Origin of the sequence: Bacillus sp. FSL W7-1085, from assembly GCF_038595035.1 — a bacterium.
Lineage (GTDB): Bacteria > Bacillota > Bacilli > Bacillales > Bacillaceae > Bacillus > Bacillus altitudinis.
Genome location: NZ_CP152000.1, coordinates 519,043 through 749,728, shown reverse-complemented (window position 1 = coordinate 749,728; position 230,686 = coordinate 519,043). Strand labels below are relative to the sequence as shown.

At 41.6% G+C, this 230,686-nt stretch carries 228 protein-coding genes, 11 tRNA genes, 3 rRNA genes, 5 pseudogenes and 3 riboswitches (2 of these 250 running past the window's edge); of the genes and pseudogenes, 71 read left to right on the top strand and 176 right to left on the bottom strand.

The features are described 5' to 3' along the window. The 6 genes from ribD to MKY11_RS03670 all read right to left on the bottom strand — a co-directional run. Positions 1-695 carry the 5' portion of a bifunctional diaminohydroxyphosphoribosylaminopyrimidine deaminase/5-amino-6-(5-phosphoribosylamino)uracil reductase RibD gene (ribD, locus tag MKY11_RS03695; RefSeq protein WP_342501864.1) on the bottom strand. The gene continues 388 nt to the left of window position 1, outside the view, so the window shows 695 of its 1,083 coding nt (coding positions 1-695); it begins with the start codon at positions 693-695; its stop codon lies off the left edge, out of view. A gap of 281 nt (positions 696-976) precedes the next feature. Continuing rightward, on the bottom strand, positions 977-2,734 hold the full coding sequence (locus MKY11_RS03690) for a WD40 repeat domain-containing protein (protein WP_342501863.1): 1,758 nt from the start codon (positions 2,732-2,734) through the stop codon (positions 977-979). A 4-nt stretch (positions 2,735-2,738) separates the two neighbouring features. Next, positions 2,739-3,542, bottom strand: a complete 804-nt coding sequence (locus tag MKY11_RS03685) for an SUMF1/EgtB/PvdO family nonheme iron enzyme (protein ID WP_342501862.1) — start codon at positions 3,540-3,542, stop codon at positions 2,739-2,741. A gap of 32 nt (positions 3,543-3,574) precedes the next feature. Then, entirely contained in the window at positions 3,575-4,300 is a 726-nt protein-coding gene (locus tag MKY11_RS03680; RefSeq protein WP_017360404.1) for a GTP cyclohydrolase II, read from the bottom strand. A gap of 517 nt (positions 4,301-4,817) precedes the next feature. Beyond that, positions 4,818-5,474, bottom strand: a complete 657-nt coding sequence (locus tag MKY11_RS03675) for a methyltransferase domain-containing protein (RefSeq protein ID WP_047946775.1) — start codon at positions 5,472-5,474, stop codon at positions 4,818-4,820. Positions 5,475-6,408: 934 nt separating this feature from the next. Further along, positions 6,409-6,756, bottom strand: coding sequence for a general stress protein (locus MKY11_RS03670; protein WP_017360406.1), 348 nt, complete (start codon positions 6,754-6,756; stop codon positions 6,409-6,411). Between the two features lie 222 nt (positions 6,757-6,978). On the opposite strand from MKY11_RS03670, the gene MKY11_RS03665 reads away from it, so the two are divergent. After that, positions 6,979-7,356: a YfmB family protein gene (locus MKY11_RS03665; RefSeq protein ID WP_017366799.1), complete on the top strand. Its 378-nt coding sequence runs from the start codon at positions 6,979-6,981 to the stop codon at positions 7,354-7,356. A 121-nt stretch (positions 7,357-7,477) separates the two neighbouring features. Further along, on the top strand, positions 7,478-8,482 hold the full coding sequence (locus tag MKY11_RS03660; protein WP_096881116.1) for an NADP-dependent oxidoreductase: 1,005 nt from the start codon (positions 7,478-7,480) through the stop codon (positions 8,480-8,482). A 35-nt stretch (positions 8,483-8,517) separates the two neighbouring features. Here the strand turns inward: MKY11_RS03660 and MKY11_RS03655 are convergent, their stop codons facing one another. After that, a complete protein-coding gene (locus tag MKY11_RS03655) occupies positions 8,518-9,660 on the bottom strand; it encodes a DEAD/DEAH box helicase (RefSeq protein ID WP_259254871.1) in 1,143 nt (380 codons plus the stop codon). A gap of 152 nt (positions 9,661-9,812) precedes the next feature. On the opposite strand from MKY11_RS03655, the gene MKY11_RS03650 reads away from it, so the two are divergent. Next, on the top strand, positions 9,813-11,366 hold the full coding sequence (locus tag MKY11_RS03650; RefSeq protein WP_039170361.1) for an ABC-F family ATP-binding cassette domain-containing protein: 1,554 nt from the start codon (positions 9,813-9,815) through the stop codon (positions 11,364-11,366). Between the two features lie 48 nt (positions 11,367-11,414). On the opposite strand, the gene MKY11_RS03645 is transcribed toward MKY11_RS03650, so the two are convergent. Continuing rightward, a complete protein-coding gene (locus tag MKY11_RS03645) occupies positions 11,415-12,605 on the bottom strand; it encodes an MFS transporter (protein WP_047946778.1) in 1,191 nt (396 codons plus the stop codon). Between the two features lie 57 nt (positions 12,606-12,662). Beyond that, positions 12,663-13,088, bottom strand: coding sequence for a MerR family transcriptional regulator (locus MKY11_RS03640; RefSeq protein ID WP_017366797.1), 426 nt, complete (start codon positions 13,086-13,088; stop codon positions 12,663-12,665). 143 nt (positions 13,089-13,231) lie between these two features. On the opposite strand from MKY11_RS03640, the gene folE2 reads away from it, so the two are divergent. Further along, positions 13,232-14,128 carry a GTP cyclohydrolase FolE2 gene (gene folE2 / locus MKY11_RS03635; RefSeq protein ID WP_342501861.1) on the top strand — a complete coding sequence of 299 codons (897 nt, stop codon included), beginning with the start codon at positions 13,232-13,234 and terminating at the stop codon, positions 14,126-14,128. A 28-nt stretch (positions 14,129-14,156) separates the two neighbouring features. Here the strand turns inward: folE2 and MKY11_RS03630 are convergent, their stop codons facing one another. Beyond that, entirely contained in the window at positions 14,157-16,043 is a 1,887-nt protein-coding gene (locus MKY11_RS03630) for an ABC-F family ATP-binding cassette domain-containing protein (RefSeq protein WP_342501860.1), read from the bottom strand. A gap of 132 nt (positions 16,044-16,175) precedes the next feature. Here MKY11_RS03630 and MKY11_RS03625 point away from each other — a divergent pair, with 132 nt between their 5' ends. Both MKY11_RS03625 and MKY11_RS03620 read left to right on the top strand, forming a co-directional pair. Then, positions 16,176-17,249 carry a glycosyltransferase family 2 protein gene (locus MKY11_RS03625; protein ID WP_041090656.1) on the top strand — a complete coding sequence of 358 codons (1,074 nt, stop codon included), beginning with the start codon at positions 16,176-16,178 and terminating at the stop codon, positions 17,247-17,249. 179 nt (positions 17,250-17,428) lie between these two features. Beyond that, positions 17,429-18,820, top strand: a complete 1,392-nt coding sequence (locus MKY11_RS03620) for an amino acid permease (protein WP_008344176.1) — start codon at positions 17,429-17,431, stop codon at positions 18,818-18,820. A 35-nt stretch (positions 18,821-18,855) separates the two neighbouring features. Here MKY11_RS03620 and MKY11_RS03615 read toward each other — a convergent pair whose 3' ends face one another. Together MKY11_RS03615 and MKY11_RS03610 are read right to left on the bottom strand one after the other, a co-directional pair. Continuing rightward, the gene (locus MKY11_RS03615; protein WP_008344178.1) at positions 18,856-19,089 is read right to left on the bottom strand and encodes a hypothetical protein; all 234 of its coding nucleotides are present in this window, start codon (positions 19,087-19,089) and stop codon (positions 18,856-18,858) included. A gap of 6 nt (positions 19,090-19,095) precedes the next feature. Beyond that, on the bottom strand, positions 19,096-19,353 hold the full coding sequence (locus MKY11_RS03610) for a hypothetical protein (RefSeq protein WP_008344180.1): 258 nt from the start codon (positions 19,351-19,353) through the stop codon (positions 19,096-19,098). 65 nt (positions 19,354-19,418) lie between these two features. On the opposite strand from MKY11_RS03610, the gene MKY11_RS03605 reads away from it, so the two are divergent. After that, a complete protein-coding gene (locus tag MKY11_RS03605) occupies positions 19,419-19,898 on the top strand; it encodes an Hsp20/alpha crystallin family protein (RefSeq protein WP_008344182.1) in 480 nt (159 codons plus the stop codon). Here MKY11_RS03605 and MKY11_RS03600 read toward each other — a convergent pair. Continuing rightward, a complete protein-coding gene (locus tag MKY11_RS03600) occupies positions 19,879-20,106 on the bottom strand; it encodes a hypothetical protein (RefSeq protein WP_017360415.1) in 228 nt (75 codons plus the stop codon). The two genes, MKY11_RS03605 and MKY11_RS03600, sit on opposite strands and share 20 nt — an antisense overlap. 91 nt (positions 20,107-20,197) lie before the next feature. On the opposite strand from MKY11_RS03600, the gene MKY11_RS03595 reads away from it, so the two are divergent. After that, entirely contained in the window at positions 20,198-20,602 is a 405-nt protein-coding gene (locus MKY11_RS03595) for a hypothetical protein (RefSeq protein WP_056705609.1), read from the top strand. On the opposite strand, the gene MKY11_RS03590 is transcribed toward MKY11_RS03595, so the two are convergent. After that, entirely contained in the window at positions 20,534-21,964 is a 1,431-nt protein-coding gene (locus tag MKY11_RS03590) for a DASS family sodium-coupled anion symporter (protein ID WP_284724963.1), read from the bottom strand. The two genes, MKY11_RS03595 and MKY11_RS03590, sit on opposite strands and share 69 nt — an antisense overlap. Before the next feature lie 231 nt (positions 21,965-22,195). On the opposite strand from MKY11_RS03590, the gene MKY11_RS03585 reads away from it, so the two are divergent. Further along, the gene (locus MKY11_RS03585) at positions 22,196-24,235 is read left to right on the top strand and encodes a penicillin-binding transpeptidase domain-containing protein (protein WP_342501859.1); all 2,040 of its coding nucleotides are present in this window, start codon (positions 22,196-22,198) and stop codon (positions 24,233-24,235) included. A gap of 146 nt (positions 24,236-24,381) precedes the next feature. Next, complete coding sequence (locus MKY11_RS03580; RefSeq protein WP_342501858.1) at positions 24,382-25,620, top strand: MFS transporter; 1,239 nt, start codon at positions 24,382-24,384, stop codon at positions 25,618-25,620. A 34-nt stretch (positions 25,621-25,654) separates the two neighbouring features. Here the strand turns inward: MKY11_RS03580 and MKY11_RS03575 are convergent, their stop codons facing one another. Genes MKY11_RS03575 through rfbF form a run of 5 tightly spaced genes read right to left on the bottom strand, consistent with a single transcriptional unit; the run spans position 25,655 to position 30,436 of the window. Further along, positions 25,655-26,584 carry a putative nucleotide-diphospho-sugar transferase gene (locus MKY11_RS03575; protein ID WP_024718603.1) on the bottom strand — a complete coding sequence of 310 codons (930 nt, stop codon included), beginning with the start codon at positions 26,582-26,584 and terminating at the stop codon, positions 25,655-25,657. Then, entirely contained in the window at positions 26,585-27,775 is a 1,191-nt protein-coding gene (locus tag MKY11_RS03570) for a glycosyltransferase family 2 protein (protein ID WP_342501857.1), read from the bottom strand. Further along, positions 27,772-28,683 (bottom strand): putative nucleotide-diphospho-sugar transferase, encoded by a 912-nt coding sequence (locus MKY11_RS03565; RefSeq protein WP_045034449.1) that lies wholly within the window; start codon positions 28,681-28,683, stop codon positions 27,772-27,774. Before MKY11_RS03565 ends, MKY11_RS03570 begins: the two co-directional genes overlap by 4 nt. Positions 28,684-28,695: 12 nt before the next feature. Continuing rightward, entirely contained in the window at positions 28,696-29,667 is a 972-nt protein-coding gene (locus tag MKY11_RS03560; RefSeq protein ID WP_025092661.1) for a GDP-mannose 4,6-dehydratase, read from the bottom strand. Positions 29,668-29,671: 4 nt separating this feature from the next. Beyond that, entirely contained in the window at positions 29,672-30,436 is a 765-nt protein-coding gene (rfbF, locus tag MKY11_RS03555; RefSeq protein ID WP_019743935.1) for a glucose-1-phosphate cytidylyltransferase, read from the bottom strand. 354 nt (positions 30,437-30,790) lie between these two features. Here rfbF and MKY11_RS03550 point away from each other — a divergent pair, with 354 nt between their 5' ends. Together MKY11_RS03550 and MKY11_RS03545 are read left to right on the top strand one after the other, a co-directional pair. Beyond that, positions 30,791-30,940 carry a DUF1540 domain-containing protein gene (locus tag MKY11_RS03550; protein WP_008344201.1) on the top strand — a complete coding sequence of 50 codons (150 nt, stop codon included), beginning with the start codon at positions 30,791-30,793 and terminating at the stop codon, positions 30,938-30,940. 200 nt (positions 30,941-31,140) lie between these two features. Beyond that, a complete protein-coding gene (locus tag MKY11_RS03545) occupies positions 31,141-32,220 on the top strand; it encodes a DUF3900 domain-containing protein (RefSeq protein WP_039168562.1) in 1,080 nt (359 codons plus the stop codon). A gap of 63 nt (positions 32,221-32,283) precedes the next feature. On the opposite strand, the gene MKY11_RS03540 is transcribed toward MKY11_RS03545, so the two are convergent. Next, positions 32,284-33,483 carry an MFS transporter gene (locus MKY11_RS03540; RefSeq protein WP_342501856.1) on the bottom strand — a complete coding sequence of 400 codons (1,200 nt, stop codon included), beginning with the start codon at positions 33,481-33,483 and terminating at the stop codon, positions 32,284-32,286. Positions 33,484-33,586: 103 nt separating this feature from the next. On the opposite strand from MKY11_RS03540, the gene MKY11_RS03535 reads away from it, so the two are divergent. Beyond that, complete coding sequence (locus tag MKY11_RS03535) at positions 33,587-34,495, top strand: LysR family transcriptional regulator (protein WP_159159442.1); 909 nt, start codon at positions 33,587-33,589, stop codon at positions 34,493-34,495. A 32-nt stretch (positions 34,496-34,527) separates the two neighbouring features. Here the strand turns inward: MKY11_RS03535 and MKY11_RS03530 are convergent, their stop codons facing one another. Further along, complete coding sequence (locus tag MKY11_RS03530) at positions 34,528-35,007, bottom strand: YbaK/EbsC family protein (RefSeq protein WP_024718610.1); 480 nt, start codon at positions 35,005-35,007, stop codon at positions 34,528-34,530. A gap of 146 nt (positions 35,008-35,153) precedes the next feature. Between MKY11_RS03530 and MKY11_RS03525 the strand changes: the two genes are divergently transcribed. Next, positions 35,154-36,356, top strand: coding sequence for an MFS transporter (locus MKY11_RS03525; protein WP_342501855.1), 1,203 nt, complete (start codon positions 35,154-35,156; stop codon positions 36,354-36,356). A 13-nt stretch (positions 36,357-36,369) separates the two neighbouring features. Here the strand turns inward: MKY11_RS03525 and MKY11_RS03520 are convergent, their stop codons facing one another. Next, positions 36,370-37,101, bottom strand: coding sequence for a MurR/RpiR family transcriptional regulator (locus MKY11_RS03520; RefSeq protein ID WP_045034443.1), 732 nt, complete (start codon positions 37,099-37,101; stop codon positions 36,370-36,372). Positions 37,102-37,305: 204 nt separating this feature from the next. On the opposite strand from MKY11_RS03520, the gene MKY11_RS03515 reads away from it, so the two are divergent. Beyond that, the gene (locus MKY11_RS03515; protein ID WP_039168556.1) at positions 37,306-38,634 is read left to right on the top strand and encodes a 6-phospho-beta-glucosidase; all 1,329 of its coding nucleotides are present in this window, start codon (positions 37,306-37,308) and stop codon (positions 38,632-38,634) included. 33 nt (positions 38,635-38,667) lie between these two features. Here MKY11_RS03515 and MKY11_RS03510 read toward each other — a convergent pair whose 3' ends face one another. Beyond that, positions 38,668-39,315 (bottom strand): DUF3885 domain-containing protein, encoded by a 648-nt coding sequence (locus MKY11_RS03510; RefSeq protein ID WP_342501854.1) that lies wholly within the window; start codon positions 39,313-39,315, stop codon positions 38,668-38,670. Between the two features lie 113 nt (positions 39,316-39,428). Between MKY11_RS03510 and MKY11_RS03505 the strand changes: the two genes are divergently transcribed. Continuing rightward, positions 39,429-39,629 carry a hypothetical protein gene (locus tag MKY11_RS03505; RefSeq protein WP_024718613.1) on the top strand — a complete coding sequence of 67 codons (201 nt, stop codon included), beginning with the start codon at positions 39,429-39,431 and terminating at the stop codon, positions 39,627-39,629. Positions 39,630-39,639: 10 nt separating this feature from the next. On the opposite strand, the gene MKY11_RS03500 is transcribed toward MKY11_RS03505, so the two are convergent. Further along, complete coding sequence (locus tag MKY11_RS03500) at positions 39,640-40,554, bottom strand: NAD(P)/FAD-dependent oxidoreductase (RefSeq protein ID WP_342501853.1); 915 nt, start codon at positions 40,552-40,554, stop codon at positions 39,640-39,642. Positions 40,555-40,618: 64 nt separating this feature from the next. Next, positions 40,619-41,056: an Rrf2 family transcriptional regulator gene (locus MKY11_RS03495; RefSeq protein ID WP_135009847.1), complete on the bottom strand. Its 438-nt coding sequence runs from the start codon at positions 41,054-41,056 to the stop codon at positions 40,619-40,621. A gap of 181 nt (positions 41,057-41,237) precedes the next feature. On the opposite strand from MKY11_RS03495, the gene MKY11_RS03490 reads away from it, so the two are divergent. Next, entirely contained in the window at positions 41,238-41,609 is a 372-nt protein-coding gene (locus MKY11_RS03490; RefSeq protein ID WP_007496834.1) for a hypothetical protein, read from the top strand. Between the two features lie 82 nt (positions 41,610-41,691). On the opposite strand, the gene MKY11_RS03485 is transcribed toward MKY11_RS03490, so the two are convergent. The 4 genes from MKY11_RS03485 to MKY11_RS03470 all read right to left on the bottom strand — a co-directional run bounded on the left by MKY11_RS03485 (position 41,692) and on the right by MKY11_RS03470 (position 46,260). After that, positions 41,692-42,420, bottom strand: a complete 729-nt coding sequence (locus MKY11_RS03485; protein ID WP_024718617.1) for a hypothetical protein — start codon at positions 42,418-42,420, stop codon at positions 41,692-41,694. 256 nt (positions 42,421-42,676) lie between these two features. Then, positions 42,677-43,654 carry a tRNA-dihydrouridine synthase gene (locus tag MKY11_RS03480; protein WP_144680092.1) on the bottom strand — a complete coding sequence of 326 codons (978 nt, stop codon included), beginning with the start codon at positions 43,652-43,654 and terminating at the stop codon, positions 42,677-42,679. A 253-nt stretch (positions 43,655-43,907) separates the two neighbouring features. Then, a complete protein-coding gene (gene rlmD, locus MKY11_RS03475) occupies positions 43,908-45,290 on the bottom strand; it encodes a 23S rRNA (uracil(1939)-C(5))-methyltransferase RlmD (protein ID WP_342501852.1) in 1,383 nt (460 codons plus the stop codon). A 61-nt stretch (positions 45,291-45,351) separates the two neighbouring features. After that, positions 45,352-46,260, bottom strand: coding sequence for a diacylglycerol kinase (locus tag MKY11_RS03470; protein WP_007496845.1), 909 nt, complete (start codon positions 46,258-46,260; stop codon positions 45,352-45,354). Positions 46,261-46,441: 181 nt separating this feature from the next. Between MKY11_RS03470 and MKY11_RS03465 the strand changes: the two genes are divergently transcribed. Continuing rightward, positions 46,442-47,395 (top strand): nucleoside hydrolase, encoded by a 954-nt coding sequence (locus MKY11_RS03465; protein ID WP_342501851.1) that lies wholly within the window; start codon positions 46,442-46,444, stop codon positions 47,393-47,395. A 30-nt stretch (positions 47,396-47,425) separates the two neighbouring features. On the opposite strand, the gene MKY11_RS03460 is transcribed toward MKY11_RS03465, so the two are convergent. Further along, the gene (locus tag MKY11_RS03460) at positions 47,426-50,653 is read right to left on the bottom strand and encodes an efflux RND transporter permease subunit (RefSeq protein ID WP_335352125.1); all 3,228 of its coding nucleotides are present in this window, start codon (positions 50,651-50,653) and stop codon (positions 47,426-47,428) included. Between the two features lie 131 nt (positions 50,654-50,784). Here MKY11_RS03460 and MKY11_RS03455 point away from each other — a divergent pair, with 131 nt between their 5' ends. Further along, positions 50,785-51,630: a TetR/AcrR family transcriptional regulator gene (locus tag MKY11_RS03455; protein WP_039168537.1), complete on the top strand. Its 846-nt coding sequence runs from the start codon at positions 50,785-50,787 to the stop codon at positions 51,628-51,630. A 182-nt stretch (positions 51,631-51,812) separates the two neighbouring features. Here MKY11_RS03455 and gatB read toward each other — a convergent pair whose 3' ends face one another. Genes gatB through gatC form a run of 3 tightly spaced genes read right to left on the bottom strand, consistent with a single transcriptional unit; the run spans position 51,813 to position 55,019 of the window. Next, the gene (gatB, locus tag MKY11_RS03450) at positions 51,813-53,243 is read right to left on the bottom strand and encodes an Asp-tRNA(Asn)/Glu-tRNA(Gln) amidotransferase subunit GatB (protein WP_007496855.1); all 1,431 of its coding nucleotides are present in this window, start codon (positions 53,241-53,243) and stop codon (positions 51,813-51,815) included. Between the two features lie 13 nt (positions 53,244-53,256). After that, positions 53,257-54,714: an Asp-tRNA(Asn)/Glu-tRNA(Gln) amidotransferase subunit GatA gene (gatA, locus tag MKY11_RS03445; protein ID WP_007496857.1), complete on the bottom strand. Its 1,458-nt coding sequence runs from the start codon at positions 54,712-54,714 to the stop codon at positions 53,257-53,259. Positions 54,715-54,728: 14 nt separating this feature from the next. Further along, a complete protein-coding gene (gene gatC / locus MKY11_RS03440; RefSeq protein WP_003213898.1) occupies positions 54,729-55,019 on the bottom strand; it encodes an Asp-tRNA(Asn)/Glu-tRNA(Gln) amidotransferase subunit GatC in 291 nt (96 codons plus the stop codon). A gap of 411 nt (positions 55,020-55,430) precedes the next feature. Between gatC and putP the strand changes: the two genes are divergently transcribed. Continuing rightward, positions 55,431-56,912 carry a sodium/proline symporter PutP gene (gene putP / locus MKY11_RS03435; RefSeq protein WP_061418249.1) on the top strand — a complete coding sequence of 494 codons (1,482 nt, stop codon included), beginning with the start codon at positions 55,431-55,433 and terminating at the stop codon, positions 56,910-56,912. 162 nt (positions 56,913-57,074) lie between these two features. Further along, positions 57,075-57,773, top strand: coding sequence for an MgtC/SapB family protein (locus MKY11_RS03430; RefSeq protein ID WP_169476135.1), 699 nt, complete (start codon positions 57,075-57,077; stop codon positions 57,771-57,773). 44 nt (positions 57,774-57,817) lie between these two features. Here the strand turns inward: MKY11_RS03430 and MKY11_RS03425 are convergent, their stop codons facing one another. From MKY11_RS03425 to MKY11_RS03405, 5 genes are all read right to left on the bottom strand, one after another. Then, a complete protein-coding gene (locus tag MKY11_RS03425; protein WP_342501850.1) occupies positions 57,818-58,825 on the bottom strand; it encodes a phosphotransferase in 1,008 nt (335 codons plus the stop codon). A 360-nt stretch (positions 58,826-59,185) separates the two neighbouring features. Continuing rightward, a complete protein-coding gene (locus tag MKY11_RS03420) occupies positions 59,186-60,346 on the bottom strand; it encodes a CamS family sex pheromone protein (protein ID WP_231493313.1) in 1,161 nt (386 codons plus the stop codon). 42 nt (positions 60,347-60,388) lie between these two features. Continuing rightward, a complete protein-coding gene (ligA, locus tag MKY11_RS03415; protein WP_274660854.1) occupies positions 60,389-62,395 on the bottom strand; it encodes an NAD-dependent DNA ligase LigA in 2,007 nt (668 codons plus the stop codon). Between the two features lie 44 nt (positions 62,396-62,439). Further along, on the bottom strand, positions 62,440-64,662 hold the full coding sequence (gene pcrA / locus MKY11_RS03410) for a DNA helicase PcrA (RefSeq protein WP_274660855.1): 2,223 nt from the start codon (positions 64,660-64,662) through the stop codon (positions 62,440-62,442). A 57-nt stretch (positions 64,663-64,719) separates the two neighbouring features. Next, on the bottom strand, positions 64,720-65,412 hold the full coding sequence (locus tag MKY11_RS03405; protein ID WP_008344257.1) for a heptaprenylglyceryl phosphate synthase: 693 nt from the start codon (positions 65,410-65,412) through the stop codon (positions 64,720-64,722). 278 nt (positions 65,413-65,690) lie between these two features. Here MKY11_RS03405 and MKY11_RS03400 point away from each other — a divergent pair, with 278 nt between their 5' ends. After that, entirely contained in the window at positions 65,691-66,065 is a 375-nt protein-coding gene (locus MKY11_RS03400; protein WP_342501849.1) for a DUF2283 domain-containing protein, read from the top strand. Positions 66,066-66,085: 20 nt separating this feature from the next. Here MKY11_RS03400 and MKY11_RS03395 read toward each other — a convergent pair whose 3' ends face one another. Continuing rightward, a complete protein-coding gene (locus MKY11_RS03395; protein ID WP_017366762.1) occupies positions 66,086-66,316 on the bottom strand; it encodes a hypothetical protein in 231 nt (76 codons plus the stop codon). Between the two features lie 139 nt (positions 66,317-66,455). Here MKY11_RS03395 and MKY11_RS03390 point away from each other — a divergent pair, with 139 nt between their 5' ends. Together MKY11_RS03390 and MKY11_RS03385 are read left to right on the top strand one after the other, a co-directional pair. After that, entirely contained in the window at positions 66,456-68,036 is a 1,581-nt protein-coding gene (locus tag MKY11_RS03390) for an FMN-binding glutamate synthase family protein (RefSeq protein WP_342501848.1), read from the top strand. A gap of 93 nt (positions 68,037-68,129) precedes the next feature. Further along, positions 68,130-68,645: a DUF3916 domain-containing protein gene (locus MKY11_RS03385; protein ID WP_045034428.1), complete on the top strand. Its 516-nt coding sequence runs from the start codon at positions 68,130-68,132 to the stop codon at positions 68,643-68,645. Positions 68,646-68,724: 79 nt separating this feature from the next. Here the strand turns inward: MKY11_RS03385 and MKY11_RS03380 are convergent, their stop codons facing one another. Beyond that, positions 68,725-69,039, bottom strand: a complete 315-nt coding sequence (locus tag MKY11_RS03380) for a YerC/YecD family TrpR-related protein (protein ID WP_007496879.1) — start codon at positions 69,037-69,039, stop codon at positions 68,725-68,727. A 531-nt stretch (positions 69,040-69,570) separates the two neighbouring features. Then, positions 69,571-71,313 (bottom strand): adenine deaminase C-terminal domain-containing protein, encoded by a 1,743-nt coding sequence (locus MKY11_RS03375; protein ID WP_342501847.1) that lies wholly within the window; start codon positions 71,311-71,313, stop codon positions 69,571-69,573. 125 nt (positions 71,314-71,438) lie between these two features. Here MKY11_RS03375 and MKY11_RS03370 point away from each other — a divergent pair, with 125 nt between their 5' ends. Further along, on the top strand, positions 71,439-71,660 hold the full coding sequence (locus MKY11_RS03370; RefSeq protein ID WP_008344274.1) for a DUF2892 domain-containing protein: 222 nt from the start codon (positions 71,439-71,441) through the stop codon (positions 71,658-71,660). Positions 71,661-71,887: 227 nt separating this feature from the next. Here MKY11_RS03370 and MKY11_RS03365 read toward each other — a convergent pair whose 3' ends face one another. From MKY11_RS03365 to MKY11_RS03350, 4 genes are read right to left on the bottom strand one after another with little or no spacing between them, the layout of a single operon-like run. After that, complete coding sequence (locus MKY11_RS03365) at positions 71,888-73,153, bottom strand: peptidase (RefSeq protein WP_342501846.1); 1,266 nt, start codon at positions 73,151-73,153, stop codon at positions 71,888-71,890. Positions 73,154-73,167: 14 nt separating this feature from the next. After that, positions 73,168-73,833: a 3-oxoacid CoA-transferase subunit B gene (locus tag MKY11_RS03360; RefSeq protein WP_268363602.1), complete on the bottom strand. Its 666-nt coding sequence runs from the start codon at positions 73,831-73,833 to the stop codon at positions 73,168-73,170. Continuing rightward, positions 73,809-74,495 carry a CoA transferase subunit A gene (locus tag MKY11_RS03355; RefSeq protein ID WP_342501845.1) on the bottom strand — a complete coding sequence of 229 codons (687 nt, stop codon included), beginning with the start codon at positions 74,493-74,495 and terminating at the stop codon, positions 73,809-73,811. The genes MKY11_RS03360 and MKY11_RS03355 overlap by 25 nt, the downstream gene beginning before the upstream one ends. 12 nt (positions 74,496-74,507) lie before the next feature. Continuing rightward, a complete protein-coding gene (locus MKY11_RS03350) occupies positions 74,508-75,872 on the bottom strand; it encodes an aspartate aminotransferase family protein (protein ID WP_342501844.1) in 1,365 nt (454 codons plus the stop codon). 191 nt (positions 75,873-76,063) lie between these two features. Between MKY11_RS03350 and MKY11_RS03345 the strand changes: the two genes are divergently transcribed. Further along, entirely contained in the window at positions 76,064-77,722 is a 1,659-nt protein-coding gene (locus MKY11_RS03345; protein WP_327862170.1) for a PucR family transcriptional regulator ligand-binding domain-containing protein, read from the top strand. On the opposite strand, the gene ablB is transcribed toward MKY11_RS03345, so the two are convergent. The 21 genes from ablB to MKY11_RS03240 all read right to left on the bottom strand — a co-directional run bounded on the left by ablB (position 77,717) and on the right by MKY11_RS03240 (position 97,327). Beyond that, positions 77,717-78,562, bottom strand: coding sequence for a putative beta-lysine N-acetyltransferase (gene ablB, locus MKY11_RS03340; protein ID WP_326377303.1), 846 nt, complete (start codon positions 78,560-78,562; stop codon positions 77,717-77,719). The genes MKY11_RS03345 and ablB overlap by 6 nt on opposite strands. Positions 78,563-78,577: 15 nt before the next feature. After that, a complete protein-coding gene (locus MKY11_RS03335; RefSeq protein ID WP_135009881.1) occupies positions 78,578-78,772 on the bottom strand; it encodes a hypothetical protein in 195 nt (64 codons plus the stop codon). Between the two features lie 120 nt (positions 78,773-78,892). After that, on the bottom strand, positions 78,893-80,167 hold the full coding sequence (gene purD, locus MKY11_RS03330; protein ID WP_024719399.1) for a phosphoribosylamine--glycine ligase: 1,275 nt from the start codon (positions 80,165-80,167) through the stop codon (positions 78,893-78,895). Between the two features lie 12 nt (positions 80,168-80,179). Then, on the bottom strand, positions 80,180-81,718 hold the full coding sequence (purH, locus tag MKY11_RS03325; RefSeq protein WP_008344287.1) for a bifunctional phosphoribosylaminoimidazolecarboxamide formyltransferase/IMP cyclohydrolase: 1,539 nt from the start codon (positions 81,716-81,718) through the stop codon (positions 80,180-80,182). A gap of 15 nt (positions 81,719-81,733) precedes the next feature. Continuing rightward, positions 81,734-82,303: a phosphoribosylglycinamide formyltransferase gene (gene purN, locus MKY11_RS03320; RefSeq protein WP_008344288.1), complete on the bottom strand. Its 570-nt coding sequence runs from the start codon at positions 82,301-82,303 to the stop codon at positions 81,734-81,736. After that, the gene (purM, locus tag MKY11_RS03315) at positions 82,300-83,340 is read right to left on the bottom strand and encodes a phosphoribosylformylglycinamidine cyclo-ligase (RefSeq protein ID WP_017366751.1); all 1,041 of its coding nucleotides are present in this window, start codon (positions 83,338-83,340) and stop codon (positions 82,300-82,302) included. The genes purN and purM overlap by 4 nt, the downstream gene beginning before the upstream one ends. A 96-nt stretch (positions 83,341-83,436) precedes the next feature. Continuing rightward, positions 83,437-84,867, bottom strand: coding sequence for an amidophosphoribosyltransferase (purF, locus tag MKY11_RS03310; RefSeq protein ID WP_342501843.1), 1,431 nt, complete (start codon positions 84,865-84,867; stop codon positions 83,437-83,439). Further along, the gene (gene purL / locus MKY11_RS03305; RefSeq protein WP_024719398.1) at positions 84,843-87,074 is read right to left on the bottom strand and encodes a phosphoribosylformylglycinamidine synthase subunit PurL; all 2,232 of its coding nucleotides are present in this window, start codon (positions 87,072-87,074) and stop codon (positions 84,843-84,845) included. The genes purF and purL overlap by 25 nt, the downstream gene beginning before the upstream one ends. After that, positions 87,058-87,741: a phosphoribosylformylglycinamidine synthase subunit PurQ gene (purQ, locus tag MKY11_RS03300; RefSeq protein ID WP_008344292.1), complete on the bottom strand. Its 684-nt coding sequence runs from the start codon at positions 87,739-87,741 to the stop codon at positions 87,058-87,060. Before purQ ends, purL begins: the two co-directional genes overlap by 17 nt. Beyond that, positions 87,738-87,992 carry a phosphoribosylformylglycinamidine synthase subunit PurS gene (purS, locus tag MKY11_RS03295; protein WP_008344293.1) on the bottom strand — a complete coding sequence of 85 codons (255 nt, stop codon included), beginning with the start codon at positions 87,990-87,992 and terminating at the stop codon, positions 87,738-87,740. The genes purQ and purS overlap by 4 nt, the downstream gene beginning before the upstream one ends. Then, entirely contained in the window at positions 87,985-88,707 is a 723-nt protein-coding gene (gene purC / locus MKY11_RS03290) for a phosphoribosylaminoimidazolesuccinocarboxamide synthase (RefSeq protein WP_342501842.1), read from the bottom strand. Before purC ends, purS begins: the two co-directional genes overlap by 8 nt. A 72-nt stretch (positions 88,708-88,779) precedes the next feature. Beyond that, positions 88,780-90,075, bottom strand: a complete 1,296-nt coding sequence (gene purB, locus MKY11_RS03285; protein ID WP_008344295.1) for an adenylosuccinate lyase — start codon at positions 90,073-90,075, stop codon at positions 88,780-88,782. Then, positions 90,072-91,214 carry a 5-(carboxyamino)imidazole ribonucleotide synthase gene (gene purK, locus MKY11_RS03280; protein ID WP_025206860.1) on the bottom strand — a complete coding sequence of 381 codons (1,143 nt, stop codon included), beginning with the start codon at positions 91,212-91,214 and terminating at the stop codon, positions 90,072-90,074. The genes purB and purK overlap by 4 nt, the downstream gene beginning before the upstream one ends. Further along, positions 91,207-91,695 (bottom strand): 5-(carboxyamino)imidazole ribonucleotide mutase, encoded by a 489-nt coding sequence (gene purE / locus MKY11_RS03275; RefSeq protein WP_096881088.1) that lies wholly within the window; start codon positions 91,693-91,695, stop codon positions 91,207-91,209. The genes purK and purE overlap by 8 nt, the downstream gene beginning before the upstream one ends. 169 nt (positions 91,696-91,864) lie before the next feature. Further along, positions 91,865-91,966, bottom strand: a riboswitch (purine riboswitch). Positions 91,967-92,045: 79 nt separating this feature from the next. Continuing rightward, the gene (locus MKY11_RS03270; RefSeq protein WP_017359825.1) at positions 92,046-92,246 is read right to left on the bottom strand and encodes an NETI motif-containing protein; all 201 of its coding nucleotides are present in this window, start codon (positions 92,244-92,246) and stop codon (positions 92,046-92,048) included. Next, positions 92,243-92,797, bottom strand: coding sequence for a DUF5698 domain-containing protein (locus MKY11_RS03265; RefSeq protein WP_008344300.1), 555 nt, complete (start codon positions 92,795-92,797; stop codon positions 92,243-92,245). Before MKY11_RS03265 ends, MKY11_RS03270 begins: the two co-directional genes overlap by 4 nt. 367 nt (positions 92,798-93,164) lie before the next feature. Further along, entirely contained in the window at positions 93,165-93,962 is a 798-nt protein-coding gene (locus MKY11_RS03260; protein ID WP_113747736.1) for a hypothetical protein, read from the bottom strand. A 217-nt stretch (positions 93,963-94,179) separates the two neighbouring features. Beyond that, entirely contained in the window at positions 94,180-94,362 is a 183-nt protein-coding gene (locus MKY11_RS03255) for a YezD family protein (protein WP_008344304.1), read from the bottom strand. 18 nt (positions 94,363-94,380) lie between these two features. Then, complete coding sequence (locus tag MKY11_RS03250; protein ID WP_008344307.1) at positions 94,381-94,542, bottom strand: hypothetical protein; 162 nt, start codon at positions 94,540-94,542, stop codon at positions 94,381-94,383. Positions 94,543-94,749: 207 nt separating this feature from the next. Next, the gene (locus tag MKY11_RS03245) at positions 94,750-96,075 is read right to left on the bottom strand and encodes an NCS2 family permease (protein WP_024719393.1); all 1,326 of its coding nucleotides are present in this window, start codon (positions 96,073-96,075) and stop codon (positions 94,750-94,752) included. A gap of 145 nt (positions 96,076-96,220) precedes the next feature. Next, positions 96,221-96,322, bottom strand: a riboswitch (purine riboswitch). Between the two features lie 126 nt (positions 96,323-96,448). Next, positions 96,449-97,327, bottom strand: a complete 879-nt coding sequence (locus MKY11_RS03240; RefSeq protein ID WP_060832127.1) for a LysR family transcriptional regulator — start codon at positions 97,325-97,327, stop codon at positions 96,449-96,451. Positions 97,328-97,427: 100 nt separating this feature from the next. Here MKY11_RS03240 and MKY11_RS03235 point away from each other — a divergent pair, with 100 nt between their 5' ends. Continuing rightward, positions 97,428-98,615: an MFS transporter gene (locus MKY11_RS03235; protein ID WP_342501841.1), complete on the top strand. Its 1,188-nt coding sequence runs from the start codon at positions 97,428-97,430 to the stop codon at positions 98,613-98,615. 18 nt (positions 98,616-98,633) lie between these two features. Here the strand turns inward: MKY11_RS03235 and MKY11_RS03230 are convergent, their stop codons facing one another. Together MKY11_RS03230 and MKY11_RS03225 are read right to left on the bottom strand one after the other, a co-directional pair. Continuing rightward, positions 98,634-100,079 (bottom strand): DUF4179 domain-containing protein, encoded by a 1,446-nt coding sequence (locus tag MKY11_RS03230; protein WP_342501840.1) that lies wholly within the window; start codon positions 100,077-100,079, stop codon positions 98,634-98,636. Next, positions 100,048-100,593, bottom strand: a complete 546-nt coding sequence (locus tag MKY11_RS03225) for a sigma-70 family RNA polymerase sigma factor (protein ID WP_025206853.1) — start codon at positions 100,591-100,593, stop codon at positions 100,048-100,050. Before MKY11_RS03225 ends, MKY11_RS03230 begins: the two co-directional genes overlap by 32 nt. Positions 100,594-100,772: 179 nt before the next feature. On the opposite strand from MKY11_RS03225, the gene MKY11_RS03220 reads away from it, so the two are divergent. The 7 genes and pseudogenes from MKY11_RS03220 to MKY11_RS03190 all read left to right on the top strand — a co-directional run. Next, on the top strand, positions 100,773-100,958 hold the full coding sequence (locus MKY11_RS03220) for a Fe3+ hydroxamate ABC transporter substrate-binding protein (protein WP_342501839.1): 186 nt from the start codon (positions 100,773-100,775) through the stop codon (positions 100,956-100,958). Between the two features lie 4 nt (positions 100,959-100,962). Continuing rightward, a complete protein-coding gene (locus tag MKY11_RS03215; RefSeq protein WP_342501838.1) occupies positions 100,963-101,532 on the top strand; it encodes a GNAT family protein in 570 nt (189 codons plus the stop codon). A 15-nt stretch (positions 101,533-101,547) separates the two neighbouring features. Continuing rightward, entirely contained in the window at positions 101,548-102,000 is a 453-nt protein-coding gene (locus MKY11_RS03210) for a LytTR family DNA-binding domain-containing protein (RefSeq protein ID WP_019743765.1), read from the top strand. Positions 102,001-102,005: 5 nt separating this feature from the next. After that, positions 102,006-102,416 carry a hypothetical protein gene (locus MKY11_RS03205; RefSeq protein ID WP_342501837.1) on the top strand — a complete coding sequence of 137 codons (411 nt, stop codon included), beginning with the start codon at positions 102,006-102,008 and terminating at the stop codon, positions 102,414-102,416. Between the two features lie 95 nt (positions 102,417-102,511). Beyond that, entirely contained in the window at positions 102,512-103,240 is a 729-nt protein-coding gene (locus tag MKY11_RS03200) for a CPBP family intramembrane glutamic endopeptidase (protein ID WP_342501836.1), read from the top strand. 19 nt (positions 103,241-103,259) lie between these two features. Beyond that, positions 103,260-104,198 (top strand): hypothetical protein, encoded by a 939-nt coding sequence (locus MKY11_RS03195; RefSeq protein WP_342501835.1) that lies wholly within the window; start codon positions 103,260-103,262, stop codon positions 104,196-104,198. Between the two features lie 129 nt (positions 104,199-104,327). Further along, a pseudogene (locus MKY11_RS03190) lies at positions 104,328-104,840 on the top strand (transposase); the annotation flags it as partial. 232 nt (positions 104,841-105,072) lie between these two features. On the opposite strand, the gene MKY11_RS03185 reads toward MKY11_RS03190, so the two are convergent. From MKY11_RS03185 to MKY11_RS03155, 7 genes are all read right to left on the bottom strand, one after another. Beyond that, entirely contained in the window at positions 105,073-107,211 is a 2,139-nt protein-coding gene (locus tag MKY11_RS03185) for a DEAD/DEAH box helicase (RefSeq protein WP_259254934.1), read from the bottom strand. Then, positions 107,208-108,137, bottom strand: a complete 930-nt coding sequence (locus MKY11_RS03180; RefSeq protein WP_259254935.1) for a DUF1837 domain-containing protein — start codon at positions 108,135-108,137, stop codon at positions 107,208-107,210. Before MKY11_RS03180 ends, MKY11_RS03185 begins: the two co-directional genes overlap by 4 nt. A gap of 551 nt (positions 108,138-108,688) precedes the next feature. Then, positions 108,689-110,230 (bottom strand): glutamine-hydrolyzing GMP synthase, encoded by a 1,542-nt coding sequence (gene guaA, locus MKY11_RS03175; protein ID WP_017366723.1) that lies wholly within the window; start codon positions 110,228-110,230, stop codon positions 108,689-108,691. A gap of 185 nt (positions 110,231-110,415) precedes the next feature. Further along, positions 110,416-112,623 carry a transglutaminaseTgpA domain-containing protein gene (locus MKY11_RS03170; protein ID WP_342501834.1) on the bottom strand — a complete coding sequence of 736 codons (2,208 nt, stop codon included), beginning with the start codon at positions 112,621-112,623 and terminating at the stop codon, positions 110,416-110,418. A 9-nt stretch (positions 112,624-112,632) separates the two neighbouring features. Then, positions 112,633-113,823, bottom strand: a complete 1,191-nt coding sequence (locus tag MKY11_RS03165) for a DUF58 domain-containing protein (protein WP_342501833.1) — start codon at positions 113,821-113,823, stop codon at positions 112,633-112,635. Next, positions 113,820-114,782, bottom strand: a complete 963-nt coding sequence (locus MKY11_RS03160; RefSeq protein ID WP_017366721.1) for a MoxR family ATPase — start codon at positions 114,780-114,782, stop codon at positions 113,820-113,822. The genes MKY11_RS03165 and MKY11_RS03160 overlap by 4 nt, the downstream gene beginning before the upstream one ends. 102 nt (positions 114,783-114,884) lie before the next feature. Then, a complete protein-coding gene (locus tag MKY11_RS03155; RefSeq protein ID WP_008344349.1) occupies positions 114,885-115,784 on the bottom strand; it encodes a cation diffusion facilitator family transporter in 900 nt (299 codons plus the stop codon). Between the two features lie 482 nt (positions 115,785-116,266). Here MKY11_RS03155 and gabP point away from each other — a divergent pair, with 482 nt between their 5' ends. The 3 genes from gabP to MKY11_RS03140 all read left to right on the top strand — a co-directional run bounded on the left by gabP (position 116,267) and on the right by MKY11_RS03140 (position 119,925). Beyond that, a complete protein-coding gene (gene gabP / locus MKY11_RS03150) occupies positions 116,267-117,655 on the top strand; it encodes a GABA permease (protein ID WP_173407809.1) in 1,389 nt (462 codons plus the stop codon). A 97-nt stretch (positions 117,656-117,752) separates the two neighbouring features. Next, positions 117,753-119,282, top strand: a complete 1,530-nt coding sequence (locus MKY11_RS03145; protein ID WP_072367833.1) for a multicopper oxidase domain-containing protein — start codon at positions 117,753-117,755, stop codon at positions 119,280-119,282. Between the two features lie 268 nt (positions 119,283-119,550). Beyond that, positions 119,551-119,925, top strand: a complete 375-nt coding sequence (locus MKY11_RS03140; protein ID WP_024719378.1) for a carboxymuconolactone decarboxylase family protein — start codon at positions 119,551-119,553, stop codon at positions 119,923-119,925. A 218-nt stretch (positions 119,926-120,143) separates the two neighbouring features. On the opposite strand, the gene MKY11_RS03135 is transcribed toward MKY11_RS03140, so the two are convergent. Both MKY11_RS03135 and MKY11_RS03130 read right to left on the bottom strand, forming a co-directional pair. Next, positions 120,144-121,193 (bottom strand): hypothetical protein, encoded by a 1,050-nt coding sequence (locus MKY11_RS03135; protein WP_274660875.1) that lies wholly within the window; start codon positions 121,191-121,193, stop codon positions 120,144-120,146. Between the two features lie 73 nt (positions 121,194-121,266). After that, the gene (locus tag MKY11_RS03130) at positions 121,267-121,635 is read right to left on the bottom strand and encodes an RlpA-like double-psi beta-barrel domain-containing protein (protein WP_003213878.1); all 369 of its coding nucleotides are present in this window, start codon (positions 121,633-121,635) and stop codon (positions 121,267-121,269) included. A 210-nt stretch (positions 121,636-121,845) separates the two neighbouring features. On the opposite strand from MKY11_RS03130, the gene MKY11_RS03125 reads away from it, so the two are divergent. The 3 genes from MKY11_RS03125 (at position 121,846) to MKY11_RS03115 (ending at position 123,797) form a co-directional block, all read left to right on the top strand. Beyond that, entirely contained in the window at positions 121,846-122,520 is a 675-nt protein-coding gene (locus MKY11_RS03125) for a hypothetical protein (protein WP_268372850.1), read from the top strand. 320 nt (positions 122,521-122,840) lie between these two features. Further along, positions 122,841-123,308 carry a hypothetical protein gene (locus MKY11_RS03120; protein ID WP_017366718.1) on the top strand — a complete coding sequence of 156 codons (468 nt, stop codon included), beginning with the start codon at positions 122,841-122,843 and terminating at the stop codon, positions 123,306-123,308. A 138-nt stretch (positions 123,309-123,446) separates the two neighbouring features. Beyond that, positions 123,447-123,797, top strand: coding sequence for a DUF4064 domain-containing protein (locus tag MKY11_RS03115; protein ID WP_008344359.1), 351 nt, complete (start codon positions 123,447-123,449; stop codon positions 123,795-123,797). A gap of 45 nt (positions 123,798-123,842) precedes the next feature. On the opposite strand, the gene MKY11_RS03110 is transcribed toward MKY11_RS03115, so the two are convergent. The 4 genes from MKY11_RS03110 to groES all read right to left on the bottom strand — a co-directional run bounded on the left by MKY11_RS03110 (position 123,843) and on the right by groES (position 128,606). Further along, complete coding sequence (locus tag MKY11_RS03110) at positions 123,843-124,268, bottom strand: hypothetical protein (protein WP_039170032.1); 426 nt, start codon at positions 124,266-124,268, stop codon at positions 123,843-123,845. Between the two features lie 1,551 nt (positions 124,269-125,819). Further along, on the bottom strand, positions 125,820-126,419 hold the full coding sequence (locus tag MKY11_RS03105) for a hypothetical protein (RefSeq protein WP_203144149.1): 600 nt from the start codon (positions 126,417-126,419) through the stop codon (positions 125,820-125,822). 211 nt (positions 126,420-126,630) lie between these two features. Then, entirely contained in the window at positions 126,631-128,265 is a 1,635-nt protein-coding gene (gene groL, locus MKY11_RS03100) for a chaperonin GroEL (protein ID WP_007496015.1), read from the bottom strand. Between the two features lie 56 nt (positions 128,266-128,321). Then, positions 128,322-128,606 (bottom strand): co-chaperone GroES, encoded by a 285-nt coding sequence (gene groES / locus MKY11_RS03095; RefSeq protein ID WP_003214120.1) that lies wholly within the window; start codon positions 128,604-128,606, stop codon positions 128,322-128,324. Between the two features lie 229 nt (positions 128,607-128,835). Here groES and MKY11_RS03090 point away from each other — a divergent pair, with 229 nt between their 5' ends. Genes MKY11_RS03090 through MKY11_RS03080 form a run of 3 tightly spaced genes read left to right on the top strand, consistent with a single transcriptional unit; the run spans position 128,836 to position 130,445 of the window. Then, a complete protein-coding gene (locus MKY11_RS03090; protein WP_024719333.1) occupies positions 128,836-129,570 on the top strand; it encodes a CPBP family intramembrane glutamic endopeptidase in 735 nt (244 codons plus the stop codon). Beyond that, positions 129,567-129,761: a YdiK family protein gene (locus MKY11_RS03085; RefSeq protein WP_017366710.1), complete on the top strand. Its 195-nt coding sequence runs from the start codon at positions 129,567-129,569 to the stop codon at positions 129,759-129,761. Before MKY11_RS03090 ends, MKY11_RS03085 begins: the two co-directional genes overlap by 4 nt. Positions 129,762-129,818: 57 nt before the next feature. Next, positions 129,819-130,445 (top strand): NUDIX domain-containing protein, encoded by a 627-nt coding sequence (locus MKY11_RS03080; RefSeq protein ID WP_098680498.1) that lies wholly within the window; start codon positions 129,819-129,821, stop codon positions 130,443-130,445. Between the two features lie 39 nt (positions 130,446-130,484). Here the strand turns inward: MKY11_RS03080 and tatC are convergent, their stop codons facing one another. The 4 genes from tatC to moaC are packed head-to-tail and all read right to left on the bottom strand — an operon-like array spanning position 130,485 to position 132,623. Further along, entirely contained in the window at positions 130,485-131,249 is a 765-nt protein-coding gene (tatC, locus tag MKY11_RS03075; protein ID WP_096881072.1) for a twin-arginine translocase subunit TatC, read from the bottom strand. A 6-nt stretch (positions 131,250-131,255) separates the two neighbouring features. Beyond that, on the bottom strand, positions 131,256-131,435 hold the full coding sequence (locus tag MKY11_RS03070) for a twin-arginine translocase TatA/TatE family subunit (RefSeq protein ID WP_008344374.1): 180 nt from the start codon (positions 131,433-131,435) through the stop codon (positions 131,256-131,258). A gap of 27 nt (positions 131,436-131,462) precedes the next feature. Then, on the bottom strand, positions 131,463-132,116 hold the full coding sequence (locus MKY11_RS03065; RefSeq protein WP_008355687.1) for a redox-sensing transcriptional repressor Rex: 654 nt from the start codon (positions 132,114-132,116) through the stop codon (positions 131,463-131,465). A 15-nt stretch (positions 132,117-132,131) separates the two neighbouring features. Further along, positions 132,132-132,623, bottom strand: a complete 492-nt coding sequence (gene moaC, locus MKY11_RS03060) for a cyclic pyranopterin monophosphate synthase MoaC (RefSeq protein ID WP_026050052.1) — start codon at positions 132,621-132,623, stop codon at positions 132,132-132,134. A 138-nt stretch (positions 132,624-132,761) separates the two neighbouring features. Here moaC and MKY11_RS03055 point away from each other — a divergent pair, with 138 nt between their 5' ends. Next, positions 132,762-134,684 carry an ABC-F family ATP-binding cassette domain-containing protein gene (locus tag MKY11_RS03055; RefSeq protein ID WP_135010004.1) on the top strand — a complete coding sequence of 641 codons (1,923 nt, stop codon included), beginning with the start codon at positions 132,762-132,764 and terminating at the stop codon, positions 134,682-134,684. A 430-nt stretch (positions 134,685-135,114) separates the two neighbouring features. On the opposite strand, the gene tsaD is transcribed toward MKY11_RS03055, so the two are convergent. The 12 genes from tsaD to MKY11_RS02995 all read right to left on the bottom strand — a co-directional run bounded on the left by tsaD (position 135,115) and on the right by MKY11_RS02995 (position 144,362). Continuing rightward, the gene (gene tsaD / locus MKY11_RS03050; protein WP_342501832.1) at positions 135,115-136,143 is read right to left on the bottom strand and encodes a tRNA (adenosine(37)-N6)-threonylcarbamoyltransferase complex transferase subunit TsaD; all 1,029 of its coding nucleotides are present in this window, start codon (positions 136,141-136,143) and stop codon (positions 135,115-135,117) included. Further along, complete coding sequence (gene rimI, locus MKY11_RS03045; protein ID WP_008344382.1) at positions 136,136-136,564, bottom strand: ribosomal protein S18-alanine N-acetyltransferase; 429 nt, start codon at positions 136,562-136,564, stop codon at positions 136,136-136,138. Before rimI ends, tsaD begins: the two co-directional genes overlap by 8 nt. Positions 136,565-136,589: 25 nt before the next feature. Then, positions 136,590-137,279: a tRNA (adenosine(37)-N6)-threonylcarbamoyltransferase complex dimerization subunit type 1 TsaB gene (tsaB, locus tag MKY11_RS03040; protein ID WP_251211077.1), complete on the bottom strand. Its 690-nt coding sequence runs from the start codon at positions 137,277-137,279 to the stop codon at positions 136,590-136,592. Next, positions 137,260-137,736, bottom strand: coding sequence for a tRNA (adenosine(37)-N6)-threonylcarbamoyltransferase complex ATPase subunit type 1 TsaE (tsaE, locus tag MKY11_RS03035; RefSeq protein ID WP_251211076.1), 477 nt, complete (start codon positions 137,734-137,736; stop codon positions 137,260-137,262). The genes tsaB and tsaE overlap by 20 nt, the downstream gene beginning before the upstream one ends. A gap of 12 nt (positions 137,737-137,748) precedes the next feature. Further along, entirely contained in the window at positions 137,749-138,726 is a 978-nt protein-coding gene (gene thiL, locus MKY11_RS03030) for a thiamine-phosphate kinase (RefSeq protein WP_342501831.1), read from the bottom strand. A 278-nt stretch (positions 138,727-139,004) separates the two neighbouring features. Next, a tRNA-Asp gene (locus tag MKY11_RS03025) sits at positions 139,005-139,081 on the bottom strand. A 49-nt stretch (positions 139,082-139,130) separates the two neighbouring features. After that, positions 139,131-139,207: transfer RNA gene (locus MKY11_RS03020), tRNA-Met, on the bottom strand. 17 nt (positions 139,208-139,224) lie between these two features. Beyond that, positions 139,225-139,340 (bottom strand): 5S ribosomal RNA (rrf, locus tag MKY11_RS03015). Between the two features lie 61 nt (positions 139,341-139,401). Continuing rightward, positions 139,402-142,332, bottom strand: a 23S ribosomal RNA gene (locus tag MKY11_RS03010). Between the two features lie 183 nt (positions 142,333-142,515). Continuing rightward, positions 142,516-144,064, bottom strand: a 16S ribosomal RNA gene (locus MKY11_RS03005). The 16S, 23S and 5S rRNA genes sit together here with 4 tRNA genes alongside, the layout of an rRNA operon. 132 nt (positions 144,065-144,196) lie before the next feature. Continuing rightward, positions 144,197-144,270: transfer RNA gene (locus MKY11_RS03000), tRNA-Gly, on the bottom strand. Between the two features lie 15 nt (positions 144,271-144,285). Next, a tRNA-Arg gene (locus tag MKY11_RS02995) sits at positions 144,286-144,362 on the bottom strand. Between the two features lie 369 nt (positions 144,363-144,731). Here MKY11_RS02995 and gltP point away from each other — a divergent pair. Continuing rightward, positions 144,732-145,982, top strand: a complete 1,251-nt coding sequence (gene gltP / locus MKY11_RS02990; protein WP_024719154.1) for a glutamate-aspartate/proton symporter GltP — start codon at positions 144,732-144,734, stop codon at positions 145,980-145,982. Positions 145,983-146,020: 38 nt separating this feature from the next. Here gltP and MKY11_RS02985 read toward each other — a convergent pair whose 3' ends face one another. Next, entirely contained in the window at positions 146,021-147,040 is a 1,020-nt protein-coding gene (locus MKY11_RS02985; protein ID WP_342501830.1) for a S66 peptidase family protein, read from the bottom strand. A 79-nt stretch (positions 147,041-147,119) separates the two neighbouring features. Beyond that, the gene (locus tag MKY11_RS02980; protein ID WP_058336355.1) at positions 147,120-147,995 is read right to left on the bottom strand and encodes a DMT family transporter; all 876 of its coding nucleotides are present in this window, start codon (positions 147,993-147,995) and stop codon (positions 147,120-147,122) included. A gap of 297 nt (positions 147,996-148,292) precedes the next feature. Between MKY11_RS02980 and MKY11_RS02975 the strand changes: the two genes are divergently transcribed. Then, positions 148,293-149,018, top strand: coding sequence for an AzlC family ABC transporter permease (locus MKY11_RS02975; RefSeq protein ID WP_007496390.1), 726 nt, complete (start codon positions 148,293-148,295; stop codon positions 149,016-149,018). After that, entirely contained in the window at positions 149,015-149,335 is a 321-nt protein-coding gene (locus MKY11_RS02970) for an AzlD domain-containing protein (RefSeq protein WP_041092890.1), read from the top strand. The genes MKY11_RS02975 and MKY11_RS02970 overlap by 4 nt, the downstream gene beginning before the upstream one ends. 36 nt (positions 149,336-149,371) lie before the next feature. On the opposite strand, the gene MKY11_RS02965 is transcribed toward MKY11_RS02970, so the two are convergent. Beyond that, positions 149,372-150,034: an O-methyltransferase gene (locus tag MKY11_RS02965; protein ID WP_058336357.1), complete on the bottom strand. Its 663-nt coding sequence runs from the start codon at positions 150,032-150,034 to the stop codon at positions 149,372-149,374. Positions 150,035-150,187: 153 nt separating this feature from the next. Continuing rightward, complete coding sequence (locus MKY11_RS02960; RefSeq protein WP_024719159.1) at positions 150,188-150,373, bottom strand: CsbD family protein; 186 nt, start codon at positions 150,371-150,373, stop codon at positions 150,188-150,190. 126 nt (positions 150,374-150,499) lie between these two features. Between MKY11_RS02960 and MKY11_RS02955 the strand changes: the two genes are divergently transcribed. Next, positions 150,500-151,051 (top strand): GNAT family N-acetyltransferase, encoded by a 552-nt coding sequence (locus MKY11_RS02955; RefSeq protein ID WP_024719160.1) that lies wholly within the window; start codon positions 150,500-150,502, stop codon positions 151,049-151,051. A gap of 4 nt (positions 151,052-151,055) precedes the next feature. Here the strand turns inward: MKY11_RS02955 and MKY11_RS02950 are convergent, their stop codons facing one another. Continuing rightward, positions 151,056-151,643 (bottom strand): LysE family transporter, encoded by a 588-nt coding sequence (locus MKY11_RS02950; protein WP_024719161.1) that lies wholly within the window; start codon positions 151,641-151,643, stop codon positions 151,056-151,058. 112 nt (positions 151,644-151,755) lie between these two features. On the opposite strand from MKY11_RS02950, the gene MKY11_RS02945 reads away from it, so the two are divergent. After that, on the top strand, positions 151,756-152,310 hold the full coding sequence (locus MKY11_RS02945) for an XRE family transcriptional regulator (protein WP_058336358.1): 555 nt from the start codon (positions 151,756-151,758) through the stop codon (positions 152,308-152,310). Positions 152,311-152,352: 42 nt separating this feature from the next. On the opposite strand, the gene MKY11_RS02940 is transcribed toward MKY11_RS02945, so the two are convergent. From MKY11_RS02940 to MKY11_RS02915, 6 genes are all read right to left on the bottom strand, one after another. After that, positions 152,353-152,646: a hypothetical protein gene (locus tag MKY11_RS02940; protein WP_024719163.1), complete on the bottom strand. Its 294-nt coding sequence runs from the start codon at positions 152,644-152,646 to the stop codon at positions 152,353-152,355. Between the two features lie 350 nt (positions 152,647-152,996). Continuing rightward, a complete protein-coding gene (locus MKY11_RS02935; protein WP_024719164.1) occupies positions 152,997-154,049 on the bottom strand; it encodes an LLM class flavin-dependent oxidoreductase in 1,053 nt (350 codons plus the stop codon). A 17-nt stretch (positions 154,050-154,066) separates the two neighbouring features. Next, on the bottom strand, positions 154,067-154,690 hold the full coding sequence (locus MKY11_RS02930) for a nitroreductase family protein (protein ID WP_342501829.1): 624 nt from the start codon (positions 154,688-154,690) through the stop codon (positions 154,067-154,069). Continuing rightward, positions 154,674-155,147 (bottom strand): MarR family transcriptional regulator, encoded by a 474-nt coding sequence (locus MKY11_RS02925; protein ID WP_342501828.1) that lies wholly within the window; start codon positions 155,145-155,147, stop codon positions 154,674-154,676. Before MKY11_RS02925 ends, MKY11_RS02930 begins: the two co-directional genes overlap by 17 nt. Before the next feature lie 109 nt (positions 155,148-155,256). Next, positions 155,257-155,796: a dihydrofolate reductase family protein gene (locus MKY11_RS02920; RefSeq protein ID WP_096881063.1), complete on the bottom strand. Its 540-nt coding sequence runs from the start codon at positions 155,794-155,796 to the stop codon at positions 155,257-155,259. A gap of 79 nt (positions 155,797-155,875) precedes the next feature. Continuing rightward, positions 155,876-156,427 carry a TetR/AcrR family transcriptional regulator gene (locus tag MKY11_RS02915; protein ID WP_024719167.1) on the bottom strand — a complete coding sequence of 184 codons (552 nt, stop codon included), beginning with the start codon at positions 156,425-156,427 and terminating at the stop codon, positions 155,876-155,878. 150 nt (positions 156,428-156,577) lie between these two features. On the opposite strand from MKY11_RS02915, the gene MKY11_RS02910 reads away from it, so the two are divergent. The 3 genes from MKY11_RS02910 to MKY11_RS02900 all read left to right on the top strand — a co-directional run bounded on the left by MKY11_RS02910 (position 156,578) and on the right by MKY11_RS02900 (position 158,186). Then, positions 156,578-157,201, top strand: a complete 624-nt coding sequence (locus MKY11_RS02910; protein WP_058336360.1) for a GNAT family N-acetyltransferase — start codon at positions 156,578-156,580, stop codon at positions 157,199-157,201. A 68-nt stretch (positions 157,202-157,269) separates the two neighbouring features. Beyond that, complete coding sequence (locus tag MKY11_RS02905) at positions 157,270-157,665, top strand: VOC family protein (protein ID WP_342501827.1); 396 nt, start codon at positions 157,270-157,272, stop codon at positions 157,663-157,665. Further along, positions 157,662-158,186, top strand: a complete 525-nt coding sequence (locus MKY11_RS02900) for a GNAT family protein (RefSeq protein ID WP_024719169.1) — start codon at positions 157,662-157,664, stop codon at positions 158,184-158,186. The genes MKY11_RS02905 and MKY11_RS02900 overlap by 4 nt, the downstream gene beginning before the upstream one ends. A 12-nt stretch (positions 158,187-158,198) precedes the next feature. Here MKY11_RS02900 and MKY11_RS02895 read toward each other — a convergent pair whose 3' ends face one another. Further along, complete coding sequence (locus tag MKY11_RS02895; RefSeq protein WP_024719170.1) at positions 158,199-158,468, bottom strand: YesK-like family protein; 270 nt, start codon at positions 158,466-158,468, stop codon at positions 158,199-158,201. A 51-nt stretch (positions 158,469-158,519) separates the two neighbouring features. On the opposite strand from MKY11_RS02895, the gene MKY11_RS02890 reads away from it, so the two are divergent. Beyond that, complete coding sequence (locus MKY11_RS02890; RefSeq protein WP_178929509.1) at positions 158,520-158,993, top strand: GNAT family N-acetyltransferase; 474 nt, start codon at positions 158,520-158,522, stop codon at positions 158,991-158,993. Here the strand turns inward: MKY11_RS02890 and MKY11_RS02885 are convergent. Further along, positions 158,985-159,775, bottom strand: a pseudogene (locus MKY11_RS02885) (GNAT family N-acetyltransferase). The gene MKY11_RS02890 and the pseudogene MKY11_RS02885 sit on opposite strands and share 9 nt — an antisense overlap. 158 nt (positions 159,776-159,933) lie before the next feature. Here MKY11_RS02885 and MKY11_RS02880 point away from each other — a divergent pair. Both MKY11_RS02880 and MKY11_RS02875 read left to right on the top strand, forming a co-directional pair. Further along, positions 159,934-160,374 (top strand): LytTR family DNA-binding domain-containing protein, encoded by a 441-nt coding sequence (locus MKY11_RS02880; RefSeq protein ID WP_342501826.1) that lies wholly within the window; start codon positions 159,934-159,936, stop codon positions 160,372-160,374. Further along, a complete protein-coding gene (locus tag MKY11_RS02875) occupies positions 160,371-160,787 on the top strand; it encodes a hypothetical protein (protein ID WP_045035195.1) in 417 nt (138 codons plus the stop codon). Before MKY11_RS02880 ends, MKY11_RS02875 begins: the two co-directional genes overlap by 4 nt. Positions 160,788-160,847: 60 nt before the next feature. Here MKY11_RS02875 and MKY11_RS02870 read toward each other — a convergent pair whose 3' ends face one another. The 6 genes from MKY11_RS02870 to MKY11_RS02845 all read right to left on the bottom strand — a co-directional run bounded on the left by MKY11_RS02870 (position 160,848) and on the right by MKY11_RS02845 (position 168,124). Beyond that, positions 160,848-161,498, bottom strand: coding sequence for a response regulator transcription factor (locus tag MKY11_RS02870; RefSeq protein ID WP_342501825.1), 651 nt, complete (start codon positions 161,496-161,498; stop codon positions 160,848-160,850). Positions 161,499-161,504: 6 nt separating this feature from the next. Beyond that, entirely contained in the window at positions 161,505-162,689 is a 1,185-nt protein-coding gene (locus MKY11_RS02865) for a sensor histidine kinase (protein ID WP_072368474.1), read from the bottom strand. A 102-nt stretch (positions 162,690-162,791) separates the two neighbouring features. After that, a complete protein-coding gene (locus MKY11_RS02860) occupies positions 162,792-164,969 on the bottom strand; it encodes an MMPL family transporter (protein WP_342501824.1) in 2,178 nt (725 codons plus the stop codon). 149 nt (positions 164,970-165,118) lie between these two features. Next, positions 165,119-166,150 (bottom strand): acyltransferase family protein, encoded by a 1,032-nt coding sequence (locus tag MKY11_RS02855; RefSeq protein ID WP_113767298.1) that lies wholly within the window; start codon positions 166,148-166,150, stop codon positions 165,119-165,121. Positions 166,151-166,290: 140 nt separating this feature from the next. Continuing rightward, the gene (locus tag MKY11_RS02850) at positions 166,291-167,487 is read right to left on the bottom strand and encodes an MFS transporter (RefSeq protein ID WP_073415861.1); all 1,197 of its coding nucleotides are present in this window, start codon (positions 167,485-167,487) and stop codon (positions 166,291-166,293) included. Between the two features lie 31 nt (positions 167,488-167,518). After that, positions 167,519-168,124, bottom strand: a complete 606-nt coding sequence (locus tag MKY11_RS02845) for a TetR/AcrR family transcriptional regulator (RefSeq protein WP_342501823.1) — start codon at positions 168,122-168,124, stop codon at positions 167,519-167,521. A 424-nt stretch (positions 168,125-168,548) separates the two neighbouring features. Here MKY11_RS02845 and MKY11_RS02840 point away from each other — a divergent pair, with 424 nt between their 5' ends. Next, entirely contained in the window at positions 168,549-169,001 is a 453-nt protein-coding gene (locus tag MKY11_RS02840) for a MarR family transcriptional regulator (RefSeq protein ID WP_217967508.1), read from the top strand. A gap of 56 nt (positions 169,002-169,057) precedes the next feature. Further along, a complete protein-coding gene (locus tag MKY11_RS02835) occupies positions 169,058-169,951 on the top strand; it encodes an alpha/beta hydrolase (protein WP_342501822.1) in 894 nt (297 codons plus the stop codon). Positions 169,952-169,986: 35 nt separating this feature from the next. On the opposite strand, the gene MKY11_RS02830 is transcribed toward MKY11_RS02835, so the two are convergent. After that, positions 169,987-171,135: a type II asparaginase gene (locus MKY11_RS02830; RefSeq protein ID WP_024719179.1), complete on the bottom strand. Its 1,149-nt coding sequence runs from the start codon at positions 171,133-171,135 to the stop codon at positions 169,987-169,989. A gap of 25 nt (positions 171,136-171,160) precedes the next feature. Here MKY11_RS02830 and MKY11_RS02825 point away from each other — a divergent pair, with 25 nt between their 5' ends. After that, entirely contained in the window at positions 171,161-171,739 is a 579-nt protein-coding gene (locus tag MKY11_RS02825; protein ID WP_342501821.1) for a UPF0715 family protein, read from the top strand. Positions 171,740-171,884: 145 nt separating this feature from the next. Here the strand turns inward: MKY11_RS02825 and MKY11_RS02820 are convergent, their stop codons facing one another. From MKY11_RS02820 to MKY11_RS02800, 5 genes are all read right to left on the bottom strand, one after another. After that, complete coding sequence (locus tag MKY11_RS02820; RefSeq protein WP_041507603.1) at positions 171,885-172,646, bottom strand: SDR family NAD(P)-dependent oxidoreductase; 762 nt, start codon at positions 172,644-172,646, stop codon at positions 171,885-171,887. Between the two features lie 111 nt (positions 172,647-172,757). Further along, the gene (locus MKY11_RS02815) at positions 172,758-173,135 is read right to left on the bottom strand and encodes an MmcQ/YjbR family DNA-binding protein (protein ID WP_019743360.1); all 378 of its coding nucleotides are present in this window, start codon (positions 173,133-173,135) and stop codon (positions 172,758-172,760) included. Between the two features lie 149 nt (positions 173,136-173,284). Further along, entirely contained in the window at positions 173,285-174,178 is an 894-nt protein-coding gene (locus MKY11_RS02810) for an alpha/beta hydrolase (protein WP_019743361.1), read from the bottom strand. 190 nt (positions 174,179-174,368) lie between these two features. After that, a complete protein-coding gene (locus MKY11_RS02805; RefSeq protein WP_342501820.1) occupies positions 174,369-175,808 on the bottom strand; it encodes a DHA2 family efflux MFS transporter permease subunit in 1,440 nt (479 codons plus the stop codon). Between the two features lie 72 nt (positions 175,809-175,880). Further along, complete coding sequence (locus tag MKY11_RS02800; RefSeq protein ID WP_342501819.1) at positions 175,881-176,459, bottom strand: TetR/AcrR family transcriptional regulator; 579 nt, start codon at positions 176,457-176,459, stop codon at positions 175,881-175,883. A gap of 267 nt (positions 176,460-176,726) precedes the next feature. On the opposite strand from MKY11_RS02800, the gene MKY11_RS02795 reads away from it, so the two are divergent. Further along, entirely contained in the window at positions 176,727-177,458 is a 732-nt protein-coding gene (locus tag MKY11_RS02795; protein ID WP_024719190.1) for a glycoside hydrolase family 16 protein, read from the top strand. A 42-nt stretch (positions 177,459-177,500) separates the two neighbouring features. On the opposite strand, the gene MKY11_RS02790 is transcribed toward MKY11_RS02795, so the two are convergent. Next, positions 177,501-177,902: a MerR family transcriptional regulator gene (locus tag MKY11_RS02790; protein WP_039169850.1), complete on the bottom strand. Its 402-nt coding sequence runs from the start codon at positions 177,900-177,902 to the stop codon at positions 177,501-177,503. 223 nt (positions 177,903-178,125) lie between these two features. Between MKY11_RS02790 and MKY11_RS02785 the strand changes: the two genes are divergently transcribed. Next, on the top strand, positions 178,126-179,175 hold the full coding sequence (locus tag MKY11_RS02785) for an NAD(P)-dependent alcohol dehydrogenase (protein WP_342501818.1): 1,050 nt from the start codon (positions 178,126-178,128) through the stop codon (positions 179,173-179,175). A gap of 247 nt (positions 179,176-179,422) precedes the next feature. Further along, the gene (locus tag MKY11_RS02780; protein WP_047947007.1) at positions 179,423-179,884 is read left to right on the top strand and encodes a CarD family transcriptional regulator; all 462 of its coding nucleotides are present in this window, start codon (positions 179,423-179,425) and stop codon (positions 179,882-179,884) included. A 277-nt stretch (positions 179,885-180,161) separates the two neighbouring features. Here the strand turns inward: MKY11_RS02780 and MKY11_RS02775 are convergent, their stop codons facing one another. Both MKY11_RS02775 and MKY11_RS02770 read right to left on the bottom strand, forming a co-directional pair. Next, a complete protein-coding gene (locus tag MKY11_RS02775) occupies positions 180,162-180,365 on the bottom strand; it encodes a cold-shock protein (RefSeq protein WP_003214229.1) in 204 nt (67 codons plus the stop codon). A 360-nt stretch (positions 180,366-180,725) separates the two neighbouring features. Beyond that, positions 180,726-181,072, bottom strand: a pseudogene (locus tag MKY11_RS02770) (hypothetical protein). A 313-nt stretch (positions 181,073-181,385) separates the two neighbouring features. On the opposite strand from MKY11_RS02770, the gene MKY11_RS02765 reads away from it, so the two are divergent. Next, entirely contained in the window at positions 181,386-181,949 is a 564-nt protein-coding gene (locus MKY11_RS02765) for a GNAT family protein (RefSeq protein WP_342501817.1), read from the top strand. A 193-nt stretch (positions 181,950-182,142) separates the two neighbouring features. Here MKY11_RS02765 and MKY11_RS02760 read toward each other — a convergent pair. The 15 genes and pseudogenes from MKY11_RS02760 to MKY11_RS02690 all read right to left on the bottom strand — a co-directional run. Then, positions 182,143-182,220 (bottom strand): annotated as a pseudogene (locus MKY11_RS02760) (hypothetical protein); the annotation flags it as partial. A 268-nt stretch (positions 182,221-182,488) separates the two neighbouring features. Beyond that, positions 182,489-183,034, bottom strand: coding sequence for an HAD-IIIA family hydrolase (locus MKY11_RS02755; protein ID WP_342501816.1), 546 nt, complete (start codon positions 183,032-183,034; stop codon positions 182,489-182,491). Between the two features lie 478 nt (positions 183,035-183,512). Continuing rightward, positions 183,513-183,596, bottom strand: a tRNA-Leu gene (locus MKY11_RS02750). 48 nt (positions 183,597-183,644) lie between these two features. Then, positions 183,645-183,727 (bottom strand) — tRNA-Leu (locus MKY11_RS02745). Positions 183,728-183,734: 7 nt separating this feature from the next. Next, positions 183,735-183,810, bottom strand: a tRNA-Lys gene (locus MKY11_RS02740). Positions 183,811-183,841: 31 nt separating this feature from the next. After that, positions 183,842-183,916: transfer RNA gene (locus MKY11_RS02735), tRNA-Gln, on the bottom strand. 24 nt (positions 183,917-183,940) lie between these two features. Beyond that, positions 183,941-184,012 (bottom strand) — tRNA-Glu (locus MKY11_RS02730). Between the two features lie 9 nt (positions 184,013-184,021). After that, positions 184,022-184,112, bottom strand: a tRNA-Ser gene (locus tag MKY11_RS02725). A gap of 4 nt (positions 184,113-184,116) precedes the next feature. Continuing rightward, a tRNA-Asn gene (locus MKY11_RS02720) sits at positions 184,117-184,191 on the bottom strand. 209 nt (positions 184,192-184,400) lie between these two features. After that, positions 184,401-186,248 (bottom strand): sigma-54-dependent Fis family transcriptional regulator, encoded by a 1,848-nt coding sequence (locus MKY11_RS02715; RefSeq protein WP_144680384.1) that lies wholly within the window; start codon positions 186,246-186,248, stop codon positions 184,401-184,403. A 108-nt stretch (positions 186,249-186,356) separates the two neighbouring features. Then, positions 186,357-187,736 carry a dihydrolipoyl dehydrogenase gene (gene lpdA / locus MKY11_RS02710; RefSeq protein ID WP_342495249.1) on the bottom strand — a complete coding sequence of 460 codons (1,380 nt, stop codon included), beginning with the start codon at positions 187,734-187,736 and terminating at the stop codon, positions 186,357-186,359. Positions 187,737-187,754: 18 nt separating this feature from the next. After that, positions 187,755-188,885, bottom strand: coding sequence for a dihydrolipoamide acetyltransferase family protein (locus MKY11_RS02705; RefSeq protein ID WP_326112501.1), 1,131 nt, complete (start codon positions 188,883-188,885; stop codon positions 187,755-187,757). A 17-nt stretch (positions 188,886-188,902) separates the two neighbouring features. Then, complete coding sequence (locus MKY11_RS02700) at positions 188,903-189,940, bottom strand: alpha-ketoacid dehydrogenase subunit beta (protein WP_326112503.1); 1,038 nt, start codon at positions 189,938-189,940, stop codon at positions 188,903-188,905. 20 nt (positions 189,941-189,960) lie between these two features. Next, a complete protein-coding gene (locus tag MKY11_RS02695) occupies positions 189,961-190,938 on the bottom strand; it encodes a thiamine pyrophosphate-dependent dehydrogenase E1 component subunit alpha (protein ID WP_160758184.1) in 978 nt (325 codons plus the stop codon). A gap of 192 nt (positions 190,939-191,130) precedes the next feature. Continuing rightward, positions 191,131-191,604, bottom strand: a complete 474-nt coding sequence (locus tag MKY11_RS02690; protein WP_342501815.1) for a SprT family protein — start codon at positions 191,602-191,604, stop codon at positions 191,131-191,133. A 99-nt stretch (positions 191,605-191,703) separates the two neighbouring features. Here MKY11_RS02690 and cmpA point away from each other — a divergent pair, with 99 nt between their 5' ends. Next, complete coding sequence (cmpA, locus tag MKY11_RS02685) at positions 191,704-191,838, top strand: cortex morphogenetic protein CmpA (RefSeq protein ID WP_008346893.1); 135 nt, start codon at positions 191,704-191,706, stop codon at positions 191,836-191,838. A 19-nt stretch (positions 191,839-191,857) separates the two neighbouring features. On the opposite strand, the gene MKY11_RS02680 is transcribed toward cmpA, so the two are convergent. The 14 genes from MKY11_RS02680 to acpS all read right to left on the bottom strand — a co-directional run bounded on the left by MKY11_RS02680 (position 191,858) and on the right by acpS (position 202,843). Further along, a complete protein-coding gene (locus tag MKY11_RS02680) occupies positions 191,858-194,017 on the bottom strand; it encodes a Tex family protein (protein ID WP_342501814.1) in 2,160 nt (719 codons plus the stop codon). Between the two features lie 76 nt (positions 194,018-194,093). Further along, positions 194,094-194,693 (bottom strand): PP2C family serine/threonine-protein phosphatase, encoded by a 600-nt coding sequence (locus MKY11_RS02675; protein ID WP_024719202.1) that lies wholly within the window; start codon positions 194,691-194,693, stop codon positions 194,094-194,096. Then, a complete protein-coding gene (gene sigB, locus MKY11_RS02670; RefSeq protein WP_012009000.1) occupies positions 194,693-195,481 on the bottom strand; it encodes an RNA polymerase sigma factor SigB in 789 nt (262 codons plus the stop codon). Before sigB ends, MKY11_RS02675 begins: the two co-directional genes overlap by 1 nt. Beyond that, complete coding sequence (rsbW, locus tag MKY11_RS02665) at positions 195,447-195,935, bottom strand: anti-sigma B factor RsbW (protein ID WP_007496471.1); 489 nt, start codon at positions 195,933-195,935, stop codon at positions 195,447-195,449. The genes sigB and rsbW overlap by 35 nt, the downstream gene beginning before the upstream one ends. Then, complete coding sequence (locus tag MKY11_RS02660; protein WP_017358393.1) at positions 195,932-196,261, bottom strand: anti-sigma factor antagonist; 330 nt, start codon at positions 196,259-196,261, stop codon at positions 195,932-195,934. Before MKY11_RS02660 ends, rsbW begins: the two co-directional genes overlap by 4 nt. A 59-nt stretch (positions 196,262-196,320) precedes the next feature. Next, a complete protein-coding gene (locus MKY11_RS02655; RefSeq protein WP_342501812.1) occupies positions 196,321-197,328 on the bottom strand; it encodes a PP2C family protein-serine/threonine phosphatase in 1,008 nt (335 codons plus the stop codon). Between the two features lie 10 nt (positions 197,329-197,338). Next, positions 197,339-197,740, bottom strand: coding sequence for an anti-sigma regulatory factor (locus tag MKY11_RS02650; RefSeq protein WP_003214085.1), 402 nt, complete (start codon positions 197,738-197,740; stop codon positions 197,339-197,341). Positions 197,741-197,742: 2 nt separating this feature from the next. Continuing rightward, positions 197,743-198,111 carry an RsbT antagonist protein RsbS gene (rsbS, locus tag MKY11_RS02645; protein ID WP_003214235.1) on the bottom strand — a complete coding sequence of 123 codons (369 nt, stop codon included), beginning with the start codon at positions 198,109-198,111 and terminating at the stop codon, positions 197,743-197,745. A 4-nt stretch (positions 198,112-198,115) separates the two neighbouring features. Then, complete coding sequence (locus MKY11_RS02640; RefSeq protein WP_342501811.1) at positions 198,116-198,946, bottom strand: RsbT co-antagonist protein RsbRA; 831 nt, start codon at positions 198,944-198,946, stop codon at positions 198,116-198,118. A gap of 114 nt (positions 198,947-199,060) precedes the next feature. Then, positions 199,061-199,411 (bottom strand): type II toxin-antitoxin system endoribonuclease NdoA, encoded by a 351-nt coding sequence (gene ndoA / locus MKY11_RS02635; RefSeq protein WP_003214169.1) that lies wholly within the window; start codon positions 199,409-199,411, stop codon positions 199,061-199,063. Positions 199,412-199,415: 4 nt separating this feature from the next. Beyond that, entirely contained in the window at positions 199,416-199,697 is a 282-nt protein-coding gene (locus MKY11_RS02630; protein WP_003214273.1) for a hypothetical protein, read from the bottom strand. Between the two features lie 293 nt (positions 199,698-199,990). Further along, positions 199,991-201,172, bottom strand: coding sequence for an alanine racemase (alr, locus tag MKY11_RS02625; protein WP_274661040.1), 1,182 nt, complete (start codon positions 201,170-201,172; stop codon positions 199,991-199,993). Positions 201,173-201,300: 128 nt separating this feature from the next. Continuing rightward, entirely contained in the window at positions 201,301-202,317 is a 1,017-nt protein-coding gene (locus MKY11_RS02620) for an outer membrane lipoprotein-sorting protein (RefSeq protein WP_007496489.1), read from the bottom strand. A 160-nt stretch (positions 202,318-202,477) separates the two neighbouring features. Beyond that, on the bottom strand, positions 202,478-202,843 hold the full coding sequence (acpS, locus tag MKY11_RS02615) for a holo-ACP synthase (RefSeq protein ID WP_017366663.1): 366 nt from the start codon (positions 202,841-202,843) through the stop codon (positions 202,478-202,480). A gap of 94 nt (positions 202,844-202,937) precedes the next feature. Between acpS and MKY11_RS02610 the strand changes: the two genes are divergently transcribed. Next, positions 202,938-203,543, top strand: coding sequence for a rhomboid family intramembrane serine protease (locus MKY11_RS02610; RefSeq protein WP_007496491.1), 606 nt, complete (start codon positions 202,938-202,940; stop codon positions 203,541-203,543). Between the two features lie 56 nt (positions 203,544-203,599). Here the strand turns inward: MKY11_RS02610 and MKY11_RS02605 are convergent, their stop codons facing one another. The 7 genes from MKY11_RS02605 to MKY11_RS02575 form a co-directional block, all read right to left on the bottom strand. Beyond that, the gene (locus tag MKY11_RS02605) at positions 203,600-205,096 is read right to left on the bottom strand and encodes a PH domain-containing protein (protein ID WP_342501810.1); all 1,497 of its coding nucleotides are present in this window, start codon (positions 205,094-205,096) and stop codon (positions 203,600-203,602) included. Continuing rightward, positions 205,086-205,565, bottom strand: coding sequence for a PH domain-containing protein (locus MKY11_RS02600; RefSeq protein ID WP_008346922.1), 480 nt, complete (start codon positions 205,563-205,565; stop codon positions 205,086-205,088). The genes MKY11_RS02605 and MKY11_RS02600 overlap by 11 nt, the downstream gene beginning before the upstream one ends. Before the next feature lie 110 nt (positions 205,566-205,675). Continuing rightward, complete coding sequence (locus MKY11_RS02595; protein WP_041507152.1) at positions 205,676-207,166, bottom strand: DEAD/DEAH box helicase; 1,491 nt, start codon at positions 207,164-207,166, stop codon at positions 205,676-205,678. A gap of 165 nt (positions 207,167-207,331) precedes the next feature. Next, a complete protein-coding gene (locus tag MKY11_RS02590; RefSeq protein ID WP_061418038.1) occupies positions 207,332-207,670 on the bottom strand; it encodes a hypothetical protein in 339 nt (112 codons plus the stop codon). Positions 207,671-207,797: 127 nt separating this feature from the next. Then, positions 207,798-208,490: an alpha/beta fold hydrolase gene (locus tag MKY11_RS02585; protein WP_144680395.1), complete on the bottom strand. Its 693-nt coding sequence runs from the start codon at positions 208,488-208,490 to the stop codon at positions 207,798-207,800. A gap of 26 nt (positions 208,491-208,516) precedes the next feature. Further along, entirely contained in the window at positions 208,517-209,881 is a 1,365-nt protein-coding gene (murF, locus tag MKY11_RS02580) for a UDP-N-acetylmuramoyl-tripeptide--D-alanyl-D-alanine ligase (RefSeq protein ID WP_024720484.1), read from the bottom strand. 81 nt (positions 209,882-209,962) lie between these two features. After that, positions 209,963-211,045, bottom strand: a complete 1,083-nt coding sequence (locus tag MKY11_RS02575) for a D-alanine--D-alanine ligase (protein WP_342501809.1) — start codon at positions 211,043-211,045, stop codon at positions 209,963-209,965. Positions 211,046-211,229: 184 nt separating this feature from the next. Here MKY11_RS02575 and MKY11_RS02570 point away from each other — a divergent pair, with 184 nt between their 5' ends. Together MKY11_RS02570 and fbpB are read left to right on the top strand one after the other, a co-directional pair. After that, on the top strand, positions 211,230-211,550 hold the full coding sequence (locus MKY11_RS02570) for a thioredoxin family protein (RefSeq protein ID WP_008346934.1): 321 nt from the start codon (positions 211,230-211,232) through the stop codon (positions 211,548-211,550). 339 nt (positions 211,551-211,889) lie between these two features. Then, entirely contained in the window at positions 211,890-212,039 is a 150-nt protein-coding gene (fbpB, locus tag MKY11_RS02565; protein WP_017366658.1) for a Fur-regulated basic protein FbpB, read from the top strand. Positions 212,040-212,137: 98 nt separating this feature from the next. On the opposite strand, the gene MKY11_RS02560 is transcribed toward fbpB, so the two are convergent. From MKY11_RS02560 to MKY11_RS02525, 8 genes are all read right to left on the bottom strand, one after another. Continuing rightward, positions 212,138-212,473, bottom strand: coding sequence for a hypothetical protein (locus MKY11_RS02560; RefSeq protein WP_017366657.1), 336 nt, complete (start codon positions 212,471-212,473; stop codon positions 212,138-212,140). 117 nt (positions 212,474-212,590) lie between these two features. Continuing rightward, complete coding sequence (locus MKY11_RS02555; protein ID WP_019744206.1) at positions 212,591-213,358, bottom strand: ABC transporter permease; 768 nt, start codon at positions 213,356-213,358, stop codon at positions 212,591-212,593. Further along, positions 213,336-214,262 (bottom strand): ABC transporter ATP-binding protein, encoded by a 927-nt coding sequence (locus MKY11_RS02550; protein ID WP_041092990.1) that lies wholly within the window; start codon positions 214,260-214,262, stop codon positions 213,336-213,338. The genes MKY11_RS02555 and MKY11_RS02550 overlap by 23 nt, the downstream gene beginning before the upstream one ends. 126 nt (positions 214,263-214,388) lie before the next feature. Continuing rightward, the gene (locus tag MKY11_RS02545) at positions 214,389-215,630 is read right to left on the bottom strand and encodes a dicarboxylate/amino acid:cation symporter (RefSeq protein WP_026050049.1); all 1,242 of its coding nucleotides are present in this window, start codon (positions 215,628-215,630) and stop codon (positions 214,389-214,391) included. Positions 215,631-215,707: 77 nt separating this feature from the next. Next, positions 215,708-215,841, bottom strand: a riboswitch (cyclic di-AMP (ydaO/yuaA leader). Between the two features lie 63 nt (positions 215,842-215,904). Then, a complete protein-coding gene (locus MKY11_RS02540) occupies positions 215,905-216,927 on the bottom strand; it encodes an AI-2E family transporter (protein ID WP_007496515.1) in 1,023 nt (340 codons plus the stop codon). Between the two features lie 210 nt (positions 216,928-217,137). After that, a complete protein-coding gene (gene dctP / locus MKY11_RS02535) occupies positions 217,138-218,406 on the bottom strand; it encodes a C4-dicarboxylate transporter DctP (protein WP_007496516.1) in 1,269 nt (422 codons plus the stop codon). A gap of 124 nt (positions 218,407-218,530) precedes the next feature. Next, positions 218,531-219,214: a response regulator gene (locus tag MKY11_RS02530; protein WP_039166112.1), complete on the bottom strand. Its 684-nt coding sequence runs from the start codon at positions 219,212-219,214 to the stop codon at positions 218,531-218,533. Further along, positions 219,211-220,830, bottom strand: a complete 1,620-nt coding sequence (locus tag MKY11_RS02525) for a sensor histidine kinase (RefSeq protein WP_192895851.1) — start codon at positions 220,828-220,830, stop codon at positions 219,211-219,213. The genes MKY11_RS02530 and MKY11_RS02525 overlap by 4 nt, the downstream gene beginning before the upstream one ends. Before the next feature lie 67 nt (positions 220,831-220,897). Between MKY11_RS02525 and MKY11_RS02520 the strand changes: the two genes are divergently transcribed. Then, on the top strand, positions 220,898-221,995 hold the full coding sequence (locus MKY11_RS02520) for a DctP family TRAP transporter solute-binding subunit (RefSeq protein WP_041507156.1): 1,098 nt from the start codon (positions 220,898-220,900) through the stop codon (positions 221,993-221,995). A gap of 26 nt (positions 221,996-222,021) precedes the next feature. Here MKY11_RS02520 and MKY11_RS02515 read toward each other — a convergent pair whose 3' ends face one another. Beyond that, complete coding sequence (locus tag MKY11_RS02515; protein ID WP_024720476.1) at positions 222,022-222,852, bottom strand: EcsC family protein; 831 nt, start codon at positions 222,850-222,852, stop codon at positions 222,022-222,024. Between the two features lie 156 nt (positions 222,853-223,008). Here MKY11_RS02515 and MKY11_RS02510 point away from each other — a divergent pair, with 156 nt between their 5' ends. From MKY11_RS02510 to MKY11_RS02495, 4 genes are all read left to right on the top strand, one after another. Beyond that, on the top strand, positions 223,009-223,269 hold the full coding sequence (locus tag MKY11_RS02510; protein ID WP_003214275.1) for a GlsB/YeaQ/YmgE family stress response membrane protein: 261 nt from the start codon (positions 223,009-223,011) through the stop codon (positions 223,267-223,269). 229 nt (positions 223,270-223,498) lie between these two features. Next, positions 223,499-224,776 (top strand): Nramp family divalent metal transporter, encoded by a 1,278-nt coding sequence (locus MKY11_RS02505; RefSeq protein ID WP_008346963.1) that lies wholly within the window; start codon positions 223,499-223,501, stop codon positions 224,774-224,776. A 67-nt stretch (positions 224,777-224,843) separates the two neighbouring features. Next, positions 224,844-225,413 (top strand): GNAT family protein, encoded by a 570-nt coding sequence (locus MKY11_RS02500; protein WP_008346964.1) that lies wholly within the window; start codon positions 224,844-224,846, stop codon positions 225,411-225,413. Positions 225,414-225,511: 98 nt separating this feature from the next. Next, positions 225,512-225,775: a hypothetical protein gene (locus MKY11_RS02495; protein ID WP_008346966.1), complete on the top strand. Its 264-nt coding sequence runs from the start codon at positions 225,512-225,514 to the stop codon at positions 225,773-225,775. 39 nt (positions 225,776-225,814) lie between these two features. Here the strand turns inward: MKY11_RS02495 and MKY11_RS02490 are convergent, their stop codons facing one another. The 6 genes and pseudogenes from MKY11_RS02490 to MKY11_RS02465 form a co-directional block, all read right to left on the bottom strand. Then, positions 225,815-226,039, bottom strand: a complete 225-nt coding sequence (locus MKY11_RS02490) for a hypothetical protein (RefSeq protein WP_047946989.1) — start codon at positions 226,037-226,039, stop codon at positions 225,815-225,817. 416 nt (positions 226,040-226,455) lie between these two features. Beyond that, positions 226,456-226,938, bottom strand: coding sequence for a DUF2247 family protein (locus tag MKY11_RS02485; protein WP_024720474.1), 483 nt, complete (start codon positions 226,936-226,938; stop codon positions 226,456-226,458). Positions 226,939-226,942: 4 nt separating this feature from the next. Beyond that, a pseudogene (locus MKY11_RS02480) lies at positions 226,943-227,872 on the bottom strand (pre-toxin TG domain-containing protein); the annotation flags it as partial. 245 nt (positions 227,873-228,117) lie between these two features. Further along, a complete protein-coding gene (locus tag MKY11_RS02475; protein ID WP_045035323.1) occupies positions 228,118-228,435 on the bottom strand; it encodes a hypothetical protein in 318 nt (105 codons plus the stop codon). Positions 228,436-229,186: 751 nt separating this feature from the next. Then, on the bottom strand, positions 229,187-229,486 hold the full coding sequence (locus tag MKY11_RS02470) for a contact-dependent growth inhibition system immunity protein (protein ID WP_056703922.1): 300 nt from the start codon (positions 229,484-229,486) through the stop codon (positions 229,187-229,189). Positions 229,487-229,502: 16 nt separating this feature from the next. Then, on the bottom strand, positions 229,503-230,686 hold the 3' portion of the coding sequence (locus MKY11_RS02465) for a T7SS effector LXG polymorphic toxin (protein WP_342502103.1). 457 nt of this gene lie beyond the right edge of the window; 1,184 of the gene's 1,641 nt are visible here — the last part of the coding sequence; the start codon falls outside the window, past its right edge; the stop codon is at positions 229,503-229,505.

Here is a 230,686-nt window from a genome sequence, read left to right as displayed (position 1 = left end):
CATTTGGCATGAAGCGGTATCCTTAATGTTGAATCTAAAATGACACGAATGGGCTGATGGTTGAATGAATCCTTTACAATTAAGCCGGCATCATCTTGAATAATCGTTTCCACTCCTGTCAGCACCGCATCTACTTCTTGACGTAAGCGCTGCACTTCTGTTCTCGCTTCTATTCCAGTGATCCATTTGCTTTCTTGATCAGCCGTGGCAATTTTCCCATCTATCGAAATAGCTGATTTTAAAATGACATAAGGAAGGTTTGTTTGCATCAAATGAAAAAAAGGCGCATTTAAACGATCTGCTTCCTGTTTACATATACCTTGCTCCACTTCAATTCCAGCCTTTTTCAAAAAGGCAATTCCTTTACCTGCAACAACCGGATTCGTATCTTGGGTGGCAATCAACACTTTCTTCACACCACTTTTAATGATCGCTTCGGTGCAAGGGCCTGTTTTTCCGTGATGTGTACAAGGTTCGAGTGTCACATACATGTCAGCTCCCTTCGCCTTTTCTCCTGCCATTTGCAGCGCATGAATTTCAGCATGAGGCTCGCCCGCCTTCATGTGCGCACCAATCCCAACGATTTCACCGCTCTGAACAATCACTGCACCAACAAGCGGATTGGGTGAGGTTTGTCCTTTCATCGCCTTCGCGTTGGCAATCGCCAGCTTCATATAAAAAACATCGTCTTTCATCTCGGGCTCCTTTCTTCTCTCAAGGGAAAGAACTCCTTCAGAAAATGAAGGAGTTCTATTCTCATGTGCTATACTTTCTCAAGCCGTTTCTTTTCAGATCGATCATAGTAAGGCAAGGAATAAAACAGTTTATATGATGCTCGTTGTTTACAAAAACAGCATTTGCGACATTCATATTTATTAATGAGGAGCACATGCGGACAATTGAGTACAGTCAGACCTTTTTTCATATGTTCCTTGCAAACACTTATCATGAGAATCCCCCGCTTACATTCTTTTTCTTAATGAGAGATTACTTCTTTCGGAAATTGTTCAAATAAGCGCAGTACTTCCGTATGTGTGCCATCTTCTCGAATATGATAAATACCACCGTCATATGAGCTTGCATACACATCATTTCCTAGTTGTCTAATGGCACTAATACCATTCTTAGCAATTCGAATCGGACCTGTATTGACATCTAGCTCTGGATTCCATACCACAATATATCCCCAATAGTCTCCGCTCACAATATAGCCAGAGTCTGTCACAGTGATGGATTTAATGGAATATTGATGCTCGTTGTGCTGATTTAAAATTCTGCCTGTATGCAAATCAAACAATCGGACGTTTTTATCACGGCTGACAATGGCAATACGATCTCTTTTGCTATCAATAAATACATCATTTAACAGCTCTGTCGCCCCGATATATTCTGCTGTTAAGGACAAACTCTTTTTATCGAGAAGACAGATGGTTCCTTCAACTGCCGCTGTGATGATATGATCTCCTTCTACCTTTAATGCTTTGACCGCGCAATCATGTGCTTTAGAACGGCCGATTTCCTTTAAGTGTTCAGTCGAAATGACATGCACATAACCGCCATAAGTGCCAATATAAAATTGACGATCCTCCTCATGGAAATACACACTATTGACAGGACCTGTGTTGAGATCAAAAGAGACCATTTGCTGCAATGACTCGTGTACAATATGCACCTGACTCGCATGATCGCCCCATGCATAATAGCTTCCATCCCGTGCAACAGCCACTCCATTTGTGAGAACACCTGTTGATTTTGCGATTTCGATTCCATTCTTTCTGAATTTTCCGTCATCTGATGCAGTGATAATATCACCCGCTTCAGTCAACGCAATATCATTAATAGAAGGTGTCGCCAATTCCTGCTCATCAGAGATCACTTTTCCTTCTTGAATTGACCATTCACAATACGTTTTCCCAAAGCTGGCTCCTAAAATGGCTTGCTCGTCTTCTGTCCAAACAAGCGAGCGCTCCCATTGATATTTATGAGGCAGCAGCGTATCAATTAAATCACCGGTTTCATAATTCCACAGCTTAATTAAATGGTCATAACCCGCTGTAAGCAAGTAGTTACCGCTCGGAGAAAAATTCACACGTTTCACACCTTGTAAATGAGCTTTAATGATTTTTTTCTCCTGTAATGTAGCGGCATCATAAATGATGACCGTGCCATCGTCTCTACCAAGGGCGAATACTTCTTTTTGATTGCTGCCGCTGATGGTATCCAGCTCATAATCAAACGGGCCAATTTCACCTACAATTTCTCCTGTTTCATAGAGCCATACAAGGACATAGCCATCGTCACCAGTTGTATAAGCTTTATCCTCATGAATCCATACAGCTAATACATCCTTGCTATGTCCATGAAATTCTCTTAAAATCGCTCCCGTTTCAATATCCCAAACTAAGCATCTTCTGTCTCTGGACACCGATACAAGAAGCGTATCCTGCTTTGCAAATGCGACAGCTTCCACGTCATCCGCATGACCATATAGCGTACGAATTCTTGTATGTGTGCTAGTATCATATAATTGAATGGTATAGTCTGACGATGCACTCGCTAAATACGTTCCATTTTCCGAAAGGGATAAAGAGTTGATGATATGCTCGTGACTGCCAAGGAATGTTCCTTCTCCCGTGGCACGGTCCCATTTATAAATACAGCGGTCATAGCCACCTGTGTAGACAATTTGGTCATGCTGAGTTGATAAAACGGATGTAATCGGTCCTCTATGCATGGTTTTACACTCCCACCTTTATATGTTGTTTTTGACGAGTAACTACACGAAAACCAGTAAATCGAAAAACAGGGTCTGGGTGTTTCCCGTGTCTTCTTGCGACTCTGCATAAATCTCCGCCTCTTGCGAAGGAGCCACCTTTTAAAATGTAGTAATCACTGCCGAGTGTCTCGGTTAAATCATCTACAACCTCAATTCCGCCTTCATATATGTGATACTTGGTGTTGACCCATTCTTCGACATTGCCACCCATATCATATAGTCCAAATAGAGATCTTCCTTTTTCGTAATGACGGACAGGTGTCGTTTTTTCAATATTTGATTCGTGCGTATTACAGTAAGAGGGATCAAACTCATCTCCCCAAGGATATTGATGTCTCGTATTGCCCCTGGCAGCATATTCCCATTCTTCCTCGGTAGGGATCGATACCTCATATCCAAGCTTCCCGCTCAGCCACTGACAAAATGAGAAAGCTTCCTCGATGTCCATGCCCCAAGCAGGATGGTCTTTTCCCCCGCCAAGTTCTAGGTTCGTCAAGCTCTCTGAATAAGGCTTTCCTGTCTCGTCGCAATAGCTTTGATACCATTCATTGGTGACGACCGTATCTGAAATGAAAAATTCGCTCATATACGGCTGATAAGATGGAAATTCTTTGTACAGCCATTTTTGAAATTTTTTCTCACGGCCATAGGCTGGATTCAGAAGTTTGTCCTTCCAAAATTCTGATGCCTTTTTCATATCTTCTTCATTACTTCCAATCGTCGCATAGCCGCTTGGGATTTGAATCCAATTGATATCAGGTTTCACGCTTTTCTCCCGCCTTCTTTAAATAAACTCATCTACTGATTAATTAATTTCTTCTCATCGACCATATGCCCTGATGCTGCTTTTGCCTTTAAATACGCCTCATTATAGAGAGAGGCTTCTACCGTATGATCAAACCGTAAAACCGGAAGACCGTAAGCAGCAATGGAATCGACTTTATCTGGATTATTGGTTAAGAGATGCAATGGTTTCCCTTTGTTTAAATAGTGCAAGACAGCCGCTGCTTCCTCGTAATGCCGATCATCATCTCCGCATCCGATCAACCTGTTCGCCTCAAATGTATCCAGTTTCATTTCCTGTAATTTATACGTGAAGGCTTTGGCCATTAACCCAATAGAGCGCCCTTCTTGATTGGCCATATACACAAGCATGCCTTTTCCGTAATCGGTGATTTTTTTTAGCGATGATGCAAGCTGTGGACCGCAATCACATTTCAGTGACCCAAACACATCCCCTGTTTGGCAGACACTATGAATTCGCACAAGCGGTGGCACTTCATTTTCAAAGTCGCCAAAAAGGAGACAAGAGGAAAATGTTTGCTGCTCGGTACTCATTTGTACAATAGACTCAACCGTTGGCGTTGTATCAGCTTCTACAGACGCAAAGGCATACCATGTAAACTGCACTTCTTCATGTTCAATAGAGATCGGCAGGTTCACTGGCCCCACGAGCAAATAGTGTTTTTCTTGAAATGTAAAATGATGAATCATTGATTGTAGTTCAGCTACAAACTTGTTCATTTGTCTCCCCCTATTCATCACTGCACCCCATTGAACTCTCTCAGCGCAGTGATGGCGTGATGAATATGTGTATGCACTCCCTTTGCATCCTGAGCACCGGTTCCAGCTAGAATCATGGCTCAGGAGAAATTTCCTGTCATACTGGCTGAATAGATGTGCGATGCCAATCATCCATCAGTACCTTTCATAAAGACTCTTTTTAGACTGTCACTTGTCCAGTACAAAGGAGCAGAAATCGAGCTTCATACGCTGTATTCTCTGTAAGAGAGCAACACCATTGGATGATTCTTGAATGGAAACTGACATGCTCTTTCTCTAAAAGAATATCTCTGCTAGCTTCGAGCTGCTTTCTCCTTTACTAGAAGCTCTGGTTCTCCAAATGCACGTCATCCGGTTGTACCCTTTGATTGGATGAATAGTCCGTACTTCAATTCAGCTACATTGATTGAAGCATGACACCCGCCTAGGTATGCACCAAGAACCATCACATCAAACATCGCGTTTATCCTCCTTTGCACTAGATTTTGACAGCAATGACATGATGCTGGCTGATCCCAGCCTTCGCTTGTAATGGTGTAATCGAAACGAGCTCAAGTCCTGATGTACAAATCTTTTCTCCAAGCTGAGTATCTGAGAATGAAAAATGGAAGCGTCCATCTTCTCCGATTAAGCCTGTTTTCCACTCTTCTCCCCATACAACAAGGGAAAACACACCACCTTCATGAAGCAGCGAGGAAATCTGCTTTAAGTATCGTTCGTGGTCATCAGGGTGCTGATGGTGAAAGCAGCCATGATCTAAAATCAGATCAAACGTCAGCTCGCGCCCTTGATCAATTGACCAGGACATAAAATCTTGATGATAAAAATGGACAGGAACCTCTTTTCTCTTCTTTAATCCTTCCCATTCCTCATGCTCATAAAGATCAATGCCGGTATATGCCGACAGTCCTTGTAAATGTTCAAGAGCCCGGCCGTTCCCGCAGCCGATATCCAGCACCGAAGCAAGTGCATCCTTTTCCCTGGAACGCCATGCCTTCAGAGACATCACAGCAGCGTCTGTTAATGATGGATCAGTGGACCACATATCTGTTCTTTGCTCATAGTGTTCTTGAAAAGCCATGCGCATTTTCTCTAAATACAACCCGCTGTCTTCATGATACAAAGCCTTTTTCATCACGTGACCTCCTTCAATTCACAATCACCTTTCCTAACAAAGGTGGTTTTCAAGCAAAAAGCCTTATGATAAAATGAAAGATGGATTTTTTAGGAAATCTGTTTTCTGAAAAAGGAGAGAAGCATCCCACATGTCACTCTTCTTTTTCAGCACTCATCTTCACATACAACCACAGCCATTCAACTGTTACAGCGCCTCAGTTTGTTATACATTTTCTTCATATGAATTCACCTCCTTAACAGCGCTAAGAAAGCGCTTTCTTTATGATGATCCTCTGAATACCTTGAACAATATCATTGAGAAATAGGCATAGTAGAAAGACGAATCTACCATTCTAAGCTATCTTTCATCTATTCTTTTTTGTCTAATAGATATTTCTTCCGTATCGCTCTGCCTCAGAAGCGCTCTCCCTTAGGTCTTAATGCATCATCATTTACCGAATTGATCCTGAAATCCACCCATCAAAAATTTAACAACTAATTCCATAATAACTTGATTAAGCCAAATATATTGTTTTTAGATTATTTTGTCAACAAATTATTTCCTAAACATTAGAATGATTTTCTAATTGAAAATACAGGTATATTTCGTGGTTTTTTGACCTTAAAACACTTATTTCTACACAAAAATACAACTTAAACCAATAGAACTAAGAAATTTATCTACTAAATTACACAAGATTTTTATTTCATTTTGAAATAAAAATAAAGATATCATAATTATTTCCCGAATGGTTTTTTGTGATATTTTCACTACTATTTTCATTTTTTTGATGGTATCCTTTGATATTTCTATATTTTCAATTAGACATTTTACTGTTTATCCCAATTTTTCAACCTTTCTTATTATAGTGAAAAAGACAGATGGTAGATTTTAATTATCGCAGCATGAAAAAAAGCCCCTTACAAAAGTAAGAGGCTTTTTACGATGGCGTTTATGCCCAATTTTTCACTTTTTCATGGTCAGTCACAAAGAGAAGAACTTTTCCTTCATCTAAATGTTCTTCAAATGTCTCAGCTTCTTCTTTTGAGAAACCAATTTCGTGAATCTTATTGCGGAGTTCATCTCCCTTTTTGCTAAAGATGTTTCCAACCGCATGCTTGAGTCCAACTTCTTTTGGACCTATCGTATTGGCATCTGTGTTGCTTGCAATACGCTCAGTTCGATCATCGTCATGGGACAGAACATAAATGTCCTCTCTTGCAACACCGAGTTGTTTTAATTGCTCCACATCTCTTTGAAGTGTTTCATCATTTGAATACTCTCTTACAACAGGTTTCATTTATTATTCCTCCTTTAACGTCTTACGAATCTTTTACCCGTCACTTTTGTCATTAAACCTTCCTCCAGCACATCCATTTTTACTCTGTGAACTTAATGCGTCTATGGACTTATTTTTGACAAAAAGACTGTGAATGTGACTAAATTTTCTGAAAAATTGTATTCATTCCTTGTCATTTGTTGTACAATTCTTATACTGGAGGCTAGAAATGGGGTGGAGCTGATGTATTATTTTTCAGCTGAGCAGCAGTTTAATGCATGGGTTGTCAGTGATTTGGTGAAACAGCTTTTTCAAAAATGGAATCCTGAAGAATCAAAAGCAAAGCCGCTTACTTTGTTTGCTGAACAGCACTTTCACATCTGCATCGATTATCTCTTTTCTATTATTATTAACATTGGAGATATCGAGTCAATCGAACAAGATCCACAAGACCTGTTGTCCTCATATTTAAATATCCTTTTTCCTTTTGTGACGCACGATATGATGAAAGCCTCCATGCAAAATGCAAATGAATATTTATTAAAAGAACGTGATGCGGATGAGTATCAACTGTTTGGTTGTCTCCCGCCGCTCCTTTCTGTCTCTCTTCAAAAAAAGTAGTCCCCTTCTTTTAGATGGTGGCTGCTTTTTTGTATGTGCTTGGAAAAGACCGTATGTTTTGAACGAAAAGAAGCATCATGTTAATGTAAATCTAGGTTGCAAGTGAAAGGGAGGATTTGACATGAGTCAACAAAAACAAATTCAATTAGCAAAACGTCCAAAAGGGTTACCTACTAAAGATGTTTTTCATTTTGAAACAGTTGATATACCAACGCCGCAAGATGGCGAAGTCTTGATTCAAACGAAATATGTGTCTGTAGATCCTTACATGAGAGGACGAATGCAAGATACAAAATCCTATACACCTCCGTTCAAGCTGAATGAAGTCATTCAAGGTGGAGTGGTCGGAGAAGTCGTCGAGTCCAAATCTCCTCAATTTGAGAAAGGTGATTTTGTACTTGGATTCCTTGGCTGGCAGGAATATTCTACTGCCAAAGCAGAGTCTCTGACAAAAATTGATCCATCCATTGCGCCGCTCTCTTATTACTTAGGGATTTTGGGCATGCCAGGACAAACCGCCTATTTTGGACTTCTTGCGATTGGTCAGCCAAAAGAAGGAGAAACTGTTGTCATTTCTGGAGCCGCAGGTGCCGTTGGTTCTGTTGTCGGACAGATTGCTAAAATCAAAGGTGCCCACGTCGTAGGAATTGCCGGATCTGATGATAAGCTGGCTTATTTAAAAGAACTGGGCTTTGATGAAACCATTAATTATAAAACAACAAATGATTTAGATGACGCCATTGCAAAAGCCTGTCCAAACGGTGTCGATGTGTATTTTGACAATGTGGGCGGCGAAATCTCTGATGCTGTGATGAATCATTTGAACCGTTTTGCACGTATTCCAGTCTGCGGCGCCATTTCTTCTTATAACATTAGTGCAAGCGAAGACATTGGGCCTCGTGTGCAAACAAAACTCATTAAAACAAGTGCATTGATGCAGGGCTTCATTGTTGCCAACTACTCTGATCGTTTTGAAGAAGCGGCAAAAGATCTCGCACAATGGGTAAAAGAAGACAAACTGACTTACAAAGAAACCATTATCGAAGGTTTTGACCATATTCCAGATGCATTCCTCGGACTATTCAAAGGGGAAAATGTCGGAAAACAGCTTGTCAAAGTTTCATAAAAAGAAAGGACCCTCCATGTGGGAGGGTCCTTTTTTTATGCTTGCTTGGGCGCAAGGTGCAGCTGACCTTGCTTATAAACAATTTCCTGAAGCGAAAGATTTAGCTTTTTCGCCATTTTTTTAAGCATTGAATGCTCTTGAGATGTGACTAGGCTGATAACCGCCCCTTCTTTTCCTGCGCGGCCGGTTCTGCCTGAACGGTGGATATAGCCTTCTTCGTTTGGCAGGTCGGCATGGATCACGTAAGGCAGATCGTCAATATCGATCCCTCTTGCTGCGATATCTGTTGCAAGAAGAAGCGGGAATTCACGCTGTTCAAAAGCCTTTAAGATGACTGCACGCTCTGCTTTTTTCGCTTCACTGTGAAGCACACCAAGGTCGACATGGTGATACGCTAATTTTTCTGCATAAATGCTCAAATTCGTAATATCTCGCACAAAGACAAGTGCCTGCATGTCCTCAAGCCGTGATAGCTTTTGTAGTAATTTCACCTTGTCACGCTGATCACATAACAGGTAATAATGCCCTACCTTCTGCGCTTCTTCTTGGCTTCTGCTAATTTTCAATACTTCTGGTTCAGATGCAATGTCTTTAATCTGTTGAACGGTTTCCTCTTTCAACGTCGCAGAAAAACAAAGGATTTGTCTTTCTTTTAATGTGGATTTAATGATCGCTTGGATCGTTTTCATATGCTCTGGGACAAGAAGCTGGTCTGCCTCGTCTAACACGATCGTTTTCACTTCATGCATTTTCAGTTTCTTGATTTTGATTAACTCTTGTACGCGACCCGGTGTCGCCACCACGATATTCGGGTGTTTTTTTAGCTTTTCCTGCTGCTTCTTGATGTTTGCCCCGCCTATTAAGGAAATAGCTTTGATGTCTGAACCTTGTTTGAACTCTTGCACGACATCAAAAATTTGCATCACAAGCTCTCTTGAAGGTGCCAAGATTAAGACTTGCGGGTGTTTGATACTCACATCAATTTTATTTAAAAGCGGCAGAACATACGCAAGTGTCTTCCCTGTTCCAGTCGGTGATTCTGCGATCACATCGCGTTTTTCCGTAATCCACTCTGCTGTTTGTTCTTGTATCGCTGTTGGCTTCTCAAAGCCAGCCGCTTCAAAGTTCTTTTGAATAAATGGCTTTGCTTCTTTCAAAAATGCCCAATTTTCCGTCATGTTGATCTCCTTTATCCTCATTCAATCTATCCTTAAGTATCTCAAAATCAGCTTTGAAACGCAATTTTTCTTTTGGTGCTTTTATCGAGCCGGACAGTTCGATATAATCATGAGAGGCACTAGCCGTTTTGAATCTATTTGAGGTGTAAAAAATGATATTATCTGTTAAAGATTTAAGTCATGGCTTTGGCGACAGAGCCATTTTCCACGAAGTCTCCTTCCGTTTATTAAAAGGCGAGCATGTCGGCTTGATCGGCGCCAACGGTGAAGGAAAGTCAACGTTTATGAATATTATTACTGGCAAGCTTGAGCCAGATGCAGGAAAGGTCGAATGGGCAAAAAATGTCCGTGTCGGCTACCTCGATCAGCATACCGTGCTTGAAAAAGGAAGAACCATTCGTGAAGTCCTTCAAGATGCATTCCATTATTTATTCTCAATGGAAGCCGCAATGAATGACATTTACGAAAAAATGGGTGAAGCAGATCCTGATGAGCTAGAAAAGCTTTTAGAAGAAGTAGGCGTCATTCAGGATGCCCTGACGAACAATGATTTTTATATCATTGATTCCAAGGTAGAGGAAATTGCAAGAGGTCTTGGGTTATCAGATCTCGGGCTCGATCGTGATGTGACAGAGCTGAGCGGCGGACAGCGGACAAAAGTACTGCTTGCGAAATTGCTGTTAGAGAAGCCTGAAATTCTTCTTCTTGACGAGCCGACCAACTATTTAGATGAACAGCATATTGAGTGGCTGAAGCGCTATTTGCAGGAATATGAAAATGCATTTATCCTCATTTCACATGATATCCCGTTCCTAAACAGTGTCATTAACTTGATTTATCATGTCGAAAATCAAGAACTCACGCGATACGTTGGTGATTATGACCAATTTAAACAAGTATACGAAGTGAAAAAGCAGCAGCTAGAAGCAGCGTATAAAAGGCAGCAACAAGAAGTGGCTGAATTAAAGGATTTTGTCGCGAGAAACAAAGCACGTGTCAGCACTCGAAATATGGCGATGTCTCGTCAAAAGAAACTCGATAAAATGGACATGATTGAATTAGCAGCGGAAAAACCAAAACCAGAATTCCACTTTAAACCTGCACGCACATCAGGGAAATTGATTTTTGAAACGAAGGATTTAGTCATTGGGTATGAGGAACCGCTCTCTCGTCCATTGAATTTAAAAATGGAACGCGGGCAGAAAATTGCGTTATACGGTGCCAACGGTATCGGAAAAACGACACTGCTCCGAAGTCTTCTTGGAGAAATCTCCCCCATTTCTGGTGAGGTGGAACGCGGAGAATTCCTGCATATAGGCTACTTTGAACAAGAAGTAAAAGAGCAAAACAGCAACACTTGTATCGAAGAGGTGTGGAGCACCTTCCCATCGTACACACAATATGAAGTCAGAGCCGCCCTTGCCAAATGCGGTTTAACGACAAAACATATTGAAAGCCGTGTGTCTGTTTTAAGTGGTGGTGAAAAAGCGAAGGTCCGCCTTTGTAAGCTGATCAATGAAGAAACCAACCTACTTGTTCTCGATGAGCCGACAAACCACTTGGATGTCGATGCCAAAGAAGAATTAAAGCGCGCGTTAAAAGAATATAAAGGCAGCGTCCTATTGATTTCCCACGAACCTGAATTTTATCAAGATGTGGCCACTGAAACTTGGAATTGTGAATCCTGGACAACCAAAGTATTATAACGACAAAAAAGCCTCATATCTTTTCAACAGATATGAGGCTTTTTTCTATTAATGACCTGCCTGGATATTCACCAAATGCTTACGGCCAAGAAGCAGGATGACCATTCCTAAGAGAACAACAGCCGCCCCTACATAATAAGGGGTGCTTGCTGTGTAAGTTTCAGCGAGAACTCCCGCAATCCAAGGCGCAATCGCACCACCAATAAATCGTACAGCACTGTATGAAGATGAGGCAATTGAACGCTCAACAGGAGCTGATCCCATCACAGCCGTCGTAAGCACCGTATTGATCATGCCGAGGATTCCCCCAGCAATGACAATACCGCAAATGACCACGACCACATGTGATGTCCATATTCCAATGCCGAATAAAATCACAGCAAACGAAGCAAAGAGAACCACAAGAGCTGTTAATGTACCCAATTTGCGATGAATGACCGGCGCTGAGAAGACAGATGTCACAGCCAAAAATAATCCCCATCCAAAAAAGACATAGCCAAGACCATGCTCATCAAGATGAAGCACAAATGGCGAATAAGCTAGAAGAACAAAGAATCCAAAGTTATATAAGAAAGCAGCAGATGCCATCGTTAAAAGCCCCTTATATTTCAAGGCTCCAACAGCTTCAAATAATTTCACCTTTTTCTGCGGCTTTTGCATAGGTGGAAGCATAAAGGTAATGGCTAAAAGAGCAACGAGCATTAACACTGCCACACCAAAGAATGGCCCGCGCCAAGAGATCGTTCCAAGCTCACCGCCAAGGAGCGGCCCAACAGAAATCCCAAGACCTAGTGCCGCCTCATATAAAATGATGGCTTTCGCACTTCCGCCAACAGACACACCGACAATCACTGATAATGCCGTTGAAATAAATAAGGCATTCCCAATGCCCCATCCGCCTCTAAAACCAATTAATTCATTAATGGTTGAAGAAGTACCGCCTAAAGCAGAAAAGACAATAATAAAGATGAGTCCTAATAATAACGTCCATTTGGCACCAATACGACTAGAAATAAAACCGGTAAAAAACATCACAAAGCCGGTGACAAGCAAATAGCTCGTAAACAAAAGAGAGACCTGACTTGGAGATGCATCTAATTGTGATGCAATGGCAGGCAAAATCGGGTCTACAAGCCCTATGCCCATAAATGAAATCACACAAGCAAAGGCCACCGCCCAGACGGCCTTTGGCTGTCTAAGCAGACTCGTACGCTGTTTCAACACTTCTTCTTCCTTCATTCCATCAGAACCTTTCCTACAGTTGTTTAACAAAATAAAATAAACACGCTGAGGTGTTTATTTTTGTAATTGCTCAATCGCATGAGCCGCTCTTTCTTTCATCATTTCAAGATCCTTTTTAAAGGATTGAATCGTTTCTAGCTTTTTTGTAATCAATTGATGCTGCACAGTCAGCTGCGCATCAATATCTAACAGTTTCTCTAATCGTTCCTTCGGGTCAAGTGACAGCAAGTAGCCTTCTTTATTCAGCTCAAGCTGTTTTCCAATTTCCATAAACGATTGAAGCTCTTGTAAAGAAAAGCCAAGTACTTCTTTGGCCTGCATCACTTTCTCCAGTTCTTCCATGTCATCCTCTGAGTAAAGTCTGACACCGCCCTCTGTCCGCTTTGGTGCTGATAATAAACCAATCTCTTCATAGAAACGAATGGTCCGTTTCGTCAGACCGCTTCTTTTCGCCACTTGATCAATTTTCATCCATTCCATCACCAGTGCCTCCTGCTCATCAATTCATGTTTTATTATACACCTTTATGACCTTAACGTAAACGTTAATGTTTGATCACTTGATTTCTATTGTGGTTTGATGCAGAATAAATAGGAATTATTACGTTTTAAAGGAGGTACCCTATGCGTTCATTTCCATCCAAAAAAGAACGACACGCACAATTCGGTTCTGTCCCGCCAAGCGCTAGAACAAAACCTTGTCAAAAAGAGGACATGATAGACATCCAACAAACCGAACAGGACTTTTATTTTGATCTGGAACAGGTCGGAATTTGCCGTGTGTCGTACCCTGTACATATTTTGTCTAAAACGGCTCCACAGCACCAAACCTCTTCCGCTGATTTTACGCTGAGTACATATTTGCCAGCTCATCAAAAAGGCATTCATATGAGCCGTCTCACCGAGCAGCTTCACTCATTTTATGAGAGCGGAAAGCCGGTTGATGTGGATTCCTTAAAAGAATTGACAGCACAGCTTGCCAAGCATATGAATCAGCCATCTGCCTCGATTCAAGTTTCCTTTCCGTGGTACATGGAAAAAAAGAGTCCCATCAGCGGAAAGTCCGGTTTGATGCATGCAGACGTGCAATATGACATCCACTTTCATGAAGAAAACGGATGGATTTGTCATATTGGCTGCACTGCTCAAGTGACAACGTTATGTCCTTGTTCAAAAGAAATCAGTGAATACGGCGCACATAATCAGCGCGGTACTGTATCTATTCAGGTAGAGCTGTTTGAACAAGGTCAACTCCCTGATGACATGAAAGCAGATCTACTGCAGATCATCGAGTCTAATGCGAGTGCGCCTCTTTACCCTGTACTCAAAAGACCAGATGAAAAACACGTGACAGAAGAGGCCTATGAAAATCCACGTTTTGTAGAGGATGTTGCGAGGTTAATTGCGGTAGAGCTGTATGAGCAACACTGGATCAAAGGGTTTCAAATCGAGTGCCGCAATGAAGAATCCATTCATCAGCACGATGCTTATGCGAAATGTTCTTATCAAAAAAAACTGTAGAATATCTCTACAGTTTTTTTGCCAAACTTTAATTACTTTCTAATTCCTCAATCATCATAGACAGTTCTGTCCAGCGATCCATCGCTTGTTCTAATTCTTCAGCGACGGCTTTTTGCTTGTCCATCAGCTCTTGAATTTTCCCGAAATCACTGCCAGCCTCAGCAATGCTGGCTTCGAGCTGCTGGTGTTTGTCCTCTAATGCTTGTATCCGATCTTCAATCCCATCCCATTCAAGCTGGTCCTTATAGGATAGTTTTTTCCTCTTTTTCGGTGCAGCTTCTACTTGTTTTTCAGCAGGTTTTGTCTCTGTTCGCTTCTGTTCTTTTTCTTGCGCCATGTAATCGCTGTAAGCACCTTGGAAGTGTGAAATACGTCCATTTCCTTCAAACACAAGCAGACGATGGACGACTCGGTCTAAGAAATAACGATCATGCGACACGGTGATGACTACGCCTGGGAACTGCTCCAAATAATCCTCTAAAATGCTGAGCGTCTCTGTATCAAGATCATTCGTCGGCTCATCTAAAAAGAGAACATTCGGCTCTTCCATCAATACCTTCAATAAATACAATCTGCGGCGCTCTCCCCCTGACAGCTTGCGGATAAACGTGCGCTGCATGGATCTAGGGAATAAAAATCTCTCCAACATCTGCTCTGCTGTCACAATGACGCCATCTGCCGTTTTGACAATTTCAGCTGTTTCTTTGATGTAATCAATGATATTCAGCTCTTCATTCATTTCGTTATGGTCCTGCGTGTAATAGCCAATGCGGACTGTTTGTCCAATGGTCAATTGTCCATTCGTCGGTTCGATTTTACCCGCCAGGCAATTGAGTAAAGTCGTTTTGCCCACTCCATTCGGTCCGATAAATCCGATACGATCACCTGGCACGACTAAATCGCTGAACTGGTCCACAAGGGTTTGACCAGCAAATGTGATGCTGATCTCTTCTGCCTCAATCACTTGTTTTCCAAGCCGGTGAGAACCGATCGCAAAATCAAGCTCTCCCTTTGCATCAGGTCCCTTTTGATCCTTCAGCTCTTCCACTCTGCCGATACGTGCTTTTTGCTTTGTCGTTCGAGCCTTTGCCCCTCTTCTGAGCCATGCAAGCTCACGTCTAAGCAGGTTTTGACGTTTCGTTTCTTTTACTTGAGCTTCTGCTTCTCGTTCCGCTCTTTTTTCTAAAAAGACTTCATAATTTCCTTTATATGTGTAAAGCTGCCCCTGATTTAATTCATAAATCCGATTGGCGACGCGGTTTAAGAAATAACGATCATGGGTGACAAGAATGACAGCCCCGCTGTATTGACTCAAATATCCTTCAAGCCATTCAATGGTTGCGTTGTCTAGATGGTTTGTCGGCTCATCTAAAATCAGCAAACCCGCAGGCTGGATTAAATTTTTGGCGATCGCCACACGCTTTTTCTGTCCGCCTGATAACGCATGAACAGATCGGCTCACATCTTTAACGCCAAGCTTTGTCAAAATCGTTTTCGCCGAAAGGTTCGCATCCCATGCGTCGTCCTGATCCATTTTATTTTGCATACGCATAAGCGCTTCTTGTTTTGCCTCGTTTTGTGGATCATGCTCTAAATCAGCCAGCGCCTTTTCATAGGCTTTCATCGTTTGAATCATCGGTGCTGTTCCTGAAAAAATATAGTCGAGAATCGTTTCATCCCCGCTCATTTCAGGATCTTGCTCGAGAAATTCGATATCAAGTGTCCCTGCCTTTGTGATGTCGCCTTCCTCAAATGATTCAAGTCCTGCAATGACTTTTAAAAGCGTTGACTTCCCTGTTCCATTCGGTCCAATTAACCCGATGCGTTCCTTTGGTTCTATATGAAAAGAGATATGGTCAAACAGCGTTTTTTCGCCATAGGTTTTATATAATCCTTCTACATTCAATAAACTCATTTTATCAGCCCTTACATAGATTCTTCCTTTATTTTAAATCAGCCAGTAGCAGAAAACTAGTTTTAAAAAACCCGCTTCTGAAAAGAATGTTTCCTTTTGATGCTCGATACACTATGAAGAGGTGATCTAAAGATGATAACCATTAGTTTATGTATGATTGTGAAAAATGAAGAGGAGGTTTTGGCTGACTGCCTGTCTTCTGTTCAAGACATTGTAGATGAGATGATCATTGTTGATACAGGATCAACAGATCAAACAAAGGACATTGCTCACTCCTTTTCAGCAAAGGTACTCGACTTTGAATGGGTCCAGCATTTTGCAAAAGCACGCAATTTCGCTTTTTCCCATGCGACAAAAGAGTATATCTTATGGCTGGATGCCGACGATGTCCTACTTGAAGAGGACCAGCAAAAACTGCTTCAGCTCAAACAGACGCTTGATCCCGCAGTAGATGCCGTCTCGATGTTTTACCACGTTGGATTTAGTGAGGACGGTCAGGTGAATTTTAAATATAGAAGAAACCGGCTCGTCAAGCGTGCCTTGAACTTTCAGTGGTACGGGGCCGTTCATGAGTTTCTTCAGGTGTATGGCAACATCTTACCGGCTGATATCGCCGTCACCCATCAAAAGCGTAAGAAAACAACCGCTGGAGAGCCTGGACGCAATCTGCGCATTTATGAAAACATGCTTGCAAAAGGCGAAGAGATGACGCCTCGCGATCTCTTTTACTTCGCCAATGAATTACGAGATAACAAGCAGCATGTGAAGGCGATTCGCTTTTATCACAAATTTTTAGCCACAAAACAATGCTGGATTGAGGATGAAATTCGCACATGCCAAAATTTAGCTGACTGCTACTATGCAGTCGGTTTTGAGGAAGCCGCCTTATCCTCCTTATTGCGATCCTTCTTATATGATCAGCCCCGTCCAGAATTTTGCTGCCGGATTGGGGATCATTTCAAAGCACAAAATAAATACAAAGCGGCCATCTATTGGTATGAGCAGGCACTGAAAGCGCCTGAAATTGAAACAGCCTTTACACTGACACAATATAAAACATGGTATCCTCACCTTCAGCTTTGCTATTGTTATTATCAGCTCGGTGATTTGGCTCAAGCCAAAACCCATCATCTTGCATCTTCAGCCCATTACCCCACACATCCGAGTGTGCTGTACAATGAAAAAATATTTGCTGAACAAACGTAAATCTCCTGTTATCACATCCGCCTGTCACATGACGGCGGATGTCTTTTGATACACATTAGCCTTTTGTGACATTTAACGCTTTAGTGATTTAAAGCGTTTTTCAACCAATTGACTAAATTGTCATTTACGCATATACTAACATTCGTCTTACGAAAAGATTTATCCATTAGGAGGTCAACATGAGTTCTTTATTTAGAAAAAAGTCTCTCGACCAGCTCATGCTTGAAAGTCAAACGAAGCGGCTGAGCCGTTCTTTGAATACATTTGATTTAATCTTGCTTGGCATTGGCTGTGTGGTCGGGACTGGAATTTTTGTGATAACGGGGGTTGCGGCTGCGAAAGATGCGGGACCTGCGATTATTATATCTTTTATTTTGGCTGCGATCGCATGCGCCCTTGCTGCTTTTTGCTACGCTGAATTTTCCTCGTCCATTCCAGTGTCAGGAAGTGTCTATACGTATTCTTACGCAACACTTGGAGAATTCCTCGCCTTTTTAATGGGCTGGGATTTAATGCTTGAATATGTTGTTGCGCTCTCTGCTGTGGCAAGCGGATGGTCATCCTATTTTCAATCACTGCTCAGTGGATTTGGTCTGCACATACCGAAGGCTTTATCGGCTGCACCCGGAGCCGCTGATGGGGCCATCTTTAACCTGCCAGGCGCACTCATTATTTTACTCATTACCTTTATTGTCTCAAGAGGCGTAAAAGAGAGCACGAAGCTGAATAACATCATTGTGCTCATCAAAATTGCCATTGTCCTCCTCTTTATCATTTCAGGCTTTGCTTACGTTAAACCTGAAAATTGGACACCTTTTATGCCAATGGGCTTCCATGGCGTGATTGCTGGAGCGGCCACTGTCTTTTTTGCTTACCTTGGATTTGATGCAATCGCTAATGCATCTGAAGAAGTCAAAAACCCACAAAAAGCGATGCCGATCGGAATCATCGGTGCGCTCGGTGTTTGTACCATTTTATACATCGGGGTTTCATTTGTCTTAACAGGCATGGTTCACTACACGAAGCTGAATGTCAGTGACCCTGTCGCTTTCGCTTTACAAGTGGTTGGCCTGAATAGTGTCGCTGGTATTATATCGGCAGGTGCTATTATCGGGATTACGACAGTGTTAATTGCACTTGTCTACGCTCAGGTTCGTTTAACCTTTGCTATGAGCCGAGATGGACTCATGCCGAAAATCTTTTCAAACGTTCATCCAAAATCGAAGACACCGGTTGCCAACACTTGGCTGACAGGCGCTGTTGCGGCATGTATCGTTGGTTTCGTCAACTTATCAACACTTGCTAATTTAGTCAGCATCGGTACACTTGCGGCCTTTACGGTGATCTCGATCGCTGTGATCATACTCCGGAAAAAACATCCGAATATGAAAACAGCGTTTAAAGTACCCTTTGTTCCTGTCCTTCCCATCATTAGTGCGGTCATTTGTATGATCTTGGCTGCCACACTGAAATGGGAGACATGGCGAGCCTTCCTCATCTGGGTAGCCATTGGTGTCGTTGTGTACTTCACCTATGCAAGACGCAAAAGCCATCTGAATCAAACACAATAGAAAAGAGACACGGGGTATCCCGGTCTCTTTTTTGTTTAAATCACACTGTTTTTCACTGAATTCGAATCCACCATATCTGGATCGAGTACGCTTGAAATCGGAATGACAAGCGGTGAACAATCTCCATTGTCCTCACCAAAACCCTGGTTCAATTTCATCGAGAGAAAATAATCGATCTGCTGATAAGGTCCTAGCGTCAGTGATGCCCCCCGATCCATTGCATTGATTTTAAAAGCACCGACATTGACGACTGAGGGTGAGAATAACATCACACATCACTTCCTTGGAATAGGTTTAGCTGCTGGCGAAAAAGAGGCAGGTGAGTCCACTTGATCTCGATCATCTACATGGCTCTTTGTTCCGACAAAACCGCTGGCATCTCCAAAATTCTGTCCGTACCCCTGATTTTTTTTATCTGAGTTTTGCCACTCTGCTAACAAATTTTGTCCGACATTCACCGCCGACGCATTTTCAAAGGAATTAATTTTTAACATGAAAATATTAATATTGATATACGGAGTTGGTTGAACCACAGATAAACCTCCTTTTTATAGGTATATGCGAGCACCCATCAAGTATGTTAACAGGAGGTCTTCACATGGACTTCGAAAAAATGAAGCAGTGGATGGACATTGCCCAGCAAATGCATGGAGATGATTTTTGGAAAATGATATTCGATGATGAGCAAAGATCTCCCTTTATGGCAAATGGTCCGTCTCCCTTTACATTCTCGCAGCAAGATCAGCGAGGAACAGATGCATCGTTTCCACCAGTCGACATTGTGGAAACCCCTACTGAATTTCAGTACTTAATTTATCTGCCTGGCTACCGGAAGGAAGATGTTCAGGTGCTGTCATATGGTGAATATTTAGTTGTAAAAGGACAGCGTTTTTCCTTTTTTAACGAACAAGATTTTCGCCAAAAACAAGGAAAGTATGGTCCGTTTGAAAGAAAAATTCGGCTCCCAGATATGATTCTTGGTCAAATGAATGCGGCCTTTAAAGACGGCGTGCTATACATTCGCCTGCAAAAGGATGAAGGAAAAGCAACTGCGATAATCATAGATGACGAATATTGATACTGACTGCGTCTATTAGATCACGATCATCAATCGTTTCAATCGGCAAGATCGTGATCACGCCATCGGCATTTTGTTCACCAAAACCATTGTTTCTTTTGATCGTCGAGCAGTGATTTCGTACGATCGTCGAACCGAATGTCATCGAGGACCCTGTACCAATCGTATTCGTCTTCATATGGGTAATCTGAATGCGTGTAGGCAGCATGCACTTCTCCCCTTTCATGTATCTCTATAAGTATATACCGGGCAGCTTTTCCATAGACTAGAGCAAGGCGAAAGAAAAGGTTGTGGTCCACTTGAAACATTTCATTCAATCACTCTTTAAAAAAACCGAAGCCAGTCCATCCCCATCTGTCGTCGAGCTAGAAAAAAGACTCACCGCTCTTGAGCAGAAAATGTCTGCACCTGCTCCGCCTGTCTCGGAGGATACGCACATTCACATTGAATCACTGCATGTGGACAAAATTGACTACCATTTAGAGTTTGGTGAGCTTTCCATTGATCAGCTTAAAGGCAGACTCAACATTGGAGCTACCTATTACACGCCAAAGGACCCGCACCTCAAAAAGGCAGCTTCAGTACCGAAGCCAAAAGAAACAAAAACACCAAAAGTCTCCATTCGATCAAAGTCTTCATCTCAGCACGACCGGAAGCCAGAAATAAACCGCAAGCACAATCGCTACAATACTGATCACATTTAGCCAAAAGCCAGCCTTGACCATATCAGATATTTTCAGCACGTCCGCACTAAAGACAGCCGCATTTGGTGGTGTGGAGATTGGCAACATAAACGCACATGAAGATGCTAACGCAGCCGCAGCCATTAAGCCGTACGGCTCCATGCCAATTGCAAGTCCAAGCCCGACTGTAATCGGAATGATCATGTTCGCAACTGCTGTATTAGACATAATTTCGGTCATAAATAAAATAGAAGCCGTTAAAATAATTAGCAGCATGAGGTACGACAGCCCATTTAAATGCTGTAAATTTTCCCCGATCCATCCTGTTAGATTCGTTTCCGCAAATCCTGTAGCAAGCGAAAGCCCGCCTCCAAATAAAAGCAATAGCCCCCATGGCAACTGCTTCATATCCTGCCATTCTAGTATTCTCTCTCCATTTGTCGCTGGAATGAGAAATAACAGCATCGCCCCAAAAATTGCGATCGACGTATCCGAGACAGGAAGCCCGCCAAACAAAAAGATTTTAAAAATCCATAAAAAAGCCGTCATAAGAAAAATAGCAAAAACCCATTTTTCTTCTTGTTTCATTTTGCCTAAATCCTCTAAACCCTTCTGTATAAACGCCGCTCCCATTTCACCTGTGTGCTCTACCTTGAACTGTATCTTGGTCAAATACAGAAATAAGAGAATGAGCAGAACAGCCGCCACCGGAAAACCAAACAAAAACCATTCAAAAAACATAATTTCTCGATCTAATAGCTTTTTTGACATCGCTGCAAAAACAGCATTTGGCACAGACCCAACGAGTGTTGCCAGCCCGCCAATAGAGGCTGAATAAGCGACCGATAATAGGATGCTTTTACTGAATCGGTCAAGAGATGCACCAGACAAAATATCGTTCGCCTTCACCTCTTTAATCACAGCCAGTGCCACAGGCAGCATCATCAGTGCTGTGGCTGCATTTGAAATCCACATAGATAAAAAGGCCGTTGCCATCATAACCCCTAATACAATGCGGTCACTTCTTGTGCCAATGATGTTTAAAATATGTAAGGCCATTCTTCTATGTAAATTCCATTTTTCAATAGCAATGGCAATCATAAATCCGCCCATGTACATAAAAACAATCGGGTCTCCATAAGCTCTTGATGTTTGCTCCATCGATAGCCCGCCAAGTGTTGGCAAAAGGATGATGGGCAATAAAGAGGTAGCCGGTATAGGCAAAGCTTCTGTGACCCACCATGTCGCAGTCCAAGCCGTAACGCCCAGTACCACTCTTGGTGCATAGGTCAATTCACTTTCTGGAATGAGCAAAAAAATAAGCAAAAAGAAGATCGGTCCAAGAACAAGTCCAGTCAGATTCACTTTTTTATAAACGATCACAATTCCTCCTTCATGAAAACGCTTTTAATTTTTTCTAATTTTTCACATTCGATGATCACATAAAAAATCCTTTAAATCATAAGAAAAAATGAAGATATCCTTAAGCAGCAACTGTGTCTTGCTTCATATTTCCACTTCATGACTTGGTCTATTTTCATAGGAGAAACTATACAAATCCTACACAGTAACTGTAAACTATAGAGGATCTAATCAAAAATTGAGGTGTTTTCATTGTATACAGATCAACGAAAATCATTTTGGAAACAGAAAAAAGTCATCATTCCCCTTCTTAGCATCATCGCGATTGCTGCTGCTCTCTTTTTCTTAAAAGATACGCTTTTCTCAAAAGAAAAAGAGGCGCTGAAAGCCGCTGAATCCTTTACGAAACATCTGGAGAAAAAAGAATTCACAAAATTGGCAGATGAGGTCACAAGCGGCTCTCTGAAAGCCAATGACTTTTCTAAAAAACAACTTGCCGAAAAATACGATCATATCTTTAGCGGCATCGGTGCGAATGAACTAAACGTCTCAAACGTCAACGTAGAAAAACAGGATAAAGGAAATGGGTATCAATTCACCTATGAAGTCACGATGAAAACGTCACTTGGAAAACTGAACAAACTCTCTTACAAGGGCGTTCTCTCCGAAGAGGATAACGAGTGGAAAGTAGACTGGAAACCAAATCTCATCTTCCCGCAAATGGAAAAGGGTGACACCATCAAAGTGACAACGGATCCTGCGGTACGCGGAAATATTGTAGATCGAAAAGGGCGCACGTTAGCAGAAACAACTGGTGGACACGCACTTGGCATCATCCCTGGAAAGCTCGGGACAGGCACGGAAAAAGAAAGCAACATCAAAAAAATCAGCAGCGCTTTTGATATAGATGAAGAGCTGATTCAAAATCAGCTGAAACAAGCATGGGTCACAGATGACACATTTGTCCCGCTAAAGTCTATGTTAGAGCAAAAGCCGATTCCAAAAGACATAAATGGCGTCACCTATCAAACGAAGGAAATGCGCTACTATCCATATAACGAAGCCGCTGCTCATCTGACAGGCTATGTGGGAAAAGCAAATGCGGATGATATCAAAAGAAATCCAGCTTTAAAGGCGGATCAAATCATCGGCAAAACCGGCCTTGAATTCACATTTGACAAGAACTTAAGAGGACAAGATGGCGGAAGCATCCTCATTATCCATGATGAAACAGGTATTGAAGAAACATTACAAAAAACAGACCGAAAAGACGGAAAAACAGTCAAACTGACCATTGATGCATCTTTACAGAAAAAAGCCTATCAACAGCTGAAAGGTGAAAAAGGGGCTGTCACCATTATGAATCCATCATCAGGTGATTTATTAGCGCTTGTCAGCACCCCTTCTTACGATGTCAATTTAATGACCAACGGGATCACGCCTAAACAATACCAAGCATACAGTGAAAATCCTGATCTCCCATTCCAAGCTCGATATGCGAGCAGATATGCACCAGGATCTACTTTCAAAACCATTACAGCAGCGATTGGACTGGAAACAGGTGTCACAAAACCTAATAAAGTGCGCACCATTCATGGACTGAAATGGCAAAAGGATCAATCATGGGGAAATTATCGCATTACACGGGTTCATGACAAAGAACAAGTCAATATGGTCGATGCCCTCGTGTACTCAGATAATATTTATTTTGGACAGGAAGCCCTTGAAATCGGCAAAGATACTTACGAGAAAAAAGTGAAAACATTTGGGTTTGGTGATGATTTAAACATGCCGTTTACAATGAAACCAGCACAAGTGTCTAACGACGGGATTCAATCAGACATCTTACTTGCCGACTCAGCATATGGCCAAGGAGAATTACTCATGTCTCCAATTGAACAAGTACATGCCTATTCTCCATTTGCAACAGGAGGAAAGCTTGTGTACCCTCGAGTCATTCAGAATGAAAAAACAGCATCACCAAAACAGATCATCAAAGAAGATACAGCAAATACGGTGAAGGATGCACTAACTCAAGTCGTCACCAATTCAAACGGAACTGCTCACTCGTTGCAAATAAAAGGGGCTGATATAGCCGCTAAAACGGGAACAGCGGAACTAAAGAGCAAACAAGGTGCGACAGACGGTACTGAAAATGGATTTTTACTTGCGTTTAATCCTAAAAAAGAAGATTACGTCCTCGTCGGCATGATTGAAGGTGTGAAAAACCGTGGAGGCAGTGGACTTGTCATTCAAAAAATGAAGCCTGTCATCGCTTCTTTCTATAAATAACCCTTAAGAGACACACGCTCCATCAAGCGCATGTGTCTCTTTTTTTCTAAATCATGACAATTTGCTATTGTTTTATAGTTCACCTTATGAATAAAATGAGGAGAATGAAAAAAAGAAAACAAGTTGAATGAAAGGAGGAAGTCTCATTGGCTATTGCTGCTCAAACAAAGAATAAACCTCAAAAAGCGGTCACCGGTTCAACGGTTTATCCTATTTTATTGATTATTGGTATTTGCCATATGCTCAACGACACATTGCAAGCCGTGATTCCTGCCATGTTCCCTATTTTAGAACGCTCAATGGGGCTGACCTTTACTCAATTAGGGCTAATCGCCTTTACATTAAATATGGTCTCCTCTGTCATGCAGCCTGCGATCGGGTGGTACACAGATACACGGCCGATGCCCTATGCGCTGCCTATCGCATTATTTTCAAGTGCTGTCGGCATTCTCGGCCTTGCGTTTGCGCCATCATTTGCGACCATCCTACTGTGCGTCGTCTTTATTGGACTCGGCTCTGCGATTTTCCATCCAGAGGGCTCACGGGTTGCCAACATGGCAGCTGGTCCTAGACGGGGTCTTGCTCAATCCATCTATCAAGTCGGTGGAAATACAGGCCAAGCCTTTGCTCCGCTAATCGCTGCATTAATGCTCGTCCCTCTCGGTCAGCCAGGTGTGGCTTGGTTTACGATTGTTGGAATGATTGCTGTCGGTTTCCTTCTTTATATTTCAAGATGGTACGCAGGAAGACTTCAAACCATTCGAGCACAAGCGAAAAAAGCGCCTGCAAAAGCAGCAAGATCTGAACTTCATCGCAAGTCAGCGCTCACAGCACTTGGCATTATCGTCTTTCTTATTTTCGCACGTTCTTGGTATGGAAATGCGATCTCGAATTTCTATGCGTTTTATGCGATTGAACAATATGGTTTGACGATTAAAGAATCACAAACTTATATTTTCTTATTTCTTATATTGGGTGCGATTGGGACATTTTTAGGCGGGCCGCTTGCAGACCGCTTCGGCAAGAAAAACGTCATTTTAATTTCTTTATTAGCATCCTTTCCGCTTGCCCTGCTTCTCCCATTTGCCGGACCAGTTTTTGCTTATGTTTTACTTGGACTCATTGGGATCATTCTGACCTCAAGCTTCTCTGTCACCGTGGTCTATGCCCAAGAACTATTTCCCGGGAAAATTGGCACAATGTCTGGTTTAACTGTTGGGCTTGCGTTTGGTATGGGAGCGATTGGATCCGTTGCCCTCGGCTCATTAATTGATGCAGTCGGTTTAACGCCTACCATGATCGGTGTCGCCTTTTTACCGATATTAGGCATCCTAGCCTTCTTACTGCCAAGCGATCAGACCATAGCGAAATGGAATGAATCATAAAAGGTAAAAACCGCTCAATAAATGAGCGGTTTTTTCATATCTCATAAAAATGCGTATCAGGAACATGCTTCTTTGCAATAAACCCCTGCTGAAAGTCTGGAAAGACCTTTTGCACCTGTTTAATTTTCAGATGAATCAAATCCGCATACGGAATATACAAATGATCCACAAGAGTGTGTTCTGTCATATAGTAATACCAATTCAGATTAAAGGTATTTTCATCAATGATCGTAAAGGCAGAGAAATGATAGAACAGCAGTGGACATTCGTCGAGATACATATCTCCTTTCACAACGGAGAGCTTATAGTTTTCAATATTCCAAATCGCTGCATTGGCACCTTTAGATGCCACCACATGGACACCCTCAAAATCATCGACCCATCTTTCAACATACCGCTGATCACCATATGTCTTTTTTTCCGTATCCATTTCTACTGTACAGTGCGCAATGCAGTTCTCTTTCCACTGCGTCACAGCCCGTTTGGCCACATCTGTGTTTCGACAGCCTACAAACCCAGTATTAAAACGGCCGGATAATTCATAAAAGTGATAGAATCGCTTGGAATTCATATGATCTGTCAAAAATACATGAGCGAGTGGATTTTCTGCAAATATCGCCTCTGGATCATGATAAAAATACAAATCCGTATCCAAATGAGCGAGATAATCTGCATCAGAGGACTCAAGAATTTTGAGTAGAAACGCAGGCTTAAGCGTCCAGCAATACTCGTGGAACGTACGATCCGCCTTTGCTTTTCGCAGCGAATCATCTTCCACATCTTCAAGCTGTTCATATTGGACATGTGGATGAGGAAACTGACTTAACACCTTGTAAGCCAAAGGATCAGCACATAAGACAGAAAGTTTGTATGATTGAGCCGTCTGCTCAAGTGAATGAATCAGTGCCAGCAGCTTAAACACATGGGTATTCGACACAATGGTTGTGAAATGATAGGATGCCATCTACAACACATCCACTTGGAACAAGTCAACATGCAGCAGCTCTTTTGTGAGCCCTTGAATGGCCTCGGCCAGCACCGTGCATCCATGTTCCTGCTTGGCAAGCTGAGCCGCCTCTGACAGCTTTTTCAAAGGGAAATGCTTTGCCGTCAGCACGTCCTTTTGATCACGTTTAATGCCCACATTCCGCTCTGTGATCATATGAAGCAGCTCCAAAAAATAAGCGAGCAGATCATCATATGCTTCATTCTTACGCAGCTGGCGAATGTCTTTCACGATATCATTTGTCACGGTATGAGAAAATGGTCCAGAGAAAGCCAGATGAACATCAATCGAATCAATATTGTTGTACTTCTCGCACATATACAAAATGTTATATTTGATGTCATCGAATGACGTTAAATTACTTGGATGTTCCTGATGCACACTCAAAATATCCTCACGCAGTTCAAATGAGAGGCCAAGCTGATGCAGACGAATGCCTAAATCATAATCCTCAAACCCGTATCGAACGATTTTTTCATCAAACATCCCTAGTTCCATGACATGCTTTCGCTTGACGGAAGAGTTATTTGTGATAAAAAATCGCCACGGCAATTGATAAGAACTTAAATCATAGTCGTACGTGCTTAAAATGTCTTTCAGGATATCAATAAATTCGGACTGCAAGTCGAAGCTTCTCTCTAGAAATGCGCCGCTTTTCACTTCCTCCATCGACACAAGAGACGTTTTGTCTTTCATTTTCCGCTGATACAGCCCTTGTTTTTTTAATCGATTCACATGATCTTGATCAAAACCGGTGTAAAAATAACGGTAGATTCGCTTCCAGCATACACCGCAAATGACACGGTCCTCATGATCAGCATGTGCCTCTGCGTGCTTTTGAATAAATTGGGGCTCTGCCAACATATCGCTGTCATGGAATATTAAAAGGTCTCCCTCTGCCTCACGAATGGCATGATTGCGCCCCTTGGCAATTCCTTGATTGACAGGAATACGCACCTTTTTGAATGGAAAGTTCACCTCAATGTGTTCGAGCATTTCCATCGTGCCGTCCGTTGACCCATTATCAGCGACAATGACCTCAAATGGAATATCGGTTTCCTGAAGCGTTAAGGAAAAGAGGCTCCCTTCTAAACGCTCTTTCGCATTATAACTCGGAATAATGACGCTGACCTTCGGCTTTTCATTCATGCGCCATCCTCCTCCAGTTTGGCATAGCCGTTAAACATCGGATTGACTTGTTCTACCGATTCAATCACATGACGCAGCACTTCCCGATAGGCTTCTTGGAAAAATGGCAAGTCATCTCTTCCTTTTTCATGGATTTGCTGCATATCATCTTTGCTTAAGATCCGAAAACCACTGAAATGATAGCAAATGAGTGGGCTTCCATCCTCAAGCAAAATACGTCCATTCTCTTCCTGATAAGAATGCTGGCCATAATTCCAGTGACCAATATTCACACCCTTTGTTTGAATATCTTCTACTTTTTCAAACAGCACCGGCATATGATCCAAATACCCTTGATCGCCAAATTTCCCCTCTCCAGGCGCATTTTTGCATTCTTTTAGACATTCTTCTTTCCACCAGCTCAGGCACTTTCGGCCGGCTTCATCTCCTTTAAAATGCAGGAACCCTGAATTATAGCGCCCTAAAAGTTTCTGAAGCATCTTCACTTCCTCTGGATCAAAGCTTGGAATGACAATATCCCCTCTTGATAGAAGCACAGAGGCATCAGGCTGGTTTTGAAAAATCACTTGTGGACTCTCATAAAAGAACAAATCCGCATCAAGATACGTCACTTCCTCCGCCTGGTCCTGCTTAAATAGCCACTCAATCCAAATCGGTTTTAATGTCCAGCAATATTCCGAATCATTTCGTTCCTTTTTGATCTCTAGAAGCTCCGGCGTTTCAAGCTCACGCACATGAACAAGATCGACATGCGGGAAATTCATTTGATGAAGCAAATCAAATGCAGCATCATCCATACATAACGTTTTGATGACAGCATCATCTTCTACTTGCTTCAACGATAAGAAAAACGCAATGGCTTGATAAAGTCTTCCACTTGATAGAACCGTACAATATATGCTGTTCATCTGTATACACCTCTATTTTTGAAAGAATTCGCGATACCATTCAATTGTCTTTTCTAACCCTTCATCAATGGAGTAATCAGGCTTCCAATCAAGCAGCTTTCTCGCCTTTTCTGCTGATAAATATTGATGCTTAATCTCATGCGTTCCTTGATTCAAAATACGAGGTTTTAGTTCACTGCCCATCGCCTTTAAGATTTTATCAACGAGCTCAAGCACAGTCAGCTGAATTTCATTACTAAAGTTAAATGCTTCTCCTGCAAGCCCTTTTTCCTCCATTTTTTCAGCTAGCAGTAAATAAGCCTTGACCGCATCTTCAATATAGAAATAATCACGGATAAAGGTTCCGTCACTTCTAATTTCTGGCGCCTTTCCCTCTAACACAAGCTGGATGGTTTGCGGAATGATTCGGTTAAAATTCAAATCCCCGCCTCCATATAAATTACCGCAGCGCGTAATACAAACCGGAAGACCATATGTGTTGTAGTACGTGTGAGAAATTAAATCTGCACAGCTTTTTGACACATCATATGGGTGCTTGCCGTTAAGCGGCATGTCTTCATCATAAGGAAGCTGTTCTTGATCCCCGTATGCTTTATCACTCGATGCCACAATCACTCGTTTGATAAGCGGCTGCCTTCTGCATGCCTCCAGCACATTCCATGTTCCTAAAATATTGGCTTCAAATGTAGAAACTGGGTGACGATTTGCGACCCCAACAATCGCTTGGGCGGCCAAATGAAAGACTGTATCAATCTCATATTCTCCTAACGCACGTTCTATCGTTTGCATGTCCTCCAGTGCGCCTTGGACGACATTCATCTTTTCAAATTGACTGCCTTGATATAAGTTCGATCTTGGCACCTGATCACGTACAAGCCCTGTTACGTTTGCTCCTTGATCTATCAATTCCTTGACGAGGTAACTCCCTAACAATCCCGTACACCCGGTCACAAATACGTTTTTCCCATTCCAAAATCCGCTCATGCTGTCACCAAACCTTCCATGGTTGTTTTCCTTCAGTCCACATGCCGTTGATTTCTTTCAAGTTTTTATACGTATCAATTGCTGTCCAAAATCCGTGGTGCTCATAGACTGCAAGCTCTCCATCATTCGCCAGATTTTGAAGAGGCTCTGCTTCGAACACACATTGATCATCATCTGTTAAATAATCAAAAACCTTTGGAGACAACACAAAAAATCCTCCATTGATCATCCCGATACTGTCTGTCTTCTCAGAGAAGGATTGTGCCATCCCGTTATACACCTTCAGCGTGCCGTACTGTGATTTCTTTTCAATTCCTGTGACAGTGGCAGCTGCTCCAAGCTCTTGATGGCGCTTGAGTAAATGAAACATATTGATATTGGCAAGTCCGTCCCCGTACGTCATCATAAATGTCTCATCACCAATATAATCCTGTACCTGCTTTAGCCGCCCGCCTGTCATCGTATTCTCACCCGTATCTAAAAAGGTGATTTTCCAGTTCTCCGAATTACCTAAAAGCTTCATTTCCCCTGTCGACATATCCAGCTGCATGCTGTGATGCCGCCAGTCGTAGTTGAGAAAATACTCTTTGATTTTCTCTCCTTTATATCCAAGCAATAAGATAAACTCGTCTACACCGTAATACTGATAGATTTTCATAATATGCCATAGAATAGGCCGATCTCCGATCATAGCAAGTGGTTTAGGAAGCGCTTGTGTGACCTCACTCATTCTCGTTCCCTTTCCTCCGCAGAGAATGACTGCTTTCATCTTCTCCCCTCATCTCTCTATGAAAATTTTTGATTGAAAACCCTATCTTCATGCGGAAAATCAGTACATGTACCCTTATACTTTGTCCGACATCAGGTTTTGAATCTACTCTATTCATATGTCGGAATAAGAGAGGGTGCCACCTAGCATTTAACTATTTTTACAAACAAAAAAGAGCGAGATTTGCATTCTCGCTCTTTCAAAGTTTAAATTGTATATTTTCAGGGTAGATGGTATGATAAACATGTGCATATACAGCACAAACAGCCTCTTTCGATAAAGAGACTACTAGATTGAATGAACTCAAGTGGCAGCTTGCTTCATTCTTAATATGAATCACGGAGGTGAATTCCCATGGCACAAAATGTACTTTGTGAAGTGAACTCTTGCCGTTTTTGGGCTGACAACAGCTGTACAGCTTCTACCATTAAAATTGGTAAAAGCACAATGACTGACGTGACTCGCAATGCTGAAACGGATTGCGAAACATTTGAAACAAAATAATACATGATTTTCTGAGATGAAGGAACTGGCAGGTTCCTTCTTTTCTTTTATCATTCTATCAAGAATGATAATTATTATCAAGCGTTTTTCACGAAACATTTCTCGGGAAATAATGACACGATATTTCTCCATTCGTTGACGATTTTCACTCCTTTTTCTATACTCAACATATCCAAAGAAGAAAAAGTGGTGACCAATCAGTGGATTTTACGATACGATTTCTATCATTCTATGTGGTTGAAATAGAAGGTAAAGAGGAACAAGCAAATAAACGGTTTAAACATTACCAAACATTAAACCAAGAAGAATTTGAACAAAGTGAGCTGAAAGACTTTCTAGACGGTGAGCTAAAAAAAATCGTCAAACGAAAAGTGGACAGACACCCTAAGTCTGAGCAAGTACCGACTAAAATTGGCCGATTTATTGTCGAACCCGGGCATGAACTCGATTCAAATCCAAACTACAATTTATTTCATCAGACGAGATTTGCAGATACAAAAGAAGTATTTAACGAATGCAGTGAACAATTTGTTCGCACCTATTTAGATACAAGTGCTGTCAGAGGCGGCGTGTTTTTGGTTGCATCTGCGGTTCCTAAAAAATATTTCGATGACTCTTTTGTCTTTATCATGAAATGCGATTTTGAACAGAAAGTCGCTTCTATTGCTGATACATCTACCTTGATCAAAAAAGTAGAAATGGCGATTACAACAAAAAACATGAAATCGATTCAATACCCGTTTATGCCAGAAGAGGGCATGACAGAGGAAGCCGAAGTGAAAATTCACCAATCCTCACACGCTCGTTATTTTGAAGACTTTCTAAAATTCGTCGAATACGGGGAATCGATGCCTGAAATCATGAAATCACAGGTCATGAATATGGTGCAGGAACATGTATTTGAAACATTTCAGGATGAAAGTGAAGAATTAAAACAATTTGAAGAGGACCTTGAAATATGGGAAGCAAGTGAAAAACGGGAGATTCGGGAAACACTCGATACAGAACAGGTCACGCTAGCCGCTTCACACATTGTTGAACAAACCCCTGATATCACGATGAAGATGCGTCTAGGCGAAACAGAAATTAAAGGACTTTTAGCCGACTTCGGCCACTCGATTCATATCGCAAAGGTCAACAATCGATATGTCGTGCTCGTTGAAGCAGATCAAATTGTATTTGAAAAAGGAAGCACACCTGTTGAATTCCATAAACCCAATGGCTTGAAAGAGGTCGTCAGCCAACTCACGCAAAAAGCCTATGATTCAGACTTAGAATAAGAGAATATGACTGCCTCCTGCGATTAGCTGCATGAGGCAGTTTTTTATATAACGCTTTATTTCTTACACTGCACTAGAAGAAACATGCTGCCCGCTTCTTATCCACATGCTGACGAGCATTAAACTTATGATAAGCATCAGCCAAAAGACGCTGTTTGTTCCGAAAAACTCGATCAACGTATACCCACACAAAGGTCCTAAAGCAGCCCCCATATCTTGAACAAAAGAATAGCTGGCGAGAAAGCGGTTCTTATCTGTTTGAGCAGAAGCTTTTTGAAAGGCAAGTGTATCGGTGAACGTTGTGACAATTGTTGCCATCAGTTGCATCAAAAGCAGCATCAATAGGAACCAGCCGCTTACCTTCAGCATGATCACAAGAAAACTGAGACCTCCAAATGAAAGAAACATCCAGCATAACATTCGTTCCTTCATCACAAGACGATCAAACCATTTGCCCGTTCTCGGTGCGAGAAATGGTTCCCATCCCCACCTGAGTGCTTGAATAACACCGCTTAAAGCCGAAGCTCCGATGACAAAGCCAAACAGAGTCAATTCATCTTGGTCAATCTTTGCTTCAATGACATGACTCAGCGTGGATGCGAATAAACCTTGGATGATCAGTGCGATCAGCATGCCTGTTATCAGTACTTTTACCACATCTCGTGTAAACCACTTCTGTTTGATGCCATGATACACCTGCGTGCCTTCTCTCTTTTCAATTTCATCCAACGATACATAAAAAATGCAGCCCATTAATGTGAGTAAGCCAAAGACAAGCGTCATGGACTGAAAACCGATCAAGCTGGCAAGGATTCCACCAAATAACATGCCAAATAAACTGCCAAGCCGGTAAAGCCCATTATAAAGACCCGTCAAATGTCCTTGTGAGCCTTCGTCCATTTCAGCCAAGACCCTCATCCCACTCATACGGAGTAACGTCCAAGCGAGACCCCATGCACAGCGGCAAATCAATAGCAGCCAAAATCCACTCATACCATATAATATCGTGGTCACTGACGCGATCAAAATTGCGATCAGTACACCGGTCTTCATTGGGATATATCGATAAAGCCACCATACGACAGGTGCTAGCGGGATACGAATGAATCGGTTGATAGACAGCAGTAACCCCACCTCCCAAATGGATGATAAACCAATCTCTTTCCAATAGACCGGGAGAACAATATAGAGCATTGAATCCCCAATAAGGGCAAATGCTGTGATGAGCGCAATTGACACCACTTGCTTTTGACGACGATCCATTTTTTCTTCCCCCTTCGCTACCTTTACGATAAGGGATACCTTATAATAAATCTAATGAATGTTTTTGATTGAATCATCAAAATAATTGATAGGCGGTGCAATGATGAATTTACATGCCCTCCGTATTTTTGCAAAGGTAGCCGAAACAAAAAGTGTCACACAAACGGCAGACGTGCTGTCTTTGACACAGCCGGCTGTGACAGCACAATTACGAAGCATTGAACGAGAGATCGGCTTTCGTCTTTTCAAACGAAACGGCCGGGGGATTACACTGACAGAGATGGGGAAGATCCTGTATCCATATGCCCGGCAAGTATTCGAGGCGGAAAAAGAAGTAGAATATCAGATTACTCTTCTGCAAAACGGAAAAAAAGGAAGACTCAGAATTGCTTCTACCTACGTACCACTTAACTTTTTACTGCCTGATTGGCTTGCCTCTTTTAAAACATCATCGCCACAGACAGATATTGAATTAAAAAGCGGAAACTCCGCTCAAGTGATCGAAAGCCTGCTTCAATATCAATCAGATGTGGCGATCGCCGTAATAGAGGATCTGCACCACGAAGATCTTCACACCTCTCACTTAACTGATTTAAGTTATGACTTTATCGTGCCTGTGGATCATCCGTTAAATGGACAAACCGTCCCCCTAGAACGCCTAAGCCATGAACCTTTTTTAATGCGAGAAGAAGGCAGTTCAACGAGAGACAAGCTTTTTTCCCTTTTTACCGCTAAAGGAATTAAAAAACCGACCGTTGATTTACAATTCAGTGGTGTCCACGAAGCCATTCAAATGATCAAAGCTGGCTATGGCATTACCCTTGTTCCTCGTGACGCTGTTCAGCGAAGCTTAGAACGTGAAGAGATTGGGCGCGTGTATATCGAAGGAATTGACATTATCAGACCTGTAGTGGTCTGCAAACGGGCGAATGACCTTGAGGAAAATAGGACGGTGAATGCTTTTCTGCAAATGAAAGACATCGGACCCTTTATAGCACCTGACTCCAATTAAAAAAGTGCCTGCTTCAGCAACAGGCACTTTTTCTATTCGGATGGTTGAACTAGATCAAATGGGACCGCCTTTGAGGCTTTCACTAATTGTTCTGGTGTGATGAGTATTTCATTTCCCCATTCTCCTGCTCCAACGCCTAATATCTTTTCTTCTAATAGCGATGCTTCGATAATCGTGCGGAACCCTTCAGGCTGCCAACAAAATGGCGGGATGGAGCCAATGCGATAGCCTGTCACTTCAAGCACCGTGTCTGGTGAAGCCATTTTGATATTGCGAGAGCCTGCGGCTTTCTTTAGTTTCCCTGATTTGATGTGCTGGTCAGCACCAACCATCACAAGCAGCTGCTCCCCTTCCCCTGTTTCAAAGATCAATGTTTTGATCATTTGTCTTTCTCTAAAACCAAGAGCAGCCGCTACATTCGCTGCGCCCTTCTCTGTGTCGGCAGAAAATGTTTTGATGTCATACGGGATGCCATGCTTGTCCAAAAAGTCATGTGCTGGTAATTTTTTCAATGGATTGAACCCCTTTCCTTACAATGTCCTTTCATTTAGCTTATCACAATCCTCTCATCCTTAAGATGTATTTTTCAATGGAAAACCTCTGCACACTTCGCCAACATGCTATACTGAACTTGTTTTTGAAAAGGAGTCGGTTGGATATGGGAAATAAGTTTTGGTGTTATACAGGCAGTAAAAGCCTTCTCATGCTAAGTGATATTCTATTTTTGATGACAGTCACATTGGTTATTTATCAAGATACACAATCTGTCGCCTATGCGGCTGTATTTCCGCTCATAAGAACACTATGTCAGCTATTGGCTGGGCTCCTCTCTCCTGTTTTGACAGAACTCTTTCAAGCCAAGCGTCTATTGAAATGGGTCCCTCTTTTACGTATTGGAATGCTCATCGTATTCACGACCCAATTTGATTTCTTTCAGCAGCACCTGATCTGGCTGTTTAGTGCGTTCGTTTTGATTTCCATCACAGGCGGGTTCATCAGCCCTTTATTACAGGCCATCATGCCGATGCTTGTATCAGCAAATCAGCTTGTGAAAGCGAACAGTACAGCCTCCGTTTTTTATCAATCTGTTCAAATCGCCGGCTATTCGTTTACTGGAATGCTCGTCCTGTTGATTGGTCCATTTTATTTAATGTGGGCCTCTTGTTTCATGATTGTGTTGTCCTATCTATTGATCATCCCTGTTTTTTCTCTACTCAAGCAAGAAGACACGGTTCAAAAAGAAAATAAGATGAACGGTTTCAAGGATGGCTGGAAGATCATTTGGACAAACAAAACGGTTCGCATCCTGACTTTCATGGATGTTAGTGAAAATATTGCAGGTGCTTTGTGGGTCGGACCGGTTACGCTTGCCTTTGTCACACTTGTTTTAAATGAAGGTGCGGAATGGTGGGGATATATCAATGCCGCATATTATATAGGTGCCATTATAGGCGGACTCATGGCTGCATGGCTAAGTCAGTTTATTCAAAAACAACTTCTCCTCTTTATGGCAGCGGGCTCTTTTATTTATGCAGTGCTGACGATCCTATTTTCACTAAACAGCCTGCCATGGCTTGCATTGCTGCTTTGTATTTTAATGGGGCCTGCCTATCAAATTCGGGATGTTTCGCAGCAAACCATTCTCCAAACGGAAACGCCAGTCCATGAGTTATCAAAGGTGTATTCGGCTCAATACGTTCTCTCTTCTATGTCTGTCAGTTTATCTATTTTCTTTGTTGGATTAATTGCGGATACATTCGGAGCGAGATTTGTTTATTTGTTAGGCGGACTGTTTGTACTCATCTGTTCCGGGATTGCCATCACCACTTTCATGATGCAGAAAAAAAGAGCGGCTGTTTAAGGCAGCGACTCTTTTACTTTTCTTTTAACATCGCAAACATGTCACGCGCCATTGCTTCTAGGATATAGACAACGGGTGTCTGTGTAGTGATGTTGGCTCTATGGACTCGTTCGTCTGTGACGTAATAAGCAATATTCAAGTCAGAAATACGAGAAATTGTACAGTGCTGATTGTTTGTAATACTAATGATCGTGCTGCCTTCTCTTTTAAGTTTCGAAATATGATCAATCGTAATACTGTTCTCTCCTGATACCGACAGCACAATGGTGACACTATTGTCTAAATACTGCATATTCATCGGGAAAAACGGATCGTTGATGTAGAATGAAAATTTCTCAAGACTCGAAAAGTACCTTGCCCCATACTGCGCCAAAATACCAGAACTGCCCGTCCCAATAAACAGCACATTCTTTGCACCCGCAATGAGCTTCGCTGCCTCTTTAATCTTCTCCTCAAAATCTCCTTTAAGTGTCCGTTCGATAAATTCATACAAGAAATGCTGCGTGCTTTTCAAAGAAGGTGTTTGTTCTGCTTCTAAATACATTTTGAGCTTCACCTTAAATTCGGAAAAGCCTTCACAATTCACTTTTCGACAAAAGCGAAGGACAGATGAGGTCGATATATGTGCGGCATCTGCCAAATCACGAATTCTCATATAGACGACTTTTTCACTGTTTTCCATAATGTATCGGTATAAAGCGCTTTCTAGTTCATTAAAGCTGGAAATGACCTCACTTGAAAACATCTGACTTCCCCTTTCTCCAACAACATGACACAACACGTTTCTTTTATGTAACAAATCTCTAAATAGGGCACCCTTGCCTAAAGACGCTGAAACCGTTTACGCACAAGGTACTCTCACGATAAGCTATAGATGTACAAACAAATGATAAAAGATTGATTCACTCTATTATAACATTGTGCGTTACATTATTCGGAGGTGCAGAACATGGCAAAAGGATTAAAGGTTGTCACAATCGGCGGAGGATCAAGCTATACACCAGAACTTGTCGAAGGATTCATTAAACGGTACGAGGAATTTCCAATAAGCGAACTTTGGCTCGTCGATATCGAAGCAGGTAAAGAAAAGCTTGAGATCGTCGGAAATCTTGCAAAACGCATGGTGAAAAAAGCAGGGCTTCCAATCGAGGTTCATTTAACTTTAGATCGCCGGAAAGCACTGGTAGACGCTGATTTCGTCACAACACAATTCCGCGTCGGATTACTGGAAGCACGTATGAAGGATGAACGAATTCCTTTAAAATATGATGTCATTGGTCAAGAAACAAACGGTCCAGGCGGTCTATTCAAGGGTCTGCGCACCATCCCTGTCATTCTTGAGATTGTGAAAGATATTGAAGAATTATGCCCGGATGCTTGGCTTGTGAATTTCACCAACCCAGCTGGTATGGTCACAGAAGCCGTACTTCGCTATTCAAACCACCGCAAAGTCGTTGGCTTATGTAACGTACCAATCGGCATTCGCATGGGCATCGCCAAAGGACTTGATGTTGACGCAAGCAGAGTCGAAGTCAGCTTTGCTGGATTAAACCATATGGTCTTTGGACTGAACGTGTTCTTAGACGGCAAAAGCATCATGGATCAAGTGATCGAAGACATGGCAGATCCAAACTCCACCATGTCCATGAACAACATTCACGCCATTCCGTGGGATGCAGATTTCTTAAAAGGGCTTGGCGTGATCCCTTGTCCGTACCACCGCTACTATTACAAAACAAGTGATATGCTGGCTGAAGAAAAGAAAGCAGCAGAGAATGAAGGAACTCGTGCAGAAGTCGTCCGTGCACTAGAAAATGACCTGTTCGAGCTTTACAAAGATCCTGATCTTGATATTAAGCCGCCACAGCTTGAAAAACGAGGCGGTGCTTACTACAGTGATGCAGCATGTAACTTGATCGCATCCATTTATAACGACAAGCATGACATTCAGCCTGTAAACACAATCAACAATGGCGCCATCAGTGACATTCCAAATGATTCTGCCGTTGAACTGAACTGTGTCATCACAAAAGACGGCCCAAAACCAATCGCTGTTGGTGAAATGCCGGTTGCTGTCAAAGGACTTATTTCTCAAATTAAATCCTTTGAACGTGTAGCCGCTGAAGCAGCCGTGACAGGCGACTACAACACAGCACTTGTCGCCATGACCATCAATCCGCTCGTCCCATCAGATGCCATTGCAAAAAGCATCCTAGATGAAATGCTAGAAGCACACAAAGACTACTTACCACAGTTTTTCAATAAAGTAGAAGCATAAAAAGAAGCCGCACTTGTCAAAGTGCGGTTTTTCTTATTTCTCGGCAAACAACTGATCCATCTGAGCACGGTCATAGTCTAAGAGCCAGTGCTGTAAACCTTCATAAACTGGACGCAGATGTTCTGGATCTGTCGCAATAAGATCACAGCCTCGATCATCATATAAGTGGAAAATCATCTGTTTTGAGAGATTGATGAGATAAATGTCATAACCAAGCTTTCCTTTCAAGATTTGATTCGGTTTGTAGAAATCCTCTTGGCATATGGCTTGTAATAGCGGGCGCAATCGAATATCTTGTAGCTGACACTTGAGTGTAAATCTCTCTATTTTCATTGTTTCTTCTTGTTTTGGTTGTATATAGGTCAAACGCTCGTGACGCAATCGGTGACGCACTTGTCGGTCGGCATATTTTTGATAAACAAGGAGCTTTTGCCTCGTTAGTTCATGTTCATGCTGCGTGTAAACATCCGTGACAAGTAGAATATCGTCTTCTGGATCAAAAGCATATCTGACAATTTTTAAAGCCCGATCGCCTGCTTTTTCTAATACAACCGATTCTTCTCCTAATGACCAATCTGCCACTTCAAAGCGAAGACCAAAAGGCCACTTATAAAAAAGAGGCGGTGTGAGGACAAGATCAGGAAAATGACTTTTTAAAAAACGATTGGTTTGATCGCTCATCTCATGTCCTTCCATTGGTTTTATATCTTATTTTACCGTTGAAACTGATGGAAATTCAATTGGAAATAAACTGTCATTTCTTATATGATAGAAAGAGATGGAGGTGTGACCAATTGAAAAAATGGTTTTTACAGGTGTTCCTCACCGCATTGATCACGATGTGGATACAGGCTGGACTTGATCAGGCGAACATCATTCATATCAACAATGTATGGGTCGATGTCAGTAGCTGGATCCTAATCTTCTTTGTCATCTACGCACTTTTTGAATGGACTGCTCACGTCTTAGTAAAACGGAAAATCGCTCATCGCTGAACATCTCTTTTTACAGAGATGTTTTTTGTTGAAACTCTTCCTGCACAAGTTCATGAATGACGCCCATTCCTGCCTGACTTCCAGCTGCTGCTGCAAGAACAAGCTGAGCAGGTCCGCCTAAATTATCACCACATGCAAAAATACCGCTGACGGTTGTACGCCCTAGAATATCTGTTTCAATGCCCCCATTTTTCGTCATTTGACAGCCTAGTTTTTCAGCAAAAGGGGTTGACTGCTTGAAATCACTTGCGACAAATCCGCCTTCTCTTATCACTATCTCGCCATTTGCAAGCTGAAGAGAGCGTAGCTGACCATTGTCATGATGGATCGCTACAATTGGCACATCAATAACTTGAATAGAATGTGCTGATAACAGTGCTTTCTCCTCTTCAGCTAACACTTGCTGTCCATTTGTAAACACAATCAAATCCTTTGTCCAATTGGAAAGAAGTTTCGCCATATGCAAAGCGCGCTGGTTCTCTGCAATCAGGGCAAGTGGCTTGTCCTTCAGCTCCCAACCATCGCAGAAAGGACAGCTAAACAACGTCTTTCCATACACTTCATGAATCCCCTTCATTTCTGGCAGTATATCCTGAAGTCCTGTTGCCAATATGATTTTCTTCGCTTCGAATCTTTCTCCTTCTTGTGTCAGTAATGCGAAGTTGTCCTCATGATTTTGTATCTCCACAATTCTGCTTCGTTTGATTTGGATATTGGGGTAGTTTTGAAGATCCGCTTCTCCCGCTTGTCTGATCTCAAACGGTGTCATTCCATCGTTTGTAATAAATCCATGTGATTCCTGAGTCACCCGATTTCTTGGCATCTCATCATCGAATACCATGACCTGTTTTCTGCCCCGCCCTACAACAAGTGCTGCATTTAATCCGGCTGGTCCGCCTCCGATAATGGCACAATCTAATAACATGTCAATCTCTCCTTTTTATTCAAGATTTTAAAGACTCTTAATATCTATAATTGGTTCAAAAAAATCACATGTTGAAAAATGGATTTTTTTCTGTCTGCTCTATTTGACTTGCAATATCAACTAACCGCTTTTGACTTAACGTCTCCTGCATTTTTGTTTCAACATCCTGCATGACTTGTTCAATCAAACAGTCATCATGAGGCATGAAAGAATCATGTGCTAAGGAACAACGAAATAAATGGGTTTGTCCTTCTACCGCCTGAATGACGTCTAGAAACGAAATGTCCTCTTTCTTTTTCAGAATGGTGTAACCACCTTTTGCGCCAGATGTTGATTCAATCAATCCTGCCTTCACAAGCTTTGTTAAAATTTTAGATAAATAGGTAGGTGAAAGATCTTGCATTTTGGCGAGAGGCTCAACGCCTATTGCTTTCCCCTTTGGTGCAAGGGTTAAAAAGACCATCGTATGAAGCGCATAGTTGGTCGCTTTAGAATATTTCATAGAAACATTCCTTTCTATCTATTGTAGACCTTTTATATCTGTAATTGATCATAGAGGATTCAAGAAGAAAAAGCAAGTATTGTGGATCTGCTTCTTTTTTCATTCCACATTTCGCATTTCCTTCCGATAATAGAAGTAAGCACGAATAAAAGCTTGATGAAGACTAGAAGGAGTGAAAAAAATGTCAGATCAACAGCACAATGCAGCACACGAAGAAGAAGAGGAATTTAACGTATACGACATGCTTCCACCCGCAGGAACAATCATTGGCGAAGCAACAGAAGAAGAAATGGAAGCTGCGGCAGCATTAGAAGTGAGACATTACGCCTTTATGCGTCTGCAAGACTCGTACATTCAATTTGATGGATCTTCTTATAAAGAATTGCTTAAAGACTTTCAAGAACTAGAATTTGATTCTGCAAAATTTTGGAGAGCCATCGCCCGACGCCTGCAAGTCCCATACGAATGGCCCATCCGAATCGACCATGCAAACGGCCCTATTTATATTGGTGAAACAGAAGATAGCCGTGATGTTGAGGAGAGTGCAGAGTAAAGGAATTGGTGACCCCCTTTTGGTGAGGGGGTCTTTTAACTCACTTATCATTTAAACGTTATAGATGAGGTCTAAAAGAGTTTCAGTCACTTTCTTTGTGCTCAAGTTTGCTAATAACTCTATCTAATATACTTTCATAAAGTTCAGTTTTTCTATTCATTAAATGCTTTTCTTTCAAAAAGTATAATGATACGATTACCCCACAAAAAAATATTGTCACACCATTCATATAGTAAATTACATACTCGTTGACTAAGGGGAAACGCTCACTTATATATGTTTTATAAGTATTCATTATGTCAGGATTAAATATTACTGTCGTTATTACCCCGAAAATAACTGCTATAAGTGAGTTATATAAAAAATCTAAATCCTTTCTTCCTGAACTAACTCTGTGATATAGATTTAATGATTTTAGTTTTTCTAAAGCATTCTGATTATAATTCTCTTTAGCCCATTTCATAACAGAGACTTCAATTTCATCGATATTTTCCACTGCCTTACTAATTTCAGAATATTGGTGAGGGTAGTCCTTTTGTTTAGCTACTTTAAAATACAAAGGATCTTTTCTAAATTTTAGAAAGCTGAAATAAGAGAACAGCCAATATATAAAAGCTATATCAATTATGCTACTTAGAAAAAAACCACTGTATTCAATTATCCATGTCTGGTTAATTAAAACGCCTACCAGTGCTATTAAAAACAAATACATACACAGTTGAGCAAAGAATACAGATAATTTTTTTGAGGGAACGAAAATTTTTTTTAAGATTCTATATATAACTTCAACACTTTTTTTGAACACTAACACACTAATACCTCCCATTAATTATATCGACAGTAATTTTTTATACATAAGTATAATTTTAATTTCATATCACTTTAAGTTAAATAACATGATGTTTATTACTAGAATATTAATGAATTTAATTAATACTGTTTTAAGACATTAAGATAAACAAGTTACAAAATAGAAATACCAAGAAGTTTAGTATAATCACGAATATGTAGTGCAAAAGAAGTAGTCCTGATTCAAGAAAAAAGAGAAGGGCCCTCCCTCCTCTTTTTCATAATGATTGCTCCTTATTTCTCGCTTCAAATTCATCCAGCATTGCACGCACTTCATCTGTTGATGATGTGTTCATTAATTGATTTCTTAAGAAACTCGCTCCTCTGAATCCTTTTACATAAATCTTAAAGAAACGGTGCAATGCCTTGAATGGACGCAAACCTAGTGATGAGTATTGATCATGAAGATCAAGATGCAACCTTAAAAGACCTAGCAGCTCATCACTCGTATGCTCTTTCGGCTCTTTTTCAAAAGCAAATGGGTTATGGAAAATCCCACGCCCAATCATCACTCCGTCTATTCCATATTGCTCAGCGAGCTTTAAGCCCGTTTGACGATCAGGAATATCACCATTGATCGTCAAAAGCGTATCAGGTGCTACTTCATCACGCAGTTTTTTAATCTCAGGAATAAGCTCCCAGTGCGCATCCACCTGGCTCATTTCCTTTCTTGTACGAAGGTGAATTGATAAATTCACAATATCTTGCTCCAATATGTGTCTGAGCCAACCACGCCATTCATCGACCTCTGTAAACCCTAGTCTTGTTTTCACACTAACAGGTAATCCCCCTGCTTTTGCCGCTTGAATCAGCTCTGCCGCAACATCTGGACGAAGAATCAATCCACTGCCCTTTCCGTTTTGCGTAACATTAGGGACAGGACAACCCATATTAATATCAAGCCCCTGAAATCCTAACTCCGCCATTCCAATACTCATTTGTCTAAAGTTCTCAGGCTTATCTCCCCAAATATGAGCAACAATCGGCTGCTCATCCTCGGTGAACGTTAAGCGGCCTTTCACACTTTGAATGCCATCAGGGTGGCAGTAGCTCTCACTGTTTGTAAACTCTGTAAAAAACACATCCGGTCTCGCCGCCTCACTCACAACATGACGAAACACAACATCTGTCACTTCTTCCATTGGTGCTAATATAAAAAATGGCCGCGGTAAATCACGCCAGAAATTTTTACTCATCTTTCATCCAATTCCTCTCATGACATAGCGCCTTATGGGGCATGTCCTTCTGTAAATTCTTTCAGCAATTTTTATCATTATATACTTTAATATGAACTAGGCAAAATTGCAAAAAAGGACATTTCAAAACCAAATAAGGGGTGAAAATTAATTTTCGACCTATAATTACCGTTTTGTATTCAAGTGAAGGGCAGCCAAAATAAAAATATCCCGATATCGGTGTTATATCACGAAATCGGGATGCTTCAATACGTTATGACTGTTGAATCACAAGACTAGCAACGCACTCCACATGACTCGTATGCGGAAACATATCCACAGGCTGCACTTCCTCCGTCACATACCCACCATCTTCAAGAATACGCAAATCACGAGCTAGCGTCCCAGGATTACAGGACACATACACAACACGGTTTGGTTTCATCTTTAAAATCGTATCAAGCAGTGCTTCATCACAGCCTTTTCTTGGTGGATCGACCACTAGCGTATCTGCTTTGATACCTTCTTTGTACCAGTTTGGGATAACAGTTTCTGCTTCACCGACTGCGAATTCAACGTTGTTAATCCCGTTTAAGGCAGCGTTGCGTTTTGCATCTTCAATTGCTTCTGGGACAATTTCAACCCCATATACTCTGCCTGCTTTTTGTGCGAGAAATAAGGAAATTGTACCGATTCCGCAATACGCATCGATCACGGTTTCTTCTCCTTGCAGCTCGGCATATTCAAGCGCTTTGTCGTAAAGCACCTTTGTTTGGGCTGGGTTCACTTGATAAAATGAGCGGGCTGAAATGGCAAATTTGATGTCGCCAATCGTGTCATAAATGTATTCTTCTCCCCATAAAACGGTCGTTTCGTCTCCGAAAATGACATTTGTCTTCTTTGAATTCACGTTTTGTACAATTGACCGAACGTGTGGGAAGCGTGCTATAATCTGTTCAATCACCTGCTGCTTTTGCGGAAAATCAGCCGTTCTTGTGACAAACACAACCATCATTTCACCTGTTGCAATACCGTAACGAACCATGACATGGCGAAGCCAGCCTTTATGACGTTCTTCGTTATATGCTTTGATGCCAAACGCATTGCAGATGTCTTTTACTGCCTGTACCACTTCGTCATTTTCTGATTGCTGGATCAAGCATTTTTCCATATCAATGATTTCATGGGTACGCTGCTGATAAAATCCAGCAACAAGTCCGCCTTCCCGTTCGCCAACTGGTACTTGTGCTTTGTTTCGGTAGTTCCAAGGGTCTTCCATGCCGAGTACAGGATGAACTTTTACACGGCTCATATCAAGCTTGCCGATCCGCTCCAATACGTCCTTTACTTGTTTCTGTTTAAATTGCAGCTGACCTTCATAGCTCATGTGCTGGATTTGACAGCCGCCGCACTGCTTGTAAATGGGACATGGCGCATCTTGCCTGTGCTGACTTTCCTTTGTCAGCTCCATGAGTCGTCCAAAAGCAAATCCTTTTTTGACACGTGTGACTTTGATTTTCCCTTGTTCGTCAGGAAGGGCATTCGGTACAAACACAGGGAAACCCTCAATTTTCGCTACTCCTGCACCTTCGTGCGTTAAATCTTCGAAGGTTACATTGTAGTATTCATTCTTTTCAACAGGCGGTTTCATTTTCACCAATTTTATCACCTCATTTGCAAAGAAAAACTTGGTCGCCATAAGGAACCAAGTTTAGTCTTCACCCTATTTTTTCAGCTGTTGCTTTTGGCACAATAAATTCAATATGGCGATACAGATTTTCAAATTCACCTGGCAGCATGCCGCCGTATTCACCATCTAAATTCAATTGCATTTTATCTTTTACATCTACCTTCACGCGATTCGCTTTTGCGTAGATGACATTGTTATCATGAATATGCTCGCCTCGAAGTGCAAGACTGACCACTCGAATGGCTTCTGCTAGATTGACCTTCTTTAGAATGATCAGGTCAAACATCCCGTCATCTAGAATGGAATCTGGTGCCAGCTTTTCAAAGCCGCCTACTGAGTTTGTTAGTGAAACAAGAAACAGCATGATTTCTCCATGAAACAATTTGCCGTCATATTCAATTTCGACTTCTGTCGGGCGAATGGATGGTAGCATCTCCATGCCTTTCAAATAATACGCAAGTTGTCCTAGCATGGTTTTCAGCTTACTAGGCACTTCATAGGTCAGCTCTGTTAATCGGCCGCCTCCCGCAATATTAATGAAATACTGTCCATTCACTTTACCAATATCAAGCGGCTTTGCTACACCATCAATGATGGCATCTGTCGCTTTTAAAATATCTTCTCTTGGAATGCCAAGTGCTCTAGCGAAGTCATTGGTCGTTCCAACTGGAATGATTCCTAATTTTGGTCTTTTTTCAAGCGGTGCTAATCCATTGACGACTTCATTAATCGTGCCGTCTCCACCAGCTGCTACAATTAAATCAAAATCTCTCTGTGCGGCTTTTTCGGCTGCTTGTGTTGCATCTCCTGCACATGTCGTCGCATGACAAGATGTTTCATAGCCAGCCTGTTCAAATTTTTGCAAAACCTGCGGTAAATTCTTCTTAAAGAGTTCACGTCCAGATGTCGGATTGTATATAATTCGAGCACGTTTCATTCATCATCATCCTATTATCATTATGCAATCTATTTTCACCACTAACAACCTTTAATTATACTATGAGATTTGAAAATGGCAACAGAACAACCCCCTAATATTTGAAATCTCACGGTACGTTTCCCTCAGCAGATCAGCATTCTGATAAGATAAAAGAAAACGATGAAAAGGATGGTATGCCATGAAAAAGCCTGTCTATTTCAACCATGACGGCGGTGTTGATGATCTCGTGTCCTTATTTCTACTTCTTCAAATGGAACACCTGAAAGTGATCGGGATGTCTGTGATTCCTGCTGATTGTTATTTAGAGCCTGCGCTGAGCGCCTCTCAGAAAATTATTGATCGTTTTAGCCCATATGAGATTGAAGTAGCCGCTTCCAATTCTAGAGGTGTGAATCCATTTCCAAAGGAATGGCGTATGCATGCTTTTTATGTAGATGCCCTGCCGATTTTAAATGAAAAAGGCGCTATTGATACAAAAGTATCTAAGCTTCCTGCACATCTTCACCTGATTGAAACGGTGAAAAAGTCAACCGAACCTGTTACGCTGCTCTTTACAGGACCGCTCACAGACCTTGCACGCGCCTTAGAAGAAGATCCTTCCATCTCAAATAAAATTGAGAAACTGGTGTGGATGGGCGGCACATTCCTTGAAAAAGGCAATGTCGAAGAACCCGAGCATGATGGAACAGCAGAATGGAATGCTTTTTGGGACCCTTATGCTGTGAGCACCGTATTTCAAGAGCGTTTTCCAATTGAAATGGTCGCACTTGAAAGTACAAATCAGGTTCCGCTCACACTCGATGTCCGTCAACGATGGGCTTCCCTTCGCTCTCACATCGGGATTGACTTTATTGGACAATGTTATGCCTTTTGTCCGCCTCTCATTCATCACGAAACGAACTCGACTTACTACTTATGGGATGTGCTGACAACGATCACTCTTGCATCCACCTCATTTACCCGTTCAAAAGAAATGAATGCAACTGTTTATACCGAATCGCCAAGACAAGGACGTACCGAAGAACATCCAGATGGAAAATCGATTCAAGTCATTGACCACGTTGATCGAGATGCCTTTTTCGAGGCCTTTGAAGAGCTTATGAGAAAAGCGGTTTGTCAGATTTCATCATAAAAAAGCCCCGCTTATTAGCGGGGCTTCCTCTTACTCTTCTTCAGCGTACTTTTTCTTACGTCTAAACTTGCTTAAGATTTCATACACGATTGGCACGATGACCAATGTGAGAAGTGTAGAACTTGTTAAACCGCCAATAACGGTGACGCCAAGCCCTTTTGATACGATCTGACTTCCGCCTTCAAAACCTAATGCGAGTGGCAGCAATGCACCAATTGTCGCAAGTGCCGTCATTAAAATTGGGCGTAATCTTGTTGTACCTGCTTCAAGTAAGGCTTCTCTTGTTGAAAGTCCTTCTTTTTCTTTATGAATCACTCGGTCAATCAAGACAATGGCATTTGTTACAACGATTCCGATCAGCATCAGCAATCCAATCATGGCATTTAAACTGATGGTTTCTTTCGCTACAAACAATCCAACGAGTGCCCCAATAATCGTAAATGGAAGTGAGAACAGAATCGCAAATGGTGCAAGACCTCCGCCAAATGTAATGACGAGAACGAGGTATACAATAGCAATCGCTGCAAGCATTGCGAGTCCTAGCTGTGTAAAGGATTCCTCAATATCCGCACTTACACCGCCTGTATCAATCGTAACGCCAGATTTTAAATCAAGCTTGTCAACTTTCTTCTGGACATCTTGTGTCACACTTGATACGTCGTCTGTTGTCATGTCACCAGATACTTCAGCGTAAATCTTCCCATCACGCTTTGTCACAGTGTTTGCTGTTGTGCCATCTTTCACTTTCACCACATCGCCAATTCGGACTTGTTGTCCTGTTGGTGTTGTGATCTTTTTATTCTCTAGATCTTTTTTACTCTTGTATTCATCTTTTTCCGTTTGAAGCTTCACATCTAGTTCTTTGCCGTCCTCTGTTACTTTCGTCAACGTTGTTTCATTACTTTGAGGAGCGATCGCCTGTGCGATTTGTGAAGCGGTCAAGCCTAGTTTCGCCAGTTTTTCTTGATCTGCATTAAACGTATATTCGTCATATTTCTCAGATAAGCTTGTGCTGACGTTTTTCAAGTTCTTCTCATCTTTTAAAATGTTCTCGACATCTTTGACTGTGCCTTCAATATCACTTGCTTTGTCACCGTACACATAGTACGTCACTGTATTGCTTGCGCCAGCAGATGAGAAGTCTTGTGATTTCCATTCCCCTTTAGACGTTTTGTCTTGAAGGGCTTTAACCACACGATCTTTTTCTTTATCAAAGTTCGGTGTGTCCTCGTCGTATTGTACGAAGAATAATGCACCGTTAGAGTTTCCACCAACACTTGCTGTCAGCGCATTTGAAGAGCCTAATGAATATTGAACCGTATTGACATGATCACGTTTCATTAAGTAATCTTCTGCCTTTTTCGTTTCAGCAATGGCTTGTTCTCTTGTTTGTCCAGGCTCTGGCGTGTATGTCACCATTGCCGTTTTTTCTGCTTCCTGTGGTAAGAAGCTGACACCGACAAGTGGTGCGAGAAATAAGCTTCCGATCAGCATCAGAATCGCAATTCCTGACGTGATCCATTTATGGTTCAATGTCCAATTGAGTACACGTCTATAACCACCAGCAAGTTTGCTTGGTTTGTGTTCTTTTACCTTTTTCGCTTTGCCGTACAGGTTCTTTTTAAATAGGCTGTGAGCCATCATTGGAACGATTGTAATGGCGACAAGTAGTGAAGCCATTAGAGCAAACACAATGGTTAATGCAAATGGGATGAATAGTTCACCAATCATTCCACCCACTAGCGCTAATGGCAAGAATACCGCAATTGTGACAATCGTCGAAGACATAATCGGAATAAACATTTCTTTTGTTGCTTCTCTAACGAGTGCTTTGCCTTTTAACGGTTCATCTTTTAACGCCATTCGTCGATAGATGTTTTCTATGACGACAATCGAGTCATCGACAACACGTCCAATGGCGACTGTCATGGCACCAAGTGTCATGATATTTAATGTGATATCTAGCTGATTTAATAATAAAACAGCAATCAACAGGGATAACGGAATAGAGATGACCGAAATTAATGTTGATTTGATATCTCGAAGGAACAACATGATGATAATGATCGCAAAGATTGCTCCGATGATCGCCTTGTTCAGCATTGTGCTGACAGATTCTTTAATCGGCTCTGCTTGATCATATGTCGTGCTGACTTTGATTCCTTTATTGTCTTTTTTGAATGTTTCAAGTTCTTTTGTGACTGCTTCTGCTACACTCACTGTGTTGGCATCAGAGCCTTTGACAATTTGCAGACCGATACTGTCTTTTCCGTTCGTTCTAGAAATCGATTCTGCATCTTTCACGACTTTAATATCTGCAATCTCAGAAAGTTTGATCGTCGGCAGCTCTACCGATTGACCGCTTGCTGCACCTGCACCAGTTTGCTGCTGAGCTGCTGCTGCCTGCTGCTGACTTGCACTTCCAGCCTGTTGATCAGCACCTTGAGCTCCTGCATTTCCTGAGCCGCTAGAAGACGCCCCAGCTCCTGCGCTTCCCGCACCGCCGCTTGCACTTGGTGTAACAGGAATTCGCATGTTTTTCAAATCTTTAACACTTAAAATATTGCCATCCACTACGACTGATTTTTGCTTGTTGCCAAATGTGTATAACCCTAAAGGTACATTGACATCAGAGCCTTTAATCATGTTTTGGACAGTTTCTTCATCTAAACCATATTCCTTTAATTTCTTTTGTTTAAAAGAAAATTCTACTTCTTTGATTTGTTGTCCAGAAGCTTCGACAGAAGAGACACCATCTAAGCCTTGAAGAGAAGGAATAAGGTCATTTTCCACTTTTTGTGTCAGGTCTTGTAATGATTCTTTATCACCAGAGACACTAAGAGCTAAGATTGGAATCGCATTGATGCTAAAACGTGCGATTTTTGGTTTTTCTGCATTTTCTGGGAAATTGATATTGCTAATGGCATCTTCAATTTCCTTCTTTGCTTCATCCATATCTTTATTGTAATCGTACTCGATTTGAATCGATGAGGCATTTTCAAAAGAATTAGAAGTGACCACATTCACCCCATTGAGATTTTGTATCGACTTCTCAATTGGATCTGTCACCTTATCTGATACTTCGTCCGGCGTTGCGCCAGGATACGTTGTAGAAACCGTAATGACTGGAGTGTTGATATTTGGGATTGATTCTTGTTTCATATTCAATCCGGCATATAGACCAGCAACTGTTACGATAATCGTCATGAGCCATACAGCGAACTTGTTCTTTAATACAAAATTGATGATCGAATTCATTATGTCCTCCATTTTCCTTTATGTATTGACTGACTGGTCATTCTATATCATAATAAACGGTGATATACAATGCCGTCAACCATTTCACTTGCGTTTGACGTAACATTCTAAAGCTGAAGGGGCCTTATTTCATGAACGAAAAAAAAGAAAAGATCATTAAAGCAAGCATTCAGTTGTTTGCGAAAAAAGGTTTTTCTTCTACGACCATTCAGGAAATTGCAGATGAATGCGGAATTTCTAAAGGTGCATTTTATTTGCATTTCAAATCAAAAGAACAGCTTTTCAACAGAGCGTTTGAATATTATATCGACACGTCTATGCAAAGTATTGAAAAGATCCGAAAAGAAAATCAACATCTTGCGCCTAGAGATATCTTTCAGAAACAAATCGCTGAACAGTTCCAGCACTTTGCTGAGAACAAGGATTTTATCATTTTGATCCTCAGCGAGAACATTATTCCGGAAAACCAGCAAATTAAAAAGTATTCCAAAACGGTTAAAAAACAGATGAATGATGAAATCCAAATTTCTATTTTGACCACGTATGGACAGGAGATCGAACCATATATAACTGACCTGTCAGTCATGATTCAAGGAATTATCCAATCTTATGTGCAGGTACTGCTTTTGCAAGATCAGATGCAATTATCATGTGATGAGCTCTCATCCTTTATTCTCGACCGATTTGATGATTTGGTGCATGGGCTTCTCCGTTCTCATGCGAAGCCGATTCTGAAGCAAAACATTTGGGATGATGAAGCGCCAAATGCCGCTACTCTTCAAGAAGAGCTTCGATTGTTAAAATCTGAGCATCTGCTTTCGGATGATACCCTTGTATCCATTGAAGTTATTGAAGAAGAATTGGCCAAAGCTGAGCCTCGCAAGCCGGTCATTCAAGGGATGCTGACAAATTTAGAAACGTGTGAGGACTCCGCTGTCCAAAGAGCTGTGGAACAATTGAAGCTATTCCTCCAATGACAATACGTGGCGATGTTCACTTTAGTTCACCTTTATCCCCTTCGAATATGTGCTAAAGCTTATGCTTCATTATAAAAAAAGAACCAATGAATTGATATACGGCGGTGGTCTGAATCTGTGATAAGACCCTGTCATATCCATCAACAAAAAAACCGCCTCTTCCATGAGGCGGTTTTTGCGATTTATCGTTTTTTGATTTCTTCAAGAAGAATCTTGTTGACCATCGGCGGGTTTGCTTGGCCCTTCGATGCTTTCATGATTTGTCCGACTAAGAAACCAATTGCGCGGTCTTTTCCATTTTTGAAGTCTTCAATGGATTGCGGGTTGTTATCAAGTGCTTCTGTGACAAGTTTGAGCAGGGCACCTTCGTCAGAAATTTGGACAAGTCCTTTTTCTTTGACGATTGTTTCTGCGTCGCCCCCATTTTCGATAAGTTCTTTGAATACCTTTTTGGCAATCTTAGAAGAAATCGTTCCTTTTTCGATAAGCTTGATCATACCAGCCAGTCCTTGCGGCGTTAGCTTCGTATCTTCCAGCTCTTTTTGAGCCGAGTTCAAGTAGGCAGATACTTCACCCATGAGCCAGTTTGATGCTTGCTTCGCTTCAGCACCTTCTGAAATGGTCGCTTCAAAGAAATCAGACATTTCTTTTGTCAGCGTCAGTACCATTGCGTCATATGCAGGAAGTCCAAGTTCATCAATGTAGCGTTTGCGGCGCTCGTCTGGAAGCTCTGGAATGGATGCTCTTACGCGTTCTTTCCACTCGTCATCAATATACAGCTCCACTAAATCTGGTTCTGGGAAGTAGCGGTAATCATCAGAACCTTCTTTGACACGCATGAGGATCGTCTTTTTAGACGCTTCGTCATAGCGGCGAGTTTCTTGTTCGATCAAGCCGCCAGAAAGCAATACTTGCTCTTGGCGTTTTTCTTCGAACTCAAGACCTTTTTGGACGAAAGCAAATGAGTTTAAGTTCTTCAGCTCTGTTTTCGTTCCAAACTCTTCACGGCCGATCGGACGAAGAGAAATGTTGGCATCACAACGAAGTGAGCCTTCTTCCATCTTACAGTCAGAGACGCCTGTATATTGAATAATGGATTTTAATTTTTCTAAGTAAGCATACGCTTCTTCTGGCGTACGAATGTCTGGCTCAGATACGATTTCAACAAGCGGTGTGCCTTGACGGTTGAAATCGACGAGTGAATAACCGTCGCCTGTGTGCGTCAGTTTTCCTGCATCCTCTTCCAAATGAAGACGTGTAATACCAATTCGTTTTGTTTTGCCGTCTACTTCAATTTCAATCCAGCCGTTTTCACCGATCGGTTTATCAAATTGAGAAATTTGATACGCCTTTGGGTTATCAGGATAGAAATAGTTTTTACGGTCAAATTTTGTATCAGTTGCAATCTCACAGTTCAGTGCCATTGCTGCTTTCATCGCAAAGTTCACCGCTTCTTTGTTCAGCACAGGCAGTACGCCAGGATAACCAAGATCGATGACACTTGTTTGCGTATTGGCAGCCGCACCAAAAGGCGTCGGTGAGCTTGAGAAAATTTTTGATTGTGTTTTGAGCTCTACGTGGACTTCAAGTCCAATTACCGTTTCAAAGTTCATTCTGATTCACCCCTTACAGTTCAGGTTTTGCTTTATGATGATCTGTTGCTTGTTCGAAAGCGTGAGCCACGCGGTAAACCGTTCCTTCATCAAAGTGTTTACCGATGATTTGCAGTCCTAACGGAAGACCATTTGCAAATCCACAAGGCACACTGATTCCTGGAACGCCTGCAAGGTTAACAGGGATCGTTAAAATATCGTTTGCATACATTGTGAGTGGATCGCTTGTCTTTTCACCAATGTTAAATGCCGGAGTTGGTGTTGTTGGTCCTACAATGACATCATACTTTTCGAAAACATCTTCAAAGTCTTTTTTGATCAGCGTACGGACTTTTTGTGCCTTTTTATAGTATGCATCGTAATATCCTGAGCTTAGAGCGAATGTGCCAAGCATGATGCGGCGTTTGACTTCGTCTCCAAAGCCTTCAGAACGGGTATTTTTATATAAATCAATCAGGTTGTCTGCATTGTCTGTACGGTAGCCATAGCGAATACCGTCAAAACGCGCAAGGTTTGCAGATGCTTCTGAAGATGAAAGCAAGTAGTAAGTCGCAAGCGCATATTTAGAATGCGGAAGAGACACTTCTTCCCATGTTGCACCAAGCCCTTCTAATACTTTCAACGCTTGAAGAACAGACTCTTTTGCTTCTTCGCCAACACCTTCGCCAAGATATTCTTTTGGTACAGCGATTTTCAAGCCTTTGATGTCGCCAGTTAATGAAGAAAGAAAATCTGGGACATCGACATTTGCACTCGTTGCGTCCATTTGATCAACACCAGAAATCGCTTGAAGAACATATGCGTTGTCCTCAACATTACGCGTAATCGGCCCAATTTGATCTAATGATGAAGCAAATGCGATTAAACCGTATCTAGATACACGGCCATACGTTGGTTTAAGACCCACAACACCACAGAATGATGCCGGCTGGCGAATGGAGCCGCCTGTATCTGATCCAAGAGAGAATGGTACTTCTCCAGCTGCAACAGATGCTGCTGAGCCACCACTTGACCCACCTGGAACTGTATTTAAATTCCACGGGTTTTTCGTTGCTTTGAAGCCTGAGTTCTCCGTAGAAGATCCCATCGCAAATTCGTCCATGTTTAATTTACCGATTGTGACAGCTTCCGCTTCTCTTAAGCGGTTCACAACGGTTGCATCGTAAATAGGATCGAAGTTTTGCAAGATTTTACTTGATGCCGTTGTCCGTAAATCTTTCGTCACGATGTTATCTTTGACACCGATCGGCATACCGAACAATAGACCAAGCTCGTCCTTTTCACCAACGGCCTCGTCCAATTCCTTTGCGTACGCACGTGCTTTCTCTTCGTCCAGCGCTAGGAATGCTTGTACTTTCCCGTCTACTTCATGGATTCGTTTATAAGACTCGTCCACTAAATCCGAAACAGACAGTTCCTTTTTATGTAAAAGCTCTTTTAATTCAGAAATTTTGTGGTCAAACAGTGACATGCCTCAGGCCTCCTTTAGTCCAAAATTGATGGCACACGAATATAGCCGTCTTTATGATCAGGCGCGTTTTTGATGACTGCCTCAATGGAAAGACCTTTATTCGGAACATCTTCTCTCATGACGTTTTTCATTTTTAATACGTGTGTTGTTGGTTCAACGTTTTCCGTATCTACCTCGTTTAACTGCTCTGCAAATGAAATGATGCTATCAAGCTGTTCTGTAAACATCTCAGCTTCTTCTTCTGTAATTGCAAGCCGTGCCAAATGCGCAACATGCTTTACTTCTTCTATTGAAATTCTTGACATGCAGGTTCACCTCCAAAAATGATACGTGTTCGTGGTCATGATCATAAGTCATATACACTTTATCATATCAAATTTTACTGTTCTAAAGCAACTTTACGAGGTCGCCCAGAAAGGCTTTGTCCACTAATATGCCATTGTGGTGCAGTCATTGTCTAAAATATTCATCAAGGTGACTTTTTATTTTTCAGAAAATTTTTTCTTTTATTTAATTGAGTAAACGCTTACATATAGACGCTTATCACGCATACACGTATTTTTTTGTCTGATGAGGATGTTTAAGAAGGTTGATCACTTGGGAATACTCTGATAGGTTAAGTAACCATAGCAGTGAGCAGACAGTTCAATAGGCTGTTCTTTGTATATTTTGATTGAGGTGATGTCAAATTAATACGAAAAAGGTGATATGGAAACATGAGTATTGAGATTGTAATTTCTCTATCTATTTATTTTATTGGAATGCTTGCCATTGGCTGGTATGCATTCAGAAAAACAAATGACTTGAATGATTATATGTTAGGCGGACGCGGGTTAGGTCCTTATGTAACGGCTCTATCTGCTGGTGCAGCTGATATGAGTGGGTGGATGCTGATGGGGCTTCCAGGCGCTATGTATACAACCGGTCTTTCATCTGGATGGCTTGCTGTTGGTTTAATTAGTGGGGCTTACTTAAACTATCTATTCCTAGCACCACGATTGAGATCGTATACAGAAGTTGCTGATGATGCGATTACCATTCCAGACTTTTTTGACAAACGGTTTAAAGACTCATCTACTTTATTGAAAGCTGTCTCAGCTGTCATCATTATGATTTTCTTTACGCTTTACACCTCATCAGGTATGGTATCAGGCGGACGCTTATTTGAATCAGCGTTTGGTGCTCATTATATGTTTGGCTTAATCTTAACTTCTAGTATTGTCATTTTGTACACACTATTCGGCGGCTTTTTGGCAGTTAGTTTAACTGATTTTGTTCAAGGAGCTATTATGTTTTTAGCATTAGTGCTCGTGCCGATCGTTGCCTTTACTCAATTAGGTGGACCTGTTGCCACATTCAATGATATTCAACAGATTGACCCTAAATTGCTTGATATTTTTAGAGGAACGAGCGTCATTGGCATTATTTCCTTCCTCGCTTGGGGACTCGGTTACTTTGGACAGCCGCACATTATTGTTCGCTTTATGGCGATTACGACTGTAAAAGATTTAAAGCCAGCACGTCGTATCGGTATGAGCTGGATGATTGTGTCTGTCATTGGTTCACTATCTGTCGGTTTAGTCGGCGTGGCGTATGTTCATGAAACAAGCACCACTTTGGCAGACCCAGAAACCATCTTTATTGTGTTTTCTAAAGTGTTATTCCATCCATATATTACTGGATTTTTACTTTCTGCCATTTTAGCTGCAATTATGAGTTCAATTTCTTCTCAGCTGCTTGTCACTGCAAGTGCGATGACAGAGGATTTATACCGTACATTCTTTAGAAGAAAAGCCTCTGACAAAGAACTTGTGATGATTGGACGTATCTCTGTACTAGTCGTAGCGATTGTTGCCATTTGTCTCTCTCTAAACCCAAGTGATACTATTCTTGACCTTGTCGGTTATGCTTGGGCTGGATTTGGATCTTCATTCGGTCCAGTCATCTTGTTATGTCTATACTGGAAACGAATGAATCATCATGGCGCTTTAGCCGGAATGATTGTTGGGGCTGTTGTCGTTCTCGTTTGGATTTCAACAGGCTTAAACAACACGACTGGATTGTACGAAATGGTTCCTGGATTTATTTTAAGTGGTTTGACTGCTATTATTGTCAGCCTCTTAACAAATAAACCGTCTAAAGCTTCTAAAAAGCTATTTAGCAAAATGGAAGACCATCTCGAAGAAGAAACAAAATAACTAGACATGAGGAGTCATCTGCATTATGCGGATGACTCTCTTTATTTTTAAATAAAATGCTTTTCTTTCTCCCGTTTCTGAATAAAATAGAAGTTGTGCAGCCATATGGGCTGTGAGAAGATCATATACATGATGTGAAACGTACATGAAGTGAAAGGAGCGATACGCATGTTTTGGACAATTGAATGGGATACGGTCTTAAAATTAGCCGTTGCCACCTTAATCGGTTTGATCATCGGTCTTGAACGCGAACTTAAGAAAAAGCCGCTTGGGCTGAAAACGTGTATTGTCATTGCTGTCAGCTCCTGCGTATTAACCATCATCAGCATTGATGCAGCCTACAATTTCCCTCGAGTCTCTAAGCTTCAAATGGACCCACTCAGGTTACCGGCGCAAATTATATCTGGTGTTGGTTTTATTGGAGCAGGTGTGATTCTTCGCAAAAGCAATGACGTCATCTCAGGTCTTACGACATCTGCGATGATTTGGGGAGCAGCAGGACTTGGGGTTGCAACAGGTGCAGGTTTTTATAAAGAAGCCTTCCTCAGTCTTTTCTTTATTCTCGTCAGTGTGGAATTTTTACCTTGGCTCTTCCAGCGAATTGGACCCATTCGCTTACAGGAAAAAGAAATCCGCATCAGAATGTCACTTTCTGATCGAAACCGCATGACAGAGATTTTAAAAGAAATGAAAGCACTCAATATTCGCATTCATTCTGTACGTATTGATGATTTAAAGGAAAAAGACTATCCGATCATGGAAGTACGTGTTCGCGTACATAAAGACCGCTATACAACCGATGTGTACTTTGATATTAAAGATTTAGAAGGCGTTGTTGGTGTGAAGTGTGATACGGTTTAGGATAAAAAGCCCCTTGCTATGTGAAACAGCAAGGGGCTTTCTATTTATGTTGTTAGCTGATGAAAGTCAAAAGGCGTAATTGGGGTTTTGTCCTCAATCTCCTTTCGAAAACGCGCCAGCATGGCACTTTCTTCAGCGCTTAGTGTTCGGAGATCAAATGCTTGATGTAAAAGCCCATAAATAAGCATATGACGCAGCATAAGGAAATCTGGTATTGTCGCCAGCCATGCGTCATCAAGCTCATTCTCCTGTCGATAGCCTTTGAGAAAATGGCTCATAAATTCACCCGTAAATTCAGCTTTATCCTCATACGGAATCACCGGATACCAAAGAACGTTGTATAGCAAAATGCTCATATCGTTGATAAACCAGTGATACCCACAATCATCAAAATCAAATGCAATGATTTCTCCCTGATGATAATGGAAGTTCCCGTGATGTAAATCCGCATGCACCAGTCCATAGACATCCTTGGATATTCGGAGCTGGTGAAGCTTTTGCATCAGTTCATCTTTTCTCTGCAACACAACCGTTTGATCAGAAGGAATATACGTTTCAAGCTTTAATTGCTCCTCCTCATACCACTCTTGACGCTTATAGCGAGGATCTTTCACTTGATATTGCTTAGTCGTTTGATGCATACGCCCAGTATAGGCTCCTAACGCTTGAAACAACAGTCCATTCCAATCTGCTTCGGTCACTTTTCTGCCGGGCGCCTTTTCGTACACTCTCAGCAAAAAAGCGCCTCCTGCTTGATCGGGAATCGCTTCAACATCTTTTCCTCTTGCGGATAAAACCGGTTTAGCTACTGAGATTCCATGTTGAGATAAATACCGAATCCAGTCCATTTCTCCTAGAATATATGTGCTTGAGCGGCGAATGGTATGGGTAATTTTCAATATATAACTTGACCCTTTTTCATCCGTATATTCATACACATAATTTTCTGCATCGGCTAGAAATGTGACCTGTTCTGGCTGAAAATGATAGAGTAGAGCCGCTTTCTTTAAGACCATTTGTTCATCGTATCGTGCTTTTACTTCTTTATGCATGCTGATTCTCCTTTTATCGTCTTTTTACTTATACATGACGGTAATCAGCATTTATACGAGCATCAACATACCTGCCTTTCCTTTTGGTTTCTTCACATACTTTGACAAAAGTTGAAAAATTCCTCTAATTAGAAATAAAAAACCGCCAAAAGGCGGTTTTCAGATGGTTGACAAAGGGCGAAATTGAACTTGATTTTAGCCCTTTGTCTTCTTTTCAGCGTGATAGAAAACCTTTGAAGTCTAGGAAGGACGAGTACTGGCGCGGAGCGAATTTCACATTCGTGAGCACCAGCACGCAGGACTGACAAAGAATGCGAGGGTTTGTCTACACGCTAAAAACCGCCAAAAGGCGGTTTTTATTTAGTCATATATATGAACCGTTGGTTCTTTGTCTTCAGCATTTTTTGTGATGAGGGCTTCTTGCTGATCAGAAGAGGTGATGTTGATTTCTATATTGGTGCTCTTATAGTAATCCATGACTTCACCTGTTAAGTATTGCGTAAATGCCACGACTTCTGTTTTTCCGTAGAATTGCATTGGAATTTCCACTTTCATTTTTTGCAAGTTCCCGTTTTTATAGAAACCTTTGCCTACCACACCTGTGTAATTCGGGAAGTAGTCTTCTACCTTTGTCTTGAAGCGGTCAAATCGCTCTGAATCATCTTTGTAGCTGCTCTTGGCATTATCAGAAGGAAAGAAGACATTCTCTTCTTTAATCGTATCCCAACTGCCAATATCAGCTGATCCTGCTTTTACATCGGTTTTAGCGATGAAGTTTCCTGGAACAATAGATGATTTTGGTGCTTGTTTATAAAGAGCAATCATGACTGGGACTTTTTGCAGTCCGTCCATTTGACGAATTCGTTTAATGACTTGTTCCGCAATTTTTTCGCCCTCTGCTAAAAGTTTCTTTGAATTCTTCGATGAATCGATGGTCACCTCTTGCTGAGGATCCCCGATATTTTCGCGATAATAATAGACAGAGTTAAGCGCAAGACCGATGACAACCCCGCCAAGCTGTAAGCTATTTTTATCTTTTCTGATTAAGTAATTATGTTCTAGCATGGAAGCTAAGTAGATTGGACTATTTTCATTTTTTGACTTTGTTGAACCTGAGTTTGGAAGAGCAGGGTTTAAACCTAAGTTCTTAAAGTCTTTGTCTTCTTTTTCAGCTTTTTTCAGATCACTGCCTGTTTTTTTACGGGCAAGCCAGCTGAGAACAGTATCTTCATCTAAATGCTGTCCTTCTTGGAACAGATAGTCGTTTGTATTGAATGATTCTGTTGCCAGGCGCATGAGTCCTGTTTCAAATTCATCAATGTCTAAGCGTGTATTGAGACGCTCTGCTGTTAGTCCTCTTGCCGCTCCTTGTTTAAACGGCAGCACCATTTTGTAATAGGAATCAGAGATGTTGTACATTGGGATGATCGCTGTTTCTTTCGTTTCATCCGTTTTTTGTGTGACCTCTTCCTCATCCTTTCCCCCAAAAGGTGCACACGCTGACAATACCAGTGTGAGCATTGTCAGCAGCAATAGCAACTTTTTCAATAGAAAACACTCCTCTTATTTCTTTAGCTCCTCGAGCATTTTGGCTTCGTCCCAAATTTCAATATTGAGTTCTTCTGCCTTTGTCAGCTTACTTCCAGCTGCTTCGCCGGCAATGACTAAGTCTGTTTTTTTACTTACACTACCTGCTAACTTGCCGCCTAATGCTTCGATCGCTGCCTTTGCATCATTACGAGACATTTCTTCTAATTTCCCCGTCAGCACAATCGTTTTTCCTGCAAAGTAGGAATCACTTTCTTCTACTTTCACCGGTTTTGGCCCTGTGTAGGTCATATTGACCCCAAGTTCTTTTAGTTCATTTAGCAGATCTAGTATTTCTTCTTTCTCAAAGTACGTGACAACTGCATCGGCCATTTTTTCACCAATTTCATCTACTTCAAGTAATTGTTCTTTCGTTGCTTGTTTTAACTGATCGATATCCTCAAAGTGCATGGCCAACGTCTTCGCTGCTTTAGAACCAATAAATCGAATACCAAGTCCAAATAATAAACGTTCAAGAGAGTTTTCTTTCGATTGCTCGATCGAACGCAGTAAATTATCGACTGATTTTTCGCCCATTCGTTCTAGCTGAATCAACTCTTCTTTTGTTAAACGGTAAAGGTCTGATACACGAGAGACAAGCTGTTCTTTGAAAAGTTGTGTAATAACTCGCTCGCCTAGCCCATCAATATTCATCGCATTACGAGACACAAAGTGAATGAGTCCTTCACGTATTTGAGCGGGGCATTGTGGATTGATGCACCGAAGCGCCACTTCTCCTTCAATTCTGACCAGCTCACTTTGACACTCTGGACATTCAGTCGGCATGTGAAACGGCTTTTCTTCTCCTGTTCGCTGATCAACAAGGACCCCTGCAACCTCTGGGATAATATCGCCCGCTTTTTTGACAATCACTTGATCAAAAAGGCGGATATCCTTCTCTTTGATTAAATCTTCATTATGAAGAGATGCACGTTGCACTGTCGTCCCTGCCACTTTTACAGGCTCAAGAATCGCTGTTGGGGTGATGACGCCAGTACGCCCCACACTTAGTTCAATATCAATCAGCTTCGTCACGACTTCTTCGGCCGGAAATTTGTACGCAACAGCCCAGCGTGGACTTTTTGCTGTGAAGCCTAGTTCTTCTTGCTGAGCCAATGAATTGACTTTAATAACAATGCCATCGATTTCGTATGAGAAATCAGCACGCTTTGTTTTCAGTGTTTCAATGAGGTCGATCACTTCTTCAATGGTTTGGCACAGCCGTCTTTCTTTGTTCGTTTTAAAGCCAAGCTCATCGAGAAGATCAAGTCCTGCGCTTTGCGTATTAACACCAATTTCATCAAGCTCCGCTATACTGTAGACGAAGATATCAAGGTTTCGTTTCGCTGCAATTTTCGTATCGAGCTGACGAAGTGAGCCAGCAGCCGCATTACGCGGGTTCGCAAACGGCTCTTCTTCGTTTTGTAATCTTTTTTCGTTAAGGGCTTCAAAAGAAGGTTTTGGCATAAATGCCTCGCCTCTCACTTCAATCGACAGAGGCCGATTGATTTTGAGCGGGATGGAACGAATGGTTTTGAGGTTCTCGGTAATATCCTCACCTGTTGTCCCATCACCCCGTGTGGCCCCCCGGACAAACACGCCATTTTCATAACGGAGAGAAACAGCGAGTCCGTCAATTTTCAGCTCGACATTGTAAGCGACGTCGTCACCGACTGCCTGACGAACCCGGCGGTCAAAATCAAGAAGGTCCTGTTCATGAAACGCATTGCCGAGACTGAGCATCGGTGTACCGTGACGTACTTTTTGGAAGGCGTCTAAAACAGCACCTCCTACTCTTTGCGAGGGTGAATCCGCTGCTTTTAAATCAGGGTATTCTTCCTCCAGAGAGATCAGCTCACGCATCCGCGCATCATATTCAGCGTCAGGAACACTTGGACGATCCAGTGTGTGATATTCGTAGTTGTATTGATTCAAAATCTGGTGTAGTTCCTCAATCCGGCGTTTCGCTGCTTCTTTATCCATCTGCTTCTTCCTTTCACTTCATCCGTTTTGTCAGTCCTATCAGTTTATTGCTTTTCGATTGGCGCAAATGCGGCAAGGAGACGCTTAATGCCTGTAGGGCTTGGGAAGGCAATATCAAGCTCTGTACTATCCCCACTACCTTTTACACTCACAACCGTGCCAACGCCCCATTTTTTATGAGCGGCTTTATCACCGACAGCCCAGCCAATGCTGCCGCCGCCTGTGTTTTGAATGGTTTGCGTTTGGGGACGTGAGACAGGCCCTCGTCTTTGCGGTCTTTCTCTCGTTTGGCCAAATGGTGTTTTCGTTTCTTTTTTCTCATTTAGGTTGTCCAATAAATCAGCTGGTATTTCTCTGATAAATCGTGATTCCAGATTCATGTTCGTCCGGCCGAATAACGTTCTCATCTTCGCACTTGATAAATAAAGCTCTTCTTCGGCCCGTGTGATCCCCACGTAAGCGAGACGGCGCTCTTCTTCCATCTCGGCATCTTCCATTAATGAACGGCTGTGCGGGAAGACGCCTTCTTCCATTCCCATTAAGAACACAACAGGGAATTCAAGTCCTTTTGCTGCGTGAAGCGTCATTAAAATGACCGCATCCTGATTTTCTTCCTCATTTTCATCCAGCTTATCGATATCTGCGACAAGGGCGAGGTCTGTCAGGAAGGTCACAAGGGACTTGTCTTCATTTTGTTCTTCAAAGTTCTTAGTCACAGAGAGAAACTCGTCAATATTTTCTAGACGGCTTTGTGCTTCAATTGTTTTTTCTACCTTCAGTGCTTCACGATAGCCTGTTTTCTCTAGGATTTCTTCTGTTAATTCTGTAACAGATAAATAATCCTGCATATTTGTCATTTGATCAATGAGCTGTTTGAATTCATCAAGCGCATTGGCTGCCCTTGCACTGAGTCCAATGAAATCTACCTGAGCAAGTGCTTCAAACATAGACAGGTCATTCATCTCCGCATATGCCGCAATCTTATCAACAGAAGTTGCACCGATTCCGCGCTTTGGTACGTTCACAATTCGTGCAAAGCTAATGTCATCATCTGGGTTAGCTACTAGGCGTAAGTACGCCAAAATGTCCTTGATCTCTTTTCTATCATAGAACTTCGTGCCGCCGACAATGTTGTATTGAATGTTTGACTTCAATAATGTTTCCTCTATGACACGAGACTGCGCATTGGTCCGATAAAGAATCGCAAAATCGGATAATTTACGCTTGCCGCTCTGATGCAGCTGATGAATCTTTCCAGCAACAAATTGTCCTTCACCGAATTCATTATCTGCACGGTAATAGGCAATCTTCGCTCCTTCGTCATTTTCTGTCCAAAGGTTTTTTGGCTTACGGTTTGAATTGTTTTGAATGACCGTGTTTGCGGCATTCAGAATACGTTTAGTCGATCTGTAATTTTGCTCAAGCAAAATTACTTCACTGGACGGATAATCTTTTTCAAAGGAAAGAATGTTTGTAATATCCGCTCCACGCCAGCGATAGATAGACTGATCCGAGTCACCGACCACACATATATTTTGAAAACGCTGAGCTAGCAATTTCACAAGCATGTACTGCGCTCTGTTTGTATCCTGATACTCATCGACATGAATGTATTGAAATTTTCGCTGATAGTGTTCTAATACTTCAGGAATCCGCTCAAACAGACGAATCGTCATCATAATAAGATCATCAAAATCGAGTGATTGGTTTTTGAGTAATCGTTTTTGATAATCTGTGTAGACGTCGCTGACCACTTGATCATAGAAATCACCAGCAGTTTTAGCGTATTCCTCTGCGTCAATGAGTTCGTTTTTTGCACTACTGATTGAACCTAAAATGCTACGTGGATCAAACTTTTTAGGATCGATATTTCGTTCTTTTAAAATGTTTTTAATGACTGAAAGCTGATCAGATGTGTCTAATATAGAAAAGTTGCGATTCACACCAATACGGTCAATATCGCGTCGTAAAATGCGCACACACATGCTGTGGAACGTAGAGATCCAAATGTCATCCGCACCAGGCCCTAAAATCGCTTGTACACGCTCACGCATTTCTCTTGCTGCTTTATTTGTAAAGGTAATCGCTAAAATATTCCACGGTGCCACATGCTTTTCTGCCATTAAATACGCAATTCGATGCGTGAGCACTCGTGTTTTTCCACTACCTGCTCCTGCCATCAGTAGCAGCGGCCCATCTGTTGCTTTGACCGCTTCTTTCTGTGCGTCATTCAGCCCTTCTAATAGATGATTCGATATTTCATTCATTTCATTCACCGCCAATTCGAACTTATGTTCTATTTTAACCCGTTTCGTCTTGTTTGACTATGATGACTTTTTCACTGCGTCGACTGTCTTTAACGCTTCTTTAAAATTGTCATAAATGACGTTTCCCACTACGACAACGTCTGCATGCTGTGCAAAGTCTTTCGCCTGCTCTTCGCTTTCAATACCGCCGCCATAAAATAGAACCGTTTCATGTAGCACTGCTTTGGTTTCTTTCACAAGCTCTATGTCTCCAAGCGTCCCGCTGTATTCTAAGTAAAAGATGGGCAGTTTCATCAAGTGCTCTGCCACTCTCGCATATGCCCTTACGTCATCTATATCCAGCGCCGTATTTGCCTCTGTCAGCTTAGCCGCTTTACACTCTTCGTTTAAGATGACATATCCTTCCGGCACAATCTCTTCCATTGACATCAAATCACCGTATTCCTTCATCGCATCCTTATGCAGACCAACAATCCAATCAGGATGAGCGCTGTTTAACACAGTGGGGATAAAATACAGGTCAAAGCCAGGCACAATCATCTCATGTGTCGAGATTTCAAGAACACATGGCACAAGAAAGCGGCGCACCTTTGACATCAGTTGCAGCACGTTGTCTTCTGTCACGTTGTCACTGCCGCCAATCAAAATGGCATCCGTACCGGATTCACAAATCGCTTCAAGTTGTTCATCGGAAATCTCTTTATTTGGATCGAGTTTAAAGACATGCTTCCACTCGGTAACATCATACATGAAAAACGTTCCTCCATTCGTTTCATTCCATTTAAATATTATAACAAAATCAGACACCGCAAAAAATGGGTAACCTCCTTCAGCTAAAAGTTTCATTCTTTTGAAAATAGTCGATTTTCACTTTAGGCGAGGTGAATGGAGACTATATGAAAAGCTCCACTTCAAGAGGAGCTGAGGGAGATCAATAGATGGATGCTGAACTGAAATGAGGCTTCATCTCATCACATGATATTATACATGAAAGGAACATTTGACTATCGACCAAGCAGGTGAATGATTTGAAAAGAACCATCACATATGATCAAACGATCGACATCGGATACATCTATCTCATCCCGCCTCGAATCGGGACAATCAAAGAAACCATTGAATTAGACGTGAATGAATGTGTGAACGTAGACATCGACAAAGAGGGCCGAGTGGCTGGGCTGGAGTTATTTGCAGAAGAAGCCAATGTGTTGAAGCACACACCCGTTTATGAGGACGAGCTTTCGTTACGTTTTACGGATCAGGAAGTTCTCTCAACCTATCATTTATCGGGCATTGAATTTCAATTCTCAACGCCTGATCACAATGGACTGATTGGTTTTACCATTGTCGATCCTCTTAGATATCATGTCAAAAGAAAGACAAGAAAAAACCGTTTTGATTGATTCAAAACGGTTTTTTAAAGCTATTGTCTCACTTCATTAAAATAATGGACGGATGTCATGGCCCCTTCATCGACCATCTTGTTGTCTTGAATATCTAACGGATCAGGGTGACCAGCTTTTTCAGGAACCTTTTCATCTGATCGGAACATGCTTGCCCATTTTTTGAGATGCTGTTTATTTTTCACTGCTAATAACACTGCACCACCAACCCCTAATCCTGCAAGTACATACGCATTCGGACGCTTATTCATGTATGTTCCCTCCCCTTATGATCTTATTTGTAAGTTACCCCGCCTTTTCATTTCTAAACGTCACAATCTGTTGAAGTGGTTTCTCTTTCAATGAAAAGTGGAATAACAACAGTAATGATAGAGAAAAGAGGGGATTTTCGTGACAACAACTTTCATTGTCATTGGCGCATTATTAGTGATTTTTTTCATCATACCAATCATTTTATTCATCTGGATTTGGATGCGAGATGAAAAACAGGAAGAGCATTCTGTCCTACGAAATTATCCGGTCATTGGAAAGCTACGGTTTATTTTTGAAAAAATAGGACCTGAGCTTCGTCAATATCTGTTTCTAAATGATCGAGAGGAGCTTCCTTTCTCAAGAAGAGAATACGAGCAAGCTGTCATGTCTGGGAAGTACAAAAGCCGGACAATGGGCTTTGGATCAAAACGTGATTTTGACAAGCCTGGTTACTATATTCGCAACGTCCTATTTCCAAAGCAGCGAGATGAGTTACGCATCGATCAATCTGAAAAAATCCAAACAAAAGTGTATCAGATCGATCAAGACAATTTACTGAGAAGAAGTGAACATACCAAAGAGGTCGAAGCAAAACCTTACTACCTCCATCAAGACGATGTACAAGTGATAGGCGAGCACACATGTCAAAAGCCTTTCCATGTAAAAGGTCTGATTGGTCAGTCAGCCATGAGCTACGGATCTTTAGGCGACAGGGCCATTACAGCATTATCCTCAGGATTAAAGATGGCTGGCGGTACGTGGATGAACACAGGTGAAGGCGGGCTTTCTCCCTATCACCTCAAAGGCGGAGCTGATATTATATGCCAGATTGGGCCTGGTCTATTTGGCGTGAGAACAGAGGATGGCGCTTTTTCCTTTGAAGAGTTTAAGAAAAAAAGCGAGCACGAGGAAGTCAAAGCCTTTGAACTCAAGCTAGCACAAGGAGCAAAAACACGCGGGGGACACATTGACGGTGAAAAAGTCACAGAAGAAATTGCCCAAATCCGTAAATTGCCGCCCCACCAATCCATTGACAGTCCGAACCGGTTCGAGATGTTTCACTCCATTCCTGACATGCTTGATTTTATTGAACAACTGCGAAACATCGGCGGAAAACCAGTTGGAATCAAGCTAGTTGTTGGACATAAAGAAGATATCGAGGAGCTTGCTCTCTATATGAAAAAAAGCGGAAAACATCCTGATTTCATTACAGTGGATGGCGGAGAAGGTGGCACAGGTGCTTCCTTTCATGAACTGGCTGATTCCGCAGGCCTACCCATTTTCACCGCACTGCCGATGGTCCATCAAATTTTGAAGAAATATGGGGTTCGAGATCAACTTAAGCTGTTTGCGTCTGGTAAACTTCTCTCTCCTGATAAAATTGCAATTGCCCTTTCCATGGGAGCAGATTTTGTGAATATCGCACGGGGCTTGATGTTCTCGGTTGGCTGTATTCGCGCGCAAGTATGCCACACGAATAAATGCCCTGTTGGGGTTGCCACCACAGATCCAAAGCTGCAAAAAGGTTTATCCATTGAAGAAAAGAAATACCGCGTCTGCAATTATATCCTGTCCCTTAGAGAAGGTTTGTTTAATTTATGCGCAGCAGCTGGAATTGAATCACCTATTCATTTTAACGAAAAACATATTATTTTTAGACAAGAAAACGGCCAGACAAGTGAAGTCCCTATGTTCTCAGGCACAGAGCAGTCTGTCTAGCTTAAAAAGGTGCGTTTCCGCACCTTTTTTCGTTGACATTCTTGCTCAATCACGTATAAAGAACTTAATAGATCTTTGATAAGGAGAAAGAGTATGCGTGAAAAAAAGGTCCGCGGTATGAAACGAAAGACTCAACAGATCATAAAAGAAATGAACGCAAATACGCAGTCGTTTCCGGAGAATGTTTCTGACTACTGGCACCTGCCTCTACCAGCGGCTTATGATTTTATGACTTCCAACAGAACACCGAAAAAGATCAAACGTCTATGCATTCAAACTCTATTGAATAGAGCTGAGCATCTCATTGATTTGAAACCAAACGACGGGGACATATATCGTGTCGTGGTCGCAGTCGATCTGCCTGGATTATGGCATTCACAAATCATTGTGTTTAAAGGGGATTCTTATGTGAAAGATTTCTTCAACAGACAAGATGAGTATCAGACATGGCTTCCCCTTTCTGATCAGAGAAATATTCAAAAAGAATGGGATTTATCTGTTGCGCAAAATATGCGAACCATCGGTTTTAAGGAAGTGATCACTGATGACGATGAAGTGTCCTATGAAGGTGAACGATGGTTTATGGGAGAACTTGATGATATCAAATAGAGCCATTTCAACTGAAATGGCTCTATTTGTTCAACTTCAAAACGACAAATCATAAAGAATGTCTGCAGTGAAAGCTGCTTTATTTTGTTTCGTCCGTTGCTTGTTGCTCTGCTACACGGTCAAGTGCCATCGTATAGGCATCATTTCCGTAGTTCAAGCAGCGTTTGACTCGTGAGATGGTTGCAGTGCTTGCACCTGTCTCCGTCTCAATTTTATGATACGTATTTCCCTCGCGAAGCATACGCGCTACTTCAAGACGCTGTGATAAAGATTGGATTTCATTGATGGTGCACAAATCATCAAAAAATCGATAACATTCTTCCAGGTCTTTAAGGGATAAGATGGAGTTGAATAGCTGATCTAAGCTTTTGCCCCTTAATTTATCAATTTGCATCTTTATACATCTTCTCCTTTACTATTGGCACACCGCTCCGCACTGACTTTTCCGAGAAAGCGGTATCTTTCCTGACTCATTTTTTTCAACCTCAGCAATGAGCTTTGAACGAATCATGACAGGTTTGGTTCTACGCTGAAAATGCCATCAGGTTCTTTCGTAAGCCGAAGCTTCTTTATCGTAAACAAATTCGACAAGTTTTGTCATATTCCTTGTGCGACAATCTGACAAACTTGTTTGCCTCCGATATCTAGAACACTTCTGCTCTGTTAAGTCTTTCCCTAAAAAACAGTATGTGTAGAAAGCTTGGCGAGACGACAAACCTGCGCCCCGCCTTGCTTAATTATTCAAAATATGTTGGTCGGCCAGCGTAACCGACAGATTCATTTTACAATTGGGCACTTCATTCGTCATGTCAAAGCCCTATGCTTTGTCACCATATCTAGCAGTGAAGAGATCTCTTGCTCACTCCTGCCCTATAACAGCGGTCAGAAATCTAGCAAATATGATACAGCTCCACTCTGTTATATTTTAACGCATTATAGACGGAAAGAGTACAGTTTTTTTCATGACATCAAATATTCCTCTTGGTGTCACTCGAATATACGGCAAGTGTGTGCTTTGGAAAAAGACAAGTGTATCAATCGGGCAGTCAAATGGATACCCTCGCTCAATGAGTAGCTCGCGTAACGTTTGCTCCTGCTGTAGAACCGTTTCAAACGGTTCAGCTGATGCACAGCCTGATAATTGCAGCGGGATTTCATGCAAAATCTTTCCGTTTTCTGTGAGCACGATTCCTCCGCCAATTTCTTTCATTCGCTTATGAGCAAGCATCATATCATCTTTATTTTTCCCAATCACTAAAATGTCACCAGTGGTTGAAAATGAGCTGACAAATCCTTGCACCTTGTTTGCAAATCCTTTTAACATTGTGTTCACGCGCCACTCGCCTTTTCGATCAATCAAACTGAAGAAGCTTTGATCATGGTCACAGGACAGCTGGTTGACAGAGTTATCAATCTCCACTGTATAAGGCTCCATGATGACAGCATTGCGCATTTTGACACCAAGCGGCATTGAGAATTGCAAGTCACTCATCGTCAGGTCATAGCTTAAATCTAATGGTTCAAGCCCGCCATTTTCCCATTTTGTCTCTTGGAATTGATGCTGGTTCTCCCCCTCTAATTTCAGGATTACCCCTTTAGAAATCACCGTTTCTGGATTTGGATTCATCGGATCATCTAAAATATTCACAGAAGCCAATCGGCCAGGACCGACCACCCCTAATAAGTCATCAATTTGATAGTATTTCGCAATGTTAAAAGTCGCCATATTGTACGCATCAATAGTAGGCACGCCTTCTTCAAGGGCAATGGAAATGAGACGATTGATCATGCCTTCTTCATAAAAGTGAGGCGCTGATCCATCTGTTGTATAGAAAAAGTGATCGTAGTGCCTAAAGTCACGCTCATGCAATTCCCTTAAAATGTTCACTAAATCTGGGCGGATGGAAGAATGACGTAAGGACACATGATAACCTAGAGACAAGCGTTTGAGCACATCGTCTGCATTCATTGCTTCATGATCACTGTCCGCTCCAAACAGCTTCATTTTTGTTAGCGTTTTCTCAGAAGCCCCAGGGAAATGCCCTTCAATTCGTTTTCTCTGCTTCTTCGTTTCTTGCATGCAATATAAAATGAGATCATCACCGTCCATTAATCTTGGCCAGCTCGTTAATTCGCCGCCTTGAAGGACGTCGGGATGATCAATCCATTCTTTCCGATAGTTAATAGGAAGCATCTCATCTTCATACCTGACCTCGGTTTGAAGATCGTATCTGGACCACCAGAAGTACTGAAATGGCTGCTTTTTTAATTCACACAGAGTGGAAAGCGCTTTCTTTTCGTTGCTTTGCAAAAGAAGAAATAAGTTATCGCTGACCATCGTTGTTGTGCCAAATTGAGACACATATTCTGCAAGTGATTGGGGATTATAAATATGGAACGGATGCGCGTGAGGTTCAATATACCCCGGCACAATGTATTTACCTTCACAATCAATCACACGTTTAGCTGATTTATTTTGAGGAAGCTCTGCTCCGACATAAACAATTCGATCATCATGTATCCAAATATTTGCCTTCACCCATTGCTTCAAAAACGGGTTTAGCACGAGTCCATTCGTTAAAAGGAGTGTTGGAACTATTTTTGAGTCGACTACATCGATTTGTGTGCGGATGTCATTGTTTCTCCAATTAAAAGTACGTTCGGACATTCACATACTCTCCTTCATTTGTATTAGCCCTATCGTAACATAACGAACCACGTTACGCATTAATGAAACGTTACAATTTCTTGAAATCACACTTAAAATAATTTAAAAAAGGAGAATCACTTGCAATGAAACCTAATCTTGGTTTAATGGAAGCGCTCATGAGAATTGCCTGCGGAATGACGATATGTACTGTAGCTGGATCCTTATATGCTCGAAAACCATGGAGTAAAATGCTGCTTTTTGGCATCATGCTCGGCGGATTAAAATTGGGTTCTGGTATTCTTCGTTTTTGTCCAGTGACCTATATGTGTGAACAGCAGAATACACATAAAGAGAAGGCTGAGTAGACAGCCTTCGTCAGATTGTTGACAAAGGGCTAAAATGATTTTTATTTTAGCCCTTTGTCTTCCTTTCAGCGTGACATGAAAACCTTTGAAGTCTAGGAAGGGCGAGCACCGGAGCGGAGCGAATGTTACATTCGTGAGCACCGGCGCACAGACCTGACAACGAATGCGAGGGTTTATCTGCACGCTGGAGAAGGCTGAGTAGACAGCCTTCTTTTTTTGTGTGTGAATCATTCCGCTGCTTCGCACCATTTGACCAACGTACCAGCAATGATTTCTGCTGCTTCAATCACATGTTTGATCTCAATGGATTCATTCGGGAAATGGGCAAGCACTGTCGTTCCAGGTCCAAACACAATGATTGGGATATCCGCTGCTTGTGACAGTAATCCGCCGTCTGTCCCCCAAGGGGCGGCTTCCACCTTTGGCGGGTGCTGCATGACCTCTTCATATTGTTCCTTCAATAGACCTAAAAGCGGGTGATCAGAGTCGATTGACCCTGGAAGCCATCTAGCACCAAACCACTCCACCTCCACAGGATGTTCTTGAAACCAAGCATCCTTTTCAGCGAGTCCAGTCATCCAATTTTCTAATTCCTTCTCTGCCTGCTCAACTGTCTCACCTGGCATCACACCAAGCCTGCCTTCCATTGTGACAAGATCTGCGACAGAGGACGGCCAATCACCGCCTTGAATTTTCCCAATGTTGATTGGAATTGGAATCGGGATATGCTGAAACAGAGGCTCCGTCACTCGCTGATTTCTTTCTTTTTCTAGTGCCGCTATATGAGAAAGGACCACCGTGCTCTTTTCAATAGCAGAAACACCGTGATACCTTGTTCCGCCATGAGCTGCCCTTCCTTTAATATGCAGCCTGAACCACTTTGATCCTTGCTGAAGCGGAAAAATGTTCATATGACTTGGCTCTGGAATGATGGCAGCATCCGCTGTGTACCCTTTCAATATTGCTGCAAGTGTGCCTGCTCCGCCGCTTTCCTCTTCGACGACACTATGAAACACCACATCTCCTTTCAGGGGAATCTGAAGCGCATGCAGTGCCTCAAGCGCAAAGAGTAAAGAAACGTTTCCACCTTTCATATCTGTTGCCCCGCGTCCATAAAGTCTCCCGTTTATGATATGCCCGCTGTAAGGCGGATATGTCCATTGATTCTTATCTCCTGCCGGAACCACATCTACGTGCCCGTTTAATAAAATCGATTTGCCACCACCTTTCCCTTTCAATCGTCCAGCAACGTTGGGACTCCCTTGAAAAGATCGGCGTGGGGAATAAAAATAAGGATGCTCTAGTAATTCATCGCCGCCAATTTCCCAAACGTCTACATCAAAGCCAATGGCGGACAGTTTATTGGCCACGATCTGCTGAACCTCTTCTTCATTTCCTTGGGTGCTGTCACATTGCACCATTTGCTGAAGAAGCGTAATGGCTTCATCCTGATGCTCTTTCATCCAGTTTCTGATACGTGTCATTGGCTGCAAGTCGTTCATCCTTTCTACACAACAGATTTGACATCAGGCGCTAAAATTAACGGCGCTTCAGTCGCCCTTATGACATCTTCCGGCTGAAATGGTGGCATGACTTCACGTAAAATCAGCAGCTGAGACTTGACCTCAATGACCGCCATATCCGTAATAATCAAATCGACACACGCTTTAGCGGTTAATGGCAATGTACAAGCCGTTTTCACTTTAGATCGACCGTGTTTATCCAGATGGCTCATCACCACTACCACTTTTTTCGCTTTTTGCGCCAGCTCAATCGCTCCGCCCATACCCGGTACTCTTTTCCCCGGTACAATCCAATTGGCAAGATCCCCTTGGCTGCTTACTTCAAGTGCACCCAAAATCGTCATATCCAGCATGCCTTTTCGGATGATGCCAAAAGCAGTCGTACTGTCCATGTACGAGCCGCCCTTTGTCAACGTAATGGGAAAACCACCGGCATTGCACAAATTCGGATCTTCTTCCCCTTGCAGAGGCGAGGCTCCTGCCCCCATAATGCCGTTTTCTGCATGCAGCCACACCTCATAATGTGCTGGAATGTAATCTGCTGCTAGGGTCGGAATGCCGATCCCAAGATTCACAATCATGCCGTCTTCAATTTCTTGTGCTGCTCTTTTAGCAATGCGGTGTCTTAAATCGATGTCTCCCATGCCCATGTCCAGTTCACTCCTTTTGATTGCACGATTTGATTCACAAATACGCCTGGCGTCACGATTTCTTCTGGATCGAGCTGCCCCGCTGCCACAATTTCTTCTGCCTCCGCAATGGTCCAGTCTCCTGCCATCGCCACAATCGGGTTTGTATTCCGTGCGCTTTTATCAAAAATCAGGTTTCCCACTTCATCTGCTTTGTAGGCATTGACGATGGCAATATCCGCTGTGAGCGCAGGCTCTAACATATAATTCTTCCCATTCAGTTGAACCAATTGTTTCTCATCGAGATTCAGGCTATCCATCCCAACATCTGTCACAATGCCCGCCAGCCCCATTCCGCCTGCTCTGATTTTTTCTGCAAGAATGCCCTGCGGATAAAAATGAACGTCTAATGTACCAGCTTGCATTTTCTGTCCGGCAATGGGATTTGAGCCGATATGAGAGGCGATGATTTTTTTCACTCTTCCTTCTGTGATGAGCCGGCCCACACCAATTTGCGGGAAACCTGCATCATTTCCGATCAATGTCAGATCTTGAATATTTGCTTGCAAAATGGCATCAATCAACGATGGTGGTGAACCCACGCCGCCAAATCCGCCAAACATGATGGTCATGCCATCTTTTAATCGCGTCATCACTTCATCCAAATCCACAGTTTTGTTCATGTTCATTCCTCCTTACATAGCAGATGGGAAAAACCCTCGATTGATTACTTCTTGTTCGACTTGTGTGATGGTCTGGCCGAATTTATCAATCAGTTCATCCATCTCCTGCTGTGTGATGGAAAGCGGCGGTGCGATCATAACCGCTGCGCCTCCGACTCCATCCTCTCCAGCGCTTGCTGGATACACAAGCAGTCCATTTTGTTTTGCCGTTTCAACGACGAGATTGGTTATCTGAGCATGTGCAGGAAATGGCGTTTTGGATAAACGATCTGCGACAAACTCAATGCCAATAAGCAATCCCTTCCCTCTCACATCTCCTATGATGGAATGATTTACTTGCAGATCTTTTAAAGCATTCATCAGATATCGCCCAGAAAGGTCAGCCCGGTCGGGAAGCTGATGTTTTTTCATATATCGAATGACCGCTAATGAAACAGCTGCTGAAAGCGGATTGGCACTATATGTGTGCCCTGCCATGACAGAGCCGGAGCCGCTGATAATCGGTGCCATCACACGATCCGTTGAGACAACTGCTGCGATTGGAGAATAACCTGCGCTCATGCCCTTTCCGAGAACCATGATATCTGGTACCGTGCCCCAGTGTTCCATCGCAAACATTTTTCCAGTTCGTCCAAAGCCCGTCATGACTTCATCTGCGATCAATAAAATGTCGTTTTCTTCACAGACTCGCTTCATTGCTTCGAAATAACCGTCTGGCGGCAGGAGCGCCGCTCCCGCTGCGCCAACAATCGGTTCAGCAATCAATGCGGCGATCCTCTCTTTTCCTATACGCTGGATGACGGTCTTAAATTCCTGGACATACCACTCGACCTGCTTGCTGTCTTCCTTTGGCAGCCATGACCTGTAACTATAGGGCGGAGACAGCACTGGATGCTTTTCAAGCAGTGGTTCAAAGCGCTCTCTCCTTGCAATATGACCTGACATCGACAGCGCCCCTAATGTAATGCCGTGGTAACTCATCCATCTTGAGATGATATGATTTTTTTCCGTCTTCCCCTGCTCCTGCCAATGCTGAATCGCCATTTTCATAGCAGTCTCCGTTGCCTCTGAACCGCTCCCTACAAAAAAAGACCAGTTCAGATCACCTGGGCAAAGTGTACTCAATTCATACGCTAGTTCTTCCGCTGGTTCATTCGTAAATTGTGACCTGTACGTAAAGCTCACCTTTTTCGCTTGCTCCGTCATCGCATCAATAATCTCTTGTATGCCATGTCCAATACTTGCCGTGACTGCCCCTGATGAGCCATCTATATATTTTTTTCCGTCCCGATCATATAAATAAATCCCCTCTCCTCTCACAGCCACAGGATATTGCTGATTTAACATCGGTTTGATTAAGTAATCCCGGGTCTCCACTTTGTCATTCCTCCCTCTCTTGTCAGCAGCTGCACTTTTCTTTTTACATGAATCGCAAGAAAATTTTGTATACTTGGTATAAGATTAGCTTAATCAAGAGGGCAGTCATCCTCCATTCGCCATATGCCCGAATTTCACATGTGTTTTTTATACATGGTGTATAAGAGTGTTCAAAAGGAGGTCATGAGTCTATGGCGATTCTCGTCAAAGATGCACTCTCGCTCGATATGATGAAAGAAACCAAACTGCTTGCTGGAGAAAATGGACTGGATCGTCTTATCCAGTGGGTGACCATTGTGGAAATTATTGAGGACACGTCTAGACTTTCCGAAGGAGAATTACTTGTTACAACTGGGTTTGGACTGACAGAAAATAAAGAAAGACGCATACGGCTTGAACAATTGATTCAATCTCATCGTCTTTCAGCCATTGCCATTTATAAAGGCGTGTACTTAACGGAAATTCCCGCATCACTCATTGAAGCCGCCGAAAATAGCGGTATTCCGCTCATCGAGATTCCGCCTCATGTCAATTTTTCAGACATCACAAAAGCCGTTCTAGAACAAATCGTCAGCAGTCAGCTCCATCAGCTCAAATATTCTTCCGCGATTCATCAAAGACTGACCCATTTAAATGTGAGCAATAAAAATGTCACGCAAATTACAGATGAACTGGCACATCTCACAGCGGCAAATATCGTCGTACTGGATGTGTTTTTGCACCAAACAGCAGCTCATCTCGAAACAGACGAAGTGACCTATTCTCCTGCTTTTGGCTTTCTAACAGATGACGAACCGATTGAAACCTCTTCTCTGCTCAAGCAGGCAGAGGAAAAAGGCCGGCTCGTCTATGACACATATGGTGCGTTTGTTCTAGCGGCATGCCCTGTGATTGCAATGGGGGATATTTTCGGGTTCATTGTGGCGTTAAAGAAAAAAGAGACGTGGCACCATCTCGATGCCATCGCCATTGAGCATGCCGGTGCGGTGTATGCGATTGAATGGTTAAAACAAAAAGCTATTCAAGATACAGAAAACCAAATGCAGGGGCATTTATTGGATGATATGCTGCAACAGCAATACACAGAAGAAAGTTATGTCATCGAACAAGCAAGAAAGCTGCAATATGATATGAGCGAAGAACAAGTCGTCATCTACTTTCAATTTCAGCATCAGCACACACAGCTCGATCATCAAATGGTGCAGCGCCTATCCCAATTGCTCACATCCATTTTTGAACGCAGACAAATTCCTTTTTTATTAAAGGCAAGGCTTGATTCCATTTTCGTCTTGACGCCTGCAGGGAAAAGCACGTATCAAGAAACAAATTGGTATCGCGCATCAGAAGAATGCCGCAGTACTTGGTCTTATTTTTTCCCCGTCCATCCCATTGTGATTGGCATTGGAAGAGCCTACGACCAGATCAGTCTCTTTGCTAAAAGTGCAAAAGAAGCCCAATATGCAGCAAGGCTTCTTCCTCTTTTGAAAACAGATGACAGCATCATTCATTATCAGAAGCTCGGTCTATATGGGATGCTGCTTGAAATGAACGAAGCCGGAATGAATTTGCATGACTTTTATGTGGAGCTGTTAAGCCCGCTGCTTTATACAAAAAAACAAGGAGCTGACCTCATTCATACACTCGAAGTGTATTTGGCACACAATGAAAATATTCAAAAGTCAGCGGGGGAATTGTTTATTCACCGGCATACGTTAAGCTACCGGTTGAAACAAATTGAAACGAGAACAGGCTGCAGCCTCAAATCCACTGATGATCGGATGAAGCTGCAGCTGAGTATCATGGCGTACCGCCTATCTGGTCTGCTTGATCAGATGAGAACCATTTCATGATTCATTTGGCGTTTTGACCCATAGATTCATATCTTCAATTTTGTCAAAAATATAGCAGTTGTTTTGAAAGCGTCCGGTGTATGTATACCCGAGCTGATAAAATACTTGATTCATTCCATAGGACAGTGCACGGGCAAGAGAATAAAAGACATAAATGTGCATGGATTGAAGCTCTTGTTCGAGGGCTAGAATCAAATGATGCATGAATCCTAGTTTTCTGTATGTGGGAAGGGTTGCACAATCTGTTAATTCTGCATGACCATACGGCACATTGATTTCAGCGGATGCGGCACTTACAAGTTGACCGTCATGTTCAACGGCATAAAAAACCGTCCCTTCCTCCATTACCTTTCGGATGTAATCTGGCTCGTTCATTGGCGTGGGGTACGTTTCAAAGACCGTATCATAGAGCGCTGCCAGCTTGTGCACATCCTCTGGACCGGCTTTCCTCATCACATACTCATCTTGCCACACGCCTTGGTCTGTTTTAATCGGCTTTTCTTGAATAGACGCAACGATTTCATCTTCCTTCAGCCAAAATGGGCTGTTCATTCGATCTTCGGTCAGAAAGAGCGACATGCCGTACGCATCACTTCCGAGGAAATAATGAGAAAACACGCCTTCAAGCCGAAAGCCTTTTGCTAAAAAAAGCGGCATATGCTCACGCCTTACTTTTACAATAACCTTAGACGCCTTGCAGTCCGCCGCTTCCTGAAGCACGGACTGAATCACATCCTGCACCCTGCCGCTATAGTCATCCAAACGAATTCGCTCATTAAATGAATCCATACAGATCAAAGCAGAAAAACGCTCGTTTGCAAGTTTCTTCAATTGCACCATACACTCATTCCCCTCTTAGCTAATGAAAAACTTCCAAATTAAAAATGAAGAAATAGCAATGCCAGAAAAAATGGATAGGATCATATAACTAATGGCAAAGCTTTTTTTCAATTTATTCTGCTTAATGGCAGTCACCATGATGTTATTTATAGTTATGAGATATAAAACAAGCATGACATTTGCAAAGATGATAAATGCTTTGATTTCCATGTTGCCTCCCTAAATCTATTCGTGATCCCATACTACTTCTTCATCATCTGCCCGCATCCCTCCTATGAACAGAAGAAGAAAAAACACCTTTCCATCTCGTCAGATAGAAAGGTGTTTTGATTAAACGTTTTTCCCCGCAGCCTTCAGCGCACGGGCGCCAATGTCACGGCGATAAAATAAACCTGGCTGAATGATTTCTTCAACCGCTTCATACACTCTTGATCTTGCTGCTTCAAATGTGTCGTCAAATGCGGTCACATTTGCTACACGGCCGCCATTTGTGACGAATTGATCGTTTTCCTTTTTTGTTCCTGCGTGGAAGGTGACGACATCAGAGACCGTTGTTTGCAAAGCACCGATTGGCGTGCCTTTTGCGTAGTCTTCTGGGTATCCTTCTGATGCAAGAACGACACTGACAGCGGCTGTGTCTTTCCACTGCAAGTCCACATCTTTTCCATCTAGAATGTCTAGGAAGACTTGAACTAGATCTGATTCAAGACGAGGAAGCACTACTTGCGTTTCAGGGTCGCCAAAGCGTGCATTGAACTCAATGACCTTAGAGCCTTCTGGTGTCAGCATTAAGCCTGCATATAAAATGCCTGTAAACGAACGCTCTTCCTGCACCATCGCGCGAGCTGCTGGTTTGACGACGTCTTCCACCGCTTTTTGTACCACTTCATCAGAAATTTGTGGAACCGGTGAATAAGCGCCCATCCCGCCGGTGTTTGGTCCTTTGTCATCTTCAAATGCCCGTTTATGATCCTGTGCGATCACCATCGGATACACCTTTTCTCCATTGACAAAGGCCATCAGAGAAAACTCTTCACCCGTTAAAAATTCTTCAATGACAACCGATGCACTCGCATCGCCAAACTTTTCATCCTCTAAAAAGTCATGCAGGCAGTTAATTGCCTCTTCAAGCGTCATTGCCACTGTCACGCCTTTTCCTGCGGCAAGCCCATCTGCTTTAATGACAATTGGGGCACCCTTTTCTTCCACATATGCCTTCGCTTCTTCAAACGATGTAAAAGTGGCGTAAGCGGCTGTCGGGATCTCATAATTTTTCATTAAGTCTTTTGCAAATTCTTTTGAGCCTTCAATGACTGCGGCTTTTGCATTCGGTCCAAATACCTTGAGTCCTGCTTCTTCAAATGCATCGACGACACCTGCAATTAATGGAACCTCTGGACCGACAATTGTTAAACCGATGTTATTGTCTTTTGCAAAACGAATTAACGCCTCATGATCTCCCTCGTCGATCGGTACAAGCTTCGCAGCGTCTGTCATTCCATCATTGCCGGGTGCGACAAATACTTGGCTGACAAGTTCGCTTTGATTCACTTTCCATGCGATGGTATGCTCTCTTCCGCCTCTGCCGATAATTAATACGTTCACACTGTCATCCCCTTAATGTTTGAAATGTCTAACGCCAGTGAAGACCATGGCGATGCCGTATTCATCTGCTTTTTGGATTGATTCTTCATCACGAATGGAACCACCTGGCTGGATGATCGCTGTGACGCCTGCCTTTGCAGCAGCTTCCACTGTATCGCCCATTGGGAAAAATGCATCAGAACCTAGTGCACTGCCTTTTGCCTTTTCACCTGCTTGCTCAATTGCAATGTTAGCCGAGCCAACACGGTTCATTTGACCAGCACCAATACCTGCTGTCATTTGATCCTTCGCTAGAACGATGGCATTTGATTTCACATGCTTGACGACTTTCCAAGCGAGCTTTAAGTCTTTCCATTCGTCTTCAGTCGGTTCTCTTTTCGTTGGAATAGAGATCGTTGCTTCCTCTAAGCCGTATGTGTCGATATCCTGAACGAGCAATCCACCATGAACACTTGTGAGCTGCTTTTCTTTTTTCCCAAGATCTGCTTCTACATCTAATGTTAGTAGACGAAGGTTCTTTTTCGCTGTTAACACGTCAAGTGCTTCTTGGCTGAACGATGGTGCGATGACGATTTCTAAGAAAATCGTATGGAGCACCTCAGCCGTTTGTTTGTCTACTTCACGATTAAGCGCCACAATGCCGCCGAAAATAGATGTTTCATCTGCTTTAAATGCACGATCAAATGCTTCTGCAATCGTTTCCCCTGTCCCAACACCACATGGGTTCATATGCTTTACAGCCACAGCCGCTGGCTCCGTAAATTCACGTACAATTTGAAGAGCTGCATCTGCATCTTTGATGTTGTTGTAGGAAAGTTCTTTTCCATGTAATTGCGTTGCAGTAGCTAAAGAGCCTTTGCTTGGAAGCGCATTTTCATAGAACGTCGCCGCTTGGTGCGGGTTTTCTCCATAACGAAGAGATTGCTTTTTCTCAAATGTGACTGTGAACTGTTCTGGCTCTGTTTCGCCAACAAAGTTCGTTAAGTAATCCGCAATCAGGGCATCGTAAGCAGCTGTATGACGGAATACTTTTGCTGCAAGCTCACGTTTTTTCTCTAGTGATACGCCGCCTTCTTTGATTTGTTGAACGACAGAATCATAATCACGCGGGTCTACAATCACCGTGACGTCCTGATGGTTTTTAGAAGCAGCACGAAGCATACCCGGTCCGCCAATATCAATGTTTTCAATCGCTTCTTCATACGTGACATCGTCTTTGGAAATGGTCTCTTTGAATGGATATAGATTCACAACGACAAGATCAATCGGCTGAATGCCGTGCTTTTCGATCTGTGCCATATGCTCATCGTTTTCTCTCACTGCTAACAGTCCACCGTGAATGTTCGGATGAAGCGTTTTGAGACGTCCGTCCATGATTTCTGGGAAGCCAGTCACTTCAGAAATACCAATGACATCAATGCCGTTCTCTTGAAGAAGTTTGTGTGTACCACCAGTTGAAATCACTTCAACTCCAAGTTCTGTTAGTTCTTTCACAAAAGGTACAAGATTTGTTTTATCGGAAACACTGATTAATGCGCGTTTGATCGTCATGCCTTTGTCACCTCATTAAGATAATTCTAAAAGTGATTTGATCACTTTTGGATATAGTGTATGTTCTAATTCATGCATTCTTTTTTCAATGGATTCAAGGTCTTCCCCTTGTTCAATATGAATGGCTGCTTGATCAATAATCGGGCCGGTATCCATGCCTTCGTCGACATAATGAACCGTGATGCCAGCCACTTTGACTCCTGCTTGATAGGCTTGTCCAATCGCATCGAGTCCAGGAAATGCTGGCAGTAAAGAAGGGTGGATATTCACGATTTTCCCTCTAAATGCATCAAGCAATGTCGGACCGATCAGTCGCATATACCCAGCGAGGAAAATCCATTCCACTTCATGCAGTTTCAACTGTTCAATAATGGTTTGCTCAAAAGCTGCTTTACTCGGGAAAGCCTTCGGCGTAAAAGAAAAGGACGGAATGCCCTCTTTCTCTGCCCGCTCCAGCACCTTCGCACCCGGTTTATCACAGATCACAATGGCGGCTTTTGCCGGCCACTGTTCTTCTTTTAACGTATCAATAATGGCTTGAAAATTTGTCCCGCTTCCAGAGGCGAAGATCGCAAACTTTTTCATGAGAGGCTTCCACCACCGAAAGTGACGCCTTCTCCTTTTTGAACTCGTCCGATAAGAAAGGCTTTCTCTCCGTCTTGTTCAAGTCCGCTGATCACATCGACGAGATCATCCTCTTTGACGGCTAGGACAAAGCCGATGCCCATATTAAATACATTGAACATCTCTTCTGCTTTCAATTGCCCTTTTTCTTGAATAAAGGAGAAAATAGGCGGGACCGGCCATGAGCCGTTATCAATCTCAACACCAAGCCCTTCAGGCAGCATACGTGGTAAGTTCTCAATAAAGCCACCGCCTGTCACATGTGCCATACCGTCAACCTTGCCAGCTTTCACTTGTTTAAGAACAGGCTTGACATAAATCTTCGTCGGTTCCAGCAGCTCTTCTCCAAGCGGTCTTGTAAAAGGTTCATACGTTTGGTGAAGGTCTAGACCTGCGTCTTCCAGCAATACTTTTCGTACAAGAGAATAGCCATTGCTATGAATTCCGCTAGAGCTGAGTCCAATCAGCAAATGCCCTTCCTTGATGTTCTCACCTGTGACGATTTCATCCTTTTCAACGACACCTACAGAAAATCCAGCAATATCATATTCTTCTTCTGTGTAAAGACCCGGCATTTCTGCAGTCTCTCCGCCGACAAGCGCTGAACCAGACTGCTCGCATCCGTCAGCTACACCTTTGACGATGGATTCAATTTTCAAAGGATCTGCTTTTCCAACTGCTAAGTAATCTAAGAAAAAGAGCGGCTCTGCCCCTTGTGCAAGCACATCGTTCACACACATAGCAACAGCATCTACACCGATCGTATCGTGTTGATCCATTAAAAATGCTAGCTTTAATTTCGTACCAACACCGTCTGTTCCTGAGACAAGAACGGGCTTTTTGTATGGCAGTTCAGATAAATCAAACATACCGCCAAATCCGCCTAGAGCCCCCATGACACCTGCTCTTTTTGTACGTTCTACGTGTGTTTTCATTCGTTTAACGGCTTCGTATCCTGCTTCGATGTCGACACCGGCGTTTTTATATGCTTCTGACATCCCATTCACTCCTTTTATCTGCTTGTCTTTCATGTATTTTCGGCAGAATGAAAGAGCAGCATATCAAATCACGTTGACTGCTGCTCCATTATTCGATTATTTCGTCAGGACTGTTTCCTTCACATGAGGAAGGACAGTATCTTCATAAATTTCGGTCGGGTATTTTCCAGTAAAGCATGCTAAACACTGACCACGCTGCGGATCATCATACTTTCTGCCAATCCCGTCCATTAAACCGTCTACAGATAAAAATGCAATGGTGTCTGCACCGATTTCCTGTCTAATTTCTTCCACTGAATGAGATGATGCAATCAGCTCTTCGTGTGTAGACGTATCAATTCCATAAAAACACGGATGAGCGATTGGCGGTGAACTAATGCGTACATGCACTTCCGTCGCTCCCGCTTCTCTTAGCATCGTCACAATTCGGCGGCTTGTGGTTCCGCGTACGATGGAATCATCCACCATGACGACACGTTTGCCTTCGACCACCCCGCGCACAGCAGACAGCTTCATGCGCACGCCCTGCTCACGCAATGCTTGAGACGGCTGAATAAATGTCCGGCCAACATAACGGTTTTTAATTAAACCTAGCTCATATGGAATACCTGTTGCTTCGGCATAGCCAATCGCTGCAGAAATACTGGAGTCTGGCACACCTGTCACGACATCTGCTTCGACATGTGCTTCTTCTGCAAGCTTCTTGCCAAGATTCTTTCTCGCACTATGCACGTTGATGCCATTGATATTGCTGTCCGGTCTTGAGAAATAAATGTATTCCATGCTGCACATGCTGCGGTTAATGTTCATCGAGAAGCGCTCAGATTTTAAGCCTTCATCATTAATGATCAGCATTTCGCCAGGCTCTACATCTCGTAAATAGGTAGCACCAACGACATCAAAGGCACATGTTTCAGAAGCGACAACATAAGCATCCCCAAGCATACCAAGTGAAAGTGGGCGTAATCCGTTCGGATCAAGCGCTACGATCATTTCTGTTTCTGTCATGATTAGGAAAGCATAAGCTCCTTTTAACATAGACAGAGCATTTTTGATTTGATCCTTCAAATCCATATATCCACTGCGCTTAATTAAGTGAGCGAGCACTTCGGTATCAGAAGACGTTTGAAAAATACTTCCTTGGTTCTCTAGCTGCTGTTTTAATTGCGTTGCATTGACCAAGTTTCCATTATGAGCAAGGGCAAGACTGCCATTGTTTTGCGAGCGGAAGAAGAGGGGCTGCACATTCTCAAAGCCGCCTCCGCCTGCTGTCGCATACCGAACGTGTCCGATCGCACCTTTTCCCTTTAAATCCTTAAGCTCACCATTTTGGAACACTTCCGTAATCAGTCCAAGGCCTTTGTGTGACGTCAGGTTTTCACCGTCTGTTGCAATAATTCCCGCACCTTCTTGTCCTCGGTGCTGAAGGCTATGCAATCCGTAATATGTGATTTGCGAGGCTTCTTCGTGTCCCCAAACCCCAAAGACGCCACATTCTTCGTTTAAGCCTCTGATTTCAGCAAGCATGGGATCGCTCCTTTCCATGCGCGTTCAAGCTCGTTGACTGCCGCATGAATCCATTGTTGTCCTTCTTGATTTTTGACAGTGAATACACCATCATTTGTGACCGTTCCGACTTCTTTTGCATCTTGCACAGCCGCAGCAAATGCTTCGCGGTTTTCTGGTTTCACTGTGACAACAAAACGCGACTGTGATTCACTGAATAGTGATGCTGCGCTGTTTAGATCGAGCTGGATATCAGCGCCAAGACCATCTGTTCCAAATGTACTTTCAGCTAGTGCTACACCAAGACCGCCTTCAGACACATCATGTGCTGACTGAACAAGTCCGTTTTGAATCGCTGCTAAAAGGGCTTCTTGACGCGCCAGTTCTACATCCAAATCAATTTCTGGTGCTTTTCCGTAGATACGGCCTTCAGTCATTTTTTGAAGCTCACTGCCTGCGAATTCTTCCTTCGTTTCACCAATGACGAAAATCACATCGCCTGCCTGTTGGAACGATTGAGTCGTAATATGAGCTGTATCTTCAATCAAACCAACCATGCCAATGACTGGCGTTGGATAAATGGCCGTTCCATTTGACTCGTTATATAAAGAGACGTTACCGCCGATGACCGGTGTGCTTAATGTACGGCAAGCTTCGCTAATGCCGTCAGCAGACTTTTCAATCTGCCAGAAGATTTCTGGTTTCTCCGGGTTACCGAAGTTCAAGTTATCTGTTACTGCAAGCGGACGAGCGCCTGAGCAGACAATGTTACGTGCTGCTTCTGCAACGGCGATTTTCCCGCCGACTTCTGGATCAAGGTAGAGATAGCGCGCGTTACAATCTGTAGTCATCGCAAGAGCTTTTTTCGTCCCACGGATTCTAAGCACGCCCGCATCAGAGCCAGGTGCAACGACAGTGTTTGTACGAACCATATAGTCGTATTGATCGTAAACCCATTCTTTACTCGCAATCGTTGGCTGTTTTAACAGCTGTTTCAACGTATCTGCTGCATCTGTGATCGCTGGAGCTTCGACTTTTGTTTCTAAAAACTCGCGATAGTATGCAGGCTCACTTGACGGCTTGTGATAAACCGGTGCTTCTTCTGCAAGTGCATCAACTGGAAGCTCACACACTACTTCTCCTTGATGGAGTAAACGAAGCATTTTATCGTCTGTCACATGACCGACTGAGACTGCTTCAAGATCGTATTTTTCAAAAATATCAATGATTTCTTGCTCACGGCCTTTTTCAATGACCAACAGCATTCTCTCTTGGGATTCAGACAGCATCATTTCATACGCTGACATGCCTGTTTCACGCTGAGGGATCAGGTCTAGGTTCATTTCGATACCTGAACCGGCTTTACTTGCCATTTCTGCACTTGAGCTAGTTAAGCCAGCCGCTCCCATATCTTGAATGCCCACAAGCGCATCATTTTTGATGACTTCAAGGCATGCTTCAAGCAAAAGCTTTTCCATGAACGGATCGCCGACTTGAACCGCTGAACGTTTTTCTTCTGATTCATCAGAAAATTCTTCAGACGCAAATGTTGCACCGTGAATCCCGTCACGTCCCGTTTTAGCACCAACGTACATGACCGTATTGCCAACACCTTTTGCCTGCCCTTTCTTGATGTCTTCATGGTTGATTAACCCTACACACATCGCGTTAACGAGCGGGTTGCCTTCATAGCTTTGATCAAAATGAACTTCTCCGCCGACTGTTGGAATACCGATACAGTTTCCATAGCCTGCAATCCCTGCCACTACTTCTTCAAACAAGTACTTCACGCGCGGTGAAGTCAGTTCACCAAAACGAAGAGAGTTTAATACCGCAATTGGACGAGCACCCATGGAGAATACATCACGGATGATTCCGCCGACACCTGTTGCCGCTCCTTGATACGGTTCAATTGCAGATGGATGGTTATGTGATTCGATTTTAAATACAACCGCTTGGTTGTCTCCAATATCAACGATTCCAGCGCCTTCCCCAGGACCTTGAAGAACATGCTCTCCTTTTGTCGGGAATTTGCTTAAAACAGGCTTTGAGTTTTTATAACTGCAATGCTCTGACCACATGACAGAAAAGATACCCGTTTCTGTGTAGTTTGGCAGCCTGCCAATAATGGATTCGATTAAAGCGAATTCTTCATCACTCAATCCCATTTGCTGATACAATTTCTCTTCTTTAATTTGCTTGTGACTTGGTTCAAGCAGTAGTGACATGAGTGTCCCTCCAATTTTTCACGATAGATTGAAACAATTTAAGTCCGTCTGCGCTGCCTAGTAATGAGTCAACCGCGCGCTCAGGGTGCGGCATCATGCCGAGTACATTGCCCTGTTCATTCGTTACACCTGCAATTCGATTGACACTGCCGTTAATATCGTCACCGTAAGTGAAAGCGATTTGGCCTCGTTCAATCAGCTTCGCTAACGTGTCTTCGTCACAGTAGAAGTTACCTTCACCGTGTGCTACAGGAATCGTAATCGATTCACCTTTTTGATAGCCGCTTGTAAATTGCGTTTCGTTGTTCTCTACAATGAGTTCAACTGGACGACAGATAAATTTTAGATCTTTATTCCGTCTCATTGCGCCTGGCAGAATGCCAAGCTCTTGAAGAATTTGGAACCCGTTACAAACACCAAGAACAGGTTTTCCTTCCGCAGCTGCTTTTTTCACAGCCGGCATGATGTTAGAAAAACGAGCAATCGCACCGCATCTTAAGTAATCCCCATAAGAGAAACCGCCTGGTACGAGTACACCGTCAAAACCATCAAGACTCGTTTCGTCGTGCCATACATATTCAACTTGTTCACCTAACTCATCTTGAATCGCATGGTACATATCGATATCACAGTTAGAGCCAGGCAAGACGATCACTGCAAACTTCACTGTGCGACAACCTCCTCCACCTCATAGCGGTAATCTTCAATCACCGTATTGGCAAGCAATTTTTCACACATTTCTTTGACCACTGTATCTAAGTCACGTTCTGATTTCTCAATGACTAGCTCCATATATTTCCCGATACGGACATCCTTTACTTCCTGATAAGACATGCTGTGCAAAGCGTGCTGCACGGCACTTCCTTGTGGATCAAGAACGCTCTCTTTTAAGCTGACAAAAATTTTCACTTTATACATGTTTATGGCCTCCAAGTCTTTTGAAAATTTCTTCGTATGCATTTGTTAAGCCGCCCAGGTTTCGTCTGAACACGTCTTTATCAAGCTTTTCGTTTGTGTCTTTGTCCCAAAGCCTGCACGTATCAGGTGAAATCTCATCAGCTAGCAAAATACGATTCTCGTGATCTATTCCGAATTCAAGCTTGAAATCAATTAAATTCACATGGCAATCTGAGAAGATTTGCTTCAATTCTTCATTCACTTGTCTTGTGATTTGTTTCATTTCCTCGACCTGCTCAGGTGTCGCTGCATGTAAAATGCGAATATGATCTTCTGTAATGAGTGGATCGCCGAGTGCATCATCTTTGTAGTAAAACTCGATCAAAGGTGTGTCCAGTTTCGTTCCCTCTGGAATCCCAAGACGCTTTGACATACTGCCTGCCACCACGTTTCGCACAACGACTTCAAGCGGTACGATGTCTACCCTTTGAATGAGCTGTTCTGTTTCAGATAGGCGTTTCACAAAGTGATTGTTGATCCCTTTCTCATGTAGCATTTGAAAAATCAAGCTAGAAATTTCGTTATTCAGTCTGCCTTTGCCTTCAATTTCCGCTTTCTTTTCACCGTTAAATGCTGTAGCTGAATCTTTATATTCGACATATAAAATATGCTCGTCATCGGTCTGATAGATTCTTTTCGCTTTGCCTTCGTAGAGAAGTTCTTGTTTCACAGTCATTCAGATTGGCCTCCTAATTTGAATGTTGGCAATTTTCAGGATTAGGCGCCTGACTAGCAGGCGGCCCATTTCTTACGCAAGACCTAGACGTTCGAAAATCATATCGACATTTTTCAAGTGATAGTTGTAATCGAAGCAGTCAGCGATTTGTTCAGGTGTTAAGCGTGAAGTGATTTTCTCTTCTGCTTCTACTAATGAACGGAATGGTACTTGTTTCTCCCAAGCTTCCATCGCCTTTGGCTGAACCGTGTCATATGCTTCTTCACGTGCCATGCCTGTATCAATGAGTGCAAGAAGAACACGCTGAGAGTAGATCAAGCCAAGTGTGCGGTCCATGTTGCGTTTCATGTTTTCAGGGAAAACCGTTAAGTTTTTCACAATGTTAGAGAAACGGTTCAGCATATAGTTCAGTGCAATCGTTGCATCTGGTAAAATGATGCGTTCAGCAGATGAATGAGAAATATCACGCTCATGCCAAAGCGGTACATTTTCATAAGCAGTCAGCATATAACCACGGATGACACGGGCAATCCCCGTCATATTTTCAGAACCGATCGGGTTTCGTTTATGAGGCATCGCTGATGATCCTTTTTGTCCTTTTGCAAAGAACTCTTCTACTTCACGTGTTTCACTCTTTTGAAGACCACGAATTTCAACAGCAAATTTCTCAATACTTGTTGCCACTAAAGCAAGGGTTGCCATGTAATCTGCATGACGGTCACGCTGCAAGGTTTGGGTTGAAATTGGTGCAGCTTTGATGCCAAGTTTCTCACATACATATTGCTCAACAAACGGGTCGATGTTCGCATATGTGCCAACAGCACCAGAGATTTTGCCGTATTCGATGCCGGCTTTTGCTTGTTTAAAACGTTCTAAGTTACGCTTCATTTCCTCGTACCAAAGAGCAAGCTTCAAGCCAAATGTTGTCGGTTCAGCGTGTACACCGTGCGTACGGCCCATCATGACGGTATATTTGTGCTCTTTTGCTTTTTCTTTTAGTATGTCAACAAATCTCTCAATGTCCTTGAGCAAAATATCGTTCGCCTGTTTTAATAGATATGAAAGCGCCGTATCCACTACGTCTGTAGATGTTAACCCGTAATGAACCCACTTTCTTTCTTCTCCTAGAGATTCAGATACAGCACGCGTAAAGGCAACCACGTCGTGGCGCGTGTCTTGTTCAATCTCCAAAATACGTCCAATATCAAAGCTTGCATTCTTGCGCATTGTCACAACGTCTTCTTTCGGAATGATGCCAAGTTCTGCCCAAGCTTCACAAGCGAGAATTTCTACTTCAAGCCATGCATTAAATTTGTTTTCCTCTGTCCAGATTGCTGACATTTCTGGTCGTGCGTAACGTTCGATCATTTCCCGTTTCCTCCATCTCTTTCAGTCCATATCTTTGTGATGTTTGCCATCCATTCATCATCAAGCTGTTTCATAAATGTCATATGCCCCATTTTGCGGCCGGCTTTTACTTCATGTTTGCCATATAGATAAAGCTTCGCTTCCTTTAAAAGCTCAGGATGTTCTTTTGGGATGTCCACTTCATCGCCCAGCAAGTTCACCATCATACCCTCTGATAAAAGAGCTGTTCCGCCAAGCGGCAAACCGCATATGGCGCGAATGTGCTGTTCAAACTGACTCGTCTCACATAAATCCAATGTGTAATGTCCAGAGTTATGCGGACGCGGTGCCAGTTCATTGACAAGCAGCTTCCCTTCATTTGTCAGGAACAGTTCAACAGCAAGCGTACCGACCAGCCCTAGCTTTTCAGCAAGCGTTGTTGCCAGCTCTTTTGCTTTCTCCTGAATGCTGCCATCTACCCGTGCAGGCACGATGCTTTGGAATAAAATATTGTGCTTATGAATGTTCTCAGCGACTGGGAATGTCGCAATTTCCCCATGAACAGACCGCGTCACAATCACGGACAGTTCCATTTGGAAAGGAACCCAGCTTTCTAAAATGCACGTTCCATGCGTGAGAAGTGCAGCCGCTTCATGAAGCTGATCCTTCTCTTTGATGACATACTGTCCTTTACCGTCGTAACCGCCTCTGCATGTTTTCAGCACAGCTGGCAAACCAAGCGCATTTACTGCATCTTTCAGCTCCTTCTCATCATGAACGATGCGATAAGGGGCGACTTCACAGCCTGCATCTACAATCCCTTTTTTCTCCGTTTCACGGTTTTGGGTTAAAAGAAGGAGTTCGCTTCCTTGCGGTAAATACGCCTCTTCCTTCAGCTGATTGAGTGCATCATAATCAATATTTTCAAATTCATATGTGACCACATCGCTGATGTCCGCCAGCTGCCTGATCGCTTCAAGGTCACTGTATGCGGCTGTAATTTCTGTATCAGCAACCTGTCCACAAGGAGAAAGTGTGACAGGGTCAAGGACTGCTGCCCGGTAGCCCATTTGCTTTGCACTGACGGCCATGTATCTGCCAAGCTGTCCGCCGCCGATGATACCAATGGTTGCGTTTGGAAAAATGGTCTGCTTAGCCAAGCTGATCACTGCTTTCTAATACAGTTTGTTTTGTTTGCTCTCTTCTTTCTTCAAGGCGTGCTGCAACGGCTTCATCGAATGCTGAAATCATTTGTGCAGCTAAAAGGCCTGCATTTGTTGCACCGGCTTTGCCGATTGCCACTGTGGCAACAGGTACACCGCCTGGCATTTGAACGATGGATAATAAGGAATCCAGTCCGTTTAATGCTTTTGATTGTACGGGCACACCAATGACCGGCAGTGTCGTTTTTGCTGCGACCATCCCCGGTAAATGTGCTGCGCCTCCAGCACCGGCAATGATGACTTTTAGTCCCTTACCTCTTGCTTCTGCCGCATATTCAAACATCAAGTCAGGTGTCCGATGTGCGGATACAACCTGTTTTTCATACGGAATGTTTAATTCCTCTAAGATATCGCACGCATGTTTCATTGTTTCCCAATCAGATGTACTTCCCATGATGACACCTACAAGCGGCTTCATTTTGTCCCCACCTTTAAGCTATTATTCGATTTTGTATCGTTTGACACGCTTCCCAAACCTAAGCAGCTTGTCAAACGCCGAACAAAAAAGCCCGGTTTGTATTGCATTGTTAGGAAGCAACACAAACCGGGCCATGGTAAGCGCTGTTCGCTTTTAAAACGCCATGTCAGTTTTGTTCACTATCCTGCATAGTCCAGTCATTTACGGTAACTGGGTAGAAACTTATGGGCCATATTCCCAAGATTATATGAGGCTCGTGTTTTGATTTCATGTTTATCTTAACAACGGATGTTCATGATGTCAACGGATTTATCGAACAATCTATGAAGTCGTCGTTTTAATGTTCGGATTTAGAGTATTTTTCCCTCAAATACGATTTTTTTCCCAATCGGAATGATCTGAATCGACCCATTTTCCTTCTTTTCCTGAAAGATGGGCTCCTCCATTCGTCGGACAGGTGAGTAGCCTTCCTCTGCCATCTGGGACAACACTTGTTCAATCGTCATGTTGTCTTCCACGTAGAATTTCTTTTTCTTTGGTTTTGCGGTCATTCTTTAATTCTCCTTTTCTTCACAGCCTTCACCCAGAAGCCGCCATGAATCGTTTTGGGCTCATACGAAATGATAAACGCCTTTGAATCAAGCGTTTTAATCGTTTCATATAATTGCAGTTCATATTTTCTCGGTGTTAAAATTTGCATCGCTGACCGGTCTCCTTCAAGACCTCCTACTACCCAGTTGGTGACGCCATATCCTTTTTCTCTCAATTGTTTTGGGAGATCTAGATCGATTTCTTTTGTAATCACGTTCACAGTAATGTAGCCAAGTGCCAGCTTCTCTTCAATTTTCATCCCGACAATGATTCCAATTCCATAACCTAGCGCATACGCAATGACATTTTGTACTTGATCTAAGTTATCTAATACGATACTCAAACCAATGACATAAATCAGCATCTCGACAGTACCAGCAAAAGCGGCTGCATACCTTCTGCCTTTCATTGTTAAAATTAAACGCATAGTGGAAAAAGAGACATAAACAATGTTAATCACTAAAATAATCAAAACCATGGTGAACGCATTGGATAAAAGTTGTTGAAGCACGATTCGAACCCCCTGCACTAAAAATCAAATAAAGCACCCCATATTCTACTAGAGAACAAACCTTGATACAATCAAATTTGCGCGAGAAAAACACATATATCTTTCGACAACAAGGGGTGGTCTTTGTTACCAAGAGTTTACCCGTTTTTTCCTCTTCTCAACATGAAAAACCTCCTTTTTCAAAAGGAGGCTTTAGATGGTTGATAAAGGGCTAAAATATACTTTATTTTAACCCTTTGTCTTCTTTTCAGCGTGATAGAAACTTTTGAATTCTAAGATCGGTGCGAAGCGAATTTCACATTCGTGAGCACCGTCACGCAGGATTACAGTCGATTCCAAAGATTTGTCTACACGCTGAAACGTGTTTTTATCCAAACCGAACTGGAACAAGTGATGGGATCAAATACTCTCCGACAATGCCCCATAAAAGGGCAATGATAACGAGCTCAATCAACAAAAAGACCCAGCCGGCATACATCAAGTCTCCCCGTACAGCATCTTGCTCTGATTGAATGGAGCGGAAGAGCACAATGGCAATCAGCTGAAGACCAAAAAACATCATGACGGATAAAATCACCGTTACATATGGAATATTCAGCATGGCAAATACAAGCCAAAGGATAGATAAAACCAAAACCGGCACAAGCACGGCACCGAACTTCATGATCACTTCTTTCAGCGATATGTTCCCTTTCAGCATGTACTTACCGAGCACCCAAACCGTCAGCATCATCAGTGTTAACAAAATGAGTGTAAAGACCGCTACCTTCAAAAAGGCGTCACCAAAAGAATAATGAATACCAAAACCTAATAAACGGGTCTTTGACGCCTTTAATTGAACGTAGTTGCCTAAAGCAAAAAACACACTGAATAACACAATTGAAATCCAGGCGTACTTCATGCGTAAAGTGTCCGCTTGATGGATCGCACGGCTCGGTGATTTTAACATTGCGAGCCCATATGAGCCATAGCGCTTAAACGCACCTCCTACACTTCTTGCAATGCGCTGAATGGCTGAACGCTCTTCATCAGCTGGCTTAGCCGTTCTTCCTCGTTTTGCAGCACTGCGGCTGAGGCGGGACTGCCTTGTTTCTTGATCTATTGATGGCTCTTCGTTTTCGTTTTTCGTTTCAGATGTGACCTGCTCTTGATCTTTCTCTAACATCCCATATCAACTCCTATCTCAGACAATCCGCACAGGCTCAGGTGACCTGTCCGGATGACTCCTATTAAAGTAGCGGAGTCTCTCTATTCAGTCAAGATTCCTTGACGTTCATACGAATAGACGGATAAAAGAATGAAGAGGTTTTAAATGGAGAGAAATTAAGCCAAAACAAAAAAGCTGATGAGTGGATCAGCTTTTCATCATCTTTCATTACTTTTCATGAACGATAGCGCCCCTGCTTTGCTTTCTGAATCCGAAGATTCTCTTGGTGTGCGGGGAAACGAGTCTTTTCTGTCGTATCGACTTGTGTAATTTGTCCATTATGAATGGTGATCACCACCGACCCGTATTCAATCCCTTTTAAGGCAGATAAAATAAAATTCAGCTTTTGTTCATCCATCGCTCATCCCCCATCCCACTAATTTTGCTTTCGCTCTTTTAAATAGAGAACCTCATTTTCCAGCTCATGAATCGTATAATGCATGAGCGCTTCATGTTTTTCTTCATGCCCCCATAAAAGGAGCTGCTCAATCAATACCTGCTTTTTCCGCTCAATCACCTGCCTAAGCCAACGTGACAAGTCATCCCCTCCCGTTATGATGAATGCAAGAAAAAAAGGCACTCTGAACCCTTCTATAGAAAAAAGGAAATCAAAGCGCCTTTGGTGATCCAATCAGCGAATTATGTCTTTTTATCATAAACACATAATTCCTATAAGTCAACTATGTTTTTAAAATTTCCCTACAAAAAACAGCAGCCTCCATGAGCTGCTGTTTCAGACAAACCATTAATGATTTAAGAAAGCAAAATATAGAATAAAGATGACAAACAGGCCGTACATAATTGGATGCACTTCTTTTGCTTTTCCTTTAAAGATCATGGTGATCGGGTAGAAAATGAAACCAATCGCAATCCCTGTTGCAATACTATATGTGAGTGGCATCATAATCATGGTTAAGAAGGCCGGTACCGCAATTTCAAAACGATCCCATGCGATCTTTGCAAGAGGTGCTACCATCAGTGCACCGACAATGATTAAAGCAGGTGCCGTTACATTCGATGTCACGACAGATAATAGTGGCGAGAAGAACATCGCAAGTAAGAAGAAAATACCTGTCACGACGGCTGCAAAACCAGAGCGGGCACCCGCAGCAACACCTGAACTAGATTCAACATAAGACGTCGTCGTTGATGTACCAAGAACAGAACCGACGACGATAGAAGAAGAATCCGCCAGAAGCGCTCTTCCTGCACGAGGCAGCTCATTATTTTTCATTAAACCAGCTTGTGTCGCCACAGCCACAAGTGTACCAGCTGTATCAAAGAACCCAACGAATAGGAACGTTAAAATGACCACAAGCATTTGAATGGAGAAAATATCTGGCAAGTGAATCAAAGCTTGACCAAAGGTTGGAGACAAACTTGGAATACTTCCGATAATTTGAGATGGAACTGGCACAAGACCAAAGATCATTCCAGCAATGGCTGTCACAAGCATCCCAATGAAGACACCTGCATTCACTCGAAGAACCATTAAAATGACAGTCACAACGATTCCAAATACCGTCAACAATACCGGACCACTATGAATATTTCCAATCGAAACGAGCGTATTATCGTTATTGGCAATAATACCGGAGCCTTGAAGACCTACAAATGTAATGAACAAACCAATCCCTGCACCAACAGCCAGCTTCAGCTCACTCGGAATGGCATTGATGATTTTTTCACGAAAACCTGTTAAAGAAAGAGCAACGAAAATCAATCCTGAAACAAACACACCGGAAAGTGCTGCCTGCCATGAGATCCCCATACCAAGAACCACTGAGAAAGCGAAGAACGCATTCAGTCCCATACCTGGTGCAATCGCAATCGGGTACCTGGCGATCAATCCCATCAGGAAACAACCTGCCGCAGAAGCTAACGCTGTAGCTGTAAAGACAGCCCCCTGATCAATTCGTAATTTATCTGGAAAATCCGGTACTGCTACTAAAGCAAGTGTGATCGGATTGACAAACAAGATGTAAGCCATCGACAAAAATGTCGTTAAACCGCCGATGATCTCTCTGCGATAATTCGTACCTAACTCATCAAACTGAAAAAACTGTTTCAAAGCCAACTGACTCCCTTCATGTCCTTTTGCTTTAGTCTGCCCCATTCACAAGTCAAATAAAAAACGCCCCAACAGTTTTTGGGACGCTTGACTACAATGTGAATTCAGACCGTGACATCAAACAAGAACAATGCATGATTTATATCAAACGAGTGTGAATTGACGTAGTCAAGCCATTTACGGTAGCTTGGTAGAAACTTGCGGGCCATATCCCCGCCATTATACGACTTCTATCTATTTGATTTCTGTGTCTATTGTACCAACTTCATTTTTAAAACACAATACGAAAAGCGAACATTTTTCAAAGAAATGTCCGCTTCATTCGTCTTATTACACGAATTTGGAAAATCACATCTAGTTCTTTATACACCCATCACTGAATTCTGGCAAAAACCGTTTCTGCTACATCGAAAAATGCCTTCACAGCAGGAGAAGCTTGCGTGAGCGATGGACAGGCAAGCGCCACCTCACGATGATGCGATACATTCAGATGACTGATCTGCACAAGTTGCTGCGTTTTTAGGAATAACTCAGGACCTATCGTCACACCAAGTCCTTCCCCAACCATGCGGGCAATGGTCGTACAATCATGCACTTCAAATAAAATAGACGGCTTGATTTGCGCCTCTGAAAAAATATCCTCTACATGGGATTGATACATGCCAGTTGGCATAATAAATGGTTCATCTGCTAATTCTTCCATGTCTACAATTGGCTGCTGCTTAAAACGATGATTTTCGTGATAGGCGACCACCATTTTATCTTTCATAAGTGGCAATAGATGAAACGCTTCATCCGCTTTACCTTTTACAACAAACCCAACATCAATAATGCCAGAATCGAGCCACTCCAATATTTCTTCATATGTCCCCTCATAGAATTTAAATTCAATCTTTGGATGCTTTTTCTGATAGCTCACAAGCAGTTTTGGCAATAAACAAGCGGATGCACTGGCAAATGTTCCAATCCGAATCAAGCCAGATTCAATATTTTTGGTGAGCGCAATTTCCTGCTGAATTTTCTCTACTCGATTTAGCACTTCTCTTATATGCGGAAGAAGGGTTTCACCGATGTCTGTCAGCGTAATGCCCTTTTTTCGGTCACGCACGAATAAAGACACGCCCCACTCCGTCTCTAAACTTGCCACCGCATGACTCACGGCAGACTGTGTCATATTTAACGCTTCAGCTGCAGCAGTAAAACTGCCTAGCTCGACCACCTTAGCCATCGTCTCGAATCGAACAAAGCTCATGAGTATTCACTCATCCCTTTCATGAAAAACATCAATTTTACTTATGTTAGCACGGAATTTAAAATGAATACAACGTTTCAACATAAAGGAAGGGTTCAAAATGAAAAGTACATCTTATCCATTGCTCATATTTCTTTTAGCCGTCGGTTCTTTCGTCACAGGCACTTCAGAATTCGTCGTATCAGGCATACTGGACATCATTTCTGACGATCTGCGCATCTCCATCCCGGTTGCGGGACAGCTCATCACCATCTATTCTCTTTTTTATGCCGTGGGTGCCCTCTTTTTAGTCATGGCCACATCGAAATTGAATCGAAAAAGGGTTCTTTTATCGGCGATTTCAATGTTTATAGCAGGGAATGTGCTCGCCTTTTTTAGCCATCACTTTATGCTGCTCATGCTCTCACGGGTCATCATGGCCATGAGTGGCGGCTTATATATTGTACTCGCAACAAATTATGCAGCGCAGCTCGCCCCGCCAGAAAAAAAGGGAAGTGCGATGGCAACGGTGATCACTGGATTTACTGTTTCACTAGTACTCGGTGTACCGATTGGAACATTTTTAGCAGGATATGTAGATTGGCATGCCATTTTTCTCATCATTGCAATAGGAACCGCTTGTCTCTTGTTTCTTCTGTATCGATTATTACCGCCTATGGAGGGACATTCCCATGTGCCATTCAAACAGCAAATGCAAATTCTTCAAGACCGTAGGGTGTTAAGCGGCTTAGCCACGACAGCCTTTTGGATTTTAGGTTACACAATGGTATTTGCCTACATTTCGCCATTATTGCGACAGACATCCGGATTTACGCTCGAAATGACAAGCATTGCCTTGCTCGTCTTAGGGATTTCTGCTTTTATCGGATCACGCTTTGGCGGATACGCTGTCGATCAATGGGGACCAAACCGAACCATTTCAATCAGCATCACGGTTCAGATGCTCATGCTCTTTGCATTATCTTTTACACAATTTTCTGTAGTTGGCGTCTTCATCACGCTCGCCATTTGGGGCACCGCCACATGGACAACAACACCAGCGAAGCAATTTTATCTCATCTCCCTAAAACCCGAAACATCGGAAACCGTGCTGAGCTTTAATACAGCGATTATGAATATCGGCATGATGCTTGGATCGTCAATGGGTGGTCTGATTATTCAATATACAAATGTAACGAATTTAAGTTGGATCGGCGGGCTAGCCAGTTTTGTTGCATTGATGTTGATTCGGTACTCGTTCAATCGTCATCGACTGGCGAATCAACAGATAAAAAGCGAACATGTGTAATTATGTTCGCTTTCTGATTTATCGATTAGCTTTTGATGTTTCTTTTTTGACTGGAATGGTTACCGTTATATCTTTTTGTGGTGCCAACAGATTCAGATTTGACAGATCAAGATACAGCCCATAATCCTTAAATGAAAAATGGTTTAATGATAATTTGTCTAACTCCTTCACATCAAAATCAAAGGTGGATTGCATAGAAGCTGTCTTTAAATTGGTCACCTTTGCATTGTTCCCTTTCAAATAATATCCGTTCTCATAATCTGCTTCAGGGTCTGACCATGATTTCATTTTTTTAACATCGCCTAATCCTATCCATTCCCCTGCATTCTTCATCACATCTTCATCTAATTCTTTCTGGCCTACTCCAGTAAATTGATAATCTACTATCACAGAACGGCCTTTTTGCTCAATTTTATTAATTTTAATCCCAATCCCATAATGCTTTGTCTTGAACTGAATAGGCAGCTTCGTCTGGAGGGGAATGATTTTACTTTCTTCATGTTCTACCCATAAAGTAGTAAAAAATGTTAGTTCTGTTGCCTTTGGATCGATTGGCTGATTTAAGATTGTCATATGATTTATCCTAGTTTTTTTGTTTGAAAGTTGTTTTTCCTCAAATCTTGTCCCAGTCTCAAGTCTGTACTTATTTCCTAAATTATCTCTCATTCTATCTATTAAAACTTCATCGTCTTTTGCGATACCATTGTAATCAATCGCATATTGAATCACAGAGGAATTCACTCCATTTTCCACCTTGATATCTTTCAATTGATAACGTCCATTTAAAATAGATACTTCTTTTTGTCCTGCTAATAAGATGGTTTTTTGCTTAACCACAGGCAACTCAAATCGCCAATTCCCTACAATATCTCCAATTTTCGAAATCACGAGTTGTGCTTTTTGACCTTGCTTAATCATTTGTCCATTTGTAAAGAATTCTATTCGTCCAGCATATCGACCATCTTTTAGTTTTTTCAACTCTGGACCCCTTGTATCTGGTTGGAAATTTTCATTGATCTGATCTGAATCAATGTTGATCGGTATAAAATCTTCATTTGTATGGAAATTCTCCACAGTAAACGTATAAACAAGCCGCCCTGCATCATAATACACACTGTTCACTTTCACAGTAACCCCTCTTGATTCAGCCCCCTCATTGACATGCTTCACCAACTCACTCTGAAAAAGAGACATTCCTACTTTATCGTGAAACATCATATATAACTGTCCAACAAACGGCACTCGAGCCATCGCTGTATTAAGAGAAGGAAAAAGGAAGCCGGATGAAAAATAAAGAACGATTAGTACGATGGCAGAATATATTGGCGTTCTCCAATTCCATGTGAACCAACGTCTTTTCTTTTCCGCTTTCACATCTCCCATTGCTTGGCGAACCGCAGAGGTCAATTCAACCTTTGGTACATCAATCTCATCATAAAGCTTTTTCATTTCTTTTCGTTCCATCGACACTCTCCTCCTTCTCCAATGTTTGCTTTAATAACTTTCTTGCTCGATACAAATGAGTTTTGACCGTTCCTTCGGGCACACCCATCTGTTCAGAAATCATTGAAATCGAATAATCTTGAAAATAAAATAGCTGAATCACGAGCTGATATTGCTCATCTAATACATCTAGTGCATTTTTTAAATCGAGCTTGTCTTCCAAAAAATCATGCCGCTCAACGCTCTCATGATGCTGTTCAAACGGAACAACATCTTGCTGTTTTTTCTTCATCGCAAAAATTGTATGAATCAAAATTCTCGTCAGCCAGCTAGAAAAATAAGCCGGTTCTTTTAATCCAGATAGATGCTTAAACGCTTTAATGACCGTCTCTTGAACAGCATCTAACGAATCCTCTTTATTTCTTGTGTAGAGAAAAGCCGTTTTATATAAACGCTCTTGATACATCAGCATTAATGTCTCAAATGCCGGGACATTCCCTTTTTGTGCTTTTTTAATTAGACGCACTTGCTTCATCTCATCCACACCTCCTACACCTGTTAGAGCAAGGTTTCTCTCAAACGGTTTCAACAAACAAAAATTTCTTTTACTCAACATATGTCGGACAAAAATAGAGAAAGTGAAGAATAGGCCGCAAAGATCGTATTGAACTTTTGATATAATGGAAGAAATATCTACAAAAAGGAGGATATTGATTGTTTCTATTTGAAGAACCTGCTTGTGCTAGCTGCCAAAAGAAAATAGAAGGTAACGAAGAAGTGTACGTTAAGCTGGTCTATCCAAAGAGACGAGGAATGACAGAAGTAAAGGCTTGGCTAAGAAATGAAAGGGTTTTTTATTGTAAGGCATGTACAGAACAAAAGACATCACATGGGGGATAAATGCATGAACAAAATTACTTTTCCACAATCATTTCCAACGATACAGACCGAAAGACTGATCTTAAAACAAGCAACGATCACAGATGCTGAGGATATGCACATCTATTTATCCAATGAAACTGTCTGCCGCTACATGGGCATTGATGCACATGAAACCATCGAAGACACAAAAGGAGAAATCAAGTGGTATGACAATATCTTCAAAGAACAAACAGGCATCCGCTGGGGCATTTCTCTAAAAGAAAATCCAGCCATCATCGGCAGCTGCGGCTTTCTCAATCTAGAAAAACAGCACCGCCGTACGGAAATTGGCTATGAATTACACCATGATCATTGGAGAAAAGGCATCATGAAGGAAGCGATTACTGCGGTGTTGCGGTATGGATTTCAGGAGATGAACTTGAATCGGATTGAAGCGATCATTGATCCAGCAAATACGTCTTCTGTTCAATTATTGGAGAAGATACATTTTGTACAAGAGGGTTTATTAAGAGAGTATGAATTGGGTCAGAATGAATTCGATGATGTGTATATGTATTCGATTTTGAAGAGAGATTACGAAAAATCCTATTAAACAGAGGAGAAACAAATGAAAACGGATATTCATTTCATCCAAAAGCCGCAATCAGAATATGTTTCTTTTCACATTTATGAGCTGAATCCGGCGATTGAAAAACTTGTCCAGCAAGTGGAGCAGTCAGCCCCCTATTTCTTAGCACAAGAACCAACGAAAGAAAGAGTGAAAAAGGTCTATTATCACGACATTTTATATATAGAAAGCGTTGATAAAAGATCGTTCTTGTATACGTCAGATGGAGTGTTTCTCTTAAAGGAAAAGTTATTTGAACTTGAAAAACAGCTTGAAGCGCACGATTATGTCAGGATTTCAAAATCGATGATTCTGAATATAGATTCTATTGCCGCTATTTCTCCTAAAACGAGTGGCCGTTTTGAAGCAAGCCTTACAAATAAAGAAAAAGTAATGATTTCACGTTTTTATATCCAAGCATTAAAAGAGAAGCTTGGATTACGGAGGAAGTGAACAGGATGAAACGTTATATCACAAATCTTTTGATCACATTTTGTATGATCTTTACTGCACTTGTATTGATTTACTGTTTCACGTTTGGAACGATGCCCATCTATATTTTACAAGCCATCATGTTCAGTTCCTTTTTTTCAAGCGCCCTGACCTTCTTGCTATACCCAAAACAAACGTACAGCCATAAACGGATTCTTTTTCAACAAATTCTATATATCGTCCTTGTGATGTGTATGATTATGACCACCATCATCATCGTCAGCGGTGAAATCAGCCCCCTTTCGTTTATCGTGAATTTCCTTGTGGTCATGGCTTTATTCTTTTTGATGAAGTATCTATTGTATAAAAAAGATCAAGCAACCGCTGAGGAAATCAACGATCTTTTACAGCAGCGAAAGAAACGAACAACATCTTAATGTGCATCTTAGGGCTAAATATTGACATGTTAGGAAGATTTCATTGTGACTTCTGCATGATTCCACTACTCTGAGGTTAGAGGAGGAATCAACACATGAAACCAATCACAATCATTCGAAAATCAGTACTTCTACTGCTCTTTTCTTTAATCATTCCAACAAGTGCAGGTGTCTATTTATCCATCAAAGAAGTAACCGACCCGATGACCATCTATCTCATCAATGGCTGCGCCATGCTAGCTGGATGTCTTTTACTTCTATTCATTATTCAAAAAAGTCGTTTTCACTTGAAAGAAATAGGTTTTCGAAAAGGCTCTCTCGGTATGTGGATATTTCCGATCCTTATCATCGAGGCCATTCCGTTTATTGCTGGATTCAACAAGGATTTAACTGTTTCTTCCTTTCTAGCACTTTGTTTCTTCATGGTGTGTGTCGGTCTTTTTGAAGAAGGAATCTTTCGAGGCATTCTGTTTCAATATTTAAAACAAATCAACTTGCGCACTGCCATATGGGGCTCCGCCGTACTATTCGGACTTGGTCATGCTGCGAATCTGCTAAGCGGAAAAAGCCTCACATTAACAGTGGCACAAATCCTTTTCGCCTTTTTATTTGGATTCGTTGCAGCTGAAATCGTTGCACTCACGAACAGTCTGCAATGGGTGATCTTATGGCATGCCGTTCATAATATCGTGGATCAAATCACAAATGGGCAAACGCCTGTGGAATTACAAATGCTTTTGCTCTCGGTTCAATGTGTCATTCTGCTTGTTCTTGCGGTGGTGTTGTGGAAAAGATTAAGAATGAAAAAAGTGTTCAATAGATAATGAAAAATGGAGGAAAGAAATGAAGGAGAACACATGGATAGAAGGCTGGTTTGAAAAGTGTGAAGAACTTGAAATCAAGCCTTGGGAATGGGATTTTAAACAAAGTTATATCAAAGAGCCGATACCAAAAGATAAATCATCAATTGAGTTAATATTAGATTATAAAAGTCGTACACTGAAAGAAATCGGAATCTGTAATGTCACTAAAAAAACTGGTCGTAAAGCTGACTGCGATAAAGAACCTTTTACTATTTATCAATTACTTTGGCGTACTGATTATGAGCCAGAGTCTGAATCACAGCTTTATTTAGACCGTTACAACTTGCTCCGTGGAGAAACAATGAATTCGTTTTGGACAACTTTTAAAAACAGCGTGATCAGTTCAAAAAATAAAAACGCTTTATACAACGAAATTGGCATTAACATTAATCCTAGGAAATCCCTTAAAGATCAATGTCATTTATTAATTTCTAATGAGAAATTCAAAGAGTTTAAACAGATCAAAGATAATATTGCAGCATTTGAAAAATTCGCTACTGCCACCCACTGCATTGGGAATTTCACTGTTTTACCCCACTGGATGAATAGTGGTCGGCGCCCTTTCTCAGAAGATTATTGGGATGTAACATTACAATCATTCTTTGATTTTTTCAAACCTATGGGATGCTGGAAGGATTTCGTCGAAATATACTTTCTTCAACCCTACGTAAACAATGATAATGAATGGACAGTGAGTGAATTTTGGGAAGGACATTTCTTAAGCATAGGGAAACCCAAACAACTAACTCCTCAAAATCAAAAGGAATTAAGTGAGTATCTACATAAAGTCAATTTCAGAATTGAAGAACGAGGCAAGTGGATCATCAAAAAAGTCTGTGAAGAATTGAAGTTACAACACTTCAAATTTTATAATGAACTGAAAGATATGCAAATTCGATTTTCCAACGAAATGAATTAACAAACAAGAGCGAAGTCAATACTTCGCTCAGGCTGTCGAGAAAATCTCGACAGCCTTATTTTTTCCTTAAATTTTCCATTCCCTCATTTTATAATAGAGAAAAGCATACTAAAGGAAGGTGTTTTTCTCATGTTCCACACTAGAAATTCTTCTCAGCACGAAGCCGAATTTGTATTGTTAGATCAACTGGTCGAAGAGGATCACCTGCTTCGTAAAATTGATCAGTACATCGATTTTTCATTTATCGTAGATAAAGTAAAACCGTATTATAGCGAGAATAAAGGTCGTCCTTCTCTTGATCCACTTATTTTGTTCAAAATGATGTTTATCGGATACCTGTACGGTATCCGTTCTGAAAGACAACTTGAAAAAGAAATTTACTATAACATGGCGTATAGATGGTTTTTAGGTTTGAACATCAATGACCCCGTTCCTCATCACTCGACCATTAGCTGGAATCGTCGTACTCGATTCAAAGATACAACGATTTTTCAAGACATTTTCGATAAGATTGTGCTTCAAGCCATCAATCATGACATGGTAGGAGGCCGCGTTCTTTTTACTGATTCAACTCATCTTAAAGCCAATGCCAATAAACATAAATATACGAGAAAAACGATTGAACAAGATACCCAGAACTATACCATCAGTTTCATCAAATACCGACTCCTCAGCAAATTCTGGTGGGTCGTACGGTGTTATTCCCGGTACAAATAATGGTATCGGTTGGGCAACAACCCTTCTGATGTACCAGAAGGTGCAGTGATTCAACCGTGAGGATGATAATTAATTTCACGCAAAATAAGTATCAAAGTAAAAAAAAAGAAGTTTGATTTACAACTTCTTTTTTCTAAAATTAGTTAGCTAGCCATAGTCAAATTAATGCTTTGCGAATTAATGTTTTTTCATAAGAAAGCAAAAGACGATTAATACTGTCTAGATTGCTCTGAAGATATCTTACAATATTTGAATCGCCTTCTATACTTTCAGGTATTTCTTTACTTATTTTCTTAATAGCCGAACTTGGTACTCCATAATCAATTAAGAATTGGAAACGCTTATCAACTTTCTCATTTTCCAGTAAAGAAGCAAAAAATGTATAATCTCCATAATCTTCTATCCCATTTTTTTCGAAAACATATTTTTGAATTGATTCTATCACAGCCAGAAGTTTAGGAATTTCAAAATTCGCTTCATTTCTTTGAAATTTCAAAATACTATCAATTGCAAAATTAAGTGGGTCTTTCTTGTTCTTACTTTCAAAATAAATCTTTTGGTCATATATAACTTGCGATAATGGTTTATTAACTAGCTTTAAAGCCGTAACTGCTTTATTCTGCGTAAATCCTTCATTATCTTTTTCTTTTAAAAATTTATATCCTAAATACAAGGTTTTCCAAAGTTGATTGTAGTTTGGAATATTACGCCATTTTAAATAATCTAAATTTTGATAATGTTCCAAAATAAATTTATAAAGTCCTTTTTGTCCTTTGACTGAAATTAAATTATCTTTAATAATTACTTGAAGTTCGCTATCAATACCATGATTAAGTTGCTCCTTTCTTTCCTTATCTTCAACATCCATATCTGGAATATTAACTAAAATTTCATCAGAAACTTCACTCTGATCAACACTTGGAACATCAATTGTAAAATGTTCTAAAACTGGTTCTTCATTAAATAAAAAGACATTTCCAGTAAAATAATGTCCCATACGACCTGCACGTCCTCGGATATTTGCAAAATCAAAAAAGTCTATTAAATTGTTACCTTTGTTTCGACTATATATAAACATATTTTTTGCAACAGTATTTACACCTTCAATCAAAGAAACAGTTGCAAACAATACTTTTAAATTTCCATCATTAAATAAGTCTATTTCAGATGTAACAATGTGTCTGGGTAAAGCACCGTTATGAGCCCCAATTCCATTTTGTAACAACCTTTTTAATTGCCAGTCAGGAGAAATATTCTTGTCCATCCATTCAAATATCTCTAAAGCAGGGTTTACAATATTATTGAGGTTTTCTAACCAATTTAGATACTCATTTGCTAATTTATAGGCTTCATCTGGTGATTTGACATAAACAATACTTGGAGCGTTTTGCTCTTTAATCAGTTCAAATAATTTTATTTTTTTAGCTCTATTACTAAAATGATTATTATTCCGGTTTCTAACCTCTATGATATTAGTATTTACCAAAGCATAATCAGTTTTAAAAAAATCTACATCGTATTTTTCTCTGAATTTTTTAGAAAGTGAATCAACAGATGGTGTAAGAAACATAGCTTGAGGTTTTTCTTTCATAATGTTCAATAGAGCAATATTTAATGCATCTATGCGGCTATCGTTTAACCTGTTACTTATTTTGTAGAATTCATCAATTACAAAAAAATCTATTGGCGGTAATTTAGGAAATTCCAATACACGCTCTGCTGTCAAAATAAAGATATTTTGTTCTTGAGGAATCTGTCTTGTATTGACCACAATATTATAGTAGGTTGAATATCTTTTCAATTTACGTCTAGTTTCGTCAATTAAAGCTAATGTGGGTTGGATGATTAAAATATTGTCAAACTGTTTCCTGGCAACTATTTCCTCTATCAACAAACTTTTACCGAAGCTGGTAGGAGCACTCACAGCTACATTTCTACCATTATTTAAAGCTTGCTCAATTTCTTTTTGTTGCTCATGAAAATAAACATCTTGAAGATAATCAGATTTAAAAAAAGAAGTTCGTATTTGGGCCTGCGTTGAGGTTTCAAATAATTCATTTTCACTTTGAATTTTATCAACATAATAAGGATAGAAACCAGCACGCTCAATCAAATCTATCCATATTGGTTTAGCGTCAGTATTTACTTCATTCCAAATATCAAGAATATGAATAATTATTTGACGAGCATCTGAAGTATCAATGACACTAGAAACAAATTTTGTCAAATTCCAATTGTCATCAAAATTTTGGAGTTCTGACAATTCTAAAATATCAATAACATTAAATTCACTCATATTTGTTGCGCTCCTTTAAGTTTTTGATGTAAAGATGAAACAAATGCTCGTTTATCATCTAGAGGAAACATGAAAAAAAATAGATTTAAATGTGAATTCCATGCATGTTTACTGAGTCCATCGCTAGCTCTGGTTATTAGTTTTTCTACCTCTGAATTTAACGAGTCTATAAAAGTAGTTTCATTAAAATTCTTTAATGATTCACTATTGAATCCCGCAAATAATGCTATATTAATATTTGCTAATTTATCCAGAGTTTTTGTATTTGGGTCAATTAGTTTTTTTATAAATTTAGGGTATTCTTTACCTATATCGTGTACACGATTAGTAATGATTTGAAATTCTGAATTAAAAAAGTCAGTATTAAAATGTCCTTTATGTTTTTTTCCATCCTTGTCTGTGAATCCAACAACATCTTTTACTAGCTCATCGATAGCACCAGTAGAACTTATATATAATTTTGATTCCCCAAGCCAAAGAGTTTCATTTTCTAAGTCAACATGTACCGCATCAAACCCATGAGCCGGAATACTAGGACTATCCTTGAAATAAATTTTGGAAATCAAAGCATCTGCATTAAAATATTCATGTAATAAATGATACAATAGTAGCTCTCCAAATTCTCCACGTTTCAAATATTTATCTTCTGTACTTGTTGAATTTAAGTATTCTTTTTGGGCTGCTTGAATTTCTGGAATAGCATACAACTTTCTCATTGCTTCACGAGCAGTAGGCACTATACCAGATTCACTTAGTTTTTCATTCATTATATCTGTTCCAAAAGCAAATGCTGGAATGTCATCAAATAATTCATTATAAAAGTTTTCTTTCACTTGATTCAGACCATCATCAAGTAAATCAAAACCAATATAAAAAATATGAACTTTTTCATTATGTTTTAAATATTCAGAGTGGTGGTGACTCATTTTCTTCTAATCCCCATTCATATTAAAGATTCAGTCTATATAATAACTTCCATTTATATTGTTATATTGAATAATTATCCTTTTTAAGTATAACATTTTAAATTGATGATTCCCACAATGTAAAGAAGTGAATACAAAGTATTGTACAAAACATTTAGTCTGATTATACTCCTTAACAAAATTGTTAATATAAGGTGGATTAAACAACTTCATTTTCGAAAAAAATACTCATGTTGTATAGAAAAGTGCCTTTTAGTAATTATTATAATAATTTATCATACGAAATATCTTCGAAAGTATAGTCCAGTCTATCTAACTGAAAACAAAAAAATCCTAGCCAAAATGGCTAGGATTTTTTGTATCAAAGCATCACACATTTATTGATGTGTAATGAACTTTTTTAAGGGACAAACCTTTTCCTTTTTCCAACTCTGGCAGGATTTTTGGCGGGGATTTTGACGCGGAACCAATTAATTTTAACTAAAATTAACCTTTCTACAACTCGTAAATCCCTATTAAATCAGCGTAAAAACTTCATTTCTATTTTATATCTATTCCCACTCAATCGTAGCAGGCGGCTTACTCGTAATATCATACACCACGCGGTTCACATGCTTCACTTCATTCACGATACGAGTCGAGATCTTTTCAAGTACATCCCAAGGGATTCTTGCCCAGTCACTCGTCATACCGTCAATAGACGTAACAGCACGGATGCCGATTGTGTAATCGTATGTTCTTGCGTCACCCATGACACCTACGCTGCGGATGTCTGGGAGAACTGTGAAGTATTGCCAGATGTCGCGCTCAAGGCCGAAGTTAGCAATTTCTTCGCGTAGAATCGCATCCGATTCACGGACGATTTCTAGTTTTTCTTCAGAAATTTCACCTAGTACACGTATTCCTAGACCTGGACCTGGGAATGGTTGTCTCCATACGATGTCGTCTGGAATACCTAGCTCTGACCCTAGAGCACGAACTTCATCCTTGAATAGCGTATTAAGTGGCTCAATCAATTCGAACTGCATGTCTTCTGGAAGACCGCCTACGTTGTGGTGAGATTTGATTGTTTGTGCCGTTGCTGTTCCACTCTCAATGATGTCTGTGTAAAGTGTTCCTTGTGCTAAGTAGTCGATTCCTTTAAGCTTGTCCGATTCGTCATCGAATACATAAATGAATTCGTTACCGATGATTTTACGTTTTTGCTCAGGATCAGACACACCTTTTAGCTTGTTTAAGAAGCGATCTTTCGCATCTACTTTAATCACGTTCATGTTGAAACCTTCGCTAAATGTTTTCATAACCCCTTCTGCTTCGCCTTTGCGAAGAAGACCGTGGTCAACGAAAATACATGTCAGCTGATCGCCGATGGCTTTGTGGATCAATACAGCCACAACAGATGAATCTACACCGCCGCTTAGTGCGCACAATACTTGTTTGTCGCCTACTGTTTCACGGATTTTCTGCATTTCGATTTCAATGAAGTTCTCCATTGACCATTTGCCATCGCACTCACATACGCCGAAGACAAAGTTCTTCAATAGATCATTTCCGTACTCAGAGTGACGTACCTCTGGGTGGAACTGAACGCCATAGAAATTCTTCTCAGCTAAGCTCATCGCTGAGTTTGGACAATGTGCACTTGTTGCATCAACTGTAAAGCCTTCTGGTACTTCAACGACAAGGTCACCATGGCTCATCCAAACGACTTGATCCGTTGGAAGGTCTTTGAATAAAGCAGGTGTTCCGTTAATATGGATGTCTGCTTTCCCATATTCACGCTGGCTAGCCGCTTCTACTTTCCCACCTAAATAGTGAGTCATCAGCTGCATGCCGTAGCAAATGCCTAGAACCGGAATACCTAGATCAAAAATCTTTTCGTCACAGCGGAAAGATCCTTCATCATATACACTGTTTGGTCCACCAGAAAGGATGATTCCTTTCGGCGCCATTTCTTTAATTTCTTCAGCAGTTAAAGTGTGCGGATGAAGCTCACTGTACACACCAAATTCACGAATACGGCGAGTGATCAGCTGATTGTACTGACTACCGAAATCGAGAACCAAAATCATTTCATTTACTAAATTTGTCATGGTGTCACCTCTATGTCCAATATAGTTTTTATAAACGCACAGAAAAAATGAGAGGAGAAAACCTGCTCTCAGTGTAAATCACGCTTTTGAAGCGCCCAGACTCACATCCGAACGCTTCAATTTCATGTATTTTAGAAGGTTTTAATATTCACCTATTCTAACAACAGGAAGGTACGGGGTCAAGACTATCTCCTGTTTATTAAATTTTCCCATAACTTCACCGACTGCCGCCAAAGCGCCGACGCATCTTCTTGTCGATAGAGCGCCCGCTCATAGAACTGCGTTAGCTCAGACATGTGGTGATTCCCTTCCTTGTCATCGATCAAAGAAGCAAATTCTCTTAGCGTCACGCCTGGCTTTTTCTCGATCCCTCTGCGCCTTAGCTGTTTTAATAGAGCAGCATATGCGTAGAAAAAAGCTTCCTCATCTGGCAGACGTTTTACCTTTCTCACAATAAAGATTGGCAGCCATCTTGCTCTGAACCGGTAAAGCATCCAGCCTATGAAACCAAGAAAGACAATCACACCTGCTGCGTAGCCCAAGATTGAACCAACATGAACCATATTTGGCTTTGCTTTAGTTGCTTGTTCCTCTTGTTTTGCCGCCTGTTCTGGTTCTTGTTGCTGCGGCTGTTGTGTCTGCTCGTTTTCTTGTTGATCAGATGCGGGCTGATCTTTTTCATCCTGTTGATCATCTGTTTGGTCGTTGTTAGCCGTGGTTTCATTCGTAAATGTCTCTGGGTTCGTGAACCCTTTTGTCGGTTCGAATGTCACCCAGCCACGGTTTGGAAAATACACCTCTACCCATGAATGCGCATTGTTATTGGTCACTTCATACACATTGTTTCCATCCATTTGTGTTTCATATAACTGACCTGACGTGTACCCTTTCACCCATCTCGCCGGAATTCCAATCGAGCGAAGCATGACAATCATAGAGGTTGAAAAGTTATCACAATAGCCAATCATCGTATCAAATAAGAACTGATCCACATAGTCTTCGTCACGCCCAGGCACAGCGACATTTTGGGTTTCATATGAAAACTTCGCAGATCCTAAATAATCCTCAATCGCTTTTGCTTTATCATACATATTATCCTTCGTTTCCGTTAAGCTGTTCGCCAATGTTTTCACACGCTCTGGCAGCGAGGATGGGAGCTGCAAGTATTCACGTCCGACCTGCTGGTTCACTTGCTGCTTGGTCGGTACTTTGATCCGCTGTAAATCCTCTAGGATAAATGTAGGTGATAAGAAGCTGACTCGATAGTTCCCTAAATTTTTGGGCGGTTTTTGAGTAGACGGGACAATTTTCTCCGTTTTGCCCATCATTTGCAGTGGAATGTTTTCCATTGGCGTCAGCATAACCGTACCAATCGGATAAACTGCATGATTAAATCGATAATCTGATTCCATATCGACTCTCGTTTCATGCTCCTCTGTTTTCACGCGATTGGTAAACCACCGGTTCGGCACTTCATTCCCTTTTAACCGAGTAGGTTTCGTATCATTTGAAGCATCCTCCCAGCCTTTCCCCGTGTAAATACTTTTTGTTTCTACACGAAAATAAGACGGCTCTTTTCCGCTCCATTTAAATACCGGTGTACGGTCCTCACTAAACGGTCCCCCAAGCGACGAATCATCCGCACTATATCCCACCTTATTCTGCCCGGCAGAACCATCTTGATTCGTGACCGCTTTAAAAAACGGGACAGGGTCAGGCCATTTCGGATCAGATTTTGGCAAAGAAGCACCGAGTGATGCTGATACAAGAACAAGCGCCAGCATTGGTAAGAACCAATTGAGACGCGCTTTCTGTGACACCCGCACACCTTCAGCCGAACGAAGCCGGTCGAAATAGAGCAGGCCAAGCAAACAAAAGCCAAATACCATAATTCGAACGATCGCAAAAGTCGCATCATAAGGTGTAAACGTATCAAGAATCGTGACATATACAATCGTCATCAGTAAAAAGAAAAAGATACGCTGCTGATACACAACCCAATAATGAAGCAAATAAACAAGTAGCCAAAGCAAAATATAAAACAACAATGTGCGGAAAGACGGATACATGTCACTCCACATGCCCATGCTCATCAAAGAAATATTATCTTTAATATCAGCAAACAGCGCAGGCAGATAACTTGGCTCTGATTGATAAAAAATCAAATATAATGCGAGCAAGATCAATCCAGCACAAATAGGAAACGTCACATACCACTTCAATCGAAAGAACGTAAACAAACACGTAAGCCCTATAAAAATGATGAAATAAGACGTATGACTCGTCTCTGTAAAATCTTGAAGCGGACGAAGCCACTCCCAAAGCAGCAGAAATGCGACAGCATAATAGATGAACAACTCAAAACGGCTTTGCCGCTGATGCATATGCAGCATAAATGTTTGTCACCTCACAGTTCTTTCGTGCAGCCGGTCCTCAAATAAAAGGGTCGTGTGTATCCCAGAAGCTTTAAGCCGGTCCACAAGCTGTTTTTCTTTTGCCGTCAATCGATCAACGGCTCTCTTCACTAAAAGAACGGTGATGTTCTTTCTGTTTCGATTCCCAAGTAAAATGGCAGCAAGCTCTTCTTGCAGATGACCTGTCACCACATACTTTCCTGTCTGCTGGTGCTCACTCGATGTTAATGATTGATAATCAGGTGCACGAGAAGGCTGATACTGCACCTTTGTTAAATAGTAGAGCATGTCCTGTAAATGCCACTCTCCTTGATCCACTCGAAATAAGTGCTGATCCCCAAGCGGGACAAGGCCTACCGGCACCCCTTTTTTCACAGCCGTTTGCAGAACCGATGCGGCCATAGACACAATCGTTTCAAAAGCGGCTTCATCTGTAAAATCAGCAAACACCACCAGATCCTTTGTCTGATTCTGTTCAAACTCCTTCGTCATAAGCTGACCTCTTCTAGCTGTTGTCTTCCAGTCCACCCAAGCGAAACGGTCTCCTTGCTGGTATTCACGCACACCTGTTGTCACATTTGTCGGTTCATTTAACCAAGAGTGCAATGCTTTGCCTCCATTTTCATTCACCGATGCAGCAGATTCAACCGGAATATCCAATATTTTCGGATACACAAGCAATGTTTTCTCTAGTGGAAGAATCACTTCTTTTTCAACAAACCCAAACATATCACCCGTTTTGATTCTAACCGCCGTCAATTGATGCTCTCCCCGTACGATGTCATTGAATTGATATGAAAATCGCCACGTTTTCCGAAACCAAGGAAAGATCATTCGCTTCATTTCAATTTGTTCCTGCAAATGAAAGGTATCCGGCGGGTCATCCTCAAGTATGACGTACACGTACGGAAATAAATTCGTCCGCTTGATTTCAAGGTCCACAGACAGCACATCCCCTGCCTTTAACCGGGTATGCTGTAATGTCCTTTTGGCTGTGGCACGAAGTGGAACAAGGGCAAACAACAAAGCATACAAAGCATATGGTGAAAATGCATAAAAAAGGAACCAGCTCACAAAACCGCCCTGAAACATGGCATAGCAAAAGGCTGCTGCCGTGAGAATGACGAGCATCATCACCCGTAACCATAGTGAAAAAGCTAAACGATTACGTGACTTCATTGAGTCATCGACTTTTGAACTGGTACGCCAATATGCTCAATCATCTGTCGCAACAGTGTCTCCGCCTTCTTCCCTTCATATGTTGCTTCTGATGTCAAAATCATACGATGCGGCAATGTGTAAGGCGCCAAATACTGTACATCATCAGGAATCACATAATCCCGCCTGTTCAACAGTGCATACGCCTGAGCCGCTTTCATTAATGCAATTGAACCCCTTGGGCTCACGCCTAAATAGACAGACGGATGATTTCGCGTCGCTTGGGCGATTTCGACAATATATTCTTTAATCGATGCATCCACATGTACGGTCTGAACCGCTTGCTGCAAAGCATGGATATGATCTTTTGTCATGACTGCCTGAAGCGTGTCAATTGGCGATTGTTTCTCCTGCAAATTCAGCACCTCAAGCTCCTCCAGCATGGTTGGATACCCCATCTGCAGCTTGAACAAGAAACGGTCCATTTGCGCCTCTGGAAGTGGATAGGTTCCCTCATACTCCACTGGATTTTGCGTAGCCATCACAAAGAAAGGATCTGCCAGCGGCATCGTTTCTCCGTCCACTGTGACACTGCCTTCTTCCATCGCTTCAAGAAGGGCTGATTGTGTTTTAGGAGAGGTTCGGTTGATTTCATCAGCCAAAATAATCTGCCCCATAATCGGTCCTTGTCTAAATTCAAACTCGTTTGTCTTTTTATTATAAATCGACACACCTGTTACATCTGAAGGCAAAAGGTCAGGCGTAAATTGGATTCGCTTAAACTCACACCCAATGGATTTTGCAAGAGCACGAACCATCATGGTCTTCCCAACGCCAGGCACATCCTCTAATAGCACATGCCCCTTCGCCAAAATCGCAACAAGGCTTAATATCGCAATATCTTTTTTCCCCACCATCACTTTATTGATGTTATCTACGATTTTTTGTAAATCTGAATGCATCGGTTCATCAAATGCCATCCTGATCCTCCTATCACGTTTCCGTCAATTTTCATATAGTCTAACTTTACCATACAACACGCATTTGCATGAAACATCAACACGTAGAAAAAAGAAGCCTTCTCACGATGGAAAAGACTTCTGCTCCTCTTTAGGCTCACTTGCTGGTTCCATATGAACATGAGAGTGTAAAATATCATGCTCCTGCTTCATTCTGCGTTCAATTTCATCTGCAATATCATGGCTTTCTGCGATGTTTAAATGCGGCTCTACTTCAACGACCACATCCACATGGACGGTGCTTCCAAGATAACGAGCTTTAATGTCTTTCAAATCGCCCACTCCTGGTGTCGCTTCAATCGTCTCTTTATATTTAGACATATCTTTTATATGAAAACCGTCAGTTAACGAATGAGACGCATCTCTGAAAATCTCCCACGCCGTTTTACAGATAATTAAGCCAATCACAAACGCAGCAAGCGTATCAACCCACGCCAGCTGAAATTGAGAGGCGATAATTCCGACAAACGTCCCGATACTCACATAAGCATCTGATTTATTATCAGCCGCTGCCGCATATAGCGCCTGGCTATTAATTCGTTTAGACAGTTTACGGTTATACATATACACGCCATACATCACAACAGCACTTCCTGCTGCCGTCCAAGCTGCAATCATATCAGGCGTTTGATGCTCTGATGAGAAAAGCGACTGGCCTGCACTCAGCAAAACCTGAAGCCCGACAAGCATCATAATAAAGGAAGCCACAAGTGACGCAATATTTTCAGCTCTAAAATGACCGTATGGATGATCCTCATCAGGTGGCTTCTGAGAAATACGCAGCCCAATTAATACGGCCAGCGAAGCAATGATATCTGTCGTATTATTCAAGCCATCTGCGGAAAGGGCTTCTGAATGAAACACATACCCAATGATCAGTTTGACAGCAGATAAGATCACATAGGCTATAATGCTGACCCAAGCACCTGTTTCACCTTGTCTTAATTCGTTGTAGCGCTCCATACCGAACAGCGCCTCCTCACACATTACTTTTCTATATTTATCTTACAAAGCCAAGCCCGTGTGGGTCTACAGCAACATGATTCGCTTGAATCAGCAAAATAGGATACATAGAAATGTGTTGACCTAAGCAAACTTATTTTTATAAGGTCAATTGACCTCAAGACCAACTCCCATCAATGTTTTTCAAAACCACCCTGAAAAATGAAAAAGAACAAAATGACTCTACTATCTAATTGTCAGAATAGTTTTATTTTAAAACACAACTTTTCTTTCTTCCTTCTTATGCTATTTTTAAGAATGGGCAGAGGAAAATGAGGGAACATAATCTCTCAAATCCTTTATACTTTTTAACATCATGTTAAGAGGTTTGAAATGTCAGTTTGATAACCTGTCCAATGCTGAATGACAATTCAGTATGATAAAATTTAAAATATTCTAAAAACAAACTCTTGAATAAAAGAGAAATGTTTGGAGGTAAAGAAATGTCCAACGTGACAAACGGTCTTCAAAAAAACCTTAAGACAAGACATATTTCAATGATCTCCATTGCCGGGGTCATTGGGGCAGGGCTATTTGTTGGTAGTGGTGCTGTCATTCATTCTGCAGGGCCTGGATCGATTCTTTCCTATTCATTTGCCGGACTTCTGGTCATCTTTATTATGAGAATGCTTGGAGAAATGGCATGTGCCTATCCGACAAGCGGCTCTTTCTCACAATATGCGAGCGACGCCATCGGCCCGTGGGCCGGGTTTACAATCGGCTGGCTTTACTGGTTCTTCTGGGTCATCGTCATCGCCATCGAAGCCATTGCCGGTGCTGCCATTATTCAATATTGGTATGGAGATGCACCTGTTTGGCTCACAAGTCTTATCCTCACAATCCTCTTAACTTTGACAAATATCTTTTCTGTTAAATCTTTTGGCGAATTTGAATATTGGTTTTCATTGATTAAAGTCGTCAGCATTATTCTATTCCTACTCATTGGTTTTGCATTTATCTTTGGTTTTGGCGGTCATCATACTGCAGGTCTTGCCAATTTAACGGGGAATGGCGGTTTCCTTCCAAACGGGTTCGGCTCTGTGCTCCTCGGGATTGTCGTTGTCATCTTTTCCTTCATGGGAACCGAGATTGTGGCAATTGCCGCAGGTGAATCAGCAGACCCTGTTAAATCTGTGACAACAGCTACCCGTTCAGTTGTATGGCGTATTATTGTGTTCTACGTCGGGTCGATCGCCGTCGTTGTCACTTTACTCCCATGGAATTCAGCGAATATTTTAACAAGTCCGTTCGTTGCAGTATTAGAATACATCGGTGTCCCATCAGCCGCTCAAGTCATGAACGTCATTGTTTTAACAGCCGTTCTTTCTTGTTTAAACTCCGGCCTATACACAACGTCCAGAATGCTTTATTCATTAGCAGAAAGAGGCGAAGCACCAAAACGTTTTATGAAAATCAGCAAACGCGGTGTCCCTGTAGCAGCGACAGTCGCAGGTACCTTCTTTTCCTATATTGCCGTCATGATGAACTACTTTTACCCTGAAACCATCTTTCTATTTCTAGTCAATGCCTCTGGTGCCATTGCACTTCTTGTCTACTTGGTCATTGCCGTTTCACAATTAAGAATGCGTCGTAAAATTGAAAAAGAAAATCCAGAACAACTCAAAATCAAAATGTGGCTGTTCCCATACCTTACGTACTTTACCATTTTGGTCATCTGCGCCATCTTGGCCTCTATGCTGTTTATCGAATCGATGAGACCTCAGCTCATACTGACAAGCATCATTACCATCGGTGTACTAGCCGCCTACTTCATCTTTAAACCGAATAAAAAAGTGCCTGCAAGTGCAGCGCTTGAAAATAAACACCCTTAATTCTCCCGCTGAAAAGCGGGTTTTTTTATTTTATTCACCTATTTGGATGTCCGCACTTATAATGTATCAAATTGATTTTAAGTGAGGATTAGTCAACATGAACCTAGAAAAGTTTGTTGACGAGCTGCCAATTCCAGAAGTCGCAGAGCCCGTCAAAAAAAACCCAAGACAAACGTATTATGAAATCGCTATGGAGGAGGTGTTCCTAAAAGTTCATAGAGATCTGCCACCAACCAAGCTATGGACCTATAATGGCAGTTTGCCGGGTCCAACCATTAAAGCGAATCGAAATGAAAAGGTCAAAGTGAAATGGATGAACAAATTGCCGCTGAAACACTTCCTGCCTGTCGATCATACCATTCACGCTGGACATCATGATGAACCCGAAGTCAAAACAGTCGTTCACCTGCATGGGGGCGTGACACCTGCAAGCAGTGACGGTTATCCGGAGGCTTGGTTTTCGCGAGACTTTGAAGCGACCGGACCCTTCTTTGAACGAGAGGTTTACGAATACCCTAATCACCAGCAAGCATGCACATTGTGGTATCACGATCATGCCATGGCATTGACCCGATTAAATGTATACGCCGGATTAGCTGGCTTTTATTTGATCTCAGATGCGTTTGAAAAATCACTCGAATTACCGAAAGATGAATATGATATCCCTTTAATGATCATGGACCGGACATTCCAGGAGGATGGCGCACTGTTTTACCCAAGTAGACCAAATAACACACCAGAAGATAGTGACCTTCCAGATCCCTCTATCGTGCCATTTTTTTGCGGGGAAACGATTTTAGTCAATGGAAAAGTATGGCCATATTTAGAAGTAGAGCCTCGAAAATATCGTTTTCGTATCTTAAACGCGTCCAATACAAGAACTTACGAGCTTCATCTAGACAATGACGCCACAATCTTACAAATTGGATCTGATGGCGGCTTTTTGCCAAGACCTGTTCATCACCAATCTTTTAGCATTGCACCTGCTGAACGTTTTGATGTTATCATCGACTTCTCAGCTTACGAAAACAAAACAATTGTTTTAAAAAATACGGCAGGCTGCGGTCAGGATGTCAATCCAGAAACAGATGCGAACATTATGCAATTTAAAGTAACTCGTCCGCTCAAAGGAAGAGCAGCTAAAACATTACGTCCGATCTTCAAACCACTGCCACCGCTCCGGCCGAGCCGAGCTGATAACGAGCGAACACTGACCCTTACTGGCACACAAGATAAATATGGGCGCCCGATTTTATTACTAGATAACCGGTTTTGGAATGATCCTGTCACGGAAAATCCTCGACTTGGTAGTGTAGAGGTATGGAACATTGTCAACCCAACAAGGGGCACACACCCTATTCATTTACATCTTGTTCAATTTCGGGTGATTGATAGAAGACCATTCGATACAGACATCTATCAATCAACAGGTGAAATCGTGTACACGGGACCAAATGAAGCGCCTCCTTTGCATGAACAAGGCTACAAGGATACAATTCAGGCGCATGCCGGTGAAGTCATTCGCATCATCGCTCGGTTTGTCCCATATAGCGGACGATATGTGTGGCATTGTCACATTTTAGAACACGAGGATTATGACATGATGCGGCCGATGGATATCATTTAGTAAATATGAAACCTCCTCTCTGTTAATTGCGTAATATGAAAAAGGGCTAACAGCTTCTATATATTAGCCCTCTATTTTCTTTTCAATCTCCATGAGAAAAAACGAACAATGTATCGCATGAATGGCATTTTTTTGAACATTCCACACTTAAAAAGTTGACGAAGTAAACCGATAATACTACTATATACCCATTACCTCTATCAAAAGGCACTTAAGAAACCATGCACGAACAAATAGAAAATCGTCATAAAAAACGGAGGAGTTCAATTTGAATGAAGAAAAAGAGACTTGCCATGTCAAGCAAGAAACAGTGGCAGGTAACAGGGAGAAGCTTTCAATTCATGAAAACGAGAGCATTCGATCAAACATTGAACAACTAACAATTGAACTCGGTGAACAAAAAGAATTCAATCACTTCATATTAGATGAAAAACAGAAGGCCATCAGCACATTATCGGCTCTCATTGCAAAAGGTGATTGTGATGAAGAGTTAAAAGCTCATTTTGTACAAGCATTACATATCGGGCTCTCTGTTATAGAGATTATGGAGATCATTAAGCACTGTACAAAGGTTGCAGGATTCCCTCATTCCATTAATGCCTTGTTTATTTTTCAGAACTTACTAGATGAAAACAATAAATAAATAAGAGAAAACGAGAAGTCTTCTGTCCTCTCGTTTTTTTATTTCCACTTACTTTACTCTCTTACGCTGATTCTGTCACAGTAGCAAAATATCAAAATACCACTCATTTCCTTGCATAAAAAGTGATGTTCATTTCACAAATCCGCATTTTTCACCGACACATCCCATGACAAAATAAAAAAACGTCCAGTTATATAAAATAACTGAACGCGCACCTTTTACCGATTGACAGTGAAATTGTTAACAATCCCGCCTTCTTTCTCCCAAGCGGTTTCTACTGTTTTCTTCTTAATATCATATTCAAAAATGGTTCTGACCTTCGCCTTTCGTCCTGTGTCATCCTTTAATTCCTTTGCGTTCTTTGCAACACCTAAGAAATAAACAGATGTACCATCCGCAGAAAATTGTGGCTGGGCAGCACTTAAAATACGCACATCTTGGCTGTTTTTAACAAGTGTCTTTGTTTTTCCTGTATCTACATCCATCACCTTAATAGATGATACTTCTTTTTCATTTCGAACCTTCACTTCTGTATAAATGAGTTTTTTATGATCTGGTGAAAAAGAAATATCATTGATGGTTTGAGAAATACGTGCAATTCGCTTACCCTTCTCACCTGTTTGTAGGGTAATCTTCATGGTCGTTGGTTCAGGATCCATTCCTTTTTCATTTGCCTCATCCGTCTTTTTATAATCCTCTTTTAACGAATAATGCTGAATGGCCAACAGATTTGATGATGGATCATAAGCAAAAGAACTCACCGTATCATCATTACTTTTTTCTGGATATAACACTTTCACTTTCTGTGTTTTCAAATCAAAAGACGCTACATAAAATTGCTCACCTGAATCCTTGTTATACCTTAGATATAACTGTTTTCCGTCACCAGAAAGTCTCATACTGTCGATTGAATCGTCACTCGTAAAGAGCGTTTTTTCTTTATCCGTTTTCACATTCAATTCCCGTATACTTACTTTTTGTGTGTCTTCATCTGTATACGTGTAGTATAAAAGCTGTTTCGCCTGATCATAAGCAATTGAAGGATATGCTGTCAGTTTCTCTGTATGAAGCGCCTTGTCATACAAGTAATAAGTATTGTTTAACTTTTGATCCGTAAATGAAACAAGCAATTCGTCTTTTGCATCTTGATTTGTTTTCACTTTTCCTGCATGTTTTGCCTCTTGCCCCGGCTTTATCATGAAGAAGATGACGGCCGCAATCACTACGACTCCAATTACTGTGATGATCCACCATGTTGATTTTTTCATTGACTTTCAGACCCTCTCCACAAGAAAAGAAGCCAGAAAATGAACTTTTCCCGCTTCTTTGCATGCCTATGTATTAATAAGTGTAATGCCCTTTGACGACACCTTTACTTGTTTTATACCCAAGTGCTTTGAATGCTTTCGGACTTACGTCTAATACTGCGTTTGGCATTCTACCTACATCATATTTATATACTGTAATCACTTTATGTGGTTTCGCTTTTGTTGTCACTCTTAGTTTTGTACCTTTTTTCGGTACGTCAAATCCCATTTTCGTTGCTGCATCCCAATGACCGAGTTTTTTTCCATCTGCGCCTTTTTTACCGACACCATTATACCATGTAATATTGCCGCTTACTTTTTTTGCACTTGCTCCATGTGAGAAACTAAACGCTAAAAATAAACTAGCTACTGTTACGATTGTCGCGATAAGCTTTTTATTCATTAAAAAATCCTCCGTATTTGGTTTCTGACCCTATTATACATGAAGATGCACCCAGTTATTTTACAGTCACATTACAATTCGAATACAAGTTGACCACTTAATGACCGATTTTGTTCATAAATTTCACCAAAAACAGCCAGAACATTGTCAGTAGATCCCTCCCTTTTGTTTTATATAATAGAAATGAATCAAAGATAAGGAGGAATTTTCATGAAAAAGTGGTTCATCGTTTTGAGTGTAAGTTTGACCTTCGTATTGATGCTTTCAAGTATTCCTGCCTCTGCGGCTAGTCCTCGTCACGGCGCCATCGTGACACAAACGGATGAAGCCAAATGGTCAGGTATCTCGGCTGATATTGTGCTGCCAAAAACAGCCACCATTAAAAATGGCTATGCCGACTGGTATCTTGGTCTCGGTTCTGCCGTTGTTGAAAGCGGGATTTCAAAAACATCTTCTGGCTATAAGGTCTTCCTGGGCACCGGCTCCCAAGGCGGCAGTCAATATTGGAACAGCGAATACGATTCAAGTATTAAAGATGGTGCACGTGTCAACTTAAAGCTCATCAACAATGGTGATGGCACAGTGTCACTATACGTCAACGGGAAACTGCGTTATAAACAGCCTGTTTTCAACCCTAGTCGTCTGAAAGACCTCGATGTCGTCAAAATGGTACACGGCGTACAAGATAATGGAACAAACAGCTACTCGCAAGCAAGTTTCTCTAATGTACAGCTCCGTGCAAATACATCTGGAAGTGTCTATAAAAAATGGGACGGCACCGTCAAATCATCTCTTTTACGCAAAAATCTAGAATCTGGTGCTCCGGCTCCAAAATTCACGGTCATTTCGTCTATCCCACTTAGTACAACCCTTTCAGCACAATAAAACACGAGCACCCAACTTTGGGTGCTTCAAAATTGCTGACAAAGAGCTAAAATGATTTTATTTTAGCTCTTTGTCTTCTTTTCAGCGTGCAAGAAAACCTTTGCAGTCTAGGAAGGGCGAGCACCGGCGCGGAGCGAATTTGACATTCGGTAGCACCGACGCGCAGGCCTGACACCGAATGCGAGGGTTTGTCTACACGCTGGAGCACCCAACTTTGGTGCTTTTGATTGTTCACAGCTTATCAACACTTCTCTTTTAATCAAAACATCAATTCGTGGTAACATAAGCATACATACTTTGAAGAACAAAGGAGAAAGAACGTGAGAAAAAGTCTACTTGTTTTCATGAGTCTTGTTGCAACCTTCTCTATCCTAGCAGCATGCTCAAATACGGCAAAAGAAGAAAAAACAGAATCTACGGCACTTCCAACGATTAATGAACGCATTCAAAATGAAACGAAAGAGGTTATGGAGCAGTCTAAGCTCGTAAAAGACACAGCGATCACAGTTGATCAAAAGAAAAAAGTCATTTCCTTAAACGTGACGGCTTCATCTGAGACCAATAGTGATTACGCTGAAGTCATTGGTTTGAACTTTGCCAAAACACTAGCTATTGGTGCATCCACTGAAAAGGAAAACAACCTGCATAAACCGGAAAATGACAGCCTCGGCGCCCTCTACTCCTTTTATGACCTAAACATTACCGTGAAACAGGAAAACGGAAAAGTACTGGCAAAAGGAAAGAAAACAACAAATGAAACAAAGATTACCTGGGAGAGAGCCCAGTAATTGGACAAGAAAATTCTTTATGGATTTTCTTGTTTTTTTTAACAAAACTATTAACATTGTGAAAAGAATGCCGATGAGTAAGATTGTGTTGGTTCTTAAGTACCAATAATTCTTATTTACATATCGGGGGAAAGTATCATGAAAAGAACAACGGAATTTGTTTTAGGCTTAATTGGAGGAATTTTTGGATTTTTCGGTGCAATGTTTGCCATTGCCTTTGGAGGACTCGATGCGGCATTTAGTGAATCAGGTACGAGTCAAATCACAGGATTAGGCTGGGCAGCGATGCTTTTCTCTATTCTTGCGATTGTGGCATCTGTTATCGTGAAGAAAAAAGCAAAGCTTGGCGGGATTTTATTATTAGTATCTGCTGTTGGTGGTATTATTTCTATTTCTATGTTCTTTATCCTTCCAGCTGTTTTAATCCTCATCGCAGGATGCATGGGTGTGTTTAGAAAAGAGCCTGTCAAAACAGTTCCAGCTGAATAAAGTTGATATAAAAAAGCTTGTAGAGGGCCACTCTACAAGCTTCTTTTATTGTATATTTTCATTTAAATCTTCTCTTATGATATCAATCAGCGTGTCAATATCCGAGTGAGCTCTAGATGCTAATCGTACCAGTAAATGATCGATATCCTCATACAAATGACGATCTTTCAACATATACTTCCCATAATACGGAATGACAAAGAAATAGAGCAAATCAGCTACTTCTAGTGCAACGTCATCACCAACTTCATTCTTTAGCGCCTCCCCAACACATTGGATCAGCCAATTCAAATCTTCTTTCTTTTCAATCGGAACGTACATCAGCTGATGAATACGGTCCGTATCTCCCGTTTGTAAAATCTGCTCCGCTGCTCCCTTTGATAGAGCACCAATCTCTTTAGAAGATATATTAAGAACCGCGAATTCATTCTCTGATCTATCTTGATCCATTTGCAGCACGTTTTGGTCCATCTCGACTCACTCCCCGTTCTCAGATACTTTTATTATAAGGAATTCAGCTGATTTTTTATGGAAATAGTGGATTTTTTTATGTAATTTTAAAGAAAAAACTGTATGCTCTATGAAATCTCTTGTTTCTCAAATCAACAAAAGCATTTTTAATCGTCAGAGTGCATTTCTCATGCTTATTCTAATTTTTTTCATCGCATCAGCCATTTCCACATCTCCCTCTGCTTTCAGCTGTTCAATGATGATGCCGGCATAATCCCTTTCGTGTTGATTTTGGGTTAATTTAAAAGCAGCCTGAACTTCATCAATGATGATTTTAAAGCCTACTAGCTTTTCATTGCTTCTCTAACAGTTCTACAGATCACGTATCCCATAACGTTTTAAACTGTAACATCTTTAATGATGTATAGCGAAACGGCTTTAAATCTAAGTTTGTAAAGCTGCAAAATGTTAGTACTTTGCTAGAGGTAAATATAAGACGAGAAGTCATCTTATTTTCTCTTTTTTCCTTAATTTGTCGAATAGATAAGAAAAGTTAATTATAATTTCACTTTGCTCTTGACTGCCATCTACAAAGTCATTCAAGCTCTTTACAACTTATGCGATTTTTGAACGATATACGGAACTTTATTCAGCAGCAACATCACGCAGAGGTTTCAGATAGGTAGCTGCCAACAACTGTCTTGCTATACGCTTTCTAGACCTTCTGGACCCGCTTTTATGTTTTTTCTAATCTTCCTCTTTTTAATATCATCTTCATAGATTTCTGCTTTCATTATTATACGAAGTTCTGACTCTTCGCTTAATTTGGTTAGCCATTCATATAAATATGCTTCCTCTCGTGGAGTTAGATTCTGAAACAAACATTCTATTTTTAAAGAAAGACTGCCTTCATAAGTACTGTTCTGTTATCCAGTACCCCAACTATAATTTTTAAAGCATCTATAATGACAATCATTCTCTCCAACTGTCACAATTAATCCATTATTCAATTCAACTCCAATACCTGGCTCATCGTTAGATTTTTTGGTAATTTTTTTCAGTTCCACAATCTTAAAATATAAATACATTCCAACCAATCCTCATAATATAACACAATATACCTACACCTGAAATTTAGAATTAAAAACTAATAACTTTAATATTAATATCTGATTCCCAATCTCTTGCTTGTCATTCTACGTTTATAAGTGATTCCCAAACAACTAAATTAATTAAGAACCACTCCCTAAATATATTATAAATAGCGCAATTGTATAGCAACCGTATTGTCTGATCTGGATCACAAGGTGCTTCTTCTTCAAAGACCTGTCCCGAATCAAAATATCCGCTTTCTATTTCGTCGAGCTTTTTTTTTCTTCTAACAATCCCTTCAAATTGGATTTTATTCTTTGTTATTAATGAAAAAAATATTTATTGAGCGATCTAGTACTTCATTAGATTAATATTAAATTAACGTTTTTTCACACAATTTGTTATACCCCATATTCTCAAACATTGTTTTATGATATAAAAATGAAACCCATATTAGATTGTCTCTAATATGAGTTTCTTCTATAAGAAATCTTTTTCGATTTCGCTTTTACTCTTACCGGTTTTCGAAAAAATAAAATTATGAAGTTCTTCATAATCATCGCTGTTTATTATTCTTTTGAACTTCTCTACTTCACCTTCATAACCTTCAAAATAATTACATTCATAATTTGGGTTATTATACAACATTAAATATTCTTGATAATCTTTAATTTTCATTTTATCAATAATTTGGATAAGTACCTCTTTCCATTTTTTCGTTCGCTTTGAATGTATTGGTTTTTTTACACCCAATTCATTATCTTCTTCGTTCTTTATTTGTCTAATAAACTGTTCTACTTCTAACTTATATTGAAAGAGCTCTCTTCTTTTTTTATTATCCAATTCACCCATTATTTTGGTTTTGTAATGGGCATAACGTGCTTTTCGAAAATGCATTTTTCCCTGATTTTGTTTAACTGCTTTTTTGGATTTTCTATAGTCATTTACTCTTTTACCAACAGCATCAGCTCTTTCAACTACTGTAACTACTTCTTTCCAGTTTTCTTTAATAAACTTCCCCGCTCGTGGTGCATGATCTTTAATAGTATTAATTATTGGTTTGATTGGAATTTTAGCCATTTTCTCTCCTGATGATATGATTTGTTAACATTATTATACTATGTTGGTTCTATTTGCTGAACATCTATTTTTAACCATATAAAAAATACAGAAAAAAGAAGCCTCTCAAAAGTTCGAAGAACTAATGAAAAGCCTCTAATTTTTCTATGTGGCACCAAAATGAGTGTGACTTACGGAGAAACCCTTACTTAATAAGGGTTTAAATCCGTAATTACATCATGCCACCCATTCCGCCCATGCCGCCCATATCCGGCATTCCGCCGCCTGAGCCGCCTTCTTCTGGTTTGTCAGCTACGACTGCTTCAGTTGTAAGAAGCATAGCTGCTACAGAAGCTGCGTTTTGAAGTGCAGAGCGAGTGACTTTTGTTGGGTCAACGATTCCTTTTTCGATCATGTTTACCCATTCGTTTGTTGCTGCGTTGAAGCCTACGCCAATTTCTTCGTTTTTCAAGCGCTCAACGATGACTGATCCTTCAAGACCTGCGTTGTGAGCGATTTGACGAATTGGCTCTTCAAGAGAACGTAGAACGATGTTCACACCTGTTTGAACGTCACCATCAGCTTCGATGGAAGCGACTTTGTTGTATACATTCACAAGTGCTGTACCACCACCGGATACGATACCTTCTTCAACTGCTGCACGAGTTGAGTTCAGTGCATCCTCGATGCGTAGTTTACGCTCTTTTAGTTCTGTTTCAGTTGCAGCACCAACTTTGATGACAGCAACGCCGCCAGCTAGTTTTGCAAGACGTTCTTGTAATTTTTCTTTATCGAATTCAGAAGTTGTTTCTTCTACTTGCGCACGAATTTGGTTCACGCGTGCTGCGATTTGAGCAGAATCTCCTGATCCTTCTACGATCGTTGTGTTTTCTTTTGTAACAACCACTTTAGACGCACGGCCAAGCTGACCAATTTCAGTTGATTTCAGGTCAAGTCCTAGGTCTTCTGTGATTAATTCTCCGCCAGTTAGAACAGAGATGTCTTCAAGCATTGCTTTACGACGATCACCGAATCCAGGTGCTTTTACTGCCACTGCGTTGAATGTTCCACGAAGTTTGTTCACAACAAGTGTTGCAAGTGCTTCGCCTTCTACATCTTCAGCAATGATCAATAATGGTTTTCCTTGTTGTACGACTTGCTCAAGTACAGGAAGGATTTCTTGAATGTTTGTGATCTTTTTATCAGTGATTAAGATGTAAGGATTTTCAAGAACCGCTTCCATCTTATCAGAATCAGTGACCATGTATGGTGAAGCGTATCCACGGTCAAACTGCATTCCTTCAACCACTTCAAGCTCAGTTGTGAAACCTTTAGATTCTTCAATTGTGATGACGCCGTCGTTTCCTACACGCTCCATCGCTTCAGCAATTAGGCTGCCGACTTCTTCATCTGCTGCAGAAATAGACGCAACTTGAGCAATTGATTCTTTACCTTCGATTGGTTTAGAAATCTCATGCAAGCCTTCAAGTGCTACTTTCACTGCTTCTTCGATTCCTTTACGAACGCCAACAGGGTTTGCACCAGCTGTTACGTTTTTAAGACCTTCACGGATCATCGCTTGAGCTAGAACCGTTGCAGTAGTAGTACCGTCACCAGCTACATCGTTTGTTTTGCTTGCAACTTCAGCCACAAGTTTTGCACCCATGTTTTCAAATGCATCTTCTAATTCGATTTCTTTTGCAATCGTTACACCATCATTTGTGATAAGTGGAGAACCGAATTTTTTCTCAAGAACCACGTTACGTCCTTTAGGTCCTAAAGTTACTTTTACAGCATCTGCAAGTGCATCTACACCACGTAACATCGCACGACGTGCTTCTTCACTGAACTTAATATCTTTTGCCATAATAACGAAACCTCCTCAGTCTTTTTAGAAATTTATCTCAATCTTTGTTTATGTGATTAACCAATAACAGCTAAAATGTCGCTTTCACGAAGGATTAAATATTCTTTTCCTTCATATTTCACTTCAGTACCTGCATATTTTGAGAAGATAATGCGGTCGCCTGTGTTTACTTCTAACGCAACGCGCTCACCACTTTCAAGTACACGACCTGAACCTGCTGCAACAATTTTACCTTCTTGCGGTTTTTCTTTTGCAGAATCCGGTAAGACAATACCGCTAGCGGTTTTTTCCTCAGATTCAACGAGTTCAATGATTACGCGATCGCCTAATGGCTTTAACATAAGAAACAACCTCCTCAATTTTTATATGTAGTCTTTTTTAGCACTCATCACTAGTGAGTGCTAACACATTTATTATAATAAAGAATGTCTTCTGTAATTTCAAGTAAAAACCTTTAAAAATTTTTACGCTTTCATGATCTTTTTTTATCACCGATTCTTTCCTTTTCAACGAAAAAGAAGACTTGTGTTACAATAAATCTAGTTCTTTTAGTAAAGGGGTTTTCGTTACTTGAAAAAACAATATTGGTACATCATCTTAACGTATATATTGGTGCAATTTTCTGCGTTTCCGTATGTGTTCATCATGAAGTGGTTAGGTTACATTCAGACACCGATGACACAAGCAGAGCTCTCCAAATTGTCAGGAACATGGACAATCATCAGCTTCTGTATTGGACTAATCATTATTCTGCTCATCCTTCGGACTGTACCAAAAGCTTCACTTCGAAATGAAGCACCGGCATCAGTCGGCGTGGCAATCGCTTGGATCATTGGCGGTTTCTTTCTTTCCCTCTTTGCACAATCCATTGCGGGGGCGATTGAACAATATGCATTTGGCATTAGCCGAGAATCCGAAAATACTCAAAACATTTTAGCCATTATGGATGCAGTTCCATGGCTTGTAATCGTCATCGCTCTGATTGGACCGATATTAGAAGAAATCATTTTTCGAAAAATCATTTTTGGTGTGGTTTATGAAAAAACGAATTTTTTCATTGGCGCACTTGTCAGTTCAGTGGTTTTTGCTGCTGTACACAATGATTTCCCACATATCTTGCTCTATACCGCAATGGGCTTTACATTTGCCTTTTTATATGCGAAAACAAAACGAATCATTGTTCCAATCGGCGCACACATGCTGATGAACTCGCTCGTCATTCTTGTGCAGATTGAGCCAGTAAGAAAAATGATTGAAGAACAATCTCAAACAATGCAAATGATTATTGGAGGCTTTTTCTCATGAGAAACCCTGTCGTATGGGGCATTATTTATTTTGCCGTAGGTGTGGCGTTCACCTATATGGCCATTCAAAATCCAGGTGACATGTGGTCATTTTACAGCATTTTGCTGATGGTGTTTGCGGCCTATAATATCAATATCGCGTTAAAAATGTTTGCTTTTTCTGTCAAAATGAAAAAACAGCAGCAAAAATAAAGCAAAAACCATTTTCCGCCGTTTGGAAAATGGTTTTTTTATGGAGGTCATGTTTTCATGGAACACGAAAAACTGAACATCATGAACAATCAGCATGAAACGATTGGTACAGCCGCTCGATCTGATATCCATGCTGAGGGCCTTTGGCATGAAACCTTTCATTTCTGGCTTTTAAAAAAGGAAGATGACACAGTGTTTCTCTATTTTCAGCTGAGGAGTCCCTCCAAAAAGGATTTCCCTTCTCTACTTGATATCACCGCAGCAGGCCACCTTCTCGCAGATGAACAGCCTTCTGATGGCATCAGAGAAGTCGAAGAAGAGCTTGGTCTCTCCATCTCGTTTGAGAATCTTACCTTTGCTGGTGTCATTAAAGATGAAATCCATATGCCTTCGTTTACCGATCGTGAGTTTTGCCATGTGTATCTTTATATGGATCAAAAAGAGCACATGGATGTCCATCTACAGAAAGAAGAAGTTGCTGGACTTTATAGAGCAAGGCTGATGGATGCACAGCAGCTTTTAAATAGAGAATGCGAAAAAATGAACATCGAGGGCTTTGAAGTGGATGCAGACGGCAAGCGACGTGAGGAAAAGAGAGAGGTCCATGTACATGATTTTGTCCCGCATGAACCTGCCTATTATGAGCATCTCTTTCAAGCAATCAATCAATTTCTTTCACAATAGAAAAAGCATCGTGACCCCTATTTGGATCACGATGCTTTTTTATGAGACAACATCATTTTCTTTCTCCTCTGTCTCTGTTTGCTGCATTTTGCGATAGGTCACTCTTGAAATGACAATACTCACTTCATACAAAACGAGCATTGGCAAGGTAACCATGAGGTGAGAAACGAGCTCTGGCGGTGTAATAAGTGCGGCAATGACAAGGAGGACAAAATAGGCATACTTCCGTATTTTTGATAAAAACATCGGTGTAATGATACCAAGTCTAGTGAGAAACATCAACACGACAGGCATCTGAAACAAAAAGCCAAATGGAAGTGTTAACTGCATCAGAAATGTAAAATACTCATGAATCCCAATCACTTGCTCCACATGTAAATCATTTGACATCCGTATCATAAAATCGACGACAAATGGAAACAAAATAAAATAAGAGAAAGCCACACCGCTCAGAAATAAAAGCAGTGCAATCGGAATATAAGCAAGTGTCACCTTTCTTTCTTTTTCATATAAGCCAGGACTCACAAACGCCCAAAGCTGATATAAGATCACGGGACACGTCAAAACAAGAGCAATGACAAAAGCGAACTGCATAAACACGTACAGTGGATCTGTGAGCTTAAATGCGTTCAATGTCAGTGTGGCCGCTTCATCGGTATTTTGTAAATACACAATGACCGGCTTAGCGAGAAAAAAACCTGCCACCATAAAGGTGACAAAAAACATCGCAATGATCACTAAACGTTTTCGCAGTTCCACAATATGCTCCATAAGCGGCATATCTTTGACATTCATGAAGCTCATCCTATTCTACTGATCTTCTTTTTTCTTTTTTTCTTCCTGATCATCAGCTAAACCTTTTGTGGCATTTTTGAATTCACGTAATGTATCTCCTGCTGCTCTTCCTAATTCAGGAAGCTTTTTCGGCCCAAAAATAATGAGCGCAACAACCGCAATCAGAACCAAACTTCCAGGACCGATCGGACCCATTTGCTCCACCCCCTTTACCCCTTTTCGTCAGTCCTCCTGTGTAACAGAGTAATGCTTTAAGAAATACACAAGAGACTGAAGTTCAACCGCCAAATCTATATGATGAATTCGAATGTGTTCCGGCACATTCAATCGAGCCGGCGTAAAGTTAAGGATTCCTTTGATGCCAAGGGCAATCAAACGATCTGTAATGGATTGAGCTGCTACGGCAGGCACTGTCAAAATCGCAACAGGAATATCTCCTACCTCTTGCACATGCTCTTCAAGCTTATCCAAATCATAGACAGGCACGCCGCCTATCTCACTTCCTATTTTACTCTCATTGACGTCAAAAGCCATTGAAATTTTTGTATTATTATTTTTAATGAAATTATAGTGTAAAAAAGCAGTCCCTAAATTCCCGACACCGATGAGCATGACATTCGTCATTTCATCTTGGTCAAGGGTCTTTCTAAAGAAGGTCAAGAGGTAATCGACATTATAGCCATAACCTTTCTTCCCAAGTGCACCAAAGTAAGAAAAATCTCGGCGAATGGTGGCAGAATCCACTTTGACTGCATCACTAAGCTCTGCCGATGACACCCTTTGTTTTCCTGATGCATGCAGATTTTTTAAAAAACGGTAGTAAAGCGGCAAACGTTTGGCTGTCGCTTGTGGAATTTTTGACTGGTCTATATTCATATAAGATCCTCCAACTTAAATATCAGATGCTCTGTGAAAATCACCGTTTTTCCCGCCTGTTTTTTCTACTAGATAGGTCGGGCCGATGATCATCCCTTTGTCTATTGCTTTGCACATGTCATAAACGGTCAGTGCACATACTGAGGCAGAAGTGAGCGCTTCCATCTCCACACCCGTACTTCCTTTTGTTTTCACCTGTACTTGTATGTTCAGAATGTACGCATTTCCGTCTTCCTCCCAATCAAAGGAGATATCGACACCTTTTAATGCAAGCGGATGACACATTGGAATGATGCTGGACGTTTGCTTTGCTGCCATGATGCCAGCTACCTGTGCGACAGATAATACATCCCCTTTTCCAATGTCATGCTTTTGTATTTGATGAAATACTTCTTTTATCATACGAACGCTTGAAACAGCAACGGCAGTTCTCACTGTAGACGATTTGTCACTAATGTCGACCATCTTTGCTCTTCCTTGTTCGTTAAAGTGGCTAAATTGACTCATCTTTCAACGCTCCCTCACTCAAATCATACACTATTTTTTCCTATCTGTCTTTCATTTGACCATGGTAGCCGTATGTAAGATTTGCCGGTTTACTGCTGATAAGCTACACTTAACATATTATAGCAGAGGTGAAGTTACATGATGATTCTACAAGTGAATCAGCTGTCCAAATCGTTTGGCGCTGATACCGTTTTAACGAATATAAAATTGGAAGTCAAAGCGAGGGATCGTATTGCCATTGTCGGTCGTAACGGTGCAGGAAAATCCACGCTTTTAAAAATCATTGCCGGTCAAATGTCTTACGAACAAGGTGAGATCATCAAACCGAAAGACCTATCCATTGGATATCTAGCACAGCATACAGATGTGACGTCTACACGTACGCTAAAAGACGAACTACTATCCGTTTTCGATCATTTAAAAGAAATGGAACAAGAGATGAGAACCATAGAAGAGAAAATGGCTTCTTCCACAGGAACAGAATTAGATTCTCTAATGAAAACCTATGACAGGCTGCAGCAAGCATTTAAAGATCAAGGCGGCTATCAATATGAAGCAGATGTCCGCTCTATTTTACACGGACTCGGCTTTAGTCATTTTGAAGACCATACAACTGTCCAATCCTTAAGCGGCGGTCAGAAAACCCGTCTAGCGCTTGGAAAGCTATTATTGATGAAACCAGAACTCTTGATTTTGGATGAGCCAACCAACCATCTAGATATTGATACCTTATCATGGCTTGAGCAGTATTTGCAAAATTATACAGGAGCCATCCTTATCGTTTCCCATGACCGATACTTCTTAGACAAAGTCGTGAACCATGTATATGAAGTGTCAAGAACAGCGATGAAAAAGTTCGCAGGGAACTATAGCAAGTATCTTGACCAAAAAGCTGAGCAGCTAGAGCGTGATATGAAGCTGTATGAAAAACAGCAAGAAGAAATTTCGAAGCTTCAAGATTTCGTGGATCGCAACTTAGCAAGAGCATCCACCACAAAGCGTGCTCAAAGTAGACGGAAACAGCTGGAACGGATGGATCGTTTAGATAAGCCGTTAGGAGATGAAAAATCCGCAAACTTCCATTTCGATATTATGAGGCAAAGCGGAAATGACGTGCTGAAGGTGCATGATCTCGATATTAGTTACGATCAAAAAACGCCGCTCCTCTCCTCCCTCTCTTTTCATATTAAACGGGAGGATAGCGTGGCACTCATCGGTCCTAACGGTATCGGGAAATCAACTCTTTTAAAAACCTTAACGGATACGTTAAAACCAGTAAAAGGCGAGATCAGCTTTGGTTCTCATGTGACGATTGGCTACTATGATCAGGAACAAGCCAAGCTGACATCCTCCAAAAAAGTGTTAAATGAACTTTGGGATGATTATCCCCATATGACTGAAAAAGACATTCGAACTTGTTTAGGAAACTTCCTTTTTTCAGGTGATGACGTCTTAAAGCCTGTACATGCTTTAAGTGGTGGAGAAAAAGCACGACTTGCACTGGCAAAGCTGATGCTCCAAAAAGCCAATTTTCTCATTCTCGATGAGCCGACGAACCATCTTGATTTGGACAGTAAGGAAATATTAGAGAATGCACTAATAGATTATCCAGGCACCATCTTGTTTGTTTCGCATGACCGTTACTTTATCAATCGCTTGGCAACAAAAGTTCTCGAGTTGTCACCAAATGAAACAAAAGAATACCTCGGTGACTACGACTATTATCTTGAAAAGAAAAACGAACAATTAGAGCTTGAAGCACTCCAAACTCAGGAGACGCATAAAAAACAAGCAGAAAAACCAGTAGAAACAGCAAAACTTTCCTATGCAGAAGAGAAAGAACTCAAAAAGAAAGAAAGACAAAAGCAGCGCCGAATTGGAGAAATTGAAGAGCGTATCGCTGTCATCGAAGACAAGCTCGGTGAAAACGAAGAGCTTCTATGTGATCCTGCTATTTTCCAAGATCACGAGAAAGTACAAGCCATTCAAACAGAAAATGATGCGCTCAATCAAGAGATGGAATCACTTTTTGCGGAATGGGAAGATCTATCAGATGCATAAAGAGTGCCCTAACGGGTGCTCTTTTTTTAAGGTGAGAATCTTTATCCACAATGATACCCACAATAACATCTTGATTATTCTTAAATATTTTAAAGTTATCCACTTTATCCACAGTATTTTAATCACATATCCACATAAAAGATCACATTTATACACATTCTCTTCATTTTAAAACGAATTTTCTAACAATTGTGGATATATAACGTTTACATGTGAATAAATCGCTTTCATTTCAATAGAAAAAACTCCTGTATATCCACAGGAGTTCCAAATTTTTGACAAAGGGCTAAAATGAACTTGATTTTAGCCCTTTGTCTTCTTTTCAGCGTGATAGAAAACCTTTGCAGCCCTAGGAAGCACCAGCACGCAGGACTGACAAAGAATGCGAGTGTTTGTCTACACGCTGAAACTCCTGTATCCACAGGAGTTCTTATTCATAGGATACAAGCGGCAGTCCAGGTTGACCGTTCATTGCCATGTCGCCTCTTATTCCCTTTTCATATGCAATGGTTCCCGCAGCACCAATCATGGCTGCATTGTCTGTACAAAGAGACAATGGCGGAATCATGACATTCACTTCAGGCAACTTCGCAAATGCTGAAGTAAGGGCTTCTCTAAGACCTTTATTGGCAGCAACCCCGCCAGCTAGAACGACTTGTTTCACACCATACGCTTCAGCCGCTTTTAAGGTCTTTCCAACCAGCACCTCAATCACGCTTTCTTGGAAACTTGCAGCCAAATCCTCTGGCGCAATGGTTTCGCCCTTTTGAGACGCATTGTGTAACGTGTTGATGACCGCTGATTTTAAACCGCTGAAGCTAAAATGATAGGATCCTTCTTCAAGCCACGCTCGAGGAAGCTTAATCGTTGGCTCCCCTTCATGTGCCAATCGATCAATGTGAGGTCCCCCTGGATATGGCAGACCCATCGTCCGAGCTACTTTGTCATACGCTTCTCCAGCCGCATCATCCAACGTTTCGCCAATGACCTCAAAAGACCCATGCTCTTTCATCAAGACAAGCTCAGTATGCCCGCCAGAGACGACTAGAGCTAAACAAGGAAACACCAGTTCACCAACGAGCTGGTTCGCATAAATGTGTCCAGCAATATGATGAACACCAACAAGCGGAATCTGATGTGCAAAACTCAATGCTTTGGCTGCATTGACACCTATCAAAAGTGCACCAACTAAGCCCGGCCCTTCTGTCACAGCAATGGCGTCTAAATCCTGAAAGGTCATATTGGCCTGCGTCATGACTTCTTCTAATACGATCGTCATTTGTTCCACATGATGCCTTGAAGCGATTTCTGGTACCACGCCGCCAAATCGTTTATGACTTTCTATTTGTGAAGCGACAACATTCGCTACGATCTCTTTCCCATTTTTCACAATGGACGCAGCTGTTTCGTCACAGCTTGTTTCTATACCTAATATAAATCGATCTTTTTTTTCACTCATTTATCTTCACCCACATGACTAATGCATCTTCCCCGTTATCCGTATAATAATTCTTTCGAATAGAAGCTGGTTTAAAACCTAGCTTTTCATAAAGGGATTGTGCTGGCGTATTTGATACCCGCACTTCTAGTGAAAGATGATCTGTCTTTTTTTCTTTGCAAAATTCCATGACATATCGAAGCAGCGCTTCCCCGTATCCTTTTCCCCGGTGCTCAGGGAGAATCGCAATATTCGTAATTTGTGCATCATCCATGACAATCCAAACGCCGCAATACCCAACAGGCTGACCATCTTCTTCAATGAGGAAATAATGGCTATATTGGTTATGGAGAATTTCATAGACAAACGACTCTTTTTTCCAAGGCGCTGTAAACGAATGCACTTCAATCGTATATACCTCTGGGATGTCCTCTACTGTCATTCTTCGCATCTCTACTGTGTTGAGATTATTTTTGTCCTTCAAGCCATTTCACTTCCGCTTCTGCCAAACGAATATAATTAGGAACAAGCTGATGGACATCATCAGAAGGGCGGTCTGCCCCTAAAAATGCGAGCACTGAAGGTCTTGGGTTGTGAAATGCCTCGTCTGCGATCACAGCAGTTTCTCCAAGTATGGAGAGAACATTCTCTTGATGAAGATGCACATCATGTCCAAGAAATAAAACAGAGTTCCCTTCCTTTTTCAGCTCTTGAAGCCAATCAGTGAGCAGGATATTTTGATCTGGTTTCGCTTCTTTTATCTTTCCATCTTCAAATGTATATAACCCTGTATAAACTTGTCCTCTTCTTGCATCAAATATAGGAGAAATCATTCCATCAAAATATCGAGCATTTGCCGCCAGCGTTTCTAAACTTGAAACAGCAGTTATCGGGATAGACAGCGTCCAAGCAAGTGTTTTTGCAATGGTCACACCGATTCTAACGCCAGTGTAAGAACCGGGTCCTTTGGCTACAACAATTTTGCTTAATTCGTTCGGTGCTACGCCGCATTCTTTCATCAGTGCTTCAACTGTCGGCATTGCTCGTACTGAATGATTCTTCTTTAAGTACGTAATACTTTCCCCAACCACAGTGTCATCACGGACAAGAGCTATTCCGAGTGTATGGTTTGACGTATCAATTGCCAGTATGGTCAATGTCTTTCATCTCCTTACAAAGGGCCTCATAGCGCTCCCCTTTTGCATAAAACGTGAGATGACGTTCTTCTTCACGTTCTGTTCTCAGCATTTCAATTTTTAAATACGATGAAGGCAATTGAGGTTCAATGAGATGTGCCCATTCAACTAAACATACACCTTCCCCCTCAAAATATTCGCCCAGTCCAATATCTTCTTCCGCATCTTCCATACGATACACATCCATATGATAAAGTGGCAGTCTGCCATCCGTATATTCTTTAATAATTGTAAAAGTAGGGCTGTTGACGATACGGGTAATACCTAAGCCTTCTGCAAAACCTTTTGAAAAAGTCGTTTTACCTGCGCCTAAGTCTCCTTCTAATGTTAAGACATCGCCGGGCATCACAAGTGTAGCCAAGTCAGCAGCAATTCGTTTCGTCTCATCCGCACCTTTTGTTGTCCACGTTAACTTCATGGTGGAGTCACCTCATTTCTTAAAATGATTATATCCTTTTTTCATTAAAATTGTTTGTTGATCATGGTCTTTTAAAATAACGCTGGACGCTCGATCATCTTTGACTTGTCCAATACGCGTGACCTGAATGTGATCTTTTTTACATTGCGTCTCAAATCGCTGCCAATCCGTTTCAGGGATCGTACCAGTTAAGACAAAATCCTCTCCACCGAACAAGACCCATTCAAGCCATTCTTTATGTAACAACGGGAGATGTGGATGTTTTGGGAGCTGATCAGCTTCAATTTCAATCGTCACACGACTAGCTTCCGCTATTTCGTTTAACTCACTCGCTAATCCGTCACTCACATCATTCAAGGTCACCCGGGGGAAGCTTGAACAAATAAGGCCAGCAGCAATATGCGGCTGCGGCATTTTGTGTCGCTCTAGAAAAAAAGCAGTGTCAATCGAATGTGCAACATTTACTTCATTCATTAAAAGGGATAGCCCAGCAGCTGAAGAACCTAGTTCACCTGTGACAAAGACAACGTCTCCTGTCTGAGCACTATGACGGTAACAGGCTGTTCCCTTTGGAATCTCACCAATGACCGTTACTGTGATGACAAAGTCACTGCGGGTGGCTACTGTATCTCCACCGATTAAATCCATATGATATCTGTCAGCCAATGCTTTCATTCCCTCGTAAAAAGCTGCGACAATTGCTTCATCCCCATGAGGCGGGATCGCGATTGATACAAGATAATACTTAGGGGTTCCTCCCATGGCTGCGATATCACTGATATTCACTGCCAGCGCTTTAAATCCAACCTCAAAGGGTGTGGAAAAATCAAATCGAAAATGGACATGCTCTACCATTGTATCAACACAAACGACCTCTTCACAATGTGAATGAGGTTGATAAACACTAGCATCATCACCGATGCCCATGACCAAAGAACGCTGATGCGTTTCTTTTGGTGTAATTCGGCGAATAAGATCAAATTCATCCATAAAAGACAGCCCCTTCATACAATCAACTGATTGAGCAAACATGATGTCAGACACAGTTAGTATTAGTGTAGCGAATATGAGCCTCGGTTCCAACTAAAAACGATATAAAGAAAGCCTGGTATAAAAAAACCAGGCGTTGTTTGTTGAAGTCATGATCTTTTCTTATCACATTTAGTGTAGCCAAACACAAGGAGTTTCATTGCATCTAGGATACTTATTGAAAGAAAAAGACATAAAAAAAAACGAAACTATACGTTTTCGTTTACAAGTCATAAAAATGGCGGTCCGGACGGGACTCGAACCCGCGACCTCCTGCGTGACAGGCAGGCATTCTAACCAACTGAACTACCGGACCATTTTGGCTGTACTCAATGAGTACTCCCTATTTAATAGGTAAAATAATTTGGTTGCGGGGGCAGGATTTGAACCTGCGACCTTCGGGTTATGAGCCCGACGAGCTACCGAACTGCTCCACCCCGCGACGATATAAAATGACAAGCTTGGCGGCGTCCTACTCTCACAGGGGGAAACCCCCAACTACCATCGGCGCTGAAGAGCTTAACTTCCGTGTTCGGTATGGGAACGGGTGTGACCTCTTCGCTATCGCCACCAAACCTGATGGAGAGAATGTTCTCTCAAAACTAGATAACAATGTTCATTTTTCACATTAGAATATAGGTTAAGTCCTCGATCTATTAGTATCTGTCAGCTCCACGTGTCACCACGCTTCCACCTCAGACCTATCAACCTGATCATCTTTCAGGGATCTTACTTCCTTGCGGAATGGGAAATCTCATCTTGAGGGGGGCTTCATGCTTAGATGCTTTCAGCACTTATCCCGTCCGCACATAGCTACCCAGCGATGCCCTTGGCAGAACAACTGGTACACCAGCGGTGCGTCCATCCCGGTCCTCTCGTACTAAGGACAGCTCCTCTCAAATTTCCTGCGCCCGCGACGGATAGGGACCGAACTGTCTCACGACGTTCTGAACCCAGCTCGCGTACCGCTTTAATGGGCGAACAGCCCAACCCTTGGGACCGACTACAGCCCCAGGATGCGATGAGCCGACATCGAGGTGCCAAACCTCCCCGTCGATGTGGACTCTTGGGGGAGATAAGCCTGTTATCCCCGGGGTAGCTTTTATCCGTTGAGCGATGGCCCTTCCATGCGGAACCACCGGATCACTAAGCCCGACTTTCGTCCCTGCTCGACTTGTAGGTCTCGCAGTCAAGCTCCCTTGTGCCTTTACACTCTGCGAATGATTTCCAACCATTCTGAGGGAACCTTTGGGCGCCTCCGTTACATTTTAGGAGGCGACCGCCCCAGTCAAACTGCCCACCTGACACTGTCTCCCTGCCCGATAAGGGCAGCGGGTTAGAAGGTCAATACAGCCAGGGTAGTATCCCACCGATGCCTCCACCGAAGCTAGCGCTCCGGTTTCCAAGGCTCCTACCTATCCTGTACAAGCTGTACCAACATTCAATATCAGGCTGCAGTAAAGCTCCACGGGGTCTTTCCGTCCTGTCGCGGGTAACCTGCATCTTCACAGGTACTATAATTTCACCGAGTCTCTCGTTGAGACAGTGCCCAGATCGTTGCGCCTTTCGTGCGGGTCGGAACTTACCCGACAAGGAATTTCGCTACCTTAGGACCGTTATAGTTACGGCCGCCGTTTACTGGGGCTTCAATTCGCACCTTCGCTTACGCTAAGCGCTCCTCTTAACCTTCCAGCACCGGGCAGGCGTCAGCCCCTATACTTCGCCTTACGGCTTCGCAGAGACCTGTGTTTTTGCTAAACAGTCGCCTGGGCCTATTCACTGCGGCTTCTCGGGGCTTTAACACCCTAAGAAGCACCCCTTCTCCCGAAGTTACGGGGTCATTTTGCCGAGTTCCTTAACGAGAGTTCTCTCGATCACCTTAGGATTCTCTCCTCGCCTACCTGTGTCGGTTTGCGGTACGGGCACCTCTCACCTCGCTAGAGGCTTTTCTTGGCAGTGTGGAATCAGGAACTTCGCTACTAAATTTCGCTCGCCATCACAGCTCAGCCTTCACGGGAAACGGATTTGCCTATTTCCCAGCCTAACTGCTTGGACGCGGATATCCAATACCGCGCTTACCCTATCCTCCTGCGTCCCCCCATTGCTCAAATGGTGAGGAGGTGGTACAGGAATATCAACCTGTTGTCCATCGCCTACGCCTTTCGGCCTCGGCTTAGGTCCCGACTAACCCTGAGCGGACGAGCCTTCCTCAGGAAACCTTAGGCATTCGGTGGACGGGATTCTCACCCGTCTTTCGCTACTCATACCGGCATTCTCACTTCTAAGCGCTCCACCAGTCCTTCCGGTCTGACTTCACTGCACTTAGAACGCTCTCCTACCACTGTTCGTAAGAACAGTCCGCAGCTTCGGTGATACGTTTAGCCCCGGTACATTTTCGGCGCAGAGTCACTCGACCAGTGAGCTATTACGCACTCTTTAAATGGTGGCTGCTTCTAAGCCAACATCCTGGTTGTCTAAGCAACTCCACATCCTTTTCCACTTAACGTATACTTTGGGACCTTAGCTGGCGGTCTGGGCTGTTTCCCTTTCGACTACGGATCTTATCACTCGCAGTCTGACTCCCAAGGATAAGTCATCGGCATTCGGAGTTTGACTGAATTCGGTAACCCGGTAGGGGCCCCTAGTCCAATCAGTGCTCTACCTCCGAGACTCTTACCTTGAGGCTAGCCCTAAAGCTATTTCGGAGAGAACCAGCTATCTCCAGGTTCGATTGGCATTTCACCCCTACCCACACCTCATCCCCGCACTTTTCAACGTGCGTGGGTTCGGGCCTCCATTCAGTGTTACCTGAACTTCACCCTGGACATGGGTAGATCACCTGGTTTCGGGTCTACGACCACGTACTCATGCGCCCTATTCAGACTCGCTTTCGCTGCGGCTCCGCATCTTCTGCTTAACCTTGCACGGGATCGTAACTCGCCGGTTCATTCTACAAAAGGCACGCCATCACCCGTTAACGGGCTCTGACTACTTGTAGGCACACGGTTTCAGGATCTATTTCACTCCCCTTCCGGGGTGCTTTTCACCTTTCCCTCACGGTACTGGTTCACTATCGGTCACTAGGGAGTATTTAGCCTTGGGAGATGGTCCTCCCGGATTCCGACGGAATTTCACGTGTTCCGCCGTACTCAGGATCCACTCTGGAGAGAACAACATTTCAGTTACAGGGCTGTTACCTTCTTTGGCGGGCCTTTCCAGACCTCTTCGCTTATATCGTTCCTTTGTAACTCCGTATAGAGTGTCCTACAACCCCAAGAGGCAAGCCTCTTGGTTTGGGCTGTTCCCGTTTCGCTCGCCGCTACTCAGGGAATCGCATTTGCTTTCTCTTCCTCCGGGTACTTAGATGTTTCAGTTCCCCGGGTATGCCTTCTCATACTCTATGTATTCAAGTATGGATACTACTCCATTACGAGCAGTGGGTTTCCCCATTCGGAAATCTCCGGATCAAAGCTTGCTTACAGCTCCCCGAAGCATATCGGTGTTCGTCCCGTCCTTCATCGGCTCCTAGTGCCAAGGCATCCACCGTGCGCCCTTTCTAACTTAACCATTTCTTACTTTAGAAAGAATCACTATGTGTGATGAACTTTGCATTGCATTCAATGTGAATGTATTACTTATTGTTATCTAGTTTTCAAAGAACAATCCTGTCTCGCTAGAGACATGTTTTGAAGGAATGATCCTTCAAAACTAAACAAGACGAAAAACGTACGCTGCTCCATATATCCTTAGAAAGGAGGTGATCCAGCCGCACCTTCCGATACGGCTACCTTGTTACGACTTCACCCCAATCATCTGCCCCACCTTCGGCGGCTGGCTCCATAAAGGTTACCTCACCGACTTCGGGTGTTGCAAACTCTCGTGGTGTGACGGGCGGTGTGTACAAGGCCCGGGAACGTATTCACCGCGGCATGCTGATCCGCGATTACTAGCGATTCCAGCTTCACGCAGTCGAGTTGCAGACTGCGATCCGAACTGAGAACAGATTTGTGGGATTGGCTAAACCTTGCGGTCTCGCAGCCCTTTGTTCTGTCCATTGTAGCACGTGTGTAGCCCAGGTCATAAGGGGCATGATGATTTGACGTCATCCCCACCTTCCTCCGGTTTGTCACCGGCAGTCACCTTAGAGTGCCCAACTAAATGCTGGCAACTAAGATCAAGGGTTGCGCTCGTTGCGGGACTTAACCCAACATCTCACGACACGAGCTGACGACAACCATGCACCACCTGTCACTCTGTCCCCGAAGGGAAAGCCCTATCTCTAGGGTTGTCAGAGGATGTCAAGACCTGGTAAGGTTCTTCGCGTTGCTTCGAATTAAACCACATGCTCCACCGCTTGTGCGGGCCCCCGTCAATTCCTTTGAGTTTCAGTCTTGCGACCGTACTCCCCAGGCGGAGTGCTTAATGCGTTAGCTGCAGCACTAAGGGGCGGAAACCCCCTAACACTTAGCACTCATCGTTTACGGCGTGGACTACCAGGGTATCTAATCCTGTTCGCTCCCCACGCTTTCGCTCCTCAGCGTCAGTTACAGACCAGAGAGTCGCCTTCGCCACTGGTGTTCCTCCACATCTCTACGCATTTCACCGCTACACGTGGAATTCCACTCTCCTCTTCTGCACTCAAGTTTCCCAGTTTCCAATGACCCTCCCCGGTTGAGCCGGGGGCTTTCACATCAGACTTAAGAAACCGCCTGCGAGCCCTTTACGCCCAATAATTCCGGACAACGCTTGCCACCTACGTATTACCGCGGCTGCTGGCACGTAGTTAGCCGTGGCTTTCTGGTTAGGTACCGTCAAGGTGCAAGCAGTTACTCTTGCACTTGTTCTTCCCTAACAACAGAGCTTTACGATCCGAAAACCTTCATCACTCACGCGGCGTTGCTCCGTCAGACTTTCGTCCATTGCGGAAGATTCCCTACTGCTGCCTCCCGTAGGAGTCTGGGCCGTGTCTCAGTCCCAGTGTGGCCGATCACCCTCTCAGGTCGGCTACGCATCGTCGCCTTGGTGAGCCGTTACCTCACCAACTAGCTAATGCGCCGCGGGTCCATCTGTAAGTGACAGCCGAAACCGTCTTTCATCCTTGAACCATGCGGTTCAAGGAACTATCCGGTATTAGCTCCGGTTTCCCGGAGTTATCCCAGTCTTACAGGCAGGTTACCCACGTGTTACTCACCCGTCCGCCGCTAACATCCGGGAGCAAGCTCCCTTCTGTCCGCTCGACTTGCATGTATTAGGCACGCCGCCAGCGTTCGTCCTGAGCCAGGATCAAACTCTCCGAAAAAGTACAAAACCGAAGTTTTGCTTTTCGCCAGTTTGACTGACTACCTATGATGTATCATAGGATTTTTTATAAAAACTCGAATTAACAGGTACGTTTTGTCTTGTTTAGTTTTCAAAGATCATTTTTTTAAAATGGAGCGGGTGATGAGAATCGAACTCACGACATCAGCTTGGAAGGCTGAGGTTTTACCACTAAACTACACCCGCGTGGTTAAATGTTATTGGCGCGCCCGAGAGGAGTCGAACCCCTAACCTTTTGATCCGTAGTCAAACGCTCTATCCAATTGAGCTACGGGCGCTTAATCAGGCGACTTAATTATCTTAACATATCGTTTTTATTAAGTCAACATCTTTTTAAAGTTTGTTTGTCGTATCTGTCTGAGCATCAGTGTTTCAGATGCGTCATCAGCGACGAATAAAAATATACCATGGATCATACAAAAGGGTCAATACATTTTTCTGAAAAAGTTTAATGTTTTTTAAGAAGTGCTCTTTTGTTAGATAAATAGAGTTTCAATCGCCCTATTTTCATTTCTTTCTTCATAATTCTAATGATTCTTAAATAAAATCTTTCTAAATCCAAAGGAGGACAAAACATGGTCACCTAGAATTTTTATTCATTGGAAAATTCTTAATATTTTCCATGCATTTAAAGGAGGTAGGAGATGATGAAAAAGTTTGTCGCTTTTCAAATCATGATCGCTTTGGTGATAGGAGCTCTTATCGGCCACTTCTTCCCTGATTTCGGAATGGCACTGCGGCCCATTGGGGATGGCTTTATCCGATTAATTAAAATGATTGTAGTCCCTATTGTTTTCTCTACGATTGTCATCGGCGCAGCTGGCAGCGGTGGAATGAAGAAAATGGGCAGTCTCGGATTAAAGACAATCATTTGGTTTGAAGTCATTACGACCATCGTTCTTGGAATTGGGCTTTTATTGGCCAACGTGTTAAAGCCAGGCGTTGGACTCGATTTCTCTCAATTAGCTAAGAAAGATATTGGGGAACTCGATGGTTATACTCAAAAGGTCGTCGATTTTAAACAGATGGTTTTAGACATCATTCCAACCAATATCATCGATGTCATGGCTCAGAATGATTTACTAGCAGTGATTTTCTTCGCTATTTTATTCGGTGTAGCCGCAAGCGGCATTGGGAAAGCTTCCGCTCCTGTCCTTACCTTCTTTGAATCAGTAGCACAAATTATGTTTAAGCTCACACAAATGGTCATGGTGACAGCTCCTATTGGAGTTTTAGCATTAATGGCAGCTTCTGTCGGACAATACGGCATTGTTTTACTCATTCCTATGATGAAACTTGTTGGCACTGTCTTCTTAGGATTGTTTATTATTCTATTTGTTTTGTTCCCTCTTGTCGCACTGATCTTCCGTTTTAACTACTTCGAAGTGTTAAAAATGATTTGGGATTTGTTTTTGGTTGCCTTCTCTACTACAAGTACAGAAACTGTTCTTCCACAGCTCATGTCACGGATGGAGAAATACGGCTGTCCAAAAAGAATCGTTTCCTTCGTCATCCCGTCAGGTCTTTCTCTTAATTGCGATGGTTCAAGTTTATATTTATCGGTTTCCTGTGTGTTTCTTGCACAAGCGTTTGGTGTCGATATGAGTTTATCACAGCAGCTCCTCATGATGCTTGTCCTTGTTTTAACAAGTAAAGGCATTGCAGCTGTCCCGTCTGGCTCACTTGTCGTTCTTTTGGCAACAGCTCATGCAGTAGGTCTGCCAGCAGAAGGTGTCGCTATTATCGCCGGGGTTGACCGGATTATGGATATGGCTCGAACAGGCGTGAATGTTCCTGGACATGCGGTTGCCTGTATTGTCGTTTCTAAATGGGAAAAAGTATTCCGAGAGTCTGCATGGGAAGTTCCAAAAGCAGGTGAAGAAACAAAAGGAATGTAATGTTTTTTATGAAGGAAAGGGGTCGCCCTTTCCTTTTTTTATGGCAAAAATGTCTGCTTCAGCACGGCTTTACCTTCTTGTTGCAACTGCACCTCCGCATATGCTCCGTTAATGAGGGTCATTTGCGGAGGTACGTGTCCACAATCAATATCGTAAACAATCGGTATGTGTAATTCTTTATGCAATTCTTCATATAGATCCGTATATTCATATCCTTCCACAGGAGTGTCCACTGCACTCCTGCCAAACATGATGCCAGAGCAATGATCAAACCAGCCTGCTAGTTTTAATTGAACAAGAGACCTCTTCATGCTCGCAGCATTTAATTCACAGTTCTCAAAATACCATAGAATGGGTTCACCTTTCAGGTATGTTTCTTGAAAAGCTTTGACATCTCCAAAAGGCGTGCCAGCTAAGTGCCGGATCACATCAATACAGCCACCCATCAGTCTTCCCTTCATCGTCGTCTCTAAGTGATCAACAGTACGCCATGCGGTTGGCTCGGTTAAATGAAAGACATGAATGCTTGGATGGTCATACTGCCATTCCTTTTGATACATATCAGAAGAAAATTGAGTAACGTCCTTTTTCTCTGGAGTGGAAAGTATTTGTTCCCACATAGCCGTCACCTGATCAAGCTCTTCCCCCTGAAGATCCACCAGGTTCGGTCCATGCGCTGTCGCAATGCCTGTGTTTAATGTCAAAGCTAATAGAAGGAGACTTGTATCTGAGTAACCAAGAATCCACTTTTTTTGCATCACTGAGAAATCAAGATGCTCTAACACTTCAATAAGCAGCTGTCCACCCCATGGCGGGATGATGTGGTCAATCTCATGACAATTCATCATCCGCTGTAACTCATTTGCTCGCTTGATTGCAGGGGCTGATTTCGCTTTTTCCTGCTGCCATACTGTCTCTCCACATATGACTGCATAGCCTCTTTTTTTCATCCGATCGCAAGACAGTTGAAACATCTCATGCAAAGAGGGCTGCACACCTGAGGAAGGTGCTGTCACCCCAATCGTTTGTCCTTTTTGCAAAAATGGATACTGGATCATCCTGCTCACCTCCACCTTCTATGAATCTCTCATCTATTCTTTGTAAAGAAAATTCCCCTTCTCCAAGGGGAATCTCGTCTTACTCTCTCTGACGCAGGACAGTATATACACCTGCGAAAATACACAAAATCCCAACAAACGAACGTAAGCCCATCTCTTCACCTAGAAGCATCCATCCAAGGACCGTGCCAACGATTGGTTGAAAGAAGAAAAAAAGACCACCGCTTGAAGCGTCCATCAGTTGAAGCCCTCTATTCCACAAAAAGAAAGCAAGGGCCGTTGAGATGATACCTAGATACAGAATGCCGCCCCATATTTCCGGTCTTGCCATTTGCTGCACATCAAGATGAGGCAAACGAAACAAGACAGGTGGTGTTAATACGATAAAGGCCACAATGATCGCATATGTTGTCGTCACTACTTGAGGATACTTTCCTGGAACTCGTTTCAAAAGAACAGACATGAGCGCCCATGTTAATGCAGCAATAACCAGTGAAAGACCGCCAACAAACTCATCCGTTTGAACAGCGACAGGCCCAATCATCATCAGTACACCTACTGTAGCAAGCAGAATGGAGACACACTTTCTCATTGTGAAAGATTCTTTTAATAGAAAGAAAGCGAAAAGCACCATAAAAGCAGGTGTGGCCGATGTGATGACGGCACCCATTTGTGCAGACGTATACATTGTGCCAATTTCTTGGGTCACGATCGAGAGAAAGTTGCCAATCAATCCAATCGCCACAATCAGCGGGATATCCTTTTTGTCTAATCGAAAAGAGTAACCCAAACGCCAAATCGTGAACACAAGAACGACTCCAGCTATTGCATATCTCATCCAGACAAGCTCAAGTGGCGGGACCACCGCAACTGTTACTTTGACCACTACATACATACCGCCCCAAATACTAGCAGCTAACGCTAAGTAAAGGGCTCCTATATATTTTTCATTCATTTTTTCCCCTCCGTTACTGGATATATTCACTGCGATATCCACAAACGGAGATCACTCTCCGTTATGGACGGAGGTGATTTGGTACATCATGTTCAAATAAAGGCTTCCATTGCATATCAGTCACCCCAATTGTTTTTATTTTCTGATTACTTTATAACAAAATCTGGTTCACTTCAATCCTTTTTTATCACCCATGTTTCTTCATATAATAGAAGTTCAATAGGATTGACATGATGAATTCGTTTTCTTATAGTAAGTAAAACAATTGATGTTTACACAGAAAAGGAGTAGAGGTCTTTGGATGTTGAAGCTAGGAAACACATTCCCACTGCCGGAAACGAACCGTTTCTTGAGGGAATAAAAGATTGTGTGCCAACCTTGCTTGGTTATATGAGCATTGGGTTTGCCTTTGGAATTGTTGGCATTAGTTCGCAGTTAAGTATATGGGAAATCGCGCTGCTCTCTATCTTTATTTATGCTGGCGCTTCACAGTTTATCATCTGTGCATTACTTGTGACAGGAAGCCCCCTTTCCGCTATTATTTTCACCACGTTCATTGTCAATTTACGGCATTTGTTACTCAGCCTTACGCTTGCCCCTCATTTTACACGCTACTCTGTAAAGCAGAACATCGGGTTTGGTCTTCTGCTTACTGATGAATCCTTTGGCGTAGCGATGAATAAATTAGCACAGCAAGGAAAATTGAATAACAGATGGATGCATGGACTGAATATTACAGCTTATTTATGCTGGATTGCTGCGTGTACACTTGGCGGAATATTCGGACACTGGATTTCAAATCCAGAGGCGCTTGGTCTTGATTTTGCCTTATCTGCGATGTTTGCTGCGCTGCTCATTCTTTCTTTACAGACGGTGCCAAAAAATAAGCTAACCCATCGCTTGTCACTTGTTTTATATATGTTTGTTGCGATGTTTGTGCTGCTTCATTTTGTTCCTTCACACGTGGCTGTTTTGTTGGCAACTGTGCTTGTTGCCACTATTGGGGTGGTGACAGATAAATGATTAGTAGTTTTATGTTATGGCTCATTCTTGGCTGTATGATTGTGACCATCATCCCAAGAGTCGTTCCATTTTTATTTGTAAGGAGTATCCAGATGCCAGAAGTGGTGCTCAAATGGTTATCGTTTATCCCCATTTGTATATTTACCGCTTTGATTGCAGAGCATCTTTTCATACATACTACAGCAGGCGTCACCATTCACTGGATGTACCTTGCTGTCTTGGTTCCAACTGTGTTAATCGCTATTTGGACAAAAAGCTTGTCCCTCACCGTTCTAGTAGGCGTCATGCTGATGGGCACAGCTAGATGGTTTTTCTAATAGAAAAAGCTTAACCGGATGCGGTTAAGCTTTTTGTCATTTTACGATACCGTATATAAAGCCGTCATAGCCTTTTTCGCCAACAGTTTGAATAGCGGTTGCTTCAATTCTCGACTCTTGTTTGAGTAAATCGAAAAATTCACGCGTTCCCTTCACTCGCTCATCTTGATCAGAGGCATGAAGAACTGCTCCATTTCTGACCACATTGTCTGCAATAATGACTGTTCCCTTTTTTGAGAAATGTAACGCCCACTTCAAATATTTCGGGTTGTTTGGTTTGTCTGCATCAATGAAAATCAAATCGAACGGAAGCGTATCCTGCTCTTTTAACTGAGATAAAGTATCTAACGCTTTTCCTTGTAAAATGGTGACACGTTCTGCTAGGCCTGCTCTGTCTATGTTTTGCTGTGCGGTTTCTGCATGATGACTGACAGCCTCTAATGTCATGAGTTCTCCATCCGCTTCAAGTGCACGGGCAAGCCAAATGGTACTATAACCGCCAAGTGTACCGATTTCTAAAATGCGCTTTGCACCCTTGGTTTTTGCTAACAAATAAAGCAGTTTTCCTTGGGCCGGCGACACATCTATTTCTGGTAGCCCAGCTTGCTTATTCTTGATAAGAGTTTGCTCCAATACGTCATCTTTGGCCATCAATTTGTCTTTGATATACTCGTCAACTTTCCCCCATACTTGCTCCATTTTATCCATCTCCCTTGTTCATGTCTTCTATTTAAAGTCTACATGACGGAAGCAAGAATTTATAATCAATTCTTTTCACACACCTATTGATTTTATTGATGAAAGGAATGTGATGATGGATACATGGGGCGAGTACCTGCAAGTATGTGCAAACTACTGATTCAGCTTATTTTTCACGTCACCTTTTTTATCTTGAAGCTTTCCTTTTACTTGATCTTTCTTTCCTTCTGCTTTCAGGTTTTCACGATCTGTCGCTTCGCCAAGTTTTTCCTTCACTTGACCTTTGACTTGATTTGTTTTTCCTTTCGCTTTATCCATATGTCCATTTTGTTCACTCATTTGTTCCACCTCCACGTTTGATACTGTTTATTTAGCCTTTTTGCACATGACAAAACATCTGAGTGTGCTGTGTGCGCATTTCAGGTATGATAGACATAATGGAATGAAAGGTTGGTGGTCTGTTCAATGATCATTTCTGAAAGTATGTTCACTGTACGTGGTGTGACCTATCGTATTCGCTCTGCTGCATTAGCAGATGCCAAACAGTTATCAACTCTCAGACTGAAAATCGATGGTGAAACCGAATATTTAGATCGTGAACCGGGTGAAGCTTTTATTGATGAGAAAGGGTTCGAGGCGTTGATTCAAGAGGATTCCAATGAATGCCGTCATCTCTTTTTAGTTGCAGATATTGAAGGAGACATTGTCGGTTTTTCAAGATGCGAAGGACATTCTCTTAAGCGCTCTGCTCACAAAGTAACGTTTGGCGTCGCCGTACAGAAGGCCGCTTGGGGCTATCACATCGGGAAAGAACTTTTAGCTACATCGATCGACTGGGCAGATCAGCAAGGCATTCAAAAGATGTCACTTCAAGTAATGGAAACCAATCAAAAAGCCATTCGTTTATATGAACACTATGGCTTTGAGATTGAAGGCTTGTTAAAAAAAGATAAACGGCTGGCGGACGGCATGTATTATGATACGGTTGTGATGGGCAGGCAGCGGCCAGTCTCCTGACCGCTTACATGACATAACTCCAGATCATCGAAATCGCACTATACATAAGCAGCAGCCCCATGACGAACTGGAACGGCCGCTGATAAAGAGTTAAAAAACGCTTGAATACAGAGCCAAACAAACTCCAGCTAAATGTGCCTAAAAAACCAATGATGGCGAGAATCAGCGTCAACAACATGTATTGCATATTGGACTGTCCATACGGCAGAACAAAAGTGGAAATGACGGTTAACCCATACAAAATGGCTTTCGGATTAATAAATTGCAGCAGCATCCCCGGGATAAAATGATTATAGCGGTCTAATGTTTCGTCATCTCCGCCTTTACTTTTCATGATTTTAACAGCCAAATAGATCATGTAACCGGCTCCGATGAAAGCCATGACCCAGTCTATTTTCGGCATGACTTGATAAAGAATGAGATTAAAGAAACCACTCAAACACAAAATGACCAAAAATCCGATCCCAACCCCTAAACAAAATCGAAATGTTTGCTTGACCCCATATTTATTCGTAAAGACCATCGCCATGATATTATTCGGCCCAGGGGTGAAACTGGTAACAAAAGCATAAATCAACATGGAAACAATCAAATCGTTACCTCCTTTTCATACGTTATTTAGACTCAAAAGTCTTTATTGCGTATATTACGTTTCATTGTACTATTCGGTCGTTATAAAGTAAATAAAAGAAAGGAGTTTTTTGATGGAGGATGTACAATCAATTATTGCTAGAAATGTCAAACTGCTAAGAGAGCAAAAGAAATTAAGCCTAGAAAAGATGGCTGAGGTAACAAGTGTGAGTAAAACGATGATTGGGCAAATCGAAAGAGGAGAATCCACACCGACCATCACCACTCTGTGGAAAATCGCCAATGGGTTGAAGGTGTCTTTTAGTGAACTCATATACGCACCGCAACCTGAAATTAAGATCGTGCGAAAAGAAGAAGGACAAGTTTTAACCGAGGACGAGGGAAAGTATCGGGTATATACGACGTTCCCATTTGATGACCTGAGAAAATTTGAAGTCTATCAGGTAGAAATTGATCCTCATGGGTCGTTAAGTGCGGAAGAACATATCGGCGGTACAGAGGAATTGATTACCGTATTTGAGGGAGCACTTGATTTATCGATCGGTGATGAGCAATACACATTACAAGCTGGCGACTCGATTCGGTTTAAAGCTGACCGTGCCCATGAGTATAAACAATCAGGAGAACAAATGGTCAGGCTGCAAATGATTCTTTATTATCCCCATTAAAAAAAGCTGACAGGCTTGTCCACCTGTCAGCTTTTCGTTTATTTAATTAAATCCTGGATCGCGTACAACCGTTCCAGTAAAGGTAACTCTATATTTTCCTAAACCTAACTCTTCAATTGACGATTGATAGAGAATACCGACCCATCCATCCTTTGCATATGTAATACTTGATGGGATGTTTGACGTCGTATATGTTCTCGTTTCCGAGACGGTTCGACTTGCTTGTACCGTTACTTCACTGCTTACTTTCCCCTTCGCTTCTACCGGGACAGCGGTGACACCCGCACCCGTTAAAACAATTGCTCCAACCAAAACAGAAGTTATGACCTTTTTCATACAAAAAATCCCTCCCTTTTTTTGTTGAACATATTAACCATACCATAATTTAGAACTTTCGTAAGTTATTTTTTCATTTTTTTGAAAATTATGATATGATTGTCTTATGCTGGATAGAGGGTGTTACATACTTCTATGCTTTTATCCTCACCTCGTTCTAGTGAAACAATTGATAACGGAGGTGATTTCATGAAAAAATGGCTTATCTGTTTTCAACTTGTTTTCCTCTTCACCTTGACGGCCACACCATTTGCTTCTGCTGCTTCATGCCCTACAGTGAAACCATGTGTTATTGATCCTTAAGCATAAGAAAAAGTCGATCAAGCCTATTCACTTGATCGACTTTTTTGTTATGCTTGTTCGGCTTCCCAGCGGGCAACCTCTTCTCTTACTTTAGGAGCCACTTCTTTCCCAAATAACTCAATAGCTTTCAGCACTTGATCATGCGGCATTGAACCGACCGGTACGTGCAACATGAAGCGCGTAATGCCTACATTTTTTCGCAGATGAATCACTTTCTCTGCCACGGCATCTGGATCTCCTACATACAATGCACCTTCTAATGTTCTTGCTGCATCGAATGTAGAACGGGTATAAGGTCCCCAGCCTCGTTCTCTTGCTAATGTATTCATGACATGCTGTGTAGAAGGGAAGAATTGATCTGCTGCCAATTCTGTTTCCTCCGCAACAAATCCATGTGAATGGGATGCCACCGTTAATTTCTCAGGATCATGTCCAGCGTGAATCGCAGCTTGCTTGTAGAGCTGCACTAGCGGTGCGAACTGTCTAGGGCTGCCGCCAATAATGGCAAGGACAAGTGGTAATCCTAATAATCCAGCACGTACGACAGATTCTCTGTTTCCTCCACTGCCAATCCAGATGGGAAGCGGATCTTGAACAGGTCTTGGGTATACGCCGACATCCTGAATGGAAGGACGGTGCTTACCGCTCCATGTCACACGCTCTGACTGCTGTAATTTCAACAGTAAATCTAGTTTTTCTTCAAATAATTCTTCATAATCATCTAAGTCATAGCCAAAAAGCGGGAACGATTCAATAAATGATCCACGGCCAGCCATGATCTCTGCACGCCCGTTAGAAAGGCCATCTAATGTCGCAAAATCTTGAAACACACGAACAGGATCTGCCGATGAAAGAACAGTTACGGCACTTGTCAGACGAATATTCTTTGTTTGCGTTGCCGCAGCTGCTAATACGACTGCTGGATTTGATGCGGCGAAATCTTCACGATGATGCTCTCCTACACCAAAAACGTCCAGACCCACTTGATCTGCTAAAATAATTTCTTCTACTACTTCACGAATACGCTGTGCGTGGCTGACTGTTTTTCCTGTTTGAAAATCAGGTGTTGTTTCTACAAATGTACTAATTCCTAGTTCCATGAATGGAACCCCCTATCTTATAAATATGTCACAAATTCAGAGACCGGCTTGCGGTAGCCTCTCGCTTGTCTGCTTTCTACTTTTTCTTTTCCGAGCGTGATCATTAATACAGGAACCAAATCTGATTCGATGTTTAGCACCTTTTTCATTGCTTCGGGGTCAAAGCCGATCATTGGGCAAGTATCCCATCCCTTGTTTTTGGCGGCAAGCATAAATAGCATGGCAGATAATGAAGCATTGCGAATCGCCTCTTCTTTCTGAAAGTCTGATCCTCTCTGCACATAAAAACTCATCGTCTCTCTGACCATTTCCTCATATTGTTGCGCATTTAAGATGCCGAGCATTTTTAGGCCTTCATAAATGTTTCCTGCTTGCTCATAAGCTTTCGGATCGCCGAGTACAATGATCGCTGCTGAAGCGGAATGCACCTTATATTGTCCAAATGCAGCATCTCTTACTTGCTCTTTAAGCGCTTCTGATTGGACGACGACATATTGCGTATGCTGTAAATTAAAGGCTGAAGGTGCCAGCTTCACTTCTTCAAAGATACTATTAAGCTCTTCTCTCGAAATCGAGATATTTGGCAAAAAATTTGATGCTGATCGTCTTTCACGTACCAATGTATCAAAGCTGTGTATCATCTTGTTTCCCCTTTTCGTGAAGTTGTTTTGCACCTAAACCTATTTTTTTCAGCCATTCGATAAGCTGCTCTTTTTCATCTGTTTCGATAAAGGACAGATTTTGTGAAATGACATCTGTATGTTTTGGAAAAATATCGTCAAATAGCTGCTTCCCTTTATCTGTCAGTAATACATGGAATACACGTTTATCAGAAGGTGCACATTGTCTTTTGACTAATTCTTGTTTTTCTAATTTGTTGACCACATAGGTGATGCTCCCACTTGGAATGGATAGAATCTCACTAATTTTTTGAACGGGATGCGGTCCCTTACTATACAGTAATTCAAGAATTTGAAAGTTTTCAAATTCGATATCATAACGTTCAATGTCTTTTTGGATGTTTGCAAAAAGGGCATGGTAGGCTTTCATCCACACTCGGAAAAGCCTTAAGTCTAATTCCTGATCTTGCTGCACCATGGCAACTACTCCTTTTTCAATAAATCCTAAAACTAGGATAAATTTATCCTAACACTAGGATATTTTCTTGTCAACGTGTTTGTTTGATTAAAAAAAAGACCCCTGTGATTCAGTGGTCTTCTTTTGACACAAAATGCATTTCAGCAATTTGTTTGTATTGATTCACTTGTTGTAATGAAAATCTAGATTCCTGATCAGTTGGAGGGAAAAGAGGGATTCCTTTTCCAATCATGACAGGTGCGATTTGGAGATACAGCTCATCGACTAATTTTTCTTTTAATAATGCTTGAAGCAGTTCCCCGCCTCCTACTATCCAGATATGCTGCCCTTTTTCATTTTTTAAATTGTGGATAAATGAGAGAACATCTTCACGAATGATACGGGTTCCTGTATGACTGTCTTGTAAAGTGCGAGAAACGATATAACATGTCTTGTCTTCATAAGGAAACCCATCAGGTGAGAGCTTTAGAACCTGTTCGTATGTGTTCCGTCCCATGATCAGCGTATCGACGGAAGCATAAAATTCCTCATATCTCGTATCCTCTTCGCCCTCTGTTCCTATGAGCCAATCTAAACGGTGATCATCCCTTGCTAAATATCCATCAATGCTCATTGCCCCATAAAATAGTAATTTCCTTTTCAATCTCACCACTCCCCGCCTCAAATAAGAACGTATATTCCCATTTTAACAGAAAGAATAGATAAATGATATATGATCCATTCGTTTCTTACGATTCCTGTTCTACCTTCATGAGAAGCTTGTACAAGATGTGTGCAAGCTGCCCCGCTTCGACTGTCATCCCTTCATGAATCCATTCCTCCAGTACACCAACAACACCAGACACAACAAATGAGGCCACAATCTGTTCATGCTCCGTAATTTGACGCTGATCAAGCTGCCACTCTTTCATGATTTTTTCTTTAAAAAACGATTTAAATTGATTCGTCGTTGGGCTATTCGGTTTGACAAATAACGTCATCATGAATTGTTTTTCTTTTAAATACTCAGTTGTTTTGTTTAAAAAGGACAGCATATCAAGCGGGTCCTGGCTTGGAAACGATTCATCGTATAGTCCGCCAAGCTGATCGAATAGTTCCTTCTCAAGCTGTTCATGCAAATCAAATACATCTTGGTAGTGCAAATAAAAGGTCCCTCTTCCTAAATCCGCTCTTCTAGATAGCTCTGATACTGTAATTTGTTGAACATCTTTTTCCTTTAAAAGCTCAAGAAAGCTTTCCCGTATCGCCTTTTTGGTTTTGATTGTTCGTCTGTCCTTCATCAAACACCCTCCATTTTTGAACAATCTGGCTATACCTGTCTATTTATGAACAAGAGATCATTCATTGCCGATGTTCGGTTTATTTTCCTCTTATTATAATAGACATATGTTCAATAATCTATATCTGTTCAAAAAAAGGAGGGCCATCATATGCTTCAATTCAGACTTGCTAGAGAGGATGAACTGCCTCAAGTGGCAGCGTTGTTAGATGATTCATTTCAGAACTATTCATTTTTTGATTTATTATGCGAAAAGGTTACCAAGCGTTCTGCTTTCGCCCGGCAGTTGCATTTGGTCAATACAAAGGTATATTTTCAGCATCAAATCTGTTTGGTCGGGGTTGAGAACGAGAAAATTGTGTCTGCCGCCCTGTTAAAACATCCCCGTCTTCCTGAACCAGGACTCATGGATTATGTGTTATCTGGTGGGTTAAAGCTGCTCTTTACTGGTGGCATATCGGCGATTCAGCATGTGTTCCGGATGTTAAAGGAGGCAAAAAAAGCGTGTTCCTCCTTAAAGAAACCTTACTGGTATTTAGAAGCTCTTGTCGTTGCAAAAGACCAACAAGGAAAAAAACTTGGAAGCCGTATGTTAAAGCAATGCCTTTTCCCCTTTATCGCCCGGCAAGGCGGCGGACTGTTCACACTGATTACACACAACGAGGCCAATCGTCATTTCTATCGAAAAAATGGGTGGACGGAGTTTGATGAGAGAGTACTGCACGGAGAAGAGATGTCCCTAGAAAGCTGGAGTTATAAAACCGTGATCAAATAAGGTATCTTCTTCAAGGGATGATATAATAGAAGCAGTTCAAACAATGATCATACTTGGAGGAGAGACTGATGATACGACGACTTGATCATATCGTGTTGACTGTTCAACATATGGAGGAAACCATTCGCTTTTATACAAACGTATTAGGAATGAAGGAAGAAACTTTTGGAGAAGGCCGTGAAGCCCTTCGTTTTGGCTTACAAAAGATTAACCTTCATGAAGCGGGTCATGAATTTGAACCAAAAGCTGCTCATCCCCAGCCTGGATCTGCTGACTTGTGTTTTATCACCGATTTAGATATAGACAGTTTATTGCTTCATCTTAGAAAGCAGGTTGTTCCAATTGAAGAAGGTCCGGTCAGACGTTCTGGTGCATTAGGTCCGATTGAATCCATTTATATCCGTGATCCTGATATGAACTTAATTGAAATCTCCCGATATATAGAGGAGGCTGATCCATCATGACTCGATTATTCTTGAGACCGATTGAAGAAAAAGATTATCCTGGTATTCATAGAGGATGCCAGCATGCAGAAACACTTTATATGACTGGCACACGCAAAACGTTCACACTAGAAGAAATTCGTTCAGCCTATACCCGTTTTCTGCTGGATGACAGTAGACGAGACTTTGCCATTTGTCTGCTAGACACGAAAGAAATGATCGGGGATGCGGCGATTGTGGATATTGATCCGATAAACCATACGGCAAGTTTCCGCATTGCGCTGCATGGTCCAGAGCATTTTCACAAAGGGTATGGTACTGAGGCTGTTCGGATGGTTCAAACATTTGCCTTTGAGACGTTAGAACTCAATCGGCTTGAGCTTGAAGTTTTTTCCCATAACCCACGAGCCTTTCGAAGCTATGAGAAAGCCGGATTTCAATATGAAGGAAAAAGACGTCAAGCGCTCTATTTCAACGGTGCTTATTCGGATGTCATCATGATGGGCATCCTTCGTGAGGAATACGATAGAATCAAATCATAAAGATGTCCCAGCCTACGATGGGTCATCTTTTTTAAACAAATGAACCCCTGTAACGATGATCAAACAAATGATAGAAGAGAGAACGATAGAGACGCTTGATATGCTGAGCGCCATCCCTTCCCATCTGCCAATGAAGAAACTGCCGATCAATAAGAGCAATCCAAACAAGGTGATACATATCGGAACAATCAGCCCGGCATGGCGATGCCTGCGTCTTTTTCCTGCCCACCACGAGAGACAGAGTACAATGACAGTAAAAATAGCGGTTTGTAGCCAGAACATATCGCATTAACTCCTTTTCTTTTTTATCCTATGACAATGGAGGTTTTTCCAATGAATATTAGACCGATTCAAAAGCAGGACAATCCTTTTATCGCGGCCATTATCCGCCAGTCATTAGAATCAGCGAATCTTGCGATTGAAGGTACAGCCTACACAGACCCACAACTTGATCAGCTTTTCGAATACTATCAATCATTGACTCATGCAGCCTATTGGATTGCCGAAGAACATGGTGAAATTGTTGGTGGCGTTGGCATTGCCCCTTTCACAGATGGCATTTGTGAGCTGCAAAAGCTTTATTTAAGCCCAAAAGCACAAGGCAAAGGTGCGGGCAAGAAACTGATGGATATGGCCCTGCAATATGCTGCTACATACTACGATGCTTGTTATTTAGAAACCCGCAGTGAATTAACAGCTGCTACTGGTCTTTATCAACGGTATGACTTCTCTCTTCTTCCTGCACCGATTGAAGGCTCAGAGCATTCTGCCATGGATGCTTGGTATCTCAAAACCTTTTCAGCGTGAGGCATAAAATAAACGATACGTCTTTGTCCAATGAAAACCTAGCTTCTCTGCCAATTTGGCCGAGGCTGCATGATGGACATCGCAATCCCAATGCGGTGTCTTCCCTTTTTCAACACAGATGCTGATCATTTGCTGAGCTGCTAACAAAGCCAACCCTTTTCCACGGCAGGCTTCATCTGTCCAAATATCGATTTCCACACGTTTTTCACTTAAAAAATAGAGACACATTCACTGACCACATCTTCACCATTTAAGATGGCAACTCCGACGCCATTAGATAAAAAGTGATCTACTCCTCCCCAATATGCTTCATAATAGCTGGATGGGAATACTTTACTTGCGGCAATGACTTGTTCATTCGTGCGTTTGATCATTTCGTCTTGATCAGGCACAATCAGATCAGGAGAGGTCAAATCATAAGAATACGCATGTCTTTGCATTTCATTCAGTTGGGAACCGAAGCATTTTTTCATCATCTCATCTGATGCTGGATTTGCTGAAAACAAAGTGAACCGTCTGTTCTCTCTTTTCTGCTTTTTATAAACATCCACAATGAACGTTGAACATAATGAGAGTGCTGCTTCTGACTTGCCTGCGACATAATAAATGCCGGTTGTCGTCCCTACAAAATAGACACACGGGTGATCTCGGTGATCCACATATAAATCTCCTTGTATCACGCCATCGAGTATCGCATCTACGAACACTGGATAGGCAGGATCAATCCGCCGAATTTCCTCTTTTACCGCTCCTGTCCTTTGTTGATCTACAAGATACAACATCATTCCTCCATTCACGAACGAGTATCTTTTCATTATAAAGGAAAGCCGCAGACACGCGGTGAATCTTTGCAACAAAAAGAATTCTTCTGCATCAAAGCAACATTCAATCGCATTCGCTTTCATCTATTGCTATGCTCATTGTGAGAGGAGGTTTATGGATGAAATTTCGTTTGATCTGGAATCAAGAAAAGGATGTGACGGAAGTAGACGTCATCAGCCATCCACATAATCAAGAACGTTTACAAAAGATGGCATCAATGCTGGAGACTAGTACATCTCTAACGGTCAAAGATCCAAAAAATGATCGGCAGTCTCTTTTACCATTAGAACAAATTGAAGCGATCTCTGCGCTTGGACATCTGTCAAAGGTGATCACGACTCAGGGTACGACGTATTTTCTCAATAAACGGCTGAAGGATCTGAAGTCGTTAGAGCGTGAACATTTCTATCGTATCAACAATGCAGTCATTCTCAATTTAGCGCAAGTCGACAGCTTTGTCGCTGGTACGTACGCTCGCTTAGAGGTCGAAACCATCTCGAAAAACAGCTACACCGTCAGTCGTCATTACGCCAAATATATAAAGGAGCGATTCAAATGATCAAGGAACTAAAACATCAATTTATGCAAACAGCTTTTGTCTCTATCGTATGGCTGACACTCATCCTGTCAATCACTCAATGGTCATCCTCTATCCCTTTTCATTACGTGTGGCACATCATTGGCATCGGTACTCTGGCAGGCATCGTCTTTGGGGTCATGTATCCTTTACTATGGAACTACTTTACCTTTCCAGCACCCACCAACATTCTCATCTCCACTGTCGTCAATTTAGGGTTTCAAGTAGGAGCCGTCGCTTTATATTCGACTGCACTGCTCGAATGGATCATGCCTTATTTTATCGGTATAGCCTTTCTCACATTAGTAGGCCATATCATCGCCTTTCTATTTTACAAAAAGCAACAAAATCAAAAACTGGCGCAGGCACTGAATCACCTGAAGCCGCAGCCTTAAAAAAAAGAGACCTTATTTGAAAGGTCTCTTGTCTATTATTCTGCTGCTAACTCATTCTCTCTAAAAATGAATCACCCCTAATTCCACTGCTGCTTTAATTGCTTCTGCTCTTGAAGTGACCTCCAGCTTTTGATAAATATTTGTTAAATGAGCTTTGACAGTTCTCTCGGAAATCCCCATATCAAATGCAATTTCCTTACTTCGATATCCCCTAGCCACTGCTTGTAAGACAAGCATCTCTTTTTCAGTCAGCATGTTTATTTCTTTTTTCAAATGGGTCGGAGTCACTTGATGCTCTGTTGATTCAAATACTTTAGCAGCGACGTTTGCTTGAAGAAGAATATCCCCTCTGATAGCTGCTTCAATTGTATAAAATAAATTTTCTCTGCTGGTATCCTTTAAAAGATAGCCCTTTGCTCCAAGTTGCAGCCCTTCAATCATTAATTTCTCTTCGTTATAGGTAGTGAGAATCAGGACCGGTACTTTTAATTGAAGAGACTGCATCTCTTTTAACATCTCAAGCCCACTCATGTTAGGCATGTTGAGGTCAAGTAATACAAGGTCTGGAGCCTTCTCTTTCAAGATATCTAAACCCTTTGCTCCATCTTCTGCTTCACCAACAACATCAAATCGTTGATCTGTCTCAAGAATTAATTTTAATCCTTCTCTAACAACAAAATGATCATCGACAATCACAATTTGATAAGACATTGTTTTTTACTCCTTTTTCAAAGGTATGGTTACCGTCACTTGTGTACCTTCATTTTTTTCGCTTTTCAAGTGTAGCTGTGCATCAAGCAGTCGGGCACGTTCTGACATACCAATTAGACCGTAATGCCCGGAAGTGGATTCTTGTTTTTTCTCATCAAAACCCACTCCATTGTCTGTGATTTGCAAGGAGATGTGATCATCTTGTTGCTTCATCATCAATTCGACCTTACTTGCTTTGGCATGCTTGGCAATATTCGTCAAACATTCACTGACAATGTATACAGTATGTTCGATGAGGAAAGGGGACACTTGATAAGAGACAGCCACTTTTGTATGAACTGGAATATTTGTCGCCGTCATAAACCGATTCACTTCATCTTTCACAGAATCAGCTAAGTCATATTGATCCTGGCTGTATGTTCGAAGGTCGTCAATGACCAATCTCGCCTCACCTAATGTCGTCCGCGCATGGCTCATTGAACCTTTAATAATGCTTTGAGCACGCTCAACATTCTGATTCTCTAAATGGGCATGGACCGCTTCTAATTGCATAATAATACCTGCCAGCCCTTGTGCAAGGGTATCATGTAAATCTCTCGCCATTCTTTGACGCTCATTTGCAAGTGTCAGCTCTTCCACTTGTTGATGTGCCAATTCAAGTTCCTTTAAAAATGTTTGTGTACGAATTCTAGCTTTGACTTGTCTAAAAAATAAAATGGAGTATGCGATGACTACAATCAGAATCAAAAACAAAATAGGAATGTATACGGTCAAATCATCTGTATCATTGACCAAAATAAGGGCAAGAAAAAAAAGAACATAAAAACTAAGCCCTGTCAAAATCACCTTCAATGTATGATAATATACCCCAATACTTTGCGCTATTAGTACCGGTAACAGACCAATTAAGATCACAGGGGAAGCCGCCTGCATGACTGAAACACAAAGTAGAATCACTATTCCTTGAATCAGAAAATATACCCATGGATTCTGCCGAAACCAGTAAAATGACCACCAATGCAGAATCAGATGTATGGCAATAAGTGCAGAAAAAAACAGGCCAGAAAGTGCTAATGGGGTGGTTATAAACTGAAATATCATTGCTGCAATATAAACAAGAATGACCCATAATAATGTTGGAATTCGCGAATAGATCATTTCATTAAAAGGGTCTACCCGTCGTTTCGCCATAAATATCACCATCCGAGCCTCATATTCACTCAAAAAATACCGCCCACCCTTTATCGAGGTAATGGCGGTATCATCAATCATACCATGTAAGACTATCAGTGACTAAATCACCTTCTCTTCTTTCTCATCCTTCTGAGAAATAGACTCACCTTCAATGTCTATACGTGGAAGCCATCTTTCAAACCATTTGGGTAAGTACCAAGCAGCTCGTCCGATCAGCATCATACAAGCTGGGATAAAAGTCATTCTTATGACAAATGCATCAAACAGAACACCGAATGCCAAAGTTAACCCCATTGTTTTGATAATCAAGTCATCTGCAAAGATAAAACTAGCAAAGACGAAAATCATGATTAAGCCTGCGGCAGTCACTACTCTTCCACTATGCTTCAAACCTGATACAACGGACTTTTTCGCATCACCTGATAGAAGGAAATCTTCTCTCATTCGACTGACTAAAAAGACCTCATAATCCATTGCAAGACCAAATAATATTCCTGTTACTAGTACAGGCATAAAGTTTAACAATGGGCCATTTGCTGGTATTCCAAACAATGGCGCAAGGTGTCCATCCTGTAAAACAAAGACTGAAAAACCTAGTGTAGCGGTCAATGTCATAAGGAATCCTAAAACCGCTTTTAATGGAACAAGGAAGGATCTAAACACAAGAATCATCAAAATCAAAGCAAATCCAATAATGACTCCTGCAAATTTCGGTAACGCTTCACTGAGTCTATCTGAAATATCTATATTAACTGCCGTAGAACCAGTAACAAGTAATTTCGTATCATACTTTGCAGCAGTCTGACTAGATTCATTTCGTATATCTTTGACTAATTGCTTTGTCGCCTTATCTTCTGGACCGCTTTTCGGTAAGATGGTCAGCATGGCGTACTTACCCGATGGATTAGGAACAGGCGGTGCCATTTGTTTGATGCCATCCATCTTCTCTAATACTTTTGTTGTTTTCTCAATAGATTTCATTGCGTTATTTGCATGGGAGGCATCAATGATAACAACCAGTGGCCCATTAAACCCTTTACCAAACCCTTCTGCTAACAGGTCATAGCCCTTACGTTCAGTTGTTTCCTTCCCCTTCATGCCGTTATCAGGAAGACCCAACTCCATATGAAGTGCTGGCCAACTGAGTAGACCAGTCAATACAATGACACCTAGGATGATCTTACCTGGATACTTCTTGATAAACCTTCCCCAAGCTGTGGCTTCTTCTTTTTGTTGAGATTGTAATTTAGAGAACCATTTATTCTTTCTTGAAGGGCTTACTTTATCACCAAGAATCCCTAGTATGGCAGGAACAATTGTGAGAGACACAAGCATAACTGATAGTACCATGAATGCAGCTACAAGACCCATAACGCCTAAAAATGGTATACCGACTAATACAAGTCCGCATAGTGCAATTACGACGGTAACACCTGCAAACAATACAGCGCTGCCTGCTGTAGCAACAGCTCTAGCAGCTGCTTCTTTCAATTCGTAACCCTCTGCTAATAACTGTCGATAACGAGAAATGATAAATAATGCATAATCAATTCCTACTGCAAGTCCAATCATCACAGCTAATGTAAGACTAAATGCAGACATCTCAACAAAATTTGAGGTAATTAATATGACCATCACACCGATTATTAACCCAATGACAGCCGTCAAGATCGGTAGTCCTGCAATCAATAGTGAAGCGAAGGTAAAGGCTAAAATAAAGAATGCCATGACAATACCTATGACTTCCGAAATCCCGCCTACCTCAATTTCTGAGAATGTGACGGAGCCGCCTAATTCTGTTTGGATGCCAGCCTTTCTTGAAATCTTAATACTATCTAATACTTTCTCTTTTGAGGATGTTTTTACCTCATCCGCCTTTACCCGGTATGTAATATCCGCATACCCTATTTTCTTATCCTTACTAATAGCAAATATCTGATATAAATCCGTCACTTGCTTGACTGCTTTATCCTTTTTGACTTCTTTGATCGTTTCGTTCAATTTGTTTCTTACTTTTTTTGTTTCTAATGTTTCACCCTTAGGTGCTTTAAAGATCAGACGAATCGTCCCGCCATCATCACCTGCTGGGAACTTTTTCTCCAAGAGATCCATTGCCTTTTCTGACTTTGTTCCTGGAATCGACATATCGCCATTAAATGAAACTCCTGTCCCTATTGTTGCCGCCACAACAGCTACTAAAACAAGTAACCAACCGATAATCATCCGTTTCGGCTTAGAAAATGCACTTTTTCCTAAATGATATAAAAATTTTGCCATTCACTTACTCCTTTTTCTTCAACTTCGTGAACTTGATCTCTTTATTCTAAGCAATGAGATGGTCGATTGAAATTGTACTTTCGGGCAAGAAGCATTGTACTTTTAGGCAACAAAAAAAGGGCATCTTCTTAAGATCCCCTTTAAAACGTTTATGAAGCGACTGTTTTTCGCCTCGTTCTGTTGATTTTACCGACAAACATATAGCCATATTTATAATGATTTGCTATCCGTGACAATAGGATAGGTCCAGCAATTGCAAGTGCTGATGTTATGATTGTCCCTACAAAGAATGGATAATCTTTTAATTGTCCCCATAGTAACACAGAGATACCTAGAAAATACCCGTGAAGCAAATAGATGGTGAATGAATATTGACTAATGACAGCTACGAAAGGTGGAACGCTTTTCACTTTAGAAAACAAGAGAAAACATAAGAAGACAATACTGACTGTATAAAGAACAACGTCTGGCCTCTTAGAAGAAGACTCGAAAAAGCCTACATATGAATTGCTTAGAAGGGTCGCTGCGGAAATCAAAACAAGTCCATACACGGCATACTTAAAACGATGAAGTCTTGTGATAAACTGCTGATAATTCGCTCCACAATAATAGGCTAAACAAAAATAGAACAACCACCCTGGAAATGGAATCCATTCTAAGCCGAACATTGGATTAGGTAATTGAGGTTGTGGGATTTTGACGAGATTCATGACACTTAAATAACCAACTGTGATGATAAAGGAGATCGGCAATACCCATTTGGCTGAGGTACGCTTAGCCATTTTGTGAAAAAACATGTGCAAAAAGTAAAATTGAAAAATAATCAGAACAAAATAACCAATATAATTTCCCAATAAGACATTTGCTGAAGCTCTTTTAAAAAAGTCAGCTGCCCCTCCATTTAACGATGCCGAATGCAAAAAACCATCGACAATCCCAATAAAAGCAAATGGGAAAAAGATGGCTTTCACCCTCTTCCACATAAATCCTTTAGGGGTACCATTCGGATAAGCATGAGCCAATAAAAATTCAGAAATGAAAATAAAACTCGGGGTACTGAACATGAGTAATGCTACAAGAATAGATGATGAATGGGGGCTAGATAAAATGGCTATTGCATGAATGAGCACAACACTCAAACACGAGATACACCGAATATAAAAAATCTCTTTAATTTGCATTGAAAATCCTCCTCCTGTATTTTGGTAAAACATGTATTAGATTAACATGTATAATACCTTTTCAACAGGGACCTTGTGATTATTTTTCAATCATCTATCCAAAAGGAACAAAAAAAAGAGCCCTAGTTAGAGCCCCTAATCTAATCAGATTCAACCGTCGCCTTCCCCTTCCAAATAAGGGTTAAGCCTAATCCAAGAAATAAGACAACACCTGCAAACAGGAAAGGGAAATGAATATTTTGATCGAATAAAATGCCGCCAAGTGCCGGGCCAAAGATCGTACCAAGACTTGTGTAGGTAGAGTTCATCCCTGCGACAAACCCTTGCTGATTGCCAGCGATTTTTGATAAGAAGGTCGTGAGTGCAGGGCGCAATAAATCGAACGCAAGGAAAATCACACACGTCACGATCAGCACAACCATAAAGCCTGACACGACTGTGGAAACAAAAGCGAGAACTGCTCCAACAATCAAGCATAGTTGAATAACTCGTTTCTCCCCAAGCGCATTCACCATTTTACCAAACACGAGGACTTGGATGATGACGGCTACAATTGAACTGACGGTAATGATAATCGCAATATCCTTCGGACCAAATCCAAACTTATGATTTGTAAACAAGCTAAAGACCGTTTCATATGCAGATAGTCCAAACGCCAGCACAAAGACAATGATGAAGGCGATGAGATAACTTGGATGAATCGATTTTTTCAAGTCTTTAAAGAAGGTCGATTCTTTCACTTGATCCATTTGTTTCTCTCGCTCTTCTTTTGTTAATGGTTCCTTCAGCATAAACATAGACGAAATCACAGCAATAAATGCAATCCCTGCTGCAAAGAAAAACGGCAGGCGAACACCATATTCTGCAATAAATCCGCCAATTCCCGGGCCGATGATAAATCCGGTACTAATAGCAGCGGATACATACCCCATTGCCTTTGATCTTTCTTGAACGGTTGTGATATCAGCGACATAGGCAGTGACAGCCGGCATGATAAATGCCGCACTAATACCGCCTAGAAGCCTTGCAAAATACAGAACATACACATGTGTCCCAAGGCCAAAAACGAGTTCTGATAACGCGAATAGAAACAGCCCAGACACAATCATGATCTTTCTTCCGTATCGGTCTACCCATCTTCCCGCAATAGGTGATGCGATAAGCTGTGCAACAGCAAACGCCGCCACAAGATATCCCATCGTACTGCCCGTTAAATGCATGACATTCATAAAGAGCGGCATGACAGGTATAATCAGACCGATGCCTAAAAACGCAATAAATATATTACTTAATAAAATAACAAGTACCGCTTTTTGCTCACGAATCGGTTTTTGCATGATGTTTGTTTCCCCTTTACTGACTCACTTGTTACTCATGATGGTTGATTCCGTGAATAAACAATGAGATCGCCTCTTTTTGTAATTCCTTTTTCTGCTGCATCGTTTCATTTCTATATAACACGTCTAATCCGTAGAATACGGAAAGTAATATTTTCACTTTTGATTCAACATGCTGAATCGACCAGCTGCCATCTTCGTTTCCTTCAAGCAGGATGTCTCTCATCACATCATCAAAGTCCACATCAATTTTGTTCAGACGCTCCATGACTTCATCTGATGTAAATGCACTGGCACAGAATTCTTCACTTGCTCTCATTAAAGGATAGTTAATCCCCATTTGACTAAGCAGCTCTGCAAACCCTGCGAGCTTATCAATGGCCCGGTGCAGCGTTTGTTTCTCTTCATGCCACGTCTCCATCATGAATCGATGATCCTCTTCCATAATATGAAGGAACAAAAACTCTTTTCCTTTAAAATGATGATAGAGGTTGCCTTTACTAACCTCAGCCGCCTCTAGAATATCTCGCACGGATGTTTCGGAATATCCTTTTTTCGCAAATAAATCACGTGAAGCGGTGACAATCTTCTGCTTCGTCTTTTCACTTTTTCCAGCCCCGCTTTGTGTACTTGTCATCTATGAACAATCCCTTCTACCTTGCTTTTCTTCACACGGACAAACAAAACCGACCAGTTGGTTTATTTTTTATTATAAATGGAGATCGCCCATAATACAATGAAAAAGTCATCGACTTCCTAAGGAGTGAATCTCAGTGAAAACAAACAATACGATCATTTATGCCATCACCAAAAAGGACGTATACTTGTTTTTCTTCTATGATCTATTCATTGCCACCTTAGCCTACTACATGTTCAAAATCAAACCAACTATATTTTATGAATGCTTAGGGATAACAGGAAGTATTCTTTGTCCATTGTTGATGAGAAAGTGGAGGTAGAGGTCATTTTCTCATCAGTCTATCCTCCTTTTATTTAATTTTTCTTAACATTTAATTTCACTTAAATATTAAGATCACATATAATATAGGAGAAAAGAGGTGATGTCATTGGATGAGGATATCATTCATTACAGCAAAAAAATCATTGAGTACTCAAACGCACTAGGCTCTATCTATGTAGAAGAGTATCAACGATTCTTGAAAAATGAGTATGCAGATTTAACAAGCAAACAAGAACTGACACTTGAATTGCTGCGGTCGAAGACGAGAACAATCAATGAACTAGCTGATTATTTCTCCATTTCATCTAGTGCCGCTAGCCAGCTCATATCAAAGCTTGAACAGCTTGGATATGTGAAAAGAGAGATTAATCCACATAACCGTAGAGAAATCATTGTTGATTTTGCTCAAAAGGGCCATGACTATCATAAAGATATTGAAAAAATTCAGCTACATCTAATTCAAAAATACTATGCCAAGCTTTCAAAAGATGATCTAAAAACATTATTATCGCTTTACGAAAAAATCTATCAAATTGCGAAAGAAACGCCTTAACCCGGCCTTTCATGCATGAATATGTAAGCTAGATAAACGATGAAGGGGATGATCATATGGATAGGATTTATTTGCAAGATGGACGTCATATTGGTTTGTCTCAATACGGTGATCTTGAAGGATTCCCAGTATTCTTTTTTCATGGGACACCTGGATCGAGAGTGATGTTTTTAGATGATGATCCAATCTCAAAAGAGCTTGGCATTCGTCTCATTTCTTTAGACAGACCTGGTTTTGGTTTATCTGATCCGCAACCTAACCGTACCATTTTAGACTGGGCAAAAGACGTACAGGAAGTGGCCAATCATCTTGACATCTCCCATTTTTCAGTGATTGGTGTCTCTGGAGGCGGGGCATTCGCTGCTGGTTGTGCCTATCAATTGCCAGATCGCATTCTTTCGGCTGCTCTCGTCTCAAGTACCACCCCATTTCAGGATGGTAAACCGCCTAAAAGTATGCTAAAAGAGAACAAGATTGCCTTTTTCCTCAGTAAAAGAATGCCTTGGCTCTTAAAGGCAAGTTATCGCGCTCAGAAAAAACTAATTGAAAAAAAACCAGAGAAATTTAAGAAGCTAACGAAAAAAGGGAACAAACATTTACATCCTTCGGATCGGCAATTTCTTCAAACCGATGAGCAACTGGAGCTCATGATGATGCATTTATACGAAGCCACTCGTCAATCGGTTGATGAATGTATTCATGAACCAGATTTACTCTCACGGTCATGGGCATTCGATATGAAAGATATACAAATCCCTGTGGATGTCTGGCATGGAAAAGAGGATCAGATGGCCCCTTTTGCAGAGATAGAAAGAATGGCTCCGAACATTCCAAACGCCAAAACGCACTATATCGAGCAAGCAGGACATTTTCTTACTGATATAGATGATGTTTGGAGAGACATTTTACTCTCTTTAAAAAAACGGGCTGAACATCAGGTACACATATAAAAAAAGACCCAATGATACGTCGGGTCTTTTTCTTTTTAATACTGCTCGTAATAGGATTGAATTTTATCTGGATCTTTTGTTTTCGTCAGAGCCAGCATGAGTAGAATGCGGGCTTTTTGTGGATTTAATGAATCCGATGAGACAAAATGATGTTCATCATCCATTTTTTCATGTGTGACAATGCCATTTCCTGCACGGCTTGACCTCACGATCACCACGTCTTTCTTCACTGCATCTGTTGCCCCATTGATCGCTTCTGTTGACATCGTTCCATTTCCTGCGGCGGCAACGACAATGCCTTTCGCTCCTGCTTTAACCGCAGCATCATACACATACTTTTGATCATTTTGATAGCCGTATAAGATATCCACTTGCGGCAGCTCTTTTAGCTTTGAAATATCGAATTCACTGTCAGCTGTATGTTTTCTTGTCGGTTCGTTATAAAAAGAGACAACTTCACCCGCCACTTCTCCAATGTACCCTTGCTCAAGAGACTTGAACGAATCGGTTGTGGTGGTATTTGTCTTCGTAATAAAACGAGCAGAGGCAATTCGGTCATTTAATGTCACCATTACACCTTTGCCTTTGGCTTCTTTTGTCGAAGCAATTTTCACTGCATGATACAGGTTAAGCGGGCCATCCGCACTAATGGCAGATGCTGGCCTCATGGAACCCACGACCACCACTGGCTTATCACTTTTTACAACCAAATGTAAAAAATAGGCCGTTTCTTCTAAAGTATCTGTACCATGTGTCACCACAATGCCATCCACTTGATCATCATTTAAAAGCTGATTGACTCGTTTCGCTAATTTTAAAAGAAGAGCGTTATCCACATTTTCACTGCCGACGTTCGCTACTTGCTCACCCGTGACATTTGCAATATCCTTCAGCTGTGGTACGGAAGCAATGACTTTATCGATTCCAAGTGCACCAGATTTATATCCAGTCGTATCTGTATTACTATCTGAACTACCGGCAATCGTTCCGCCTGTTGCCAGCACCTTAATATTGGATAAAGATTTGTTCCCTGTCTCAACAGCCGTGTTTTTTTCTTTTGTTTCACTGGTAGTGCTTTCTTGATTACTTTGATTATTCTCTTGAGTGCTATCGTTCGCACAAGCTGCGGTCACCAATAGTGAAACAGAAAGAAGGGTAGCACCAAACCATTTTGTTACGTTCATAAGATCATCTCTTTTCTTAAATGTGATGAATAATTATCTGTCTATAGGGTTTACTTTATACCATTCCTTCATTCATCAGCATGAGGTGAAAGTCACAGAACCAAATAAAGGAAAAAGGACACTATTATCAAAATTTATTTATACCATAATACCTAAATTGACTTCAGAAATTGTTCTCAACCCATTTATGATAAAATATAGGAGATCTTACAAAAAAGGAGTACATACAGTGCGTTCCGTTCAACCATTTTACAAAATCCTACTCACACTATTCTTCAGTTCCATTTTACTCAGCTTGTTCATATGTTTATATCCACCGATTCAGGGCGAGCCTGTGTTTATGATGTTTTACACTCCCATCTTTTTTGTTTATTATTTCATCTTTGCGGTACCTTTACAGTTGTTGTTCTCTTTACAGCCCAAGGCTTTTCATCCTCTTTATTTAGCGGCTTACTTACTGATAGCAATGATTGTCATGCTTTTTGTTATGGATGGAATTGAGAGCTCCACATCCCTTCCGATCATGATTGTCAGCAGTCTCATCTACTGGACCTGCGATTCTTTGATTTATCAAAAAATGCATAAAAAAACACCTAATGTGTAGGTGTTTTTTTCTATTCTAGTATGTGTTGACAGTGCTCCACATTATCCAAGACATCTTTCGGCTCGGTGACCTGCTGATGTGATCATGGGTTTTGAATGATGAATAAGAGTCACTAAGAGAATCTATCCTCAGTGATTGGACCTTTTTATTTCATGCTTGTGCCAGCGTGTGAAAAAATGGGGTCCTTCAATTCAAAATCAAATGTCTTCCCATCAACGATACCAACTGTTTTTGAACTGTCGTAAAGCTCAAGCAAGCACGCTGCCATTTCTTTTGATGTGTGATATTTCTTGATAGTGCCTTCATATTCGAATTGATCGACATCTAATGAACGCTTTGCAAATTCCGATTCTGTCGCAGCAGGCGCTAATACTTTTGCCTGTAATTTGGCTCCTTTTTCTTTCAATTCTAGGGCCAGCCCTTCTGTAAAGGCGCTCACATAAAATTTCGTGGCTGAATAAGTGACAGCGTTGCCGACGACGGTATAACCCGCTCTTGAAGAGATATTGATTAGCTGCGTCCCCTCTTTTTGCTCATAATCACGGACAAACAGAGTGGATAAAATTGTTAACGCTTCAATATTGAGATGAAGCATGTCCCCAATTTTTTTCACATCCTGCTCTCCTATTGAACCAAAATGGCCAAACCCAGCATTATTAATGAACGTATCCAGCTCATCACCAGCTAATGACTCATAGAAAGAATACACTTGCTCTCTGTCTGTTAAATCAACAGACTGGACTTTCACTTGAATATCGGGATATGTTTCTAGAATCTTTTCTTTCAGTTCTTGGAGTTTATCAAGCCGGCGTGCAGCTAAGATCAGATTTTTTCCTCTTGCTGCAAAGGCCAAAGCCGTTTCATACCCAATACCTGAACTTGCCCCTGTAATAACTGTATAGCCCATTGTATATCCCCCTATTCGTATCTTCTAGCTGTTTAAAGTATAGCGAGAGCATGTGACTCTAGTCAATTTTGAAGAGATTCAAAGAGACATGAACAACTGAACGTTCAGCATTTAATCGGTTTCTTTTGAATCATGTTGGAGGATAGCCTGCTGAGCTTTTTTTGTTAATTTGTGAAAAACCAGTTGATAGGAATGTTCAATTAGCTCTTCGACAAATGAAGATGGAATATCTGCATCAAGATAAATAGAATTCCAATGCGTCTTATTCATGTAATAGCCGGGAATAATTCCTTCATGCATTTCTCTTAATTCTTCAGCGCGTTGCGGATCACATTTTAAAGTGATGACTGGCTTGCGATCGACGTCTCCCCCCATCATGGCGAACATCTTTCCACCTATATGATAACGATCTGCCTGCCACTCAGGTTGATAGTCGTGGGTTGCTCCTTGTAAAGAAAGACAAAATGCCTGTAGTGTCTCTTTTTTCATTCTATTAGCTCCTTTTTTAGTTGTCTTCTATCTTTCTATTATATCGACAGTTGTGATTGTTGTATCTACACTTCTTTTCAGGACGTCAGCGAGAACAAAAAAAGCACAGACAAAAAGGTCTGTGCTTTTTACTGATATCCGAATATTTCTTATTCAAACGCCTTCTTAAGCTGATCGCTCATCAGATGCCAAGCCTCTTCAGCTATCTCTAAATCTCCGGCATGAGTGAACGCATGAGGGACTCCTTTAAATTGTTTGTATGTGACATCTACCCCTGCTTCTTTTAACTTGTCCGCATAATGCTCAGCTTCTTCAGCTAGTGAATCCTTCTCAGCTGTGATAACAAGAGCTGGGGGCATTTGTGCTAAGACTTCTCTCTCTGCAAAGACTGGAGAAACGAGCGGATTGTGCGGATCTTGACCTTGCAGGTAGAAGGCATTAAACAGTCTCGCCATTTCAACTGGAATTGCTTCTTCAAACGCTGGCTTTTGTGCTGGATCAGTAGCCAAATCAAGCGGTGGATAGTCAAGCACTTGATAGACAATCGGAAGTTTGTTCCCTTTTTGGATATCAAGCAAACAAACCGCTGTTGCCAAGTTCCCACCTGCACTATGACCGCCAATGGCTAATCGATTTGGGTCTATTTGTAGTTCATCAGGATGTTCATATAACCATTTCATCACATCGTAGCATTCATGAAGAGCAGCCGGAAAAGGGTGTTCCGGTGCCAGCTGATATTCCACATTGACAACGATACACTCCGCACGATCTGCTATGACCGGACACCAATGATTATCCATTTCAGCACTTCCAAGTATAAAACCGCCCCCATGCAAATTCACGAAAACAGGAAGGGGTTGTTTCAATGTTTTCACAGGTTTAAATACCCACACCTTTGTTTCACCAGCACCCGTTGGGATATCATATTCCATTTTGTTCACTTCAGGAGGGTGGACTGGCTTTAGTTCTGATTGACCAGCTAATGAATCTTCAGCTGGTTGACGCAATGACTCAGCCATTTTAATTTGTTCGTCTAAGTTCATGATCTCAGCTCCTATCTTATTCTTTTATCTCTATCCATTCGTTACGAATTTCGCCTTTTCCTTCAATGTCGTCAGAGAGTCGTTGCTTTTTATCTATCTCCCCATTTTCAGCTTCTTTGAAACAAACATTCACCCCTATGAGTAAATAAAAAAAGCACTGCGGCGCTAAGTCCTCAGTGCTTTTCATATATTATGATACTTGTTGTTCTACTTTCACTCGTTTAATAAAGAAAGCAATCACCAAGCCAATCACTGTCATGATGACAGCAAAGATAAAGGCATGCTGGACGCCATTTGTAAAGGCGAGCAGCTGATTGACTGGATTTGCGGGATCAGCCACATTTTCCATAAAACTGCGCGCTCCTGATGAAAGGATCGAGATACCAACCGCAGTCCCAATCGCTCCTGACACTTGCTGCAATGTATTCATAATCGCTGTACCGTGCGGATATAGCTCTGGCGGCAGCTGATTTAATCCATTTGTTTGGGCAGGCATCATGATCATCGCAATTCCTATCATTAACGTAATATGAAGCGTCACGATATAACCGATGGACGTATTCACACTTAAGTTCGTGAAGCCAAACATGGTCGCTGCAACGATGACAAGGCCTGGGATGACAAGCCACTTCGGCCCAAATTTATCAAAAAGCCCACCCATGATTGGCGATAGCAGTCCATTGATAATTCCACCTGGTAATAGCATTAAACCTGCTGTAAATGTAGACAGTGCCAAGGACGTTTGCAGATATAATGGCAAAATCATCATAGCAGACAGCATCACCATCATACACACTAAGATCAGAAGTAACCCGATCACAAACATTGGATATTTAAATGGGCTTAAATTCAACATCGGTTCTTTCATGTTTAACTGTCTTAGGGAGAACACAAGAATGCCAATGACACCTACAACAATCGCCACAATCACATGCATACTGCTCCAGCCACCGCCTTCACCGGCACTGCTAAAACCATACACAATTCCACCGAAACCGATGGTTGATAACACAATCGATAAAATGTCGATTTTCGGTCTTGTGGGTTCCGTAATATTTTGCATAAAAATATACCCAAATACGAGTGCAGCAACTAATAACGGAAGCGAAATCCAAAAAATCCAATGCCATGTTAACGATTTAAGAATGAGACCAGAGACCGTTGGACCAACTGCTGGGGCAAACATAATGACAAGACCGATAATCCCCATTGATCTACCTCTTTTATGAGGCGGAATGATAACCAAAATCGTATTAAACATCAATGGAAGGAGCAAGGCTGTTCCTACTGCCTGCACCACACGTGCCACCATTAAAATACTGAAGACTGGTGCAACGGCCGCAATAAATGTACCGATGATCGAAAAGACCAGTGAGGTTATGAAAAGCTGTCTTGTTGTAAACCATTGAAGAATGAGGCCAGAAATTGGAACAAGAATCCCTAGTGTTAATAAATAGCCGGTTGTAAGCCACTGAGCAGTCGTTGCTTCAATACCAAAGTCTAATGTTAAACTTCTCAGCGCCATGTTGAGTGCCGTTTCACTGAACAGTCCAATAAATCCAGCTGTGATAAATGAAATAATAATGGGCAGCGTTCGAATGTCGGAAGCTGCTGTTTGCTTGTTGTTCATATTAAGTTGGCTCCTTTTCTTTTTCAATATTGAGCAATCTTAGGAAGTCAGGCTAGTCAGAAATGAGCCACTTCATTGTCGTTGAAAAACAGATAAAATTTGTTTTTCCGCAGCGAATTGTGCAATTTTTTCGATTGAGTAGCCGGATTCATGAATATAGAACATGAGTTCAGGCGTCATTGGAGAGGACATACATAATGTCGTCAACTCAATGTCTTGTATGTTCGCTTCTCCTTCTACTTTCGCTTCCTCGAGCAAATCACGAATGATTTGTTTGAGTGATTGACTGTAATGACAATCATATACTTTACTTGTCTGCTCTAAGTTCCCAGAGATTGTGAGCATGCGAATCCAATCTAAATGATGACCGACGATGAGATGAATTTCTTCAAGAACATATCGTAAACGCTCACGAACCGGCTGATCACTGATTTTACTTAAGTAAAGATGCAACGCAGGGATCAGTTGTTCAAATTTTTCTCCAAGGATCGAAAGGCATAAATCACTTTTATTGGCATATCGGCGGTAAAGAGTACCCTGTCCAACACCAGCTGTTTTAGCAATTTTATGCATACTGACATTCTCTACACCAAACTCTTGAAACAAAGAAAAAGCGACCTCTTCAATTTCCTTTCCAATATCCTTTTCCATGATGCTTCACCTTCTTTACCTTCATCCACCTTGCATATATCTCTATGTGTAAATCAAATTTCTTTCATTTTCATTAGGACAATTGTACCGGTATTATCTTACGGACAACTGTCCGCTTTGTCAATCATTATTTTTTACCTATCAATTTTCTTTTCATTCTATTAAAAAAACACACTGTTTATCATTATTTAGACCGATTTTCCATTTTGAGAGAATCATGTATGATCAAAAAGAAAACGCTTTCAAAAAAGAGAGGGGAATGCCTACATGTCTTACCGTGTAAAACGAATGTTGATGCTGCTTGTCACTGGATTATTCTTAAGTTTGTCCACATTTGCTGCAAGTGCCTCGGCACAAACGGGCGGGTCGTTTTATGAACCGTTCAACAACTATAATACCGGGTTATGGCAAAAAGCCGATGGGTACTCGAACGGAAATATGTTTAACTGTACGTGGCGCGCAAACAATGTCTCCATGACGTCGTTAGGGGAAATGCGATTATCGCTCACAAGTCCTTCCTATAATAAGTTTGACTGCGGAGAAAACCGTTCTACTCAAACATATGGCTATGGGCTTTATGAAGTCAGCATGAAACCAGCCAAAAATGTTGGGATCGTGTCTTCGTTCTTTACTTATACGGGACCGACTGATGGTACACCTTGGGATGAAATCGACATCGAATTTCTAGGAAAAGATACGACAAAGGTTCAGTTTAACTATTATACCAACGGTGTCGGAAATCATGAAAAAATCGTCAACCTTGGTTTTGATGCAGCAAACTCTTATCACACATATGCGTTCGACTGGCAGCCTAACTCAATTAAATGGTATGTGGACGGTCAATTAAAACATACGGCTACTACTCAAATCCCTCAAACACCGGGAAAGATTATGATGAACTTATGGAATGGTGCAGGTGTCGATGAATGGCTCGGCTCCTACAACGGTGTTACTCCACTTTACGCTCATTACAATTGGGTGCGTTACACAAAAAGATAACCACATCACAAAACCTGTGACAAGTCACAGGTTTTTCTTCATTTAAATAGAGCTCGTTTTTAATTGATGAACTAGTTTTTGTTCATAACTGTGGATAATATCTTCATAACTTTCGATCTTGTAATCTAACCGTTTAATCGTTTCTTCGATTTCCTTTTGTTTGTCTACGAGTCTTTCTCTCTCATTGACCAAAATACTCTTCCTTGAGGACAATGTACGATCCTCTCCCTCGATAAATAAAGCCGTATATTCTCTAAGAGCATCAATTGACAGACCCGCATTTCTCATACATTTAATAAATTCTATCCACTGAATATCTTCTTCTGTATAATCACGAACACCATTTTCATCACGCCTGATCGGTCTAATTAAACCTATATTCTCATAATACCTGAGCGTAGCAGTAGATAAATCGAGCTGCTTGGCGGCTTGTGCTATTTTCATTGTTTTCACCCTTCTCTTCTTTCTCTTACTTGACGATCTCCCTTTTCCCATCATCTCCATTTTTATCGAGAAGACAAGATACTTTTGGCTCAAATCTTGATTCAAGGTTGATGCTAAAGCCTGAATTGAGGCGATCAGAGGGTTCTATGTTGACTTAAAGTTCACTTTAAGACGTACAGTATAGAGGAAGGCCCGAATCTTACTTTTGAAAGGATGATCAAGAATGTGTCAGACGCACCAATCAAACGTTTTAAGTGTTTCCCATGCAAAAGCAAACTTTGAACGGACAACCATTGAACGAAGAGCACTTCGTCCACATGATATTTTAATTGATATTCAGTTTAGCGGGATCTGTCATTCAGATATCCACAGTGCCTTTGATGAATGGGGCGGCGGTATTTTCCCAATGGTTCCGGGTCATGAGATTACTGGAGTTGTTTCAGCTGTTGGGGATGCTGTCACGAAATTCAACATTGGTGATCGTGTAGGCGTCGGTTGTTTTGTCGATTCTTGCGGTACATGTGAATATTGCCAAAATGGAGATGAACAATATTGCAAGAAAGGAGTCATTCAAACTTATAATAACCTGGATTATGATGGAGAACCAACTTACGGCGGCTACAGTCAGAAAATTGTTGTGACAGAACGATTTGTTGTCAATATTCCTGACCAGCTTTCCCTCGATGTCGCCAGCCCCCTTCTTTGTGCCGGCATCACAACGTATTCTCCGTTAAAACACTGGAAGGCTGGGCCTGGCAAAAAAGTGGCGATTGTCGGAATGGGCGGTCTAGGTCATGTCGCCATTCAATTTGCACGCGCACTTGGCGCAGAAGTGACTGTATTAAGTCGTTCTTTGAATAAAAAAGAAGAGGCCCTGTCATTTGGTGCAAAAGACTATTTTGCTACAAGTGACCCTGATACGTTTAAGACACTAGCCGGTCAATACGACCTCATTCTCAATACCGTCTCTGCCAATATCAACGTGGATGCCTATTTGTCCTTACTTCGTGTTGACGGAACATTAGTAAACGTCGGTGCACCACCAAAGCCAGACAACTTCCATGTGTTTTCATTAATTACGGGACGTCGCAGCATCGCCGGCTCACTCGTTGGCGGCATCCAAGAAACACAAGAAATGCTCGATTTCGCAGCTGCTCACAATATCGCACCACAAATTGAAGTGATCAACGCAAACCAAGTCGATGAAGCATATGAACGTGTGCTCAATAGTGATGTGCGTTATCGGTTTGTGATTGATATTTCGACATTATGATCGGATTCTATTTGGAAAGACCAGCTCAATGGCTGGTCTTTTTTAATGGTCGATATCCTATTTTTCTTGTAGCGAGGATTCTTGAGGATATACTCAAAAATCATCCGAAATCCCCAAAAAAATCTCTCTTTTTTAGAACAAAATTTATTGACAAAAAATAAATAAACATGTTATTATTAAAAATTTGATTATTTTACCTCTAAGTGTGGTACCCTTAAAGTAGATACATGATATGGAGGCGGATGATATGTTTCAAATTGGTGATAACATTGTTTATCCAATGCACGGAGCAGGTATAATTGAAGCCATAGAAGAAAAAGAATTCTCTGATGAAAAACAACAGTATTATGTCATTAAGATGGCCGTTAGCCATATGAAAGTGATGATTCCTACAAGGAAGATGTCAAGGTCAAGAATAAGACCTGTTACAGATATACTTGCCTTAAAGAACATTATGCACACTTTTCAAAATGGAACATCAGATAAGTTATTGCCATGGAAAGAGAGATATAAAATCAACACCGACAAAATCAAAACGGGCGACATACTAGAAGGCGCTGAAGTGGTACGTGATCTCATGCGAATGAAGAAAGAAAAAAAACTGAATGCAAGCGAAAAGAAAATGCTTGACGATGCTTATGGTTATTTGATTAGTGAGCTAGAAGTCATCAAAGGAATCACTGAAAAACAAATCAAGAGTTTCTGCTAATATTGTCTACCTGCTTCCCATTTTTTGAATACATTTTCTCTACGAACAAATCCCTCTATCTTCGACCAGTAAAGAAAAAAGAATTTATTTAGGCAAATTCCGCATATTGTAAATCCAATATGCTATACTGTTGATAAACCTTTGAAGCATGAATTTTTTTACGATTACCTTGTAACATCTCCCTACTTGTACGCTGAGTAGGGTTTTTTATTGCAGAAATAAATGAAAACACAAAAAAACAGGCTCTCTACAGAGAACCTGTTTTAAAAAATGAAGATTAAGCAGTTTTTTGAACGTTAGCAGCTTGAGCTCCACGAGAACCTTGCTCTACGTCAAAAGTTACTTTTTGACCTTCGTCTAAAGATTTGAATCCGTCACCTTGGATAGCTGAGAAATGTACGAATACATCGTCTCCTTCTTCACGTTCGATAAATCCAAAACCTTTTTCTGCGTTAAACCATTTTACTGTACCTTGTTCCATGTTTGTTGCCTCCTAGTGCGTTACCACACAATGTATTATACTATCCTTGCCCAAAGTATCTTCAAGACGAAAAGTCTTTCTTCATGCTATCCTTTACGCCGAACAAAAATAATTATTCTTATTGTAACATGAATCGGAAATTATTGCAATTTAGGATTTAAAAGAGTAAAATCAACGATCATATTCAATTTTGTTCTTCTCTGACTTTAAGATATTTTTTCTACAAAATGGGCGTTCAATCATGAAAGGAATAAATAAGTTCATAACGCAAACCTTTTTTTCAGACATCTGTCAGTTTTATTTAAAAGTAAAGAATAAGAAACATTACTTTACTCTTAGAAAATTGATGTCATTTTTATTTTAGTTAAGGTTAGCATCTCTATTCCTATCAATTCTTAAAGTAACTATAAGACTAGCTACGCTGGCTAAAGTTCCTGCAACAGAAACAACAATTGTTAAAAAATCTGGAATAAGAAATCCTATCGGAATGAGCCCAAGAAAAGATAGAACAATAAAACATTGATATACACTAGATATAGTTCTCACAATCAAGTGACTGAAAAAGGACATACTAACGGAGGAATGAATAAACATAACATTATTCCAAATGAAATGACACGGTCCCCAGGGGAATTTTTGGCAGCCACTAGCAAAACAACTATAGACATCATGAGAGTAAGTAAAACTAGAGAAAACCTTTTTATCATGTTATAACTCCTTTGGTTGATCTTATGCGACTTAATTTATTTTTATCAAATTATCTCATTATCACCTTTATTTAACAATATAAAAGGTGATTAGAAAACCACCCCATCATGACTAACAACTATTCTCTAGAGGATAGTCATTAAGATTTCACAGCTAAGTTAATTTGAAGTGGAGTCGTTTGTTCAAAGAGAAACTGATATTAAAATCGACTGGGCACGTTTCCACCCTGCAATTTTTTAAGAATTGAAAATTATTTGAACCACATACTCTCCATACACGCTAAAATATAAAATTTCTGAGAGGAGAAATGAAATGAACCCTTTATTGTTAGATATTCCTTTACAGTTAGAAACAGAAAGACTCATTCTTCGAGCACCACACCAAACAGGAGACGGGAAAATTGTTAATCAAGCAATAAAGGATTCCTTTTCTGAATTAAAAGCGTGGCTGCCATTTGCTCAAGAACTTCCTACTGCTGAAGAAACAGAGATCAATTTAAGAAATGCTCATATCAATTTTTTAAAAAGGGAAAGTTTCCGTTTTCTTATTTTTGATAAAAACAGCAATCACTTCATTGGGACAACTAGCCTTCAGAGGATTGACTGGACCACTCCTAAATGCGAGATTGGGTACTGGGTAAATACTAAATTTAGTGGGAACGGATTTATGACAGAAGCAGTGGAGAAATTAGCTGACTTTGGGTTAAACAATATCAAATTTAGAAGGATTGAAATAAGGTGTGAATCAACAAACCTCAAAAGTCGGGCTATCCCAGAAAAACTTGGCTTTGTATTTGAAGGCACTTTAAGAAATGATGATTTATCCGCAGATGGCAGCAAGCTGACTGACACTTGTTTTTATTCCATAATAAAGTAACCTAATGAACATCAGCAATTAAAGTAATGGGTAGATTAGTGGAATAAGAAAAAACATAGCATATTATATAATATGCTATGTTTTTTAGTTTTGGCCTTGATAAGTGGGTCTACTCCTCTAACATTGTCCTTATTGCATTTACTTCTTCATAATCTGATGTTTTCTTTGATAAACCCTGACAGAAAGTTTTCAGCAGCAGGCTCTCAACACAAGACCACAATGTAACTGCAATCAGCTTCGACCTGTCACGAGGTACTTTTTTATCCGAGTCAATTTCTTTTATAGAGCAATTGGATTCACTCTCCATTCATAGATTCCTAAAGACTTTCCTTCTGATTAGCTTTCATGTTTATTGCCATTTTTTCACAGTTCGGTCTGTTTTAACTCCGTCACCATCATTTCCACTGGTTTAACTTAATTTCAACGACCTCAACACTCTGTTCATGAAAGGACTCGTAACCTGTTTTAAAAAAACAAAAAAGATACTACATGTTGAAACACCTTTTTTTGTATTGACAGCTCTCATTAGCAGGGTAATATTACACTTGATTATTTAAACAAGAATTTTTATACAACCAGTTTATAGCATCATTAAGGTCATTGGCTATATAGTCTATTTTAATCCCACTTAATTTATCAAAGTGTTCACTAAGCGAATATTCACCAGCCCCAGTTCTAACCAAAATTTTAATACTTCCTACTTTATCAGCTGCAACAATATCACTCCAACGGTCCCCGATTACGACACAATTTTCGAGAGTTAAATCGTGTTTTTGTTGAGCTTCCATTAACATTCCTATGCCGGGCTTCCTACAAGAGCATCCGTCATTATGACCGTGTGGACATATATATACTTCATCAAAACCAAAACCTTTCAATTCCTCTTTAAAATCTTCTACCTTAGCTAGTCCACTTGATATACCAGGTTGATTTGTAAAAGAGAATATTTTCACATTATCTTTTTTTAGTTTATTAATTTGAATTGCTGTATAAGGAAAGAGTTCGAATTTTCCGGGATAATGAATAGTGTCATCACCACCAATTGTTCCATCTCTATCTAAAAAAATTGCTTCTATCTGTTTCATGTTATCCCCCCATTATCTAGCAACTGATCCTGCGTTAAGATTTATTATTCCATTAGAAAATTTTGATGACATCAGTTTATCATAAATATTTATTATCAATATCCCCTAATAAAAATTAAAATCTTTTCAACTGTCTTTCTTTTCAATTTGTTTCATTCTTTCCAAGAAAGAGAAAAAGGATGTTCATGTTACAGACTTGCCAAATGAATTTACATAATAAGTTTCTACGTGGTGTCTTTGTAAATTACATTTGTTTCATACTCACCAACCATTCAACTTAATTATTAAGGAAGGCTCTGTTAACCTCTCATTAATTGAAAGAAGCTAAAAACATATCTTTAATATTGTGTTGTGTACTTCCGTGTACTGCGACTATCTACAAACAAAAAAATCCATTTACTTAAGATAAGTGGACAAATTCATTTAAAAGTTATAAAAAACAAAAAAACCAAAGATCTATAACCTTTGGTTTCTTAGATGCGGCCGAGAGGACTTGAACCTCCACGGGTTATTCACCCACTAGGCCCTCAACCTAGCGCGTCTGCCATTCCGCCACGACCGCGTGTATGATGTGCTCATATATTCATAAGTGCACTGTTTGAAAAAACAATGCGGGTGAAGGGACTTGAACCCCCACGTCATAAAGACACTAGATCCTAAGTCTAGCGCGTCTGCCAATTCCGCCACACCCGCGTGACAATGGTGAGCCATGAAGGACTCGAACCTTCGACCCTCTGATTAAAAGTCAGATGCTCTACCAACTGAGCTAATGGCTCATCTGCTATGCAGAAAAACATATATAAAAAATGGCTGGGCTAGCTGGATTCGAACCAACGCATGACGGAGTCAAAGTCCGTTGCCTTACCGCTTGGCTATAGCCCAACGAATCAACATAAAAAGAAAACATGACCCGTACGGGATTCGAACCCGTGTTACCGCCGTGAAAGGGCGGTGTCTTAACCGCTTGACCAACGGGCCATATGATAATGGCGGAGAAGGAGGGATTTGAACCCTCGCGCCGCTTGCGCGACCTACACCCTTAGCAGGGGCGCCTCTTCAGCCACTTGAGTACTTCTCCATTATGGCTCCGCAGGTAGGACTCGAACCTACGACCGATCGGTTAACAGCCGATAGCTCTACCACTGAGCTACTGCGGAATAATGAGACATGTTTCATTATATCTATGCCAGAAAAATGTGTCAAGAATTTTTAAACGTTTCATTCCTGCTTCATTTGCGACGGCTTTTATAATTTAACATATACTAATATAACAGTCAAGCCTTTTTCCATGCCATTTGTTTAACTTGACAGAAAGCCCCCGACCTCCACGTAGACCAAGGGCCTTGATGCAGCCTTCCTCATAAGATTAAGACAGATGAAACTTTCGCATCCACTTATAAAAAGTACTTCTTGGTACTCCTGCTAACCTCGCTGCTTCTGACACATGACCTTTTGTTTTATGCAGTGCGTCTATCACTGTTTGCTTTTGAATGCGTTCCCTGAATGTGAGTTCTTTTGAAGTCTCGGGTTGCTCCGCTGGATGCAGCTTCTGTTTTTTCTGATCAATCGTCTCTAATACTGAAGCATATTGCGATTCACCAATCCATCCACCTTTCGGAAAGAGAACCCTTAGATGTTCAAACAGGTTAAAAAGCTCTCTTATGTTTCCTGGCCAATGATACGCCTGTAATTTCTGAAAAAATGATTCAGGAAACGCTGCATTCCAGTGATGCTTCTTTTGGTAATAACGATATAAATCATGAATGTCTTCTTTTCTTTCTCTAAGCGGCGGGATATTGATCGGATAGACATGAAGACGGTAATACAAGTCTTCTCGTATTTTTCCTTCCTTCAGCAGTTCGTTCATATTACGGTGAGTCGCTGTAATGATTCGAATATCCAAAGGGATTTCGTGTGTCCCGCCGAGCGGTACGACTGCCCTTTCTTCTATCACCCGAAGAAGCGCTACTTGCATCGCATATGGGATTTCGCCTATTTCATCTAGAAAGAGTGTTCCTTTATGGGCTTGTTCAAATTTTCCTTTAGCTCCGTGACGTTTTGCTCCTGTAAAAGCACCTTCAGCATAGCCAAACAGCTCACTTTCTAACAGGCTTTCAGGAATGGCTCCGCAATTAACAGCAATGAACGGCCCTTTATGCCTTTCACTGGCGGAGTGAATGGCTCTAGCGGCGAGTTCCTTCCCTGTCCCTGTTTCTCCCCAAATATACACATGAGCATCTGTTTGTGCCGCTCTCTTCATCTCACTAAGCGTCTGTTGAAATACCTTACTTGTTCCTGATTCCCCGGGAAATTGAGCAAAAGAAACGGTCATGCTGCTTTTCGCTACTTCTTCAAGAGAAAGGGATATGCCTAGCACCTTCCCGTCTTGCTCTGATTGAATGATCTGCTTTCCCCGGATAACAAATGGATGATCCTTAAGCCGCTCAACATCCATTCCATACCAGTCTGAAAATCGATCTCTAATCGACCTGCTGGCAGACACAATTTGCTTTTTTTCATTACAGACCACATACGGTTCATCTGCTTCCACCTGCTGGAGACAATGAGTGATCAGCTCCAGCTCTCTCCTTTTTTGCTCGACTTGAATTTCTCTCTCTATGGCATAAGCAACCGTTGAAGCCATTCCAAGCATAAAAGGGTGCTTGTTATCCGTCATACAGGAGATATCAATCACCCCTATGATCGTACCGTCCGCATCGCGAATTGGAGCAGCTGAACAACTCCAATGATGAGAGGCGATAGAAAAATGCTCCGTTCCGTTGATCGTCACCGCTTCTCCGATGACGAGTGCCGTTCCGATCGCATTTGTCCCTACATCTGTTTCAGTCCAGCGTGAACCCTCCATAAAATTAATTCTTCTGGCTTCCACCATCGTTCTTTCGCTTCCTGTCAGACTTAGCACATAACCATCTGCATCAATGAGTAAGGCCAGCATATCAGAATCTTTTAATTGCTGATTGATTTTATTTAAGTAAGGAAGAGCCGCATTTAGGAATAATGAATATTTCTTTTTTTGAGCACTGAATCGTTCCTTTTCTAACAACGACTGTCCTTTATCTAAATACGGATTCACATTTGCCTGTTTACACCTGTGCCATGATTCTGCCACTCTCTTATTCAGACGAGACTGATCAAGCAAACCTTCACGAACAAAACGTTTCCACGTATTTAAATAACAAGGCGTCGGATTCATTCCATCCTCTCCTCTGGGGGCTTTTTATTCATTATAGATAAACATAAAAGCGCTTTCAATTATCATTGGCTAACCCAAGAAGTCAATTGGATGGAAAAGGAGTCTTTTTCAGCAGTGCACCGCTCTTCCAATGGTTTGCAGAACGGCTTCGTGTATTGCCTCTGAAAGTGTCGGATGTGCCGCAATAAACTGCTCTAATGTATCAGCGGTCAACTCTGCATGCATCATCACCGCCGCTTGTCCAATCATTTCTGTTGCATTCGGTCCAATGATTGAAACGCCTAATATTTCTTGATATTGCGGCTCTACAATGACCTTTACGTGACCGGCTGGTTGATTTAAGATTAATGCTTTTCCATTTGCAGAAAATGCACATGTCCCTATCCGAATCTCCTCATATTGTTTTCTAGCACTCTCTTCATTTAAACCAACACTCGCGATTTCTGGAGAGGTGTAGATGCACCTCGGAATCACTTGTTCATTGACCTTTAGATGTTCACCTGATGCATGGGAAGCTGCAACCGTCCCTTCATGAAAGGCAGTATGAGCAAGCTGGACCCCACCTGTCACATCACCGCACGCATAAATATGCGGGAGATTGGTTTGCATATGTTCATTGACGTAGATTCCGTTTCTATCAAATTCAATTCCAATCTGTTCAAGATTTAACTCTCCAAGTTGCGGAGTTCTGCCAATGGCCACTAAGCAAAGATCCGACTGGATGTCACAACGTTCTCCTTGATTATTCTCCACCACTACTTTTCTTGAAGAGGAATCAAGCTGTTTGACTGCGGCGGACGTCAAAATGTTTACACCCGTTTCTTCGAGCTGCTCGTGAAGACATTGTGCTGTATCACGATCTTCTTCTGGTAAAATGTGCACTGCCCGTTCAACCATGACAACCTTTGATCCCATTCTGCTAAAGATGCTCGCAAACTCACAGCCAATCACCCCGCCCCCAATGATACAAAGTGAATCTGGGATCGAAGAAAGTGACATGGCGTCCTTGCTGTGAATGATCCATCCGCCATCAAAAGGTGCAAACGGTAAAGCCACAGGCACAGCCCCTGTTGCAATAATGATTTGTTTTGCTTGAATGATTTCAGACTTCCCTTCACTTTCTATGAATAGCTCATGTGCTGATAGAAATGAAGCCTTCCCATTTACCACGGTAATTTTGTTTTTATTCATCAAGTAACGAACACCATCAGTGAGCTGCTTGACGACAGACTGTTTCCGCTTTTGGACAGCATTCCATTGAATGATAGGCTCATGTTCTGGAAGCTCAATCCCAAAATGTCCAGCCGATTTCACATGCTCATACATATCGGCGCTTTGCAAAAGTGCTTTGGTCGGGATACAGCCTTCATTGAGGCAGGTACCTCCCAGCTTACCTTGATCAATTAACACAACCTCCCTGTCAAAACGGGCGGCTGTTATGGCCGCCACATAACCTGCTGGTCCGCCTCCTATAATGACCAGTGTCATGGTACATTCACCTTCTTCCTATAAAAGAATGGATATTGGTTCTTCTAAGTGTGCTTTGACCGTTGATAAAAATGCAGAGGCAGGCGCCCCGTCCAGCACGCGGTGATCAAACGTAAGACTGAGTGGTAGGATGGTCCCTTTGCACAACTCATCCTCTCGATAAACAGGGGTGTCATACATTGTTCCGACACCAAGGATCCCCGCTTCCGGCGGATTCAAAATTGGTGTGAAATGCTCTACACCATACGCTCCAAGATTGGTGATGGTAAAGGTAGAACCTTTGATTTCGTCATGTAGAAGCTTTCCTTCACGTGCTTTTTTACCATACAATTTAATGCCCTTCGCCAGCTCTATCAGCGTTAACCGCTCCGCATCCCGAATGACCGGTACAGCCAATCCGTTATCTAACGCAGCAGCAATCCCAAGATGAACATTCTCAAAGGTTTCGACAACTCCGTTATGATATTGACTGTTCATCGCAGGATGTTCTAACAACGATAGGATCGCTGCTTTGGCTACAAAATCGGTGATGGTCAACCTTGTCTCGTAACGTGCGATGGCTGTTTCATTCAGCTGTTGTTGTAGGTTTTTCAGTTTTGTCACGTCCGCTTTCATCGTAATGGTTAATTGTGCACTTGTTTGCAGGCTTTCCATCATTCTTGAGGCAATTGTTTTCCGCATCATGTTAATAGGCTGTTGCACTGTCTCGTTTTGTTTCTTCTCTTTCCGTTCAGGAAGTGCACGAAGCACATCCTCTTTCGTAATTCTTCCACCTGGTCCTGTCCCCACCAGCGTATCAATGTCTAGATTTGCGCTATTCGCCATTTTACGGGCAACAGGGGAGATTTTCTTTCTCTCTTTCTTTGGTTTTGACTGGATGTCTCTATCTTTCTTTTCCCCCACCTGTTCATTTCTTTCACCGATATAGCAGATGACCGTGCCAGGCGGTACACCTTCTCCCTCAGGTACTTTTATATCCAATATGGTTCCTTCAGCAGGTGATTCGATCTCCATTTCAATTTTTTCGGAGTTGATGCTTGCAATGCTTTCTCCTTTATTTACGGTCTCACCGACCTCTTTATTCCAGACAGATACCGTTCCTTCTTTCATCGACATGCCCAATTTAGGCATCACAACTTCGACAGCCATCTCCCTCTCTCCTTTCTCTAGTTCAAGATCTTGTCATGACTCTTGCCAATCATCTCTAATACGGTGTTCACAACTTTATCGGGTGTTGGCAAATATATATCTTCAAGAGGTGGTGAAAATGGCACCGGTGTATGAGGAGCCGTCACTTTTTTGATTGGTGCGTCCAGTAAATCAAATCCTTTATCTGCAATCAAAGAAGAGATATCTGCGGCAATTCCGCACCTTGGATTTGCTTCATCAACAATGACAAGTCGATTAGTTTTTTCTACTGAAGTCAGAATGGCCTCTTCATCGAGCGGTGACAAACTTCTTGGATCAATCACTTCCGCTTCAATACCTTGAGCAGACAATTGCTCTGCCGCTTCGAGTGCTGTACACACTTGTTTGCCCACTGCAAAGATGGTTACATCAGATCCCTCTCTCTTCACATCTGCTTGACCAAGCGGCAATGTGTAATACCTCTCCGGCACATCTCCTGTGATATTGTAAAGCGTCTTGTCTTCAAAAAAGATGACAGGATCCTGATCCTCGATGGCTGCCAGCAGCAGCCCTTTGGCATCATATGGTGAAGAAGGCACAACTACTTTCAATCCAGGGATACTTGTAAATAGTGCATACAAACTTTGCGAATGCTGGGCAGCTGCTCTAAAACCCGCCCCATGGGTCGTTCTAATCGTGATTGGCACCTCTGCTTTTCCACCAAACATGTATCGAAATTTTGCGCCTTGATTCAGCACTTGGTCGAGACAAGTACCGATAAAATCATTAAACATGAGTTCAGCAATTGGTCTTAGCCCTGTTGAAGCAGCAGCCATGGCCGCACCTATATAGCCAGCTTCACTAATCGGTGTATCAAGGACACGTTCACGCCCAAATTCCTGAACAATGCCTTTTGTTACACCAAGAACACCGCCCCATGCTTCATCATCCTGTAAGTGATCTACATGAGCACCTCCTGCAACATCTTCTCCCATTAAAATGACATCTCCATCTCTTCTCATTGCCAGTTTAATCGCTTCATTCAAAGCACTAGACATGCTGATTTCTCTTGTCATTTCCCTCTCTCCTTTCAGATTTATTGATACGAAACATACACATCAGTTAGCAATTCAGTATGATCTGGATATTCACTTTCTTCACTGAATCTCACGGCTTCATCTATCGCTTCTGCTACAGACGCTTCAATACTTGATATTTCTCGATCTGTTAGCAACTGCTGCTTTAATAATTCATTTTTAAAAAGAGTGATGGCATCTTTCTCTTCTTGATGTTCGGTTTTTTCTTGATTGGTTTTGTAGCGCTGAGCGTCTCCTTCAAAATGACCATAATTCCGATATGTCATGCATTCAATCAATGTCGGACCTTCTCCATTTTTTGCTCGTTCTATCGCTTGTTCTGCTGCTTGATAAACGGCTGTCACATCTTTTCCATCCACTTGAATACCCGGAATACCATAACTGGCGGCTCGATCCACAATCGATTTACAGCTTGAAGCATACGAAAATGGCGTCGCTTCCCCGTAACCATTGTTTTCTGCGATGAAAATCACTGGCAGTTTCCAGATAGCGGCGAGATTGATTCCTTCGTGAAAAGTCCCTTGATTGTTAGCACCATCCCCAAAAAAGCAAACGCTTACATTATCTTTCTTTTTATATTTAGCCGTGAGGGCTGCCCCGCACGCAAGTGGAAAGCCGCCTCCCACAATTCCGTTGGCACCGAGCATTCCTTTATCAAAATCTGCAATGTGCATAGATCCACCTTTACCTTTACAAAGACCTGTGGCTTTTCCATAGATTTCTGCCATCATTCCTTTTAGATCACAGCCCTTGGCGATACAATGACCGTGGCCACGGTGTGTACTTGTAATACTGTCTTGTTCATTCAGATGAGCGCAGACTCCTACAGCAACAGCTTCTTCACCAGCATAAAGATGGACAAAACCTGGCAAGATCCCCTTTGTAAAAAGCGTGTGTACTTGATCTTCAAATTGGCGAATTTCCTGCATTTTTTGATACATCCAAACGGCTTTTTCTTTTGTAAGTGCCATTTCCATGATAAAACCTCCTATCTTTTTTGCTTGCACTTCTATACAAGCAAAAAGCGTGCCAACATCATAGCGCTTGAAAGCTTAGGATTTGAGCGATTCCCATCGATCAAAAAAGAGACAAAATGAGACTCGCGTCTCTATTTGTCTCAATATGTCTACTTCATCTCACAAAAAAAGCATCCCATAAAGGAATGCATATCACTCTGAACCGATTGTACGCTGCCATTTTAATTTTCCTTTGCAGACGCCGCACACATAACGAGAGGTATCAATTCGCCTTTTCCTGATAAAATACTGATCGCATCCTGTGCAAACATATTCTTGCCGCTTCTGTCCACGTCGTTTATTTTGTAAGGTCTTGAGCGGTGTACAAAAACGCGGGGCTCCTACTTGTTTTAATAACTCTTTAAAGGAACGGTCACGATGCTGATAGCCTTTTCCCTCAAGATGCAGATGATAATGACACAGCTCATGCTTGATGATCCCGATTAATTCTTCTCGTCCATGTTCTTCTAGGTATCGCCGGTTCAATTCGATATTGTGTGTTCCAAGTAAATATCTCCCGCCTGTCGTTTTTAAACGGGGATTGAAAACAGCCTGATGGCGAAACGCCTTACCAAAGAACTGCTCTGAAATGTCTTCTGTTAACTGCTGTAACTCTCTCTCGTTCAATCAAGATCGTTCCTTTCTATAAAAACCTCGAACGGGACAATTTCCTCTTTGCATACATTGAAGGTACACCCACTGTTTTGATCAAAGGAGGAATGGGCGATGCCCAACTGGCTGAAAAATCAGATGCAGAAAGCATTTTATGAGAAAAATCATTATCAAATCAAATTGCTTAATCAATGCTGGTACTTCTATAGAAAAAAACATTCAGTCACATCAAGGCACACCCCATCCTAAGGTGCGCCTCGTTTTTTGTTTACTCTGGTTTTAGCATCGAAAGAGCCACCCGACCTTTTGCCTGGTCAACGGAGTCTACCCAAACGGTCACAATATCACCGACTGATACAACGTCGAGCGGATGTTTCACAAAGCGATTGCTTAGCTTGGAAATGTGGACAAGTCCATCCTGTTTTACGCCAATATCAACGAATGCGCCGAAGTCTACGACGTTTCTCACCGTTCCTTGTAGCTCCATCCCTTGCTTCAAGTCCTCCAATTTCAACACATCTGTTTTCAAAAGAGGTTTTGGTACTTCATCGCGCGGATCACGCTCAGGTCTTGTGAGCTGATCAATGATATCCTGGAGTGTAATTGGACCAATGTCAAGCTGCTGTGCGGCTTCGTCTAACTTGACCTCAGCCATTTTCTCTTTTAACTGTTCTGTTCCAAGATCGTCTGGCGTCATGTTGATCATGCGTAAGAACTGTTTTGTTTCTTTATAGCTTTCAGGGTGAATACCCGTGCGATCAAGTGGATCTTGTCCATCTGTGATGCGCAGGAAGCCGATACACTGCTCATAAGTCTTTGCACCAAGCCTTGGGATATCCTTCAGCTCTTTTCTGCTTGTGAATCTGCCAATCTCTTCGCGGCGCTTGACGATGTTCCCTGCGACGGCTTTTGAAAGACCTGACACATATTGCAGCAGTGCCTGTGAAGCTGTATTAACGTTCACACCGACTTGGTTGACGACCGTCTCCACCACGAAGGTTAACGAGCTGTTTAATTGCTTTTGGCTCACGTCATGTTGGTATTGGCCTACTCCGACAGACTTCGGATCTATTTTCACGAGCTCTGCTAATGGATCTTGTAATCTTCGAGCAATGGATATAGCGCTTCGTTCTTCGACTTGCAAGTCTGGAAACTCTTCTCTTGCCAGTGCAGATGCAGAGTATACACTTGCCCCTGCTTCATTCACGATCAAATATGAAACTGGCTGGTCCAGCTCTTGGATCAAGTCTGCGATGAATTGTTCGGTCTCTCTTGAGGCTGTTCCGTTTCCGATCGCAATGACTTCAATGTTGGATGATTGAATGATTTCTTTCACTTTTTGTTTGGCTTCCGCTTTTTTCTGCACAGGCGGGTGCGGATAAATGACGCCAATATGATGGACTTTTCCTGTATCATCCACGACGGCTAATTTACAGCCTGTACGAAACGCAGGGTCCACCCCAAGTACACGTTTCCCTTTCATCGGCGGTTGAAGAAGGAGCTTTCTTAAGTTTTCAGCGAAAATATGAATGGCTTGTTCCTCTGCTTTTTCTGTCAGCTCTTTTCGTATTTCCCGTTCAATTGAAGGCTGAATCAAGCGCTTGTATGCATCATCAATGGCCGCTTCAATGTAAGGCCTCGCCGTCGTTTGCTTGCCTTTTAAGACTTGTTTATCGAGGTAGAAACGAATATTTTCAGCAGGTGGTTCGATTGCTGCTTTCACAATCCCTTCTTTCTCGCCTCGGTTGACCGCGAGTACACGATGAGGCACAATTTTTTTAATCGGCTCTTGATAGTCGTAATACATTTCATAGACGTTTTTCTCGTCGTTCTCAACGTCTTTTCCTGATGTGACAAGACTTCCCTTTTGGTACGTCTCACTGCGAATCCATTTCCGCATATCAGGATCATACGCAAGCTGTTCAGCAATGATGTGCTGGGCGCCCTCTAGTGCTTCTTCTGCGGTTGTGACTTCTTTTTCTTCATTGATAAAAGCCGATGCTTTCTTTTCGATCTCATCGTTTGGCAACTGCAGTAAATACTCCGCCAGCGGCTCAAGTCCTTTTGCTTTGGCTACATTTGCCTTCGTTTTTCGTTTTTGTTTAAATGGTCGATATAAATCTTCGACCTCTTGTAGCTTATGCGCCTGTTCGATCTTCTGTTTTAATTCATCTGTTAATTTGTCTTGTTCAGCGATTAAGCGAATCACTTCTTCTTTTCGATTCGTCACATTTTGGATATATGTATAGCGTTCAGAAATGGTTTGAATTTGCACCTCGTCTAGTGAGCCTGTCTGCTCTTTCCGGTAGCGTGCAATAAACGGGACGGTGTTGCCATCCTCTAATAGCTGGATCACACTTCCAATTTGTTTTGTTGAAAGCTTTAATTCTGTCGCAATTTGTTTCAATAAAAAGTCAGATGTCTTCATACTTTGCATCCTCTCACTGTGTCTTCTCTTTTAGTGTATCAAAAAAACTGGCAAAACAGAAAAAAGGTCAGCTATTTCATGTAAGCTGACCAAGTACATAGGTGAGATCGTCTTTCTTGTCTTGTGTGTATGTTTCAAGTTCTTTTGCGATGTCTGCAACTGAATGGCTATGCTTTAAACACATTCGCATGTTTGGCACATTCAGCCCGTCTGAATACATAATGAATGTCGAACCTTTTTCGTAGGAATAGGTGTATGTTTTGTATTTTCTAGGTTTACCTGATAGATATCCTGATGTCGGAAGTGGATAAATATAGTCGCCAGAAGGTGCATTCAAGATAAATCGAATATTGCCAACCGAACAATAGGTAAACTGCTGCTGGGAAAAATTCACCTTTAATATGGCTACAGTGGCCCCGCGTTTATTTTTCATGGCCTGATTGCATCTATCAATGAGGGTTATTACATCCTCATGTCCATATTCTTCGACAATTTCGCTGACTAAAGAAGATGATTCATTGGCGAACTGGCCGCTGCCTAATCCGTCTGCTACAGCACAAATTAGTTCTTCATCATCTGCTTTAATAAAAAAACTGTCCCCGCAGCATGATTTTCCTTCTTTGTTCGATTGATAGATAATGGCGTTTACATGCTCATGCTGTTCGATCTGCTTCATTACCCTAGCTCCATAGACGCATCTTCTGACAATGCATCTCGTAGCTTTTTAACTGCCTTCCGCTGCAGCCTTGATACATGCATTTGAGATATGCCGAGTAAATCGCCTGTTTCTTTCTGGCTTTTATTTTGCAAATACGTGAGATTGATAATTTCTTTTTCTCTATCTGTCAGAACGTGAAGCACACTTTCAAGCATCATTTTTTGGTTTACACGTTCGTACCCTTCTTCTTGTGAGCCGACGACGTCTAAAATCGTCACAGTGCTTCCTTCAGAATCTGCCTCTACGCCTTGGTCAACAGACAGCGCTTGATAGCTTTTGCCCATCTCCATTGTTTCAAGAACTTCTTCTTCTGTTACATCTAGATATTCTGCGATTTCTTGTACTTTAGGTGACTTTTGCGTTTCCGTTGTCAGGTGATCAACTGCCATCTTAATTCTTGGTCCAAGCTCTTTAATTCGTCTTGGTACATGGACACTCCATGTTTTATCACGTAAAAAGCGTTTGATTTCCCCGATAATGGTTGGAATGGCAAATGCCTCAAATGACTTACCGACAAGTGGATCATAACGCTTAATTGCGCCGAGTAGACCAATCATTCCAACTTGTCTTAAATCCTCATGAAAGCTTTTTCCTTTGGAGTATTTCTTCGCGAGCATATCCACAAGATTTGTATAACACTCAACTAGTGTTAGCTGCGCCTGCTCGTCTTGGTTGGATTGATAGCTTTGAATGAGGCGATCCACTTCATCTTTAGTTAGTTTCATAGTTTTGGATGGTTGTGTCATGGTCAACTCGCTCCCTGTTTAAAAACTTTGTCATCGCCACGGTAACTCCGGAGTTTGCTTGCACCTCGACTTCATCCATCAATGTTTGCATTAAGTATAAACCAAGACCTCCTTCTGCCAATTGATCCACCGTATGAGCAGATGTGTACGGCCCTAGGTCTTCCTGCTTTTGCTTAAAGTCAAAGCTACCGCCTTTATCAGCGACAATGATTTCTAGACGATCTTCATAGACAAGAAAGCGAACCGCTACCTCTCCATCTTCGCCATCTGCACCTTTATAGGCATGCTGAACTGCATTTGTACATGCCTCACTGACGGCAATTTTCAAGTCCTCAATCTCTTCGTAGGCATAGCCCATCCGGCTTGCAACGCCTGAAAGAGTCAGACGAATGATGCCTACGTATTCTGGTTTCGCCGGTATTTTCATCTCGATTAGATCTACTGATTCGTTCATTGTACCCCACCCTCTGACTTTGCAGAAATGTCAATGATGTCCTTTAATCCAGTAATTTCAAACAACCTTACAAGCCGCTCTGACAAGTTCTCAAGCTTTAGTGTTCCACCTGCTTTTTGAGCTGCTTTAAACAACCCAACAAATACACCTAATCCTGTACTATCCATATACGTAACATCCTTCAAACAGATCTCTAGATGCTCGCCCGCCTCGGCTTTAGGCATGAGTGTTTCTCTTAGCTGAGGAGCAGAGTACACATCGATTTCTCCACTAACACTAATTTTTGTTTTTTGATCTATTTGATGCTCTTTTACAGACATATTCATTATGCATTCACCTCGAAATTCTTGTTTCCTTGAATTTTATATACCCGTCTATGCACTTTCTAAACCTTCCTTTTGAGGACAAGTAACGTAAAATCATCATGCAGCTGAAATTCTTGCAGCTTGAGTAAGCTGTCATAGATGGAATCCACCATTTCCTGAGCTGAATAGGAAAGATGCTCTGCTATGAGCGCTTTGATATCTTCGCGCTCTAAGAAACCATCCTCCGATTTGGATTCTGTGACACCATCAGAGAATAAGATCACCATATCCCCTACGTCCAAATGCTTCTCATACTGCTTATAATCAAAATCTGGTGCAATTCCAAGCACAAGACCCTTTGCATCTAAATCGTAAAATTGATTCTCTTTTTTGCAATAGAAAAAGCCCGGCTCATGACCAGCCGATGCATATTTAAATTCATGTGTTTCTTTATTATAGCTGCCATAAAGCATGGTGATAAACATACTTGGGTCTACGTTTTGCTCGACAACACGATTAAGGGTCTTTAGCACTTTAGTTGGGCCGCTCCCTGACTCTGGCAAGGAATCCATCGCATATTTAATCATCGACATACAAAGCGCAGCCGGGATTCCCTTTCCAATGACATCTGCGATCGCAATATTAATCGTATCGTGATCAGTCACAAAATGGTAATAATCTCCGCTCATCTGTTTTGCCGGCACACTGATGGCTCCGATATCAAATGTGTCACCTTCTGGAATTTTCGTTTCCAGAAGGGTTTGCTGAACATTTGCAGCAATTTCAATTTCCGACTTAATTTCTTGCTGGATGCCTCTTAGTGTTAAATGCTCCTGGTAGGCAAGTCCGTATCCAATCATGACTTCAATTAAGAAGTCTAGTGAATGAAAGACATCTTCCGGCAAATCAGGGTAAAGCTCCTGAATCACTTTTCGGTGAACACTCACTATTTCTTCAGGAGGTATTTGATGCTCAATGGTTTTTCGGCTAAATTTTTGAGCTTGATAAAGCGATGTTTCAGTTAAATCACTGATATAACGACTGAGCAGCTGATGATACCGCTGCTCCATTACCTCCTTAAAATCCATGGTTTCCCTCCTAGCGAAGCCACTTGACAGCTTGTATCTCAGTTCCTTGTTCTGGTGCGGAATCTAATTTAAATTCATCCATCAGTCTTCTGACGCCCGGCAAGCCTGCTCCGAGTCCGCCTGATGTAGAAAATCCGTCTTCCATTACTTTACGTATATCCATGATGCCAGGCCCCTCATCGGCTGCGATGACTTTGAGTCCACGCTTTCCGCGCTCCATCACTTCTTCTATACAAATCTGACCTTTACCAGCGTATAAATAGATGTTACGTGCTAATTCTGAAATGGCCGTCGTAATTCTTGCTTGGTCAACTGTTCCAAAACCAAGTTCTTTTGCAACATTCCGCCCCAATTGTCTTGCTGCGACTATGTCCCATTCCGTCAATATTTTTACACAGGATTGGTCTTTCATATCTATTCCCCCAATTCCCGCTTCAGTGTCTCAAGCCCTTGTTCAAGATCTAGTGCTGTCTGAATTTCTTCCAGTGAAATGCCAAGTTCAATAAGCGTCACAGCGACTGCCGGCTGTATTCCTGTTAATACAACTTTTGCCCCCATGAGCTTGGACATGGTGATCACATCGCCTAATACCTTTGCGATAAATGAATCAATCATATCGACGGATGTTAAGTCAATGACCACACCGTTTGCTCCTGTTTCATGAATTTTATTCAGTAAGTCTTCTTGAAAGTGAAGAGCCGTTTGATCATCAAGCTCCCACTGTATTGAAATCAGAAGACAATTATATAATTTTAAGATTGGAATCTTCGGGTGATTTCTCAATTGGTTATCCCTCCAATGAAACAATTTTTCGATTTGTCATTTCCAAAGCAGTTTGAATTCCTTTTTGAAGGGTATTCTTTGTTGTAACCTGAGATAAATCAATTCCAAGGTTAACGATCGTTTGGGCTATTTCTGGGCGAATACCGACAAGTAAACACTTCGCTCCTACTAATCTCACAGCCTCTGACGCTTGAATAATATGATGTGCCACCATTGTGTCTACGACAGGTACACCCGTGATATCAATCAGGACGACCTGTGAGCGATGTTTGACGACACCATTAAGCAGGTTCTCCATAATTTTTTTCGCACGATCTGTATCAATTGTGCCAACAAGTGGCATGACGGTGATGTGCTCAAACACAGGGATTAGCGGGGCAGAAAGTTCCTGCAGCGCAATTTTTTGAAGGCTGACGGTTTTTTCCCATGAGATGGAATACTGGTTTAAGATCTCATTATGGATGGGTGTGATGAATCGATCGATTTGCCAGATGAGGTCATGACTTTCTTGTGTTGTATCTTTGTCATCGTTCATTTTTTCATATAAATGTGTACGGATTTCCGTTAGACCGTTTGCCAGTAACTTAAGTGATATACCCATTTGAACGATTTTCAAAGCAAAATTTTGCACTTTTTCTTCAAAATCCTCATAATCCCCTTCTGAAAGGGATGTAATGATGAGTTGAACATATTCCGAACAGATGGTTTCATACATTTTGTCGTTCAGCATCATGTCCGTTTCTTTTTCTCCGAGTCGTTTTAAAATGTCCGTCCACTCTGTTTCTAATTCCTTTTGGTGCTTTCTTGCAAAAGCTAACACGATATGATTCGACATGTTTTACCCCCTACTTACATTTAAAGCTCTTCTTTAGTCTTTCTTCATTATAACGTTAAAAAAAATTGAACACAAAAAAAGTTGCTCCCAATAGAGCAACCAAGTATCACCATATTAAAAATCAATAAGAGCCAAACTAACTTGTAAGGCTTCATCAACCTTCTCCATCATCTCATCATCAAGATGTGTGATTTTATCTGTCAATCTTTGTTTATCGATCGTACGAATCTGTTCCAAAAGAATGACAGAATCTCGTTCAAAGCCGTAGCGCTTTGCATTAATTTCGACGTGAGTCGGTAATTTCGCTTTTTGTATTTGGGCTGTTATGGCTGCAACGATAGCAGTCGGGCTGAAGCGATTTCCAATGTCATTTTGAATCACCAATACTGGGCGAACCCCGCCCTGCTCGGAGCCAACAACAGGAGATAAATCAGCAAAGTAAACATCACCGCGTTTAACAATCAAATGTTTAACCCCCGCTGACTAATCGCTCAACTGTATTCTCAGCCTCAAACTCTGCGTATTGTGCTTCTGAAGAGATATTCAGATTAATTTTCGCCATCTCCATGTAGCCGCGTCTCATCGATTCACGATTTTGTCGAATATTACGTTCACGAATATACGTTTTTGTCGCTCGGTAGATCAATTCATTTCTTGTTACCTTATCCTGCTCTGCTACTCGTTCGATCTCAGACATCAAAGCCTCCGGCAGTCGAATCTTCATTTCGTTTGTTGCGCTGGATTCAGACAAAAAACATACACCTCCACAAAACTTACGGATACCGTTTCGATCCATTCCAAGACTAATCATACCATTATTCAATGCACAAGCAAAGCTGTTTTTTCATGATTTCTTATTAGAACATGAAGCGGCTCGCCACCCGTAAATCAAGATGATAATGGAGTTCCTCTTTCCCATTATACGCTTTTTTCCGAAAATCATACGGTATTTCCAAAATTTCTAAAAAAGGGAGAATGTTTATGATGCCTTTGTAGAATAAAAGAGAACGATGTCAGTTTGAACATCGTTCCCGTGGATGCTGTTTATAAAAAGCTTGGACCGCCTTGAAGCAGCGGATTTCGTACATGAACCCTTTCGCCGTCCTCTATATAGACTCTTGGGACGCGGTAGCCAACAGAACAAGTGACTTCGTAGTTAATGGTTTCAAGCCGCTTGGCTATTTCATCGACAGATATCCTGTCTTCGCCTTGTGTCCCGATGAGCACGACTGGCTCCCCTGCCGGAATGTCCTTTTTCAAATCAACCATGAATTGATCCATACACACCCGTCCAGCAATCTTTCGGCGTTTTCCGCCAACGAGCACTTCTGTTCCGGCAAGCTTCCTGATCCAGCCGTCTGCATACCCGATTGGAATCGTACCAATCCATGTATCTTGATTCGCTGTATAAGTTGCACCATAGCTCACGCTCTCACCCTTTTGAATGGGCTTTACATGTGCAAGTTTTGTATGAAGAGATAATGCTTCTTCCAGTTGAAACGGCAATTCATCTTTGATTTCTTCCGACGGCGACAGCCCGTACATACTGATGCCAAAACGAACCATATTAAATAAAGTGTCTTTAAACCTTAGACCGGCTGCACTGTTGGCGCAATGAACGAGCAGTTTGTCCGTATGAAGCGGTTGAAGCAATGTTTTAAACGTATCAACCTGCATACCGAAGTAGTTTTCATCTTTTTCATCCGCTGTGGCAAAGTGAGTAAATACTCCTTCCAGCTGTAAAAAAGAATGATTGTGGACAAGCTCTTTTACTTCGCTCACCTGCTCGATTGTTTTCACACCTAACCGATTCATTCCGCTGTCGATTTTCAAGTGGAAACGAATGGGTTGTCCCATCTGCCCTTTCATCACTTTGACGACTTCTCTTAGCCAATCGATCGAGTAAGCAGTCATGATAACGTTGTATCTAACGGCGACTTTGACATACTCTGCCGGTACTGCGCCGAGCACAAGAATAGGTGCTTTTACACCTTTATTTCTTAAAGAAATGGCTTCATCTAAAAAAGCGACGGCTAACAGGTCTGCTCCTGCTTCGAGGGCAGCTCTTGCCACTTCTATATCTCCATGTCCATATGCATTGGCTTTCACAACAGCCATTAGTTGGACGCTTTGACCAATATGGTCTTTCATATGTGAAACATTATGCTTGATTGCTGTTAAATCAATTTCTGCCCATGTGTCTCTATAAAAGGCATTTGTGTCCATTCATCACACTTCCCTATTGAATGATTCAATACTTCATTATGATACTAAAAATCCAGAATAATGTGAAACAACTCAAAGAAAATCAGCCCCTGCACAGGGCTGATTTATTGTTATGTTAAGAATCTCGCCTATTTCGCTGACTGTCCTTCTACACTTTTGGCGACCATTAAGAGTTCTTCTTTCGATAAATCACTTGAAGAAATCAAGTAGTCAACTCCATCAGATGTCCAAGAAAGAGATTTGTCTGTCAGAACACCCACTGTCATGCCAAGATCGACTGGCTCGCCGTTCATCGTCACAGGCGTAGACGCTTCTGCTACCCGCGCTTTTTCCTGAATGAGTGTGAAGGATTTCTTTCCGCCATACGTCATCACATAACGCTTCCCGGCATCTGTTGTCATTTCTTTCTCTTCCATTTTCTTCACGCCCTCTGGCATATCCACAGGCGTTTTCACCGCAAAGCTGTCAGATGGATCTGCACTTGTGGCAACATCCATTTGAGAAAGTGTCATATTTTTCTTCTCATCAAAGGCGTCTTTGTCAAAGGATTTGTTGAATTCAAAGTGAGAGAATTCTACTTTCACCATTGGCTTTTTATCGCTATCCAGTACTTTCACACTAGCAGGCGCCATTGTTTTTTTATGAAAGGTAATCTCTTGGGTCGGCAGCATTTGGTTGTGCTGATAGTTGGTTTTTGTTTCAAAAACGTACTTCGACTCTTTTGCTTTGAACTGAGCTGCACTGTCATTTTTAATGTCTTTCACAAGTGATTCAAATAAATACACCTGACTGCTGTTGTTCGGCCAATCGCTGTGGAAGCGGAAGCTTTTGTTTAATGAAGGTGTCAGCACAAATACACCATTGCCATTTCTTAAAATGACTTGACTCTGATCCTTCTTCGGATTTTCTAAGTAGACACGGTAAAGCTCCGGCTTCTTGTACCAAATTTCCACATGGTATTCCTGCGGATCATTTCCTGTCTCAATGGTCATTTTTGCTTTGGCTTTGTATGATGTCATTTCCTCTGCCTTTTTGTTTAAATCTCCAACGATATCCTGTTGAGATTTTTGACCGCATGCGGAGAGAATCAGTACAAAAAGGATCCCCGTTACAAGCAAAACAAAGCTTTTTCTCACCCTTTTCAACCCCTTCGTTAATTGTGTTAAAAGGAAGAAACCGCTTGTTTGACTTTAACAGTACGCCTCAAGAGTTAACTGCGTACCGCGAACCATCAAAGCCTGTTAGCAACTCGCCCTTCCTTATCGCACTACCCAATATATGAAGGGGGGACAAACAATATGCAGACTAGCTTGACAACCTTTCAATTAAAACTTGTGCTGCAGCATATTCTTTTGTGTGTGTAATGGATACATGAACGTAGTCTTCTTTTGTTTTCTCACTTTTGATGAGAGGTTTTCCGTTCGCATCTTTTTGTATCTCGATGTCGTGAAAGCTGACATACTGACCAATTCCCGTACCGTATGCTTTTGCGAATGCTTCCTTCGCCGCAAAACGTCCTGCCAGAAACTCCAGCTGTCTCTTTTCACTTAGTGTGCGAAAGACTTCCTGTTCACGTAAAGTCAAAATTCGTTCTGGTAAACGGGGCTGCCTGCTAAGCACTCGTGACAGCCGGCCGATCTCTACAATATCCATACCGATTCCTTTAATCATGAGGTACCTCCTATGATACTCGTACTAATTTGGATGTTCGCTTCATAAACGTGTTACTATAAACTTACCATTATCTAGTCAAAAGGGGTTTGTTATGTTTATTCGAACGGAGAGCTTTCAACAATTTATTAGATCGTATCCAATCGTAACAGCGATCCTTGCTTTGCAAATCGGCCTATGGCTTTTATTTGCAATCCCTATTCCAATGATCCAGCTTGGGCAGGACCATCTCGTTGGTTTTAATTATGGTGTTGCAGCAGGAGAATGGTGGCGGCTTTTAACGCCTATTTTTCTTCACGGAAGTCTGACACATATTCTGTTCAATTCCATGTCGCTCTTCCTATTCGCTCCAGCACTTGAGTATTTGCTTGGAAAGGTTCGATTTCTTGTGATTTATCTGGGTGCTGGATTCATTGGCAATCTCGGAACCTATTGGGTGGAGCCTTTAGAGTACGTACATGTCGGGGCTTCTGGTGCGATATTTGGTTTATTTGGCGTCTATCTTTATCTTGTCCTATTTAAACCGCATATGATGGACCGTGGTAATTCTCAGGTCATCTTAACGATTCTCGGCGTTTCTGTCATTATGACGTTCGTCAACTCGAACATCAACATCATGGCCCACTTATTTGGATTGATAGGCGGTATGATCCTAGCACCGATCACCCTATTCTTCCATTCAAAAAAACGACGCTATTAAGCTCATAAAAAATGTCGATCACTCCGTTTAACGGGAGCTGATCGACATTTTTTGGTTTAAGTTGATTGATTCGTTTCATAGGAATACCAATCGCATACACGTGCAGCATCTTCCTCTTCAAGGTGATGCACATCAAAGGAATCAAGCAAGGCAGAGGACTTCACAAAGGTGTGAATACTTGCCACTCGCCCTTTCTTTTGAAAATAAGATTGGGTCACCGTATAGTTTTGCATTCGTTTTCTTAAAACAATTCCGGTGGTCTTGCCGATACCTCTTGTCGTTAATTGAATCAGTTGATCTTTGATCACATATCCTGATTGTTTATAGGCTAAATACCCAAAAAACAAGGCAAATGGTAATGGAATCAGCGCCAAATATCCCCATGGTGGAAAACGTACAGAAAGGATTATACCTACAAGTAATGGAACAAATCCGTAAGATATCAGATAACGTTTTAGTGAACGCTTCGGCACTTTTTTCAATTCACTTTCTGGTGCCAGCTGATATTGATCTGTAAATTGCGTTAACAATTCATTGATTTTTTTCTTCCGTATGAGTGGAAATAAGACAGAAGAAGTCTCTTTTTCTGTAATGGAACCTCCTGCGCTGACAAGCATGACCGTCGCAAAACCAAATGGTTCACGCAGAATATTTTCCTTGATTTTCACTGCTTGAATTCTCGCAAGCGGAATGGTCATTTGATGCCTTTCGATGAGTCCTCTTGTGATGATGATGTCTTTCCCTTTTCGTTTTGCGTTAAAATTCGCATATTGAAGGGCTGTTACCCCAACACTAAGAATCCACGCAATCAATACGGCAATAAATATGAGAATCGCATAAATCTCAACACTCGCATGACTTAAAAAAGAAAACCGTTTGAGGAATCCGTCCAAAGGCAAAATTTCATCTATTTGTGTGTAAATGGCGAGACACCCAGAAATAATGACGCCGATTCCGCTTGAAGTGGTCGCAGCCAAAAGCAGCTCTGGTATACCCATTCGGTAGGAAACACTGATTTCTTTTTCTACAGGCTGTTGCGCTGTCAGAGGATCAGGGAGATCTAAATTTTCATCATTCATTTCTTCTTGTTGCAAGCTTTTCTTCCGGTTGAAAATCGATTGCTTTAATTGCTCAGCTTCTGCTTTTGTAATGGCCGTCAGGCTCACTTCAGGTCCATCCGTCCCGCCTGCCGTTTCGATTTGCACCCGAACCAAACCGAAAATCCGCTGGAAGATGCCTTCACTTGTATTCACCGTTTGAATTCGTTCTAACGAGATATACTTTTTCTTTTTGGTGATGACACCTGATTCTACTCGAAATTCATCGTCTTCCATTCGATAGGTGAATCGTCTCCATGCTAAAACGGTTGAAACAGCTTTCCATAAAAGAAGCACCCCAAGAATGATGAACGCATAAAAACGAATACTTGAATTCGAGTTCACAAAAATAAGCACGAAAAAAGGGATAATGAAGTTTTTGATCATGGATACGGCATCTGATATAAAATCAATGAACATCGAGATTGGATGTACACGTTTTGGTTCAGACATCATCTTCCGTCACCCTTGCTAATCGAGATATGTAATCGCGAAGCTCATCTGCCTCTTCTAATTCCAGCGCCGGAATATCATGCACTGTCGCAGCAGTAGAAATTTGAACAGATGCCAACCGGTAGCGCCTTAAAAGCGGCCCTTGGGATGTATCCACATGCTGAACACGTACCATTGGCACAATGACACGTGTGACACGAATCAGTCCGTGCTGTATTTCAATTTCGTTCTCAAATACTTCGTAGCGCCAGATGTGATGGCGGATTTTCGGTATGAGCCAAATTCCGAAGATGACCTGTAAAATCCACAAACCGATGAGGATGGCTCCAATCCAATATGGCCATTGAAAATAATAACTAGCTACAAATACCCCAATGATGATGAATAAGAAAATCAATGAGATAATTCCATTTTGAAGACGCCATACTTTTAATCCATTTAAGCTGATTTGACGTTGCGGCTGTTTTCTCACATTCTTCCCCCATTCTCTTACTTTTCTATCAATATATTACGAAAGAAAGCCTAAAAAGTTTCAGCAAACCTGTTAAAAAAAGCGAACCCTGCAAAGGATTCGCTTTTGAATTAGTTGTTATAAGATTTCTTTTGACGACGATCGTTAGAAGAACGATTGCGGTCATTTGAAGAACGCTTTTTATCACCGTAAGATGAACGGCTTTTTCCGCGATAGCCGCCTCCGCCGCCACCGTCTCTACGTTTTGAAGAGCTGCGGTTGTTACGATTGCGTTTTGAAACCATTGGTGCTTCATCTGTCAAACGAACAGGCGTTGCATCTGGCTCTTTTGTCATCATTTTGATGGCAGCCGCAACCACTGTAACAGAATCATGATCTTCTAATAATTCAGCAGCTGCTGTCATGTAGAAGTTTAAGTTGTTTTCACTGATGATTGTGCGCAGACGATCAATGGTTACTTGTTGTTGTCCTTCGATTGCTTCATCTAGTGTTGGTTCTTTCATACGATCCATTTTACGTTTAGTCGTTTGCTCGATCGCACGAAGCATATCTTTTTCACGTGGTGTGATGAATGTCATCGCCATACCTGTACGTCCAGCACGTCCAGTACGTCCAATACGGTGTACATAGCTTTCTGGATCTTGTGGCACGTCAAAGTTATACACGTGTGTTACGCCTGAAATATCAAGTCCACGTGCTGCAACGTCTGTTGCTACAAGCACATCGATTGAACCTTCTTTGAATTTACGAAGCGCAACCATACGTTTCGCTTGAGTCAAGTCACCATGAATTCCTTCAGCTGTATAACCTCTAAGGTTCAGTGCTTCAGTCAATTCGTCAACGCGGCGCTTTGTACGGCCGAAGACAATTGAAAGCTCAGGTGATTGAATGTCAAGAAGACGAGTCAATGTATCAAACTTTTTACGTTCATGGATATCCAAGTAGAACTGCTGGATGTTAGATACAGTCATTTCTTTCGCTTTTACTTTTACATGTTCTGGGTTTGTCATGAAACGTTCTGCAATACGCTTAATTGGTGCAGGCATTGTCGCAGAGAATAAAAGTGTTTGGTGTTCACTTGGTACATTTGAAAGGATCGATTCAATGTCTTCGATGAAACCCATGTTTAGCATTTCGTCTGCTTCATCAAGCACGACTGTTTCAACATTTTGAAGACGCATTGTACGACGGTTAATGTGATCGAGTAAACGTCCTGGAGTCCCTACGATGATATGAGGATTTTTCTTGAGCGAACGGATTTGGCGACCGATATCTTGTCCACCGTAAATCGGAAGTACGCGCGCACGCTTGTCTTGGCCAATTTTGTATAGCTCTTCAGATACTTGAATCGCTAATTCTCTTGTTGGCGCAATGATAATCGCTTGGATATTTGGAGACGCTGGGTCGATTTTTTCTACAAGAGGAATACCAAACGCTGCAGTTTTTCCTGTTCCTGTTTGTGCTTGTCCAATGACATCTTTATTCTGAAGACCGAGAGGAATTGTTTCCGCTTGAATCGGTGTTGCTTCTTCAAATCCCATGCGGTTAATAGCTTTCATGAGACTTTCGCTTAATTGAAAATCTTGAAACGTTATAGTCAAATTATTCAAACTCCTTCTAATTGCTGTTTCAGTAATCTCGTGAATGATCATTAAAAACTGCCCTTTTCCGAAAGGACAGGTCCATTATATACAAAGCCCGAATTACCCTACCTTATATCTTACCATTACACTATTTGTTTTTCAACAAGACAGAAATGGATATATCTACTGCTCGACAATGACAGATTCACCTTCACTTTGATCGCCATCCATCCATTTCCACTCTTCGAACAGTTGAATTTTTCCGTTATCCAGCTGCTTAGGGGTGGAATGACACGAACCGCTTCTCATGCTGCCATCCTTGCTCACATGGTGATATCTAAAATGAAGTGTTCCGTCTTTATTCACAGTTCCTACAAGTACGCCAGATTGAATACTGCCGCCTTGATATGTGCCCGTTAATATATTCCCGTCCTGACGATATTGAAATATGGTTCCTTCCGATACTTCCCCATTGCTCGAATTAGACTGCGGGACAAAGGTTTTTCCGTCATATTGAAACAACCGAATCGACCACCTTTTCTTACCTATTGTAACATAGGCCTGTCACTCATTCGACAAAAATGATGCAATTTTTAACAAGTGGGATTCAATTTATATTAGTTTAGCCACATTTTAGCTTTTCTATAGATTAAATTGTTTTTTTTAGAAATTGTTCGACTTTCTCAAACAATTGCTGTGCACAAGGCTCATGACAAACGTGATGTTTACAATCAGGTAAATAGAACATTTCTTTCTGACGGGACGGGATTTTATGATAAATGAATTCCGCACTAGAAGCGGGGACGATCCCATCACTTTCACCTTGAACGATCAAGACAGGTAGATGAAGCTTTTCAAGAGAACCTTTCGTTTGCTTCACCAATTTCATAAATTCTACAGCAGCTGATAGCGGTGTACTCGTCAGCTTATGACGATATCGATCATACAATGGGTTCGTCTCAATCAAACCAGACAAGGATTCCTTCACCATCTGCCTTGTGTCTTGAATCATTTGTTTTGGGTTTACATATTTAGCAGCAGCACTTAACAGAACAAGACGGGCCACTGGATACTTCGCTGCTAAATATGAGGCAATCATCCCGCCCATAGAAAAGCCGATCAAATAAATGGTGTCACATGTTCGGTAAAGGGATAAGAGTTCTAATTCAGCGGTGGCAATCCACTCCTGATAGAGAATGCCTTTGAGCTGAAGTTCCTCCCCATGCCCCGGAAGCGTGACAGATTGTACCGTCCAATCTGTCGTCTGCTTTAAATATTCCGCAAGCGGCTCTACTTCATACGGGGCACCAGTAAAACCGTGTATACATAGACAGCCAATCACCCTGTCACCTTCTTTGCCGATCTGATTTATAGTGCAGTAATAACGTCTTCCAATCTCATGCCACGGGAAGCTTTGACCAGAACGACATCGTCAGGTCCTGCCACATCCGCTAGTTTTTTCTTCAGTTCTTCTTTGTCCATATAAGAAGACACGCGATCGTCTCCAAATGCTTTCTTCGCTCCTTCAGCAATGAATGCGCCAAGACGGCCAAACGTTAAAACATGATCAATAAACTCAGGCTTGATGTACTCCCCTACTTCAAAATGATAGGTCTCTTCTTCACTGCCCATCTCCAGCATATCTCCGAGAACGAGTATGCGGTTAGCAAAGCCATCCATATCTCCTACAAGATCAATCGCTGCTTTCATCGACGTAGGACTCGCATTATACGCATCGTTGATAACCGTGATGCCCTTATCTGTTTTAAACAGTTCTAAACGCATGCCTGTCAATTTCGTTTGCATCAGCCCTTGGGCAATTTGTCTTTCATTCAGACCGAAATGCTGGCCGATTGCAATAGCTGCAAGAGCATTCTTTACATTGTGTTTCCCTAATACAGGAATGAGAAACCCTTGAGCATATCCCTCCACTTGAAATTCAGTGCCTTCAGCGAGTTGGTGAATGTGAATCACCTTGATATCACAGTCCTCTGATTCTCCAAACGTTTTTACGCTGCGTGCCAGGGCATTTGCTCTTTGGCGGAGTAAAGGCTCATCTCCTAAATAATAAAAAGTCCCATCCTCTTTTAACCCTTTTGTGATCTCACATTTTGCATCTGCAATAGCTTCTCTTGATCCTAAATCCTGCATATGAGATTCTCCAATATTCGTGATGACAGCTGCATCAGGTTCAGCGAGTTTAGATAAAAATTCGATTTCTCCTTTTGCACTCATGCCCATCTCTAGTACAGCAATCTCGGTTCCTTCTGGCATCGCAAGGATGGTCAGTGGAAGTCCAATGTGATTATTAAAGTTGCCATCTGTTTTGTGGACTCTGTATGTCGTTTGTAGGACAGAATGGATCATATCTTTCGTCGTTGTTTTGCCATTACTTCCAGTAATACCGACAACTCGAGGGTTTTCCTCTTTTAAGTATGATTTTGCAAGCTGTTGGAGTGCTGTCAAAGTATCCTCTACAAGTATGACAGGTACACCGAACGGTGGATTCGCTTCTGTTTGATTCCAAAGAACCGCTGCCGCACCAAGCTCCACTGCTTTTGAAGCAAAAGTGTGACCGTTAAAATGTTCCCCAATAAGCGGGATAAATAGTGCGCCTTTTGATACTTTTCGTGTATCTGTTGTCACTCCGTGTATCTGTTCTTCGCCAAAAGCTTCATTCGATAATGTGCCACCAGCCATTTGGGCGACTTGTTTCACTGTACGTTTGATCATGTTTTTTCGCCTCTCTTTCTCATTTCACGTTTGAAGGAAAAGAGACACTACCTGTAGGATAGTGTCTGCTTGCTTCTTACATTAAAAAGTGGTTTTAATGGTTTGTTTTTCTTGATGGCGTTCAATTGCAAGTGACACCAGCTTCTCAATCAGCTCAGGATACTCTACACCAGTATGTTTCCAAAGCAGCGGGAACATACTAAAAGGTGTGAATCCTGGCATTGTATTCACTTCATTGATCAGCACTTCGCCTTCTTCTGTTAGGAAAAAATCTGCACGTACGAGGCCAGATCCATCAATGGCTTTAAATGCCTTAATCGCCATATCGTGAATCGTCTTGTACTCTTCCTCTGTCACACTCGCAGGAATGATCAAATCTGTATCGCCATCTTCATATTTTGCTTTGTAGTCATAAAAATCTGTTTTAGGTGCAATTTCACCAACGACTGAGCATTTCGGCTCGTCATTTCCTAATACACCAATTTCAATTTCTCGTCCTACAACGCCTTCTTCCACAACAACACGACGATCATATTGGAAAGCCAAATCAAATGCTGTTTGCAGCTCTTCTTTGCTGCGGCATTTACTAATTCCGACACTTGATCCCATGTTGGCAGGTTTCACAAAACAAGGATACCCGAGAACTGCTTCTACCTGTTCTAGACTGTCTGATATGGCTTTCTCATAATCCTTTTTATTGAAGGAAAGATGCTTTGCCTGCGCAAGCCCAGCTTGAGCAAACACATCTTTCATCATGACTTTATCCATACCCGCAGCAGACGCGAGAACGCCGTTACCGACATACGGGATATTCATTAGTTCAAGTAACCCTTGCATGGTCCCATCTTCACCATTTGGCCCATGTAGCAATGGAAAGACAACATCAATCTTTTCATCAGCAGATGCAGGTTGTGGAAACATGCTTTCATTTAAAGAAGTTGGTAAAAACGTCTTTGCATTTTGTTCAAATTGAAGCATTTTGACGTTTGATACTGGTTCAGTGAGTTTTTCTCCTCTTAGCCATTCGCCCTCTTCTGTAATATAAATTGGATGTATATCGAACTTCTCAGTGCTAAGTGCTTTCGTAACTGCAAGGGCTGTTTGCAGTGATACATTATGTTCGGCTGACTTTCCGCCGTAAACCAATCCTAAACTTATTTTCAATGGATACTCCCCCCACTAAAATTCATCTTTACTATCTTATCACTTTCAAGCAAAAATGCTCTAATTAATTTTTGTTGTTACGGAATTGAAATGATTTGTAAAGGTTGTAAGCGCCCCCCGAGCATTTGTATGTCATTCGCCTTTATTTTATATTAAAATGACATTGAAAAGGAGTTGTGACAAATTGAAAAAAATTACAAGCACTGAACAATTCAACGAAATCATTCAATCAGACAAAGAGGTCATCGTTAAATTCTTTGCGACATGGTGCCCTGATTGCACTAGAATGGACATGTTCATTCCAGACATCTTAGAGGCTTATGCTCAGAATGAATGGTTTGAAATAAACAAAGACGACTTTCCTGAGTTAGCGGAAACATATCAGGTCATGGGAATTCCTAGCCTGTTAATTTTCAAAAATGGCGAAAAAACAGGTCATTTACACAGTGCCAACGCTAAATCACCTGAAGAAGTCACAGAGTTTCTTCAAGAACACGTTTCATAACTCATTAGAATGGAGACATCAGCCAACTCATGCTGGTGTCTTTTTTTATATCCTTTTAAATCAAATCTCTTCATAAGACGAGATGTGCGGCTAAAATGTTTCAACATCGGCAGGAATGTTTGATCTGATTTCATGACAAGGTTTGACAGCGGATTATTTCCTGGGAAAGAATTCATCGTCGATATGGATCGGAATATGTCGGTTACGTGAATTTTCTGAATTGAATCTTTACTTATGACATTCTGCTTTGTATAATGGAGTTGCTAATTGAAAATGATTATCAATTTCATCTGTGTGAAATCTTATAGAGTCCATTCTACCAAAGGAGCGTTGAGTTACATGTCTAAGAAGAAAATCAAAACGTATCAGCAATTGATTGAAGAAAACAAGGAAGCGATCATGCGAGACCCTAAGATGATGGAAAGTATATACGCAACCATCGACAAAAAGCACCAGAAGCAGCTTGCCGCTGCTGGACGTGAATCATAAACACAAGAAGAGCAGTCAAACAGATGGCTGCTTTTTTATTTGCCTGAAGAAAAGAAAAAGCCGATAAAATCTATTCTTCGATTTTATCGGCTTTTGTTTTAATGTGATTTCGCTACACGGTCTTGCTTCATTCCTAAATAGATGAGCATATATGTTAGATAACCCATTGTCATCGTTAAACCACCGAAGAAGAATTGTGAAAACACGGGTTCTTCAAATGTCGTAACGGCAGCAAGAACGATCCAGCTCGCATATAAATAGACCATGAACCATTTCATGTTTCTTTTAAGTGTATACAGAAAGAAAAGACCCGCTAATGAAAAGATCCCTAGCGCTAGTCTGAAATAAACAAGATGATCAAACTGGAAGGCAAAAGACACAAACGAAAACGACAACAGCAACAAAATAGGTAAAGCCGTAATAAAATTTTTCACGATAGTGCCACCTCCATGACTCTGTCTTATTATAAGACAAAACCAGCCGGTTATCGTGAAATACAGACTCGTTTTCACAAAGATGTCACGAATTTTTCTTGTTATTTGACACAATTTTTACACATTTACATCACGCTTCCAAAAAAGGAGCCAAGCAGCACCAACAAAGAAAACGAAATGCGCCCCTACAATGAATAGCGAAAACAGAGGGCTCATGCCCTGAAAGAGCGGCGGACCTTGAAAACTGTATTGTGTGAAGTCCGTATTAGCGAAAAGTAGAATTTTCCCCCACTGATTTTCTAACAGAGACATGATCGACACTAATGATTTCGCCGCGTATAAGACGAAAAATGAAGTCACAAGTGCAATCAGACTGTTTCTAAACAAACTTGAGCACAGAAAAGCAAAGCTTGCCATCATGACCACTTCCACCCACTGTGATCCAATCACAGCAAATGTGTGCAGAAATAACCGCCCAGTGCTTTCATCAAAATCAGTACCAAAGAAAATAAGGCCAAAAAGAAAAGCGAACACATAATAAAAAACAAACAGGTAAAGGACCATCAGCACAAGAGTGATGTATTTTGACAAGAAAATATGAAGCCTTGTCTTTGGCCGGATCAACAAGAACTTGATGGTTCTTTTTTGAAACTCTGTTGAGATCAATGTGGCGCCAATCACGACAGCGAACACTTGTAAAATAAACACAACATTCGTGGAATAAGCAAAATAGTTCGCGACTGTATCTTGCCCGCCAAGCCCGGAAATGACTCGTTTCAATGTTAGAGCCATCGTCAATTGAAAGACAACAATCAGTCCAAGTGCAATGAATGTGATCTTTTGTCTCGTGATTTTTTTATGTTCATTCTTGATGAGTTGAAGCATCTGCCGTCCCGCCTTCCGTCCATTTCATAAAGGCCTCTTCAATTGATTGTTTTTGAGGCGTCATTTCAAGTACATCAAATTCTGCTAAGACAAGCTGTTTATTCAGCTCCGGCACACGGTCTTTATTCAGTTGAACCAGCACATGCTGATCCCTTTGTTCATATGTATATCCTTGCGTATCTAGCCATGAAACTGCCTTTTCTACTGGCTGAATATTCATCAGCACCTGCTCTTTTCCTTCCATGTCGCGAAGGTTTGTATTGGCTTTGATCTGTCCTTTTTGGATGATGATCATGCGGTCACAAAGCTCTTCTACTTCATGCAAAAGATGTGTAGCAAATAACACAGAGACACCTTCTTCTTGTACAAGCATTTGCAAGTGCTCTCGAAACTCCTTCATTCCTGCGGGATCAAGCCCATTTGTTGGTTCATCTAAAATGAGCAGATTGGGCTTATGCAAAATGGCTTGTGCAATCCCGAGCCTTTGTTTCATCCCTAGTGAATACGTTTTGACCTTCTGGTGAATGGCGTGCTCCAGACGAACTCTTTTTACCACTTCAAAAATGCGCTCTTCTGAAACTCCATCATGCATAGACGCATACAGCTCAAGGTTTTCAAAACCTGTTAAATATGAATAAAATTCCGGATTTTCTATGATCGCCCCAACAGATGACATCGCCTTTAGATGATCATCATCTTGAGAATATCCATTAATGATGATCCGGCCGTTGTTTTTTTTCATCAAGCCAACAATCAATCGAATCAAGGTCGTTTTTCCAGACCCATTTGGTCCAAGTAAACCGACAATTTCCCCTTGCCTAATGTCCATCGAAATATGTTGTAAAATTTGATGCCGGCCAATTTGTTTATCGACGTTCTCTATGTGTAAAACAGCAGACTGCAAAGTGGTTCCTCCTTCTGATGTAAAACCTATGGCGGCAGTTACGGCCGCTCATCCTGTAAAAAGTATATCACGCTAGACAAGACGTTCCACGAAAAAAAGGGCTGATCCAGTCAGCCCTTCTTGTTGTTACAGTGATAAATTAGGTGTTGGTGCTTCCTTCTCATGTTTCTTCTCGGTTTCAGAAACAATCACCGCACATGCTGCGTCACCTGTAATATTGACCACGGTTCTTGCCATGTCTAATAAGCGGTCTATGCCAAGGATCAGCGCAATGCCCTCAACAGGAAGATTCACGGAATTTAAAACCATGGCTAGCATGATGAGCCCTACCCCTGGGACACCTGCTGTGCCAATACTTGCTAGTACTGCCGTTAAGACAACTGTCAGCATTTGAACAAGGGTTAATTCAACTCCATACACTTGTGCGATAAAAATAGTCGCAACCCCTTGCATGATCGCTGTACCATCCATATTAATGGTCGCACCTAGCGGCTGCACAAAGCTTGAAATAGGTTCTGGCACCTTTAAGCGCTTTTGAGCTGTTTCCATTGATACTGGCAGCACTGCGTTACTGCTTGATGTACTAAATGCCACAACCATCGCTGGAGAAAATCCTTTGAAGAATGCCATTGGATTTCGTTTAGCTAATAGGGCAACGGTTGACCCATAGGTCAGGAAGAAATGCAAGATCAGCGCAATTAAGACGACTGAGAAGTAAAGTCCCATCGCTTTCATGGCATCGAGCCCCTGACTGCCAATCGCCGTTGCGATCAAACCGAATGTCCCGTACGGTGCGAATTTCATCACAACACCGACAAGATACATCATTAATTCATTTCCTTGTTCAAACAGCTTCAGCAAACCTTCTGTTTTTTTACCGAGCAAGGCAATGCCAAGACCTAAAAATACACAGAAGACGATAATTTGAAGCATATTTCCTTCAACTAGAGATTGGACTGGATTGGTTGGAATAATATTGAGTAGTGTGTCTGCCATTGATGGGGCTTCCTCAGCGGAATATTCTGCCGCTTTCGTATCAAAATTGCCAAATGTGCCTGGCTTAATAAGTAAGGCCAATGAAATGCCAATAATGATGGCAAAAGTCGTAGTGAGTAGAAAGTAAGTAATGGTTTTTACGCCGATTCTGCCAAGTTTTTTCGGATCGCCAAGGCCTGCTACACCAAGTGTGATCGAAAAGAAGACAATCGGTACAACTAACATTTTTATCAGGTTTAAGAAGATTTGACCTAGAGGTGTAAATAGATAAGGGTCTAACACTTTGAATACATTTGGAGCAAAAATGTTGAGCAGTAGTCCTGTGATTGCACCTACAATTAAAGCAATAATAATTTTCGTCGCAAGCTTCAATAAAATCTCCCCTTCCTCGTCAAAAAGGCCCACGAGAGAGTCTTCTCGTGGGCCTGCGTGTCCATACGTGTACCACTGTCTACTCTCTTCACGCTGATGAGGTTAGCTGACGGGTTAGGACGAAGAGATGTCCTTTTTTCTTAAATAAGAAAAATTCACCCCAAAAACTTGGGTCCCCCATTCCTTTAGAAGGATTAAGCGTGTGGTAATATGATATTTTCATACTATTTATACCTTATTTTTAGAAAATTGTAAACAGGTTCATATGAACTTTTTAATTACTTTCTTCCTTATTCGTGACCTCCAAGATATCTAAGATAAACACAAAGATTGGGATGCCGATAATCAGTCCCCAAATGCCAATATAGTGTTCAGAAAAGATCAGGACAATAAACGTGAAGAAAATAGGGAGCTCTGTTTTAGCTGACATGAGCTTCGGATTTAAGAAGTAGGCTTCAATGGCATGGATGATCACGATCACCAGCACAATATATAGGACGTACATTCCGCCTCCAAGTGTATACGCAATGATGCTGAGTGGAACGAGGGAGATGACCACACCCGCTACCGGAATTAAACCTAACAAGAAGACCATGACCGCTAATCCAAATAATTGCGGAAAGCCCATAATGCCAAGCGCAATTGTCGTTAAGACACAGTTAACTGTTGCAATGATGAACTGTGCTTCAAGTACCTTACCAAATGTTCTGGAAAACTTACGTCCAAAGAAGGCAATTTCATGATAGAACACGGAGATTTTACTCGTTTTGAACTTATTCATGAATTGAATGAGGCGTTCCTTTTCGAACAGGAAGAACATGCTTAATATTAAGGACATAATGACCTGGATACTGAACGTGCTGAAATCTGTTAAGTATGTATAGAGGAAATTAAACCCTTTCTCGAAGAAAGAAGATATTTTGAAATCTCCGAACACATTGGTGACGACGTCAAAGAAGGGTAAATCTTGTGGATGATCTGCAATCTTTTTCCCTAAATGAAATAACTGTTCCACCTGTTTAGCAATGATGGGCACAAACACAAAGCCGCCAAACGTCAATCCACCAGCTAGAAGGATGTACAAAATGGTGATGACTGATTTCTGTCCTATTTTCAGGAAGCGATTTAAAAAGCCTCTTATGACCTCTTCTAACCGGTTCATTAAAAAAGTGAAAATGAAGGTCAGGAGGATTAAATTCATCATTCCTCTTAATAGATATAATGCTGTGGCTAATACTACAAATACTGAAAACCTCTTGACACCAGGTTTTTCGAACAATTTAAAAAATGCCGCCATACGTTACACACCTGCCAGGACTAAAGTCTATTTTTCGTTGGATCTCCTATTCATTATATCGGATCTTTCTGTAAATTATATAACAAAAGGTCAATGAGGTCTTACGATTCGTCCTAAATTAATCAAGCTTTTATGTTTTTTCTTTTTTTACACAAGAAAAAACCGAACCCCATGTAGAACATAAGGTTTCGGTTTTTAGTTGTTTTTATACTAAACAGCCTGCTTGATATTTCGCATTTCCTGTAGCGCTGTTTTACTCTTCGCTTCGTCAAATTCCCCTTCACTTTTCGCTACAACAATTGTAGCAATTCCATTTCCAATCAGGTTCGTAATCGCTCTTCCTTCACTCATGAAACGGTCGACCCCTAATAGCAGTGCAAGACCTTCTAGCGGGATAACCTGAAGTGCAGCAAGTGTAGAAGCCAGCACGATAAATCCGCTTCCTGTGACTCCAGCTGCTCCCTTTGATGTGAGCATCAGAACAAGGATAATCGTGATCTGCTGTCCGATGGATAGATCCACCCCAAACACTTGCGCTAAGAAGACCACGGCCATGGACAAGTAGATTGAGGTTCCATCTAAGTTAAAAGAATAGCCTGTCGGAATGACAAGTCCAACGACCGACTTAGAGCACCCGTAGCGTTCCATTTTATCCATCATTCTTGGCAAGACAGATTCTGAAGAACTTGTGCCAAGAACAATTAAAATTTCATCTTTGATAAAACGGAGGTAACCGAACAGGCTGAAGCCATACATTTTACAAATGATGTTCAGCACGACGAAAATAAACAGGAACATCGTCATATAAACGGAAAGCATCAGACTAGCCAGTGGTTTAATTGAAGCTAAACCGAAGTGTCCGATTGTATAAGCCATTGCTCCAAATGCCCCTAATGGCGCGGCACGCATGATGTAACCAATGATTTTAAAGAAGACAAGCGACAGTTTATCAAGCCATTCGATGATGCCTTTCCCCTTCTCGCCAAGTGCAGCGAGCGCAACACCGAATAAAATAGAGAAGAATAAGACCTGTAAAATATCTCCCTTTGCAAAGGCATCTACCATGTTAGATGGCACAATGTGTGTGACAAACTCCATCCAGTCGATACCCTGTCCCCCATTTTGGGTATATTGCGAGACATCCCCTTTTTCAAGCTTACTATAGTCAAGACCTGCTCCCGGCTTCATGATATTGACCACGAACAGTCCGATGACAAGCGCAAGCGTCGTCACAACTTCAAAATAGATAAAAGCTTTTCCCCCAACTTTTCCAACCTTTTTCATATCCCCCATCTTGGCAATCCCAAGTACGATGGTTAAGAAAATAATGGGTGCAATGACCATTTTCACTGCATTAATAAATGTGTCACCAAGCGGCTTCATTTCTTTCCCGACGTTTGGCCAAACCATCCCAACAATGATCCCGATAATGACAGCTGCAATGACCTGAAATGTCAGGTTCTTCAATAGCCTCTTCATAAAAAATCAACTCCCTCACCCTTTGATGTAAACGCTTAACTGTTATCTGTAGGTAAATGATAGCGATTTCATCAAAGGCTGTGAAGCTTATGGACATATCGTACATTTTGGTCTTTTTGGTCTCTTAGTCAGAATGTACGATATATTTATTCACAGGGCGTCCGACCCCGCCATATTGCATATCTAATTTCAGCTCGCCTTCTTTTACAAGGAAGTCTAAATAACGGCGTGCCGTGACACGTGCAATCCCAAGTGCATTGGCGACTTCCTCTGCAGACTGCGCTCCTTCTTGCAGACGCATATAGGCTTTAATTTCATTCATCGTATGCACATTCAGCCCCTTAGGAAGCCATGTCTCTTCCTGCTTAACCGCAGGCTTTCGTATGATATCATCGAGCATTTCTTGAGAAAATTCTGCTGCGGTACGAATTTTTGATTTGAACGCTTTATAGCTTTCAAGAGATTCTTTCATCCGTTCAAACTTAAATGGCTTAATAATATAATCTCGGGCACCATTTTGAAGCATGGTGCCGATCGTCTCTTTGTCCTTTGCTGCCGAAATAACAATCACATCCACCTGCATCTTTTGCTTTCTGATGTCTTGCAGTGTTTTGACGCCATCTTTTTTAGGCATATACACATCGAGCACCACAAGATCTGGGCGAATGTCTTTGATGAGTTGGATGCCCTGCTCGCCATTTCCTGCTACAGCCGCAACTTGAAAGCCAGGGACACTCTTAATGAACTCTTTATTGACTTCTTGCACCATCGGGTCATCTTCAATTAATAGCACCTTAATCTGAGTCATCTGTCTCTCTCCTCTATTGTCATTGGGAATTCGATTGAGAAGGTGGTACCAATGCCGATGCTTGATGTGACTTCTACATTTCCCATCCCTTTGTCGATAATCGTTTTTACAATATACAGTCCGTAGCCTGTTCCGCCTTCTTTACCGTGAGTAAAGCCTTTGTCGAAAATATGAGGAATCATGTCCTCTTCTATTCCAGATCCATAATCTTCAATTAAGATCGCAAGGACATCCTCTGTTTGATCAATACTAATAGAAATGAGTTTTGTGTCTCTTTCTACAGTATCATACGCGGCAAAGGCGTTCTCGATCAGGTTGCCAAGTAGCTTCGTCATATCATGCTGATCCAGCCGCTCTGGGAAATCGCGCAGACTGCTATTTTCATCTACTTCAACTTTTATGCCTAGCTCCTTGCCCCTTCTTATCTTGCTCATCAATAAGCCTGCCACTGCGTCATGCTGTATTACACGGTGGAGAAAGTCCGTCACATGCTCCTGTTCTTCGGTCGTTTGAAACGCTAAATCGAGTGCTTGATCGGCTTTCCCCAGCTGAATTAATCCCGCAATTGTATGAAGCTTATTCATATGTTCATGATTTTGCACCCGTAGGCCATCAACGAAGTTCTTCACCCCGGTTAATTCCTCCGCCAATTTGGCCGCCTCTGTCCGGTCCTGAAAAATCGCAACCGCTCCGATGATTTTCTTTTTCATCACAATCGGAATTCGGCTGCTCATGATCCGCTTTCCGCTCATATGAATTTCTTCATTGTAGACGGGTTCTGCGCGGTCAATGATTTCTGGAAGCCTTGTATCTGACAGCACATCCCAAATATTTCGGCCCACTACATCACCTGTCACGCTGAAAATTTGCTTTGCTTTTTCATTAAAAATGGTGATCATGTGCTGGTTATCAATGGCAATGACCCCTTCATTAATGGAATGAAAGGTAGCGGTGCGCTCCTCTAGCATTCTGACAATCTCATGCGGCTCCAGCTTAAACATTTGCTGTTTAATATGACGGGCGAGCAAAAATGAACCGACAAGCCCGAAGCTGAGCGTCAGCAAAAGGATCATGAGGATATCCTGCTTCATTTCTCCTAATATATCTGCCATACTCGGCAATGTTCTTCCGACTAGTACAACCCCTGTTTGGTTAAATTTTTCATCTTTTACTGGATAAAAGGCTCTAATGGCTGTGCCAAGCTCTCCCTGTGCTTCTGAGAAATAGATATGCTCTGCAAAAGCAGGTTCTTCATCTGTCCCCTCAGAGCGCTGGCCAATCCTTGTTTTCACTGGATGTGTCAATCGCACGTGATCCATATCCATGACAACAATGTAGTCAGCATCTTGGATAATCCGAATCTCTTCAATGGCATGCTGTAACCGCCCACGCTCCTTTGTCTGATCATCCAATGCCTGCTTTACCTCATTCATCTCAGCTACTGTTCTTGCCGTGTTCATGAGCCTTTTTCGAAGTTCTCGTTCCTCTGTTTGCTGAATTCCCCCGACTAGAACAATTCCTCCAATTAAAAGGGCAAAAATGACAACGAAATATGTGAGGATGGTGAGCTTCCATCTAATAGATAATTGTTGTAATTTTAGTCGATTTCTCATCATTTTTTCACCTGTATCTTTACGAATTCTTCCTCTGTCAAGTATCCTTGACATAAGGGGGATCTGACGCATGAAGAATTTACTCGCCTATACGCTATTGCTCATCATCGGTTTTGTAACCGCTTTATACTTTGGTTTTTATCATATGATGCCTAAATCAGCGACGATCTTCGACGATGAACAGACTGGGCTGAAGGATCAGCTTGTGTTCAAATTCAGCCATGTTGTCGCAGATAATACCCCAAAAGGGCTGGCTGCAAAGAAATTTGCTGAGCTTGTTCATGAAAAATCCGACGGCAGGATCAGCATTCAAATCTTTTCAAACGGGAGTCTTTATTCTGATATTGAAGAAATTAATGCACTAAAAGAGAATCAAGTTCAATTTATTGCTCCGTCTACGTCAAAGCTCGGCATGCTGTCCCCTGAATGGCTGGCACTTGATCTGCCCTTTGCCTTTTCTAACTACGATGCTGTCCAAGAAGGGTTACATGGTGCGATTGGACAGAGACTGTTCGGCACACTGCAAAAAGACGGACTAAAGGGAATGGCCTACTGGACAAATGGCTTTAAGCAAATCACTTCGAATAAAGGCCCAATCAAGCAGCCTAGTGATTTAAAAAAACAATCTCTCCGTATTATGCAAAGTGACATGATTGAAAAGCAATTCAAGCTTCTTGGCGCAAAACCCTATCAGGAATCGTTTAATTCAACATTTCAGCTGCTAGAAACAAAAAAAGTAGACGGTGAAGAAAATACAATTTCAAATATTTATTCAAAAAAATTCTATCATATACAAGACTATATGACGATCAGTAATCACGGGTATTTAGGGTATGTCGTCTTAACAGATCAATCCTTTTTTGATCGTCAAACACCTGAGACGAAGCGAATTTTACTCGAAGCGATGGAAGAAACAACGGCATGGAACGAAAAACATGCCGAACAAATGAATAAGGATCAGCTGGAGGATATTAAACGCGAATCTCCAATTGCCATACACAAATTAACACCAGCAGAGCGGAAAAAATGGATGAAGGCGCTCGATCCTTTGTATGATGAAGCAGAAAGGATTATCGGTCCCACCTTGATCAAACAAATCCGCGAGCTCCGGGCACGCTATGAATATTCTCCGATTCAAGCGTTTGAAGAAGATGTTGAGACCAAATAAAAAATCCCTTTTAGAGAGGGATTTTTTTATGCGCCGGAGTCACGCTGTTCTTGCTGAGCGAGCTCCTCTAATCTTGTTAATATTCTGCGCTTTCGATATTGCATGATGCCTGTTTCGGCAATTCCTTTTAACTGTGAGCGGTTGGACGCTGCACCAAACAAAATCCCCGCAATTGGGACAAGTTGAAACAGCTTCTTCCAGCCAAACGAATCACGGTAGTTATATACGACCTCACGCCATCCTTGAATTTGAGAGATCATGTTTTCGTGCTTCCCTTCTGATGCATGATAGCTCTTCAGCTCTTTTAATATTGATTTTTTCCCAACAACGTCAGCAGAATTCAACTGTAAACATTTAATGATAAAGACTCGTTCTTCTTTATTTTTCGGATCATAGCCATAGGTGACGGCGATATCCTGTAATGTTTTTAAAGAGAGACCGAGGACAGCCGGGATATCTGCCGCTAATGTAAACATACCTCCGACACCTGTTGTCGCACCTTGCACAGTGGCGAGGTTTGTTCGGTTTTTCCCCATCTGATCACTAATGGCATCCATGACCTCGATCGGAGCCGCCTCAATATCTTCAATACGCTGAATCGATTCATCGGCACATTTCTTTTGAAATTGATGAATAATGCCTTTCTCTGACGTCAAATAGACACCGCCTGATTGAATGTAGTGCCCCATCTCATCTAATAACACACCGATTTTCTTTTGAATAAAGGCAGGGGTCAGCTTGTCCAGCATTTGAAATGGAAGCCGGCTGAGTTTCTCCCAAAACCATACCTTTTGCTGGTCTTTCTCCCATTTTTCAATCTCTTTTAATTGTGCTTTTAGCCACTCTCTTTCCTCCATGCCATTTGCCTCCTTAGATGCCGTTCAAGTATATGTCTGTTATTATACACAATCCTTGTCCATCATACGTATCGAACATTGAAGCGGTTCCGAAAGGTTTTAATCTCTTTTAAAACGGTTATTGCTTAGTAAACAAACAAAAGAGGAGTGATCAACATGTTAGGATTTCTGATTTCATTAGTTGTGGCGATTGTCATTGGTCTCATTGGGAGTGCACTCGCTGGAGGCAGTGTACCAGGAGGCTGGATCGGTTCAATGATTGCTGGGCTTGCAGGTGCTTGGATTGGTCATGGATTACTTGGAACGTGGGGTCCTAGTCTGGCAGGATTTGCGATCATTCCAGCGATCTTAGGAGCAGCCATTTTCGTCATTATTTTAAGCTTGATCTTCCGCAGCGTTGGATCAAGGGTTTCTTAAAAAACGATACAAAAGAAGAGGAAGCAGAGGATGCACCGCCTAAGATAAGAGGCGGTGTTTTTTATGTGTTGATTGACAAGGTATCTATTTTTTTCACTTACATATGATAAACAAACCTATTAGTTCAGATAGTTGACTTTTCATGAAGATGGGCATATGATGATTAAAAATTGCATCGAGGAAACTTTTTGTGCCAAAGCAAAACTTTGTAGAATCTAGGTGATGACATATGACAAACAAATACATCGAGGCACAAGCCCACATGTCAGTGGCAGCGGAGCGTGCACTTGAAGGAAAGGTGAAGGGATTTAGAAGGCTCCTTCCTTTTCTCGGGCCTGCTTTTATCGCCGCCATTGCCTATATTGATCCAGGAAACTTTGCGACCAACATTGCAGCTGGCTCGAAATATGGCTACCTTCTGTTATGGGTCATTCTCATATCCAATCTCATGGCCTTACTCATCCAGTCTTTGTCTGCAAAGCTTGGAATCGCAACAGGGAAAAATTTACCTGAAATTGCTCGAGAAGAGTTTCCAAAACCAGTCTCGATTGGTTTATGGATTCAGGGCGAACTCGTCATTATCGCCACAGATTTAGCCGAATTTATCGGGGCTGCCCTTGGTTTATACTTACTCTTTCGTATCCCGCTGCTTGAAGCATCGATTATTGCAGCGATCGGTTCTTTTGCCATTTTAGAGCTCCAAAGACGAGGTTATCGAGCGTTAGAAGCAGGAATTACCGGCATGCTGTTTGTTGTCGTGATTGCTTTCGCTGTACAAACCTTTGTGGCTAAACCTGATCTTGCAAGTGTCGCCGGTGGACTGTTCATTCCAAGGTTTGAAGGGACAGACAGCGTACTGCTTGCCGCTGGTATTTTAGGCGCTACGGTGATGCCGCATGCGATCTATCTCCATTCAGCCTTAACGCAAAGAAGAGTCGTCGGCAGAACGGAAAAAGAGAAAAAGCTGATTTTTCGTTTTGAGTTTTTAGACATCCTCATTGCGATGGTAGTTGCTGGCGCCATCAATGCCAGCATGTTGATTGTAGCAGCTGCTTTATTTTTTAAAAATGGTCTTTTTGTTGAGGATTTAGATGTAGCATTTCAGCATTTTGGAACTCTCGCAGGTCCTGTATCAGCGATCTTATTTGGTGTAGGTCTGCTTGTAGCCGGACTTTCCAGTTCTTCTGTCGGTACACTGTCAGGCGATATTATTATGCAAGGTTTTATTCAGTACCGAATTCCGCTGTATGTCCGCCGGCTGATTACCATCATTCCCCCTATTGCGATCATTGCATCTGGGGTCAATCCGACATCTGCGCTTGTGATGAGTCAAGTGGTCTTATCATTTGGAATTGCGTTTGCTTTAATTCCACTCATTTTGTTTACAAGTAAAAAACGAATTATGGGCGATTTGACGAATGCTCGCTGGGTAACCGGAATATCTTGGGTGATAGCAGCTCTTGTTGTCGCACTTAATCTGTTTTTAATTGTGGATACGTTTATGTAAAAGACAGTGATCATGCTGTCTTTTATATCGGGTTGTGGTAGAATTTCCCTTGAGAGGATGTGATCACATGTTTTTTTATCAGGATCAAGATCTATCCATGCGGCTGCTTGAACCAAGAGACGCGAGAAGTCTGTATCTGCTCATCCAACGCTCAAGAGAGCACTTACGTGAATGGATGCTATGGGTCGATTCGACGCAGACAGAAGAAGACAGCATGGCGTTTATTCAAGGTGCCATGCAGCAAGCTTTGCAAAACAATGGTTTTCAGGCTGGAATCTGGTCACATGGTGAACTCGTTGGTATCATTGGCACCCACCAAATTCATTGGATTAATCGGACGGTTTCCATTGGCTATTGGCTCGGGGAAGGCTATCAAGGAAAAGGCATCATGACAAAAGCATGCAAAGCGGTCATTCACTATTTATTTGAAGAGTGCGGTCTGCATCGCATTGAAATAAGGGCCGCTGTTGATAATCAAAAAAGCAGACGCATCGCAGAGCGTTTATCTTTTTCACTTGAAGGCATATTAAGACAATGTGAATGGCTGGGCGACCACTTTGCCGATCACTGTGTGTACGCACTTTTACAGCCTGAATATATGAAACAAAAAACGAATTCGATCAATCAGCCCACTTAATTGTGTCGATTGCATGAACTATTTTACAAAGTGAAGCTTTGTAGTATCCGTTGTGATTGGCATCTGATAAAATAGAAGGAAAAATCGAGGTATGATGTATGTCTCTTATTATTTTATTTTACTTATGGATTGTCCCTTTATTATTTGGCATTTTCTTCTCATTCCTAACAAAGAAAGCCACATACAAACGCCGCTTTGTCCCATCATATAGCATGGCAGGACTCAGCATCGTGTTTCTCATTCTGGCACTCGTCTTTTCAGCCAGTCATTTTCTATTCATTTGCGGTATGTTCCTATTCGCCACTACACTTGTCGGCACAGGCATCCCGTTATTTTTAGCCTTTACCAAAACACCTTCATAAACAAAACCACCTTTTCGCGATGGAAAGGTGGTTTCTTTTTTACTGCTGAGGCATTCGATAGGTCATCGTACCATTTGGGTTTTTTTCAATTACTTTCACAATGTCTTGAAGGATCTCTAACGCTCGATCATTTGAGTCATACTTGCCGAGCGTCTTGACCCAAGAATCACTGCCAGCGATAAACCCTTCAATCTTTTTACCGGTTACTGTGACTTCGTGAACATTAACGAAACTTTGTTCGTTTTGTGTGAAAATCCATAGCATGGTTTATTCCCCTTTTTTTGTGGTGATTGGGTTAGTTTAACATATGATTCCCAATTATGTGTGGGGTGATTTGGTATGAAAGTGAATTTACAGTTTAAAAAACCTTGATTTTATCAGAAAAATCAAGGTGAAATTTTCCATCTATGATAATCGTAATTCCTTCTACGAGTTCACCCATATTTTTATTTTCAAATTTCTCGGATATGATACTTATTTTATTGTCAATCTATGTTTTCACCGTTTCTTTCAAAATTTTATAAAATGATCCTATATATAACATTCCACGTAGAATTCAATCACCAAAGGACTTCTACAATTGCATGAAAATCCCTATGCTCAAGAGAAAGGTCATTAGACAAACAATCTTATGTACGAAAAAACGATGGCTTATTTATCCATCGTTTTCTTTAAGTTCTCTACTTATTTAAAATCAATTGTTTTTCATTTTCTAAAAACTCTTCTACAAGTTCTTTCATTGTTTTTTGTGAATCATGGGGATAATAAAATGCGTCTGATACTTCTCTAAAAAAATCATACATATTTTCGGGCGTGTGAAAGACTGAGAAAATATGTTCAATTTCTTCAAAGATGGTATCATCAGTTGAGTGAGTATATGCTTCTTTCATAATACTATATAGCCACTTATGATATTCTCTCGTCATGTCTTCCGAAGAATTATCAGAGATTATGCTTTCAAGTATATCATCTACCTTTACTTCTTCTTGTTCCCACGCTAATTCAAGAATGAGCTCGTTATCATCATGAGGGTTATTTTCTAGATATTCCACTGCATAGTTTGTTACTTCTAAGGCAGGAATTAAATTATACTGTCTACCAACAAACAACGTAGCCCAATTACATTCAAATCCACTTTTCTTGATTATTTCAATTTTATACAATTTTTTATTTCCCCCATTGATTTATTTTTCCTGTAACTTTGCCGTCAGGTATAAAAGTTCTATGGGTTACTTTGTTAGTTGTTGGATCTACAACCCATTCAAACACGCCATTTCTTATCTCTTTCGACTGTATCATTTCAGGTGCATTATTCTTAATTTTTACAAACTTTGTCTCATACTTAACCATTGATCCCTCAATTTGATACAACGAATCCATATGTCCTCTTCTATTCGGCAAATCAAATCTTTTAGAATGAACTGCATAGTTGTCAATAATATCATTAAATCTATGATAAAAATCATCTTTTAATGCACTACCTACTCTTGGATTATCTAAAACCGGATGCTTAAGTTCACTCGTACTCTTAATCCCCATCTTCCCACGAAAACCTTTCGATCCAAACGGTAAAAGCATTGTAAGCGCCGCATTCATACTCGCTTCCTGTTGTTCTTTCGAGACTTTATTTCCAAACATGTCTCGACCCGTAATCGCTTCGCTGAAGCCGTTGGTCGCGGTGAGTCCATATAAGCCTTTTTGTGATGTTTTCAACGCATCGAAAGACTTCTGTGATGTCTTGTAAATGTCGACCGCTCTGACTGCGGCGGACGTGGCTTGAGTCGTTTTATAGACGGCTTTTCCGCCTTTAAAAATACGTCCTGCCCAGCCGACAATCGGGATGTATCCTGCTGCTGCCATGCCGCCTGCGGCGACTCGCTGGCCTGCGGTAAGTTCTTCACCTGTGATCGGATCGACACCTGTTGCGGCACGTTTTGCATCGTTCACGCCTGTCAGTTCATTGACGATATTTCCTCCGTAATCAAGAGCTTTTTCATACCACGGACGGTTGGCTAGCGCTTCTTGTTCCTTTGCGATCTTGCGAGCTTCTTCTTGATCTTTTTTGATTTTTAGATATTCAGAAGTTTGCTTCTCAATAGTGCTCAATGCGTTCGTTTTGCTTGTCTCTATCATACGATGATCCACTCAGGAAAAAAAATCCCCATTTTATCGTTTTTTTCTCGGTATGAAGGCCAGTAACACAAAAACCTTGAAAGGCTATAGCCAGTCAAGGTATGATAACAATAACATTATATTTAGAAGTAACAACTACTTCACCTACTGATTTATCTGAGAGAATATCATAATTGTTTTATATTTCTTTCTAATACAATAAGGCTATTTTAAAGCAACTCCACTCCAACTTGTTTATAAAATTTAACTTTTAACCTCTCTTCTTCGTCCACGTTCAATACCATAGCTTTTTCATCTTTTTTTATACTTGTTACATTATTAAAATCACCTGTAAATACTATAGAATCATTAAATGTAATACTTAGACTACTCGTTTGCTTATATACATCTAAAGTTAAAATCACCTTGAAATTTTGGTCATCTTTGTAAGTATAAATTAATTCTCCATCATCTATATTGCTTGTTATACTCACCGGCTCACTTTGAAAAAGTTCTAATAGATCATATTCATCATACTTAATAAACATTCGTATTCACCCTTTTATTAATTATTTCGGTATAACTCTGATAACATCGCCTGCTTCATTTATAATAACTTTGACATCCAGTGTCTCATGAACAAACGTTCCACTTCTATTACCAAGTATCTTTTTCGTATTCATTATAGCGTCTTCAATAACTGAAGGTGGAATATTTCTTGGATCAACATATTTTTTGATGAAATCACTAAATTCTTTTGTTTGTGGTTTAAATCCTAATTCTTCAGCTTTTTTAATTGCTCTACTTGGTAAAGTAGCTTTTACTTCAGTATTTATTTCCCCTCAACACCAACTTACGCTATTCACTTAAATAGATTTTGAAATGATGACTACACTCCGAGAGGATGCCAAGTACAGTCAATCATCAATTAAAATGAAAAACTGTCCTCGATACGGCTGCCGCAGACCAGCTGCTATCCAGGCTCAGAATGTCCCTCTCGTATGGCCACATTCCTCAACACCTTTGTTCCGTATCCAGATACGCCATTGATAAGGGAAAGACGCATCTCCCAATAAAAAAAGCGGACACCAATCAAGGCACTTAGAGTGCTCAATGATCAGCGTCCGCAGGTTCTTCCTTCTGGACAAAATATTCGTTTTGCTTGTCTTAATCATACAATGATTCACACAGGAAAAAAGGTCCCCATTTTATTCCCCCTTTTTGTCGGCTTTTTCTCGGTATGAAGGCCAATAAACACAAAAAACCTTGAAAGGCATTGGCCGATCAAGGATCATTTTGTTACTTCATTTTCACTGCTTCTTTCATTTCCTCTATTATTTTATTAAACCACTGTATAGGGTTTAATGAGATCGCCGGAAAATAGATTTCTGCATTATTTTCGATAAAGCTTTCTTTTTCTTCAATTGTTAAAGTACCATTCAAAAAATCCTGACAATCCTTTATAGTAGATAGCAGACATTCTTTAGTAGCTTCATGAATAAACTCCTCTAACGCTTCTTCTGGTGAATCGATATCCTGATGAAATGTCCCACCTAAAAAATCTTCTAACTCCTCTAAATAACTGTAACTCTCATTCATTTTATCACCCTTCTTTCTATTTAACAGGGTATCCTGTTAAAATAAAACCGCCATTCTCATCTTTTTTCAGTATAATTTTTGCATTTGTAACATTCTCAACTACTTCTGAATTTCTCGAAACACTTCTTCCAATTACCTCTCCATCACCCTTATATTTTAATGGTAATGTAGGTCTACTGTTGGGGTCGGATAACCACTTTTGTATTTTATCAACACTCTTAGGATCACCCAGAACTGAATCAGCAACTCTTTCTGCTGTCATTCTATCGTTAAAAGTAGAAGAACCCGTGATTTTAGGATTACTTTTCAGCCTTTCTAATAGTTCTTCATCTGTTTTCCCAACATGTCTCTCTATTAAGTGCCCACCTCTGGATTCATGTGTAGCTAATCCATTACCTGGAGATAAAGGATTTTTCTCACCTTTCTTGATTCCCATCTTACCATGAAACCCTTTTGCACCAAACGGTAAAAGCATCCCCAGCGCCGCATTCATACTCGCTTCCTGCTGTTCTTTCGAGACTTTATTTCCAAACATATCTCGACCCGTAATCGCTTCACTGAAGCCGTTGGTCGCAGTAAGACCGTATAAGCCTTTTTGCGATGTTTTTAAGGCATCAAAAGACTTTTGTGATGTCTTGTAAATGTCGACTGCTCTGACTGCGGCGGACGTGGCTTGAGTCGTTTTATAGACGGCTTTTCCGCCTTTGAAAATACGGCCCGCCCATCCGACGATCGGGATGTATCCTGCTGCTGCCATGCCGCCTGCGGCGACTCGCTGGCCTGCGGTGAGTTCTTCACCTGTGATCGGATCGACACCTGTTGCGGCACGTTTTGCATCGTTCACGCCTGTCAGTTCATTGACAATATTTCCTCCGTAATCAAGAGTTTTTTCATACCACGGACGGTTGGCTAGTGCTTCTTGTTCCTTTGCAATCTTGCGGGCTTCTTCTTGATCTTTTTTGATTTTTAGATATTCAGAAGTTTGCTTCTCAATATCGCTTTTTGCCTTGTAGATTTCGCTATTTTGATACGCTTTCTTGTCAAAATTCATAGGCGAAATGGACTTTCCGTCATTTGTGGCATTGATCATTTCTGCGTACAATGCCATTGTAGCCTGCTGCTCCGTCTCTGACAAAGCATATTCATCTTTTAGATTTTGATCAAGTTCTCTTAGGTCTTTCACTGTCTTTTTTCGCTCGT

What these genes read in the sequence shown, in the direction of transcription:
- MKY11_RS03690 (WP_342501863.1), bottom strand. Translation starts at nt 2,734, where the DNA reads ATGCATAGAGGACCGATTACATCCGTTTTATCAACTCAGCATGACCAA.
- MKY11_RS03680 (WP_017360404.1), bottom strand. Translation starts at nt 4,300, where the DNA reads ATGAACAAGTTTGTAGCTGAACTACAATCAATGATTCATCATTTTACA.
- MKY11_RS03675 (WP_047946775.1), bottom strand. Translation starts at nt 5,474, where the DNA reads ATGAAAAAGGCTTTGTATCATGAAGACAGCGGGTTGTATTTAGAGAAA.
- MKY11_RS03670 (WP_017360406.1), bottom strand. Translation starts at nt 6,756, where the DNA reads ATGAAACCTGTTGTAAGAGAGTATTCAAATGATGAAACACTTCAAAGA.
- MKY11_RS03665 (WP_017366799.1), top strand. Translation starts at nt 6,979, where the DNA reads ATGTATTATTTTTCAGCTGAGCAGCAGTTTAATGCATGGGTTGTCAGT.
- MKY11_RS03660 (WP_096881116.1), top strand. Translation starts at nt 7,478, where the DNA reads ATGAGTCAACAAAAACAAATTCAATTAGCAAAACGTCCAAAAGGGTTA.
- MKY11_RS03655 (WP_259254871.1), bottom strand. Translation starts at nt 9,660, where the DNA reads ATGACGGAAAATTGGGCATTTTTGAAAGAAGCAAAGCCATTTATTCAA.
- MKY11_RS03650 (WP_039170361.1), top strand. Translation starts at nt 9,813, where the DNA reads ATGATATTATCTGTTAAAGATTTAAGTCATGGCTTTGGCGACAGAGCC.
- MKY11_RS03645 (WP_047946778.1), bottom strand. Translation starts at nt 12,605, where the DNA reads ATGAAGGAAGAAGAAGTGTTGAAACAGCGTACGAGTCTGCTTAGACAG.
- MKY11_RS03640 (WP_017366797.1), bottom strand. Translation starts at nt 13,088, where the DNA reads ATGGAATGGATGAAAATTGATCAAGTGGCGAAAAGAAGCGGTCTGACG.
- folE2 (WP_342501861.1), top strand. Translation starts at nt 13,232, where the DNA reads ATGCGTTCATTTCCATCCAAAAAAGAACGACACGCACAATTCGGTTCT.
- MKY11_RS03630 (WP_342501860.1), bottom strand. Translation starts at nt 16,043, where the DNA reads ATGAGTTTATTGAATGTAGAAGGATTATATAAAACCTATGGCGAAAAA.
- MKY11_RS03625 (WP_041090656.1), top strand. Translation starts at nt 16,176, where the DNA reads ATGATAACCATTAGTTTATGTATGATTGTGAAAAATGAAGAGGAGGTT.
- MKY11_RS03620 (WP_008344176.1), top strand. Translation starts at nt 17,429, where the DNA reads ATGAGTTCTTTATTTAGAAAAAAGTCTCTCGACCAGCTCATGCTTGAA.
- MKY11_RS03615 (WP_008344178.1), bottom strand. Translation starts at nt 19,089, where the DNA reads ATGTTATTCTCACCCTCAGTCGTCAATGTCGGTGCTTTTAAAATCAAT.
- MKY11_RS03605 (WP_008344182.1), top strand. Translation starts at nt 19,419, where the DNA reads ATGGACTTCGAAAAAATGAAGCAGTGGATGGACATTGCCCAGCAAATG.
- MKY11_RS03600 (WP_017360415.1), bottom strand. Translation starts at nt 20,106, where the DNA reads ATGCTGCCTACACGCATTCAGATTACCCATATGAAGACGAATACGATT.
- MKY11_RS03575 (WP_024718603.1), bottom strand. Translation starts at nt 26,584, where the DNA reads ATGGCATCCTATCATTTCACAACCATTGTGTCGAATACCCATGTGTTT.
- MKY11_RS03570 (WP_342501857.1), bottom strand. Translation starts at nt 27,775, where the DNA reads ATGAATGAAAAGCCGAAGGTCAGCGTCATTATTCCGAGTTATAATGCG.
- MKY11_RS03565 (WP_045034449.1), bottom strand. Translation starts at nt 28,683, where the DNA reads ATGAACAGCATATATTGTACGGTTCTATCAAGTGGAAGACTTTATCAA.
- MKY11_RS03560 (WP_025092661.1), bottom strand. Translation starts at nt 29,667, where the DNA reads ATGAGCGGATTTTGGAATGGGAAAAACGTATTTGTGACCGGGTGTACG.
- rfbF (WP_019743935.1), bottom strand. Translation starts at nt 30,436, where the DNA reads ATGAAAGCAGTCATTCTCTGCGGAGGAAAGGGAACGAGAATGAGTGAG.
- MKY11_RS03550 (WP_008344201.1), top strand. Translation starts at nt 30,791, where the DNA reads ATGGCACAAAATGTACTTTGTGAAGTGAACTCTTGCCGTTTTTGGGCT.
- MKY11_RS03540 (WP_342501856.1), bottom strand. Translation starts at nt 33,483, where the DNA reads ATGGATCGTCGTCAAAAGCAAGTGGTGTCAATTGCGCTCATCACAGCA.
- MKY11_RS03535 (WP_159159442.1), top strand. Translation starts at nt 33,587, where the DNA reads ATGAATTTACATGCCCTCCGTATTTTTGCAAAGGTAGCCGAAACAAAA.
- MKY11_RS03525 (WP_342501855.1), top strand. Translation starts at nt 35,154, where the DNA reads ATGGGAAATAAGTTTTGGTGTTATACAGGCAGTAAAAGCCTTCTCATG.
- MKY11_RS03520 (WP_045034443.1), bottom strand. Translation starts at nt 37,101, where the DNA reads ATGTTTTCAAGTGAGGTCATTTCCAGCTTTAATGAACTAGAAAGCGCT.
- MKY11_RS03515 (WP_039168556.1), top strand. Translation starts at nt 37,306, where the DNA reads ATGGCAAAAGGATTAAAGGTTGTCACAATCGGCGGAGGATCAAGCTAT.
- MKY11_RS03510 (WP_342501854.1), bottom strand. Translation starts at nt 39,315, where the DNA reads ATGAGCGATCAAACCAATCGTTTTTTAAAAAGTCATTTTCCTGATCTT.
- MKY11_RS03500 (WP_342501853.1), bottom strand. Translation starts at nt 40,554, where the DNA reads ATGTTATTAGATTGTGCCATTATCGGAGGCGGACCAGCCGGATTAAAT.
- MKY11_RS03495 (WP_135009847.1), bottom strand. Translation starts at nt 41,056, where the DNA reads ATGAAATATTCTAAAGCGACCAACTATGCGCTTCATACGATGGTCTTT.
- MKY11_RS03490 (WP_007496834.1), top strand. Translation starts at nt 41,238, where the DNA reads ATGTCAGATCAACAGCACAATGCAGCACACGAAGAAGAAGAGGAATTT.
- MKY11_RS03480 (WP_144680092.1), bottom strand. Translation starts at nt 43,654, where the DNA reads ATGAGTAAAAATTTCTGGCGTGATTTACCGCGGCCATTTTTTATATTA.
- MKY11_RS03470 (WP_007496845.1), bottom strand. Translation starts at nt 46,260, where the DNA reads ATGAAACGTGCTCGAATTATATACAATCCGACATCTGGACGTGAACTC.
- MKY11_RS03465 (WP_342501851.1), top strand. Translation starts at nt 46,442, where the DNA reads ATGAAAAAGCCTGTCTATTTCAACCATGACGGCGGTGTTGATGATCTC.
- MKY11_RS03460 (WP_335352125.1), bottom strand. Translation starts at nt 50,653, where the DNA reads ATGAATTCGATCATCAATTTTGTATTAAAGAACAAGTTCGCTGTATGG.
- MKY11_RS03455 (WP_039168537.1), top strand. Translation starts at nt 50,785, where the DNA reads ATGAACGAAAAAAAAGAAAAGATCATTAAAGCAAGCATTCAGTTGTTT.
- gatB (WP_007496855.1), bottom strand. Translation starts at nt 53,243, where the DNA reads ATGAACTTTGAAACGGTAATTGGACTTGAAGTCCACGTAGAGCTCAAA.
- gatA (WP_007496857.1), bottom strand. Translation starts at nt 54,714, where the DNA reads ATGTCACTGTTTGACCACAAAATTTCTGAATTAAAAGAGCTTTTACAT.
- gatC (WP_003213898.1), bottom strand. Translation starts at nt 55,019, where the DNA reads ATGTCAAGAATTTCAATAGAAGAAGTAAAGCATGTTGCGCATTTGGCA.
- putP (WP_061418249.1), top strand. Translation starts at nt 55,431, where the DNA reads ATGAGTATTGAGATTGTAATTTCTCTATCTATTTATTTTATTGGAATG.
- MKY11_RS03425 (WP_342501850.1), bottom strand. Translation starts at nt 58,825, where the DNA reads ATGCATAAAGAAGTAAAAGCACGATACGATGAACAAATGGTCTTAAAG.
- MKY11_RS03420 (WP_231493313.1), bottom strand. Translation starts at nt 60,346, where the DNA reads ATGCTCACACTGGTATTGTCAGCGTGTGCACCTTTTGGGGGAAAGGAT.
- ligA (WP_274660854.1), bottom strand. Translation starts at nt 62,395, where the DNA reads ATGGATAAAGAAGCAGCGAAACGCCGGATTGAGGAACTACACCAGATT.
- pcrA (WP_274660855.1), bottom strand. Translation starts at nt 64,662, where the DNA reads ATGAATGAAATATCGAATCATCTATTAGAAGGGCTGAATGACGCACAG.
- MKY11_RS03405 (WP_008344257.1), bottom strand. Translation starts at nt 65,412, where the DNA reads ATGTATGATGTTACCGAGTGGAAGCATGTCTTTAAACTCGATCCAAAT.
- MKY11_RS03395 (WP_017366762.1), bottom strand. Translation starts at nt 66,316, where the DNA reads ATGAATAAGCGTCCGAATGCGTATGTACTTGCAGGATTAGGGGTTGGT.
- MKY11_RS03385 (WP_045034428.1), top strand. Translation starts at nt 68,130, where the DNA reads ATGCGTGAAAAAAAGGTCCGCGGTATGAAACGAAAGACTCAACAGATC.
- MKY11_RS03380 (WP_007496879.1), bottom strand. Translation starts at nt 69,039, where the DNA reads ATGCAAATTGATAAATTAAGGGGCAAAAGCTTAGATCAGCTATTCAAC.
- MKY11_RS03375 (WP_342501847.1), bottom strand. Translation starts at nt 71,313, where the DNA reads ATGTCCGAACGTACTTTTAATTGGAGAAACAATGACATCCGCACACAA.
- MKY11_RS03370 (WP_008344274.1), top strand. Translation starts at nt 71,439, where the DNA reads ATGAAACCTAATCTTGGTTTAATGGAAGCGCTCATGAGAATTGCCTGC.
- MKY11_RS03360 (WP_268363602.1), bottom strand. Translation starts at nt 73,833, where the DNA reads ATGGGCATGGGAGACATCGATTTAAGACACCGCATTGCTAAAAGAGCA.
- MKY11_RS03355 (WP_342501845.1), bottom strand. Translation starts at nt 74,495, where the DNA reads ATGAACAAAACTGTGGATTTGGATGAAGTGATGACGCGATTAAAAGAT.
- MKY11_RS03345 (WP_327862170.1), top strand. Translation starts at nt 76,064, where the DNA reads ATGGCGATTCTCGTCAAAGATGCACTCTCGCTCGATATGATGAAAGAA.
- ablB (WP_326377303.1), bottom strand. Translation starts at nt 78,562, where the DNA reads ATGGTGCAATTGAAGAAACTTGCAAACGAGCGTTTTTCTGCTTTGATC.
- MKY11_RS03335 (WP_135009881.1), bottom strand. Translation starts at nt 78,772, where the DNA reads ATGGAAATCAAAGCATTTATCATCTTTGCAAATGTCATGCTTGTTTTA.
- purH (WP_008344287.1), bottom strand. Translation starts at nt 81,718, where the DNA reads ATGACGATCAAACGCGCATTAATCAGTGTTTCCGATAAAACAAATCTT.
- purN (WP_008344288.1), bottom strand. Translation starts at nt 82,303, where the DNA reads ATGAAAAAGTTTGCGATCTTCGCCTCTGGAAGCGGGACAAATTTTCAA.
- purM (WP_017366751.1), bottom strand. Translation starts at nt 83,340, where the DNA reads ATGTCAGAAGCATATAAAAACGCCGGTGTCGACATCGAAGCAGGATAC.
- purF (WP_342501843.1), bottom strand. Translation starts at nt 84,867, where the DNA reads ATGCTTGCTGAAATCAGAGGCTTAAACGAAGAATGTGGCGTCTTTGGG.
- purL (WP_024719398.1), bottom strand. Translation starts at nt 87,074, where the DNA reads ATGTCACTACTGCTTGAACCAAGTCACAAGCAAATTAAAGAAGAGAAA.
- purS (WP_008344293.1), bottom strand. Translation starts at nt 87,992, where the DNA reads ATGTATAAAGTGAAAATTTTTGTCAGCTTAAAAGAGAGCGTTCTTGAT.
- purC (WP_342501842.1), bottom strand. Translation starts at nt 88,707, where the DNA reads ATGACTGTGAAACAAGAACTTCTCTACGAAGGCAAAGCGAAAAGAATC.
- purB (WP_008344295.1), bottom strand. Translation starts at nt 90,075, where the DNA reads ATGATCGAACGTTACGCACGACCAGAAATGTCAGCAATCTGGACAGAG.
- purE (WP_096881088.1), bottom strand. Translation starts at nt 91,695, where the DNA reads ATGAAGCCGCTTGTAGGTGTCATCATGGGAAGTACATCTGATTGGGAA.
- MKY11_RS03270 (WP_017359825.1), bottom strand. Translation starts at nt 92,246, where the DNA reads ATGACCGCAAAACCAAAGAAAAAGAAATTCTACGTGGAAGACAACATG.
- MKY11_RS03260 (WP_113747736.1), bottom strand. Translation starts at nt 93,962, where the DNA reads ATGTTAGAGAAAGATCAAGAGCAGGTCACATCTGAAACGAAAAACGAA.
- MKY11_RS03255 (WP_008344304.1), bottom strand. Translation starts at nt 94,362, where the DNA reads ATGGATGAACAAAAGCTGAATTTTATTTTATCTGCCTTAAAAGGGATT.
- MKY11_RS03240 (WP_060832127.1), bottom strand. Translation starts at nt 97,327, where the DNA reads ATGAGCTTTGTTCGATTCGAGACGATGGCTAAGGTGGTCGAGCTAGGC.
- MKY11_RS03235 (WP_342501841.1), top strand. Translation starts at nt 97,428, where the DNA reads ATGAAAAGTACATCTTATCCATTGCTCATATTTCTTTTAGCCGTCGGT.
- MKY11_RS03230 (WP_342501840.1), bottom strand. Translation starts at nt 100,079, where the DNA reads ATGGAACGAAAAGAAATGAAAAAGCTTTATGATGAGATTGATGTACCA.
- MKY11_RS03225 (WP_025206853.1), bottom strand. Translation starts at nt 100,593, where the DNA reads ATGAAGCAAGTGCGTCTAATTAAAAAAGCACAAAAAGGGAATGTCCCG.
- MKY11_RS03215 (WP_342501838.1), top strand. Translation starts at nt 100,963, where the DNA reads ATGAACAAAATTACTTTTCCACAATCATTTCCAACGATACAGACCGAA.
- MKY11_RS03210 (WP_019743765.1), top strand. Translation starts at nt 101,548, where the DNA reads ATGAAAACGGATATTCATTTCATCCAAAAGCCGCAATCAGAATATGTT.
- MKY11_RS03205 (WP_342501837.1), top strand. Translation starts at nt 102,006, where the DNA reads ATGAAACGTTATATCACAAATCTTTTGATCACATTTTGTATGATCTTT.
- MKY11_RS03200 (WP_342501836.1), top strand. Translation starts at nt 102,512, where the DNA reads ATGAAACCAATCACAATCATTCGAAAATCAGTACTTCTACTGCTCTTT.
- MKY11_RS03195 (WP_342501835.1), top strand. Translation starts at nt 103,260, where the DNA reads ATGAAGGAGAACACATGGATAGAAGGCTGGTTTGAAAAGTGTGAAGAA.
- MKY11_RS03185 (WP_259254934.1), bottom strand. Translation starts at nt 107,211, where the DNA reads ATGAGTGAATTTAATGTTATTGATATTTTAGAATTGTCAGAACTCCAA.
- MKY11_RS03180 (WP_259254935.1), bottom strand. Translation starts at nt 108,137, where the DNA reads ATGAGTCACCACCACTCTGAATATTTAAAACATAATGAAAAAGTTCAT.
- guaA (WP_017366723.1), bottom strand. Translation starts at nt 110,230, where the DNA reads ATGACAAATTTAGTAAATGAAATGATTTTGGTTCTCGATTTCGGTAGT.
- MKY11_RS03170 (WP_342501834.1), bottom strand. Translation starts at nt 112,623, where the DNA reads ATGCTGCATATGCATCAGCGGCAAAGCCGTTTTGAGTTGTTCATCTAT.
- MKY11_RS03165 (WP_342501833.1), bottom strand. Translation starts at nt 113,823, where the DNA reads ATGAAGTCACGTAATCGTTTAGCTTTTTCACTATGGTTACGGGTGATG.
- MKY11_RS03160 (WP_017366721.1), bottom strand. Translation starts at nt 114,782, where the DNA reads ATGGCATTTGATGAACCGATGCATTCAGATTTACAAAAAATCGTAGAT.
- MKY11_RS03155 (WP_008344349.1), bottom strand. Translation starts at nt 115,784, where the DNA reads ATGGAGCGCTACAACGAATTAAGACAAGGTGAAACAGGTGCTTGGGTC.
- gabP (WP_173407809.1), top strand. Translation starts at nt 116,267, where the DNA reads ATGTCCAACGTGACAAACGGTCTTCAAAAAAACCTTAAGACAAGACAT.
- MKY11_RS03145 (WP_072367833.1), top strand. Translation starts at nt 117,753, where the DNA reads ATGAACCTAGAAAAGTTTGTTGACGAGCTGCCAATTCCAGAAGTCGCA.
- MKY11_RS03135 (WP_274660875.1), bottom strand. Translation starts at nt 121,193, where the DNA reads ATGAAAAAATCAACATGGTGGATCATCACAGTAATTGGAGTCGTAGTG.
- MKY11_RS03130 (WP_003213878.1), bottom strand. Translation starts at nt 121,635, where the DNA reads ATGAATAAAAAGCTTATCGCGACAATCGTAACAGTAGCTAGTTTATTT.
- MKY11_RS03125 (WP_268372850.1), top strand. Translation starts at nt 121,846, where the DNA reads ATGAAAAAGTGGTTCATCGTTTTGAGTGTAAGTTTGACCTTCGTATTG.
- MKY11_RS03115 (WP_008344359.1), top strand. Translation starts at nt 123,447, where the DNA reads ATGAAAAGAACAACGGAATTTGTTTTAGGCTTAATTGGAGGAATTTTT.
- MKY11_RS03110 (WP_039170032.1), bottom strand. Translation starts at nt 124,268, where the DNA reads ATGGACCAAAACGTGCTGCAAATGGATCAAGATAGATCAGAGAATGAA.
- MKY11_RS03105 (WP_203144149.1), bottom strand. Translation starts at nt 126,419, where the DNA reads ATGGCTAAAATTCCAATCAAACCAATAATTAATACTATTAAAGATCAT.
- groL (WP_007496015.1), bottom strand. Translation starts at nt 128,265, where the DNA reads ATGGCAAAAGATATTAAGTTCAGTGAAGAAGCACGTCGTGCGATGTTA.
- groES (WP_003214120.1), bottom strand. Translation starts at nt 128,606, where the DNA reads ATGTTAAAGCCATTAGGCGATCGCGTAATCATTGAACTCGTTGAATCT.
- MKY11_RS03085 (WP_017366710.1), top strand. Translation starts at nt 129,567, where the DNA reads ATGAGAAACCCTGTCGTATGGGGCATTATTTATTTTGCCGTAGGTGTG.
- MKY11_RS03080 (WP_098680498.1), top strand. Translation starts at nt 129,819, where the DNA reads ATGGAACACGAAAAACTGAACATCATGAACAATCAGCATGAAACGATT.
- tatC (WP_096881072.1), bottom strand. Translation starts at nt 131,249, where the DNA reads ATGAGCTTCATGAATGTCAAAGATATGCCGCTTATGGAGCATATTGTG.
- MKY11_RS03070 (WP_008344374.1), bottom strand. Translation starts at nt 131,435, where the DNA reads ATGGGTCCGATCGGTCCTGGAAGTTTGGTTCTGATTGCGGTTGTTGCG.
- MKY11_RS03065 (WP_008355687.1), bottom strand. Translation starts at nt 132,116, where the DNA reads ATGAATATAGACCAGTCAAAAATTCCACAAGCGACAGCCAAACGTTTG.
- moaC (WP_026050052.1), bottom strand. Translation starts at nt 132,623, where the DNA reads ATGAGTCAATTTAGCCACTTTAACGAACAAGGAAGAGCAAAGATGGTC.
- MKY11_RS03055 (WP_135010004.1), top strand. Translation starts at nt 132,762, where the DNA reads ATGATGATTCTACAAGTGAATCAGCTGTCCAAATCGTTTGGCGCTGAT.
- tsaD (WP_342501832.1), bottom strand. Translation starts at nt 136,143, where the DNA reads ATGAGTGAAAAAAAAGATCGATTTATATTAGGTATAGAAACAAGCTGT.
- rimI (WP_008344382.1), bottom strand. Translation starts at nt 136,564, where the DNA reads ATGACAGTAGAGGACATCCCAGAGGTATATACGATTGAAGTGCATTCG.
- tsaE (WP_251211076.1), bottom strand. Translation starts at nt 137,736, where the DNA reads ATGAAGTTAACGTGGACAACAAAAGGTGCGGATGAGACGAAACGAATT.
- thiL (WP_342501831.1), bottom strand. Translation starts at nt 138,726, where the DNA reads ATGGATGAATTTGATCTTATTCGCCGAATTACACCAAAAGAAACGCAT.
- gltP (WP_024719154.1), top strand. Translation starts at nt 144,732, where the DNA reads ATGAAAAAGTTTGTCGCTTTTCAAATCATGATCGCTTTGGTGATAGGA.
- MKY11_RS02985 (WP_342501830.1), bottom strand. Translation starts at nt 147,040, where the DNA reads ATGATCCAGTATCCATTTTTGCAAAAAGGACAAACGATTGGGGTGACA.
- MKY11_RS02980 (WP_058336355.1), bottom strand. Translation starts at nt 147,995, where the DNA reads ATGAATGAAAAATATATAGGAGCCCTTTACTTAGCGTTAGCTGCTAGT.
- MKY11_RS02970 (WP_041092890.1), top strand. Translation starts at nt 149,015, where the DNA reads ATGATTAGTAGTTTTATGTTATGGCTCATTCTTGGCTGTATGATTGTG.
- MKY11_RS02965 (WP_058336357.1), bottom strand. Translation starts at nt 150,034, where the DNA reads ATGGAGCAAGTATGGGGGAAAGTTGACGAGTATATCAAAGACAAATTG.
- MKY11_RS02960 (WP_024719159.1), bottom strand. Translation starts at nt 150,373, where the DNA reads ATGAGTGAACAAAATGGACATATGGATAAAGCGAAAGGAAAAACAAAT.
- MKY11_RS02955 (WP_024719160.1), top strand. Translation starts at nt 150,500, where the DNA reads ATGATCATTTCTGAAAGTATGTTCACTGTACGTGGTGTGACCTATCGT.
- MKY11_RS02945 (WP_058336358.1), top strand. Translation starts at nt 151,756, where the DNA reads ATGGAGGATGTACAATCAATTATTGCTAGAAATGTCAAACTGCTAAGA.
- MKY11_RS02940 (WP_024719163.1), bottom strand. Translation starts at nt 152,646, where the DNA reads ATGAAAAAGGTCATAACTTCTGTTTTGGTTGGAGCAATTGTTTTAACG.
- MKY11_RS02935 (WP_024719164.1), bottom strand. Translation starts at nt 154,049, where the DNA reads ATGGAACTAGGAATTAGTACATTTGTAGAAACAACACCTGATTTTCAA.
- MKY11_RS02930 (WP_342501829.1), bottom strand. Translation starts at nt 154,690, where the DNA reads ATGATACACAGCTTTGATACATTGGTACGTGAAAGACGATCAGCATCA.
- MKY11_RS02925 (WP_342501828.1), bottom strand. Translation starts at nt 155,147, where the DNA reads ATGGTGCAGCAAGATCAGGAATTAGACTTAAGGCTTTTCCGAGTGTGG.
- MKY11_RS02915 (WP_024719167.1), bottom strand. Translation starts at nt 156,427, where the DNA reads ATGAAGGACAGACGAACAATCAAAACCAAAAAGGCGATACGGGAAAGC.
- MKY11_RS02910 (WP_058336360.1), top strand. Translation starts at nt 156,578, where the DNA reads ATGCTTCAATTCAGACTTGCTAGAGAGGATGAACTGCCTCAAGTGGCA.
- MKY11_RS02905 (WP_342501827.1), top strand. Translation starts at nt 157,270, where the DNA reads ATGATACGACGACTTGATCATATCGTGTTGACTGTTCAACATATGGAG.
- MKY11_RS02900 (WP_024719169.1), top strand. Translation starts at nt 157,662, where the DNA reads ATGACTCGATTATTCTTGAGACCGATTGAAGAAAAAGATTATCCTGGT.
- MKY11_RS02895 (WP_024719170.1), bottom strand. Translation starts at nt 158,468, where the DNA reads ATGTTCTGGCTACAAACCGCTATTTTTACTGTCATTGTACTCTGTCTC.
- MKY11_RS02890 (WP_178929509.1), top strand. Translation starts at nt 158,520, where the DNA reads ATGAATATTAGACCGATTCAAAAGCAGGACAATCCTTTTATCGCGGCC.
- MKY11_RS02880 (WP_342501826.1), top strand. Translation starts at nt 159,934, where the DNA reads ATGAAATTTCGTTTGATCTGGAATCAAGAAAAGGATGTGACGGAAGTA.
- MKY11_RS02875 (WP_045035195.1), top strand. Translation starts at nt 160,371, where the DNA reads ATGATCAAGGAACTAAAACATCAATTTATGCAAACAGCTTTTGTCTCT.
- MKY11_RS02870 (WP_342501825.1), bottom strand. Translation starts at nt 161,498, where the DNA reads ATGTCTTATCAAATTGTGATTGTCGATGATCATTTTGTTGTTAGAGAA.
- MKY11_RS02865 (WP_072368474.1), bottom strand. Translation starts at nt 162,689, where the DNA reads ATGGCGAAACGACGGGTAGACCCTTTTAATGAAATGATCTATTCGCGA.
- MKY11_RS02860 (WP_342501824.1), bottom strand. Translation starts at nt 164,969, where the DNA reads ATGGCAAAATTTTTATATCATTTAGGAAAAAGTGCATTTTCTAAGCCG.
- MKY11_RS02855 (WP_113767298.1), bottom strand. Translation starts at nt 166,150, where the DNA reads ATGCAAATTAAAGAGATTTTTTATATTCGGTGTATCTCGTGTTTGAGT.
- MKY11_RS02850 (WP_073415861.1), bottom strand. Translation starts at nt 167,487, where the DNA reads ATGCAAAAACCGATTCGTGAGCAAAAAGCGGTACTTGTTATTTTATTA.
- MKY11_RS02845 (WP_342501823.1), bottom strand. Translation starts at nt 168,124, where the DNA reads ATGACAAGTACACAAAGCGGGGCTGGAAAAAGTGAAAAGACGAAGCAG.
- MKY11_RS02840 (WP_217967508.1), top strand. Translation starts at nt 168,549, where the DNA reads ATGTCATTGGATGAGGATATCATTCATTACAGCAAAAAAATCATTGAG.
- MKY11_RS02835 (WP_342501822.1), top strand. Translation starts at nt 169,058, where the DNA reads ATGGATAGGATTTATTTGCAAGATGGACGTCATATTGGTTTGTCTCAA.
- MKY11_RS02830 (WP_024719179.1), bottom strand. Translation starts at nt 171,135, where the DNA reads ATGAACGTAACAAAATGGTTTGGTGCTACCCTTCTTTCTGTTTCACTA.
- MKY11_RS02825 (WP_342501821.1), top strand. Translation starts at nt 171,161, where the DNA reads ATGAATAATTATCTGTCTATAGGGTTTACTTTATACCATTCCTTCATT.
- MKY11_RS02820 (WP_041507603.1), bottom strand. Translation starts at nt 172,646, where the DNA reads ATGGGCTATACAGTTATTACAGGGGCAAGTTCAGGTATTGGGTATGAA.
- MKY11_RS02815 (WP_019743360.1), bottom strand. Translation starts at nt 173,135, where the DNA reads ATGAAAAAAGAGACACTACAGGCATTTTGTCTTTCTTTACAAGGAGCA.
- MKY11_RS02810 (WP_019743361.1), bottom strand. Translation starts at nt 174,178, where the DNA reads ATGAACTTAGACGAACAAATTAAAATGGCTGAGTCATTGCGTCAACCA.
- MKY11_RS02805 (WP_342501820.1), bottom strand. Translation starts at nt 175,808, where the DNA reads ATGAACAACAAGCAAACAGCAGCTTCCGACATTCGAACGCTGCCCATT.
- MKY11_RS02800 (WP_342501819.1), bottom strand. Translation starts at nt 176,459, where the DNA reads ATGGAAAAGGATATTGGAAAGGAAATTGAAGAGGTCGCTTTTTCTTTG.
- MKY11_RS02795 (WP_024719190.1), top strand. Translation starts at nt 176,727, where the DNA reads ATGTCTTACCGTGTAAAACGAATGTTGATGCTGCTTGTCACTGGATTA.
- MKY11_RS02790 (WP_039169850.1), bottom strand. Translation starts at nt 177,902, where the DNA reads ATGAAAATAGCACAAGCCGCCAAGCAGCTCGATTTATCTACTGCTACG.
- MKY11_RS02785 (WP_342501818.1), top strand. Translation starts at nt 178,126, where the DNA reads ATGTGTCAGACGCACCAATCAAACGTTTTAAGTGTTTCCCATGCAAAA.
- MKY11_RS02780 (WP_047947007.1), top strand. Translation starts at nt 179,423, where the DNA reads ATGTTTCAAATTGGTGATAACATTGTTTATCCAATGCACGGAGCAGGT.
- MKY11_RS02775 (WP_003214229.1), bottom strand. Translation starts at nt 180,365, where the DNA reads ATGGAACAAGGTACAGTAAAATGGTTTAACGCAGAAAAAGGTTTTGGA.
- MKY11_RS02765 (WP_342501817.1), top strand. Translation starts at nt 181,386, where the DNA reads ATGAACCCTTTATTGTTAGATATTCCTTTACAGTTAGAAACAGAAAGA.
- MKY11_RS02755 (WP_342501816.1), bottom strand. Translation starts at nt 183,034, where the DNA reads ATGAAACAGATAGAAGCAATTTTTTTAGATAGAGATGGAACAATTGGT.
- MKY11_RS02715 (WP_144680384.1), bottom strand. Translation starts at nt 186,248, where the DNA reads ATGAATCCGACGCCTTGTTATTTAAATACGTGGAAACGTTTTGTTCGT.
- lpdA (WP_342495249.1), bottom strand. Translation starts at nt 187,736, where the DNA reads ATGACACTGGTCATTATAGGAGGCGGACCAGCAGGTTATGTGGCGGCC.
- MKY11_RS02705 (WP_326112501.1), bottom strand. Translation starts at nt 188,885, where the DNA reads ATGGCTGTCGAAGTTGTGATGCCTAAATTGGGCATGTCGATGAAAGAA.
- MKY11_RS02700 (WP_326112503.1), bottom strand. Translation starts at nt 189,940, where the DNA reads ATGACAAGAGAAATCAGCATGTCTAGTGCTTTGAATGAAGCGATTAAA.
- MKY11_RS02695 (WP_160758184.1), bottom strand. Translation starts at nt 190,938, where the DNA reads ATGGAAATGGCACTTACAAAAGAAAAAGCCGTTTGGATGTATCAAAAA.
- cmpA (WP_008346893.1), top strand. Translation starts at nt 191,704, where the DNA reads ATGCCCAACTGGCTGAAAAATCAGATGCAGAAAGCATTTTATGAGAAA.
- MKY11_RS02680 (WP_342501814.1), bottom strand. Translation starts at nt 194,017, where the DNA reads ATGAAGACATCTGACTTTTTATTGAAACAAATTGCGACAGAATTAAAG.
- MKY11_RS02675 (WP_024719202.1), bottom strand. Translation starts at nt 194,693, where the DNA reads ATGAAGCAGATCGAACAGCATGAGCATGTAAACGCCATTATCTATCAA.
- sigB (WP_012009000.1), bottom strand. Translation starts at nt 195,481, where the DNA reads ATGACACAACCATCCAAAACTATGAAACTAACTAAAGATGAAGTGGAT.
- rsbW (WP_007496471.1), bottom strand. Translation starts at nt 195,935, where the DNA reads ATGAACGAATCAGTAGATCTAATCGAGATGAAAATACCGGCGAAACCA.
- MKY11_RS02660 (WP_017358393.1), bottom strand. Translation starts at nt 196,261, where the DNA reads ATGAATATGTCTGTAAAAGAGCATCAAATAGATCAAAAAACAAAAATT.
- MKY11_RS02655 (WP_342501812.1), bottom strand. Translation starts at nt 197,328, where the DNA reads ATGGATTTTAAGGAGGTAATGGAGCAGCGGTATCATCAGCTGCTCAGT.
- MKY11_RS02650 (WP_003214085.1), bottom strand. Translation starts at nt 197,740, where the DNA reads ATGAAAGACCAATCCTGTGTAAAAATATTGACGGAATGGGACATAGTC.
- MKY11_RS02640 (WP_342501811.1), bottom strand. Translation starts at nt 198,946, where the DNA reads ATGTCGAATCATATCGTGTTAGCTTTTGCAAGAAAGCACCAAAAGGAA.
- alr (WP_274661040.1), bottom strand. Translation starts at nt 201,172, where the DNA reads ATGGACACAAATGCCTTTTATAGAGACACATGGGCAGAAATTGATTTA.
- acpS (WP_017366663.1), bottom strand. Translation starts at nt 202,843, where the DNA reads ATGATTAAAGGAATCGGTATGGATATTGTAGAGATCGGCCGGCTGTCA.
- MKY11_RS02610 (WP_007496491.1), top strand. Translation starts at nt 202,938, where the DNA reads ATGTTTATTCGAACGGAGAGCTTTCAACAATTTATTAGATCGTATCCA.
- MKY11_RS02605 (WP_342501810.1), bottom strand. Translation starts at nt 205,096, where the DNA reads ATGATGTCTGAACCAAAACGTGTACATCCAATCTCGATGTTCATTGAT.
- murF (WP_024720484.1), bottom strand. Translation starts at nt 209,881, where the DNA reads ATGATCAAACGTACAGTGAAACAAGTCGCCCAAATGGCTGGTGGCACA.
- fbpB (WP_017366658.1), top strand. Translation starts at nt 211,890, where the DNA reads ATGTCTAAGAAGAAAATCAAAACGTATCAGCAATTGATTGAAGAAAAC.
- MKY11_RS02555 (WP_019744206.1), bottom strand. Translation starts at nt 213,358, where the DNA reads ATGCTTCAACTCATCAAGAATGAACATAAAAAAATCACGAGACAAAAG.
- MKY11_RS02540 (WP_007496515.1), bottom strand. Translation starts at nt 216,927, where the DNA reads ATGGCGGCATTTTTTAAATTGTTCGAAAAACCTGGTGTCAAGAGGTTT.
- dctP (WP_007496516.1), bottom strand. Translation starts at nt 218,406, where the DNA reads ATGAAGAGGCTATTGAAGAACCTGACATTTCAGGTCATTGCAGCTGTC.
- MKY11_RS02530 (WP_039166112.1), bottom strand. Translation starts at nt 219,214, where the DNA reads ATGACTCAGATTAAGGTGCTATTAATTGAAGATGACCCGATGGTGCAA.
- MKY11_RS02525 (WP_192895851.1), bottom strand. Translation starts at nt 220,830, where the DNA reads ATGATGAGAAATCGACTAAAATTACAACAATTATCTATTAGATGGAAG.
- MKY11_RS02520 (WP_041507156.1), top strand. Translation starts at nt 220,898, where the DNA reads ATGAAGAATTTACTCGCCTATACGCTATTGCTCATCATCGGTTTTGTA.
- MKY11_RS02515 (WP_024720476.1), bottom strand. Translation starts at nt 222,852, where the DNA reads ATGGAGGAAAGAGAGTGGCTAAAAGCACAATTAAAAGAGATTGAAAAA.
- MKY11_RS02510 (WP_003214275.1), top strand. Translation starts at nt 223,009, where the DNA reads ATGTTAGGATTTCTGATTTCATTAGTTGTGGCGATTGTCATTGGTCTC.
- MKY11_RS02505 (WP_008346963.1), top strand. Translation starts at nt 223,499, where the DNA reads ATGACAAACAAATACATCGAGGCACAAGCCCACATGTCAGTGGCAGCG.
- MKY11_RS02500 (WP_008346964.1), top strand. Translation starts at nt 224,844, where the DNA reads ATGTTTTTTTATCAGGATCAAGATCTATCCATGCGGCTGCTTGAACCA.
- MKY11_RS02495 (WP_008346966.1), top strand. Translation starts at nt 225,512, where the DNA reads ATGTCTCTTATTATTTTATTTTACTTATGGATTGTCCCTTTATTATTT.
- MKY11_RS02490 (WP_047946989.1), bottom strand. Translation starts at nt 226,039, where the DNA reads ATGCTATGGATTTTCACACAAAACGAACAAAGTTTCGTTAATGTTCAC.
- MKY11_RS02475 (WP_045035323.1), bottom strand. Translation starts at nt 228,435, where the DNA reads ATGTTTATTAAGTATGATGAATATGATCTATTAGAACTTTTTCAAAGT.
- MKY11_RS02470 (WP_056703922.1), bottom strand. Translation starts at nt 229,486, where the DNA reads ATGAATGAGAGTTACAGTTATTTAGAGGAGTTAGAAGATTTTTTAGGT.